Below are 220,860 nucleotides of genomic sequence, written 5' to 3'. Positions count from 1 at the left end.
CACACGCCGCGGCCGCCGCCACCTTCCAGCCCCGGAACCGGCCGCGCCCCGCGCGCGACGCCACCGGCGGTTCGGAGGGGACGGCACCGGAGGGAACGGCCCCGGGCGGGACGGACCCGGCGTCGCCTCCGGCTTCGACTCCGGCTCCGGCGGAGGACGCGGCAGGCGCCGCGGGCACGGCGGGCGCGGCGGGCGCGGAGGACGCGGCGGGCTCCGCTGCGGCCACCGCGGGCGTGGGCCGTGAGGGCGGCGGCGTCGACCCGGCCGTGGGCGGCGTGGGCCGGGCCGTGGGCGGGTGTGCGGGGGTGGAGGCCCGCGCGGGGGTCGGCGTGCCGGGGTCCGCGAGGACTTCCCGGAGCATCTCCTCCGCCGACGCCGCGTCCGGCCGACGCTCGGGGTCCGTGACCAACAGCGCCTGGATGACGGGGCCGAGGGGTCCGGCGTAGCGCAGGACGGGGTCGGGCGACTGCTGGATGTTCGCCTGCACCTCCCAGACCTCGTTGCCGGCGAAGGGCAGACGTCCCTCGACCATCTCGTACAGCGTGACGCCCAGCGCCCACAGGTCGGAGGCGGGCGTGGGGCCCGGAGCGACGGGGGCGAACAGCTCGGGCGCCAGGTAGGGAGGCGTGCCGATGACTCCGCCGTACCGGGTGACCCGGTCCGCGCCCTCGAAGGTGGCGATGCCGAAGTCCACCAGCACCACCTGGCCGCCGTCCCGCACCAGGACGTTGCCCGGCTTGACGTCGCGGTGCAGCACCGACGCCTCGTGGACCGCCCGCAGGCCCTGGGCCATCTGGAGGCCGATCTCCGCGGCCCTGGGCACGCCGAGGACCCGGTCGCGGCTCAGCAGGTCGGCCAGCGACTGCCCTTCCAGCAGCTTCATCACGATCCAGACCTGGTCGGCGGTCTCGATCTGGTCGTGGACCGTCACCACGTTCTGGTGCTCGATCTTGGCCAGGGCCTCCGCCTCACGGCGGGCCCGCTGCATCGCGTCCTTCTGCGTGTCCGGGGTCATCGCCCTGCGGTCGAGGAGCCCCTTCACGGCGACCAGCCGGCGCAGCCGCCGGTCGTGGGCCTTCCAGACCTCACCCATGCCGCCGCTGCCGATGGGCTCCAGCAGCTCGTAGCGGCCCTCGATCACGCTGTGGGGGATGGGGGGACGATCCTCGGGATGCCCGTCGGCTCCGCCGCCGGCCCCGTTGATTCCGTCGTCGTTGTGCACTCGGCCCCCTAGCACCACTTGCGCGAAACGTGAGTCACCACAGATTAGACGGCCCCCGCGACGAACGGGCAGGCCGGACCACCGCGACGGAAACGGGCCGCGACCCCCGGCTCGGAGGGGTCGCGGCCCGGCGTGCGCAGAACGCGTCAGCGCAGCAGCTCCGTCACCTGCCCCACCACCGGCACGCTGCCCAGCGACTGGGCCTGGGCGACCGGGCCGGTCAGGGCCGTGGACGTGAGCGGCTGGAAGTCGGCGACCTTGGTGCCGACGCCGTTGTCCAGCGGGTCGACGCCCGTGCCGGCCAGCGGGTTGGGCTTGAGGTCGGCGACCGGCCCGGTGACGTAGCCGACGGTGCCGGTCACGGCCGCCAGGCCCGCCTGCGGGTCGATGTTGCCCAGCGAGGTGGGGCGGGTGTGGGCCAGGCCGGCGATGGTCTCGCCGCTGTCCGCGGAAGCCGTCGCCGCTCCTGCTGCCAGGGCGGCCCCGGCGGTCGCGAGGGCGACCAGGGCGCGCTGTGCGTGCGGGGTGCGGGGGGACGCGTGTCGGGCCATCGCTACTGCCACCTCTTGGTGTGGATTGCTACGGACTGCCCTGATAACAGCGCGCACCGTGATCAGGTCACCGCACAGCGCAATCGGGATGTGACGCGTGCTGCAAAGTCCGCCCGCGGGGTCGTACGGCGGCCGTTCGATGCCTCAGACTGGTGTCCCGTGAGCTCCCATCCACCCATACCGACGCGAGTCGTGCTGCTCTGCGGCCCCTCCGGCTCCGGCAAGTCCCTCCTCGCCGCGCACTCCGGCCTGCCGGTGCTGCGCCTCGACGACTTCTACAAGGAGGGCACCGACCGGACGCTGCCGACGGTGCCGCTCAGTTCCGACATCGACTGGGACCACCCGGCGTCGTGGGACGCGGACGCGGCGGTCGCCGCCATCCGGGAGCTGTGCGGGACGGGGCGTACCGACGTACCCGTCTACGACATCTCGCTGAGCGCCCGCACCGGCGCGGAGACGGTCGACATCGGGCGGACGCCGCTGTTCCTGGCCGAGGGCATCTTCGCCGCGGAACTGGTGGACCGCTGCCGGGAACTGGGCGTGCTGGCCGACGCACTGTGCCTGAGCCGGGGCCCGCTGACGACCTTCCGCCGCCGGTTCCTGCGGGACCTGCGCGAGGGCCGCAAGTCCGTGCCGTTCCTGCTGCGCAGGGGCTGGCGGCTGATGCGTCTCGAGCGGTCGGTCGTCGCCCGGCAGACGGCTCTGGGCGCCCACGCCTGCGACCGCGACGAGGCGATGGGCCGGCTGGCGGCCGCGGCGGCGGGCCGGTGCGCCACCGCCCGTACGACGGCCTGAACGAATCCGCGGGTCACGGCACCCGGCCGCACACGCGGAAGCGGGACTGGATGGACCCCCCGGCCCTCCAGTCCCGCTCCCTTTCCACCCCCGTGGATCCCCCGTGATCCCCGTCCCCCGTGTCCCCCGTTGTTCCCCCGTGGTGCTTCCCCGTGAGTAAGAGCCCGGGTCCCTCCCCCTGATACACCCCGGCTCGAAACTTTTTTCACGGGGCCCCGCCCCCTCGGGCCGGTCCCCCCCCGGCCCGTACCTTCAGGCGACCAGTTCGCCGAAGGCGTCCTCCTGGTCACGGCCGAAGCTGAGGACCTCGTCCTCGCGCAGCCGGCGCAGCGAGCGCCAGATGCTGGACTTCACCGTGCCGACGCTGATGTCGAGGATGTCCGCGATCTCCGGGTCCGTGCGGCCCTCGTAGTAGCGCAGGACCAGCATGGTGCGCTGGAGTTCGGGCAGCCGGGCGAGCGCCTGCCACAGGACGGTGCGCAGCTCGGTGCCGCGCATCGCGTCCATGTCGCCGGGCGTCTCCGGCAGTTCCTCGGTCGGGTACTCGTTGAGCTTGCGGCGCCGCCAGGCGCTGATGTGCAGGTTGGTCATGGTGCGGCGGAGGTATCCGCCGACCGCCGCCTTGTCGCTGATCCGGTCCCACGCCCGGTAGGTCGAGAACAGCGCGCTCTGCAGCAGGTCCTCGGCCTCGAAGCGGTCGCCGGTGAGGTGGTAGGCGGTCGCGTACAGGGAGGAGCGGCGCTCCTGGACGTAGGCGGTGAACTCCGCCTCCGACAAGGAACGGCGCTCCCCCGGGTCCCCCGCCTTCCCCGTGTTCCCCGTTTCCCCCGTGTTCGCGTCAACCACCGTCATGTACGCGGTGTGCTGACGCCCGGTGCCGCGAGCGCACCCCCGCCCGCTCACGGCACCGGACTTCTCGGAACCCCGGTGTGCGTGCACGTCGTGCAGCCGCGTGACCACTGCGCTGGTGTTGGTGCCCTTCAGCGTGTTCATCTCGCGCCCCCCGTCGTGGACTGCCGGTTGCCTGTGACGAAAAGCCTCCCCCGGCGACTTCATGGCCGTGTCCGCCGACTGTCACAGAGCTGTCACAGGGGTCCGTCACCGCTGCACCACCCTTCCTTCACAGGGTCCGGCGGCGTCGTGGGACCCCAACCGCACCCGCAGGTCGAACACCGGCCCCCTCATGGGCCAGAATGAGCGCGTGCCTTCCCTGTTGCTGATCGAGGACGACGACGCCATCCGTACGGCCCTGGAGCTCTCCCTGACCCGCCAGGGCCACCGGGTGGCCACCGCTGCCAGTGGCGAGGACGGTCTGAAGCTGTTGCGCGAGCAGCGGCCGGACCTGATCGTGCTGGACGTGATGCTGCCCGGCATCGACGGTTTCGAGGTGTGCCGTCGCATCCGGCGCACCGACCAGCTGCCGATCATCCTGCTGACCGCGCGCAACGACGACATCGACGTGGTCGTCGGTCTCGAGTCGGGCGCCGACGACTACGTCGTCAAACCCGTCCAGGGCCGGGTCCTCGATGCCCGGATCCGGGCCGTGCTGCGGCGCGGGGAGCGGGAGTCCACCGACTCGGCGAGCTTCGGCAGTCTGGTCATCGACCGTTCGGCGATGACCGTGACGAAGAACGGCGAGGACCTCCAGCTGACGCCCACCGAGCTGCGGCTGCTGCTGGAGCTGAGCCGGCGGCCGGGACAGGCGCTGTCCCGGCAGCAGTTGCTGCGGCTGGTGTGGGAGCACGACTACCTCGGCGACTCCCGGCTGGTGGACGCGTGCGTGCAGCGGCTGCGCGCCAAGGTCGAGGACGTGCCGTCGTCCCCGACCCTGATCCGTACCGTGCGGGGTGTCGGCTACCGGCTGGATCCGCCTCAGTGACACGGGAACACCGGGGGGGTACCCGCGGCCTGGCCGCGGCGCGCAAGGGTTTCTGGTCCGGGCTGCGCTTCACCAGCCTGCGTCTCAGGCTGGTCCTCGTCTTCGGCCTGGTCGCGCTGACCGCGGCCGTGTCCGCGTCCGGCATCGCGTACTGGCTGAACCGGGAGGCGGTGCTCACCCGTACCCAGGACGCCGTGCTGCGGGACTTCGAGCAGGAGATGCAGAACCGGGCGGGCGCGCTGCCGGAGCACCCCACGCAGGACGAGGTGCAGCACACCGCGGGGCAGATGGCCAACAGCAGCCAGCGGTTCTCGGTGCTGCTGGTCGCCGGGAACGCCGACGGCACCGCCGTGTACGGCAGTTCCGGCGGCCTGGGCGGCTTCGCGCTGTCCGACGTGCCCGAGTCGCTGCGCACGGCGGTGAACAAGGAGCAGAAGGTCACCTCGGCCAACAAGCACCCGTACCACCTGTACTGGCAGCGGATCACCGACGACGGCACCCCGTACCTGGTGGCCGGCACGAGGGTGATCGGCGGCGGGCCGACCGGCTACATGCTCAAGTCGCTGGAACCGGAGGCGAAGGACCTGAACTCGCTCGCCTGGTCGCTGGGGATCGCCACCGCACTCGCCCTGCTGGGCTCCGCGCTGCTCGCGCAGGCCCTGGCGACGACCGTGCTGAAACCCGTGCACCGGCTCGGGGTCGCGGCGCGGCGGCTGGGCGAGGGCAAGCTGGACACCCGGCTGCGGGTGTCCGGCACCGACGAACTGGCCGACCTGTCCCGGACGTTCAACAGCGCCGCCGAGAACCTGGAGAAGCGGGTCGCGGACATGGCGGGCCGGGAGCAGGCGTCCCGGCGTTTCGTCGCGGACATGAGCCATGAGCTGCGTACCCCGCTGACGGCGCTCACCGCGGTGACGGAAGTGCTGGAGGAGGAGCTGGAGTACGCGGGCGAGGGCGAGGGGGAGGGCGGGAGTTTCGACCCGATGGTCGAGCCCGCCGTGCGGCTGGTGGTGAGCGAGACGCGGCGGCTGAACGACCTGGTGGAGAACCTGATGGAGGTCACCCGCTTCGACGCGGGCACCGCCCGGCTGGTCCTGGACGACGTCGACGTCGCCGACCAGATCACCGCCTGCATCGACGCCCGGGCCTGGCTGGACGCCGTCGACCTGGACGCCGAGCGCGGCGTGCACGCCCGCCTGGACCCGCGCCGTCTGGACGTCATCCTCGCCAACCTGATCGGCAACGCGCTCAAGCACGGCGGGTCGCCGGTCAGGGTGTCCGTGGCGCGGGCGGACGACGAGATCGTCATCCGGGTCCGGGACAACGGTCCCGGCATCCCCGAGGACGTCCTGCCGCACGTCTTCGACCGTTTCTACAAGGCGAGCGCCTCCCGGCCGCGCTCCGAGGGCAGCGGGCTCGGTCTGTCCATCGCCCTGGAGAACGCGCACATCCACGGCGGTGAGATCACCGCGGAGAACGCCCCGGAGGGCGGTGCGGTGTTCACCCTGCGGCTGCCGCAGGACCCGTCGCCGCCCGTGGACGAGGACGAGGACGACGGGGCCGACGGGGCCGGCGGGGAGACCGACGACCGGGGCAAGGACGCGAAGGGACAGGTCTGATGACCGTACGCCGTCTGCCGGCCCTCTCCGGGCTCGCGGCAGTGGCCGTGCTGCTGACCGGGTGCGGCATCCGCGCCACCGAGGTGCCCACCGACTACGGTCCCGCGCCGTCGCGGGTGCGCTGCTCGCTCGCCGAGCCGGACGTGTCGACGCGGACCACGCCCGGACTGCCAGCGCAGGTGTTCCTGCTGTGCGGCTCGTCGCTGGTGGCCGTGGACCGCACGGTGCGGGTGCCGGACGGCGCCTCGGACTCGGGGCGGCGCGTGCTGGTGGCCCAGGGGCTGCTGGACGAGCTGGCGGCACAGCCGTCGGCCGCGGAGAAGGAGGCCGGTTACACGTCGGACGTGCGGCGCGGGATCACGGTGACGGGACCGCGTTCCGGGGACCCCGAGGACACGCTGCGGCTGAGTACCGGTCCGGACGACCTGACCTCGTACGCGCTCGCGCAGGTGGTGTGCACCTTCTCCGACTCCGCCGCGGCCGAGGGCGACGGCTCGGTGATCCTGGCCGGGCCCGCCGACCGGTCCGCCCGCCGCTACTCCTGCACGGACGAGGTCCGGGCCCGGCCGGGCAGCAACGAACCACCCGTCGACGAGGTCGCGGGCGGCTGACCGGCCGCACCGCGCGGCCCGGGGCGCGCGGTGCGCGAAGGCCCCGAGGGGGCCATGTGGCGCAAGCCTCACCCTTGCGTGGAGGAGCCCGGAACCACGCACGGCGGGGGGCGCGTCTAGGGGGACGTGCAGCGTCATGGGTTCCTCGGCGGCAGCGCCGCGCTCCGCATCCGTGTGACAGGAAGTGTTCTCCTGGTCGCACATCTCGCGTTCGTCGCCTGGTACGCGCTGCGGCCGCTGGACGTCCCCTGGGTACTGCCGCCCAACCTGGAGCCGTTCGCCGGGATCCGCGCCGACCTGGCGCTGGGCGGGCGCGCGGCGGCCCGTTCGCTGGGCGGCTCACTGGCCCTGCTGGCCCCGCTCGGCGTCCTGCTGCCGGTGGCCGGCGGGCGGCTGCACGTCTCGCCGCTGGCGTCCCTGCTGCGCACCACGGCCGCGGCCGCCCTGCTGTCGGTGGGCATCGAGCTGCTGCAGACCGGGGTGCCCGGTCAGGTCGTCGACATCGACTCGGTGCTGCTGAACACGGTGGGTGTGGCCCTCGTGCACCTGGCCGTCGTCCCGGCGGGCCGGGCCCGGATCCGCCGCTGGTACCGGCGGAGCGGCCGGGAGGGCGTCCTCCGGGAGGAGCCCGCTCAGGGTCGGACCCCGACGATTCCCAGGGTCGGTATCGCCCCGTAGAGCGACGCTTTGCGCGGTTCGTCTCCGTAGCGTGGAGGGCAGATGAAGGGGAAGCCGGAGGGCAGCCCCACCCACACGCTCACGAAGGAGCCGCGATGTCCAGCCTCGCCCGCCCCACCCACGGCCGCATGATCGGCGGAGTGTGCGCCGCGCTGGCCCGGCGCTTCGGCACCTCCGCCGGCACGATGCGGGTGATCTTCCTGGTCTCCTGCCTGCTGCCCGGCCCGCAGTTCCTGCTCTACCTGGCCCTGTGGATCCTGCTCCCGTCCGAGGAGAAGGCCGCCCGTACGGCCTGGTGACAGACGTACCACCCCCTCTGGTACACCGATGGGGCGCACCCGGCGACCGGGTGCGCCCCATCGGCGCGTACGGGGGGGCGGTGGCGCTCAGCCGCCCAGCGGGAGACCGTTGACCGGCAGGCCCTGGGTGGGCAGCCCCTTCAGCGGCACACCGCCGAGCAGCTTGGCGACCGGCTCGGTCGGGCCCTCGGCGAGCTGCTCGGCGACCACCTGCTCGACCACCGGCTGCGCGACGGTCAGACCGGTGTGGGAGATCCTGCGGCCCTGCTCCAGCACGTTGCCCGCGCCGGGCGCCACCTGGGAGACGGTCTCCGCGGGGAGGGTGCGGGCGACGGAGTCCACCGTCTGCGCGGTGTCCGGGAGCTCGGGGGCCGCGGAGGCCGCGCCCGCGCCGGCGGCGGCGAAGGCGGCGCCGAGGGCGGCGACACCGAGGGTCTTGGCAGCAGACTGCTTCATGAAGATGCGTCCTCGTAATGGGGTGACGGGGATGTGAGCGGTCCTTGACCGTAAACACGCCCCACCCCCGACGGCAAACATCGAAATGCGGACGGATGGTGAATGCCCGTCCGCGTCTCCGTATTACCGTCGTCCCGCGTTCAGCCGTCGGACTCCGAAGAACCGCTGGTCGAAGCCGTCTGCTGGAACAGCCATTCGGACTTCAACTCGGCGTATCCGGGCTTGATGACGTCATTGATCATGGCCAGTCGTTCATCGAAAGGAATGAACGCTGATTTCATCGCATTGACGGAGAACCACTGCATGTCGTCGAGCGTGTAGCCGAATGCCTCGACCAGGTGCTCGAATTCCCGGCTCATTCCGGTGTGGGACATCAGCCGGTTGTCGGTGTTGACGGTGGCCCGGAAGTGCAGCCGGCGCAGCAGCCCGATCGGGTGCTCGGCGTAGGAGTCGGCGGCGCCCGTCTGGAGGTTGGAGCTGGGGCACAGCTCCAGCGGGATCCGCTTGTCCCGGACGTAGGAGGCGAGCCGCCCGAGCTTGACCGAGCCGTCCTCGTGGACCTGGATGTCGTCGATGATGCGCACCCCGTGCCCGAGCCGGTCTGCGCCGCACCACTGCAGCGCCTGCCAGATGGACGGCAGCCCGAAGGCCTCGCCGGCGTGGATGGTGAAGTGGTTGTTCTCCCGCTTCAGGTACTCGAAGGCGTCCAGGTGCCGGGTGGGCGGGTAGCCGGCCTCGGCGCCCGCGATGTCGAATCCGACCACGCCGAGGTCGCGGTAGCGGTTGGCCAGTTCGGCGATCTCCAGGGAGCGGGCGGCGTGCCGCATGGCGGTCAGCAGGGCGCCGACCCGGATGCGGTGACCGTTGGCCCGGGCGCGCCGCTCGCCCTCCCGGAAGCCCTCGTTGACGGCCTCGACGACCTCTTCGAGGGTCAGCCCCTTCTCCAGGTGCTGCTCGGGCGCGTACCGCACCTCGGCGTAGACGACGCCGTCCTCGGCGAGGTCCTCCGCGCACTCGGCGGCGACCCGGACCAGGGCGTCGCGGGTCTGCATGACGCCGACGGTGTGGGAGAAGGTCTCCAGGTACCGCTCCAGCGACCCGGAGTCGGCGGCCTGCCGGAACCAGGTGCCGAGCAGGTCGGCGTCGGTTTCGGGAAGGTCCTCGTAGCCCGTCTCGCGGGCGAGTTCCACGACCGTGCCCGGCCGCAGACCGCCGTCGAGGTGGTCGTGCAGCAGGACCTTCGGCGCCCGGCGGATCCGGTCCGGCGACGGTGTCTTCGCGACCGCCGCGGTGTTCGCCGCGGCGCTCTTCTCGGTGCTTCGGCTCGTCATTTGCGCACTCTAACTCCTACGCGCGTAGAACACCGGGCGAACGCCGGGACCCGATGCGGTGTACGGACTCCCCGATATGTAACGGTGACCGCGCGGACGGGTTCCGTACACCCGGTCTTCTGAGAATCTTCTGTCATGGCACAGCAAGCGACTCCGGTCCGTCGGGCCCGGCTGGGGCGGACGCTCGGTCCGGAGGGGACGGCGGTGAGCGGTGTGGTGCTGCTGCTTCCCGAGGGCGACGAGGTCTCCGACCGCAGGCCCTCCGCGCTGCTCGCGGCCGCGTCCGTGCGCGCGTTGGGGCGCAGGCTGGCGCGCGCGGGCCGGGAGGAGGGCCTGGCCACGCATGTCGTGCACTACCGCTACCGCGGCTGGAACGGCGCCGAGGCGCACCTCGCCCGGGACGCCGAGTGGGCCGCCGACGAGGCCGTACGGCGCTACGGCGACGTACCCGTCTGCCTGGCCGGTACCGGCATGGGCGGCCGGGCGGCGTTGCGGGCGGCCGGGCACGAGGCCGTCAACTCGGTGCTGGCGATCGCCCCTTGGCTGCCGGAGGACGACGTGGCCGCGCCACCCGAACCGGTGAAGCAGCTCGCCGGGCGGCAGGTGCTGATCGTGCACGGCACCAACGACGGGCGCAGCGACCCGGAGTTGTCCTTCCGGCTCGCCTCCCGGGCGAAGAAGGCGAACCGCGGCGTGTGCCGGTTCGAGGTGCACTCCGACGGCCACGGGCTGCGGCAGTACCGGGACGAGGTCGCCGCGCTGGCCGAGGACTTCGTGCTGGGCGTGCTGTTCGGGCAGTCCTTCTCGCGCCCGGTGGAGGACGCCCTGGCCGCTCCCCCGCCGCTGGGGCTGCGGATGCCGTTGGCGGCGGGGTTCGGGAAGTCGCTGCGGCGGTAGCACGCGCCCCGGGGGCCGGCGGATCAGGTCGGCAGCAGGCTCCCCCGCCGCGAGATCAGGAACTTCTTGAACGCCGCCACGGGTGGGGTGTCCGTGCGTCCCGCCAGCCAGGCCACGCCGATCTCGCGGGCGGCGCGCGGCGCGGTGACCGTCAGTTCGACCACGCCGGGGCGGGGCACGGCGGGCGGCGGCAGCAGGGCGACGCCGAGTCCGGCCGCGACCAGGCCGCGCAGCGTCTCCGCCTCCTCCCCCTCGAAGGCCACCCTGGGCCGGAAACCGGCCTCCTTGCACAGCGCGTCGGTGATGCGCCGCAGGCCGTAGCCGGGCTCCAGGGTCACGAAGATCTCGTCGGCGGCCTCGGCGAGGCGGATGCGCCGGCGTCCGGCCAGGGCGTGGTCGGCCGGGACGACCAGGCGCCGTTTCTGCTCGTCGAGGCGGCGGGCGACCAGGTCGGGGGCGTCGGGGACCGGGGAGGTCAGGCACAGGTCCAGCTCCCCCGCGCGCAGCCGCTCCAGCATGGCCTCGCCGTAGTTCTGGACGAGGCTGAAGCGGACCCGGGGGTGGTCGGCGCGGAAGGCGTGCAGCAGGCCGGGGACGGTCTCGGCGCCCATGGTGTGCAGGAAGCCGAAGGCGACCTTGCCGGTGGCCGGGTCGGCGTCGGCGCGGACCTCGTCGGCGGCCCGCTCGACCTCGGCGAGGGCCCGCTCCACGGAGCCGAGGAAGGTGCGCCCCGCGACGGTCAGCGCGAGGGTGCGGCCGCGGCGGACGAACAGGTCGACGCCGAGGTCCTCCTCCAGGCGGACGAGGGCGCGGGAGAGGGTCGACTGGGGGACGTTCATCTCCTGGGCGGCCCGGGTGACGTGTTCGGTGCGGGCCACGCCGGCGAAGTGCGCGAGGCGGGGCGCGAGCAGCGCGACGATGTCTTCTGTGTCACCGGACGGTGACAGGCGGGGCCGTGAGCTTTGCTGATGCACCATGGGAACGATTATGGCCGTTCCATGCATTGGACGGATGAGTAAGGGGCTTCGTACCTTCGGGGCATGACTCCCGCCGATACCGGGGCGTCCACGGTCGTGGACGCCGCATCCGCCGCCTCCCCGGTCCCCGACTCCACCGACTCGACCGGCTCCACCGGCTCCACCGGCTCCACCGAGTCGCGCATGGCACCGGGCGACCCCGGCTACCGCCGGATGAGTTTCGCGCTGTTCCTGGCGGGCGTCGCGACCTTCGCGCTCCTTTACTCCACCCAGGCCCTGCTGCCGCTGATCTCCGGCGACCTGGGCGGCACGGCGAGCGACGCCAGCTGGACCGTGGCCGCCGCGACCGGCGGCCTCGCGGTGTTCGTACTGCCGATGAGCGCGCTGTCGGAGCGGTTCGGACGGCGTACGGTCATGACGGCCTCGCTGGCGGTCGCGGTGACCATCGGGCTGCTGGTGCCCTTCGCGCCGTCGCTCCCGGCGCTGGTCGCGCTGCGGGCGGTGCAGGGCGCGGCGCTCGCCGGGCTGCCGGCCTCGGCGACGGCGTACCTCGCGGAGGAGGTGCGGCCGCGGGCGCTGGTCACCGCGATCGGCCTGTTCGTGGCGGGCAACAGCGTCGGGGGGATGAGCGGCCGGATCATCACCGGCTGGGTCGCCCAGGAGTGGGGCTGGCGGGTCGCCGTCGGGGTGATCGGCCTCGTCGCGGTGGCGTGCGCGGTCGCCTTCCGGCTGCTGCTGCCCGCGCCGAAGCACTTCACGCCGGGCTCGCTGCGCCCGCGGGTCCTGGTCCGCACGGTGCGCGACCACCTCGACAACCCGCTGCTGCGCCGCCTGTACGCGATCGGCGCGCTGTTCATGACGGTGTTCGGCGGCGTCTACACGGTGATCGGCTACCGCCTGGCCGAGGCGCCGTTCTCCCTCCCCCAGGGCCTGATCGGCTCGATCTTCCTGGTGTACCTGGTCGGCACGGTCTCGGCCTCGGCTGCGGGCCGCCTGGTGGGCCGCCTCGGCCGCCGCGGGGCGCTCTACCTGGGCGCGGGGACGACGGCGGCGGGTCTGCTGCTGTCCCTGGCGCCGTCCCTGCCGCTGGTCCTCCTCGGCCTGGTGCTGATCACGGCGGGCTTCTTCGCCGGGCACGCGGTCGCCTCCTCGGCGGTCGGCAAGACCGCCCAGCACGGCCGCGCCCAGGCCTCGGCGCTCTACCAGTCCGCCTACTACGTGGGCTCCAGCGCGGGCAGCACGGTCGGCGCGGTGGCCTTCCACTCCGGCGGCTGGGCCGGGACGGTCGGGGTGGGGGTGCTGGCGGTGCTGGGCGTCGTGGTGATCACGGTCTCCGGGTCGCTGGCGGCCCGCCGCCAGGCCGCGGGCACGCCGGTGAGGGCTCTGAGCCTGCCCCGCTGACCTGCGCCTTTCTTGACTGCACAGGCCATTGTCAGTCCCCTGCGGTAGCTTCCGAAGTGCGAGGCGCGAAGACGCGCACGACGGGACGCCACAGGGGTGGGTGGACGATGACCAACGGCACCGTGACGACGGAGCTGGACTCCGCACTGGAGAAGCACCGGCCCGAGCTGACGGGGTACTGCTACCGGATGCTCGGTTCCTCCTTCGAGGCCGAGGACGCGGTGCAGGACACGCTGGTCCGCGCCTGGCGGAGCTACGACAAGTTCGAGGGCCGCTCCAGCCTGCGCTCGTGGCTGTACCGGATCGCGACCAACGTCTGCCTGGACATGCTGACCGCGGGCAACAAGCGGGCGCGTCCGATGGACCTGACGGAGGCGACGCCGCTCGCCCAGGCCGCCCTGTCCCCCCGCCCGGACCACACCTGGCTGGAGCCGATGCCCGACGCCCGTGTGCTGCCGCAGACCGCCGACCCGGCCGAGGCCGCGGTCGCCAAGGAGTCCGTGCGGCTCGCCTTCATGGCGGCCCTGCAGCAGCTGCCGCCCAAGCAGCGGGCGGTGCTGATCCTGCGCGAGGTGCTGGCGTGGAGGGCGAGCGAGGTCGCCGAGCTGCTCGGCACCTCGGTCGCCTCCGTCAACAGCGCGCTGCAGCGGGCCCGCGCGACGCTCGCCGAGCGGGCGGACCGGGGGGCCGACGCGGCGGTGTCGGACCCGCTGGACGAGGAGCAGCAGAAGCTGCTGGAGCGCTATGTCGCGGCCTTCGAGGGCTACGACATGACGGCGCTGACGGCGCTCCTGCACGAGGACGCGGTCATGACGATGCCGCCGTTCGACCTGTGGCTGGCCGGCCCGGCGGACATCACCGGTTTCATGACCACGCTCGGCGCGGCGTGCGCCGGGTCCCGGCTGGTGCCGGTCCAGGCCAACGGGCTGCCCGCCTTCGCGCACTACAAGCCGGACCCGGAGGCGGGCGGCTTCGCGCCGTGGGCGGTCCAGGTGCTGGAGATCTCAGACGGCCGCCTCACCGGGTTCCACTGCTTCCTCGACACCAAGCGGTGGTTCCCGCTGTTCGACCTGCCGCTCCGTCTCGAAGCGGAGGCCGACGAGGTCCAGTAGGGCGTGCAGGGCCGGATCGGGGTCGCGCAGCCGGATCCGGCCCCCGGCCCGCCGGGCGGTGAGCTCCAGCCTGGCCAGCAGGTCGACCACGGCGAGCCCCGGCGGCCCGAGACCGCCGACGTCGCAGACGACCACCCCGGCCCGGGTGCTTTCCAGCAGCGCGCGCACCTCGTCGCAGAACCGGGGCGTCTCCCCTCGGGAGACGGGCCCCGGCAGCACGAGTACGGCGGGTGTCACGGCGTCCACGTGCGGTAGACCCGGCATGCGCCGGGAATTCATCGGTGCCGGGGCGGTCGGGGATCACATTGACCTGCGCGTGCCCTCCGACGGAGGGTTCGCTGTATGCCCCACATACCCCGTCCCGCCTCCGCCGCGCCGCCCGGCACCCGCCTCCTCGTCCGGCAGGGGGTGCCGTGCAGGGAGTGCTGACCGGCTTCGCGGTGATCGCGGTCGTCATCGGTGTCGGCTATGTGCTCGGCCTGCGCGGCCATCTCGGTCCCCAGGGCCGCGAGGTGCTGACCAAGCTCGCCTTCCACGTGGCCTCCCCCGCCCTGCTGTTCACGACGCTGGCGACGGCCGACCTCTCGGTGGTCTTCTCCGCCCGGCTGCTGGTGACGGCCCTGTCCACGGTGGCGGTGGCCGGTGCGTTCGTCGCGGTCGGCGTCGCACGCCGCTGGGGCGTCGGCCGTACGACGATCGGCGCGCTCTGCTCCGGTTACGTCAACTCCGGCAACCTCGGCATCCCGATCGCCGTGTACGTGCTGGGCGACGCCTCGCTGGTGGCGCCGGTGCTGCTGTTCCAACTGGTGCTGGTGACGCCGGTGGCGGTGACGATCCTGGACCTGTCGCGCGGGGGCGGCGGGGGCACGCTGTGGCGGCGGCTGCTGACACCGCTGCGCAATCCGATCGCGCTGGGTTCGCTCGCCGGGGTCGCGGTCGCCGCGAGCGGCCTGGAGGTGCCCGACCCGGTCATGGACCCGGTGACGCTGATCGGCAACATGTCCGTCCCCGCGGTGCTGCTGGCCTTCGGCATCGGCCTGTGCGGCTCCACGATGCCGCTGCGGGGCGTGGAACGGCGGCCGGTGCTGCTCGCGGTCGCGCTGAAGGCGGTGGGCCAGCCGGCGGTGGCCTGGGCGCTGGCGTCGGGAGTCTTCGGCCTGCGCGGCCCCCAACTCCTCGACGTGGTGGTGACGTCGGCACTGCCCGCCGCGCAGAACCTGTACACGTACGCGTCGACCTACGGGGTCGGCGAACGCCTGGCCCGCGACGCGATCCTGGTCTCGACGGTGGTGTCGGTGCCGGTCCTGGTGGCGGTGGCGGCGGTCTTGGGGTGAGTCACCGTAGGCCCAACGTGGCGGTGTCCAGTTCCCGCATGGGGGCAGTCAACATGCCGAACGGGACCGGCGGAGGTCCACCGGTCCCGTTCACCCGAATGGGGAAACCACAGGTCAGGCGATACGTTCCCGCACCACCGGCGAGGCGGTGAAGGCCGTGCCCGCCGGGGCGACGTCGTACGCGCCCCGCACCGCCGCGAGCGCGTACTCGAAGCGGTCCGGGGTGTCGGTGTGCAGGGTGAGGAGGGGCTGGCCCTCGGTGACCGTGTCGCCGGGCTTGGCGTGGAGTTCGACGCCCGCGGCGGCCTGCACCGGGTCCTCCTTGCGGGCGCGGCCCGCGCCCAGGCGCCAGGCGGCGACGCCGACGTCGTAGGCGTCGAGACGGGTCAGGACGCCGGAGGCGCCCGCCTTCACCACGTGCTGTTCCTTCGACGTGGGCAGCGCCGCGTCCGGGTCGCCGCCCTGGGCCGCGATCATGCGGCGCCAGACGTCCATGGCCGAGCCGTCGGCCAGCGCCTTCGCCGGGTCGGCGTCCTTCAGGCCCGCGGCGTCGAGCATCTCGCGGGCCAGGGCGAGGGTCAGCTCGACGACGTCGGAGGGGCCGCCGCCGGCCAGGACCTCGACCGACTCGCGGACCTCCAGGGCGTTGCCCGCGGTGAGGCCGAGCGGGGTGGCCATGTCGGTGAGGAGCGCGACGGTCTTCACGCCGTGGTCGGTGCCGAGGCCGACCATCGTGGAGGCCAGTTCGCGGGCGTCCTCGATGGTCTTCATGAAGGCGCCGGAGCCGACCTTCACGTCCAGGACCAGCGAGCCGGTGCCCTCGGCGATCTTCTTGGACATGATGGAGGAGGCGATGAGCGGGATCGCCTCGACCGTGCCCGTGACGTCGCGCAGCGCGTAGAGCTTCTTGTCGGCCGGGGCCAGGCCGTCGCCCGCCGCGCAGATCACCGCGCCGGTGGTGTCCAGGACGTTCAGCATCTCCTCGTTGGACAGCAGGGCGCGCCAGCCGGGGACGGACTCCAGCTTGTCCAGGGTGCCGCCGGTGTGGCCGAGGCCTCGGCCGGAGAGCTGCGGGACGGCTGCGCCGCACGCCGCCACCAGGGGTGCCAGCGGCAGGGTGATCTTGTCGCCGACGCCGCCCGTGGAGTGCTTGTCGGCGGTCGGGCGGGACAGGGACGAGAAGTCCATGCGCTCGCCCGAGGCGATCATCGCGGCCGTCCAGCGGGCGATCTCGCCGCGGTTCATGCCGTTGAGCAGGATCGCCATCGCGAGCGAGGACATCTGCTCGTCGGCCACCTCACCGCGCGTGTAGGCGTCGATGACCCAGTCGATCTGCTCGCCGGTCAGCTCGCCGCGGTCCCGCTTGGTGCGGATGACGGAGATGACGTCCATGGCCATGTCTGGCTGTCCTTACTTCGTGAGGTGGTCGGGGCCGAAGGCCTGCGGGAGCATCCGGGACAGGGGCAGGATCCCCTCCGGCGTCTCAAGCAGCAGCTCCGGGCCGCCGAACTCGTACAGGAGCTGCCGGCAGCGGCCGCAGGGGACGAGTACCTCGCCCTCGCCGTCGACGCAGACGAAGTGCGTCAGCCGGCCCCCGCCGGTCACCTGCAGCTGGGAGACGAGCCCGCACTCGGCGCACAGGCCGATGCCATAGCTGGCGTTCTCCACGTTGCAGCCGGTGACGGTGCGGCCGTCGTCGACGAGGGCGGCGGCGCCCACGGCGTACCCCGAGTAGGGGGCGTACGCCCGGGACATCGCGTCCCGGGCCGCCGTGCGCAGCTCCTCCCAGTCGGCCCCGGTCACTTGCCCTGGCCCTTGCGGTACTGCATGCCGTCGGCCTTGGGCATCCGCAGCCGTTGCGCGGACAGGGCGAGGACGACGAGCGTGACGACGTACGGCGTGGCGGAGACGACCTGGTTGGGCACCTCGTTGGTGCCGGCGTACCAGGCGAAGACCAGGGCGCCGACGACGAAGGTGATCGCGGCCTTGACGTACTTCTTGCGGATCACCAGCCAGATGGCGCCGGCGACCAGCAGCAGCGCGCCGAGCAGCAGCAGCGCGTGCACGTTGGCGGAGCCGCCGCGCAGGTTGAGGCTGTCGGTGTAGCCGAAGAGGCCGGCGCCGATGGCGAGGCCGCCCGGCATCCAGTTGCCGAAGATCATCGCCGCGAGGCCGATGTAGCCGCGGCCGCTGGTCTGGCCCTCCAGGTAGAAGGGGTTGGCCACGATGGACAGGAAGACGCCGCCGAGGCCGGCCAGGCCGCCGGAGATGATCACGGCCAGGTACTTGTACTTGTAGACGTTGACGCCGAGGGACTCGGCCGCGATCGGGTTCTCGCCGCAGGAGCGCAGGCGCAGGCCGAACGGGGTGCGCCACAGGATCCACCAGGTGGCGGGGATCAGGGCGACCGCGATCAGGGTGAGCCAGGAGACGTCGGTGACCAGGCCGCCGAGCAGGCCCGCGATGTCCGAGACGAAGAACCAGTGCTGGTCGTTGAGGCTGTCCAGCCAGCCGGACAGCCCCGGGATCGAGAAGTGGCCGAGGGAGTCGACCGGCGGGGACTGCTTGGCCGAGCCGCCCTGGTGGCCCTCGAAGGCGAGCGGGGCGAGGTAGCGGGTGGCGCCGAGGGCGAGGATGTTGATGGCCACACCGGAGACGATGTGGTTGACGTTGAAGGTGATCGTGACGATGGCGTGCAGCAGGCCGCCGAGGCAGCCGCCGACGATGCCGACCAGGACGCCGCTCCACGGGCCCCACTGGAATCCGGCCCAGGCACCGAACCAGGTGCCGAGGATCATCATGCCCTCGAGGCCGATGTTGACGACGCCCGCGCGCTCGGCCCACAGACCGCCAAGACCGGCGAGACCGATCGGCACGGCGAGCTGGAGGGCGGTGGACATCTGGCTGACGTTGGTGATGCCGTTGGCGCCCGTGATCAGGCGGACGATCGAGGTCAGCGCCAGGGCTCCGGCGATGACCAGGAGCAGCACGGGCCACGACATGCGGCGGCCGGTCCGTGGTGCGTGCTCCAGCGACGGCTGGTTGACGTCGGTCGCTGTGGTCGGAGCGGTCATCGGCCGGCCACCTCCTTCTTCGAGTTGTCGGTGGCGCCCAGGACGTGACCGGCGGCCAGCTCCGCGCCGACCCGGCGCTGCTGACGGCGCAGGCCCCACTCACGGACGGCCTCGTAGGAGACGACGACCGAGAGGACGATCAGGCCCTGCATGATGACCGCGATCTCCTTGTCGTAGCCGTGGAAGTCCAGCTCGGGCGAGGCCTTGTCGAGCCAGGCCCACAACAGGGCGGCGAAGGCGATGCCGACCGGGCTGTTGCGGCCGAGCAGGGCGATGCCGATGCCGAGGAAGCCGATGCCGGTGGGGAAGTTGAGGCTGTAGGTGTGGGTGTCGCCGAGCAGGATCGGCAGGCCCGCGAGACCGGCGAGGCCGCCGGAGAGCAGCATCGCGGTGAGCACCATGCGCTTGGGGCTGACGCCGCTGGCCGCGGCGGCGGACTCGGAGGCGCCGGAGGCGCGCAGGTCGAAGCCGAAGCGGGTGCGGTTGAGGACCAGCCAGTAGCCGATGCCGAGCAGTACGGCGAGGACGACCAGGCCGTAGATCTCGCCGGCCGCGCCCATGTCGATGCCGGGGATCCAGCCGGACTCGTGCATCTCGCCGGTGGTGTTGTTGTTGCCGATCTTGACGCCGAAGACGTCCGGCAGCCACAGGTAGCCGATGACGGCGGTGGCGATGGAGTTGAGCATGATCGTCGCGACCACCTCGCTGACCCCGCGGGTGATCTTCAGGACGCCGGCGATGCCGGACCAGAAGGCGCCGGTGAGGACGGCGGTCAGCAGCAGCAGCGGGACCTGGAGGGCGGCCGGCAGGTTGGCGTGGGCGCCGACGATCGCGGCCATCATGGCGGCGAGCTGGTACTGCCCGTCGACGCCGATGTTGAAGAGGTTCATCCGGAAGCCGATGGCCACCGCGAGGGCCGCGATGTAGTACATCGACGCCTGGTTGATGATCAGGACCTGGATGTCGGCGAACCCGGCCTGCTCGAACATGAGGGCGAACGGTTCGACCGGGTTCTTGCCCGAGGCGATCAGGACGATCGCGCTGAGCACGAAGGCCACGGCGAGCGCGATGACCGGTCCGGCCACCGCGAGGAGCACGCGCTCCTTGTCGAACTTCTTCATCAGCGGGCCTCGTCTTCCGGAGACTCGGGGGACTCTGGAGTCTCGGGGGACTTGAGTTTCTTGGCGGCGTCCGGGGACTTCGGGGACTCGGCGGCCTCGGCCGGGGCGGCCTGCGCCCGGGCGTCCTCCTCGTCCTCCAGGTGTCCGGAGGCGGCGCCGGTCATCGCCGAGCCGAGTGCCTCGGGGGTGATGGTGGCGGGGTCGGCGTCCGCGACCAGCTTGCCGTCGTAGATCACCCGGAGGGTGTCGGACAGGCCGATCAGCTCGTCCAGGTCGGCGGAGATCAGCAGCACGGCCAGGCCCTCGCGGCGGGCCTCGCGGATGTGGTCCCAGATCGCGGCCTGCGCGCCGACGTCCACGCCGCGGGTGGGGTGGGCGGCGATGAGGAAGCGCGGCTTGTGGCTCATCTCGCGGCCGACGATCAGCTTCTGCTGGTTGCCGCCGGACAGGGAGGCGGCGGTGACGTCGATGCCGGGGGTGCGGACGTCGTACGTCTCGACGATGCGGCGGGTGTCCTGCTGGGCGCTCTTCAGGTCCAGCCAGACGCCCTTGCTGTTGGGCTTCTCGGTGACGTGGCCGAGGATGCGGTTCTCCCAGAGGGGGGCCTCCAGGAGCAGCCCGTGGCGGTGGCGGTCCTCGGGGATGTAGCCGACGCCCTGCTCGCGGCGCTTGCGGGTGGGCAGCGCGGTGATGTCCTGGTCGAGGAAGCGGATGGAGCCGGAGTCGGCGTGGCGCAGCCCGATGAGCGCGTCGACCAGCTCGGTCTGGCCGTTGCCCTCGACGCCGGCGATGCCGAGGATCTCACCGGCGTGGATGGTGAAGGTGATGTCGTCGAGCAGGGCCTTGCCGCTCGGGGCGGCCAGGCGCAGCGTGTCGACGGTGAGGACCGGGCGGTCGGTGACCGTGGACTCGGCCGTCTCGGGGGTGGGCAGCTCGCTGCCGACCATCAGCTCGGCGAGCTGGCGGGGCGTGGTCTCGGCGGGGACGGCCGTGCCGACCGTGGTGCCGCGGCGGATGACGGTGATCTCGTCGGCGACCGAGAGGACCTCGCCCAGCTTGTGGGAGATGAAGATGACGGACAGGCCCTCGGCCTTCAGCTCGCGCAGGTTGTCGAAGAGGGCGTCCACCTCCTGCGGCACCAGGACGGCCGTGGGCTCGTCGAGGATCAGCGTGCGGGCGCCGCGGTAGAGGACCTTGAGGATCTCCACGCGCTGGCGGGCGGCGACGCCCAGCTCCTCGACCAGGACGTCGGGGCGCACGCCGAGGCCGTAGCGCTCGGAGAGTTCCTTGATCTTGCGGCGGGCCTTGGCCCCGATGCCGTACAGCTTCTCGCTGCCGAGGACCACGTTCTCCAGGACCGTGAGGTTGTCGGCGAGCATGAAGTGCTGGTGGACCATGCCGATGCCGCGCACGATGGCGTCGGCGGGCGAGGAGAAGGCCACCTTCTCGCCGTCGACCGCGATGGTGCCCTCGTCCGGCTTCTGCATGCCGTAGAGGATCTTCATCAGCGTGGACTTGCCGGCGCCGTTCTCGCCGACGAGGGCGTGGACGGTGCCCTTGCGGACGGTGAGGTGGATGTCGTGGTTGGCCACGACTCCGGGGAAACGCTTGGTGATCCCGGCGAGTTCGACGGCGGTCACCGGTTCGTTGACCGCCGCTTTCGCCGGAGGGCTGCTGGACGCGTTGATGGCGCACTCTCCTGGGGACGGGGGCCGTCTACGCGCGTAGCGCCCCTACGGCATCTAAAAGCGGCGGCACATCGACGCGACGGGGTACGAGGAGGGCGGCTCTCGGGCCGCTCTTCCCGTACCCCGCCGCGCGGCGCAACCGGCGCGGTTACACGCTGTTCGAGGTGTTGCTGGTGCTACTCAGCCGTTCAGCTGCTCTTGACCTTGATCTCGCCGCTGATGATCTTCTCCTTGGCCGTCTTGATGGCTGCCTGGAGCTCGGCGTCGTCCGCGAACTTCGGGTTGGAGTCCGAGAGACCGACCTCGCCGGACTTCAGATCGCCCCGAACGATACCGGTCTCCGGCTTGCCGTCCTCGACCGACTTCGCAAGGCTGTAGACCGCCTTGGCGACGTCCTTGGTGGCCGAGGTCAGGATGGAGTCCTTGTACTTCGCGAGGGCTTCCTGCTTGTACTGGTCGGAGTCGACGCCGATCGCCCAGACCTTGTTGGCGGCGGCGGCCTCGATCACGCCCTGACCGGAGAGACCGGCCGCCGCGTACACGACGTCGGCCTTCTTCTCGATCTGGCCCTCGGCGGCGGTCTTGCCCTTGTCGGGGCTGGAGAAGCCGCCCTCCTCCGCGGTCTGCGTGAGGTACTGGGAGATGACCTTGATCTTCGGGTCGGTGTCCTTGACGCCCTGCTCGTAGCCCGCCTGGAACTTGTGGATCAGCGGGACGTCCACACCGCCCACGAAGCCGACCGTGTTGGTCTTGGTGCTCTTGGCGGCGGCGACACCGGCGAGGTAGGACGCCTCCTGCTCGTTGAAGACCAGGTCCGCGACGTTCTTCGCCTCGATCGTGGCGTCGTCGACGATGCCGAACGTGGTGTCCGGGTACTTCTCGGCGACGTTCTTCATGGCGGAGGCGTAGGCGTAGCCGATGCCGACGACCGGGTTGTAGCCCTGCTTCGCCAGCGAGGACAGCCGCTGCTCCTTGTCGGCGTCCGTCTCGCCGTCGGTGGGCTCGACGTCGGCCGTCTCGTAGCCGAACTCCTTCTTGGCCTGCTCCAGACCGGCGTACGCGGCGTCGTTGAAGGACTGGTCGCCCTTGCCGCCGACGTCGTACGCGATGGCGAGACCCTTGTCCCCCTTGGACTCCGAACCGGAGTCGGTCGAGGTACCACCGCAGGCGGCGAGGGCGAGGGCCAGGGAGGCGGTCGCTGCGCCTGCGACCGTGATCCGGGAAATCCGGCGCATGTCTGGTGCTCCTGTCGTACAAGCGCCGGGGACGGTTCGGCTGCGGCGCTGGCTTCGCCGCAGATTAACGCGCGTAGACCTGCCTGAAAACCCCTTCTGTCCACCTTGTTATCCGCCCGTGAGCAAGGTGACGCGTATGGCGGTACGGGGCTTGCCGGACGCAAACGGGGGGTGGCGGAGGGTGACGCCCGGTGGCGGAGGGCGCGGGACGCGGAAGCGGACGGGCACCCGGAGGTGTCCGTCCGCTTCGTGAGGGTGTGCGCGGGGGCGCGGCTACTCGGTCGCGACCTTGATGGAGCCGTCGACGATGGCGGCCTTGGCCTTCTCCACGGCCTCCTTGGCGCCCGGGACCTCGGCGAACTTCGGGTTGCTGTCGGACAGGCCCACGCCGTCGGACTTCAGGTCGAAGGTGTGGGTGCCGGTCAGCGGCTTGCCGTCCTCGACGGACTTGGCCAGGGCGAAGACCGCGCCGTTGATGTCCTTGAGGGCGGAGGTCAGGATGGAGTCCTTGTAGGCGGCGAGGGCCTCCTGCTTGTACTGGTCCGAGTCGACGCCGATCGCCCAGATCTTCGCCTTGGCGGCGGCCTCGATCACGCCCTGACCGGAGAGACCGGCCGCCGCGTACACGACGTCGGCCTTCTTCTCGATCTGGCCCTCGGCGGCGGCCTTGCCCTTGTCGGGGCTGGAGAAGCCGCCCTCCTCCGCGGTCTGCGTGAGGTACTGCGAGATGACCTTGATCTTCGGATCGGTGTCCTTGACGCCCTGCTCGTAGCCGGCCTGGAACTTGTGGATCAGCGGGACGTCCACACCGCCCACGAAGCCGACGGTCTTGGTCTTCGTGGCCTTGGCGGCGGCGACGCCGGCCAGGTAGGAGGCCTCGTTCTCGGCGAAGACCAGGGACGCCACGTTCTTGCCCTCGACCACGGAGTCGACGATGCCGAAGGTGGTGTCCGGGTACTTGGCGGCGACGGCCTTCATCGCCGGGCCGTAGGCGAAGCCGACGCCGATCACCGGGTTGTAGCCCTGCTTGGCCAGGGACGTCAGGCGCTGTTCCTTGTCCGCGTCCGTCTCGCCGTCGGTGGGCTCGATGTCGGCGGTCTTGTAGCCGAACTCCTTCTTGGCCCGCTCCAGACCGGCGTACGCGGCGTCGTTGAAGGACTGGTCGCCCTTGCCGCCGACGTCGTAGGCGATGGCGAGGCCCTTGTCGTCACCGCCGTCGTCACCGCTCTCGCCGCTGGTGCCGCCGCAGGCCGTGGCCGCGAGTGCGAGCGACGCGACCCCCACCGCGACGCGGATCAGTCTTGATGTCCGACGCATCTGAAGTTCCCCATTCTCCAAAGCCCCGCAGCGGGCGCTCGGTTCGGCGCACAGTAACGCGCGTAGAAACTCCTGGGAACGGGGTTGCGCGGCGCCGTTATCCATTCGTGCCGCTGGCCGAATACCACCGGCGCCGCTACGTCACGGCTACTGCACGGCGTCGATGAGCGCCGCCGCGGTGAACATCTCCACGCCGACCGTGATGGCGTGCTCGTCCACGTCGAAGTCGCCCTGGTGGAGGTCGCGGACCGTGCGCTCGCCGGGCGGGCGGACGCCGAGGCGGGCCATGGCGCCGGGCACGTGCTCCAGGTACCAGGAGAAGTCCTCGCCGCCCAGGCTCTGCTCGGTGCCCTCCACGGCGTCGGTGCCGCGCCGGGCGACCATGGCGGCCTGGAGCAGCTCGGTACTGGTGACCTCGTTGACGACCGGGGGGACGCCGCGGACGTAGGTGATCTCGGACTTGGCCCGGTACAGGTTCGCGATCTCGTCGATGGCGCCCATCACCAGGTCGGGCGCCTGCCGCCAGGCGTCGAGGTCGAGGCAGCGCACGGTCCCGGCGAGTTCGGCGTGCTGCGGGATGACGTTCGGCGCGTGGCCGGACTCGATGCGTCCCCAGGTCAGGGCGAGCCCGCTGCGGCTGTCCACGCGCCGGGCGACGAGCGCGGGCACGTCGGTGGCGACGCGGGCGGCGGCGGTGACCAGGTCGGTGGTGAGGTGCGGGCGGGCGGTGTGGCCGCCGGGGCCGTTCAGGGCGATTTCCATGCGGTCGCAGGCGGAGGTGATGGGGCCGACCCTGAGCCCGATCTTCCCGGCGTCCACCCTGGGGTCGCAGTGCACGGCCAGGATGCGGCGCACCCCGTCGAGCGCGCCGCCCTCGATGGCGTCGGCGGCGCCGCCGGGCAGCACCTCCTCGGCGGGCTGGAAGACCAGCCGTACGGGACGGGGCAGCAGCCCCTGCTCGTGCAGGGCGGCGAGGACGAGCCCGGTGCCGAGGACGACGGTGGTGTGCACGTCGTGGCCGCAGGCGTGGGCGCGGTCGGGCACCTGGGACCGGTAGGCGCATTCGGTCTTGGTGTCGGGGATGGGCAGGGCGTCGATGTCGGCCCGCAGGGCGAGCATGCGGGGCCCGCCGGACCACTGGCCCGAGTCGGTGCCGGTGCCGATGTCGCAGACGAGCCCGGTGCCGATGGGCAGCACGCGCGGCTTGAGACCGGCCCGCTCCAGCCGTTCCTTGATCGCGGCGGTGGTGCGGAACTCCTGGTTTCCCAGCTCGGGGTGCATGTGGAGGTCGCGGCGGAAGGCCACGAGCTCCGCGCGCAGCGCGTCCGGCAAGGTGCCGGGCAGCACGGATTCACCGGGAGTGCCGGCCTCGGTCTCTGGGGACATCAACACGTTCACCCTCTGAAGGGTAGGACGCCGGGGTAGTCAACTGCCCCTCGATCAACAAAATTTCAGCCCGTTAGGGGAAGAAAGTTGGCCGCTCGGCGCATGGCTCTCAACGGGGGTGGGTACGCTCACCCGTTTCCGGCCTCGGCACCCGGCGCTCCGTCCTTCCTGTTCACCTGCTCCCCTCACGCATACCACGTCACGGCTGAGCCACGCCGGAACCGTCCGTATGCCGAGCCGGCCGGCCGCTCCCGCGCCGGACGGGCTACCCCGTGCCCGCCACCGCCGACAGCCGGTGCACGTCCCGTGCCGAGCCGGTGACGCCGCTCAGGAATCCGCTGGCCCGCGGTGAGGCCGACTCGGTGAGCCAGGCGGGGTCGATGTCGCAGACGGCGACGCGGACCTCGGTGCCGGCCAGGGCCAGCGGAAGGGTGTGGACGACGGTGGAGGGGAAGCTGAGGATGGTGCGGCCGATCGGGCCGCGGCGGGCGATCAGCTCCAGCGGGAGGTCGGGGCGGACGATCTGCAGGCCCGTCTCCACGGCCAGCCGGTGCAGCTTCACGGCGCCCTCGCGGCGGTGGGCGAAGTAGCGGGCCGCCCCGTGGGTCTTCGCCAGGGCGCGTACGGCGTCCACGTAGCGGTCGGCGTCGACGACGCCGGTCTCCACCAGGGAGGTGCCGACCATGTCGGCGCCCTTGGTGATGCGGGGCGGGCCGAAGCGGTCCCTGGTCCAGGCGAAGTCGTTGGCGGTGACGGCGACGCCGTCGGGGACGTCCTCGATGGGCATGGAGGAGAAGACCGACACCTGCCGGTCCGGGGCCGGGGTGAGGCGGTGGCGGGCGGACCGGGAGACCGGGGCGAAGAGCAGGTCCCGCGGGCCGGGGCGGCTGCCCTTGCGGTGCCAGCGGACCAGGCGTTCGCCGTGGGCCAGCTGGGTGACGAACTCCATCGTGGCCGTGCCGTCGTCGACGACGACGAGGTCGTGGGCGCGGGTGATGGTGAGGAGCAGTTGTACGTAGCGGGAGAACGGGTCGCCCATGACGATCCGGTCCGCCTGGCGCAGCGCGGTGGTCAGGCCGCCGACCGTGCGGAAGGGGGCCGTGGCGCCGCCGCGCGCCTCCTCCCAGCGGATCTCGTGGCCCTCCTTGCGGGCCAGTTCCGCCATGCGGCGCAGCTGGCCGCGGGTCATCGGGTCGACGGGTGAGAGGACCACGAGGGTGAGCTCCGCGCCGGGTGCGCGGGTGTGCGCCCACTCCAGCACGTTCAGCAGTTGTACCGGGCTCTCGACGAAGGCGAGAGTGCGGGGGCCGGCGTTCCCGGCGCGGGGGCTCATCGGTGGGGGACCGTCCCGTGGTGAGTGACTCGGTGGCCGGGGATCAGACGGTGACGGGCTCGCCCGCGGCGGCGGCGATCTCCGCCTCGGCGACGACGCCGGTGACGCGGCGCAGCTTCTTCATCGGGCCGAGCTCCGAGTCGTAGACCTTCTTGACGCCGTCGCCGAGGGAGGCCTCGATGGTGCGGATGTCGCGCACCAGGCGGGTCAGGCCCTGCGGCTCGACGGAGGCGGCCTGGTCGGAGCCCCACATGGCGCGGTCGAGGGTGATGTGGCGCTCGACGAAGGTGGCGCCGAGGGCGACGGCGGCCAGCGTGGTCTGCAGGCCGGTCTCGTGGCCGGAGTAGCCGATCGGGACGTTCGGGTACTCCTGCTGGAGGGTGTTGATGACGCGGAGGTTCAGCTCCTCGGCCTGCGCCGGGTACGTCGACGTGGCGTGGCACATGAGGATGTTGTCGCTGCCGAGGACCTCGACCGCGTGCCGGATCTGCTTCGGGGTGGACATGCCGGTGGAGAGGATGACCGTCTTGCCCGTGGCGCGCAGGGCGCGCAGCAGCTCGTCGTCGGTCAGGGAGGCGGAGGCGACCTTGTGGGCCGGGACGTCGAACTTCTCCAGGAAGGCGACGGCCTCGGTGTCCCACGGGGAGGCGAACCAGTCGATGTTCTTGGTCTTGCAGTACTCGTCGATCCGGCGGTACTCGTCCTCGCCGAACTCCACGCGGTGGCGGTAGTCGATGTACGTCATCCGGCCCCAGGGGGTGTCGCGCTCGATGTCCCACTGGTCGCGCGGGGTGCAGATCTCCGGGGTGCGCTTCTGGAACTTGACGGCGTCGCAGCCGGCCTCGGCGGCGGCGTCGATCAGCTTGAAGGCGTTCTCCAGCTCGCCGTTGTGGTTGATGCCGATCTCGCCGGTGACGTAGACGGGGCGGCCGGGACCGGCCTCGCGGGTGCCGAAGGTGCGGATGCGGGAGTTGGTGCTCATGGCAGGGGGTTCCTTACTTGGACTGGGTGAGCGTGGGGGTGGTTTCGAGAGCGGGGTCGAGGACGTCCAGGGACGGGCCGAGCAGCCAGGCCGCGATCTCCCGTACGGCGCCTTCGCCGCCGGGGACGGTGGTGACCGCGCGGGCCGCGCCGCGTACGGCGTCGTGGGCGCTCGCGACCGCGACGGGCCAGCCGACGAGGGCGAAGCACGGGAGGTCGTTGACGTCGTTGCCGACGTAGAGCACGCGTTCGGGCGCGATGCCCTGTTCCTCGCACCACTGCTTGAGGGCGAGGTCCTTGCGGTCGATGCCGTGCAGCACGGGGAGCTTGAGCTTGCGCGCGCGGGCGGCGACGACCGGGTTCACCTCCGTGGACAGGATCAGCATCGTCAGGCCGCTGCGGCGCAGGGCGGCGATGCCGAGTCCGTCGCCGCGGTGCACGGAGACGAACTCCCGTCCGTCGGAGTCGATCAGCACCCGGTCGTCGGTCTGGGTGCCGTCGAAGTCGAGGACCACGGCGTCGATGTCGGCCGCGGTCGGCAGGGCGCCGGGCCGGGCCGTGTCGAAGTGCGGGGCCAGGGCGCGGGCGCGGGCCAGGTCGTGCGGGTCGTCGATCTCCAGGACGCGGGCCGGGTCGGTGCGGACCAGTTCGGTGCGGCCGAAGAAGCGGTGCTGGTGCTTGCGGAAGCCGGGGGCGGCCATGGCGTAGGCGGCGCCGGTCTCCAGCAGGTCCTGGGGGCGGTCCTGGCGGCGGGGGCGGTACGACTTGTCGTGGTTGACGCCGTGGCCGCCGTCGGCCCCGCCCGGCTCGTCGGCGCCGTCCCGCCAGACGAAGCCGTGGAAGGGGGCGACGGTGACGGCGGTGTCCGCGCCGTCCTCGGCGACCGCGCCGGCCACCCCGTCGACGTCCTCGCGGGCCAGGAAGGGGCTGGTGCACTGGACGAGCAGCACCACGTCGACGGCGGCGCCGTGCAGGGCCTCGTGGGCGTCCATGGCGTGCAGCACGGCGGCCTCGGAGGTGGCCGTGTCCCCGGCGATGGCGGCGGGGCGCAGCACCACCTCGGCACCGGCCTCGCGGGCCGCGGCGGCGATGGCCTGGTCGTCGGTGGAGACGACGACGTCGGTCACGAGGCGGGCGGCCAGGCACTCGCGCACCGCGCGGACCACCAGCGGGACGCCGCCGACGGGGGCGAGGTTCTTCGCGGGCACTCCCTTGGAGCCGCCGCGGGCAGGGATCACTGCGAGCACCCGGCGCACCGAAGCGCCCGGGCTCGCTTGACTGTTGGGCATGGAAACTGCTCCTTGCGCAGGTGTCGGGGCCGGTCCGGGGGGCGGGGCCGTCACAGCTCCCCCATCCGGCGGATCACCGGGGCGACCCGCTGGACGCCGTGGCGGTAGGCGCCGCGGGCCGCGCGGCGGACGACCTGGCGGACCGGGCCGGGCGCGCGGTCGGCGGCCGGGGCGCCGGGCAGCGGCGTGCCGTCGGGGGCGAGGTGGTGGCGGGCGAGGATGCCGGGGAGGTAACCGGGGGCGGTGGCCAGGGTGTAGTAGGGGGCGAGGGGCGGCAGGCCGCCGGGCCGGACCAGCAGGGCGGCGATGCGGGCGCGGGCCTCGTCGAAGGCGGTCTCGTAGCCGCCGTCCGCCGCCACGCCCTGCCGGGCGACCCACTCGGGGTCGGGGGCCGGGCGGTGGCCCTCGTCGAGCTGGTCCCAGGAGGCGAGGCAGCCGGAGCCCACGAAGTGGTGGTTGCCGAGCGCCTCGCGCACCCCGAGGTCGCTGAGCACGACGGTGGGGATGCGGCGGTGCAGGGATTCCAGGGCCGCCGTGGAGCTGATGGTGACCAGGAGGTCGGTGCGGTCCAGGACCTCGCCCATGTGCCCGTAGACCAGGCGGAAGTTGGCCGGCGGGTCGGCCCGCTGGACCAGCTTCTGGTAGGGCAGTTCCTCGATGTGCGTGGTGTGTTCGCCGGGCCTGGAGCGCAGCTTGAGCAGCACCTCGCGCTCGGGGTGCAGCCGGGCGTGCCCGATCAGCCGTTCGAGGAGGTAGGTGCGGTCCCGGCGGCTGTCCGGCACGGAGGGCTGCACGGCGAAGACCACAGTGTAGGGGCGCTCGCCCCCGTCGCCCGGCTCACCGGCGTAGGCGGCTCCGCCCAGGAAGGGCAGGGCGACCTCGGTCACCGCGCCGGCGTCGGCGCCGACCCCCTCGTACACGGCGCGAAAACGCTCCGCGTCCTGGCGGGAGTTGGCGAGCACGAGGTCGGCGCCGTGGCGCAGCAGCAGGCCGTCGGCGAGCTTCTCGTAGACGACGCCGACGTATCCGGTGACGACCACGGGCCGTTCGGCGCGGTCCTGCCAGACGCGGCCGAGCCCGTGCAGCATCGCCTGGACCCCGCCGCCGACCAGGGCGAGGACGAGGACGTCGTAGGAGTCCTCGTCCCGCGCCTCGTCCATGGCGCGCAGGAACTCGACGGCGGTCACCTCGCGGAGCGAGTCCGCGCTGACGCCGACCTCCCGCAGCTGGCGGGCGGTGGGGGTGGCTCGGCCGCGCAGCAGGTAGCCGTCGAGGTGGATCTCCGTGTCCCCGGGGCGGACGCGGCTCGCGGTGAGCGCGCCCCATTTCCACCGGGTGTCGGAGTCCGCCAGGACAGCGACTCGCAGGGCCTTCGTTGCACTTGCTGGCACGCCGTAGACGCTAGGAAGCCATTTCTAGGAACCGCCCAACCGGAATCCAACAAAGGGTGAACAGCACATCGCCGAATGGGGAACCGGCCGGCCCGGGCCCCGGAAAAGCATCCGCTTCACCGCTTCGCCACGCCTCGTTCACCTCGTATCAAGCCACGGGTAAAGCCGCATGCCGGAGGGCCGCCTAACGTCCCTCACGTGCCAACTCTCTCCGTCATCGTGCCGTTCTACAACGTGCGGCAATACGCACCCGACACCCTGCGGAGTCTGCGCGCGAACGCGCGGGACGACTTCGAATTCATTCTCGTCGACGACTGCTCGACCGACGGGACCGCGGACATCCTCGCGCGCGCGGAGCACGAGCTGCCCGGCGCGGTCCTGGTCCGACATGAGCGCAACGGCGGCCTGGCGACCGCCCGCAACACCGGCATCGACCGGGCGCGCGGCCAGTACCTCACCTTCCTGGACGGCGACGACTGGCTGGCGCCCGGCCACTACGACCGGCTGGTCGCCACGATCGAGGGGCTGGGCTGCGACTTCGTGCGCACCGACCACGTCCAGTGCACGGCCCGGGCCCGCACCGTGTACCGGGTGCCGCACGGCCGCCGGGGCGTGGTCCTCAGTCCGCGGGACGCGATCCTGCCGGCCCACCGGTCCACGTCGGTCGACTACGCCTACGCCTGGGCCGGGATCTACCACCGGCGGCTGGTCGAGCGGGGCCTGCTGCACTTCACCGACGGGCTGCGCACGGCCGAGGACCGGCCGTGGATCTGGAAGCTGCACCGGGAGGCGGAGTCCTTCGCGGTGACCGGACTGCTCGGGGTCTTCTACCGGCGCGGCGTGGCGTCCTCCCTCACCCAGATCGGCGACGTCCGCCAGCTGGACTTCCTGCGCGCCTTCGACGAGGTGGTCGCGGGGGCGGCCGACGACCCCGACGCCGCGAACCTGCTCCCGAAGGCCGTGCGCACGTACTGCGCGATCATTTCCCACCATCTAGGTTCCATCGAAAGGTTCGAGCCTGCCGTGGCCCGGAAACTGAAGACGATGAGCGCCGCCGCGCTGCGGCGGATGCCGCAGGACGCGCTCGACCAGGTGCTCGGCTCGATGGACACCGAGCGCGCCACCCGGCTGCGGCGGCTGCGCCGGCGTGCGGTCGCGGGCTCGGGCACGGGCGCGGGGGTGGCCGCGTGAGCACGCAGATCTTCCTGGCGTCGACGCTGTACGGCACGGCCACGCTCGCCGCGGCCCTGGACGCGGGCTGCTTCGACGCGGCCGACCGGCGGATCCTGCTGGTCTCCAACAACGCGGCGACGCCCGAGACGACGCCCGCCGTGGACGAGATGCCCGGATTCGAGCAGCTGCGGTCGCGGTTCGACGATGTGGTGTCGTGGAACGAGACGATCTTCCCCTTCCATCCGGGCGGCTGGTCGCCGCGGGTGGACGACGCGCCGATGTGGGAGCGGTATCTGCGGCTGGCCTGGGGGCTCGGCGACGACGACGTGGAACTCGTCGTGGAGTCGATCCAGGTGCACCCGGCGCTGGGCGTGGCGCAGATCTTCACCGACGCGCCGCTGACCGTCTACGCGGACGGTCTGATGAGCTACGGGCCCACCCGCAACAAGCTCGACCCGCTGGTCGGCACGCGCGTGACGCGGCTGCTCCACCTCGACCTGGTGCCGGGGCTGACACCGCTGCTGCTCACCGAGTTCGGCGTGGCGCCGGAGATCGTGCCGACCCAGGCGTTCACCAAGGTGCTGGCCGAGCTGGCGGGCACCGGCGCCGGTCTGCCGGACGTCGAGGAACCGGCGCTGCTGCTCGGGCAGTACCTGTCGGCGCTGGGCATCCTCTCCGCCGAGGAGGAGGAGGCCCTGCACATGCGGATGCTGACGGGCGCCGTCGGGCTCGGCCACACCCGTGTGGTGTTCAAGCCGCATCCCACGGCCCCGGCGCGCTTCATCCGCTCCCTGGAGCAGGAGGCGGAGCGGCTCGGTGTCGACCTCACCGTGCTGGACACCCCGGTTCTGGCGGAGGTGCTGTACCAGCGGCTGCGCCCGGCGCTGGTCGTCGGCTGCTTCTCCACGGCCCTGCTCACCGCCTCCGCCCTGTACCGGCTGCCGGTCGCCCGGGTCGGCACCGACACCCTGCTGGACCGGCTGACGCCGTACGAGAACAGCAACCGCGTGCCCGTCACCATCGTCGACGCGCTGCTGCCCGGGCCGGACGACGCCGAGGCCGTCGCCGAGGGTCGTCCGGGTCTGGACACCGAGGCCCTGGCGGCGCTGGTGCGGGCGGTCGGTTTCGCGATGCAGTCCAAGATCCTGCCGGAGCTGCGGCCGGCCGCCGAGGAGTACCTGCGGAGCAGTCTCGACGCCGGCACCCGCCGGTACTTCAAGAAGCGGCGGCTCACGTCCTTGGGGCTGCCCGGCGGAATTCCGGAGCGGCTGGCATTCCTGCCGCGCAATGCCGCGGCACGCAGGGTCGTGCGCCGGGCGCGCAGTATTCGGCGGTCGGTCAAACGCTGAGGCAATTTCCGGTGTCGGGAACATGAACCTGGAATGTCTCGCCCGCTCCACGCCCGCTCCACCCCTTTCCGTTCATTTTCCCTTCACTCGTTGGACGCCATTTCCCGTGCGATGATCCTCACGGGAAATCTCCCCAGAAAAATCACAACTCTGTGCATCTGTGCACCGCAGATCCTTGGGACTGGGCTGGTCGTCTATGCGTATCGCCGTTTTCATCGAGAACCGCAACGGTGTCGGTCTCACCGCAGGGATCATGAACGCGCCGGGGGCACGGGAGCACACGTTCCTGCTGGTCACCGCGGACCTCGAAGGGGACGTGGGGCGGTGGATCGAGGAGGAGGCCTCGGCCCGGCTCGACGGGGCGCGGGTGGACAACCTGTTCCGGGAGGAGGAGGCGCTCGCGCACGCGCAGTTCCTGGAGGAGATAGCCCCCCGAATAGCGGACTTCGTGCGGACGGAGTCCGTCGACCGGCTGGTCCTCTTCAACGACCGTTCGCAGCGCGGCAGCAGGGTCGCCGAGGCCCTCACCGAGGCGCTGCCGGTGGTCCTGGTCCAGGACGGGCATCTCGACTTCCACTACAAGAGGCTCGGCCCCGGGCTCCGCGACCAGAACTGGTACTACGGGTCCTCGGGCCCCGCCGCCGTCTGCGTCTGGGGGCCTTCCACCGCCCAGCACCTGCTGTACCGCAGGGCGGACGACGACCCGGTCGTCCACATCACCGGCGCCCTCGGCCACAGCGACGACCCGGACCTGCTGCGCGCCACGCTCAATCCGGCGCCGCGGCCGGCGCGTTCCTCACGGGAGCCGTTGCGGATCATCGTCCTCGACCAGCCCCTGGGCGACCAGCGCAAACTGGCGGCGGGTCAGCACCGGGAGTACCTGCGGGCGGCCTGCGAGGCGCTCGCCGAGTTCGGCGAGGTGGCGGTCAAGCCGCACCCCTCGACCCTCTCCGGCCACCTGAACTGGCTGGGCACGCTGCCCGGGGTCACGGTCCTGGACGAGTCGACGCTGGTGGACGCGGCGGGCCTGGAGTCCTACGACCTGGCTCTGACGTTCTTCTCCACGACCTATCTGCAGACCCTGCGGGCCGGTGTCCCGCTGGTGCTGTTCAGCCCGCCGCCGCTGAACATCGTCTTCCCCGCCGTCAATCACGCACTGCTGCGCAACGTCGGCAGCGTGGGAGAACTCGTCGACGTGGTGGGCCAGTTGCACCGCACCGGCAAGTTCACCGGCAACAACACCGGTGAACCGCTGACCCACTTCCTCACCTTCCACGACGACGTGGCGGAGCGGATCCTCACGGTGGTCCGGGAGGCGAAGGTCCGGGCGCCGCGTGCCGCCCCGGACTCCGGCGCGGCCTCCCGCGCGCCGGCCGGCACCCGGGCCGAGCGGGCGCTGCGGGCGGTACGGGACCGGCAGCGGCCGCCCCGCTCGCTGGCCGTGCTGGGCCTGGGCTTCGGCTATGTCACCGGCGTGGCGATCCCGGTCCTGACGTACACCCAGGCGCTGCTCGCGCACTCCCCCGTGGACGTCCGCTACATCGACCTGAGCGCGTACTGCCGTACCGAGGACGTGCTCGACGCGCTGCGGGACATCGATGTGGTCCTCGTCAACAGCCTCGCTCCGCTGTGGCGTTCGGCCATCGGCAACGACCTCGTCGGCACGCTGCTCGCCGAGGACCGGGCGGTCTTCCTGTACGCGCACGAGACCGAGCACGTGATGGCCTACGAGGCCGAGCACAGCGCGCTGCGCCACAAGGAGATGCTGAAGCTCCTGCCGGAGCTCAGCGTGCTGTGCGTCTCCACCGCCCAGGCCGACATGTTCCGCGGGCTCGGCGTCACCGGTCCCGTCGTCGTCTACAACTCCGTTCCGCAGGACACCCACCGGGTCCGCGCCCGGGCCGTGCCGGGGGCGCTGCCGCGGATCGTGATGGTCGGCTCCATGCAGGACCGCAAGGGCCTGGACCTCTTCTCCCGGGTCGCGGAGCTCGCGCACGCCGAGGGCCTGCCGTGGCGGTTCGCGTGGGTCGGCCACCGCACCCCGCGGATCGCCTCGTCGACCCTGCTCTCCGACCGGGTGACGTGGACGGGCGCGCTGTCCCGGCCGCGGGTGCGGGAGGAGCTGGCCGCGTCGGACGTCTTCTTCCTCTCCTCCGTGGACGACCCGATGCCGCTGTCGGTGGTCGAGGCCGTCCAGCAGCGGCTGCGGGTGGTCACCTACCGGCGGGTCGGCTCCCACGAGGTGCTCGACGGGGTGCCGGGCTACCGCTCCTTCGCCGACTACACCCCCGAGGCGGCGTTCGAGGCCCTGCGGGCGGTACTCGGCGAGCAGGTCTCGGAGGACGACTACCGGGAGGTCGAGGAACTGTTCGCCATCCCCGCGTTCACCGCCCGGATGACGGCCGCCCTGGGACTTCCCGGGCCCGACCGGGTGCCGCACGGGCGGGACACCGCGCCCGAGGAGGACCTCGGGACGGCGGGCGGCGACGCCCCCGAAGAGCCGCGGGCGGTGATTCCCCAGCAGATCCGGCACCTCAACGAGGACTTCAAGCGCCACGTCGCCACGGGGAACGTCGAGGACGCCCTGCGGGTGGGCACCGAGATCCTGCGCCGCCGGCAGCCGGTGGACGTGCTGATCGGCATGGCCGAACTGCAGGCCGCCCGGGGCCGGACCAATGAGGCGTGCCGGCTGCTGGCCGCCGCGGCCATCGCCGGGGGCGACCGGGGCCGGGTGTGGTCGGAGATCGCCCGGGTGGCGGCCCTGCTCGGCCCGCGCGGCCGGGCCATCCGCCAGCTGGCCCGCAGGGAGTCGGTCAGGGCCCAGGTGACCCATCACTCGGCGCGGCTGCGCAAGGGGGACTGAGCGGCCGGCCGGCCGGCCGGTGCCGCGACGGCCGTCCCCTGCCGGACAGCCGGAGTTCCCCAGAAGTTCTCCCGATGGCCCGCTCGGCTGTTCTTCTCCCGGCCGTGCGCATGCCTAGCCTTGCCCCACCCCCACCCGTGTTCCTCGCACTCACGTTCAACTTCGTGACGGATTGAGGTCCTTGACGCATGAACAGCCGTTCCCTCCTTCGCGGTCCGGCGGCCCGGCGCCTGCTCCGCCCGGTCGCCGACCTGATCGACGAGCGCATAGCGCGGCAGGTCCGTTCGGCCGCCCGGCGGGCCGACGCCCAGGGGGCACCGAGCGGCCCGGACACCGAGCGGCTGGTGCGGGACGTCGAGGTGCTCAAGCGCCGGCAGCTCACCTTCGCGCTGCTCTGCGGCCCCCGTGGCCGCGGCATCTCGCGCATGGTGGCCGAGGCTCCGCTGGAACGTCTGTACGCCGAGGTCACGGCCCTGTCCGGGGACCGCGACGCGGCGGTGCGCAACGTCTGTGCCGCCTTCCGGCTGCTGGTCGCGCTGGAGTCGCTGGGCGTCGGCCGGATCGCGGGCGGCACCATGAACATCTGCGGCAAGCTCGGCACCATCCCGCTGCTCGACCCGCCGAACGACGAGGTCCTGGAGATCGGCACGCTGTACGGCATGTTCTCCGCCGGGCTCGTGCGGATGCTGGAGCGCGACGGCCGCGGCCCGAGCCTGACCATCGTGGACCCGTTCGCCGGTGTCCAGCTCCAGCCCGGCACCGAGCAGCGCCCCGACCCCACCGGGACCCCGGTCGACGAGCATGCCGTACGCACCAATCTGGGCCTGGCCGGCCCGGCGGGCGCGGCGGCGCGCATCCAGCGCGGCTACTCCGAGGACCCGGGGACCCGGGCCGCCGTCTCGGACCGCCGCTACGGAGTGATCGTCGTGGACGGGGACCACTCGGCCAAGGGCGTCGCCCAGGACCTGGAGTGGGCCGAGGAGATCTCCGCGCCGGGCGGGATCGTCGTCCTGGACGACTACGGCGACCCCCACTGGCCGGGCATCAAGGCCGCCCTGGACGACCACCTGAAGGGCGAGACCCGCTTCACCTACCTGGGCAAGGCCGCGCACTCCGCGTACCTGCGGGCGTCCTGACCACCGATGAACGACCGGACAGCGGTCGAAGGAGTAGTACGAGCGTGACCAAGACGGTCGTGAGCACGTCCATACCGCGGCCGGAGGAGAGCGTCTCCCCTCCGGCCCCGTCCGGTCCGGCACCGGCGCCGCCCAGGTCCACGAAGGGGCGGCTGCGCGCCCTGGACGGACTGCGGCTGGTGGCCGCGCTGATGGTGGCGGCGTACCACTACGGCGGGCGCGGCGGTGACGTGACCACGGCCTGGGGGTCGTCGCCGAAGTTCCAGTTCCCGACCCTGCACTCGCTGTTCGCGTACGGCTGCCTGGGTGTGCAGGTGTTCTTCGTGATCAGTGGCTTCGTCATCTGCATGAGCGGGTGGGGGCGGTCGCTGCGCTCCTTCTTCGCCTCGCGCGCCTCCCGGCTGCTGCCCGCCTACTGGGTGGCGGTCGTGCTCGTGACGGCCGTGTTCGCCCTGCCGGTCGTCGCCTACGAGGCGGTCTCGCCGAGCGAGGGGCTGCTGAACCTGACGCTGCTGCACCAGCCGCTGGGCGCCCATCGGGTCCTGGGCGTGGACTGGACGCTGTGGGCGGAGATCCGCTTCTACGCCCTGTTCGCCCTCTGTGTCGTCCTGCCGGGCGCGAGCCGGCGGCGGGTCATCCTCTTCTGCGCCTGCTGGACGCTGGCAGCGGCGATCGCGCAGGCGGCCGAGGAGCCGCTGCTCGACCTGGTCCTGATGCCGCAGTACGCGCCGTTCTTCATCGGCGGCATCGGCCTGTACCTGGTGTACCGGGACCGGCGGGACGCGTACGCGTGGGGCATCGTCGCCGTGAGCTGGCTGATCGGCCAGTACTTCGCCGTGCAGGACCTGTGGCGCCCGCCCTCCCCGGACGCCTTCGCCAACCGGTCGTCGTTCGGCATCATCCTGATCGTCACGCTGGGCTTCGCCCTGGTCGCCGTCATCGCGCTCGGCTGGCTGAGCTGGGCCGACTGGCGCTGGCTGACGGTCGCGGGCGCGCTGACCTACCCCTTCTACCTCGTCCACGAGCATCTGGGCTGGGTCGTCATCGAGGCGCTCCACCAGGATCTGGGCGTCCCGTCGTACGCCACCTTCCTGCTGACGGTCGCGGCGATGCTCGTGCTGGCCTGGCTGCTGAACCGGTACGTCGAGAACACGCTGACCCCCCGGCTGCGGAACGCGCTGTCCCGGACACATTGAGCGATACGTGCGATTTTCTGACCGTCGTATCGCGCGTGCCCCCTCCATTTCGGGTGCCGAGGGGGCATCCTCGCCTCATGGCCACTGCGCAAGAGACGCACGAGTACCCCGGTGAGCTGAACGACGTCCCCGGCTGGTTCTGGCCGCTCGACCAGGTGCTGTTCTCCTGGTTCCTGGAGCGGCAGGAGCGCCTGGACACCCGCGGCGACCTGCTGGAACTGGGCGCCTACCTGGGCAAGAGCGCGATCCTGCTCGGGCACCGGCTGCGGGACGGCGAGACGCTCACCGTCTGCGACCTGTTCGGCGCCGAGCCGCCGGACGCGGCCAACCGGGCGGAGGCGGCGAAGTCGTACTCCTCGCTCACCCGCCAGGCCTTCGAACGCAACTACCTCTCCTTCCACGAGGCCCTGCCGAGGATCATCCAGGCGCCCAGTTCCGCGGTCGTCGACGAGGTCGCGCCGGGCACCTGCCGCTTCGTCCACATCGACGCCTCGCACCTGTACGAGCACGTCGAGGGCGACATCGGCGCGGCCAGGTCGCTGCTGGGGCCCGACGGCATCGTCGTCCTGGACGACTTCCGCAGCGAGCACACCCCGGGCGTCGCCGTCGCGGCCTGGGAGGCGGTGCTCAACCGAGGGCTGCGCCCGGTCTGCCTGAGCAGCCAGAAGCTGTACGGCACCTGGGGCGACCCGGAGCCCGTGCAGGAGGAGCTGCTCGCGGCGCTGCGCGGGCGCGACGACATCGCCGTGACCGTGGAGCGGGCCGCCGGGCAGCGACTGGTGCGGACCCGCGCCCGGGGCAAGCGGCTGCGGCCGCCCTCGCTGCCGTCCTCGCGGCACCCCGCGGCCGCCCCGGAGCCCGGCGCGGAGTCCGCTGCGGCGCCCGACGCGGCGCCCCACGCGGGCCGGCCGGACGCCGCGCCGGTGCCGGGGCAGGCCGCGCAGGCGCGTCCGGCGGTCCGTGCGGCCCGGCCGCCGCTCTCCCGGGACCGCACCCGGCGGCTCGCCCTGGACCTGCTGCCGCCGCTCGTCACGCGTGCGGTGCGCCGCTACCGGGCGGCGCGGCGGGCGAAGGCGAGCCGGGCGGCGGGGGCGTCTCAGTCGAGGCCGTAGGTGGCCGCGATGCCTTCGACGACCAGGGCCAGCGACTCCTCGAAGTGCCGGTCGAAGTCCATGAAGATCTCCGCGCCCGCCGCGGCCGTCAGCGGGTAGTCGGCCAGCAGACGGGCGCGCTCGTCCACGTCGAAGCCCTCCCGGCGCTCGCCGGGCAGCGGCTCGACGCCCTGTTCCTCGGTGACGAAGCCGAGCGTGAACAGGTACGTCGTGGTGGCCGCCCTGACCCCCTGCGCGAGGGTCAGCCCGGTGGCAATGAACAGCCGCAGGGTCTCCTCCATCTGCTCGGCGTGCACCGCGCCGGTGAAGCGTGAGCCGCTGAACACCCTGGCGCCGTCGCGGTAGCCGAGCAGGGCCGTACGCAGGCCGCGGTTGGCCTTGAGCAGCCGCTCCCGCCAGGTGTCGGCCGGGTCCAGGGGGGTCCCGGCGACCATCCGCCGGTACATCTCGGTGGCCATCTCGTCGAGCAGGGCCTGCTTGTCCTTGAAGTGCCAGTAGAGGGCGGGCGCCTTGACGTCCAGCTCCCTGGCGATGGTGCGCAGGGTCAGGCCGTCGAGACCGACCTCGTTCAGCAGCTTCAGCGCCGTGTCCGCGACCCGTCGGCGGTCGAGGGGGGCTCGTCGTTCCGTACTCACACTTGACAGCTTAACGGCGTTAAGGCCATCCTCGTACCCGAACGGCACTTAACATCGTTAAGGAGAATCGTCGTGAATGTCATGGACAAGAGCGCCGTGGACACGGATGTCCTGATCGTCGGCGCGGGCCCCACCGGTCTCGCCCTCGGTGTCGACCTGGCCCGGCGCGGGGTGCCCGCGCTGGTCCTGGAGCGCGCGGAAGGGCTGTTCCCCGGCTCCCGGGGCAAGGGCCTGCAGCCCCGCACGCTGGAGGTCTTCGACGACCTCGGCGTGCTGGACGCGATCCGCGCGGTGGGCGGCCCCTACCCGGTCGGCATGGTCTGGCAGGACGGCGAGCGGCTCGGCGAGCACCACATGTTCGACCCGGCGGAGGCGAGCGAGGACTCGCCGTACAACGCACCCTGCATGGTGCCGCAGTGGCGCACCCAGGAGATCCTCGCGGCGCGGCTGGCCGAACTGGGCGGCGAGATCGCCTTCGGCCGGGAGGTCACCGGTCTCACGCAGGACGCGGACACCGTCACCGCGCACCTCGCCTCGGGCGGGACGGTCCGCGCCCGCTACCTGGTCGCCGGGGACGGCGGCCGGTCGGTCGTGCGCCGCACGCTGGGCATCGACATGACCGGCGAGACCGTCGACCCGAACCCGACGCTGGTCGCGGACGTGCGGATCGCCGGCCTGGACCGCGACAACTGGCACATCTTCCCGCCCCGCGACGGCGCCGACTTCCTCGCCGTCTGCCCGCTGGCCGGCACCGAGGACTTCCAGGTGACCGCGCGGTTCCCGGAGGACGCGGACGTGGACCTCTCCCCGGACGGCGTCCGCAAGGTGATCGAGGAGCGCTCGCACATCGCCGCCGAGGACGTGACCGAGGTGCGCTGGGCCTCCGACTTCCGGCCGCGGGCCGCCCTGGCCGACCGGTTCCGCTCGGGCCGGGTCTTCCTCGCCGGGGACGCGGCGCACGTGCACTCGCCCGCGGGCGGCCAGGGCCTGAACACCAGCGTCCAGGACGCCTACAACCTGGGCTGGAAACTGGGCGCCGTGCTGGCGGGCGAGGCCCCGGCCGCGCTCCTGGACAGCTACGAGGAGGAACGGCGCCCGATCGCCGCGCAGATGCTCGACCTGTCGACCGGCGTCCACCGCGGCGAGGTGCGGCGCGGCGGCGCGACCCGGCAGCTGGGACTGGGGTACCGGGAGTCGTCGCTGACCGCGGAGACGCGGGGCGCCGTCGGCGAGGGCGCGGTGCGGGCCGGGGACCGCGCGCCCGACGGGACGGTGGACGGCGTACGGCTCTTCGACGCCTTCCGGGGGCCGCACTGGACGCTGCTGGCGCTGGGCACCGAGGCGCCCGGCGGCGGCCCGGGGGCCGTGCGCGTGGTGCGCGGGGGCGCGCACGGGGCGTACGGGACGGGACTGTTCCTCGTGCGGCCGGACGGATACGTGGGCTGGTCCGGGGACACGCCGGAGGGCCTGCGCGGGTACCTGGCCCGGTTCGGGCTGGGCGCCTGAGGCCCGAGCGGGGTCCGTCCGGGTCGGTCGTCGCCGTCGAGGAGGGCGTCGACGGGCAGGACCCTAGAAGGCGTCCGACGGGACGTACGTCCCCCAGACCTCCCGCAGCGCGTTGCACACCTCGCCGACCGTCGCCCGGGCCCGCAGCGCGTCCTTCATCGGGTACAGGACGTTGTCCTCGCCCTCGGCCGCCTTCTTCAGGGCCGCCAGTGCCGAGTCCACCGCCGGCTGGTCGCGCTCCGCGCGGAGCGCGGCCAGGCGGTCGGCCTGCTGGGCCTCGATGGCCGGGTCGACACGGAGGGGCTCGTAGGGCTCCTCCTCGTCGAGCTGGAAGCGGTTGACGCCGACCACGACCCGCTCGCCGGAGTCGGTCTCCTGGGCGATGCGGTAGGCGGAGCGCTCGATCTCGCTCTTCTGGAAGCCGTGCTCGATGGCGTTGACCGCGCCGCCGAGGTCCTCGACCTTGCGCATCAGCTCCAGGGCCGCCGCCTCGACGTCGTCGGTCATCCGCTCGACGACGTAGGAACCGGCGAAGGGGTCGACGGTCGCCGTCACGTCCGTCTCGTAGGCGAGCACCTGCTGGGTGCGCAGGGCGAGGCGGGCCGACTTGTCGGTCGGCAGCGCGATGGCCTCGTCGAAGGAGTTGGTGTGCAGCGACTGCGTGCCGCCGAGGACCGCGCCCAGGCCCTGCACGGCGACGCGCACCAGGTTCACCTCGGGCTGCTGTGCGGTCAGCTGCACGCCCGCGGTCTGGGTGTGGAAGCGCAGCATCAGCGACTTGGGGTTCTTCGCGCCGAACTCCTCCCGCATCACCCGGGCCCAGATCCGGCGGGCCGCGCGGAACTTGGCGACCTCCTCCAGGATCGTCGTACGGGCCACGAAGAAGAAGGAGAGGCGGGGCGCGAAGTCGTCCACGTCCATGCCGGCCGCGACCGCGGTGCGCACGTACTCGATGCCGTCCGCGAGGGTGAAGGCGATCTCCTGCGCGGGCGAGGCACCGGCCTCGGCCATGTGGTAGCCGGAGATCGAGATGGTGTTCCACTTCGGGATCTCGGCCCGGCAGTACTTGAAGATGTCCGCGATCAGCCGCAGCGACGGCTTCGGCGGGAAGATGTACGTCCCGCGCGCGATGTACTCCTTCAGCACGTCGTTCTGGATCGTGCCTGTGAGCTGGTCGGCGCTCACGCCCTGCTCCTCGGCGACGAGTTGGTAGAGCAGGAGCAGCAGCGAGGCCGGGGCGTTGATCGTCATCGACGTGGAGACCTTGTCCAGCGGGATCCCGCCGAACAGCACCCGCATGTCGTCGATGGAGTCGATGGCGACGCCGACCTTGCCGACCTCGCCGCTCGCGATCGGCGCGTCGGAGTCGTGGCCCATCTGGGTGGGCAGGTCGAAGGCGACCGACAGGCCCATGGTGCCGTTGGCGATCAGCTGCTTGTAGCGGGCGTTGGACTCCGTGGCCGTGCCGAAACCGGCGTACTGGCGCATCGTCCACGGCCGGCCGGTGTACATCGACGGGTAGACGCCCCGGGTGAACGGGTACTTCCCGGGCTCGCCCAGCTTCTCGGCCGCCTCCCAGTCCGCCAGGGCGTCGGGCCCGTAGACCGGTTCGATGGGCAGCCCGGACTCGGACTCGCGCGTCATGGTGTGATGCCTCCCGCTGAGTACATGTTCGTACCGCTCGGACTACCCGTCAGTTGCTCGCCGATACCGTCCGGCACTTCGACGGACTGTATCCGCGCGCGTGCACCCGGTGGAGAGGCCCACGCTGGGACCTTCCTCACAACCTCGGTGCGGTCCCGGTCACAACGATGCCGTGCCGTTCGCGGCGCGTCATCCGCGGGAACAACTCAGGGGACGTCGGTGCAGGACCGTGAGACGGCGGGGGGCCGTGATGCGTATGACGGGTATGGGGAGCACGGGACGGGTGGCAGCCGTCGCGCTGGGGGCCGTACTGGTGGCGGCCGGCTGCACCGTGCAGGGCACGGGGGCCGAAGGCAAGGGCCGCGCGCCGGTGCGCATGGAGGTCACCGGCCACCCGCCGACAAGCACACCGAAAAGCACGCCGAAGAGCACGCCGTCCCGGGACCGGCACCGGCCGTCGAGTGCGCCGCCGGCCGCTCCGGAGACGGCCAGGGTGCTGTGGAAGCGGGGCGACACCGGCCGGGACGTCCGCGAGCTGCAGGCCCGGCTGCGCCAGGTGGAGTGGCTCGTGGACGGGCCGACCGGGACGTACGACGACCTGACCGAGCGCGCGGTCAGCGGCTTCCAGGGCAAGCGCGGGCTGCCGCGGACCGGACGGACGGACTCCGTCACCTGGCAGCGGCTGCTCGGGATGTCCCACGAGCCGGGCAGGTGGGAGCTGTACCTGATGGGCGGTCAGCCCGCCGCCGCGCCCGACCCGCGCTGCACGAGCGGCCGGGTGCTGTGCGTCAGCAAGTCGAGCCGCACCCTGCGCTGGATGATCGACGGGCGGACCGTGTCCACGATGTCCGTGCGCTTCGGCTCGCAGTACACCCCGACCCGGGAGGGCGTCTTCCAGGTCTACTGGAAGAGCCGCCACCACGTCTCGACGCTCTACGACTCGGCCATGCCGTACGCCATGTTCTTCAGCGGCGGCCAGGCCGTGCACTACTCCTCCGACTTCGCGGCCCGCGGTTACGCGGGTGCCTCGCACGGCTGCGTCAACGTGCGGGACGAGGCGGCGATCGCGGATCTGTACGCGCAGGTGAAGACCGGCGACAAGGTCGTCGTGTACTGGTGAGGCGGTGCGGCGGCACGACCGCCGGGCGGCGAATGGGGCGCGGGCGGGACCGGGGGAACGTGTCCCGCCCGCGCCGAGGTGCACGAGCCGCAGGTACGGGGGGAACCCCGGCTCGGTGCGAAAGCCGATGACCAGTCGGCTCACTCATTACTGCGTCACGGCGGCCGAAAGTGTCACACCCCCGGCGAGAAGAACCCCCGCCGCCCGCGAAAGTGCAGGTCAGATGGGCTGTCGAGGCTACGCGGCGTGGGGCGCGCCGGTGTGCTGCGGCCGGGGCTGGTAGGCCGAGAACGAGGGCGCGTGCGGGCCGTGGGCCCGGTCGGGGTGGTGGGGGCGAGCGGGGTGGTGGGGACCGCGCCGGGGCGGGGCTATGTCGGCGTCGTCGTCGGCGTCGTCGCCGTTCCCGCTGCCGTTGCCGCCGTCGTCACCGTCGTCGCCCTTGCCCTGGCCGTTTCCCTTGCCTTCGTCCTTGCCGTTGCCGTTGCCGTTGTCCTTGCCTTCGCCCTCGTCACTCTTGGGGCCCTTGCCGCCCTTGCCGCCGTCGTCGCCCTTGTCGCCCCGGCTGTCGCCGTCTCCGGTGTCCGCGCGGAGCTCGCCCTCCCGGACCGGCCCTCCCGGGGTGGCCCGGTCGGCGCCGTCGGCGCCGTCCCGGCCGCCGGTGCCGGTTCCGGCGAGGAGAGCGCCGCAGTACTTCCCGACCCGCGAGGCTCCCCCGGCCGCCTCCCTCAGCGCGCCCCGGTGGGCGGTGTCGAGTTCCTTGCCGGCGCGCACCTTGCGGCAGGACGCGGCGAGGCTCGACCGCCGGCCGTCGGAGCCGCCGGGGTTCCGGTCGTCGGCGCCGCGGTCCCGGGTCTCGCCGCCGTCGCGCGCGGTGCCCCCCTCGGGCGCGCCCGGGGTCGCACCCGGCACCGACCCGCCCTGCACCCCGTCCAGCGGCGAGGGCGGGGCGAGCGGACGGTCGGGGGAGGCCGCGGCCGAGACGGTGGCGGCGGGTTCCGGTTCGGTGCGGTCGAACGGCGTCGGCAGCACTCCGGTTCCGGCCGCCGCCGCCACGCCGCCGATCATGCCGACGGTCAGCGCGGCGGCCAGCCCGAGGCGCAGGGGGCGGCCCCGGCGCGGCCGCCGGGCGCCCTCGCCGGGCGAGCCGATGCGGACGGGACCGGCGCCAAAGGGCCGGTCCCCGGCACCGTGCCCGGCGGCGGCCGGGGCCTGCGCCGACGCGTCGGCCCGTTCGGCGCGCACCTTGCGGAAGGCGGCCAACGCCGCGGCCTCGCCAGGGAGTTCCTCGCCGGTCGGCGCCGGCAGGGCGGAGAGCGCACCCAGGGCCGCGGCGAGTCGTCCCGCACGGTCGCGAACCGCGGGGTCGGCACCCTCCAGTGGCTCTCCGCGCAGCAGGAACTCCGCCGTTTCGCGGTCCAGCCACTTGTCCTGCTCGTCGGCCATCACATGTCCTTCTGCGTCCGCGCACGCGTATGCGTCACACTCGCGGACGTCGCCGCACGACCGCGCGGTTCTCGCTGCGACGGCAGGGCGTCGAGCCCACCGCCCGATTCCGGATCGCCGCCGAGCAGTTCGGCCAGCCGCTTCAGGCCACGGTGCGCCGCCGTGCGGACCGCGCCGGGCCGCTTGCCCAGGGTCTCGGCGGCGCTCTTGGCGTCGAGGCCCACCACCACGCGCAGCACGACCGCCTCGGCCTGGTCCTGGGGCAGCCGGGCGATGAGGGAGAGGGTGCTGCCGGTGGCCAGCGCCTCCATGGCCTCACCCGCGGTGTCGGACTCCGCGGGCTTGCCGGTCAGCTCCGTCTCGTCGCCGCCGATCACCGGCCGGCGGCCGCGCATGCGGATCTGGTCCAGTGCGCGGTTGCGGGCGATGCGGGCGGCCCAGCCGCGGAACCGGTCGGCGTCGCCGTCGAACCGTTCCAGGTCACGGGCTATCTGGAGCCAGGCCTCGGACGCCACGTCCTCGGCGTCGTGTTCGCCGACGAGCGTACGTACGTATCCGAGCAGTCGCGGATGCACGGCGCGGTACACAGTCCGGAACGCGGTCTCGTCCCCGTCCTGTGCCGCACGCACCGCGGCGGTCAGCTCCGCGTCGTCCCCCAGCACCGAGAAGCCTTTCTGCGCCTAAACCGGCGCCGCTCTCGCGGACGTGGTCCTCGCCGTCGTGGTTGCTCCGTTGATGGTCGCGGTGGTCTCCCGCTGCACCGGCGCGAATGGCACGTTACGTCTTGAAACCGCCACTCGTCCATGTCCTCCTCGCATTGCCGTACAAGATGCAACTAACCCGTGACGCGGTGAGGTGTGACAGAAAACGCAGTCGCGGCGCTGAAGGGAGTACGGGCCGCCGCGCGGCCCGTGCCGCGCGACGGCCGGGGCCTCTCCTGTGGGGGGTGGCGGCCCCGGCCGTTGCCTCGGCCGCCGCGGTTGCCGCTGGTGGGGGCTACTGACCCCGGCCGGGGGTCGGTTCCGCTGCGTTGCCGGTCCCACCGCTGTCGCCCTTCCCCTGGTTTCCGCTTCCCTGCTCGTCGCTTCCCTGACCGCTGTTGGCGGCCGCACCGTCGCCCTCGCCGTTCGGCCGGCCTGTTCCGGTCTCCCGGGCGGGCTGCCCGGCGCAGTAGGCCTCGACCTGCTCCGCGCCGCCCGCCGCCGTGAGCAGCCGCTGCCAGGCCGTGGCGTCCAGGGCCCCGCCGCGGCCCTCCAGCCGCTCGTAGGCGCGGCACTGGGCCTCGACGTCCGCGGCGGCGGCCGGGCGCTCCGGTGACGCGGAGGCACCGGGGGCCGTGGTGGCGGGGGCGGGCGTGGCGGCGCGCGGGGTGGCGACCGGCTGGACCGAGGCGCCGTCGGTCGGGGCGGGCGGACGCACCCGGTCCCGGCCGCCGTCGTCCGCGGCGGAGCCGCCCCCGCCCATGGCCGCGTACGCGACCCCGCCCAGGGTGATGCTCGCCAGCAGGACGGAGAGCGCGGTCCTCAGCGTGCGCCCCGTGCCCCGCCCGGCGCGCGGCCGCCAGTCGTCCCGGCGCCGGGTGCGCACGGCCCGGGCCGGTTCCGCCTCCCGCGCGGCCCGGAACGCGGCCACGGCACGCCGCTCGCCCTCGGCGTCGGCCCGCTCCCCGCCCAGCGCCGCGGCGAGCAGCGCCTCCGCGTGGCGGGTGCCGTCGAGCGCGGCGGGCCGACGTCCGTCGTCCTCCCCGTGCCGTGCACCCATGCCCGCCTCCGCTCCCGCTCGGTCCGCCGGGCCGCCCTCGGCGCCCCTCATGTCGACTCCCCCAGCGTCCTGGGGCCGTCATCCGTCACACCGTCGGCCCCCAGCTGCCGGGCGAGCCGCTTCAGCCCCCGGTACGTCGCCGTACGCACCGCGCCCGGCCGTTTGCCGAGCACCCGCGCGGCGGAGGGCCCGTCGAGGCCGACGACGACCCGCAGCAGCACGGCCTCGGCCTGGTCGCGCGGCAGCGCCGAGACCAGGGTGAGCGCGGCCTGGGTGGAGAGTGACTCCAGTACCTGGTCGTGCGTGCTGTGCGGGCCGGGCAGGTCCAGGACGTCCTGCTCCAGCGCCGTGGGCCGCGGCCGCACCTTCTGGCGCCGCAGGTGGTCCAGGGCCCGGTGCCGGGCGATCGTCGCCGTCCAGCCCCGGAAACCGGCGCCGTCGCCCCGGAAGCGCCGCAGGTCACGGGCTATCTCCAGCCAGGCGTCCGCCGCGACGTCCTCGGCGTCCTCCCCGACCAGGCCGCGCAGGTAGCCCAGCAGTCCGGGCTGCACGAACCGGTAGGCGACCGCGAAGGCGGCCTCGTCACCTTCCTGGGCCCGTGCGACAGCCGCGCCCAGTTCCCCGTCGTACGCCTGTACGCGGCGGGGTTCCCCTCGCTGGCCCAAGAACCGTCCTCATCCGTACCGAGTTCTCCGCGCGCTCGGGTGAGCGCCCCCCAAGGTCATCAGCGTCGGCGCGCACAGAAGTGTCACAGGGACGTCGGGGGCCGTGGTGGTCCCGGACGCCCGGCGTCACCGGGCCGCCGTCGCGTCCCGGCACAGCAGGCGGAGCGACCCGTCGCCGGCGAAGCAGCGGCAGGCCTCGTCGATCGGGTCCCACAGGCGGCCGTCCGGGGTGCGGACCCAGTGGTCGCCACCGGTCGTCCACCACTCGCCGCCCGCCTGACGGACGATCACCTCCCCGGCGTACGCGCCGAGTCCGCGCAGCGCCGTCTCCACGGCGGCGTACGGCGCCTCCTCGTTCCGGATGCCGTCGATCATCCGGTCCACGCGCCACAGGCTCTGCGCCGAGTAGTCCAGGCGAAGCCTCGCGCCCTCGCGCATCGTGGCCACCGCGTCCGCCGCCCACCGCACCGGCTTGGCGGCGGCCGACGGCCGGGGCTGCCGCGGGCTCGTCGTCCCGTTCGTCAATCCGCTCGTCAATCCGCTGGTCACAGTCGTCACATGGGCTATAGCGCCGTGGCGCGGGATTGCGTCACACGTGGGAAGCGGTCGTTCCGCAACCGGCGCAGGACCGCCCCACCTCCGCCACGACCGCCGCACCGCCACCGCGCGTTCACCGCACGACGGTCACAGGCACGTCCCGGCGGCGGCCCCGGCGTTCAGCCCCGTCCCCGCGCCCGGCGGGAGACCACCGCGCGCAGCACGCGGCGCCCCTCCGTGGAGACCTCCAGGGCCGGACGCACCCCGGCCGCGCCGTGCCCGGCGAGCAGTTCCAGGACGCCGGCCTGGCGGCGGAGTTCGGCGGCGACGAGCGGGGGGAGTCCCTCGGTGCCCGCGTCGCGGGGGACTTCGCCCTCCGGGGCCGCGCCGGCCGCCGGGTCGAGCAGCCGGTGGATGCGGAGCGAGGCGGCGGAACAGGCGTCGGCCCACGTCCGCAGCGCCGGGCCGGAGCACTCGGCCGGCGCGGCCGCGAGCATGCGGCGGGCCAGCACCACGGCCTCGTCCTCACCCGTGGCGTCGGGGCCGGCGAGCTTGTCCCGCACCTGCGCAAGCGCCTCGGCCCAGTCGGGTCCCCTCGCGTCACCGATCGCGTCGGCGGACGCGTCGGCGAGGGTCGCCCACAGGGGTCTGAGGGCCTCGTCGTCGCCGTCGAGCAGCGGGACGCAGCGATCCAAACAAGCCAGCCCGCTCGCGGCGAGTCCGCGTGCGTCGGCCCGCGCGATCAGTTCCACCAGGCTCATCGGGTGCCTCCCTGTTCCCGCCGCTTCGCCCCGCTCATCACCACGGAGCCCGCACTGACCCTTACTGCGTGCGACGGGCCGGGAGTGTCACAGGGGCACGACGCCCAGCCGGTCGAGGAACCGGAAGAAGAGGTTTTCGGCCACCGGACCAGAGGCGAGGACCCCACGGCCCTCGTCCTCCTCCTCGCCCTCGTCCGCAGCCGGGTCGTCCGACAGCACCCGCGCCAGTTCGGCGGCGCTCGCGGCACACCCCGCCTCGGCGGCCCAGGCGACGGCGCGCTCGGCGGCGTCCCGGGGTTCCAGGAAGTAGTCCTCCAGAGTGAGTCCGTCCCGCTCGGCACCCAGGTATCCGGCCATGGCGGTACGCGCCAGGCAGGTCGTCCACGCCCCGCTCTCGGGCGCCGCCGCCTCCACGACCACGCAGTCGCTGTCCATCACGTAGCCGAACAGCGCGGGCGCGCCGGTCTGCCCGGCCAGGTCGTTCATGTTCCCGACGTCTCCGTCGCCGCCCGGGAACTCCCACACCTGCCAGCCGTCCGGCGCGGTCCGGCGCAGGGTCATGTCCCCGGCACCGGCCAGCGCCGCCAGCTCCGCGAGCGGCCGCTCGGCGCGGCCGACGACGAAGTACCCCCAGTAGCCCATGTCCCGGTCCCCCCGGCGTGTCGGTTCGGCTGGGCAAAAGACCACCACAGCCGTACGGGAGTTCGCAGCAGGATCGGCCAATCGGCGTGTTGCCCGGGTCGGCCGGGTCGGCCGGGGTCAGTCGAGCCGGTTCGCCAGCGCCGCGAAGTCCGTCCAGGACAGGTCGGGTTTGCCGGGGTCCCACAGCTTCTGGACCGTCGCGGCCAGCGGCAGCCGGATGCCCTCGGCGACCTGGGCCTGGGTCTGGGCGTTCGGGAAGTCGCCCCAGACGGCGAAGCTGCCGCCGAGTATCTGGTCGTCGTACTTGGCGTCGACGGCCGTGGTGCCGCGCAGGACGCGCGGGGTCCACTGCTCGTAGATGCGCTCGCCGGTCGGGTAGACGAACGTCTGGGGCTGGCCGAGCACGTAGTAGAGGAACTCGTCGTTGTAGTTGAGGACCTGGCGGCCCTCGCTCAGGTACTCGGTCGGCGGGCGGGCGCCGATCTCCTTGCCGGTCCAGTAGGCGACCTTGATGTCCTTGAGCGGCTCGACGGACGTGTCCTTGAAGAAGCCGTCGTTCCACGCGCGCGGGGTGCGGTGGTGGGCCATGACCGTCTCGGCGCGGCCGTTGAGCCAGCCGGTGGTGAGGTCGGCGACGGTGCCGTCGGAGCCGTACGCCTTGCGGGCCGCGGCGGCCAGCGTCGGGTAGGACGCCTCCGGGTCCGGCACCACGAGCGCCTGGTACTCGTCGGCGCCCAGGTGGAACTGGGAACCGGGGAAGAGGTCGGCGTACTCGTTCAGCAGGTCGTCGACGATCTTCGCGGCCTCCGGCTTGGAGATGTCGATGGCGCCGCGGGTGGGCGTGCCCTGCGCGTTGCGCAGCTGGAGGTCGGGGTGCGCGGCGATCACGGCGCCGAGGTGGCCCGGCGAGTCGATCTCGGGGACGACGGTGATGTGGCGCGAGGCGGCGAGATCGATGATCTCCTTCATCTCGGCCTTGGTCAGGTGCTCGTCCGAGACGATCTCGGGGTGCGAGTCGGACTCGACGCGGAAGGCCTGGTCGTCGGAGAAGTGCAGGCCCAGCTCGTTGAACTTGAGGTCGCCCAGCTCGCGGATCCGGTCCTTGATCCAGTCGGCGGTGTAGTGCTTGCGCGCGATGTCGAGCGAGAAGCCGCGCTTCGGTTTCGCGGGCTCGTCCTTCACGACGCCCTCCGGCGCGGTGCCGCCGCCGTCCACCGCCTGCTTCAGGGTGCGGGTGCCGTAGTAGACCCCGGCCTCGGCGGGCCCGGTGACGGTGACCCGGCCGTCCCGCACGGTCATGGTGTACGACTCCGGGTTCGCGCCCTTGTCGGCCTTCACGTCGAGCAGCAGGTCCCCGGCGCGCTCGTCGTCCTTCTCCCCCGCGTACGTCATCCCCAGCTCGCCGGCGATCTGCTTGCCCTCGTCGGCGAGTCCGGAGTCGGCGACGACGACCCGGTTCCCCTTCTCGGGCTGCCAGCCGGGGCCGCGCGCGGCGGTGTGCTCGCGCACGGCGGGTATGGTGCGCGGCTCCTTGGACAGCGGGTAGGACCGGCTGGGGCTGGGGGCGGCCGCCTCGCCGGTGGAGGACCGGGCCGCCGAGCCCTCCCGGTCGCCGTCACCGCCGCCGTCGCCGTCGGTGGCCCACAGGCCGACCCCCACGCCGAGTGCGGCGACCACCGCGCCGGCGATCACGGCCCGCTGTCTCACCTTGTGCGCCGGTATCCGGCCTCCGTGCTGGCTCACAGCGCCAACCTAAGGTCGCTGTTGCCGTCATGCGTCCACCACATGTTCTGAAACTCTCCCGTTCGGGTGAAATTCGGGCATCGGACGGACACGCGTTGCCGTCACTCGATAACGTGACGCCACACCTTTCGCACAATCCCCTGCCGACACACACGTGAAGCCCACGAGGACCCACGCTGCCTGCGCACCGTCTCCCAGACCTCCCCCGCCGAGTGGCCATACCGGTACCTGTGCAAACACGCGCCACACCGGCAACGGCCACCCCGCTGGAGCGCTTCAACGCGGCCCCCGCCGACGAGGCCGCCCAGACCCTCCTCACCTGCCTGCACTCCCACGCCTGGGCCCACCGCCTCACCGGCCACCGCCCGTACCCGGACCTCACCGCCCTCCTGGCGGCAGCGGACGAGGCGGCCTACGACCTCTCCCCGGACGACCTGACCGAGGCCCTGGCGGCGGAGACGCTGCCCGCCCTCCCCGAGGACACCTACGCGGCGGCCCACACCGCGCTGAACGCGGCCCACGCGGCCTACGAGTCCCGCTTCGGACACGTGTTCGTCATCTCCTTGGACGACTTGAGCACCAACGAGGCCCTGAACCACGTCCTGGCAGCCATCCGGTCACGTTTGAACAACGACCTGGACGAAGAACGCCTGGTAGCGGCTGAAGAACTCCGGCACCTGGCAAGAGGCAGATTGATCAGCACGCTCAGGGGCGCGGGGAACTGCGCGACCAGCCACTGACCACCCGCACCCGGCAAACCACCCAAACCCCCACCCCAGTAGCCGCCCCCGCGGCAACCCCACTGCTCCTTTGAGTGCAACTTTGATCACACCGGCAGGCCCCCTGTAAGCACCGCAGGTACACGTCGCTACCATGCTGGGGGCCGGTGGACCGTACCCGGCCGGGCCCGACCGACAAGGAAAGCCGGCGCGGCCCCAATCCCCGCTCCCGGAGGAAATTTCCGTGCCGGCTGGAACGCTGTACCGCGGCCGGGAAGGAATGTGGTCCTGGGTGGCTCACCGAGTCACCGGCGTCCTCATCTTCTTCTTCCTGTTCGTTCACGTGCTGGACACCGCTCTCGTGCGGGTGTCCCCCGAGGCCTACGACACCGTCGTGGCCACGTACAAGACGCCGATCGTCGCGCTGCTGGAGTACGGCCTCGTCGCCGCCATCCTCTTCCACGCGCTCAACGGCCTGCGTGTCATCGCCGTCGACTTCTGGGTCAAGGGCGCCCGCTACCAGAAGCAGATGCTCTGGACCGTCGTCGCCCTGTGGGTCGTGCTGATGCTCGGGGCGATCTACCCCGTCCTCGGCCACGCCGCTCGTGAACTGTTCGGGAGCTGACGCCAATGTCCACGACTGAATCCCCCGCCACCGGGATCGGCCCCGTCGAGGGCGCCTCCCTCTACACGGCCGACAACCCGGCGCCGCTCATCGAGGCGCCCCGCGCCCGCACGAAGAAGACCCCGAAGTCCACCCGGGGCAACTTCGAGATGGCCGCCTGGCTGTTCATGCGCCTGTCCGGCGTCGTGCTGGTCGTCCTGGTCATCGGCCACCTGCTGATCCAGCTGGTCCTCGACGGCGGCGTCTCCAAGATCGGCTTCGCCTTCGTGGCGGGCCGCTGGGCCTCGCCGTTCTGGCAGGTCTGGGACCTCCTGATGCTCTGGCTCGCGATGCTGCACGGCGCGAACGGCCTGCGCACGGTCATCAACGACTACGCGGAGCGCCCGAACACCCGCCTGTGGCTCAAGGGCCTGCTCTACACCGCCACGGTGTTCACCATCCTGCTGGGCACGCTGGTGATCTTCACCTTCGACCCGAACATCCGCTAGGCACGGGGCTGCGAAAATCATGAAGGTACACAAGTACGACACCGTCATCGTCGGCGCCGGTGGCGCCGGCATGCGCGCGGCCATCGAGTCGACCAAGCGCAGCCGCACCGCCGTGCTGACGAAGCTCTACCCCACCCGCTCCCACACGGGCGCCGCGCAGGGCGGCATGGCCGCCGCGCTGGCCAACGTGGAGGAGGACAACTGGGAGTGGCACACCTTCGACACGGTCAAGGGCGGCGACTACCTGGTCGACCAGGACGCCGCCGAGATCCTGGCGAAGGAGGCCATCGACTCGGTCCTCGACCTGGAGAAGATGGGCCTGCCGTTCAACCGGACGCCCGACGGGACCATCGACCAGCGCCGTTTCGGCGGTCACAGCCGCAACCACGGCGAGGCCCCGGTCCGCCGGTCCTGCTACGCGGCCGACCGCACCGGCCACATGATCCTCCAGACGCTCTATCAGAACTGTGTCAAGGAGGGCGTGGAGTTCTTCAACGAGTTCTACGTCCTGGACCAGCTGATCACCGAGGTCGACGGCGTCAAGAAGTCGTCCGGTGTGGTGGCCTACGAGCTGGCGACCGGCGAGATCCACGTCTTCCAGGCGAAGTCCGTGATCTACGCCTCCGGCGGCACCGGCAAGTTCTTCAAGGTGACGTCCAACGCGCACACGCTCACCGGCGACGGCCAGGCGGCCGTGTACCGGCGCGGACTGCCGCTGGAGGACATGGAGTTCTTCCAGTTCCACCCGACCGGCATCTGGCGCATGGGCATCCTGCTGACGGAGGGCGCCCGCGGTGAGGGCGGCATCCTGCGCAACAAGGACGGCGAGCGCTTCATGGAGAAGTACGCGCCGGTCATGAAGGACCTCGCCTCCCGCGACGTCGTCTCGCGCTCCATCTACACGGAGATCCGCGAGGGCCGCGGCTGCGGTCCCGAGGGCGACCACGTCTACCTGGACCTCACCCACCTCCCGCCGGAGCAGCTGGACGCCAAGCTGCCCGACATCACGGAGTTCGCGCGGACCTACCTCGGCATCGAGCCCTACACGGACCCGATCCCGATCCAGCCGACCGCGCACTACGCCATGGGCGGCATCCCGACCAACGTCGAGGGTGAGGTCCTCAGCGACAACACCACCGTCGTCCCCGGCCTGTACGCGGCCGGCGAGGTCGCCTGCGTGTCCGTGCACGGCGCCAACCGCCTGGGCACCAACTCGCTGCTCGACATCAACGTCTTCGGCCGCCGCGCGGGCATCGCCGCCGCGGAGTACGCCCAGAAGGCGGACTTCGTCGAGCTGCCCGAGGACCCGGAGTCCCAGGTCGTCGAGCAGATCGAGCGGCTGCGCTCGTCCACCGGCACCGAGCGGGTGGCGACGCTCCGCCGCGAGCTGCAGGAGTGCATGGACGCCAACGTCATGGTGTTCCGCACCGAGCAGACGATCAAGACGGCGGTGGAGAAGATCGCCGAACTGCGCGCCCGCTACAAGAACGTGTCGATCCAGGACAAGGGCCGGCGCTTCAACACCGACCTGCTGGAGGCCGTCGAGCTGGGGAACCTGCTCGACCTGGCCGAGGTGATGGCGGTCTCCGCCCTCGCCCGCAAGGAGTCGCGCGGCGGTCACTACCGCGAGGACTTCCCCAACCGCGACGACGTCAACTTCATGCGCCACACCATGGCGTACCGCGAGGTGGGCGACGACGGCGCCGAGTCCATCCGGCTCGACTACAAGCCGGTCGTCCAGACCCGCTACCAGCCGATGGAGCGTAAGTACTGATGGCTACCCCTGTCATGGAGAAGAACGACCAGGCCCCCGAGCCCGGGTTCGCCGACTCCCCGTACATCACGGTCACCTTCCGCGTACGCCGATTCAACCCGGAGGTCGCGGCCGAGGCGTCCTGGGAAGACTTCCAGCTGGAGATCGACCCGAAGGAGCGCGTCCTCGACGCGCTGCACAAGATCAAGTGGGACCTGGACGGCAGCCTGACCTTCCGCCGTTCCTGCGCGCACGGCATCTGCGGCTCGGACGCCATGCGGATCAACGGCAAGAACCGCCTGGCCTGCAAGACGCTGATCAAGGACCTCAGCCCCGAGAAGCCGATCACGGTCGAGCCCATCAAGGGCCTGACGGTCCTCAAGGACCTGGTCGTCGACATGGAGCCGTTCTTCCAGGCGTACCGGGACGTGATGCCCTTCCTGATCACGAAGGACACCAACGAGCCGACGCGTGAGCGCCTGCAGACCGCCGAGGACCGCGAGCGCTTCGACGACACGACCAAGTGCATCCTGTGCGCCGCGTGCACGTCCTCGTGCCCGGTGTTCTGGAACGACGGCCAGTACTTCGGCCCGGCCGCGATCGTCAACGCCCACCGCTTCATCTTCGACTCGCGCGACGAGGCCGGCGAGCAGCGGCTGGAGATCCTGAACGACCGCGACGGCGTGTGGCGCTGCCGCACGACCTTCAACTGCACGGACGCCTGCCCGCGCGGCATCGAGGTCACCAAGGCCATCGCGGAGGTGAAGCGAGCGCTGATCACGCGCCGCTTCTGACTCCGTCGGTGTACGCCGGTTCACGGCTGTGAGGGCCCCGTTTCCCCTGGAAGCGGGGCCCTCTGGCATATGCCACACCATCGGGTGAACCCGTCGGCAACGGGCCATACGGCTACCCTCCGTCCTACGATGATGGCCTCGACACCAGCCCCTAGGAGGCACGCGATGTCCGCAGCATCCGTAGAGCTGCCCCACGGCGACCTTCCGCTGATCGCGGAGGCGAACCTCCTCATGGACCGCAATCCGGGGTACCGCGTCGAGATCATCGGAGGCCAGCTCGTTGTGACCCCGCCACCGGACGTTCCGCACTCGCGGGCCCTGACCAAACTCATGCGCCCGTTCATCGCCGCGGGCCTTGACGACGGCGAAACCGAGGTGCACCAGGGCATCGGTCTCTGGCTGCCCATGAACGCCGACGACTACGCGATCCCCGACCTGGCGGTCGTGGACGCCGACATCGACGACCACCTCATCGAGAACAACTGCTACGACCCGGTCTGCTTCCGTCTCGTCCTGGAGGTCACCTCCAGCAACTGGAAGAACGACCTCAAGGCCAAGGTCACCGCCTACGCCGCCGCCATGGTCCCCGTCTACGTGATCGTCGACCGCAAGCACCAGCGCCTCCACGTCCTGACCGACCCGGACTGCGCCGACTACTACACCCACCGCGTCCACTCCCCCGGTGAGACCGTCGTCCTCCCCGACTCGCTCGGGGCCGAGGTCACCCTGGACGTCGGCGAGATCCTTGCCGCCGGACGGACGAAGAGCGCGCCCGGCGAGGGCTGACAATCAGCCGTTCCGGGCGACGATCGTCCTAGCCTGACGGCATGTCAGATGACGAGTCGTACGAACTGCTCGGGTTCGACAACGTACTGCTGCCCGTCGGGGACCTCGGTGAGGCCGTCGGGTTCTACGAGCGGGCCGGTTTCCCGGTCGCCTACCGGCTCGACGAGGCCGGGATCGCGCTGCTGAAGGTGGGCGTAGAGACGCCGGGGCTGCTGCTGCGGGCGGAGGAGGAGTTCGGGCGGCAGCCGCCGATGTGGCCCTCCGCACGGGTGTGGCTGGAGGTGACCGATGCCCGGGTCGCCGCCCGCGCGCTGCGGGACGCCGGGGTGCCGCCGCTGGACGAGCCGTTCCCCGTGGCCACCGGCTGGACGGTCGAGTTCGCCGACCCGTGGGGCAACGTCATCGGCCTCACGGACTACTCCAAGCGCCCGGAGCTGGGCCGCCGCCCCTGAGCCGCAGGCGATCCCGCATCCGGCTTGAACGTGTTCAAAAACAGGTCTACAGTCAGTCCTGTCAGCGTTTTGAACGCGTTCAAGAAGGGGTGGGGCATGGACCGCACCGTCATCGCCTACGTCATCTACCTGGTCGTCAGCATCGGTCTGACCGTCTGGGTGGCCCGCACGCTCAGCCGCAACGGACGGGTCTTCCTCTCCGACGTCCTGCACGGCAACGAGAAGCTCGCGGACGCCGTCAACCACCTCCTGGTGGTCGGCTTCTACCTCGTCAACCTCGGTTTCGTCGCCCTCTACCTGAGCGACGACGAGACGATCACCGACACCCGGGGCATCTTCGAGGCGCTCTCGACCAAGCTGGGCGTGGTGCTGCTGGTGCTCGGCGTGATGCACCTGGGCAACGTGTACGTGCTCAACAAGATCCGGCGGCGCGGGCTGATGGAGCGGGAGCAGCTGCCCCCGGTCCCGCCGCAGGGCTGGGTGGCCCCGACGGCCGGGGCCTGACCCGATGGCTCCCGCTCCCGGGACGACGGCCGGCGCCCCCGTGCGCCGGCTCACCGTCCTCTACGACGCCGAATGCGCCCTGTGCACCCACGTACGGGACTGGCTGCTGCGCCAGCCCCGGCTGGTGCCGCTGGAGCTGCTCCCGGCCGCGTCCCAGGAGGCGCGCAGGCGCTTCCCCGGGCTCGACCACGGGGCCACCCTCGACGAGGTCACCGCCGTGGGCGACGCCGGGCAGGTCTACCGGGGCGCCGCGGCCTGGGTGGTCGTCCTGTGGGCGCTGCGCCGGTACCGCAGGCTCGCCCACCGGCTCAGCACGCCCAAGGGCGCCCTGCTGGCCCGGGGAGCCGTCCTGGCCGCCGCCAAGTGGCGCGCCGGGCAGCGGCAGTGGGGCGGCAACGGGTACCGCCGCGCCGACGGCTGGGTGTACGAGCCGGGCCTGGGGTGGATCTACGCCGGGCCGGGCTGTGCCGACGGCACCTGCACCACTGGATAGGCTCTGGACCCGTGCCTGCGATCAACGACGGCGCCGACGACGGTGCCCACCTCAGCAAGTCCGAGCAGACCCGCGCGCTGATCCTGGAGACGGCCATGCGGCTGTTCCAGGAACGCGGTTACGACCGGACCACGATGCGGGCCATCGCCCAGGAGGCCGGGGTCTCCGTCGGCAACGCGTACTACTACTTCGCCGGCAAGGAACACCTGATCCAGGGCTTCTACGACCGGATCGCCGCCGAGCACCGGGCGGCGGTCCGCGAGGTGCTGGCCAGGGAGACCGACCTGGAGGCCCGGCTGGCGGGCGTGCTGAAGGTCTGGCTGGACATCGCCACGCCGTACCACGAGTTCGCGGTGCAGTTCTTCAAGAACGCCGCCGACCCGGACAGCCCGCTCAGCCCCTTCTCCCCGGAGTCGGAGCACGCGCGCGTGGAGGCCATCGGCATCCACCGCGCGGTGCTCGCCGGGGCGAAGACCAAGGTGCCCGAGGAGCTGCGGGACATCCTGCCCGAGCTGATGTGGCTGTCCCAGATGGGTCTCGTCCTGTACTGGATCTTCGACCGCACCGAGGACCGCGAGCGCAGCTACCGCCTCGCCGAGCGCGGCGCCCGGCTCACCGCGCGGGGCGTCGTGCTGGCCCGCTTCCGGGTGCTGCGCCCGCTGGTGCGCGAGGTGCACGAGCTGTTCACGGACTTCCTGCCGGGGATGACGAAGATGATGCCGGACCCCGCGAAGAAGCCGACCCGGGATGCCGGTCCTCAGGCCTGACGGGACGCCAGCTCGATCACCGTGATGTCCGAGGGCGCCCCCACGCGCGTGGGCGGACCCCAGGCGCCCGCGCCGCGGCTGACGTAGAGCTGGGTGTCGCCGTAGCGGTCCAGGCCCGCCAGCGTCGGGTTGGCGGCACCCGCGATGAGGTTGCCCGGCCAGAGCTGGCCGCCGTGGGTGTGGCCGGAGAGCTGGAGGTCGACGCCGTGGTCGACGGCGTCGTGGATCTGCACCGGCTGGTGGGCGAGCAGCACACAGGCGCGGGCGCGGTCCCGGTCGCCGAGGGCCCTGTCGTAGTCGGGGCCCTGGCCCTCGTCCTCGCCCGCCACGTCGTTGACACCGGCCAGGTCGAAGTGGGGCAGCTCGGTGCGGGCGTTCTCCAGCGGGATCAGCCCGAGCCGCCGCACCTCGGCGACCCACTGCTCGGCGCCGGAGAAGTACTCGTGGTTGCCGGTGACGAAGTACGCGCCGTGCCGTGCCTTGAGCTGGGCCAGCGGGGCGGCGGCCGGGCCGAGGTCCTTCACGCTGCCGTCGACCAGGTCGCCGACGACGGCGACGAGGTCGGGCTGCGTGGAGTTGATCGTGTCGACGACCTTCTGCGCGAAGCCCCGGCCGAGCACCGGCCCCAGGTGGATGTCGCTGACGACGGCGATGCGGAAACCGTGCGCCGCGCGCGGGAGCTTGGCCAGCGGCACGGTGACCCGCTTCACCTTCGGGCCGCTCAGCACGCCGTACGTGCCGTAGCCGACCGTGCCGACGGCCGCCGCGGCGGCGGCACCGGCGACGACGCGGGAGACGAAGAGACGGCGGGAAGGCACGGCGAGGGGGCTGCCCCCGGACGCAGCTTCGGCACCCGGCGCCTCGGGCGTCACGGGCCGCACGGGTGCCTCGGGTGCCTCGGGTGCCTCGGGCGTTTTCGGCGGGGCCGTTCCCGCCGGTATGCGCGAGGTGTCCGCGGCCGGGGTGACCGAGGGCTCCGCCCCCGCCGTCCGCCGCGCGGCCGCCCGGCGTTCCAGGAACCACCGCAGCAGCGGCCGGACGAGCTCGCCCGCGAGCACCGCGAGCAGCAGGTAGATCGACAGGGCGAGCCACAGGAAGCCCGGCCAGGCGAGCACGCGCTGGAGCCAGAACGGCGCGCCCGCGCGCTCGGCGACCAGCGCCCCGACCGCCAGCAGCCAGCCCCCGGCGATCACGGCCGCGCCGATCCGGCGCACCGGCCCCGGGGCACGGGTCGTGTCGCGGAACAGGCGCCGCCACACATACCAGTTGGCCGTCACCAGGACGCCCACCATCAGCAACGCGACCAGCACGAAGACGACCACCATGCCGTCGTATCCCCTCGGTTGGGACGCCCAGGGCGTCCGTGACGTCCTCGTCGCCTATGACGTTCGGCGCAGTGCCCGCACGCCGCGCAACCCGATGACCCCGACGACCGTCCCCAATACGAAGGAGACGATCGCGAGCAGCAGGTGCACCCAGAAGTACGCCGTGGGGTCGCCGTCCTCGAAGGCGAGCCCGCTGCCGTCCTTGACCAGGTTTTTGACGAAAGTGATCCAGATGATCCAGCTCCACACCCCGAAAGCGAGCAGGAACCAGGAGACGGGGCGGCTGAGCTTCATGGTTTCAGTATCGCCGCACGCTGTCCTGATCCGTGCGCGGGGTGGGGAGGGGGGTGGGACCGACCCGGTCGCGGGGGGTACGTTTCCGCTCGTGCCCGCTCCCAAGAAGGCCCTCAGGCGATCCCTGACGGTCACCTCCGCCGCCCTGACCGCCCTCGCCCTCCTCTCCCCCGCCGCGCTGGCCGCCCCGAGCCCGTCGACGAGTCCGTCGACGAGTCCGTCGGCCACTCCGCCGGCGTCGATGTCGGTCGTGGGCGGCGCGCGGCTGGGGAAGCCCGGGACGCAGGTGGACCTGGCGGGCGGGGCGCCCGTGCTGCCGAAGGACCTCACGGCCCGGTCGTGGATCGTCGCGGACGCCGAGTCGGGCGACGTGCTGGCCGCGCACAACGCGCACTGGAAGCTGGCCCCGGCGAGCACCCTGAAGATGCTGTTCGCGGACACGTTGCTGCCGAAGTGGCCGAAGACGACGAAGCACAAGGTCGAGGTGTCCGACCTGGCGGGCATCGGCTCCGGGTCCAGCATGGTGGGGATCAAGGAGGAGGAGACGTACACCGTCCACGACCTGTGGCTCGGCGTCTTCCTGCGCTCCGGAAACGACGCCGTGCACGTCCTGTCGGCGATGAACGACGGCGTCGAGAAGACCGTCGCGGACATGAACGCGCACGCCAGGGAACTGCAGGCCGGCGACACCACCGTGGTCAGCCCCGACGGCTACGACATGCCGGGGCAGGTCTCCTCCGCGTACGACCTGACGCTCATCGCCCGTTCGGGGCTGCAGAAGAAGGACTTCCGCGAATACGCCTCCACGGTCCGGGCGAAGTTCCCGGGCGAGACGAAGAAGGACAAGAAGGGCAAAACCAGCCGTAAGCCCTTCGAGATCCAGAACACCAACCGGCTCCTGGCGGGCGACTACGACGTCGAGGTCTACCCCGGCATCGCGGGTGTGAAGAACGGCAACACCACCAACGCGGGTTCCACCTTCACGGGTGTCGCCGAGCGCGACGGCCGGGTGCTGCTCGTCACCGTGATGAACCCGGCGAAGGACGAGCACAACGAGGTCTACAAGGAGACCGCCCGGCTGTTCGACTGGGGTTTCCGGGCGGCCGGCAAGGTGCGGCCGGTGGGGGAGCTGGTCGGGCCGAGGAGCGCCACCGCGGCGAGCCCCTCGGCGGAGCCTTCCGGTGAGGCCGGCGGCACCGGGAAGGGCGCCGCGGGCGCGAAGCCGGTGGCGGGCGCTCCGGCCGGGAACGGGTCCGGCGGGGCCGGGGTCGCGGCCGGTATCGCCGCGGGGGTGCTGGTGCTGCTCGCGGGCGGTGCGTTCCTGATCAACCGGAAGTGGCCGCTGCCGGACCTGGTCCGTCGCCGGACCCGTCCGTGACGTCCGGGTCGCCCGGCTCCCCCAGTTCCTGCGCCTTGCTGCCCGTCGCCGTCCAGGAGGCGCAGAACAGCACCAGCTTCGCGGTGAAGTTGATCCACAGCAGCAGGGCGACGGGGACGCCGAAGGCGCCGTACATGCTCTTCGCCGCGACTCCCTGGATGTAGCCGCTGAGCAGCAGCTTCAGCAGTTCGAAGCCGACCGCGCCGATCAGTGCGGCCACCACCAGGCGGCGGCGCTCGGGCTGGACTCCGGGGAGCAGGGTGAGGACGTAGAGGAGCAGCAGGAAGTCGGCGAGCACGGCGACGGCGAAGGCGGCGACGTAGAGCAGCACGCCTCCCACCCCGCCCTGGGCGAGACCGATCGTGCGGATGATCCAGCCGACCAGCGCCGAGGCGACGGTGGAGATGCCGACGGTGATCAGCAGCGCGCCGCCGAGACCGACCAGGACGCCCGCGTCCTTGGCCCGGTGCAGGACCGGGTTCTCCTCCTCGTCGGGCAGCTCCCACACGGCGCGCAGACAGCCCCGGGTGGCCTCGACCCAGCCCATGCCGGTGAACAGCAGCAGGAGGGCCGCGATGACGCCGACGGTGCCGGCGTTGTCGACGAGGCCCTGGATGTTCAGCTGGTCGGAGATGCCGGGGATCTGCTCGGCCAGCGTGTCCTGGAGCTTGTCCTGCTGCTGCTTGTTCAGCGTGGCGGCGGCGACGGCGGCGGCCAGGCTCAGCAGCGGGAAGAGCGCGACGAAGCTGGTGAAGGTCATGGCGGCGGCCAGCCGGGACCACTTCACCCGGTCGAGACGCTCGTAGGAGCGCCACGCGTGCGTGGTCATCAGGCGGGCGATCCACGGTCCCACGACGGGGAGCTTCTTCAGCCAGTCCATGATCCGACCCTGCCCTCGCTCGTCGCGTTCCATGATCCCGAGGGCCCTCCGGATCCGGCCGCGGACCGGAAGACCAGTGTCCTTGTGCCCCAGAAGCGCAGGATCGTGCCCAGGACCATGCCGACCCCGGCGCCGGAGACCGTGTCGGCGCGCTGCGAGGTGAGGCCGAGCCCGTAGTGGCTGACGGCCAGGCAGAGCAGTTGCACGGCGGCGCCGGCGGCGTTCACGGCGAAGAACACCGCGCAGGGGCGCAGGCCCCGGGGGCGGCCGAGGTGGCGGTAGGTGCCCAGCGCGTTGCCCGCGTAGGCGGCCGAGCAGCCCGCGACGAAGGAGAGGGCCTTGGCGGTGAGCGGGTCGAGTCCGGCCGGGCCGCGCAGGCAGGTGAAGAGGGCGAGGTCGACGGCGTAGGCGAGCAGGCCGGCGAAGGCGAAGCCCAGCAGTTCGCGCCGGTCGGCTACCAATTGGCCACCGCCAGGCCGTACATCGCGAGCCAGACGACCCCGATCAGCGCGAGGGCGCGGTCGCGCAGGACGACGTCCTCGGGTTCGCCCGCGGTGCCGCGGTCGGCGAAGACGGCGTAGCGCAGGACGGCGAGGACGAAGGGGATCACGGAGAGCTGGCGCCAGGGCAGCACGCTGGCGTGCGGGACGCCGCCCTCCTCCATGGCCCACAGGCAGTAGCCGAGGACGGCGACCCCGGCGGCGAGCTGCCAGACGAAACGCAGGTAGCCGGTGGTGTACTCGGTGAGCAGCGCGCGCGTGGCGCCCTGCTTCCCGGCCATCTGCACGGCCTCGGAGTAGCGCTTGGCGGCGACCATGAACAGGGCGCCGAAGCCGGTCGTGATGAGGAACCAGCGCGACAGGGGGATGCCGAGCGCGAGTCCGCCGATCATCGCCCGCATCAAAAAGCCGGTGGTGACGACGGCGAGGTCGACGACCAGGACGTGCTTGAGGCTGACGCAGTACGCCAGTTGCATGGCGAGGTAGGCGGTCAGCAGGGCCGCGACGGGCGCCGGGCACAGCCGGGCCGCGAGGACGGGCGCGAGGACGCCCAGGACGCCGCCGACGGCGTAGGCGAGCGGCACCGGGACGTCTCCGGCGGCGACCGGGCGGTGCCGTTTGACGGGGTGGGCCCGGTCGGCGTCGGCGTCTCGGGCGTCGTTGATCAGGTAGACGGCGGCGGCGCAGGCGGTGAACAGGACGAAGACGAGGGCGAGCCGGCCCAGCGCGTGCGCGGAGAACAGTTCGCCGGCGGCGGCCGGGGCGGCGACGACCAGGACGTTCTTGACCCACTGGCGGGGGCGCGCGGTGCGCAGCAGCCCGGCCGGGACGTGTCTCGCCCGGCGCGGCGGAGCGGGCTTCGGCGGCTGTTCGGGGGCGCGTTGGCGCAGGACGGCCGTGTCAGTCACGGGTGCCTCCGCGCATCCAGCCGGTGCCGAGCCGGGCCGTGAGCGCGCCCAGGGCGGCGCCCGCGGCGACGTCGGAGGGGTAGTGGACGCCGACGACCAGCCGGGAGGCGCACACCGCCGCGGCGAGCGGCCAGGCGGCACGCACCCCGAGGGTGCCGAAGACGACGGCGGCCGCGGCGGCCGAGGTGGCGTGGGAGCTGGGGAAGGAGTGCCGGCCCGCGGTGCGCACCAGGGGGACGACGTGCGCGGGGCGGGGGCGGCGCACGACCCGCTTCACGCCCATGCTGACGACGTGGGCGCCCGCGGTGAGGGCGGTGCCGCGCAGCCAGGCCGTGCGCCGGGGCGGGTCCACGGCGGCCGCCGTGAGGCCCGCCGCGAGCCACAGCGCCCCGTGCTCCCCCGCCCAGGACAGGGCGCGCGCGGCGCGGGCCACGCGCGGGTCGGTTCCGCGGGCCCTGAGCGCGCTGACGATCCGGTGGTCCATGTCGTCGAGGTCGTCCATGTGGACTCACTGTCCACGCCCGCGGCACGCGAAGGCGGGCACGCCGGAGCGACATACCATTAATCACCCGTTTCAGGGATGCTCCGAATGTTTTGGAACCAATCATTCACACATGGAGAGACGGGGCGATACGGTCACCGCCATGTCTGCCGACACCGTTCCCGACGCCGACTGGGGCACCGTCACCGGCTGGGGCCGCACGGCGCCCACCGGGGCGCTCGTCGTCCGTCCGCGGACGTACGAGGAGGCGGCCGTCGCCGTCCGGGACTGCGGGGTCCGGGGCGGCATCGCCCGGGGGCTCGGGCGGGCGTACGGGGACGCGGCGCAGAACGCGGGGGGTGCCGTGCTCGACATGACGGCCCTGGACCGCGTGCACGCGGTCGACGCCGCGGGCGGCACCGTGCTGTGCGACGCGGGCGTGTCCCTGCACCGGCTGATGGAGGTCCTGCTGCCGCTCGGCTGGTTCGTGCCGGTGACGCCCGGCACCCGCTACGTCACGGTGGGCGGGGCGATCGGCGCGGACATCCACGGCAAGAACCACCACGTGTCGGGGTCCTTCACTCGGCACGTGCTCTCCCTGGAACTGCTCACCGCCGACGGCCGGGTCCGCACCGTCGCCCCGGGCACGCCCCTGTTCGACGCGACGGCGGGGGGCATGGGCCTGACCGGCGTGATCCTCACCGCGACGCTGCGGCTCCAGCCGGTCGAGACGGCGCTGATGTCGGTCGACACCGAGCGGGCCGGCGACCTGGACGACCTGATGGCCCGGCTGACCGCCACCGACCACCGCTACCGCTACTCGGTCGCCTGGATCGACCTCCTCGCGCGCGGCCGGGCGACCGGCCGCGCGGTGCTCACCCGCAGCGACCACGCCCCGCTGGACGCGCTGCCCGCCCGCTCGCGCGCCCGGCGCGCGCCGCTGGCCTTCCGCACCTCGCGCCTGCCCGCGACCCCCGACTTCCTCCCGGGCGGACTGCTCAGCCGTACGACGGTGGGCCTGTTCAACGAGGTCTGGTACCGCAAGGCCCCCCGGGAGAGCCGGGGCCGCCTTCAGCGGATCTCCGCCTTCTTCCACCCGCTGGACGGCGTCCCGCACTGGAACCGGGTCTACGGCCGCGGGGGCTTCGTGCAGTACCAGTTCGTCGTCGGGCACGGCCGCGAGGAGGCGCTGCGCCGGATCGTGCGGCGCATCTCCGCCCGCCGCTGCCCGTCCTTCCTGGCCGTCCTCAAGCGGTTCGGCGCGGCCGACCCCGGCTGGCTGTCCTTCCCCGTCCCGGGCTGGACGCTCGCCCTCGACATCCCGGCGGGCCTGCCGGGGCTCGGCGCGTTCCTGGACGAGCTGGACCAGGAGGTCGCGGACGCGGGCGGCCGGGTCTACCTCGCCAAGGACTCCCGGCTGCGCCCCGAACTGCTCGCCGCGATGTACCCCCGCCTGGACGACTTCCGCGCCCTGCGCGCGGAGCTGGACCCGCGCGGGGTGTTCGTCTCCGACCTGGCCCGCCGCCTCGCCCTCTGACACACCAGCCACCGCACCAGCCACCCCCGACCTGTCTGGAGCAGCCGTGAAGGACGCCTTCGGCCTCCCCCAGTCCCTCCTCGTCCTCGGCGGTACGTCCGAGATCGCGCTGGCCACCGCGCGCCGTCTGGTGGCCCGCCGCACCCGTACGGTGTGGCTGGCCGGGCGCCCCTCCCCCGCCCTGGACGCGGCCGCCGAGCAACTGCGCGGGCTCGGCGGCGAGGTGCGCACGGTCGCCTTCGACGCGCTGGACCCCGAGTCCCACGAGGCGGCGCTCGGCAAGGTGTTCGCCGAGGGCGACATCGACCTGGTGCTGCTGGCCTTCGGCATCCTGGGCGACCAGGCGCACGACGAGCGCGAGCCGCTGAACGCGGTGCGGGTCGCGCAGACCAACTACACCGGCGCGGTCTCGGCCGGGCTGGTCGCCGCCCGCTCCCTGCAGGCACAGGGGCACGGCTCGCTGGTGGTGCTCTCCTCCGTCGCCGGTGAGCGGGCCCGCCGCGCCAACTTCATCTACGGCTCCAGCAAGGCGGGACTGGACGCCTTCGCGCAGGGCCTGGGCGACGCGCTGCACGGCACGGGCGTGCACGTCATGGTCGTACGGCCCGGGTTCGTGCGGTCGCGGATGACCGAGGGGATGGCGGAGGCACCGCTCGCCACGACGCCCGAGGCGGTGGCCACGGCCATCGAGCTGGGGCTGCGGCGGCGTTCGGAGACGGTGTGGGTGCCGGGCGCGCTGCGGGTGGTGATGTCGGCGGTGCGGCACCTGCCGCGGGCGGTGTTCCGGCGGCTGCCGGTGTGAGGCGCGGCCAGGGCCTGTCCGGCGGATGGTGCCCTACCGGGTCGGCAGCGAGCCGGTCTCCACCCGGCCGGCCTGCGGGGGCACGGTGGCGCTGCCGAAGGGGAACTCGCGCAGCTTGCGCCAGACCGCGTCGGCGCCCTGCTCGTACAGCGCGAAGCCGGTGCAGGGCCACTGGGCCTCGTAGTCGGACAGCTCCTCGTAGGCGCGGTCCATCGCCGCTTCCCCGATGCCGTGCGCCACGGTGACGTGCGGGTGGTACGGGAACTGCAGTTCGCGGGGGACGGGGCCGGACGCGTCGCGCACCCGCTTCTGCAGCCAGGCGCAGGCCGCCGCGCCCTCGACCACTTGGACGAAGACGACGGGCGACAGCGGGCGGAAGGTCCCGGTGCCGGACAGCCGCATCGGGAAGGGCCGGCCGCGCGCCGCCACCTCCGCCAGGTGTGCCTCGACGGCGGGCAGCGCGGCGCCGTCGACCTCGGTCGGCGGCAGCAGGGTGACGTGCGTGGGGATGCCGTGAGCAGCGGCGTCGCCGAAGCCCGCGCGCAGCTGCTGGAGCTTGCTGCCGTGAGGCTCCGGGACCGCGATCGACACGCCGATCGTTACGGTCCCCACTTCGTCTCCTGTCGTTGTGTGTCCTTCGGGTGGACACCCGGATACCGACTGTACGGCCACCGCCGTGCCGTGGGCAGGCGCAACCGGAGTGATGTGCAGCGCTACGGCGGCATGCCGGGGCGCACGGACGGTGCCGGGGGTCAGTGCTTGGCGGGGAGGAAGCCCACCTCGTCGTACGCCCGGGCGAGGGTCTCGGCGGCGACGCTCCTGGCCTTCTCCGCGCCCTTGGCGAGGATCGCGTCGAGCGTCTCCGGGTCGTCCAGGTACTGCCGGGTGCGCTCCCGGAAGGGGGTGACGAACTCCACGACGACGTCGGCCAGGTCCGTCTTCAGCGCGCCGTAGCCCTTGCCCTCGTACTTCCGCTCCAGCTCCGCGATCTCGGCGCCGGTGAGGGTGGAGTAGATCGTCAGCAGATTGCTGACGCCGGGCTTGTGCTCGCGGTCGAAGCGGACCACGGTGTCGGTGTCCGTGACCGCGCTCCGCACCTTCTTCGCGGTGGCCTTCGGCTCGTCGAGGAGGTTGATCAGGCCCTTCGGGGTGGCCGCCGACTTGCTCATCTTGGCGGTCGGCTCCTGAAGGTCGTAGATCTTCGCCGTCTCCTTGAGGATGTACGCGGTCGGCACGGTGAAGGCGTCGCCGTAGGTCTGGTTGAAGCGGTCCGCGAGGTCGCGGGTCAGCTCCAGGTGCTGGCGCTGGTCCTCGCCGACGGGGACCTGGTCGGCCTGGTACAGCAGGATGTCGGCGACCATCAGCATCGGGTACGTGAACAGGCCGACGGTGGTGCGGTCGTTGCCCTGCTTGGCCGACTTGTCCTTGAACTGCGTCATCCGGGAGGCCTCGCCGAAGCCTGTGATGCAGTTCATCAGCCAGCCGAGCTGGGCGTGCTCGGGGACGTGGCTCTGCACGAACAGGGTGCAGCGGTCCGGGTCGAGGCCGGCCGCGAGCAGCTGGGCGGCGGCGACGCGGGTGTTCTCGCGCAGCTCCTTCGGGTCCTGCGGGACCGTGATCGCGTGCAGGTCGACGACCATGTAGAACGCGTCGTGGGTGTCCTGCATGTCGACCCACTGGCGGACGGCGCCGAGGTAGTTGCCGAGGTGGAACGAGCCGGAGGTCGGCTGGATACCGGAGAGCACGCGGGGACGTTCAGAGGCCATGTTCACCATTCTCTCAGGCTTCGGGGGGCGGTCGGGCACTGGTTCGGTACAGGGGGGCTCCATTCCTGGCCCGGCGGTGTAACAAGGGCGGGGACGGAGGGGGTACGGCATGCGGTGGTGGGCGGGGGCGGCGACGGCCGCGGTGCTGTGGGCGGGGGTGCCGGGGACCGCGATGGCGGACGGTACGGCGCCCCTGGTGGATCCGGACGTGGCGGTGATCGTGTGGACCGGCACGGGGCGCACCACGTCCTGGCACGCGGGTGAGCGGGACTTCGACCGGCTGCGCAGCCTGCTCGACCCGGCGTACACGGGATCCGAGCCGGTGCCGGAGGACTGGACGCGGGACCGCCGCCCCGCGGTGCGGTTCACGGTGCTGTGGGGGCTGACCGGGGTCGGGGGGTGGCCGCAGACGGAGCGGGCGCCGGGCGGGGACGTGGCGATGCTGCGGCAGGACCAGCTGTTCCTGGCCGGGGACGGCACGCCGTGGGTGCGCACCGATCCGGCGCCGGACGTGGCGGACGACGACATCCGCTGGCACCGGGTGGACCGGAGCACCTACGCCTGGCTGGTCGACGAGGGCTTCTTCGCGAAGGACGGGACCGGGACCGGCGCCGGGGGCGGGAGCGGAGGGGACGGCGGAGCGCCGGACGGGGTGTGGTGGGCCGCCGCCGGGCTGGGCGCGGGCGTCGCGGGGACGCTGCTGATGCGCCGCGCGGCGGACCGGTACCGTGCCGGACCGCCGCGCGGGGAGCCGCGTCAGGAGCTGATCGACCTGTAGGTCGCGCGACGGGGCGGTCAGCCGAGGTCGATCTCCGGGTACAGCGGGAAGCCGGCCACCAGGTCGGTGGCGCGGTGCGAGATCTCGTCGGCGACCTTCGCGTCGAGGACGTGGGAGGCCTTGGACGGGGCGCCGGACTTGGTGGTGCCGGGCTCGGTGGCGGTGAGGACGCGGTCGATGAGGCCCGCGACCTCGTCCATCTCCGCCGTGCCCAGACCGCGCGTGGTCAGCGCCGGGGTGCCGATGCGGATGCCGGAGGTGTACCAGGCGCCGTTCGGGTCGGCCGGGATGGCGTTGCGGTTGGTGACGATGCCGGAGTCGAGCAGGGCGGCCTCGGCCTGGCGGCCGGTGAGGCCGTAGGAGGACGCCACGTCGATCAGGTTGAGGTGGTTGTCGGTGCCGCCGGTGACCAGGGTGGCGCCGCGCTTGGTCAGGCCCTCGGCGAGGGCGCGGGCGTTGTCGACGATGCGCTGGGCGTAGTCCTGGAACGCGGGCTGCCGGGCCTCGGCGAGGGCGACGGCCTTGGCGGCCATGACGTGCGGGAGCGGGCCGCCGAGGACCATCGGGCAGCCGCGGTCGACCTGGTCCTTGAGCGAGTCGTCGCACAGGACCATGCCGCCGCGCGGGCCGCGCAGCGACTTGTGGGTGGTGGTCGTCACGATCTGGGCGTGCGGGACCGGGTCGAAGTCACCGGTCAGGACCTTGCCCGCGACCAGGCCCGCGAAGTGCGCCATGTCCACCATGAGGGTCGCGCCGACCTCGTCGGCGATCTCGCGCATGATCCGGAAGTTCACCAGCCGGGGGTACGCGGAGTAGCCCGCGACGATGATCAGCGGCTTGAACTCGCGGGCGGAGGCGCGCAGGGCCTCGTAGTCGATGAGGCCGGTGGCCGGGTCGGTGCCGTAGGAGCGCTGGTCGAACATCTTGCCGGAGATGTTCGGGCGGAAGCCGTGGGTGAGGTGGCCGCCGGCGTCCAGGGACATGCCGAGCATCCGCTGGTTGCCGAAGGCCTGGCGCAGCTCGGCCCAGTCGGCGTCGGTCAGGTCATTGACCTGGCGGGCGCCGGTCTTCTCCAGGAAGGGGACCTCGACCCGGGCGCCCAGGACGGCCCAGAAGGCGACCAGGTTGGCGTCGATGCCGGAGTGCGGCTGGACGTAGGCGTGGCGGGCGCCGAACAGCTCACGCGCGTGCTCGGCGGCGAGGGACTCGACGGTGTCGACGTTGCGGCAGCCGGCGTAGAAGCGGCGGCCGATGGTGCCCTCGGCGTACTTGTCGCTGAACCAGTTGCCCATCGCCAGCAGCGTGGCCGGGGAGGCGTAGTTCTCGGAGGCGATCAGCTTGAGCATCTCGCGCTGGTCGGCGACCTCCTGGCCGATGGCGTCCGCGACGCGGGGTTCGACGGCTCGGATGACGTCGAGCGCGGCTCGGTAGGCGGTGGACTCGGGGGAGATTTCGGCGGGCAAGGGGTCCTCCGGACGTCGGTTTCAGCGTTCGCGGTACGGATGGCCCAGGCGCACGGCTCTCGGTGTTCCGGGGCCGCTTCCCGATGGTTCGTCCCATCCCAGCGCGCCAGTCACGGCCCGTGGCCAGGCTACCGGGTGGGGCGGGGGCATGCCGTGAGTGTCCGTGATGCGGAAGGGCACCTGTCGAACCGGTCGCGGGCCCGGCCGGCATCGGCGACACCCCCCTGGCCCCCTGGCCCCCTAGGGCAGCGCCCGGCACAGCGCGTCCAGGGCGCCCGTCCAGGCGTGGTCGGGCGGGGTGCCGTAACCGACGACCACCGCGTCCAGCGGTTCGGTGGTGGCCCTCGGGTGGCGGAAGACGGACAGGCCGTGCAGGCCCAGGCCCTGCCAGGCCGCCGATCTGAGGACCTGCTGCTCGGTGCCGGGCGGCAGACCGAGTACGGCGTGCAGACCGGCCGCGATCCCGGCGATCCGCACCTCGGGATCGCGCCCGGCGAGGGCGGCGACCAGGGCGTCCCGGCGGCGCCGGTAACGCAGGCGGGAGGCGCGGACGTGGCGGTCGTAGGCCCCGGAGGCGAGGAACTCGGCCAGGGTGAGCTGCTCCAGCACGCTGCACGTGTCGGAGCCGCCGCGCGTCGCGGTGACCTCGTCGGCCAGCCCCGGCGGGAGCACGGCCCAGGCCAGTCGCAGGCCGGGGGCGAGGGACTTGCTGGCCGTGCCGAAGTAGACGACGTGGTCGGGGGCGAGTCCCTGGAGGGCGCCGACGGGCTGCCGGTCGTAGCGGAACTCGCCGTCGTAGTCGTCCTCCAGGATCAGGGCGCCGGTGCGCCGCGCCCAGTCCACGACGGCCGCCCGGCGGTCGGGGTGCAGCGGCACACCGGTCGGGAACTGGTGGGCGGGGGTGAGCAGCACGGCGCCCGCGTCCGTGAGCGCCCCGGGGTCGGCACCCCGGCCGTCGACGGGCAGCGGGACGGTCCGCAGACCGGCGGCTTCGAGCAGGTCGCGGTGGACGTGGAGGCCGTACGACTCGACGGCCACGGTGCGCACGCCGCGCGCCCGCAGCACCGCGGCCAGCACCACCAGGGCGTGCGCGACGCCGCCGCAGACCAGCACGTGGCCGGGGGCGGTGCGCACGCCCCGGGCACGGGCGAGGTAGGCGGACAGCGCGCCGCGCAGCTCGGGGTGGCCGCGGGGATCGCCGTAGCCGAAGGCGTCGTTGGGGGCGGCCGTGACGGCCCGCCGGGCGGCCCGGAGCCACTCGACGCGCGGAAAGCTGGCGAGGTCCGGGCTGCCGGGGCGCAGGTCGTGGACGGGCCGGGCGGGCTCCCGTGGGCGCCGGGCGGAGGCTTCGGCCGGCGGGGCGGCGACCCGGTCGGCGACGCGGGTGCCCGAGCCCTGGCGCGCGGTGAGCCAGCCCTCGGCGACGAGGTCGGCGTAGGCGTCGGCGACGGTGTTGCGCGCGATGCCGAGGTCGGCGGCGAGGACGCGCGACGAGGGCAGCCGGGTGCCGGGGCCCAGGCGGCCCGTGCGGACGGCCTCGCGCAGCGCGTCGGTGAGGCCGCGGCGCAGGCCGGGACCGGTGGGTTCGAGGTGCAGGTCGACGCCGAGAGTGGCCCAGGAATTCGCCATGGAAATGGACCATACCGCTGGGCTGTTTCCTTCCTAGGGTCGAAGGCATGACGACACCCACCGATGACACGAAGACCACCGACTACGCCGCCGAGCTGCCAGTCCGGCTGAACTGGTCCCAGCACGCCCCCGAGGTCTACAAGGCGATGATCCGGCTCGAGACCGTCGCCAAGCGGGGACTGGACCCGGCGCTGTACGAGCTGGTGAAGATCCGCGCCTCGCAGATCAACCACTGCGCCTTCTGCCTCGACATGCACACCAAGGACGCCCTCGCGGCCGGCGAGAGTGTGGAGCGGATCGTGCAGCTGGCCGCCTGGGAGGAGTCGCGGCACTTCTACACGGAGAAGGAGCTGGCGGCGATCGAGCTGACCGAGGCGGTCACCGTGCTGACCGACGGCTTCGTGCCGGACGAGGTGTACGCGAAGGCCGCCGAGCACTTCGACGAGCCGGAGCTGGCGCAGCTGATCGCCGCGATCACGACGATCAACGCCTGGAACCGGTTCGGCGTGACCTGCCGGATGACGCCGGGCCACTACACGCCCGGCGGGCACGCGTGACGGGACGCACCCAGCTTCTGGACCGGGAGGTCGGGAAGACGCTGTCGGCGCTGAGCGCGGCGGCCAAGAAGGGGCTCGGCGACCCCGTGCTCGCCGAGTTGGTGATGATCCGGGCCTCGCAGCTCAACCACTGCGCGTTCTGCCTGGACATGCACCTCACCCTGGCCCGCGGGAACGGGGAGACCGAGGAGCGCCTCGGTCTGCTCGCCGCCTGGGAGGAGGCGGAGGACCTGTACGACGGGCGGGAGCGGGCCGCGCTCGCGCTGACCGAGGCGATGACCGTCCTGACCGAGGGCTTCGTGTCCGACGCGGTGTACGCGGAGGCCGCCGTACACTTCGACGACGGCGAACTGGCCCACCTGATCGGGCTGATCACCGTCATCAACAGCTGGAACCGGCTGATGGTCAGCCGCAGGGTCCCACCGGGGGGTTACACACCGTGAGTCATGCCGCCGCGTTCCGCGCCCTGCACCACGGCCGGGTTCCGGACGACCCCCTCGTCCTGCCGGGCCCCTGGGACGCGGCGAGCGCCCGGGTGTTCGCGGAGGCCGGGTTCCCGGCGCTGGCGACGCCGAGCGCCGGCGTGGCGGCCTCGCTCGGGTACGAGGACGGGCAGACCCCGGCCGACGAGATGTTCGCGGCGGTGGCGCGGATCGTGCGCGCCGTGGACGTCCCCGTGTCGGCGGACGTCGAGGACGGCTACGGCCTGGCGCCGAAGGAGCTGGTGGAGCGGCTCCTGGAGGTGGGCGTGGTCGGCTGCAACCTGGAGGACTCCACCGCCGAGGGGCTCAAGGACCCGGCGGAGCACGCCGAGTGGCTGGCCGGGGTGCGGGAGGAGGCCGGTGACCGGCTCTTCCTCAACGCCCGGATCGACACGTTCATCCGGGGCGTCGACGATCCGGGCGCGGCGATCGAGCGGGCCGCCGCCTACGTCGCCGCGGGCGCCGACTGCGTGTATCCGATCGCCGCGCCCACCGCCCTGCTGCCGTTGCTGCGGGCCGGGATCCAGGGGCCGGTGAACGTGTTCGCGCGGCCCGGGGAGGGCCCCGAGCCCGCCGAACTCGGCGGGCTCGGGGCCACCCGGATCACCTTCGGGCCGGGTCTCCAGCTGCAGGCGGAGCAGGCGGTGCGGGAGGCCGCGGCAGGGCTCGCGGGACGGCCCGCGGAGTGAGGGTCAGGGCAGCCACTTCTTCCAGACGGACTCGTGGCCGTCCACCCACTTCTTCGCCGCCTCCTCGGGCCGCATCTTCTGCTCGGCGATCATCAGCGAGACCTGGTTCTGGTCCTCCGTCGTCCACTTGAACCGCTTGAGGAACTCCGCCGCCTCGCCGCCGTCCTTGGCGAAGCCGGCGTTGAGGTACTTCTGCAGCGGGGTGACGGGGTAGGCGCAGGCGACCTTCTCCGGGTCGGCGTCGCAGCCCTCCTCGTACGGCGGCAGCTTCACCTCGGTCATCGGGACCTTCTGCATCAGCCACTGAGGGGTGTACCAGTAGCTGAGGAAGGGCTTCTTCTCCTTGGCGAACTGCTGCATCTGGGTGATCTGGGCGGCCTCGGAACCGGCGAAGACGACCTGGTAGTCCAGGTCCAGGTTCTTCACCAGGGCCTTGTCGTTGGTGACGTAGGACGGGGAGCCGTCCAGGAGCTGGCCCTTGCCGCCGCTCTCCGCGGTGCGCAGCAGGTCGGCGTACTTGTCGAGGTTCTTCCAGTCAGTGACGTCCGGGTGCTTCTTCGCGAAGTACGTCGGCACGAACCAGCCGATGTGCCCGGTGACGCCGAGGTCGCCGCCCGCGGCGATGGTCTTCTTGTCCTGGACGTAGCGCTGTTCCTGCTCGGGGTGGCCCCAGTCCTCCAGGATGGCGTCGACCCGGCCCTGGCTGAGCGCGTCCCAGGCGGGGACCTCGTCGACCTGGACGGTGTCGACGCGGTAGCCCAGCTCGTGCTCCAGCAGGTACTGGGCGACGGCCACGTTGGCCTGGGCGCCGACCCAGGACTGAACGGACAGGGTGACGGTCCTGGCGCCATGGGCGTTGGCGTAGGGGGACGCCTGCTTGGTCATGTCGGCGGCGCCGCAGCCGGTGGCCAGCACCAGCACGGCGGCGGCAGCCGTGATCCGCTTGCGGGACATCTCAGGCTCCCTTCTTCGTCGTACGGCGTTCGGTGGGCTGGGTGACGCGGTCGAGCATCAGGCCGAGGCAGACGATCGCGGCGCCCGCGACCAGGCCGGTCGCCAGGTCGCCCTGCGCCAGGCCGAAGACGACCTGGTAGCCGAGCGCGCCACCGCCGACCAGGCCGCCGATGATGACGACGGCGAGGACCAGGACGACGCCCTGGTTGACGGCGAGCAGCAGGGCCGGGCGGGCCAGCGGGAGCTGGACCTGGCGGAGCTGCTGGCCGCTGGTGGCGCCGAGCGAACGGGCCGACTCCATGGCGGCCGGGTCGACCTGGCGCAGCCCCTGGGCGGTGATGCGGACGACGGCCGGGAGGGCGTAGACGACGGCGGCCGCCACGGCGGGCGCGCGGCCCACGCCGAACAGGGCGACGACCGGGATCAGGTACACGAACTGCGGCATGGTCTGGAAGACGTCGAGCACGGGCCGCAGCAGGCGCTCGAAGCGGTCGCTGCGGGCGGCGGCGATGCCGGTGGCGAAGCCGAGGACCAGGGTCACGGCGACGGCGGCGAGCACCTGGGAGAGCGTGTCCAGGGACGGGTTCCACACGCCGAGCACGCCGATCGCGGCCATCGCGAGGACGGCGGTGAGCGCGGTGCGCCAGGTGCCGATCAGCCAGGCCAGGGCGGCGACGACGAGGAGTACGGACCACCAGGGCAGCCACTGGAGGCCGTCGCGGAGCGGGTTGAGGACCCAGCTGGTGAAGTGGGCGGCCCAGTCGGCGGTGCCGCCGACGACGGGGACGCCGGAGTACAGGTGGGCGGTCATCCAGTCGACGGCCCGGTTGACGGGCTCGGCGATGTCCACGTCCCACCCGTCGGGCCAGTCGAGGAAGCCGGCCAGGCGTCCGGCGAGCGCGACGGCCGCGGCGACGACCAAGGCGTACAGCCAGGTCACCGGGGACTTTCCGGACTCGCCGAGCCGTTCCCCGGCCGCGCCGGTCACCCGGTCCAGGACGACGGCGAGCAGCACGATCGGGATGCCGGCCGCGAGGGCCGCGCCGACGTCGACCGAGGCGAGCGCCTGGTAGACGCGGTCGCCGAGGCCGCCGGCGCCGATGACGGAGGCGATGACGGCCATGGACAGCGCCATCATGATCGTCTGGTTGACGCCGAGGAGGAGTTCCTTGCGGGCCAGCGGGATGCGGGCGGTCAGCAGGCGCTGGCGGGCGGTGGTGCCGAGGGACTCGACGGCCTCCAGGACCTCCCGGTCCGCGCCGCGCAGGCCCAGCGAGGTGAGCCGGGCCATGGGCGGGGCGGCGTAGACGACGGTGGCCAGCACGGCGGCGGGGACACCGATGCCGAAGACCAGGACGACGGGAAGGAGGTAGGCGAAGGCGGGCAGCACCTGCATGGTGTCCAGCACCGGGCGCAGGACGCGGTCCATCCGGTCGGACAGGCCCGCGGCGAGGCCCAGCAGGGCGCCGACCGCGACGGAGGCTAGGACGGCCACGACCATCAGGGCGAGGGTCTGCATCGTCGGCACCCACATGCCGAGCAGGCCGCAGGCCAGGAACGCGGCCGCGGTGCCCGCCGCGAGCTTCACCCCGGCCACCCGCCAGGCGACCAGGGCGCCGATCGCGGTGACCCCGGCCCAGCCGACGGCGAGGAGGGCGAGGTACACGGCGCGTACGGCGATGACGACGATGTTGCTGACGTGGCCGAAGAAGTAGAGGAACAGGGGGTGGCTGTCCCGGTTGTCGATGATCCAGTCGCTGGCCCTGCCGAGCGGTTCGGAGACGTCGACGGTGAGGGCGGTGGGCCAGGTTGCGCCGGACCACTGCGTGGCGGCTATGGGGGCGAGGATCGCGGCCAGTGCCGCCAGGGCGAGGAGCTTGCGGGTCGCGGGGTGGGTGAGTATGCCCGGCGGGGCGGCCTTTTGAGAGGCCTGTGCGGTGATCGTTGCCATCAGACCGGCTCCTCGGTGGTGGGCTCGGCGGGGGCTGTCGGCTTACGGCGCTCGGCCGGTGCCGCTGCGCCCACCCGTGCCGCCCCAGCGGCACGACTGCCCGCAGCGGGGGCGGGCTCGTCTGCCGTGCCTGCTATTACCGACAGGAGGTCGGTTGCGTCGACCACGCCCAGGCAGCGGCCCTCGGTCATCACTCGGGCCGGGGAGGCTGCCCTTGCCACCGCCTCGATGGCCTCCGAGACCGTGGCCTCGGGGCGGATCGCCGGGCCCGTGCCCGCCTCGTCGGCGTTCGCGGCGGGGCGCATGGCCGTGCGGACGGTGAGGACCTGCTCGCGCGGGACGTCGCGGACGAACTCGCGGACGTAGTCGTCGGCGGGCGAGCCGACGATCTCCTCCGGCGTGCCGAGCTGCACCACGCGGCCGTCGCGCATCAGGGCGATGCGGTCGCCGAGCTTGAGGGCTTCCTGGAGGTCGTGGGTGATGAAGACCATCGTGCGGCCCTCCTCGCGGTGCAGCCGGACGACCTCCTCCTGCATGTCCCGCCGGATCAGCGGGTCCAGCGCGCTGAACGGCTCGTCGAAGAGCAGCACCTCGGGGTCGACGGCGAGGGCGCGGGCGAGGCCGACGCGCTGGCGCTGGCCGCCGGAGAGCTGGCCGGGGCGGCGCTGCTCCAGGCCCTCCAGGCCGACCTTGGCGACGATCGCGGCGGCGCGCTCCCGGCGTTCGGCGCGGCCCATGCCCTGGACCTCCAGGCCGTAGGCGACGTTGTCCAGGACGGTGCGGTGCGGGAGCAGGCCGAAGTGCTGGAAGACCATGGCGGCACGGTGGCGGCGCAGTTCGCGCAGCCGGGTCTTGTCCATCGCCCGGACGTCCTCGCCGTCGATGGCGATGGACCCGGCCGTCGGCTCGATGAGGCGGGTCAGGCAGCGTACGAGGGTGGACTTGCCGGAGCCGGACAGGCCCATGACGACGAAGACCTCGCCCTTGCGCACGTCGAAGGAGACGTCGGCGACGGCGGCGGTGCAGCCGGTGCGGGAGCGCAGCTCGGCCGGGCTCAGGGAGGTGAGGTCCGGGTCGGCGGGGACGCGGGCGGCCTTCGGGCCGAAGACCTTCCACAGGCCGTCGACGGAGAAGACCGGCGGCCGCTCGGTCACGGTGTCGGTCGCGGCGGCGGCGGTGGCGGTGGTGGTGTCCTTGTCGGTGGTGCTCATCGGGCGTCACCGCCGATCAGCTCGACGGCGCGCTCGCCGACCATGAGGACGCCGATCATCGGGTTGACGGCGGGCATGGTCGGGAAGACGGAGGCGTCGGCGATGCGCAGGCCCGTCAGGCCGCGGACGCGCAGCTCGGGGTCGACGACGGCGCTCTCGTCGGTGGCGGCGCCCATCCGGCAGGTGCCGGCCGGGTGGTAGACGGTGTGGGCGACCTTGCGGGCGTACTCGCTCAGCTCCTCGTCGCCGGTGACGTCCGGGCCGGGGCAGACCTCGCGCTTGAGCCATCCGGCCAGCGGCTGGGACTTGGCGATCTCGCGGGCGATGCGGATGCCGTCGACGAGGGTGCGGCCGTCGTAGTCGTCCTCGTCGGTGAAGTACCGGAAGTCCAGGGCGGGCTTCTCGGACGGGTCGGCGCTGGTCAGGTAGAGGCGGCCGCGGGACTTCGGCTTGGGGATGTTCGGGGTCATGGAGACGCCGAACTCCGGGCGCTCGTAGCCGAGGCGCTCCGGGTTGTCCGTGAACGGGATCTGGTAGAAGTGGAACATCAGGTCGGGGCCCGCGTGTTCGGGGTCGCGGCGCACGAACAGACCGGCGTCGGAGTCCATCGCGGAGTTGTCCGGGATGGGGCCGTTGGTCTCCCACACGATCACCGACTCGGGGTGGTCGAGCAGGTTCTCGCCGACGCCGGGCAGGTCGAGCGCCACGGGTATGCCGAGGGCTTCGAGGTCTTCGCGAGGGCCGATGCCGGAGTGCAGCAGCAGGCGCGGGGAGTCGACGGCACCGGCGCACAGGACCACCTCGCCCCGGGCCTTGACCAGGATCTCCTCGCCGTCCTTGGTGCGGACGTGGACGCCCTCGGCGCGGGTGCCGTCGAGTTCGAGCTGGTACGCCCAGGTCTCCAGCATGAGCGTGAGGTTGGCGCGCTCGTCCATCACGGGGTGCAGGTAGGCCACCGACGCCGAGGAGCGCTTGTTGTTCTCGGGGTGGTAGGCGAGGTCGAAGAAGCCGACGCCCTCGGTGAACGGCTTCTTGTTGAAGCCCTCGACCCGGGGGACGTCCAGTGTCTTCTGCGCCGAGTCCACGAAGTCGCGGGCGATGGCGTTCCGGTCCTTCTCGTCGACCGGGACGACGTTGTTCTTCAGCCGGGCGAAGTACGCCTCCATCTGGACCGCGCCCCAGCCCTTGGCACCGGCCGCCTCCCACTCGTCCCAGTCGGAGGGCAGCGGCTTGAAGGCGATGAGGGTGTTGTGCGAGGAGCAGCCGCCGAGGACGCGGGCACGGCTGTGCCGGATGTGCGAATTGCCGCGCGGCTGCTCGGTGGTGGGGTAGTCGTAGTCCAGCTCGCCGCCGAGCAGGCCCATCCAGCGGCGCAGGGTCAGCACGTCGTCGCGGCCGACGTCGCTGGGGCCGCCCTCGATGACGGCGACGGTGACGTCCGGGTTCTCGGTGAGGCGGGAGGCGATCACCGAGCCCGCGGTGCCGCCGCCGATGACGACGTAGTCGTAGACCTGGGTGGTTTTGGACATGGGGGTACTCCAGAGGGGGTGGGGACGCGGTGCGACGGGTGGAGACGGGTGGAGAGGGGGCGGCGCGGGGGGTCAGCCGGAGAACCAGCGGACGGGCTTCGGCGCGAGGTTCTGGTAGACGTGCTTGCTCTCGCGGTACTCGGCGAGGCCCGCGGGGCCCAGTTCGCGGCCCACGCCGCTCTTGCCGAAGCCGCCCCACTCCGCCTGCGGCAGGTAGGGGTGGAAGTCGTTGATCCACACGGTGCCGTGCCGCAGCCGGCCCGCGACCCGGCGGGCCCGTCCCGCGTCGGCGGTCCAGACGGCACCGGCCAGACCGTACTCGGTGTCGTTGGCGAGGGCTACGGCCTCGTCCTCGGTGCGGAAGGTCTCGACGGTGAGGACCGGTCCGAAGACCTCCTCCCGTACGACCCGCATCTCCCGGTGGCAGTGGTCGAGGACGGTCGGCTCGTAGAAGTAGCCGCTCTCGGGCCGCTGGGGGGACGGCTCGGGGCGCTTGCCGCCGCAGCGCAGCTCGGCGCCCTCGGCGAGGGCGGAGGCGACATAGTCCTCGGTCTTGGCGCGCTGCTGCGCGGAGACGAGCGGGCCGCACTCGACGCCCTCCTCGGTGCCGCGGCCCAGGCGGATCCGCTCCGCGCGGCGGGCGAGTTCGGCGACGAAGCGTTCGCGGACCGACTCCTCGACGATGAGGCGGCCACCGGCGGAGCAGACCTGCCCGCTGTGGATGAAGGCGGCGTTGAGGGCCTGGTCGACGGCGGTGTCGAAGCCCTCCTCGGTCTCGCAGGCGTCGGCGAAGACCACGTTGGGGTTCTTGCCGCCGAGTTCGAGGGCGACCTTCTTGACGGTGACGGCGGCGGCCTGGGCGACCTTGACGCCGCTGGTCAGGCCGCCGGTGAAGGAGACCAGATCGACGTCGGGGTGCTCGGCGAGCCGGGCGCCGACGGTGTGCCCGGGGCCGGTGACGACGTTCGCGACGCCGGTGGGGAGACCCGCCTCGACGAGCAGGTCGATCAGGGCGACCGTGGTGAGCGGGGTGATCTCGCTGGGCTTGATCACGAAGGTGTTGCCGGCGGCGAGCGCCGGGGCGATCTTCCAACTGGCCTGGAGGAGCGGGTAGTTCCAGGGCGTGATCATCGCGCAGACGCCGACCGGCTCGTGCACGACGACGCTGTGGACCTCGGGCGAGCCCGCGTCGACGACGCGGCCGGGGGCCTCGCCCGCGACCAGGTCGGCGAAGTAGCGGAAGGCGTCGGCGACGCAGTCGATGTCGACGCGCCCCTCCTCGACGGTCTTGCCCGCGTCGCGGCTCTCCAGCAGGCCCAGCTTCTCGCGGTCGCGCACGAGGAGACCGGCGACGCGGCGCAGCAGCGCGGCGCGCTCGGCGACCGGGGTGTGCGGCCAGTCGCCCGCGTCGAAGGCGCGGCGGGCGGCGGCCACCGCGAGGTCGGTGTCCTTCTCGTCGCCCTCCGCGACCACGGCGAACGCCACGGCGTCCGCGGGGTCGAGGATCTCGCGCGTGGCGCCGGAGGACGCCGCGAGCCACTCGCCTCCCGCGTGGATGGTCCGGTGCGCCCGCTCCGCCGGAGTGTGCGTGCTGTTCGCCATGGTCGGTGTTGCCTTCCGTTCCTGATCGGTCCCCCCGCGTCACCCGGGTGTCGCTCTCGGGGACCGTGAGCCCCTGCCCCGCGACCCCGTTTGCATGCCGATTCGGCAGCCGAAAGTGCGGCGGATCACGAAGGAAAGCGGCAAAAGGGTCCTATGGGTGCACAGAAACGGACACGGGCCCCGTCCCGGCCTGAGCCGGAACGGGGCCCGTGCGGGCGTCGGGGCGGGCTCAGATGAGGCCGAGACCGCGGACCGCCTCGCGCTCCTCCGACAGCTCCTTGACGGAGGCGTCGATGCGGGCGCGGGAGAACTCGTTGATGTCCAGGCCCTGGACGATCTCGTACGACCCGTCCTTCGTGGTGACCGGGAAGGAGGAGATGATGCCCTCCGGGACGCCGTAGGAGCCGTCCGACGGGATGCCCATGGAGGTCCAGTCGCCCTCGGCGGTGCCGTTGACCCAGGTGTGCACGTGGTCGATGGCGGCGTTGGCGGCGGAGGCGGCCGAGGAGGCGCCGCGGGCCTCGATGATGGCGGCGCCGCGCTTGGCGACGGTCGGGATGAACTCGTCGGCCAGCCACTTCTCGTCGTTCACGGCCTCGGCGGCGTTCTTGCCGGCGACGGTGGCGTGGAAGATGTCCGGGTACTGGGTGGCGGAGTGGTTGCCCCAGATGGTCAGGCGCTTGATGTCGGCGACCGTCGAGCCCGTCTTCTTCGCGAGCTGGGTCAGCGCGCGGTTGTGGTCCAGACGGGTCATCGCGGTGAAGCGTTCGGCCGGTACGTCCGGGGCGGCGGCCTGGGCGATCAGGGCGTTGGTGTTGGCCGGGTTGCCGACGACGAGGACCTTGATGTCGTCCGCGGCGTGGTCGTTGATGGCCTTGCCCTGCGGCTTGAAGATGCCGCCGTTGGCCTCCAGGAGGTCGCCGCGCTCCATGCCCTTGGTGCGGGGGCGGGCGCCGACGAGGAGGGCGACGTTGGCGCCGTCGAAGGCCACGTTCGGGTCGTCGGTGATCTCGATGCCCTGGAGCAGCGGGAACGCGCAGTCGTCCAGCTCCATCGCGGTGCCCTCGGCGGCCTTGAGCGCCGGAGTGATCTCCAGGAGGCGCAGCTTGACCGGCACGTCCGCGCCGAGCAGCTGGCCGGAGGCGATGCGGAAGAGCAGGGCGTAACCGATCTGGCCGGCCGCGCCGGTGACGGTGACGTTCACGGGAGTGCGAGTCATGGCGTTCTCCGTATGACAGCTGGCGGTGGGGCGTCCCGGCCCCGGGCGTTTGATCGATCTCTTGGTATCAAGAGATCGATCCAGCCGTCAGGCTATCGCGCCCGTGGTGTCCGGCACGTCCGGGTCCGTGTGGCCCGGCCCACAGGACCGTGCCGCGGATCGGCCGCGGGGCGCGCAAAAGAAGGCGGCCGCCTGTCCGGGAGAGGGAGGACGAAGGCGACCGCCGTTCGGGGATACCGTTGCCGGACTCCCGTGGGGGTACTTCTCGCGTGCCCGTGACGCCGCGGGGCATGCCTGCCCCCGACGAACTTTCTTCACCGGCCCGCCGCCGTACGCCCGCCGCGGCCCGCGCGCCGCTACTTCGTGCAGCCCTGCGTGCCCGCCGCCAGCGTCGCGCACGCGGTGGCGTCGGCCGCGGACTTCACGGCGACCATCGGGGTGTACGCGACGGTGCTGCCGGCGTTGCCGACGGTCGCCCGCTGCTCGCTCGCGCCACCGGCGCTCACCTGGACCTCGTCGCCCTGTGCGGCCTGGGTGACGCGGGCCCACGCGGCACCGCAGACCTTGCTGTAGCGGACCTCGACGGCGGCCGTGCCGACCACGGCGGTCGCGCCGGTGGTCACCAGGTCGCCGCCGCAGCCCATGGCCTCCGGGTCCTTGCCGGTGCAGGCGTCGCCGCTGCACTTCACGCCCGGCGGCAGCGTCGGGTCGCTGCTCACGGTGGGGGACGGAGAGGGCTTGGTGCCCTCGTTCTTCTTGTCGCCGCCGTCCTTCAGGAGGAAGAAGGCGCCCGCGATCACGACGAGGACACCGACGACGCCCGCGACGACGGTCGTCATCCGCTTGTTGCCGCCGCCGCCCGTGGGTGTCCGGCGGGACGCGCGGGGGCCGCCGTGCGGGGGCTCGCCGTACGCGCCGGAGCGGGGCTCGCCGTACGCATCGGAACGGGGCTCGCCGTAGGCGCCGGCCGGGCCGGGGCCGTTCGGCTCGGCGGGGCCGGTCGGCCCCATGGGCTCCCCGGTGCCGGTGCGGACGCCGGAGCGGGCCGTGCGGTCACCGGTCGGCGCGGGGCCCCGGTACCCGGCGAGACCCCACGAGTTGCCGTCGGTGGCTCCGCCGGGGGACGGGACGGAGGACGCACCGGGTCCGCCGCCGTCCCGGACCGCGCCGAGGGCCGAGTCGGGGCTGTCGGCGGCCGTCGGCTGGGCCGGCACCGTCGGCGGCAGCGTGGGCGACACACCCGCGGGCCCGGCGACCCCGGACGCGGCCGACGCGCCGCCGCCGTGGCGGCCGGTCCTGCTCCCCTTGCCGTTCCTGCCGCCGCGGCCCGACGTGGCCGCGGAGCCGCCCGACCTGGCCGCGGGCGTGCCCGGTTCGCCGAGCGCCGCGCGGGCCTGGGAGATCCGGATGGCCTCCATGGTCATGTCGTGGCGCATCTCCGAGCGGCTCCAGGCACGCTCGGCCAGCTCCCACATGGTGGTCAGGTGGACGGGGTTGGTCCGCGTCACCTCCGCCAGGGCCACGATGGCGCCCTTCGGCGCCAGCAGGCGGCCGTTCAGATAGCGCTCCCAGGACGTCTTGCTGTAGCCCGTGGCGTCGGCCACCGACGCCACGCTCAGCTCGCTGCGGTCCACGAGCCGACGCAGCTGACTGGTGAACTCTCTGATCTGCGGATCGAGTTCCTCCGGCAAGGCCTTCCAACGAGGCACTGCTTCCCCCTCTTCCCCCGGTGACGTGCTGGTCGATTCCCCGCTGGTCCCCGCGCGCGGCGTCCCCCCGCGCGGCACCCGTTTCTGGCTACCCACAGGGATGCGCCCGGTCAGGATCTCAGTTCCCGGGGTGGGGGCGCACAGGAGCACAGAGGCCGCGAACGTGCACCGTCGCACGCCCACCGACCCGGGGTCCAGTGTCCCACCGGTGGTCCTGTGACCGGAACGGAACCCCCGGGAAGGAGGCGCGTAGCGGAGTAGCGGAACGGTCACTTCCGTGCCACAGCGCCCTGCCAGGCGTTGAACAGGGCGTTCGAAGTGCAGGAAGGTTGTTCCCGGCGGCGGCCCGTCCTTTTACGGGGGTGAGGACGGGCCGCCGTCCCGGGTCGCGGTCAGCTGACCGTGAAGTGCAGGGTGTCCTTGAGGAACGGGATCTCCAGCACCGGGTTCGGCTGGGCCATCAGCGCCAGCAGGGCGATGGAGAGGCCGAGGACGCCGTAGGTCGCGATGTCCGTGAAGCGCGAGCGCACGGCGAGCATGCCGACGCGGGGCATCGTCCAGCGGAGCGCGGCGCCCAGCAGCAACGCGGCGCCGACGAGGACCAGCCCCCAGCGGAACACGTCCAGCGCGGTCAGCAGCAGCCCCACGCCGACCAGCAGTGTCACGGTGAGCACCGGCCACTGCCGGGCGGGCGCCGGGGCGTCGCCGGCCGCGGTTCGGCCGCCGCCCTCGGGCCGGGCGGTGTCACGGGTGAAGAGCGGGAACCGGCGCGTGGTGCGCCGTGGCCGCCCCTCGGCGTCGGGCGCGCTGACGGGATCGCGGACGGTGATGCCGTCCGGCTCCCCGGAGACCTGCGGCGCCTGCGGGGCCTCCCCCTCCGGAACCCGCGCGTCGGCCGGACGCTCGGCGTTGGTGTCCTCAGCCGGCACTGCGCTCCGCCGCCTCCACCACGTTGACCAGCAGCTGGGCCCGGGTCATCGGGCCGACGCCGCCGGGGTTCGGCGAGATCCAGGCGGCCACCTCGGCCACGCCGGGGTGCACGTCGCCCATGATCTTGCCCTCGGCGTTGCGGGAGACGCCGACGTCCAGGACGGCCGCGCCCGGCTTGACGTCCTCGGGCCGGACCAGGTGCGGCGAGCCGGCGGCGGCGATGATGATGTCCGCCCGCTTGAGGTGGGCGGCCAGGTCCCGGGTGCCGGTGTGGCACTGGGTCACCGTGGCGTTCTCGCTGCGCCGGGTGAGCAGCAGCGGCATCGGACGGCCGATGGTGACACCGCGGCCGACGACCACGACCTCGGCGCCCTTGATCTCGACGCCGTAGCGGCGCAGCAGGGTGAGGATGCCGTTGGGGGTGCAGGGCAGCGGTGCCGGCTCGTTCAGGACGAGGCGGCCCAGGTTCATCGGGTGCAGGCCGTCCGCGTCCTTGTCCGGGTCCATCAGTTCGAGGATGCGGTTCTCGTCGATGCCCCTGGGCAGCGGCAGCTGGACGATGTACCCGGTGCAGGCCGGGTCCTCGTTCAGCTCGCGGACGACCGCCTCGATCTCCTCCTGCGTGGCCGTGGCCGGCAGTTCGCGCTGGATGGAGGCGATGCCGACCTGGGCGCAGTCGCGGTGCTTGCCCGCGACGTACTTCTGGCTGCCTGGATCGTCGCCCACCAGGACGGTGCCGAGGCCGGGCGTGACACCCCTCTCCTTCAGCGCCGCCACGCGGGCGGTCAGTTCGGACTTGATCGCGGCTGCGGTGGCCTTGCCATCGAGAATCTGGGCGGTCATGCCCCCATCCTCGCGGATGACCGGCCCCCGGTTCCAATCAGGTCGGCCTGCGGACACCGCGCGGGAACCTTCCGGACGCCGCGGGACACGTCCCGCCCTATCCGCTCATGATCGATGTTGTTGCACTTGCACAACGCCTTGCGGGCGGGCTGGACAAGTAAGAGTTCGGTCAAGAACGATTGGGCAGCACAGTGCCGCGGGGCCGTACCGGGGGGACGAACCGCTCAAGAAGAATCTCCTCCGAGTCGGGCCGCGCGTCGTCCCCGCACTTGACAGCGACGGAGGAAGACCCGCCATGAGTTTCGGCGACCCGAACAACCCCTACGGCCCCCCGCAGGGCGGCCAGCAGCCGAACTACGGCTACCCGCAGCAGCAGCCCCAGGGCCAGCCCGGTTACGGCTACCCCCAGGCTCCCCCGGTGTCGGCCGGTTACGGCTACCCGGCCGCCCCGACCTCGATACCCGGCACGGTCAGCGCGGCCCGCGTCATGCTGTGGATCATTTTCGGCCTCCAGGTCGTCGGCGTGATCCTGTTCGCCATCAGCGCCGCGGGCGTGGACGCCGCGAAGAACGACGAGCAGCTGAAGGACGACGCCGCCTTCCAGCAGCTGGCCGACTACTCGTCCGGCATGCTGTGGGGCCTCGTGGCGTTCGCGCTGGTGTGGGGCGTGCTCGCGCTGCTGGCCGCGATCAAGGTCGGCAAGGGCGGCAACGGCGCCCGCATCGCGACGATGATCTTCGCCATCATCACCGCGATCCTCGGTCTGTACCCGTTCATCGTCGTGGGCCTGGTCCACACCGTGCTCGCCATCCTGGTCGCCGTGTTCGTCGGCAACGCGAACGGCTCGGCCTGGTACAAGCGTCCCCGTTACTGAGGACCGGGTGCCGGAGACTGAACACTTCGCGCCAATCCCTGCACAGGGCCGTGTCTCACCCGTACGAGGGGGGCACGGCCCTGGTGCGTCGCCCTAGTCTGGCCCGGGTAGCCGTCAGGCACGGGGAGACGCACCTTGTACAGCATCATCGTGGTACCTCCGCCGACCACGGAGGACGAAGACACCGGCACCCAGTACCGGCTCGCGCCCGGCGAACGGCTCGTCTTCGGGCGGTCCGTGCCCGGGGGCGGGCTGCGGATCGGGCACGACGGGGTGTCCCGCAGAGCCGGTGAGATCGCCGCGCACGGCACCTTCTGGACCCTGAGCAACCTCTCCGCCCACCAGACCTACGTGGTGGAGAACCCGGAGGGCGCGGGCGAGCACATCAAGGTGGCGCCCGGCCGCCTCGACGCCCCGGTGCCGTTCGAGTTCTCGCGGATCGTGCTGCCCGCCGCCGGTGACCTGCTGCCGGTCGAGGTGTGGGCGCCGCGCCACGACTATCTGCACGGCGAGGACGGCACCGACGGCGAGCCGACCGCCCCGGCCTTCTCCGTCGACCGCACCAAGCGGTACTTCGCGGTGCTGGCGGCGCTGTGCGAGCCGCGGCTGCGCGGGGCGCCGCACGCGCCGCTGCCCACCACGGACCAGGTCGTCGAACGGCTCCGCCCGGCCTGGCCGGCCGCCTCCCGTACGTCGGTGCAGTGGAACATCGACTACCTCGCCGTGAAGCTGCGGCTGAAGCCGGGCCCGGAGACCGCCGAGCCGGGCCCCCGGCTGAACGGCAAGAAGGAGTCGCTGGTCTCGCTGGCGCTCCGCTTCGACCTGGTCCGCGAGGACGACCTGGTGGTCCTCGCGGCACCGTCCGGCAAGGCCCTGCGATGACCGAGCCGTACGCCGTCCCGGTGCCCAGGGGGTACCGGGTGGGCGCCTGGGAGGTGCGCGAGCCGATCGCGACCGGCGCCTTCGGCAGCGTGTACGAGGCGCGCCGCACCGGCGGCGACGACGGCACGGATGCCTCGCCGACGCGGCCCGTCGGAGACGGTACGGGGCACCGCCCCAGCCGGCCCGGCACGACCGACACCGACGGCACCGGCACCGGCACCGGCACCGGCACCCCCAACCCGAGCCGCGCGCGCACCGGTACGGCCCACCCGGCCGAGGACGCCACGGACGCCACGGACGCCCCGGGGGACACCGTCGCGCTGAAGTTCCTGCCCACCGGCACCGGCACCCCACGGCAGCTGTCCCACCTGCGGGACCTGGTCGAGCGCGAGGTCGAGTTGCTGCGCCGGCTGCGGCAGCCGCGGCTGATCCGGATGTACGAGACCCTCACCGTCGACGACCCCGCCCACCCCCGGCTCGACGGCGCCACCGTCCTCGTCCTGGAGCGGGCCGAGGGCTCGCTGTCCGCCCTGCTCGGCGCCGCGCCCCGCCCGTCGGCCGGACCCGCGCTGCTCGCGCAGGTCTGCGAGGGCCTGCAGCAACTGCACCGCGCGGGCTGGGTGCACGGCGACCTCAAACCGGCCAACGTGCTGCTGATGGCGGACGGTTCGGCCCGGCTCGCCGACTTCAACATGGCCGCCGAGCTGGAGGGCACGCACGCCTACACGCCCGCCTTCTCCACCCCGGACTACACGCCCCCCGAGCTGCTGTGGTCCGAGATCGGCGAACGGGGCCGCCGGATCCGCCCCTCCGCCGACGTGTGGGCCTTCGGCGTCCTGGCCCACCTGGTGCTCACGGGTTCCTTCCCGCTGCCCGGCGGCACCCCCACGGCCCGCCGCGACGCCGCCGTCGCATACGCCCGGGGCGGCCACGAGCTGCGGCTGTCCCCCGAACTGCCGCCGGGATGGCGGGAGATCGTGCGGGCGTGCCTGACCCGTACGCACGCCGACCGGATCGGCACCGACGCCCTGCTGCGCCGCGTGACGGGTACGGCACAGGGCGCGAGCGGCAGGGCGAGGTTCTCGCTCCGGATCCGCGCCCGCCCGCGGCGCAGGGTCCTGGCCGCCGCGGCCGCGGGCCTCCTCGCCCTCGCCGCGCTCGGCTACGGCGCCGCCCGCTGGGCCGGTGACGGCCGGGAGCCCGGCGCGGGCCCGCGCCCCGGCGGCACCGCGAGCGTCGCCGCCGCCTCCTACGGGGCGGCCGAACTGCGCACCGACCGGGACGTGCCGCCCGCCTACCGCCTGCTGATCGTGGAGACGGCGCACGACTGCGGACACGAGGAGGTCAGCCCGGCCCTGATCGCGGCCATGCTGAAGGTCGAGAGCGACTTCGACCCGGATCTCGCCGACCCGGCCAAGGACGAGTACGGCATCGCCCGCTGGACGCCGAGCGTGCTGCGCTGGTGGATGAACGAGGACGGCACACCGGGCGACACCGTGCCGCAGCCTCCGTTCCCGCCCGCCGAGTCCATTCCGGCGATGGGCCGTTACCTGTGCTGGATCACACCCCGGCTCGACGCCGGCCTGCCCGGCGACCGCGGCGTGCTGGTCGCCGTGGCCTACCGGACGTCGTACCGGAAGGTGAACGACGCGGGCGGTGTTCCCCCGAAGTACCGCGACTACGCCGACCGCGTCGCTCACCACCTCAAGGAGTACACGCCCCGGCGGGGGAAGTGACCCTGGGAGTTCACAGGTTCCGCACGGCGGGCTCCGGGGGCACGGTGTGAACACACCGCCTCGGCGGCACGACACCGACGTTCACGGGGGAACGACAATGAACATCGTCAAGCCCGCAGCACTCCTTCTCGCGGCCACGGCCCTGGCCGCCGGCTCCACCGCCGCGGCCACGGCCGCCGACAGCCCGGGCGGCACCCGGGTGACCGGCCTCCAGCAGACGGCCGACCAGGTCCTGGCCGACAGCCCGAAGCCCCTGCGCGTGACCGCCGACGCGGTCGAGTACGAGGGCCTCACCGTGACGGACGCGCCCGTGACCAAGGGCGCCCAGGACCTGGCCTGCGACTACGGCCACCTGTGCATGGTCGTCAAGGGCACGAAGTTCGACTTCTACAAGTGCCAGACCTGGAACCTCACCAACTGGACCGGCAACGGTCCGTTCACCAACAACCAGACGCGCGGCACGGTCGCCAAGTTCTTCAACAAGGACGGCAGCGTCCGCTGGACGTCGACGGCCTACCAGGCGGGCACCGCGTCCTGGGACCCGATCTGGTCGCTGCGCCCCTGCTGATCCCCCCACGGGTCCGTCACCGCGGCGGCCCCCGGTTCCCTCCGCGGAGGGGACCGGGGGCCGCCGTTTCGCCGTCCGCACCGGCCCACCGACCCGGCGACCCGCCGACCCGCGGGGGCGTCGGAATGCTTGGGTTCGCCCCACCCGTTCGCCGTAGGCTGCCCCCCGTTGAACTGGGGAAGGTTGGCCCCGAGGGGAATCGGGGGAGGGGGACGACTCCATGTACAGCATCATCGTCGTGCCGCCGTCGTGCGGCAGCGTCGCCGAACAGCTGAGGATCGGCACGGGCGAGCACATCGAGTTCGGCCGGGCGGAATCCGGCGGCGGACTCACCATCGCGCACGCGGGCGTACCGAGGGTCGCCGGGGAGATCGCGGCGCACCGGACGTTCTGGCTGCTGAGCAACCTCAGCGAGGACCAGACCTACGTGGTGGAGAATCCGGAGGGCGCGGGCGAGCACATCAAGGTCGCGCCGGGCCGGGTGGACGCGCCGGTGCCGTTCGAGCTGTCCCGCGTGACCCTGCCCGCCGCCGGGGACCTGCTCAGCTTCGACGTCTGGGCGCCGCGGCACGCCTTCCGCAGCGTCGACCGCCGCGCGCTCGACGGGACCGGCACCGTACCGGCGTTCGCCCTGGACCGCACCAAGCGGTACTTCGCGGTCCTGGCCGCGCTGTGCGAACGGCGCCTGCGCGGGGAGCCCCGGGCGCCGCTGCCCGCGGTCGAGGAGATCGTGGAGCGGCTGCGGCCGAGCTGGCCCAAGGTCAGCCGCTCCGCGGTGTACTGGAACATCGACTACCTGGCCGTCAAGCTGCGGCTGAGACCCGGTCCCGAGGCGGCCGAACCCGGTCGGCGCACCCACGGCAAGAAGGAGTCCCTGGCCTCCCTCGCCCTCCGCTTCGACCTGGTCCGCGAGGACGACCTGCTGGTGCTGGCGCCGGTGGCGAGCGGGGCGGAGCGGTGAGCGGGCGGCCGTACGCGGTCCCGGTGCCGAAGGGTTACCGGGTCGGGCCGTGGGAGGTGCGCGAGCCGGTCGCCTCCGGCGCCTTCGCCACCGTCTACGAGGCGGTCCGCGACACCTCCGAGGCGGTCCGCGACACGTCTGAGGGGATGGACCGCACCTGCGACGACGGTGAACCGCCGCGGCGGGCGGCGCTGAAGTTCCTGCCCACCGGCACCCGCACCCCGCGCCAGCTGCACCACCTGCGCGACCTGGCCGAACGCGAGGTGCAACTGCTGCGGCGGCTCCGCTCCCCACGTCTGATCCGGATGTACGACACGCTGACGGTCGACGACCCGGACCACCCAGAGCTGGACGGCGCCACCGTCCTGGTGCTGGAGCGGGCCGAGGGCTCCCTGGACGACGTACTGGCCAGGACGCCGGCCCCGGAGTCCGGGCCCGCCCTGCTCGCCCAGATCTGCGAGGGCCTGCACCAGCTGCACCGCGCGGGCTGGGTGCACGGTGACCTCAAACCGGCCAACGTGCTGCTGATGGCGGACGGTTCGGCCCGGCTCGCCGACTTCAACATGGCCGCCGAGCTGGAGGGCACGCACGCCTACACGCCCGCCTTCGCCACCCCGGACTACACCCCGCCCGAACTCCTGTGGCCCGAGGTCGACGAGCGCGGAACGCGCATCCGCCCGTCCGCCGACGTGTGGGCCTTCGGCGTCCTCGCGCACGTCGTCCTGACCGGTGCCTTCCCGCTGCCCGGCGGCACCTCGGAGGCACGCTCCGACGCGGCGATGCGCTACACCCGCGGCCGCGAGGAACTGCGCCTGTCCCCCGCCCTGTCCGACGCCTGGCGGGACATCCTGCGGGACTGCCTGGCCCCGACCCACGCGGAACGCACCACCGACACCGCCGCGTTGCTGCGCCGGGTGGAGGAGGCGACGGGCGCCACCCGCTCGCCCCGGCTGCCGAGGCTGCGGCCGCGCCGGTGGCGACGCCCGGTCCTGGCGGCGGCGCTGGCGGGGGCCGTGGTGGGCGCGGCGAGCCTCGTCTACACCACCCCGTGGGAACCGGAACCCGCCGCCGCGGCCCCGCCCACCTGCGAGAAGCCGGTGGTGTACGAGAACGCCGACGGCCGCGGCTACATGGCGGGCCACAGCGGCACCTGGGACTTCACCATCGCGCGGGGCGACGGCGGAAGCCAGGTGAGGGAGTTGCAGTGCCTGCTCCGGTACCTGCACGGCATCACGGCGGTGGGCGAGGTCGACGGCGACTTCGGCCCGATGACCCAGGGCGCGGTCATCACCTTCCAGAAGCGGGCGGGCCTGGACGCGGACGGCATGGTGGGCCCGGCGACGTGGCGCGCGCTCCGCGCTGCGCCCTAGGGGGACCGCGTACGGCCGGCCGGAGGTCACCGACACCGGCGTTGAGCAGGCGCGTTGCGGCAAAGCGGTGTGGTGCGAAGTCCGACCCTGCAAGGTTCGAGGTACCGCTGACCCGCCCTCGCGACCAGAGTGATGCCCGCGCATCCAGTACGTCACAAGGGGAGGACCTCACATGATCAGAACGAGGATCGCGGCAGCCTTCGGCGCGGTCGCGCTCGCCGGACTGGGCATCGCCGCCACCGCCACACCGGCCAGCGCGTCGTGGAGCGACTGCGACTCCGGAGCCCTGTGTGCCTACCTCGGCGACAGCGGCGCCGGCACGCCGGGCCAGGTCTTCGGGAACAACACCGACCTGCTCCAGTACAACAAGTTCGACAACGCGGAGTCGCTCTACAACAACGGCAACTCCTGCGACGTCCACATCCACGACGAGCTCAGCTACCGGGGCGACTCGTTCACCCTGCACCGCGGCAACGTCGTCAGCAACCTCGACACCTGGTACGACGGCGACTTCGCCGACGACGTGGCGTCCAACCACTGGCTCTGCTGATCCCATGCGCCGACTGCTGTGGCCGATCGCCGCAGCGGCGCTTCTCGCGGCCGGGTGCTCCTCAGCGCCCGACCGCGAGGCCGCGGCGGAGAAGGTGCCCGATCCCCGTCCCATGGGTGGTGTGCTCCACTACACCGAGGCCGACGCCGCCGCGCTGCACCGCGCCGAGGAACGGAAGGTACGAGAGTGCATGGCGAACCGCGGGTTCGACTACAGCGTGGTACCCGCCGGAGCCGTCGAGCGGAGTACGGCCAAGAGCCCCTACGGTCTGCTGACGCCCGACCTCGCGGCCCAGGACGGCTACGGCCTGACCGTGGAGAGGCTGAAGGAGACCCCGGCCGATCCGAACGCCCGCCGGGTGTCGGCGCTGGGCGAGGACGAACGCCTCGCGTGGGAAGCGGCCCTCAAGGGGGCGGCGGACGGACCGCGCGAGGAGATCGAGATCCCGGACGGGCCCACCGTGTCCGTGCCCACCGACGCCTGTGTGACCGCCGCGCGCCAGGCCTTGTACGGCACGTCCTGGGACCGGAACGAGTACACCTTGCAGGCCCTGCGCAACACGATCGTGCAGGACACACTCGATCGCGCCCCCGTGAAGTCGGCGGAGCGCAAATGGGCTGCGTGCATGCGCGACAAGGGCTTTGCGTATGCGCACCGGGAGGATCCGCTCAAGGAGTTGAGGAAGCGGCTCGACGCCGCCGGCTCCGACGAGGTGGTCCTGCGCGCCACCGGGCGGGAGGAGCTGAGGATCGCCGGGCAGGACGCCGACTGCCAGGTCGAGGCCGGTCTCGCCGAGCGGATCGCGGGCGCTCAGAAGCAGGTGGAGAAGGCTCTGCCCGCCGCCCGTACTTCCGTGCTGAACGACTTCCGTGCCGCCCGGCGGGCCGCGTTGGAACGCGCGCAGGCACGCGGTTCCACCTGACCGACCGGCCGGCGTCAATCATTTGTTCAGCGGCCCCCCGGACGATGGTGCCGATCGCGCAAGCCCCGAGTGACGTGTGACGACGCAGGCGGTTCGGCAGGGGGACTTCAGTGACGCTGCGCATCCATTTCACGGCCGACGACCTCGCCCGTACGACGGTGGCGGCCGGCCCGGACCCCATGTGGGAACTGGTCAGCAGCCTGCACCGGTTGCAGTCGGCCCGCAGCGGTGTCCGCCACCGGCGCTGGCTGCGGCACGTCCACGGCCGGCTGCACTCCGCTCACTCCGGAAGCCTGCGCGAGGCGCTGGGCCCGCTGACCCGCCTGGTGCCGCGCCGCGGCGACTTCCCGGACTTCCTCACGCCCCAGGGCGGCGGCGACTTCGCGGCCGCCCTGGACCGTGTCGCCGCCACGCCGGGCCACCGGGTCCGGCGGGAGCTGGCGGGGGCCTTCAGGGGGCGGCGGGCACCCGGCTGGATACGGCGGCTGGCCGCGGACGACCGGGCCTGCCGGCGCGAGCTGCGGACGGCCCTGACCGTGTACTACCGGGAGGTGCTGCGGCCCCACCTGCCCGAGATCGGCGAAACGGTCCTGGCCGAGCGCGCGCTGTGCGGCCGTAGCGTGGTGGACGGCGGGGTCGGGGCGCTGCTGAGCACCCTGGCGCCGTCGATCCGCTGGGCGGCGCCGTTGCTGAGCACCGACTACCCGAGCGACCGGGACGTGTTCCTGCGGGGGCGCGGCATCACCCTCATCCCGTCCTTCTTCTGTGTGGACACACCGGTGGCGCTCATCGATCCCGAGCTGCCGCCCGTGCTGGTCTATCCCGTCACCGCGGGCGCCGGGCCACAGACCGCCGTGCCGGAGGGGCTGGCCGCGCTGCTGGGCCGTACGCGCGCCCGGGCGGTCCGGGCACTGGCCCATCCTCGCTCGACCACGGAACTCGCCCGCCGCCTCGGCGTGTCGGCCGGCACCGCGAGTCGGCACGCCACGGCGTTGCGGGAGGCGGGGCTGGTCGTCAGCGCGCGGCGCGGCAACACGATGCTGCACGTCGTGACGGAGCTGGGCCGGGACCTGGACCGCTCGCGCTCCGTCTGACCCCCGTTGGCGTGGCCAAGGGTTGCGGCTGGATGCAATCTGCTGGCGGCACACGCGCCACCTCTCCCATTTTGGTCATGGACACACCAATGAACCGAGGAAGACCGGATCTCGGTGTCCGGACACAACGGGGAGGAACGCATGAGAAAGCGCATCGCGATGGTGGTGGGGGCGGCCCTGACCGCCCTGGCCCTGGGAGCACCGACCGCATCGGCGGACCCGGACAGCCCACCCGACTTCAAGCTGCCGTTCCCCTGCGGCCAGACCTGGGCGATGTTCACCTACGAAGGGCACGGGGACAACGAGACCGAGGACCAGCAGCAGCTCGACATGCAGTGGCTGGACGGCGAGACGGACGGCGCCGACGTGGTGGCCTCGGCACCCGGCGAGGTGGTGTGGGAGGGCGACCCCGGCGGCATCAACATCTCCCACGGCAACGGCTGGTTCAGCCAGTACCTGCACATGAGCGACCACGTCCCGGTGGGCACCGTGGTCGAGGAGGGCGACTGGGTCGGCACCGCGAGCAACGTCGGCACCAACGATCCGCACCTGCACTACCAGCAGATGTACGACTTCGACGGAGACGGGGCCGGCGAGGAGGACGAGCTGGTCTACCCCTACCTCCAGGGCAAGGAGTACCGGATCACCCCGGGCAACGGCGCGAACCTGGAGAGCACCAACAACTGCGACGGCGACGGCGGCGACCCGGGCGAGCCCGACCCGGAGCCGGAGCCGACGGCGCTCGAGTACACCGGTGACACCTCGCTCGCGGGCGGTGAGCCCGCCGAACTGTCCGCCGTCCTCACCGAGGAGGAGTCCGGAGACCCGGTCGAGGGCCGGGAGGTCAGCCTCGAACTCGGCACCGACGACACCGCCCAGAGCTGCGAGGGCACGACGGACGCCGAGGGCGTCGCCGCCTGCACCGTCGACGCGGTGGACCAGCCGCTGAACGACGACGGCACCGTACCCGTCACCGCCTCCTTCGCCGGTGACGACGCCTACGAGCCCACCGACACCACGGACACGCTCGACCTGCGGTACGTCACCGGACGCGCCTACGGCCTGTCCGCCGAGGTGCCCCTGCCGCTGCTGCCGCTGACCATCGAGCCCACCCCGGACACCGGGGCGGTGCGTACGGCGGGCGCGGAGACCGTGGCCCCCGCCTGCGGGGAGAACATCGAGGCGCTCGTCCTGTCCGCCGGGCTGCCGTGCGCCCAGCTGGAGACCCGGACCGGACCGAACGGGTCGACGGCCACCGCGACCCTGGCGGACGCCCGGATCGGGCTTCCCGGACTGCCGGTCGTGGAACTCTCCGGCGTCAAGGCGACGTCCTCCAGTACCTGCACCGCGGCCACCGGCAGCACCAGCCTCGAACTGACCGTCGCCGGTACACCGGTCGACGTCCCCGACACCCCGAACTTCGAGGTCGACCTCGGCCTGGCAGGAAAACTCGTGGTCAACGAGCAGACACCGGTGGACGGCGCCGACCAGGGCCTGACCGTCAACGCGGTGCATCTGACGGGGCTCGGCGGAGCGGAGGTCGTGATCGGCTCCAGCACGACCGCGGCGCACCACTGCGGCTGACCGCACCACCCGTCGCGGCTGCCGTGACGGCCCGTGGCGCGCCCGTGCCCCGGGCCCGGTCCCAAGGACCGGGCCCGGGGCACGGGCATGTGCATGTGTGGAGGTGACTGCGCTGCGCTGCGTCAGTGGAAGAAGTGCCGCGTCCCCGTGAAGTACATCGTGACGCCGGCCTTCTTCGCCGCCTCGACGACCAGTTCGTCGCGGACCGAGCCGCCGGGCTGGACCACGGCCTTCACGCCGGCTCCGGTGAGGATCTCCAGGCCGTCCGGGAAGGGGAAGAAGGCGTCGGAGGCCGCGTACGCCCCCTGCGCCCGCTCGGCGCCGGCGCGCTCCACCGCGAGCTTCGCGGAGTCGACGCGGTTGACCTGGCCCATGCCGACGCCGACGGAGGCGCCGTCCTTGGCGAGCAGGATCGCGTTGGACTTGACGGCCCGGCAGGCCTTCCAGGCGAAGGCCAGCTCGGCCAGGTCCGCCTCGGACAGCGCCTCGCCGGCGGCCAGGGTCCAGGTGGCGGGGTCGTCGCCCTCGGCCTGGAGGCGGTCGGTGACCTGGAGGAGGGCACCGCCGTCGATCTGCTTGACCTCGACCGGGGCGGCGGGGGCCTCGGGGGCGCGCAGGACGCGGATGTTCTTCTTCTTGGTGAGGGCTTCGAGGGCGCCGTCCTCGTAGTCCGGCGCGACGATGACCTCGGTGAAGATCTCGGCGACCCGCTCGGCCATCTCCTTGGAGACCGGGCGGTTGACCGCGATCACGCCGCCGAACGCGGACAGCGGGTCGCAGTCGTGCGCCTTGCGGTGCGCCTCGGCGACGTCCGCGCCGATCGCGATGCCGCACGGGTTGGCGTGCTTGATGATCGCGACGCAGGGCTCGGCGTGGTCGTACGCGGCACGGCGGGCGGCGTCCGTGTCCGTGTAGTTGTTGTACGACATCTCCTTGCCGTGCAGCTGCTCGGCCTGGGCCAGGCCGCCGCCCTCGGGGGAGGTGTAGAGCGCGGCCGGCTGGTGCGGGTTCTCGCCGTAGCGCAGGGTGTGGGCGCGCTCGTGGGTGGCGCCGAGGAAGTCCGGGAAGCCCGACTCGTCGACGGGGGCGTACTCGGCGGCGAACCAGGAGGCGACGGCCACGTCGTACGCGGCGGTGTGCTGGAAGGCCTCGGCGGCCAGGCGCTTGCGGGCGGCCAGGTCGAAGCCGCCGTCCTTGACCGCGGAGAGCACGTCGGCGTACCGGGCGGGGCTGGTGACGATGGCGACCGACGGGTGGTTCTTGGCGGCGGCGCGCACCATCGAGGGGCCGCCGATGTCGATCTGCTCGACGCACTCGTCCGGGGTGGCGCCCGAGGCGACGGTCTCGCGGAACGGGTACAGGTTGCTCACGACCAGGTCGAACGGGGCCACGCCCAGCTCGTCGAGCTGCTGCCGGTGGCTCTCCAGGCGCAGGTCGGCGAGGATGCCGGCGTGGACCTTGGGGTGCAGGGTCTTGACCCGGCCGTCCAGGCACTCGGGGAACCCGGTCAGCTCCTCGACCTTGGTGACGGGCACGCCGGCGGCGGCGATCCGCCCGGCGGTCGACCCGGTGGAGACGAGTTCGACGCCGGCCTCGTGCAGCCCGCGCGCGAGCTCTTCCAGCCCGGTCTTGTCGTAGACGCTGACGAGTGCGCGACGGATGGCCCGCTTGTTGCTTCCGGCGGTGGCGGTCACTGGATAACTACCTTTCGTCCCTCAATGCGATAGCCGTTGCGGGCGAGCCGCCCCACGACATCGACGAGCAGCCTTCGCTCGACTTCCTTGATGCGCTCGTGCAGAGCGACACCTTCGTCTTCGTAGTCCTCGTCCCGGACCTCCACCACGCCCTGCGCGATGATCGGCCCGGTGTCGACGCCGTCGTCGACGAAGTGGACGGTGCAGCCGGTGACCCTGGCGCCGTACGCGAGCGCGTCCCGCACACCGTGGGCTCCCGGGAAACTGGGCAGGAGGGCGGGGTGGGTGTTGACGAACCGCCCTCCGAACCGCGCGAGGAACTCCTTCCCCACGATCTTCATGAACCCGGCCGAGACGACGAGGTCCGGCTCGTGGGCCGCGACGGCCCCGGCGAGCGCCGCGTCCCACTCCTCGCGGGTCCCGTAGTCCCTGACCCTGCGGACGAAGGTCGGCACCCCGGCCCGCTCGGCGCGGGCGAGTCCCTCGATGCCGTCGCGGTCTGCGCCGACCGCCACGATCTCGGCACCGTAGGCCTCGGCCCCGGTGGCGGCGATCTCGTCGAGGAGCGCCTGGAGGTTGGTGCCGGATCCGGAGACCAGCACGACGAGGCGCTTGGCTCGCCGGTCCACGGGCTTGGCGGCCACGGTGGGGGCCTTTCTCGGGAAAGCGAATCTGTTTGTACGGTCGTACGAATGCTTCGTGCCCCGGGATACGGGGAAGTCTACGAAGCGGCCGACCGTCAGCAACGATACCGGCACACCGGGCGGCCCCCTCGGGACGGGGGCGTGGCCGGAAGGTAGCGTCTGCCTGGAGCCGGAGCGGGAACGCGGCCTGTGCGTCGGGCGTTCACCAGATGTACCGACCCGTTCGCCCGTTCCACCAGCTCGCCCGTTCCACCAGCCGCCCGTTCATCGTCGCCAAGGGGAAGACGCTCAGTTGATGCCGGACCGCAGCCTGCGACTGCTCACGCTCCCCCAGCAGTCGGCGCAGCCAGGGGAGCGCAGCACCGTGTTGCTGCGGGAGCGCCCCTCGTCACCGCCCGACACCCCCTCGGACCGGAGGGACGGCGGCGAGCGGGACGGCTCCACCGACCAGGACAATCCCTTCGCACCGCCCCCGGAGGGCACCCCGGACAGCCCGTGGCAGCCGCGGCACCCGTCGGGCGACGGCGACTCCCAGGGCGCTTCCGGCTCCCAGGGCGAGGGCGGCCGTCAATCGTGGGGCGGTCAGTGGAGCGACCGGCAGCCCGGCCGGTCCCCCGGCGGCTTCGGCGAGCGGCCCAGCGGCGGCAGCGGCGGCCCCGAGGGGTCGGGCGGCAGCGGTCCGGGCCCGCGCTGGGACCCGACGGACCCCGCCCAGCGGCGTGCCCGGTACGCCCTGCTGAGCGGCATGTGGGCGCTGTTCTTCGCCCTCTTCACCTGGCCGTACGTGGCCCTGCTGCTCGGCGCCCTGGCCCTGTACTGGGGCATCAGCGCGCTGCGCGCCAAGCCGCGGTCCGCCGCCGACCCGGACACTCCCGCCCCGCCCGCCCCGCCGGCCTCGCGCGCCGAGCAGACCGGCCGCCCGCAGCGCACCGCCGCGATCAGCGGTTTGGTCACGTCGTCCCTGGCCATCCTCCTGGTCGCCGCGTCCTTCGGCGCCCAGCTGATCTACAGCGACTACTACACCTGCCGCGAGGACGCCCTGACCAACGCGGCGGAACAGTCCTGCGAGCGCCACCTGCCGGAGCAGCTCCGCCCACTGCTGGGCTCGGAGGACTGACCCCTCCCAGCCCGTCCGGCGCTTGAGGACGAGGCCGTCCAGGCCGAAGGGGGGTCTGGGGGCGCAGCCCCCAGGGACGGGAATGGGAAGGGGCGGCGGGGGCGAGGAAACCTCTTCGTCACCGAGGCGACTCCCCAGGCCGGTCAGCCGGCAGCAGGTCATACGCGCCCCCACCGCCGCCGTCGTACAACCCGAACGGCACCGCGTCCACGTCCTCATCCACCCCCGCCCCGGCCTCCGCATCCTCCGTCGCCCCCCGCCTCCACCACCGCCCCACGGACGGCACCGGAACCCGTACCCACCGCCGCCGACGCCCCCCTCCGTCGGCCGCCGCCTCGGCCCCGGACGCCTCCACCACCGCCTCCCGCGCGGCAGCGCTCCGCCCCCGCCACGCCCTCGCCGCCACAGCCACCGGCACCGCCACCACCCCGATCCACGCCAGCGTCGCGCCCCCGGCCTGCCACCAGACCGGCCCGAACCGGGCGAGCGCGGCGCTGCCCAGCGCCCCGCCGGCGAACGCGGCCAGCAGGGCGACGAGCACCGCGCACAGAACGGCGGCCACGAAGGCCGCGGCAGCGGTCCGCCGCCACGACCACACCCCGGCGACCGGGCCCGCTTCCCCCTCCTTTGCCCCTTCCCTGGGCTCACCCGCCACGGCCGCCCGCGCCGTGAACCACCCCACCACCGCCCCGGCCAGCAACGGCACCGCACCGGCCGCCCAGTGCAGCGGCGTTCCGGGCCCCGCGTCCGGCACCGCCGCCAGCAGCGGGAACGGCGGCAGCAGCGGCGCGGGAGCGGAGGCGGCGGGGGCCACGACATGCCCCGCTCCGAGTACGAAGCCGGGGCCGAGGGCGTACACCGCCGCCCACACCGCCGCGTTCGGCACCAGCGTCAGACAGAGCAGCAGTACGGCGAGCCTGCCCGACCAGCCCTCGGTCAGCCGCAGGAACGCCTCACCCGCGGCGTGCCAGTGCCACACCAGCGACACCGCGAGCAGCAGCGCGCCGCCCCCGACGAGCACCGCCGCACCGGCGCCCGCGGCGCGCGTCGCGGCGCCCAGGCGCGCGTCGGGCTCCACCATCAGCTCGCGCAGCTTCCGGGGCAGCACGCGCAGCGCCCGCCCCACGGGCCCGCCCGGCCGGCCGAACGCCGTCCACACCCCGGCGCCCGCCGCTCCCATGGCGACCAGCGGCAGGCACACCGCCGCCCACCACGGCGAGGGTCGCAGCGCCCCGCCCTGCGCGTACAGGACGACGGGCGCGGCGACGGCGAGGTAGCCGAGCACGACCCCCGTCCAGGCCACGCGCGCGGAGACGGGCGGCGGCCCGCTGTCCGGGGCGCCCGCCATCCACGCCGGGCGCGCCCCGGGCCCCGCCTTCGGAGCCGCCCCGACGGCCAGGCCCACACCGTCCCCGGGGTCCGTGGCGTCCCGGGCGGCGCGGTGCAGCAGCCACACCGGCAGGAGGAGGAACAGCAACGGGGTGACGCCGACGGGCGCGGGGACGCCGGAGAGCGTGTCGGCGCGCACCAGTTCGGCCCCGTGCGCCAGCACCCACAGCGCCGCGGCGACGTGCAGGGCGCCGCCGGGCCCGCTGTCGGGGTACGGCGAACTGATCCAGAGCAGCGTCACGAGCGCGGCGCACGCCGCCAGACCCAGCACGGCGGCGACCACACCGCCCAGGAGGCCGGCGGCCAGCCCGGGCGACCGGTCCCGCCACCGGGTGCGCAGCAGGGCGAGCGGGCCTGGACGAGCGGTCGTCTGGATCACGCCCGCCATGCTCCCAACGACACGCGCTTTCCGGGCGTAACGAGCCAAGCTCCGCCGTGTCGCTCAATATATGTTTATGTACTTTTTCGTACGAAGGGGTGCCCTGTGACACGCAGCCCCGCAACTCCCCTCCCCCCTCCCAAGGAACGCCGACGTCTGCGTGAGTCCGCCGCACTGACACAGCCTCAGCTTGCGACACGGGTGGGCGTCGCCCCAGGGACGGTCCGTGCGTGGGAGAGCGGCCGCACGACTCCGCGAGGCCGGAAACGGGAGGCGTACGCGAAGTTGCTGAAGACGCTGGCCGAGGAAGAGGCGGTACAGGCACCCCAGCCGGAGCCGGAGCCGAAACTTGAGACGGAGACGGAGACGGAGACAGAGAGGGAGACGGGGACAGAGCCCCAGCAGCAGCCCGATGTGGCGCCCGGGCCAGCGGCGCTGACCCCCGCTCAGGCCTTCGACGCGCTGTACGCCTTCGGCGCCCCCGCCCTCGTACGGCAGGCCTTCCTGCTGACCGGCAGGCGCGAGCAGGCGCGCGAGTCGGTGGAGCGGGCCTTCCAGACCGCCTGGGAGCACTGGCCCGAGGTGGCCCGCGACCGGGACCCGGTGGGCTGGGTGCGGGCGACGGCGTACGAGTACGCGCTGTCGCCCTGGCAGCGGTTCCGGCCGCGGCACCGGCACCCGGAGCCGCCGCCCGCCGACCCCGGCGACCGCACGCTGCTCAACGCCCTGCTCAGGCTCCCCGCGAGACACCGCCGCACGCTCGTGCTGTACGACGGTGTGGGCCTGGACCTGCCCGAGACGGCGGCGGAGACGGAGGCGAGCACCCCCGCGACGGCGAACCGGCTGCTGCACGCCCGCGAGGCCGTCGCCGCCCGGCTGCCCGCGCTGGCCGACCCGCGGGTGCTGCACCGGAGGCTGACCGAGCTGGCGTCGAACGAGCGGCTGCGGGCGGCCGAGCCGCCGACCGTACGCGGGGGCGGCGAACGCCGGGCGCGGTTGCGGACCCGGGCCGCGATCGCGTTCACGGTCGCCCTCGCCGGGACCACGGCCCTGACCGTGTGCACGGCGCCCACCCACTACGAACCGCCCGTGTCACCCGGGCAGGCGGTGCGCGGTGTGCCGCACCGGGTGGCGCCGGGAGCACTGTCGGACGAGGAGCTGGAGCTGCGGCAGAAGCTGCGGGACCAGGTGCAGGACGGCCCGGAGCGGCTGCTGCCGAGGCCCGAATGAGGGGGTCTGCCCGGCGGGCCGGTGCCCGGAACGCCGAGTGGCCCGCCCCCTGGGAACAGGGGACGGGCCACTCGGTGTGCAACTGGCGCCGGGCCTTCGTACGAGGCGGTGTCAGCCGGCCAGGATGGCGCGGGCGAGCTTCGCCGTCTCGGTCGGCGTCTTGCCGACCTTGACGCCGGCGGCCTCCAGGGCCTCCTTCTTCGCCTGGGCGGTGCCGGACGAACCGGAGACGATGGCGCCGGCGTGGCCCATGGTCTTGCCCTCGGGCGCGGTGAAGCCCGCGACGTAGCCGACGACCGGCTTGGTCACGTTGGCCTTGATGAAGTCGGCCGCGCGCTCCTCGGCGTCGCCGCCGATCTCGCCGATCATGACGATCAGGTCGGTCTCGGGGTCGGCCTCGAACGCGGCGAGCGCGTCGATGTGCGTGGTGCCGATGATCGGGTCGCCACCGATGCCGACGGCGGTCGAGAAGCCGATGTCACGCAGCTCGTACATCATCTGGTACGTCAGCGTGCCGGACTTCGAGACCAGGCCGATGCGGCCCGGCTTGGTGATGTCGCCCGGGATGATGCCGACGTTGGACTGGCCCGGGGTGATGATGCCGGGGCAGTTCGGGCCGATGATCCGGGTCTTGTTGCCCTTCTTGCCGGCGTACGACCAGAAGGCGGCCGAGTCGTGCACGGCGATGCCCTCGGTGATCACGACGGCCAGCGGGATCTCGGCGTCGATGGCCTCGACGACGGCGTCCTTGGTGAACTTCTCCGGCACGAAGATGACGGAGACGTTGGCGCCGGTCTTCTCGATGGCCTCCTTGACGGTGCCGAAGACCGGTACCTCGTTGCCGTCGAAGTCCACGGAGGTGCCCGCCTTGCGCGGGTTCACGCCGCCCACGACCTCGGTGCCGTCACCCAGCATGAGCTTGGTGTGCTTCATGCCGGTGGCACCGGTCATGCCCTGGACGATGACCTTGCTGTCCTTGTTGAGCCAGATAGCCATGGTGTGTTGGTGTCCTCGTCCTGAGTGCTTACTTGGCGGCGGCGTGAGCCAGCTCGGCGGCCTTGTCGGCCGCGCCGTCCATGGTGTCGACGCGCTGGACCAGCGGGTGGTTGGCGTCGGTGAGGATCTTGCGGCCCAGCTCGGCGTTGTTGCCGTCGAGACGGACGACGAGCGGCTTCTCGACCTTCTCGCCGCGGTCCTCCAGGAGCTTCAGCGCCTGGACGATGCCGTTGGCGACCTCGTCGCAGGCGGTGATGCCGCCGAAGACGTTGACGAACACGGAGCGGACGTCCGGGTCGCCGAGGATGATCTCCAGGCCGTTCGCCATGACCTGGGCGGAGGCACCGCCACCGATGTCCAGGAAGTTGGCGGGCTTGACGTTGCCGTGCGCCTCACCGGCGTAGGCGACGACGTCCAGGGTGCTCATGACGAGACCCGCGCCGTTGCCGATGATGCCGACCTCGCCGTCGAGCTTGACGTAGTTGAGGTTCTTCTCCTTGGCGGCGGCCTCGAGCGGGTTGGCCGCGGCCTTGTCGTGGAGGGCCTCGAAGTCAGGGTGACGGAACTCGGCGTTGTCGTCCAGCGACACCTTGCCGTCCAGGGCGATGACGTCCCCGGAGACGACCTTGGCCAGCGGGTTGACCTCGACCAGGAGGGCGTCCTCCTTGATGAAGGTGTCCCACAGCTTGACCAGGATGTCGGCGACCTTGTCGGCGACCTCGGCCGGGAACTTCGCGGCCTCGACGATCTCGCGCGCCTTCTCCGGCGTCACGCCGTCGATCGCGTCGATCGGGGTCTTGGCGACGGCCTCCGGACGGGTGGCCGCCACCTCCTCGATCTCCATGCCGCCCTCGACGGAGGCGATGGAGAGGAAGGTGCGGTTGGCACGGTCGAGGAGGAAGGAGACGTAGTACTCCTCGACGATCTCGGGGGCCGTCTCGGCGATCATCACCTTGTGGACCGTGTGGCCCTTGATGTCCATGCCGAGGATGTCCGTCGCGCGGGCGACGGCCTCGTCCGCCGAGGCGGCCAGCTTCACGCCACCGGCCTTGCCGCGGCCACCGACCTTCACCTGGGCCTTGACGACGGACTTGCCGCCCAGACGCTCGGTGATCTCGCGCGCCGCCTCAGGCGTGTCGATGACTTCACCGGCCAGCACCGGTACATCGTGCTTGGCGAAGAGGTCCCTCGCCTGGTACTCGAACAGGTCCACGCGCTTCCGTCCCTATCAGTGATCTCGCGGTTCGTTGGATGCGTGGGCGTGCCGCGAAGGGCAACGTGACGTCCGCTGTGAGTCACAAGGGGGGCGCACACGGTGTCCGAGCGCGCGGCATGTCCGTCTCGCAGGTTATCGCCGCTTCCCGGGGGTCTCTAAATCGTGGGTCACACCTGAGCGGTGATGCCTGTCACATGATGCCGCGCTCACTGGCACGCGGTGCCGTGCGTGAGGCGGATACGGGGGCGCTCCGCACCCGGGTGAAGGGCCTCACCGGGCTGGGGTTGACCCGGTGAGGCCCATGGGCTCCCGGCGGGCCGCGCGGAGGCGGTCCACCGGGGTGTGGTCCGGCTGATCCCCACCCCAATGGGGACCAGCCGGACCGGACCGCGGGGTTTCGGCCGGACGGAGGCCGACGGATTTCGGCCGTCCGGGGCCTGCCGCCCCACGGGGTCCGTACCCGCCGCGCAACGGGGCCACGAGGTGCCGGTGCCGGGCGCCGGACAGCCGGACCGGCCGCGTTCGGGCCGCGGGGTCCGGATCGAGGCGTAGCCCGGTGGGCTGATGCGACGGGGTGGGCGGCCGCAGGCGACTCGTGCGTCCGCCGGGGGGGGGCGGGACGGTTCGGCCGGGGCGCGGCGGATGCGCGACGGAGGAAGCGGGCGCTCTAGGCGGGAGAGACGGGGATGTCCCGGTACGGCTCCCGGACCCCGGCCGCGTCGGTCCGCTCTGGGGGGCCGGGCACCAGCCGGAAGGCGATCCGGTGCAGCGGGGTGACCGCACGGGTGTCGCCGTGCCGCGACGTTCCCTGATCGGCGCCGGACGCGGTACCGAGCGCGCCGTCGGGGTCACCGTCGGGGCCGCCGGTGGGCGCGGGGCGGGCGGGGGCGTACTCGGTGTGCGCGGTCCCGGCCGGGTGTGTGCGTGCGTGCGCGGCGGGCGCCGCTCCGACGCCGGGTTCCGGCCCGTAGCCGACGACGCGTACCGGGCTGCCGGCTCCCTCGACGGCCCGGGAGTCGGTGGTGTCGGACGGGGCCTCGCCGCCGGTGGCCTCCGTCACCGGCGGGGCGGGCTCGGCCCGCGGCTCCGGCACGGCCGACGACGACGAACGACCGGAACCTTCGGTCGGGTCGATGCCGGTCGGGCTGGTCAGGCCGGTCAAGTCCTTCAGGTCGGTCAGGTCCGTCAGGTCGGTCAGGTCGGTCAGGTCGGTCAGGTCCGGGACATCGGTGAGGCCTGGCACGGCGTCGCTCGGGTCCGACGGGTCCGACCGGTCCGACCGGTCCGTCAGGTCGGGGAGCACCCGCAACGGCGGCGCCTCAGTCCGCAGGGCCGCCTCGGCGCTCTCGACCCCCTCGGTCACCGTCTCCACCGCGGCACCGACCGGTCGCGCCACCCGGTCCCGCACGGCCCGGACGGCCTTCGCGGAGACGGGGCGCAGGTCCGGAAGCACCGCGTCGGGGCGTTCCGCCGCCCGCGCGGGGACGTCGAGCACTCGGCCGACCGTGTCCTTGGAGGTTCCCGTCGCTCCGTCGGCCGCCTGGGCCCGCCCTCCGCAGAGCAGGCCGAGGAGGAACAGCCCGCCCACCAGCAGTGCCACGTGCAGCGCACGCCGCCCGGCCGCCGTGCGCAGGACGCGCAGAGCGGCTCCGGGCAGGACTGCTGACCAGATCAAGAGGGGGAGCTTCCTCCCGTGCGGCGGAACGGGCCGCGCGTCGAACAACGCATCGACACGTCGCGCGATACTCGCACGGGGATCCGGAGGTCGCGCAAGCCCCGCCCTCTCGACGACCCGTCATATCCGTTTTGTACGCGGGTATCGGGTCACCTCGGATCGACAAATCGTCACCCGGCATCCGGTATCGGCAGGGGCCGCCCCTCGATCGCCGCCGCCATCACCTCCGGGAAGAGGTCGGGCGTGCAGGCGAAGGCCGGTGCGCCGAGCGCCGCGAGGGCCGCCGCGTGTTCCCGGTCGTAGGCGGGCGTGCCCTCGTCGGACAGGGCCAGCAGCGTCACGAACCGCACCCCCGCGGCCTGCATCGCCGCGACCCGCTTGAGCATCTCCTCGCGTATGCCGCCCTCGTACAGGTCGCTGATCAGCACAACCACCGTGTCGGCGGGCCGGGTGATCCGCGACTGGCAGTACGCCAGCGCGCGGTTGATGTCCGTGCCGCCGCCGAGTCGCGTGCCGAAGAGCACGTCGACCGGGTCGTCGAGCTGGTCGGTGAGGTCGGCGACCGCCGTGTCGAAGACGACGAGCCGGGTGTCGATCGAGCGCATGGACGCCAGCACCGCGCCGAACACGGAGGCGTACACCAGGGAGGCCGCCATCGACCCGGACTGGTCGACGCACAGGACGATCTCCTTCCTGACCGATCGGGACGCCCGCCCGTAGCCGACGAGCCGCTCCGGCACGACCGTGCGGTGCTCCGGCAGGTAGTGCTTGAGGTTGGCCCCGATCGTGCGGTTCCAGTCGATGTCGCGGGGGCGGGGCCGGGCGGTGCGGGCGCTGCGGTCCAGGGCGCCGGACAGGGTGGCACGGGTGCGGGTGGCGAGGCGCTTCTCCAGGTCCTCGACGACCTTGCGCACGACGGCCCGGGCCGTCTCCTTCGTCGTGTCCGGCATCGCCTTGTTCAGGGACAGCAGGGTGCCGACGAGGTGTACGTCGGCCTCCACGGCTTCGAGCATCTCCGGCTCCAGCAGGAGCGTGGCGAGCCCGAGCCGGTCGATCGCGTCCCGCTGCATCACCTGGACCACGGGGGACGGGAAATAGCTCCGGATGTCGCCCAGCCAGCGCGCCACCGCCGGTGCGGAGGCCCCGAGCCCCGCCGCACGGTCCCGGCCCGCCCGTGGGGCGTCCCCTCTTCCGTACAGCGCGGCGAGTGCCCCGTCCATGGCGGCGTCCCGTCCGGAGAGCACCTGGCCGGTGCCGTCGGCCGGGTCACCGCCGAGTACGAGGCGCCAGCGTCGCAGCCGCTCCCGCGCCGCGTCGTCGTCCACCGGCTCGCTCACCGTCCCGCGTCCGGTCGTGTCCCCGTTCATGTGTCCGCCCCCACCAGGTCGTTGTCGTCCGGCGCCGGGGGCCGGCCCAGCAGCAGCCGGACCACCGGCAGCACCGCGTCGGCCCGCGCGGGGTCTAGGCCCGCCGCGAAGCCCGGTATGCCGGAACCGGCCGTCGTCACACTCCCCCGCGTCTGCGGTCCGCGCCTGACCAGCTCGCCGAGGCTGCGGCGCACTCCCGGCTCGTAGGCGGAGAAGGTACGGCGCAGCAGGGGCAGTACGTCCGTGAACGCGTCCGCGGGCACGCCGGTCAGCCAGGCGTCGACCAGGGCCAGCAGCTGCTCGTCGTGCAGGAGGAGCATGCCGCCGCCCGAGCCGCCGCCGACGAAGCCCTCGATCCAGGCCGCCGCGTCCGCCGGTGGCGTCCCGGGCGACAGCACCAGGCCCATGAGGCGCGCCGCCTCGTCCGGTGCCAGCTCGCCGTCGTCCAGCAGGAGCCGTACGGCGCGCCCGCGGACGACGCCGGGCACCGTGTCCCGCGCGGAAAGCGTCCGCAGCACGGCTCGCCAGCGGGAGCGCAGGTCGCCGTGGCCCGGCGCGGGGGCGTCACCGAGCAGGCCCACGGCCGTGTGCACGGCGTCCACATGCCGGCGCATCTCCTCGGCCGCGTCGGCGTCCAGTGCGGCGCAGGCCGCGGGCAGGCCGACGAAGACGTGCTCGGCGAGGCCCGCGGCGACCTCCGCCAGGGCGCCGGTGTCCGTGCCGCGCACGTCGCCGTAGCGCAATGACCGGACGAGGGCGGGCAGGGCCTGGGCGAGATGGCCGACGTCCGTGTCGAGCGCGGCCCGGTCGGCGAGTATCCGCATCACCGGCGCGAGCGCGTCCGGCAGTTCGGCCAGCAGGCAGCGTTCGGCGAGCGCGGTGACCTCGGCGAGGTCCCGTGCGGTCACGGCGTCCGCCTGGGCCCTGGCGGTCGCGGCGGACAGCACGGTCGTGCCCCACACCCCGGCCTCGGCCACCCGCACCGACAGCTCCGGCTCCCACCGCAGCCGCCAGGTCTCCCGGAACGTGCCCGTGCTGCGCGACGCGACCGGCTCGCCCCAGCCGACACCGAGCAGCCGCAGCCGGTGCAGCAGTCTGCTGCGCTCCGCGTCGGTCTCCTTGCGCAGGTCCAGCTCCAGCTCCCGCTCCGGCGCCTCGGGCCGCAGCCGCAGCCGCCGCTGGGCCCGGGTGAGGTCCCGCTGCAACGGCACCGCGGGCGCCCCCGCCGGCACCTCGCCCAGCACGTCACCGACCACCAGGCGGTCGTGCACCAGCGCCAGTGGCACGTCCGAGCCGTCGCACATCACCGCCCGCACCGCGTCCGTCGTCTCGGTCAGCCCGGGCAGCGGGCGTCCGCGGATCACCGCGAGCGTTTCGGCCAGCCGCGTCGCCTCGATGACGTGCGCCGGGGAGACGATCCTGTCCGCCTCCCGCAGCAGACCGGCCACCTTGGTCAGCCAGCGCTCGACGGGCCGGTCGACCGCGGCGAACAGATGCCCGTACCAGCCGGGTGACTCGATCCCCGCCCCGTACCCAGCCGCCCGGGACAGCCTGCGATGGGTCCAGGGCACCCAGGTCATGTCCACCTTGGTCCTGGGCAGCCCCTTCAGCAGGGCCCGGTCGGCGGCGACGGTGGCCTTGCGACGCAGCGCGGGCACGTGCCACGCCCCGCAGACCACGGCCACGCCCTCGGCGAACTCCCGTCGCACCGCCCGGATCTGGAGCCGCATGTGGGCCTCCCGGACGAGGTCCCGCACGGCACCGCCCTCGCCCTCGCGGTCCTCCCCGCCTTCCTCCCCTTTCTCGGGTTCCTCCCCCTTCTCGGGTTCCTCCCCCTTCTCGGGTTCCTCCCCCTTCTCGCGCAGCGCCGTCATGGCCTCCTCCAGCGCCGTGAACGGTGCGAGCGCGTCCCCCGCTCCCCGGCCCCGGTGCTCGATCACGTCCTCCCACCAGCGCTCGGGGTCGTCGTGCCCGGCGGCCGCGGCGAGGGCGGCGAGCGGGTCGCCCCGGACATCGGCGGGTGCGGTACCGGGGCGGCCGGCCGGGTCCCGGCCGGCCGCGTGGTCGTCCGCGTGGTCGTCCGCATCGACGTCCGCCGCCCGCCATGCCAGCGTGTGCGCGGCCGGGAGGTCGATGAAGCGGGCCGGGACGTCGTGCTCCAGGGCCCAGCGGACGGCCACCCACTCCGGGGAGAACTCGGCCAGCGGCCAGAACGCCGAGCGGCCCGGCTCGTCCACGGCGTGGGCGAGGAGCGCGACCGGCGGCCGCAGGTCCTCGTCGGCGGCCAGCGGGATCAGGGCGTCGGCCTCCGGCGGTCCCTCGATCAGCACGACCCCCGGCCGGGTCGCCTCCAGCGCGGCCCGCACCGCCCGGGCCGACCCCGGCCCGTGGTGGCGTACGCCGAGCAGCACCGGCCGGCCGCCGGGCCCATCGACGCCGCCCGGCCCGTCGGGCCCGCCGCTCCCGGCCCGGTCAGTGCCCGTCACACCGTCCCCCTTGCCTGCGGGTCCAGCTCGAGTCCCCGTCGTCACCCGTGGTGCCGTTCACGCGGTCACCTCCCGGCAAGCCCGGTAGAAGTCCTGCCAGCCCTCGCGCTCGCGCACGACCGTTTCGAGGTACTCCTGCCAGACGACGCGGTCGGTGCCCGGGTCGCGGACGACCGCGCCGAGGACTCCGGCGGCGAGGTCGCCGGGCCGCAGCACCCCGTCGCCGAAGTGTGCGGACAGCGCGAGACCTCCGGTGACGACGGAGATGGCCTCGGCCGTGGAAAGCGTGCCGCTGGGCGACTTGACCTTCGTACGGCCGTCGCTCGTCAGCCCGTCGCGCAGCTCGCGGAAAACGGTGACCACGCGTCGGATCTCGTCGGTGCCGTCGGGTGCCATCGGCAGGTCGAGGGAGCGGCCGATCTGGTCGACGCGGCGCGTGACGATGTCGACCTCGTCCTCGGCGCTCTCCGGCAGCGGAAGTACGACGGTGTTGAAGCGGCGGCGCAGGGCGCTGGACAGGTCGTTGACCCCGCGGTCGCGGTCGTTGGCGGTGGCGATCAGGTTGAAGCCGCGCACCGCCTGCACCTCCTCGCCGAGCTCCGGTATCGGCAGGGTCTTCTCCGACAGGAGCGTGATCAAGGAGTCCTGCACGTCGGCCGGGATGCGGGTCAGCTCCTCCACCCGGACGGTCGCGCCCTCCGTCATCGCCCGCATGACCGGGCTGGGCACGAGGGCGTCCCGGCTGGGGCCGTGGGCGAGGAGCCGCGCGTAGTTCCAGCCGTAGCGGATCGCCTCCTCCGGGGTGCCGGCCGTGCCCTGCACCAGCAGGGTCGAGTCGCCGCTGACGGCCGCGGCGAGGTGCTCGGACACCCAGGTCTTCGCGGTGCCGGGCACGCCGAGCAGGAGCAGGGCGCGGTCGGTGGCGAGCGTGGTGACGGCGACCTCGACGACGCGGCGCGGGCCCACGTACTTCGGGGTGATCACCGTGCCGTCGGGCAGGGTGCCGCCGAGCAGGTAGGTGGCGACGGCCCAGGGCGACAGCTTCCAGCGGGCCGGACGCGGACGGTCGTCCTGTCCGGCCAGCGAGGCCAGTTCGGCCGCGAACGCGTGCTCCGCGTGCGGCCGCAACACCTGTCGCGGCACTTCGGCCCCGGGCGTCCGTTCAACGAATGCAGGCATGGCCGATTCCCCCTCCAGCTAGGCCGGTTCGATCTGCCATCCACGGTGCACCACGCCACTGACAATCGCTCTGACCTGCGGAAATGATCGCGCACATGATCGCGAACAGGGCATTGTCAGTGGGGGGATCTACCTTCGATGGCAGGACTCGGCACGGGGCGCGCCGGGGTGGGGAGTCGGGACGAGGGGGCGATGTGGGGACAGCAGTGCGAGGGCCGGGCGGGGAGGGCGGGCGCGGGCACACGGAGGCGGAGGAGGGGACCGCGGGTCCGTCCGCCTCCACCGCCACGTCCGATCCCGAGGCGGCGCGCCGCCGGGCGGAGCGGCGGGCCGAGCGGGTCACGGCGGGCGCGACGGAGCTGGAGCAGCGGCTCGCCGACCTCCTGCGCACCGGCCTGGCCGGCGCCGAACAGGCGGGATACGGGCTGTGGGAGGAGACGGCGGCCCGCATGGTCGACGCCCAGGCGCCTGGGCTGGCCTCGCGCGTGCGGGAGCTGGGCACCATACCGTCGTCGGGTCAGGGCTGGCCGGTACGGCTGCTTGAGGAGTGCGCTCTGCTCCACCTGCTCGACCGGGGCTGGCTGGGCCGCGGGCGACTGCCGGACGGCCTGGCGGCGACGGTCCGTTCACGCGTCGGTCTCCCCACGTCCGCGGACGGCCCTCCGGTGCGGGACCACTGGCTGGTCCTCGCCCAGTACGACACCGCGGACGCCCGGCTGACGACCCGTCGCGTCTGGCTGTACGGGGCGGAGTCGGACCGCACGGCGCTGCTCCTCTCCTACGGCGCCGCGGGCCGGGCACCCGAGCTGACGCTGCCGGTGGGGACGGCACTGGACGCCGAGATCTCCGCGTATCCGGGCGCGGGGCAACGACGGGCCGCCCTCGGCCGCCGGTTCGCACCGCCCGAACCCGCGCGGAAACGCCCGCCCGGGGTGACGACGTCGCAGGCGGCCGTCCGGTACGGCGAGGCCCTCCGCGACGATCCGTGGCTGGACTCGGTGCCGGTGGTTCTGGAGCGAGTGGTTCCCGTACCGGACGGCACCGGCTGGCAACTGGCGGACGCCGACGGGGACACGGCGTTGCCGCTCGCCGGGGCCGGCGGGAACCGATCGGGGTTGTGGCGGCTGGTCGCGCTGGCGGGCGGTGCGCCCGTCACGGTCTTCGGCGAGTGCGGCCACCGCGGCTTCACGCCGCTGACGGCCTGGCCGGCCGGACCCGGGCCTGCGGTGCCGCTGTGCTGACCCGTCCCAGGCGTTTCGAATCGGAGGCGAACGACATGACCAGGACGCCCGCCCTCACCGACCCGTCCGCACCGGCACCGGCCACCGCCTCGACGCACCCCTCGGCACCCGGGCCGGACACCGGTCCCCGGATCGACGCCGAACCCGGCGCCACCTCCCGGGCAACCGCGGCCACCGGCCCCGACCCGGACCCCGAAACCGGAGCCGAAGCCGAAGCCGAAGCCGGTCCCGGTGTGTGGGAGGAGCTGGTCACCTCGGCGCTGCTGGGTACGGACCGGCGTCCGCCACCGGGTGGCGAGCGCGGGCCCGGTGCCTCGGCCGCGTTGCTGGACGCGGCGGCCGCGGAGACCGTCCGCCGCCGCGCCGGGCTGCGACCGGCCCGCGCGGCCCGGCGTCCCGAGCCCGCGCCCGAGGACCCCCGCCCGCCGCTGCCGGCCGCCGCCGCCCGTCGGCTGACGGCGCTGCTCGCCGACCGCCCCGGCGCGGCGGGCGGTGGCCGCAGAGGCAGCGCGCCCGATCTGATGGAGCTGCTGCCCCAGTGGCTGGCGACGGCGAACGCCCGCGGTTTCGCGGCACCGCCCCAGGCGCTTCCCGCGCTGCTGGACGCGGCCCGGGGCCGTACGGACCTGCGGCCGGCGGCGCTGACGTTCGCGGGGCCCCGAGCCCTGTGGCTGGCCCGGCTGAATCCGGACTGGCGGTTCGCCCTGCGCGCGACGCCCGGCGCAGGGACCGCACTCCCGGGGTCCGATGCGACGGAGCGGGTGCGCGGGCTCTGGGACGAGGGCCTGTTCGCCGAACGGGTCACCCTCCTGGCATCCCTGCGCGCCCGCGACCCGGCCGGCGCCCGCGAACTGCTGGCGTCGACCTGGGCGACCGAGCGGGCCGAGGACCGGCTGATGTTCCTCGACTCGCTGCGGACGGGGCTGGCGGCGGCGGACGAGCCGTTCCTGGAGCAGGCGCTGGCCGACCGCAGCCGCAACGTACGGGCCACGGCTGCGGAGTTGCTGTCCGCGCTGCCGCACTCGGCGCTGGCCGCGCGGATGGCGGCGCGGGCCGCGACGTGCGTGTCCCTCGACCGCACCCTGACCCCGCCGGCGATCGCCGTCGAGGCGCCGCACGAGTGCGACGCGGGCATGGAGCGGGACGGCGTGGTGGCCAAGCCTCCGGCCGGGCGGGGGGAACGGTCGTGGTGGTTCGGCCAGTTGGTGGAGGCGGCCCCGCTGGCCACCTGGCCGACCCGGCTGGCGGGACGCACGGCCGAGGAGATCGTCGCCCTGCCGGTGTCCGACGGCTGGCGGAACGAACTGCACGCCGCCTGGTGCCGCGCGGCCGTACGACAGCGCGACGGCGTGTGGGCGAGGGCGCTGCTCGGCGCGCCCACGGCACCGGAGGCGGGCGGTCCGGGCGCGGTCTCCCTGGCCGAGCGGGCCAAACTGCTCGGCACGCTGAGCGCCGGTGAGCGCGCCGAGTGGGTCGCCGGGTTCATCGCGACGCACGGGCTGTCCGAGGCGTTCCAGCTGCTCGGCATGTGCGGGGTGCCGTGGGCCACGCCGCTCGGCCGGGCGGTGGTCGACGCGCTCAACATCGCCCGGGACGCCGGGAGCTACCCGTGGAGCTTCAGCGGCGTCATGGGCCTGGCCGAACGCTGCCTCGACCCCTCGGAGGCGAACCGGCTCGACGGCCTGCTGGCGATACCGGACGAGCCGGAGGACGCGTCGCCGGGGGCCGGCGGGTACTGGGCGGAGGCGTTCCAGCGGCTCGTCACCACGTTGCGCCTGCGGGCGGCGATGGCCGGGGAACTCGGGGCGGTGTCGTGAGCCCCGCCCCGCCCCGCAACCGAGGCCTACGCTCCCGCGGGCTCGCGCACGTTCGCCCGGACCCAGTCCACGATGGACGCCGTGGTGGCGCCGGGCGTGAAGATCTCCGCGACGCCCTTCTCCTTCAGCGGGGCGATGTCCGCCTCGGGGATGATCCCGCCGCCGAAGACCAGGATGTCCGCCGCGTCCCGCTCCCGGAGCAGCTCGATCACGGCGGCGAAGAGCGTGTTGTGCGCGCCGGAGAGAATGGACAGCCCGATCGCGTCGGCGTCCTCCTGGATCGCGGTGTCGACGATCTGCTCGGGCGTCTGGTGGAGCCCGGTGTAGATCACCTCCATACCGGCGTCGCGCAGGGCCCGCGCGATCACCTTGGCCCCGCGATCGTGGCCGTCGAGCCCCGGCTTGGCCACCACCACGCGGATCGGACCGGCTGCCACACCCATCACTGCCTCCATGAAGCGACTACATCCATCCGTACCGACAAGTACCGCACACTTCACGTCCTCGCGGCGCGGATCCCCGCACCACAGCGTCCGGGGGAAGTGAACGAACGTTATCGCCAGCATCCCGCAACCGGCAGTTTCGCGGTGGATACAGAGGGGGAAATCACACGGTGGGACACGTTCGCCGGGCACCGCTCCAGGGCGCGGCGGCAGCACGCGCACGGGGAGCCGTGAGCCACTGAGACCTCATCAGACCCACCGGTCTCTGATACGCCATGCCGAAACACGGGTAGGCATAACCTCGCAAACAGCACCAGTCACTGGTGTCACGGCGCTCCACGAGGGCACACGAGGGACAGAGGCGTCCCTGCGCGTGCCGACAGGAGGTCGGCCCATGAAGGTCACCACGGCAGCACTGCCCCTTCTCCCGCTCTTCCAGCGTCTCCTTCCCGGGCTCCCGGGACTCCCCGGACTCCCGGGACTCCCCGGTCTGCAAGGGCTCCCCAGCCTTCCAGGACTCCCCGCGGTCCCGGGACTGCCGGAGCTGGCAAGCCTCCCGGGCCGCCTGACCGGCCTCTCCCTGACCCTGCTCAAGGCCAGCGCCCTGGAGGCCGCGATCCTCGCCGGGCACCTCCTCCTCTATCCCTCGGGGATCATCCAGGAGCGTCACCCGGCCCAGTCCCTGCGCCGGACGGGCGCCCAGGACCCGCAGCCGTCGCCGCCGCCCCCGAGGCTCCCGGCCCCGGCCAGCCCCCCGGTCGTCCTGCTGCACGGCTTCATCGACAACCGCTCGGTCTTCCTGCTGCTGCGCCGCAGCCTGGCCCAGCACGGCAGGCACGAGGTCGAGTCGCTGAACTACTCCCCCCTGACCTGCGACATCCGCACCGCCGCCGAGCTGCTCGGACGGCACATCGAGGAGATCTGCGCGCGGACGGGCAGCGAGAGGGTCGACGTCGTCGGGCACAGCCTGGGCGGGCTGATCGCGCGCTACTACGTGCAGCGCCTCGGCGGAGACCTCCGCGTGCGCACACTGGTGACGCTCGGTACGCCACACACCGGCACCAAGGTGGTCCCGCTGGCGAACGCGCACCCGATCGTGCGCCAGATGCGCCCCGGATCGGCCGTGATCGAGGAGCTGACCCGTCCGGCGCCCGGCTGCCGTACCCGGTTCGTCAGCTTCTGGAGCGACCTGGACCGCGTGATGGACCCGCTGGAGACGGCCTGCCTCGACCACCCCGACCTGAGCGTGCAGAACGTACGGGTGAGCGGCATCGGCCACCTCGCCCTGCCCGTGCACCCCGCCGTGGCCACCGGGATTCGACAGGCACTCGACACCGCCGAACCGGAGACAGCCGGGCAAACGGACGCGGAACCGGGCAAACGATCCGGCGGGCTGACCGTCGCCTGAGAACGAAGCAACCCGTTCGGACTCGAACAATTCTCGAACACAAAGCCAAACTCGTGCCCGCCGTCCCCCAAAACACGGCCGATTGCCCGTTTCCTTCGCTCGCGAAACCTGACGAAGATTGTCGTGCCCGTATACCGCCGGGTACAGTCGCCGCACTGCTCTGGCAGCCCCTGTTGTCGAGGCGAAAGAGAAGTTGGTGAACGACCGTCACCCGTCGGGGACAAGGACCACCCCGGCTTCGGCTTCCGACGCCGCTTCGGCGCACTACGCGTCGTACGGCACGGGGGAAGCCCAGTACGGCGACCTCACCACGTACGGCGGCGGCTACGCCTCCACCGGTTTCTCGACCGGCGGTGCCGACAGTTCGGCCTTCGACGCGGACCCCCTCTTCGGCAGCATGCCGGGCCACTACGCGGGGACCCCCGAGGCGACGGGTTCGTACGACGCCACCCAGTGGTCCACCGGCGCTGAGCAGTCCCCGCACTACGACGCGTACGCGGCCCAGCATCACGCCGCTTTCGACACCGGCGCCTACGACACGACGACGTGGGCGGCCGGTTACCAGCCGTCCGGCCCCGTGTCGCCGCAGGCCACGGGCGCCGAGGGGACCGGGCAGTGGGACACCGGCGCCTGGGCCGGTGCGGACCACTCCGCCGCTCCGGCCGACGCGACCCAGCAGTGGGACTGGGGCACGCAGACCTGTGAAACGGGCGCCTTCGAAACCGGCACCTTCGCGACCGGCACCTTCGAATCTGGTGCCTTCGAGACCAGCGCCTTCACGACCGGCACCTTCCACACCGGCGCGTTCGCGGGCGGTCCGGTGGACACCGGCGCCTACGACGCCACGCAGTGGAACCCGGACGCCGCGGTCACCGGCCCGGCCGAGGATCCGGACCGACCGGCCGGGCACCCCGTACCGGACGATTTCACCCCGGACGCCGCGCCCGTGGGCGAGGGCGAGGGTGCCGAACCCTCTCCGTACGGGGACGAGTTGGCCGCCACGGGTGAACTCCCGGCCGTGACCGCCCTGCTGGACGACCAGGAAGAGGTCACCCCGGCCGCGCGGATCCCGGCGGCCCGCACCGGCTCCCGCGCCGGGGCGCGCTCCCGTCGCCGTCAGCCCGCCAAGCGCTCCGCACTGCTGACCATCGCCGTGCCGTCGGCCTGCGTGATGAGCGTCGCCGGCATCGCGGCCGCCTCGGTGGGCAGCCTGACCGGCGACGAGGGCGCGGAGGCCGCGGCGTCCGCGCCGGACCCGGGCAACGCCGAGGCCGCGCCGGTGAAACCGTCCGCCGCCAACAACAAGCTGGACACCCAGCTCACCAGCCTGGCCGCCGGGGCCGACGACTTCGCCGACCGGGCCAGCCGGACGCAGGAGCGCATCGACCTCAAGGCCCAGCAGGACGCCGAGAAGAAGCGGGCGGCCCAGGAAGCGGCCCGCAAGGAACGGCTGCGCCCCAAGTTCGCGCTCCCGGTGGAGCAGCACGGCCTCAGCGCGTACTACGGTCAGGCCGGCATCAACTGGATGTCCGTCCACACCGGCATCGACTTCCCCGTGTCGTACGGGACGAAGGTGATGGCGGCGACCGACGGCACCGTGCGGACGCAGTACAACAGCGCCTACGGCAACATGATGATCGTGACCGCGAAGGACGGCACGGAGACGTGGTACTGCCACCTCTCCAGCTACCAGGTCCCCTCCGGTACGACCGTGAAGGCGGGCGACGCGATCGCGTTCTCCGGCAACTCGGGCAACTCGACCGGCCCGCACCTGCACTTCGAGGTGCGCCCCGCGGGCGGTTCGTCGATCGACCCGCTTCCCTGGCTGCGCAGCCACGGCATCAGCCCGACGTGACGCCGTAACGTCTCAGCAGCCCGAGCCGAACCGGGCCGGGCCCGGGCGCCTCCGCCCAGGCCCGCCGCCCGCACCGTGCCGTCCCGCGCCGCCCCGCTAGAGCTTCTCCACCGGCGCGTACCGCAGCAGCAGCCGCTTCGGCTTGGTGTCCCCGAAGTCGATCGTCGCCTCGGCGTTCGACCCGGTGCCCTTGACTCCGACCACCGTGCCGAGCCCGAACTGGTCGTGCGTGACGCGGTCGCCGACCGACAGCGAGACCGTGGGCTGCTCGGCGCCGGCCGACCTGCCCGTGGCGAAGCCGGACGCACCCGACGCCGAGGACCGGGACCGCGACCGGGACGACGACAGCGAGGCCGCCACGCCCGAGACCGGAGCGGAGGGCGCGGGACCGTTCGCCCCGGTCCGCTTCCATTCCAGGTGCGGGGCCGGGATCTCCTCCAGGAACCGCGAGGGCGGGTTGTACGACGGCTGGCCCCAGGCGCTGCGCAGCGTCGACCGGGTCAGGTAGAGCCGCTCACGGGCGCGGGTGATGCCGACGTAGGCGAGGCGCCGTTCCTCCTCCAGCTCCTTGGCCTGGCCGAGGGCGCGCATGTGCGGGAAGACGCCGTCCTCCATGCCGGTGAGGAAGACGACCGGGAACTCCAGGCCCTTGGCGGTGTGCAGGGTCATCAGGGTGACGACGCCGTCGCCGTCCTCCTCGTCGGGGATCTGGTCGGAGTCGGCGACGAGCGCGACCTTCTCCAGGAAGTCGGCGAGCGTCCCGGTCTCCTCGCCCTCGGCCCGCTCCTGCTCGAACTCCAGGGCGACGGCGGCGAGTTCCTGGAGGTTCTCGATGCGGGTCTCGTCCTGGGGGTCGGTGGAGGCCTGCAACTCGGCGAGGTATCCGGTGCGTTCGAGGATGGCCTCCAGGACGGTCGCCGGTCCGGCGCCGGACTCGACGATCGTACGGAGGTCCTCCATGAGCGTGTTGAACCGCTTGACGGCGTTCGCGGAGCGCGCGGCCATCCCGTACGCCTCGTCGACGCGCTTCAGCGCCTGCGGGAAGCTGATCCTCTCGCGCTGGGAGAGGGCGTCGATCATCGCCTCAGCCCTGTCGCCGATGCCGCGCTTGGGGACGTTGAGGATGCGGCGCAGCGGCACCGAGTCCTCCGGGTTGGCCAGCACCCGCAGGTAGGCCAGGACGTCCCGGACCTCCTTGCGTTCGTAGAAGCGGACGCCGCCGACGACCTTGTAGGGCAGGCCGGTGCGGATGAAGACCTCTTCGAAGACACGGGACTGGGCGTTGGTCCGGTAGAAGACCGCGACGTCGCCGGCCTTGGCCTCGCCCGCGTCGGTGAGGCGGTCTATCTCGTCGGCGACGAACTGCGCCTCGTCGTGCTCGGTGTCGGCGACGTACCCGGTGATCTGCGCGCCGCTGCCCTGGTTGGTCCACAGGTTCTTGGGGCGGCGGGACTCGTTGCGCTCGATGACCGCGTTGGCGGCGCTGAGGATGGTCTGCGTGGAGCGGTAGTTCTGCTCCAGCAGGATCGTCGTCGCGTCCGGGTAGTCCTCCTCGAACTGGAGGATGTTGCGGATGGTGGCGCCGCGGAAGGCATAGATCGACTGGTCGGCGTCGCCCACCACGCACAGCTCGGCGGGCGGCACCTCGGCCTCGGGCGGCACGTCGACGGGGTGCTCCGAGGGGACGCCGACCAGCTCCCGCACCAGCGCGTACTGCGCGTGGTTGGTGTCCTGGTACTCGTCGACCAGGACGTGCCGGAAGCGGCGGCGGTAGTGCTCGGCGACGTCCGGGAAGGCGCGCAGCAGATTGACCGTCGTCATGATCAGGTCGTCGAAGTCGAGGGCGTTCGCCTCGCGCAGCCGCGACTGGTACATGGCGTAGGCCTGGGCGAGGGTCTTCTCGAAACCGTCGGCGGCCTGCCCGGCGAAGTCCTCCTCGTCGATCAGCTCGTTCTTCAGGTTCGAGATCTTGGCGCTGAAGGACTTCGGCGGGAACTTCTTCGGGTCCAGGTCCAGGTCGCGGCAGACCAGCGCCATGAGCCGCTTGGAGTCGGCGGCGTCGTAGATCGAGAACGACGAGGTGAAGCCGAGCTTCTTCGACTCGCGGCGCAGGATGCGGACGCACGCGCTGTGGAAGGTCATCACCCACATCGCGTTGGCGCGCGGGCCGACGAGCTGCTCGACGCGCTCCTTCATCTCGCCCGCGGCCTTGTTGGTGAAGGTGATCGCGAGGATCTGGCCCGGGTGGACGCTCCGCTCGGCCAGGAGGTGGGCGATGCGGTGCGTCAGCACGCGGGTCTTGCCGGAGCCCGCACCGGCCACGATGAGCAGCGGGGAGCCGGAGTGGACGACGGCGGCCCTCTGGTTCTCGTTCAGCCCCTCCAGGAGGGCCGCGGCGTCCAGGGCGGGGCGCGGGGCGCCGTCCCGGTAGTGGGTGTCCCGCTCCGGAGGCGCGTCGAACTTCCCGCCGAACAGATCGTGCGGAACCGGCTCCGGTCCGTGCTCGTCCTCGGGCGGCGGCGGGGGTTCCTCCTCGTGACCCCGGGGGGTCTGGAGGCTCGCCAGGAAGCTGTCGTCAAAGAGGCTGCTCATCGCTCTCCGAGTCTAGGGCGCCCCACCGACAACCCGGTGCCACCCCGGAAAATGCCCACCGCCCCCCGGCACGGACACGCCCTGCGACCAGCGGAACCACGAAGAGTGACGCTCGTGACCGACCCGGGGGCGCCCGAACGAAAGGTCACGAAAATGTATCGGGCATATCACCCACCAACCTTCACAGCCGCCACACGAGTTGGCTACGGTGCGGGGCAGGCCGCTCGACCCCCTCCGGCGAACCTCGCCGGTCCGCGCGGCCTCCGCCGAGTCCGGCCTGCCCGCACGGCACCGGAGCCGGGGACCCACCGAGACCTTGGGGTGAATCGGCCGCACCGCCCTCCACGCGAGGACGGTCCGCCGTAGGGCAACCCTTCCGAACCACCGCCCGAACCCGACAGCTAACCCGGTAGGCGGAGCACTGGAAGGAGTCGCCTCCTTGGCGTCGCACCGCAAGTCGCGCCCCACCGGTCCCCGCGTCGCGGGCATACGGACCCCGGCTCTCGCCACCGCGGCCCTCACCTCCGTCGCCCTGCTGTCCCAGACGGCCCAGGCCACGCCGTCGGACGACCGGCCGACCCTGGAGGAGGTCGAGAAGAAGGTCGACGACCTCTACCGCCAGGCCGGGTCGGCGACCGAGAAGTACAACGCGGCCAAGGAGAAGACCTCCAAGCAGCGCAAGAAGGTCGACGGTCTCCTCGACGACGTCGCCCGGCGCACCCAGAAACTCAACGACGCGCGCGAGGAGCTGGGTTCCTTCGCCTCCGCCCAGTACCGCACGGGCGCCTCGGTCCCGGAGACCGCGACGCTGCTACTCGCGGACTCGCCGCAGGACTACTTCGACCAGAACCAGCTGATGAACCGGCTCACCGGCCGGCAGAAGACCGCCGTCGACGACTACGTCACCCAGCAGTCCGAGACGATGGAGAAGCGCCGGGAGGCCACCGAGAGCCTCGAAACGCTCACCGACTCGCAGACCGACCTCAAGACGGCCAAGTCGACCGTCCAGAAGAAGCTGGCCACCGCGCGGGAGCTGCTCTCGGAGCTGACCGCCGAGGAGAAGGCCCGGCTGGCGGCGATCGAGAAGAAGAAGCAGCAGGAGGCCGCCCGCAAGGCCGCCGAGCTGGCGAAGCAGCAGGCGGCGCAGGAGGAGGCGGAGCGCGAGCGGCGGGAGGAGGCCGCCCGGCAGCAGGAGAGCGGCTCCGGGTCCTCGGGGACCTCCGACGGCACCGGTTCGTCGGACTCCTCGGGCTCGTCGACGCCCGACACCTCGACCGGCACCAAGGCCGACAAGGCGATCGCCTTCGCCCGCGCCCAGATCGGCAAGCCGTACGTCTGGGGCGCCACCGGCCCCGACTCCTACGACTGCTCGGGCCTCACCCAGGCCGCCTGGAAGGCCGCCGGCGTGACGCTGCCGCGCGTCACCTACGACCAGGTCAACGCCGGCACGACCGTCTCCGTCTCCCAGGCGCAACCCGGTGACCTGGTCTTCTTCTACGACGACATCAGCCACGTCGGCCTGTACATCGGCGACGGCATGATGATCCACGCCCCGAAGCCGGGCGCGTACGTCCGCGAGGAGTCGATCTTCTACGACGGCGAGTCCTCGATCTACAGCGTGGTGCGCCCGGCCTGATCGGCGAGGTACTTAGCATCGGGCGCATGTCATCGGCCACCCATCCCTCCGCGCTGCGCACCTGGTGGGCGCAGCGTCCACCGGCGGCCGGGGCCGCGGTGATGGCGACCGGCATCGTGTCGGTCGCCCTCCATCTGACGGGCCGCGAGGTCCTGTCGCGGATCGCCCTCGCCCTGGCCTGCGCCGCCTGGCTGATACTGGCGGCGAACTTCGTCTACCTGCTGCTGGCCGACCACGCCCAGTGGGTGAAGCGGGCCGGGACGCCGGGGGCGCTCACCGCGGTCGCCGCGACGACCGTGCTCGGCACCCGTTTCTCCCTGCTCGGCTGGACGCTCCTGGCGGCGGTGCTGCTGGCGCTGGCGGCCCTGCTGTGGCCGTGGCTGCTGTACCTGGTCGTACAGCACTGGGGGCGGAGGATGCCCGGGGCGGTGTTCCTGGGCTGCGTGGCCACGGAGGGGCTCACCGTGCTCGCCGCCACGCTGGCCGCGGCCACCTCGACGCCGTGGCTGGCGCACGCGGCGCTGGTGCCGTTCTGGCTGGGCATCGTGCTCTACCTGATCGCGCTGTTCCGCTTCGACCTGCGGCAGGTGGCCCGGGGTTCCGGGGACCACTGGGTGGCGGGCGGCGCGCTCGCCATCTCGGCGCTCGCCGGTGCCAAGCTGCTCGCGGCGGCCGGGACCGGCATGTACCTGTGGAACGCCGACGACCAGGCCGTCCTGCACGACGTGACCGTCTTCCTGCTCACGCTCGACCTCGCCTGGTACGCCGTGCTCCTGGCCGCCGAGATCGCCTGGCCCCGCCTGCGCTACGACGTGCGTCGCTGGTCGACCGTCTTCCCGCTCGGCATGACGGCGGCGGCGACCCTGTCGGTGTCCGCCGTCGTCGACGTCCCCTGGCTGGACGCGCCCGGCCGGGCGCTGCTGTGGATCGCGGTGGCCGGGTGGCTGGCGGTCGCGGCGGGAGCGGTCCTGCAGGCCCGCTCCGGGCTGCGGTCCGCGGCGGCGGGCTCCGGGGCTGCGGTCAGGTCCACAGCACCGCGATGAAGACGTTCACCAGGGTCAGCCCGCCCACCAGGCCGAACAGCGGCTTCTCCACCTTCTCCTCGTCGCGCTTCACGTAGACCAGGCCGAGGATCACGATCAGTACGGCGAGCTTCACGCCCATCTTGACGTTGTCCACGGAGTAGTCCTGGGCCTGGTTGAGGCCGATCAGGACGGCACCGGTGACCAGCATCGTCAGCGCGCCGTGCAGCATCGCGGGGGTGAACCGGGCCGCGCCCTGGCCCATCGCCTTCATCTGGGTGAGGAAGCCGCCGAGGAGCGCGGCGATGCCGATGATGTGCAGGCCGACGAAGATGTGGATGAGTACGTCCATGAGGCCGGAGCCTAGTGAGCGCCCGGACGCGTCCGGACACCGGCCCGCCCCGCCCACCCCGGCGCCCCATAACAGCTCACGCCCCCACCCGCCCGCCGGTCCGGCATACCGGTCATCACCCTGCGTGAAGACGCCGGGCCTCGGAGGGCGTGACGATCACATGCGGTCGCCGCGTGATCCCCTGTCGCCACTTCCGTGCATCCCGTCACCGGACCGTTACCGACGCGCCTAGCGTCCTGGCCCAGGCAGCCGGAACGGACCGGAGCCGACCCGGCGCCGGCCGGAGTCGAGTCGTACGGAAGGACGTGGATCGCAGGTGGGAACGCACCGCAGGCCGCGACAGCGCGCGAAGGGCGGCGGCAGAGCCCGTACGGCGGCCACGATCACCCTCGCGGGGGCGGCCACCGCGACGGGCCTGGGCGGGACGACGGTGCAGGCCGCTCCGCAGCCGACGGCGGCGCAGGTCAGGGCCAAGGTGGACAAGCTCTACCAGGAGGCCGAGGTGGCCACGGAGAAGTACAACGGCGCGAAGGAGAAGGCGGACGCCGCCGAACAGCGCCTGGAGGACCTGCGCGACGAGGCCGCCCGCAAGGAGGACCGGCTGAACTCGGCCCGGGAGGCGCTGGGTTCGGTCGCGGCGGCGCAGTACCGCAGCGGCGGCCTCGACCCGGCGCTGCAACTGGCGCTCTCCTCCGACCCGGACCGGTACCTCGACGGCGCCGCGTTCGCCGAGCGCGCGGGCAGCCGGCAGCGGGCCGAGGTGGGCCGCGTACGCAAGGAGCTCCGCGGCATCGAGCAACTGCGCGGCGCCGCCCGCGTCGAGGTGGCCTCGCTGAAGTCGCGCCGGGCCGAGCTGAAACGTCACCGCGAGACCGTCACCGGCAAGCTGGAGGCCGCCCGGCGCCTGCTGTCCCGGCTGACGGCGGAGGAACGCGCCCGCGTCGGCGAGGGAACGGGGGATCGCGCCTCCCGCGCCTCTTCGTCCGGTCCCCGGGAGGGCCTGTCCCCCTCGTCCCAGGCCCCCAACTCCCGTGCCGCCGCGGCCGTCGCCTACGCCTACCAGAAGCTCGGCAGCCCCTACGTGTGGGGCGCGACCGGCCCGAACGCCTTCGACTGCTCGGGCCTCACCCAGGCCGCCTACCGCGCCGCCGGAGTCTCCCTCCCCCGCACGACCTACGCCCAGATCGACGCGGGCCGCCGCGTCTCCCGGTCCGAACTCCTCCCGGGCGACCTGGTCTTCTTCTACTCCGGCATCAGTCACGTCGGCATCTACGTCGGCAACGGCCGGATGATCCACGCCCCGAACCCGTCGGCCCCGGTCCGCGTCGCCCCGGTCGACGAGATGCCGTTCGCGGGGGCTACGCGGGTGGTGTGACGCTCGTGACGACGCCGGGTAGAACCCCCAACCACCCATTCCTCACAAACGCCGCTCGAATCCCGAGCCCCGCCCCTCGAAGCTCAAGCGCCGGAACGGGCGTACGCGACGAACGCCGTCCAGGCGCCTCCGGCGACGGAGAAGCGCGGGCTCCGAATGCCGAGCTTCGAGTCCCGGACGTGGACGGTGTGGGGGCAGGGGGCGACTTCGACGCAGTTGCCACCCTGATCGTCACTGTGGCTGGACTTGCGCCAGTCGAGGGCGACTTCAAGGCACGCACCGCCCTGATCATCGCTGTAGCTGGACTTGAACCACGCCAGGCCGTCGCTCACAACTCCTCCGCCACCCTTCTGATGAACTCAGCCGACTCCTCAATACTGAGGGCATGCATGCGGATCATGGCATGCCTCTGGTTCAACGCACTCACCTTGTCCGGACTGGCGTGCAACACACTGACCTCCGGCCCCTCGGTGTAGGCCAACATGTCGTGATCAGGCGTTTCCAGCAAGACGATGGATCCAGCAAGGGCGGTACCAGTGCACCGACCTGTCGGGAGCACTTGCACCGATACATTGCGACTTCGGCCAACCACCAGTAGGTGCTCAAGCTGAGCCTTCATGACCTCGCTGCCACCGACTCCCGTCCGCAGCGCGGCCTCGTAGACCAGGAACCCATAGAGCACGCTTGCTCGTCGAGCCAACGCTTCTTGTCTCCGGAGCCTGGCTTCTACACGTTCGTTGAGCGTCTCGTCGTCAAGGGGAGGCGAGCTGCCGCTGATCAGGGATCGCGCGTACGCCTCCGTCTGCAAGAGCCCTGGGACGAGTAGCGGCTCGTACCACGAAACGGCGATGGCCTCCGCCTCGATGGCCATGAACTCATGTGACCTCGCCGGAAACGGCTCCGGCTTCAGGTACTCCTGCGCCGCAACGAGCTTCCCGCCCGCCCCGCACACCTGATCCGCGATCTGTAAGAACCGCAACGTGGGTCGACGACGGCCGTTCTCCATCGACTTGACGTACTCGTAGTCGTACCCGGCCTCTTTGGCCAGCGCGTCCCGGCCGACGCCGGCCTCCGCGCGCCACATCTTGATCTGGCTGCCGCAGTAACGCCACGCGATCGGTGGCTGGGAGTTCGCCTCGGTCGCCATGCACACCCCCGCAGGTCCACGCAGGGTACAACCACCCGCTGTACCCATGCCGTTACTCGTGAGGCTACGCGCGAGCCGCGACGGTGATCCCGCCAACCACGGAAACGTCAGCACAAGGGATGAGCCACACATGCAGAGCAGCCCGCGCCTTCCGCTGCCCACGACCGCCCCCAGGGACACCGAGTGGCGCCTCCCCCGTCACGCCCGCAGCGTAGGCCGGGCCCGGGCCCTCTTCCGCGAACAGGCGGCCTCCTGGGAGCTGCCGCAGGACGTGACGTACACGGCGGAACTCCTCCTGAGCGAACTGATGACCAACGCGTACCGCCACGCGAAGGTCCCGTCCGGCCGCGAGATCTGGGCCCGCTGCCTCCTCGCCGGCGACCGCCTCCGCATCACCGTCACGGACGCGGACGCCACCCTCCCGAAACCGGCACCGGCCTGCTCGGACGACGAGTCGGGCCGAGGCCTCGCGCTGGTGGCGACGCTGGCGGACGACTGGGGCGTGGAGAGGAGGGAATGCGGCATCGGCAAGGAGGTGTGGTTCGAGGTGCGCCTCACGTCATAGCTCGGCGGGCGGAACCCGGCGGGCAGGGACTTCGAAGACGACTTCGCGTCCGTCCTCCTCGTCCCACTGCTCTCCGACCTCGACGAAACCGAAGCCCGAGATCGTGGCCAGAGATGCCACGTTGTCGGGGCTGATGGTCGCCCGCACGGTCGTGACCGCCGGTTCGGTCGCTGCCCGGCGGAGTAGTTCGATCAGTGTGGAGCGGGCGTATCCCTGCCGACGGAAGTCGGGATCGACGGAGTAGCCGATCTCGACCATGCCGACCTCATCCGGTGGTCCGTGGAACCCGGTATGGCCGACGACGAGCCCCTGGTCGCCGACGACCGCTTGCCGGACCATCCACCGCGCCCGGCCGGGATCGGCGGCCATCTGGTCCAGCCGGAACCGCCACAGCCATCGCGCCCGGTCCGTCACGAAGTACTCGGTCAGTGCAACCCCGGCCACCCTGCCGGCTGCGGACAGGTCGCCGTCGAGCAGGGCGGACATCGCCCCGCCCGACAGCTCGACAAAACGCACGCACTTCGGGCTCCGCGTCAACGGTCCCTGGTAATCGGCTTCATCTGTCACCCGCGGATGCTCGCCGACCCACCCAAAGGGCGTCCATCACATTTTCTCCCGGTCACACCAGCCGGCGTGCCGTCGCCCAGCGGGTCAGCTCGTGGCGGTTGGAGAGCTGGAGTTTGCGGAGGACCGCGGAGACGTGGGACTCGACGGTCTTGACCGAGATGTAGAGCTGCTTGGCGATCTCCTTGTACGCGTAGCCGCGGGCGATCAGGCGCAGCACCTCGCGCTCGCGCTGGGTGAGGCGGTCGAGGTCCTCGTCGACCGGTGGGGCGTCGGTGGAGGCGAAGGCGTCGAGGACGAAGCCGGCCAGGCGCGGGGAGAAGACGGCGTCGCCCTCCTGGACGCGGAAGACGGAGTTGACCAGGTCGGTGCCGGTGATGGTCTTGGTGACGTAGCCGCGGGCGCCGCCGCGGATCACGCCGATCACGTCCTCCGCCGCGTCCGAGACGGACAGGGCGAGGAAGCGGACGGGCCGCTCGGCGTCGCTCATCAGGGGCGCGCAGCGGCGCAGCACCTCGACTCCGCCGCCGCCGGGGAGGTGGACGTCGAGGAGCACGACCTCGGGGCGGGTCGCGGTGATGACGGTGACGGCCTGGTCGACGTCGGCGGCCTCGCCGACGACCTCGACGCCGGTCTCGGCGGTCTGGCCGATCTCGGCCTGGACGCCGGTGCGGAACATGCGGTGGTCGTCGACGAGCACCACCCGTACGCGGCGCTCCCCCGCGCCGTCACCGGCCGGCTGCGCGGGCTGGGCCGCCTCGCCCGCCCCCGCCGTTCCCGCCGTTCCGTTCGCCTCGGTCGGGTCGCTCATGACGTCTTCTCCGCCCTCTCCATTTCCAGTTCGACCTCCGTGCCGCCGTCCGGCACCGCGCGCAGCCGCGCCGTGCCGCCGTTGCGCTCCATGCGGCCGATGATCGATTCTCTGACGCCCATGCGGTCGGCGGGTATCGAGTCGAGGTCGAAGCCGGGGCCGCGGTCCCGGACGGACACGAAGACCGTCCTGCCCTCGACTTCGGCGTAGACCTGTACGGCGCCGCCCTCGCCACCGTACTTGGCCGCGTTCACCATCGCTTCGCGCGCGGCCTGCATCTGTGCGCTGATCCGCTCGTCGAGCGGGCAGTCGCCGACGACGACCACCTCAAGGGGAACGCCGTGCTTGTCCTCGACCTCCGCGGCGTTGCGCTTGACGGCCTCGGCGAGGGTGGTGGGCTCGTCGTCCTCGTCCTTTCCGTTGCCCTCGGGTTTGTAGAGCCAGGTGCGCAGGTCGCGCTCCTGGGCCCGGGCCAGGCGGCGCACCTCGCCCGCGTTCTCCGCGTTGCGCTGGATCAGGGTCAGGGTGTGCAGCACCGAGTCGTGGACGTGGGCGGCCACCTCGGCGCGCTCCTGCGCGCGGATGCGCATCAGCCGCTCCTCGGAGAGGTCCTGCGTCATCCGCACCAGGTAGGGACCGGCGAGGAGGGTAATGCCGACGAGGACGGCCAGGGCCGCCTGGAGGACGGAGCCGAGGTGGGCGGCGGATCCCTGGAGGACGAAGATGCCGGTGACACCGGCCGTCACCAGCAGGACGCCCCCCACCGACCGCAGCAGGGTGACCGTGCGCCGATGGCGTCCCACCTCGGCCCAGCGGGCCCGGCGCGCGTTGTCCGCCTGGCGCCAGACGAGGGCGACGCCGGCGCCGACGAGCACGGTGGGCCAGAGATAGGCCTTGGCGCCGCCGCCCAGGTCGACGTTGCCCACGAAGACCAGCGCGACGACGACCATGAGAAGCAGGGCGACTATCTGGCCCTTGTCCGGTTTGCGCGTGACGAGTCTGCGGCGGCCGTCGGGGCCCGTCTCGGAGGTGACGAGGGACGGCGGCTTCTGCGCCTCCACTCCCCCGACGCCCAGCGGCACGAAGAACCAGAAGGCCGCGTACAGCAGCGCGCCCAGGCCGTCGGCCATGAACAGGCCGACGAAGGCGAACCGGACCCAGATGACGGGCAGCCCGAGATGTCCGGCGAGCCCCCGCGCCACCCCGCCGAGCCAGCGTCCGTCGCTGCTTCGGTAGAGCTTGCGCGGCGGCCGCGGTTCGACGACGGGTGCTGCTGCGGCTTCCGGCATGACACCGATGGTCACACGGGTACGGGAGGGGGAGCATCAGGGTCGTTCCCCCAATCACCCCTGATCTTCGGACCGCGGGAGGCCCTGGGGGCCTCGAACACTCCCCCGGCCCGGAGTCAGGGCCGATATCAGGGTCCGACCAGGGTCGAACCGGCTGCCGTCACGGCGCCGCGCCCGTCACCATGGACTCATGACCGATCACGAGCACGCCGCGACGGGTCCGGGACCCGGCTCCGGCCCGCGCCCCCCGCAGGGCGCCGGGCCGCAGGATGCCGCGCCCGCCGCGGATGCCGGTGCGGCCGGCCCGGACGCCGCCGGTGGCACGGACGCCCCCGGGCCGCCGCACCGGTTCCGGCGCGACCGGCGGCACAAGGCGCTGGCCGGGGTGTGCGCCGGCCTCGGGCGGCAGTGCGACCTGGACCCGGTGATCTTCCGGATCACGCTCGCGGTCCTCTCCGCGACCGGCGGCATCGGCCTGATCTTCTACGGCTTCGCCTGGCTCTTCGTCCCCTACGAGGACGAGGAGGAGAACGAGGTGCGCAAGCTGCTGACCGGCCGGGTGGACGGCCACGCGCTGGCGGCGGTGCTCTTCGCCCTGGTCGGCTGCGGCGTCTTCCTCACCATGCTGCGCAACGGCGGGGTGCTGACCTTCGCCGTCGTCCTCTCCCTGCTCCTCGCGGGCGCCGGGTACTGGTCGCGGCACCGCAGAGCCCCCGAACCGGACCCGCTGTCGGCGCAGGCCGTCGCGGACGCCCCGCCGGAGGCGAAGGCACCGCCGATCATGTACACCTGGCCCTCCTGGTGGCGCGACCCCATCGTCAAGGACGGCACCCACGACGGCGGCACGGGCTACATGTGGGGTCCGCCGGACTCCGCGGAGCGCGACATCGCGGCGGCCGTCAACATCGGCCGCGGCATCCCGGGGCGCCGCGACCGCGCCACCGCGGGCGACCGGCACTCCCGGTCCCCGCAGACCCGCGGCATCGGCGGCTGGGTGTTCCTGCTGGCCCTGCTCGCCGGTTTCCTCGGGACCAGGCTGACCTGGGACGACCACCCGCTCGGCGCGAGTCTGCAGACCGGCCTGGCGTGCGCGCTGGCCGTCTTCGGCCTCGGGATCGCCGTCAGTGCCTTCCTCGGTCGCACGGGAGCCGGTTCGATCTTCCTGGCCGTCATCACGGCGGGCCTGCTGGCCGGGTCGGCCGCCGTCCCGGAGAACGTCGGCACCGAATGGGTCCGGACCACCTGGAAGCCCGTGGTGGCGGCCGACGTCCGCGACCAGTACGACCTCGGCACGGGCAGCGGCACCCTCGACCTGTCCCGCCTCGACCTGGCCGAGGGGCAGACGGTGACCACCCGGGCCGACGTGGGCATGGGCCGAATACGGGTCGTCGTGCCGCCGGACGTGACCGTGCGGCTGTACGTCGAGGTGGGTGTGGGCGACATCCAACTGCCCGGCGACGACAAGAAGGACGTGGACGTGGCACCGGGCAAGCACAAGGAGATCACCCTGCCCCCCACCGAGGGCGGCAAGAACTCCGGCACCCTCGACCTCGACCTCCAGGTCGGCGTCGGCCAGGCGGAGGTGTCCCGTGCTGCGTCATAGGTTCCAGCCCGGACGTCTGGTGGCCGGTGTCTTCCTGATGCTGGCCGGCGTCATCTACGCCGGTGACGCGGGCGGCCTCTGGGAGACGCCGTGGTTCGTGGTGATCCCCATCGTCAATGGCGGGCTCTGCCTGGCGGGCGTGGTCGGGATGGTGGCCCGCTCCGCGCACCGGCGCCGCACGGAACTCCACGCGACGCCACCGGACAGGCCCTAGCGGTACCCGCCCGTTCGCCGCCTGCGCCGGGAACGCAGTACGGCGTCCAGGGACAGCAGTGGGGCGCCCGCGAGGACGAGGGGGAGCCAGGCCATCAGATAGGCGAGGTCGTTGCCGTAGTAGTAGGGATCGGAGGCCCAGCTGACGGTCAGCCACAGGCTGAGCGAGATCAGCGCACCGCCCAGTGCCGCCAGGCGCGTGAGCAGCCCGAGCAGGGTGCCGATGCCGACGGCCAGCTCGCCCAGGGCGATCGCGTAGCCGAAACCGGGCGGGTTCTTCAGCGCGAGGTCGACCAGGGCGGGGACGGCCGAGGAGTCGCGGACGGTACGCATCATGTCGCCGATGGAACCGGCGCCGGAGTCCTTCATGAAGGCGCTGTCGGTGAGCTTGTCCAGACCGGCGTAGACGAAGGTGACGCCGAGGAAGATCCGCAGGGGCAGGAGGGCGTACCGGGCGGCGTGGTCCCGCCAGTCGCCCCCGCTCCCGGGTGAGATGTCGACATCCGTCCGCATACCGTGCGTCATCACTGCCAGCCGCCTCTCGCCGCGCGTGCCCAGACCCCCCACCAGACCATACGTACGGCACGCGGGCCGCGCTCAACCCTCGGGCAACGGTTTCCTGCCGTCCGGTCTCGACGTCAGTCCGTCACATCGATCGCGTACCGGTTGGTCTCCACGCCCGCGCCCGTGACCACCTGGACGTCCACCCGGCCCGGTTCCACGTCCGCCGGGACGGGGACCGTCAGCAGGTCGTCCGCGGGGTTGCTGAAGCCGCCCGTCACCGGCACCAGGGGGACGTGGACGTTGACCGCGCCGATGCGGACGACCATGCGGGACAGCCGGTCCGCCCGCTGGGCACCCGGCGGCACGAAGCCCGCCCCGCGGATCTCGATGTCGTCGCCCGTGCGGATCGGCGCGTCCAGGTCACCGGCCTCGCGCGCCCGGACCACGGAGAGGATCACCGGCCGGCCGCCCTCGGCGTACTTCCCGGCCACGTAGGTCGCCGCCGACACCAGCACCACCACCGCGAGACCCCAGGGCAGGTCCGGCAGCTGCTCCGGGCGCCGGGCCAGCCGTACCGCCGCGAACACCAGGGCCACGGTGCTGATCACGACGTACTGGATGTCGGCGAAGGTCCCCCGGCCCGCGTCGTCCGTCAGCAGGTCGGAGGCGCGCGGCCGGTCGGCCCGTACCTTCTGCAGCCGCTGTCCCAGCACCCGGAGGCCGACCACCCGCCGTACCAGGACCGCGATCCCGCAGACCACCGCGAGCACGGTCACCGCGCCGGTGCCGCGGCCGAGTTCGAGACCGGAGATCAGCGCGTCCCGCCGGTCGTGCCCCGAGGCGACGGCCAGTTGCCCGGCGAGCACCAGTACGGCGTAGGCCACGAAGAGGACCCAGGCGGCCGCCACGGCACGGGAGGTGGACAGGCGGTTGTCCTCGCCGATGACCGGGGCCAGCGCGCCGCCCCGGGCCCGGTGGAACCAGGACGCCGCCGTCAGCGCGCCGGCCACCACCAGCGCCGCCGCGAGTCCGGCGGTGCGCGCGGCGGACCAGCCGGTGCCGACCGCGGTGAGCGACTGCCCGAGCAGCAGCAGGACGACCACCGCCCACACGACGGCCGCCGTACGCCGGCCCAGCGCCGCGAGCCATGCGTCGCCCTCGGCACGGCCGCGTTCGGCGACGGCCTCCGCGGACTGGGTCAGTTCCTCCGAGACCCACTGGCGGGAGGCGGAGGCCGAGTGGGCCACCGCGGCGGGCAGCCCCTGACCGGCCGCGAACTCGTCCCGCCGCAGCAGGAAGGCGGCGACGGCCCGGCGGTGTCCCTCGCGGGCGCCGTGCGGGCAGTCCCCGCAGGTGCAGCCACCGCCGTGCGCCGCCTCGTACGCGTCCCTGTCCGAGCCGCTCCCGCGTCTCGCCTCCTGCACCGCCACGCCCGACGCCCGCCTTCCCGCACCCGGTAAGTCCCTTGGAACGAAAGCGAATTGTGCCGTATCCCGGCCCGCGCCCGCGCGCTGCCCCGCCCAACGTCTGTTCAGCGCGGGTGACGCACGGATCGCCGTGTTGACGCGACCCCGCGCCGCCCGCGCCGCCTCACACCTCCCCGCCCCACCCCGCCCCGGACGCGGTCAGTCGAACAGGTCCGGTTCGCGGCGGGTGACCTCCTGCCACAAGGGCTGGTAGTTGATCCACGCCACCAGGTCGCCGCCGAGCTGTTCCCGGGTCGCCACGGCCTGCCGGTGGCCGATCGGCACCGGCCGCCCCGCCGCCTTCGCCAGCAGCTGCACCTGGCAGGACCGCTCCAGCGACAGGAACCACCAGGCCGCCGCGTCCACGGAGTCGCCGACCGTCAGCAGCCCGTGGTTGCGCAGCACGAGCGCCTTGCCGGAGCCGAGCACCCGTGCGATGCGCCGCCCCTCCTCGGCGTCGACGGCGACGCCCGAGTAGGAGTCGTACAGGGCGTGGTCCTCGTAGAAGGCGCAGCTCTCCTGGGTGATCGGTTCGAGCGGCTCGCCCAGGGCCGACAGCGCGCGCCCGTGCACCGAGTGGCAGTGGGCGACCGCGACCACGTCCGGCCGGGCGGCGTGGACCTGGGAGTGCACCGTGAAGGCGGCCTGGTTGACGTGGTGACCGCCCTCCACCACCTGCCCCCCGGAGTTGACCAGCACCAGATCGCTCACCGTGATGTGTGCGAACGGCACACCGAACGGGTTGACCCAGAAGCAGTCGGTGTACTCGGGGTCGCGGGCCGTGATGTGACCGGAGACCCCGTCCTCGAACCCGTACCGCCCGAAGAGGCGCAGCGCGCACGCGAGCCGCTCCTTGCGGTGCCGGCGTTCGTCCTCGACCGAGTCGTGCCTGGGCGGCATCGCGAACCGCAGCCGGTCGGTGGGCAGCGGCGGGGGCTCGGTGGCCCCGGGCGTCCCGTGCATGTGATCTCTGTCCTTCGGCGCCGGATGTGCCCTACGTGCCGGAAGTTACCGGCGGTGCGGCCGGGAGGACAGGTTCGGGGGCCAATACGCGACAGAGGATGTCGGTTTTGGCGTTCACACTCGGTATATGACTTCAGGCACCCCTGTGAACTGGGCCGGTTTCGCCGCCGCCGAACCCGTACTGGCCGACACCGTCGAGGCGCGCTTCGGCGCGTATACGCACCACGTCCTCGCCACCCTCCGCAAGGACGGTTCGCCCCGCACCACCGGCCTGGAGGTGCGGTTCCTCACCGGCGAGCTGTGGCTCGGCATGATGCCGGACTCGCTGAAGGCGCTCGACCTGCGCCGCGATCCGCGCTTCGCGCTGCAGGCGAACCCGGGGGACGGCACCGGCATGGGCGGCGGGGACGTGCGGATCGCCGGCCGGGCGATCGAGGTCGAGGACCCGGAGACCAGGGCCGGATACGTCGAAGAGGTGGAACCGCCGGAGCCGTTCCACCTCTTCCGCACCGAGCTGACGGAGGTCGTGCGGACCTTCGTCGAGGACGACAAGTACCTCGTCGTCGAGATCTGGCAGCCCGGTCAGCCCGTGCGCACCGTCAGGCGCGCCTAGGGAGCGCCCTCCGGGGCTCTGGGGTCACTCCCACTCGATCGTCCCCGGCGGCTTCGAGGTCACGTCGAGGACGACGCGGTTGACGTCCGTGACCTCGTTGGTGATCCGGGTCGAGATCTTGGAGAGCACGTCGTACGGCAGCCGGGACCAGTCGGCCGTCATGGCGTCCTCGGACGAGACCGGCCGCAGGACGATCGGGTGGCCGTAGGTGCGGCCGTCGCCCTGGACGCCGACGGAGCGGACGTCCGCGAGCAGCACCACCGGGCACTGCCAGATGTCGCGGTCGAGGCCGGCCGCGGTCAGCTCCTCGCGGGCGATGGCGTCGGCCTCGCGCAGCAGGTCGAGCCGCTCCTTGGTGACCTCGCCGACGATCCGGATGCCGAGGCCCGGGCCCGGGAACGGCTGGCGCTGGACGATCTCGTCCGGCAGGCCCAGCTCCTGGCCGACCATCCGGACCTCGTCCTTGAACAGCTGGCGCAGCGGCTCGACCAGCTCGAACTCGATGTCGTCCGGGAGCCCGCCCACGTTGTGGTGGGACTTGATGTTGGCGGTGCCGGTGCCGCCGCCGGACTCGACGACGTCCGGGTAGAGCGTGCCCTGCACGAGGAAGGCGACCTCCGGGCCGTCCTCCCGCATGATCTCCAGCTGGGCCTGCTCGAAGACCCGGATGAACTCGCGGCCGATGATCTTCCGCTTCTGCTCGGGGTCGGAGACCCCGGCCAGCGCGCCCAGGAACCGCTCGCTGGCGTCCACGACCTTCAACTGCACGCCGGTCGCCGCGACGAAGTCCTTCTCGACCTGCTCGGTCTCGCCCTTGCGCATCAGGCCGTGGTCGACGTAGACGCAGGTCAGCTGGGAGCCGATGGCCTTCTGGACGAGGGCGGCGGCCACGGCGGAGTCCACGCCGCCGGACAGCCCGCAGATGGCGCGCTTGTCGCCGACCTGCGCGCGGATGGCCGCGACCTGCTCCTCGATGACGTTGCCCGTGGTCCAGTCGGGGCTCAGACCCGCGCCCCGGTACAGGAAGTGCTCCAGCACCTGCTGCCCGTGCGTGGAGTGCATGACCTCGGGGTGGTACTGGACGCCGTAGAGCTTCTTCTCGTCGTTCTCGAAGGCGGCGACCGGGACGACGTCCGTGGAGCCGGTGACGGTGAAGCCCTCGGGGGCGGCGGAGCAGGCGTCGCCGTGCGACATCCACACCGACTGCTCGGCCGGGGTGCCCTCGAAGAGGGTGGAGGACGGCTTGGAGACGGCCAGCGCGGTGCGGCCGTACTCGCGGGCGCCGGAGTTGTCGACGGTGCCGCCGAGGGTCTGCGCCATCAGCTGGAAGCCGTAGCACATGCCGAAGACGGGGACACCGGCCTCGAACAGGGAGCGGTCGAGGGTGGGGGCGCCCGGCTCGTACACCGACGAGGGGCCGCCGGAGAGGATGATGGCCGCCGGGTTCTTGGCGAGGATCTCCTCGACCGGCATGGAGCTCGGCACGAGCTCGCTGTAGACCCGCGCCTCGCGGACACGACGGGCGATGAGCTGGGCGTACTGCGCGCCGAAGTCGACGACCAGGACGGTGTCGGGGGCGGCGGCAGCGGGAGTCGCTGATGACACGGGGTGCCTTCCGGCGGTCGGGCGGGGGGCTTGTGCCCCCGATTCTACCGAGCTGGGCAGGTACCCCCGACCCCGCCGTCGCCCCGCTCCCGTCCACCGGACGTCCCGCCGGGCGTCCCACCATGCGAACCGTCTCGGACACCGGCTTGGACACCGGCCGCCGCCGGGGCATACTGGCCCCATGCTCAAGCACCAGACGTTCCTGTTTACCTATGGCAACCGGCCCACCGGCTGCCATGGTCGTGCTGCTTGAGCAACTGACAAGCGACTTCCCAGGCGCCCCGGGCCGACAAGGTCCGGGGCGCCTGGCGTTTGCGGACCGTGCCGGTCCGGGGTGCCGCCACCCTTCGGCGAGGAGCCACCGACATGACCGTCACCGCAGCAGACAAGACCGGCGCCCGCACCCCCGAGGCCGCCGACGTGATCACCGGTGCCCGGGAACGGATCGACGCCCTGGACGACCGGATCATCGGGCTGATCCAGGAACGGATGGCCGTCTCCGCCGTCATCCAGGAGGCACGGATCACCTCCGGCGGCCGGCGCGTGAACCTCTCCCGCGAGATGGAGGTGCTGGACCACTACCGGGAGGCGCTGGGCAAGCCGGGCACGGCGCTGGCGATGACGATGCTGGAGCTGTGCCGCGGGCGCGTCTGAGGGCCGCCGCGCGCGGCCGGGCGGGGTCGCATCTGAGTTCGGGCCCTTCTCACCCGTACGGCGCGTGACCGGCACGCGAGCGGCTTCGTTGGTCCCGGTGTCCGTGTCAGCCAGGGGCGGGCCCGAAAGAACCACGCGTGGCTCGCTGGGGCGATGAGACGTACGGATCGTGCCGTGCGTCGTGGGACCTCGCTCCAGGAAGTGACCGGACGGCAGGGGACAGCAGCCCGGTCACCCAAGAGAACGGCCGGCTCCGGGGACGCCCGGGGCCGGCCGACGGAACGGGTAGTGACACAGGACACATAAGGTTTCTGTGAATACGGAGACAACCCTTCACAGGTTCCAGTGATCAAACGGGCATGAAGCTTCGTCGCGCTCTGGCCGCAGCGGCCGCCACGGCCGTGATCTCCCCCGTCGCGCTGCTCGCGGCCCCGGCCGCCTCCGCGACCGGCAGTACGTCGCCGAGCCCGTCCGCCTCGTCGGACAGCTCACCGTCCCAGGGCGGGTCGACGAGCGGGACCTCGCCCGCCCCGAGCGACTCGACGAGCCCGTCCACGAGTTCCTCCGCCTCCCCTGCCTCCCCGAGCACGACGGACGCGGGCACCCCCGCCCCCGACGACACCCAGACGACCACGTCCGCCCCCGCGAACCCCTCGCCGAGCACGAGCACCTCCCAGCCGGAGGAGACCGCGAGCCCGGACCCCGAGCCGTCCGTGTGCGAGGACACCAAGGTCGACGTCGGCATCGAGGGCCTGCCCGGCGAGATCGCGGCGGGCAGCGGCTGGCACCGGTTCTCGCTGAACGTGGCGAACGACTCCGGCTCGACGCTGCAGAACCTCCAGTACCTGGCCGGCGCCTCCGCCGACCGCGACGGCGAGGACCTGTTCGAGAGCGAGAAGGTCGGTCTCCAGGCCTGGAACCCCGAGGACAAGACCTGGGAGAGCCTCGACGAACTCGGGTACGCGGTGGGCTACGTCGGTGCCACCGACGAGTTGGCGCCCGACTACGAGGTCGCCGTCCCGATGCGGATCAACGTGCGGGCCGATGCGCCCGTCGGCGCCGGGTTCACGCTCGGCGCGACGATCTACGGCGACGCGGACGGCGAGTGCACCGGCTTCGGCGACGTCGCCTACAGGTTCCGGATCGTGGCCCCCGGCACGGACACGGACGGCACCCGGCCGCAGGAGGGCGGCAAGGCGCCCGTGACCGTCCGGACGCCGGCCGCCGGCACCCCGGAGGTCACCGGGAGCCTCGCCGCGACCGGCTCCAGCTCGGCGCTGCCGGTGATCGGCCTCGTCGGCGGGCTCGCCGTGGTGGTCGGCGGCGGTGCGGTGTTCGTGGTCCGGCGGCGCAAGGCCGGTTCGGACACCTGACGCCCACGCTCGCGGAAGCAGCGTGACACAGGCTGGGTGAGGGGGACCCGCGCTCGGAGGGGGGTGCGGGTCCTCTTCGCCTTCTCATACCCGGGCAGCAGCTGCTCCTGCGTGGCCGTTCCTCCGCGGCCGTTCCTCCGTGGCCGCTACTTCTTCGGCGGCACCGTCGGCATCTCCACGAACGGCAGGCGCAGCGCCCCGAAGGCCTGCTCGGGGACGGCCGGCGACCGGGGCGCGACGGCGGCCACCCGCTCGTACCCGGCGCCCTGCGCGGGCCGCGGGTCGCTCTCGCCCTTGTTGGGCCAGTACGACATCGCGCGCTCGGCCTGCGCGGTGATGGTCAGAGACGGATTGACGCCGAGGTTGGCCGAGACGGCGGCGCCGTCGACGACCGAGATGCCGGGGTGGCCGTAGAGGCGGTGGTAGGGGTCTATGACGCCGGTCTCGCGGGAGGCTCCGATCGGGCAGCCGCCGAGGAAGTGCGCGGTGAGCGGGGTGCCCATCAGCTCGCCGACGTTGGAGCCGGCGAAGCCGTTGATCTCGGCGGCGAGCGCGGAGGCGCCCTCGGTGGCGGCCTTGATCTGCTTGGGGTTGGGCGATCCGTGGCCCTGGCGCGCGGTGAGCAGGCCCTTGCCGACGCCCGTCGGTTTCAGGTGCGTGGTCAGGGAGTTGTCCAGGGACTGCATGACCAGGCCGATGATGGTCCGCTCCGACCACTTGCGGTTGGAGAGCGAACGCACCACCAGCAGCGGGTGCCTGGCCGCGTGGCCGAGGAAGCCCAGGACGCGCGAGGCGCCCGAGGCGGTCTGCCCGGCGTAGGGGACCTGGAGGATGGACAGGCCGCCCATCGAGTTGGAGCCCTTGCCGTAACGGACCGGCTCGATGTGGGTGTTGGCGTCGGGGTGGATGGAGGACGTGATGGCGACGCCGCGCGTGAAGTCGGCCCGGGGCTCGCCGGTGGCGCCGCGGTAGCGCCGGTCGTCGGTCTGGGCGCCGACCAGTGCCTCGGAGTTGGTGCGGGTCAGCTCGCCGAGCGCGTCCGACATGTAGGGGAGCTGGCCGCCCGCCTTCATGCGGTGCAGCAGGGTCTGGGTGCCGTAGGTGCCGGCGGCCAGGACGACGCGGCGGGCGGTGAAGGTGCGGCCCGCCTCGTTCTTCCCGCACTTTCCGCGCTTCTTGCGGTCGGTGGGGAGCGTGGCGACCGCGAAGCCGCCGCGCGAGTCGTCCGTGACGGACACAGCGGTGGTCATCGGGTGGACGACGGCTCCGGCCTTCTCGGCGAGGTAGAGGTAGTTCTCGTTGAGGGTGTTCTTCGCGCCGTGCCGGCAGCCGGTCATGCACTCGCCGCACTCGTTGCAGGCCTTGCGGTCGGGGCCCGCGCCGCCGAAGTACGGGTCGGACACCTGCTCGCCCGGCCCGGCCTTCGCCGCGCCGTCGGCGTCCTCGCCGTCGCCGAAGAAGACGCCGACCGGGGCCATGTGGAAGGTGTCGCCGCAGCCCATCCGCTCGGCGGCGGCCTTCAGGTGCACGTCGGAGGGGGTCATCGTCGGGTTGAGACGGACCCCGAGCATGCGCCGGGCCTGGTCGTAGTACGGCGTCAGTTCCTCGTGCCAGTCGGTGATGCCGCGCCACTGGGGGTCGTCGAAGAAGGGCTTCGGCGGCACGTACAGGGTGTTGGCGTAGTTGAGCGAGCCGCCGCCGACCCCGGCGCCCGCCAGGACCATGACGTTCCCGAGCAGATGGATGCGCTGGATGCCGAACATGCCGAGCTTCGGCGCCCAGAGGTAGTTCTTCAGGTCCCAGGAGTTCCTGGGCAGCGACTCCCGGGTGAAACGGCGACCCGCCTCCAGGACGCCGACTCGGTAGCCCTTCTCGGTGAGGCGGAGGGCGGAGACGGAGCCGCCGAAGCCGGATCCCACGACGAGGACGTCGTAGTCGTACCCGTTCTCGTCCCGGGTCTGGACAGAGTTCTCCTGCGACACGTGCTCTCCTCGTTGAGAACGGGCGGTGGTGGACGTGGGTCGGGTGGATCAGCGGAAGCGGAAGGCCTTCATCAGCCGCAGGCTCCGGCTCATGAACGCGGCGTACTTCTCGTCGTCCATGCCGAGCGAGGGCGCCATCGGCAGCAGGCGCTGGTGGGCGACCGTCTGGGCCTCGGTGTACTTGAGGATGCCCTCGGAGCCGTGCCGGCGGCCGAGGCCGGAGTCCTTCATGCCGCCCATCGGGGACTGGGCGCTGCCGTAGGCGGGGGCGTACCCCTCGTTGATGTTGACGGTGCCGGTGCGCATCCGCGCGGCGACCTCGTGGCCGCGCCGGGCGTTCTTCGTCCACACCGACGAGTTCAGGCCGTACGGCGTGGAGTTGGCGTGCTCGACGGCCTCGTCCTCGGTCGTGAAGCGGTAGACGGAGACGACCGGGCCGAAGGTCTCCTCGGCGCACACCGTCATGGGGGCGGTGACGCCGTCGAGGATGGTCGGCTCGTAGAAGTACGGGCCGATGTCGGGGCGGGCGACACCGCCCGCGACGAGCTTCGCGCCCCGCTCCACCGCGTCCGCGACGTGCGCCTTGACGGTCTCCAGCTGCCGCTCCCCCACCAGCGAGCCCATGTCGGCGCCGTAGGAGAGGGAGGTGCCGAGCCGCATGGCCTTGGTGCGGGCGGCGAAGCGTTCCAGGAAGGCGTCGGCGACGGACGCGTGGACGTAGAGCCGCTCGATGGATATGCAGAGCTGGCCGGCCGAGGAGAAGCAGGCGCGGACGGCGCCCGCCGCGGCCTTCTCGATGTCGGCGTCCTCCAGGACCAGCATGGCGTTCTTGCCGCCGAGCTCCAGGGAGACGCCGACCAGGCGGGCGGCGGCACCCTGGGCGACCTCGCGGCCGGTGCGGGTGGAGCCGGTGAAGGAGACGTAGTCGGCGTGCTTGACGACCTCGGGGCCGACGACCGGGCCGTCGCCGAGGACGACCTGGAAGACCTCGGCGGGCAGCCCGGCCTCGACGAGCAGGTCACGGGCCCACAGGGCGGTCAGGCAGGTCTCGGTGTCGGGCTTCATCACGACCGCGTTGCCCGCGACGAAGGCGGGGAGCGCGTCGCCGACGGACAGCTCCAGCGGGTAGTTCCAGGGGGCTATCTGGCCGACGACGCCGCGCGGGTGGCGCAGCTCGGTGACCTTGGTGAGGGTCGGTACGGCGCCGGTGTGCCGCTTGGGGCGCAGGTAGGCGGGGGCCTTGCGGCCGTAGTGCCGGGCGGCGACGGCGACGGCCTGGACCTCCTCGTGGGCGTGCAGGCGGGCCTTGCCGGTCTCCAGCTGGATGAGGTCGAGGACCTCGGCCTGGCGCGCGAGGACCAGGTCGTGGAAGCGCAGCAGGACCGCGGCCCGCTGCCGCACCGGCACCTGCGCCCACACGGCCTGGGCGGCGCGGGCCCGCTCGAAGGCCGCGGCCACGTCCTCGGGCGTCGCCTCGGGCAGGTCGGCCAGCTTCTCGCCGGTGAACGGGGTGTGGTTGGCGGTGCGGCCGGACCCGGTCACGCCCTTGGTGAGCTGGGCGACCAGCTCGGGCGTGACCACGTCGGCAGCGGTGCGGGCGCCCTCCGGGGTGGGGGCGAGGGGGTTCGTGCCGGTGAGTTCCGGGGCCTGCGCGTCCGTCATGAGCCGCAGGGTATGACGCCGCGCGGGCTTTGTGTACCCGTCGGTAACGGGGATTCACGGTGATTCACCGAGTGCTCACACACCGCCAGTGATCGCTGGCAACAAACCCGCTGATCAGGGCGTTGTGCGAGCGGAGCGCTCAGGTGCCGTCGATGTCCAGATTGGTGACGGCCGTACTGGCCACCTCACGCCCCCGCGCGGTGAAGTCGCCCTTGCCCGGGTAGCTGACGGTGAGCTTGTACATGTCGCCCGCGGACGTCCGGTAGTAGAAGATCCGCAGTTCGCGCAGGCGGGGGTTCTGGCTGTCGGTGGTGGTGTAGACGACCGTGTTCTCGGCGGACTTCCCGCCCCGGTACTCGGTCTCCCTGGGGTCGGTCTTCGGGTTCTCGGGCATGGAGAGGTCGTACTCGCCGCTCTCCTTGAACTTCCCGTCGTCGTCGTACATCTCGGCCGCGGCGGACCCGGCGATGTTGCCTGCGGTGTCCTCCGCCTTCTTGTCCAGGGTCAGGCCGATCCAGACGGCGCCGCTCTCGTCGGTGTAGGTGACCCAGTGCTGGTCGGCCTCCTCGGAAGCGGTGCGCTTGTAGCCCTCGGGCACCGCCAGGGTCGCGGCGAGCCGCTTCTCGTGCGGGGTGTCCCAGCCCTCGGGCAGCGGCCCCGCGAAGGGGTCCGCGAGCAGCAGGTACGAGGCCACCGCCGCCGCCACGACCACCGAACCGAGGGTGAGCCACGCGTTGCGGCCCAGCCGGACACTCCAGCGGGACGCGGGCGCCGCGCCCGACTGCTCGGGACCGTCGAGCCGGACCACCTGGGTGGGCTGCGGCGCGGGCGGGTTGACCGCGGCGTCCAGCAGGGCGCGGACCCGGGCGGCGTCCGGACGGCGCGCCGGGTCCTTGTCCAGCAGGCCCGTGATCACCTCGGCCAGCGGGCCCTGCGCGGAGGCGGGCGGCGCGGGCGTGGCGTTGAGCACCGACTGGAGCGTGGCGGGGGTGTTGCTGCGGCGGAACGGCGAGACGCCCTCCGTCGCGGCGTACAGCACCACGCCCAGGGACCACAGGTCGCTGGCCGGGCCGGGGCGCTGGCCCAGCACCCGCTCCGGGGCGATGTACTCGGGCGAGCCGACGAAGCCGCCGGTGTCGGTCAGGCTGGTCTCGCCCTCGATCTGGGCGATGCCGAAGTCGGTGAGGACCACCCGGTCGTGCCGGCCGAGCAGGACGTTGTCCGGCTTCACGTCCCGGTGCAGGACACCGGCGGCGTGCGCGGCCTCCAGCGCGCCGAGCACCTCCAGGCCGATCCGGGCGGCCTCGCGGGCGCTCAGGGTGCCCTCCTGGAGGGCGTCGCCGAGCGAGCGTCCGCGCACGAGTTCCATCACGATCCACGGCTGGTCGTCCACGACCGCCACGTCGTGCACGTCGACCACCGCGGGGTGGTCCAGCCGGGCGGCGGCGCGCGCCTCGCGGCGCATCCGCTCGAAGGCGTTGGCACGTTCGCGTTCGGGAAGGTGGTCGGGGACGCGGGGCTCCTTGACGGCGACCTCGCGGTCGACGGTCTCGTCCTTGGCCCGCCAGACGGTGCCCATGCCGCCGTGCCCGAGCTTCGCGATCAGCCGGTAGCGGCCGGCGATCAGCCGCCCGGCACCCGGGTCCGGGGCCGCGGCCGGAGGCGAAGTGGACGACGCGGCCGCCGAAGGAGCGGCCGGAGGAGCCCCCGGAGGGGTGGCCGACGGGGCCTGCGAACGCGGCGGTACGACCTGGGTCGGTGTCGCGTACGGATTGCCGGGATGCGGCACCGCGGCCGGCCGGTTCGGCGGTTGCAGGTCAAAACTCGTCGGCTCGTCCGCCCCACTGCGGGGCCCCCCGTTGCTGCTCATGGGTCCATGCATATCGCGCCGGCGTGTCCCGTTTCCACCGCGGGTGCCCGGTGGTCACAGACCCGTGACGCGCGATGCCGCTTATCTCCCGTTTGGGTGCCGTTGCCGGATCAGGAACCGGAACCGGAACCGGCACCGGACGCTGCCGGAGACCCGGGACCCGTCGTCGGCCGCGGTGTCGACGTCGGCGTGGCGGGCACCGAGCTGGTCGGCGTACCGCCCCCGTCGTCGCCTCCGTCGGCAAACAGCGCGGCCGCGGACACGCCCGCGCCCGCCGCCGCGACGACCAGCAGCACCGCCAGGAGCACCCTCCGCTTCACGCTCCGCCGCGCGCGCAGGGGCTGGACGGTGGCGGCCTCCTCCGGTGTCGCGGGCGTGCGGCCCGTGCTCAGGAAGGCGCGCAGCATCCGCTGGGCCGACGCCGCGTCCAGCCGCCGTCGCGGATCGCGTTCCAGCAGGCCCCGTACGACCGGGAGGAGCGGCCCCGCCTGCGCGGGCGGGCGGATCTCCTCGGTGACCACGGCGTGCAGGACACCGCCCAGCGAGTCGCGGTGGAAGGGGGACGCGCCGCTGAGGACCGCGCACAGCAGCACGCCCAGCGACCACAGGTCGGACTCGGGGCCCGTCCCGGCCCCGGACATCCGCTCCGGCGCGGTGTACTCGGGGGAACCGACGAAGGAACCGCTCTCGGTGAGCGTGGTGGCGCCCGCGACCTGGGCCACCCCGAAGTCGGTGAGGACCACCCGGCCGTCGTCGGCGACCAGCACGTTCGACGGCTTCACGTCCCGGTGCAGGATCCCGGACGCGTGCGCCGTGTCCAGGGCGTCGAGCAGGGCGACGCCGATGCGGGCCGCCTCGTCGGCGTCGACCGGACCGCGCGCGAGGACGCGGTCGGCGAGCGAGCCGCCGTCGACCAGTTCCATGACCATGTACGCGCGTTCGTCGTCCTCGACCACGTCGTGCACGACGATGACGTGCGGGTGCCGCAACTGCGCGACGGCGCGGGCCTCGCGCAGGGTGCGCTCGCGGCGCCGCCGGGCCTCGGCCGCGGAGAGGGTCTCGTCGAGGGGGAGGGCCTTCACGGCCACTTCGCGGGCGAGCAGTTGGTCGGTGGCCCGCCACACGATGCCCATGCCGCCGCGGCCGAGCCGCTCATGGAGCCGGTAACGGCCCGCGATGACACGCCCGCCAGCCCCCTCGGTCACCATGCGTCCCATCATGCCCCACCGGACGCACCGACTCCGGGCCGCTGTCACACGGGTGGCCGACAACCGACGGGAGTGCGGACGGTGCGCGACGGGGGCGCGGCTCAGCCGGTCTTCTCCTGCCAGCTCTGCAGCACCGCCTTGAACCGCCGTTGCGTGGTCGGCCAGTCGCCCGCCGGTCCCGTCATGTTGAGGGCGTACTCGACGCCGTCGCGGGACATGTACATCTGCGACACGGCGCGGCGCGGGCCGGGGAACTCGGTGTCCTTCGCCAGCGCGGTCCAGGTGTACTCCCACCGGGCGCTGTCGCGGTCGCGGTAACCGGCGCGTTCGAGCTTGACGCGCTGGTAGTCGACGAGCCGCTGGAGCAGTTGGGCGTCCAGGTCCTGCTGGTGCGCGTACGGGTCGTTGTAGTCGGGCGCGGTGTCGATGGATATGCGCAGGACGTGTTTGCCGCCGTCGGGGGTGTAGTCGATCTGCCGGAGTTCGCCGCTGTCGCCGTCGAAGTCCCTGCGCTGCCAGTTCTCGGGCAGGTAGAGGCTGAAACCCAGCGGGTCGTCGCGGCGTTTCCAGTCGGCCGGGACGGAGCCACCGGGGCCCTTGCCGGTCGTGGCGGAGGCGGAGGGGGAAGGACCGGCCGAACCGGTCGGCCGCCGGCTGGGGTCGGCACCGGCCGACGAGCCGCCCTCGTCGCGCTGTTGCAGCACCACGGCGGTACCCGCGCCGATCAGCGCGGCGACGGCGACGACCAGGGCGAGGGTGCGCATGCGGACCCGCCGCGCCCGTGCGGGAGCGGCGCCGCCCGCCGCCGGGGCCTGCGGGTAGCCCGGCGCGGTGTGCCCGGTCGGGGGGTGCCCGGTCGAGGTGTAGCCGCCCTGGTGGTGACTGCCCTGGGGGTGACCGCCCTGAGGGTGACCGGTCGGCGCCGGTCCGACCGCCGTGGGGCCGGTCGTCGGCGGGTACGGCGTGGCGCCGCTCCCGCCGCCCTGCGGGTACGGCGTGGCGCCGGTCCCTCCGGCCGGCATCCCCTGCACGGCCGTGTCGCCCGCGCGCGGCGGCCCCGCGTACTGGGTGGTCGGCACGTAGGCCTGGGCCGCGTCCGGGCGCCGGCCCTCGGCCGCCTGGGCGAGCAGGTGCTCGGCCTCGGTCGCGTCGGGCCGCTCGGCCGGGTCCTTGCGCAGCAGGGCGCTGATGACGGGCGCGAGCGCACCGGCGTACCGGGGCTCGGTGGCCTCCTCCTCGACGACCGCCTGCATGGTGGTCAGCGGTGAGGTGCGGCGGAACGGCGATCTGCCCTCCACCGCCGTGTACAGCGTCGCGCCGAGCGCCCACAGGTCGGAGGAGGGCCCTGGGTCGTGGCCGCGGACGCGCTCGGGCGCGAGGTAGTCGACGGAGCCGACGACCTCTCCGGTCCGGGTGATGGTGGAGTCGCCCTCGATCTGCGCGATGCCGAAGTCGGTGAGCAGCACCCGGCCGTCGTCGGCGAGCAGCACGTTGCCCGGCTTGACGTCGCGGTGCAGTACCCCGGCGGTGTGCGCGGCGCGCAGGGCGCGCAGCACCCACAGGCCGATGCGGGCCGCCTCCCTCGGGTCGACCCGCTCCTCCTCCTTGACGGCGTCGGCCAGCGAGCGGCCCTCGACCAACTCCATCACGATCCACGGCCGGCCGTCGTGTTCGAGTACGTCGTGCACGGTGACGACGGCCGAGTGGTTGATCCGTGCCGCCGCGCGCGCCTCGCCCCGGGTGCGTGCCAGGAGGATGGCCTGGTCGCTCTCGGAGACGTAGAGCGCGGCGGTCAACTCCTTGATGGCGACGGTCCGGTGCAGCACCTCGTCGTGTGCGCGCCACACCCGGCCCATGCCGCCGCTGCCGATGGCTTCCCCGAGCCGGTAGCGTCCCGCGACGAGCCGGCCCTGCATCTGATTCACGTTGCCCCGCAATGGTCTTGTCAGGGTCAGACTAGGGACCGGTCCCCGCCCGGGGAACGGGTGGGGTGGTATGGAAACCGCTCTGTGACGGTTGTCGCTTTCCGTGACGGGAGGCAACCATCGGGCCGAACTGCGTTCAGCGCGTGTACTGGTAGGTGGCCGAGGCCTGCTCGAACAGCCGGGTCACCTCGTCACGCTCCGCCTCCGGACCGCGGACCTGCACCACGTGGTAGCGGCCGTCGATGAGCATGGCGACGTTGCGCACGTACAGCTCGCCGCCGGCGCCGGTCCAGGTGAACTGCCCCTCCGCCATGGTCCGTCCGCCGACCTCGATGGTCTTGAGGCCGCTGGAGGTGGCCCAGCTGGAGGCGCGGTACGAGGCCAACTCGGGTTCGCTGTCGCGCTGGTAGGTCATCGGGTCGTCGCCGAACTCCGAGGCGCGGTCGCGGCCCGGCACGACGATCAGCTCGAAGTCGCCCTTGCCGTAGACGACCTGACCGCTGCCGTTGCGGGGCGTGCGGCTCCAGCCCTCGGCGACGGCGACGCGGAAGCCCTCGGCGTCCTTGCGCAGGGTGAATCCCTCGGCGACGTTGGACTGGGGCTCGGTGGAGCCGCCCGCCGTCCCGGAGGCGTCGGAGTCGGGCTCCGGGGAGGTCCCGTCCGGCCGGGGCTCGCCCCCGGCGTCCGGTGACTTCGCGGGCGGTGCCTGGCTCGCCTCGCCGGCGGCACCGGTGCGGTCGGTGGCCCCGGCCCCGCTCGTGTCGCTCTTCGGCATGAAGAACATGGCGTAGGCGACCGCTCCGGCCATCGCCAGCAGTATCAGCAGGAGCAGGGTCCGGCCGAGGCTGCGTGGTGAGCGGTCGGTCTCCGCCCTGCCCCGCTTGTGCCGTCCGTGGTGCGCGGGCAGTGTGGCGCGCCGCCTGCGCACCAGTTCGCCGCGGCGGCGCACGATGGGCAGCCGGCCGGTCTCGACGGGGGGCGCCGAGACGACGTGCAGACCGGCCTCCGGCTCGGGCGCGGACCGGACGAGGGAGCGCAGCCAGCCGCTCAGTTCCTCGAAGTCGATGCGCTCGATGGGGTCCTGACGCAGCAGCGACTCCACGACCGGCCGCAGCGGACCGCACTCCTCGGCGAACGCGGGTGGCTCCGCGCACACGATCTGCACCAGCTCGGCGGTCGACTCCTCCGGGTAGGGCGCGTGCCCCTGTACGGCACGGAAGAGCAGCGCACCGAGGGCCCACAGGTCGGTGGCGGGGCCGATGGGCGCGGCCAGCTGCCAGTTCTCGTGCACGGGTCCGGCCTGTTCCGGCGCCCAGCGCTCGGTCACGGGCCCGACCACGGCCATCCGTGTCTGCCGGGCCCGCTCGGCGGCGAGCGCGGTGGCCGGATTGCGCCGCCCCGGCGCACGTCCGGCCGGGTCGTCCCAGCCCGCGTCGGGCCCGGCGGCGGCCTCCCGCCACGGGGCGGCGGGCCCCGCGGTGTCCTCCGGCCGCGCGCCGGGCCGGGCCCGCCCCGCCGCCGGGCCGGAACCGGCCGCCGGTTCACCGGCCGGGCGGGGGGCGGGGAACGCCGGGTCGCCGGTGGGACGTGCGGCGGAGGACGCCGGATCACCCGGAGTACGGGGCGTGGCGCCGTGCCAGGCGGTGGTGCGTACGCCGTAGGGGTCCGCGATCTGCCCCGGCGGCACGGCGGCACCGGACGAGGCGGGGTCGCCGACGCTCTCCTCGTCCCACGGTGCGCCGGGCGGGGTGCCGTGCGGCGACCGGCCGTCGCCGTCGGGGGCGGGGCGGGCGCCCGGCAGCGCCGCGCGGCCGTTCTGGGCCTCCTGGACGCGGGCCGCTGCCCTGGCTCCGGCGCGGTACGCGGCGATCGCGCCGGCCCGGGCGGCACGGGCGTCCGCGGCGGCGTCGAGCGAGGCGGGTGCGAGTCCGGCGGGGGCGGTGCCCGGCGCAGGAGTCCCGGGCACGGGGGTCCCGGGCAGCACAGGCGTCCCGGGCACGGGCGTCCCGGGCACCGGGAGCCCGCCGACGCCCCGCGCCTCGATGGCGGCCCGCCGGGCGGCCTCGGGGTCGGCGTCCCCGGGGCCGAAGACCCCGGCGCGGGGGACGCCGTCGCCCGCACCGGAGATTCCGTCGGGCTCGGGCGCGCCGTCCGGTGCGCCGTCGGGGGGCGGGGGCACCGGGTCGTACCCGCACAGCGCCTCCTCCGCCGCCCCGACCGCCAGGCCGGTCAGCACGACCCGCCCGTCGTCGCAGACGAGCACGGTGCGCGCGGTGATGTTGCGGTGCACCCAGCCGTACGAGTGCAGCACCCGCAGCGCCAGGAGGACGTCGGAGGCCACCTCGGCCGCCCGGTACGGCGTCAGGGGCTGTTCGGTGAGCAGCGCGGCCAGCGGCCTCGCGGCCACCAGTTCGCTGACGATCCACAGCGAGCCGCCCTCGGCGAAGACGTCGAAGACCTGGTCCAGGCGCGGGTGGTCGGGCACCGCCGCCGCGGCCTGCGCGGCCTCGACGGCACGCCGCACCACCGGGTCGGCCGGACGTCTGGGTCCGCCGCCCGCGGCCGGGGGCCGCCTGCCGGGGTGCCGGACACCGCCGTCCCGGGCGGTGAAGCCGTCGGGCAGACCGTCCGCGTCGAGCACCTCGGCCTCGACGACCTCCGGCAACGGAACCTGGCGGACCAGGACTTCCTGGCCGCTGTAGGTGTCGAAGGCCCGGGTCTCGGTGAGTTCGTACTCGTCGGACGGCGGCAGGGGCAGGCGGTAGCGGTCGGCGAGTACCCGTCCCGCGTAGTCGTCCACGTCGCCACCCCCGGCAGCCGTCGGTCAATTCCGTTCGTCCGGCGGGCCGTTCCGGCTGCGTACGGTCCGCAACCACTCACGATACGTGCCGGAGGCAACCCGCAATGAGCTGATGCCAGATCTCGGGCGGCTCAAACCCGGGCCCCGTCGTCCCGGGGTCCGGGCCCCTCCGCTCAGGACTTGGGTTCGAAGGTCTTCGACAGGGTCCGCCAGGTGTTCCGGCGCAGGTCGTCGCCCCAGTCGGCGGCCTTCGCGGTGTACATGAGCGCGTAGCCCTGGTGGTCGTTGACGACGAACCCGCGGTCTACGGTGCGGTACTTGGTGCCGCCGTCGGTGTAGGTGAACTCCCAGTCGGCCGCGTTCCAGCCCCGGTAGCCCACCTTCTCTATGCGGACCTTCTGGTAGTTCGAGCGGACCATGTACTGCTCCTGGCTCTTCCAGTCCGCGACGGGGTCGCCCTTGGGCGTGGAGGTCCAGGCGACCAGCAGCTTCTGCCCGCGGGGCCCGGTGAAGCGGTCGCCCGAGGAGCCCGTGGAGGCGAACTTCCAGCCCTCGGGCAGTCCGATGCGGTAGCCCTGGCCGCCCTGGTGGGTGGCGGCCACGTCCTCGTCGTCGGCGGACTTCCCTGCGTCGTCCGGCTCGCCGCCGGTCTTGCCGGACCCGCTCGCCCCGGTGTCCGGGGCGCCGGTCGACTCCCCGTTCGTCGCCGGGTCGGAGGCGGAGCCGTCGGTTCCGGTGCCGCTCTCCTCGTCCTGCTTGGTGTCGCCGCTCGCACCGGCGGAGGCGACCGCCTTGCCGCCGTCGCCGCCCTCGGCGCCCTTGTCGTCGTCGCCACCGCCGAGCGTGAGCGCCAGCACGGTGCCGAGCACGGCCAGCGCCACGACCACCGCGATGATGATCAGCGTCCGGCGCGGCACCACGTCGGTGAGCGGGGCCCGGGGCACGGGCCGGGCGGGCAGGTCCGGCGGCGGTACGACGGGCCAGCCGGAGCTCCGCGCTCCCCCGGCCGCGTTCGCCGCACCGGCCCCCGGGCCGACGGCACCGGGCCGCGCGCCCGCACTCGCGCCCGCGCCGGGTCCCGAGACCGATCCCGAGACCGATCCCGCCCTCGGCGCCGGCGGCGCGGCGGCCGTCCCGGCGGATCCGTGAGCGGTGGGTCCGTGGGTGGTGGGCCCGTGGGTGGCCGGCCCGTGGGTGGTGGCCCCGTGAGCGGTGGCCCCGTTGGCTGTGGTTCCGTGAGCGGTGGGGGTCCCCGTGGCTCCCGCCGCGCTCCGGCCGCCGTCGCCGGGCTTGGCCCGCGAGGCGGCCGCGGCGCCCGCCGCACCGGCCCCGACGGCGGCCTTGCGCACGGAACGCAGCGCCCCGCGGAGCTTCTCCCCGGCCTCCTCGCCCAGCTTGCCGCCGGACCCCTGGGAACCGCCGCCGCCGCGGCGCCTGCGCCCGTCCGGCTGCGGGGGCAGCGGCACGACCTTGGTGGCGTCGACCGGTTCGGTCCCGGCCGCCGGCTCGGGCGCGTGGATGACCTTGTTGAGCATCGCTCGGGCGCCCGCGTCGTCGAGCCGCTGGTCGGGATCCTTGGTGAGCAGCCCGTAGATGACGTCCCGCAGCGGGCCGGCGTTCTTCGGCTCCTCCAGGTTCTCCGTCATCACCGCGGTGAGCGTCGCGATCGCCGAGCCCCGGTCGTAGGGCGGGGTGCCCTCGACGGCGGCGTACAGCAGTCCGCCCAGCGACCACAGGTCGGCGGCCGGGCCCGGCTTGTGGCCGCGGGCGCGCTCGGGGGAGATGTAGGAGGGGGCGCCGACGAGCATGCCGGTGGAGGTGATGGAGGGGTCGCCCTCGACCTGGGCGATGCCGAAGTCGGTGAGCACGACCCGGCCGTCCTCCGCGATCAGCACGTTGGACGGCTTCACGTCGCGGTGCAGGATGCCCTCGCGGTGCGCCGAACGCAGCACGTCCAGGACCGCGAGGCCGACTTCGGCGGCGCGCCTGGGCTCCAGCAGTCCGTCCTCACGGATGGCCTCGGCGAGCGACTTGCCCTCGACGAGTTCCATCACGATCCACGGCCGGTCGTCCTCCTCGACCACGTCGTAGACCGTGACGGCGCTGTTGTTGCGGATCCGCGCGATCGCCTTGGCCTCGCGCAGCGTGCGCGTGATCAGGCGCCGCTTCTCCTCCTCGTCGATGTTCCCCGGGAACCGCAGCTCCTTGACGGCGACCGTGCGTCCGAGGGTCTCGTCCTCCGCCCGCCACACCGTCCCCATGCCGCCGCGGCCGAGCACGTCTCCCAGCCGGTACCGCCCGGCGAGGAGACGTGCGCTCTTGTCCGTACGGGATGTCCCCGCCCGCTCCGCCTCCGACATGCGTCCCCTCATGCAACCCGCCCTGACAGAGCCTTCATTGTCCCTCACCCGACAAGTGCTCTACGCCCAGGGGGCCCGCAGGGTTCCCTCCCCGCCCTCCTCGGGGGGTGTCCTAGCGCGCCGCGATGTCCGGCGCCCCCAGCCTGGCCGCGTCGGCCGTCAGGTCGTCCGGCTGGCGCTGCGACTCGCGCTCGGCCTCGACCCGCTTCTCGTAGTGCTGGATCTCCCGGTCGACCTGGCCCTGGTCCCAGCCCAGCACCGGCGCCATCAGCTCGGCGGCCTCGCGGGCGCAGCGCGTGCCCCGGTCGAAGGTCTCGATGGAGATGCGGGTGCGCCGGGTGAGTACGTCGTCCAGGTGCCGCGCGCCCTCGTGCGAGGCGCCGTAGACGACTTCGGCGCGCAGGTAGTCGTCGGCGCCGGTGAGGGGCTCGCCCAGGGAGGGGTCGGCGGCGACGAGTTCGAGCAGTTCCTCCGTCAGCGAGCCGTAGCGGTTGAGCAGATGCTCGACGCGTACGACGTGCAGTCCGGTGCGCGCGGCGATCCGGGCCCGGGCGTTCCACTGCGCGTGGTAGCCCTCGGCGCCGAGCAGCGGGGTCTCCTCGGTGACGCAGTCGGCGACCCGCAGGTCGAGCCCGTGCACGGCCTCGTCGACGGCGTCCTTGGCCATCACCCGGTACGTCGTGTACTTGCCGCCCGCCACGACGACCAGGCCGGGCACCGGGTGGGCGACGGTGTGCTCGCGCGACAGCTTGCTGGTGGCGTCCGACTCGCCGGCCAGCAGCGGGCGCAGTCCGGCGTACACGCCCTCGACGTCGTCGCGCGTGAGGGGCACCGACAGCACCGAGTTGACGTGTTCCAGCAGGTAGTCGATGTCGGCGCTGGACGCGGCCGGGTGGGCCTTGTCCAGGTCCCAGTCGGTGTCCGTGGTGCCGATGATCCAGTGCCGGCCCCAGGGGATGACGAACAGCACGGACTTCTCGGTGCGCAGGATCAGGCCGGTGCTGGAGTGGATGCGGTCCTTGGGCACGACCAGGTGGATGCCCTTGGAGGCCCGGACGTGGAACTGGCCGCGCTCGCCCACCATCGCCTGGGTGTCGTCGGTCCACACCCCGGTCGCGTTCACCACCTGCTTGGCGCGGACCTCGTACTCGCCGCCCGCCTCGACGTCCCGCACCCGGGCGCCGACCACGCGTTCGCCCTCGCGCAGGAAGGAGGTGACCCGGGCCCGGTTGGCGACCTTGGCGCCGTACGCCGCGGCGGTGCGCACCAGCGTGGCCACGAAGCGGGCGTCGTCCATCTGGGCGTCGTAGTACTGCAACGCGCCGACCAGCGCGTCCTTCTTCAGCGCGGGCGCCACGCGCAGGGCGTGACGGCGGGTCAGGTGCCGGTGCAGCGGCAGGCCGCGCCCGTGACCGCGGGCCATCGACATGGCGTCGTAGAGCGCGACGCCCGAACCCGCGTACAGCCGCTCCCACCCCTTGTGCTGGAGCGGGTACAGGAACGGCACCGGCTTCACCAGGTGCGGCGCCAGCCGTTCGAGCAGCAGCCCGCGCTCCTTCAGCGCCTCCCGCACGAGGACGAAGTCGAGCATCTCCAGATAGCGCAGGCCGCCGTGGATCAGCTTGCTGGACCTGCTGGAGGTGCCCGAGGCCCAGTCCCGCGCCTCGACCAGGCCGACGGACAGGCCGCGCGTCACGGCGTCGAGGGCGGTGCCCGCACCGACCACACCCGCGCCCACCACCAGTACGTCGAGTTCGCGCTCGGCCATGGCCGCGAGTGACTCGGCGCGCTGCGCCGGCCCAAGGGTCGCTGTCCTCACTGCTGCCTCCCGCTGTCGGTCGCGTCGGCCGCACCCGTCGGGCGAGCCCCGTTCCTGGTACCCACCATGCCCAGATTCTGACCGGCCCGCCCGACTTCGGCAGCCGCGGGCCCGAACCTGTGGACAACTTGCCCACGGGCCCGTACCGGCAGGCAGCGCGGCGTCGACACTCGCCGAAACTCCGCAGATCAATACCGCAAATCGGTCATATTTACTCCTAGTCTGACGTTGTGCTCGCCCGTCCTGTCCACCGGGCTTGCGCACCTGTCCCGCTTCGGCTACTGGGAAGGACGGCCCACGCCATGCCCGCAGATCTCGCCGTCATCGGACTCGGCCCGTACGGCCTGCCGCTGGCCCAGGCCGCCGTCGCCGCCGGCATCCCCACCCTCGGCTACCGCACCGGACCCGAGGCCGACCCGCTCACCCCCGCCGAGGTGCGCCGGATGCTCGCCACGGGCTTCCGCACCCCGGCCGGACCGGCGGGACCGGCCGAGCTGGGCCGGGTCCGCACCGCGGTCATCTGCGCGCCCACCCCGCCGGGCGCGGACGGCGGCCTGGACCTCACCCAGGTGGAGGCCGCCGCCCGCACCCTCGCCGCCCACATGCGCCCGCACACCACCGTCATCCTGGAGTCGCCGGTGCGGCCCGGCACGACGGAGGACTTCCTGCGCCCGCTCCTGGAGCAGGGCTCGGGGCTGCGCGCCGGCCGCGACTTCCACCTCGCCTACTCCCCCAGCCGCGTCGACCCGGGCAACCGCGACTTCACCCCGGCCAACACCCCGAAGGTCATCGGCGGCCTCACCCCGGCCTGCACCGAGTCGGCCGCCGCCTTCTACAGCCGCCTCACCGACAAGGTGGTCCGCGCGAGGGGTCCGCGGGAGGCGGAGACGGTCCAGCTCCTGGAGACCAACTTCCGGCACGTAAACATCGCCCTGGTCAACGAGATGGCCGTGCTCTGCGACGACCTCGGCGTCGACCTGTGGGACGTCCTGCGCTGCGCGGAGACCAAGCCCTTCGGCTTCCACGCCTTCCGCCCCGGACCCGGCGTCGGCGGCCACTCCGTCCCCCAGGACCTCACCGGCCGGGCCCCGCACAGCCTGCGCATGGTGGAGCTGGCCCAGCAGGTCAACGCCCAGATGCCCCGCTACGTCGTCCAGCGCGCCGCCGCCCTCCTCAACGAGCACGGCAAGTCCGCGCGCGGCGCCCGGATCCTGCTCCTCGGCGTCACCTACAAGGCCGACCTCGCCGACCAGCAGGCCACCCCGGCCGAGGAGATCGCGACCCGCCTGATGTCGATGGGCGCCGCCGTGAGCTACCACGACCCGCACATCCCGTCCTGGAACGTCGCCGACCGCCCCGTCCCCCGCGCCGACTCCCTCTACGAGGCCGCCGCCGACGCCGACCTCACGATCCTGCTCCAGCAGCACCGCACGTACGACCTCCAGGGCCTGTCGGTCAAGGCCCAGCTCCTCCTGGACACGCGGGGCGCCACACCCACGGGGGCGGCGCACCGGTTGTGAGCCGGGGGCGCACGGGGGTGACCGTGCCACGGGGTTGGTGGTGAGAGGGCGGCTGCGCCGGTACGGTGGGGAGCGGCGGGAGCCCACCGCAGTGGGCCTGCGGCAGGCTCCCGAGAAGTGAACGGAGTGTCCACCCCTACTTCTCTTAGGGGTGGCCGCTCACTTCCCGTAAATCCGCAGGATCCACCTCCTCCGGAACTTCACCATCCGCAGACGGATCCGGTCCCAGCGGGTGGGCTTGCGGTGACGGCCCATGGCGCGCCCCCTTCCACGATGCCGCCCATATCCCGGTGAGGCGGTCCGTCTGGAATTCGGGCCGGGCCCCGAGGAGCGGGGTCCGGAACGGTTCCTTGGAAGGGGGCGCCCCAGAGAACTGGGTCGCCGAGCAGGGACATTACCGATCCGGCACGGCCCTCCCCCGCGTATTCGCCCCGAACACCACCGCACGCCCCCGTGCCGCGTCACGCGCCCCCTCAAGAGCTCCCGAGCACGCGAAAGGGGCCGGTCACCCCACCTGGGTGACCGGCCCCTTCACATGCCGTGGCGGCTACCGCCGGTGCTGCGAGTCGGCGACCGTGACCTCGACGCGCTGGAATTCCTTCAGCTCGCTGTAGCCGGTGGTGGCCATGGCGCGGCGCAGGGCGCCGAAGAAGTTCATCGAGCCGTCGGGGTTGCGGGACGGGCCGGTGAGGATCTCCTCGATGGTGCCGACCGTGCCGAGGTCGACCTTCTTGCCGCGCGGCAGCTCCTCGTTGACGGCCTCCATGCCCCAGTGGTTGCCCTTGCCCGGCGCGTCGGTGGCGCGGGCCAGCGGGGAGCCCATCATCACGGAGTCGGCGCCGCAGGCGATGGCCTTGGGCAGGTCGCCGGACCAGCCGACGCCGCCGTCGGCGATGACGTGCACGTACCGGCCGCCGGACTCGTCCATGTAGTCCCGGCGGGCGGCGGCCACGTCGGCGACCGCGGTGGCCATGGGCACCTGGATGCCGAGCACGTTGCGCGTGGTGTGGGCGGCGCCGCCGCCGAAGCCGACGAGGACGCCCGCGGCGCCGGTGCGCATCAGGTGCAGGGCGGCGGTGTAGGTGGCGCAGCCGCCGACGATCACCGGGACGTCGAGCTCGTAGATGAACTGCTTCAGGTTCAGCGGCTCGTGCGAGCCGGAGACGTGCTCCGCGGAGACGGTGGTGCCGCGGATGACGAAGATGTCCACGCCCGCATCCACGACGGCCTTGGAGAACTGGGCGGTGCGCTGCGGGGAGAGCGCGGCGGCGGTGACCACGCCCGAGTCGCGCACCTCCTTGATGCGCTGCCCGATCAGCTCCTCCTTGATGGGAGCGGCGTAGATCTCCTGGAGGCGGCGGGTCGCGTTGTCGGTGTCCAGCTCGGCGATCTCGTCGAGCAGCGGCTGCGGGTCCTCGTGCCGGGTCCAGAGCCCTTCCAGGTTGAGGACGCCGAGGCCGCCCAGCTCGCCGATGCGGATGGCGGTGGCCGGGGAGACGACCGAGTCCATGGGAGCGGCCAGGAACGGCAGCTCGAAGCGGTAGGCGTCGATCTGCCAGGCGATCGAGACCTCCTTCGGGTCCCGCGTACGGCGGCTGGGGACGACGGCGATGTCGTCGAAGGCGTACGCCCGGCGGCCGCGCTTGCCGCGCCCGATCTCGATCTCAGTCACGTCTGTGGCCTTTCCCTGATGCGTTGCAGCGCCTTCCAGTATCCCCGACGGGTGCGCCGGGGCACCGCAGAGGGCGGCCCCGGATGCTCCGGAGCCGCCCTCGGAGGCTGCTGCCCGTGTACTTGCTTGCTACGACCGTACGGCCGCTTACTTGCTGCGGCTGTAGTTCGGCGCCTCGACCGTCATCTGGATGTCGTGCGGGTGGCTCTCCTTGAGGCCCGCGGAGGTGATCCGGACGAAGCGGCCCTTGGACTCCATCTCCTCGATGGTGGCGGCGCCCACGTAGCCCATGGTCTGGCGCAGGCCGCCGACGAGCTGGTGCAGGACGTTGGCCAGCGGACCCCGGTAGGGCACCTGGCCCTCGATGCCCTCGGGCACGAGCTTGTCGTCGGAGGCGACCTCGGCCTGGAAGTACCGGTCCTTCGAGTACGACCGGCCCTGGCCGCGGGACTGCATGGCGCCCAGCGAGCCCATGCCGCGGTAGGACTTGAACTGCTTGCCGTTGATGAACTGCAGCTCGCCCGGCGACTCCTCGCAGCCCGCGAGCAGGCTGCCCAGCATCACGGTGTCGGCGCCGGCGGCGAGCGCCTTGCCGATGTCGCCGGAGTACTGGAGGCCGCCGTCGCCGATGAGTGGGACCCCGGCGGCGCGGGCGGCGAGGGAGGCCTCGTAGATCGCGGTGACCTGGGGGACGCCGATGCCGGCGACGACGCGGGTGGTGCAGATGGAGCCGGGGCCGACGCCGACCTTGATGCCGTCGACACCGGCGTCGATCAGGGCCTGGGCGCCGTCGCGGGTGGCGACGTTGCCGCCGACGACGTCGATGCCGACGCTGGACTTGATCTTCGACATCCAGCTCAGCGCGTTGCTGTTGTGGCCGTGCGAGGTGTCGACGACGAGGAAGTCCACCCCGGCCTCGGCGAGGGCCTGGGCGCGGTCGAGGGCCTCGGGGCTGGCGCCGACGGCGGCGCCGACCAGCAGGCGGCCCTTGGCGTCCTTGGCGGCGTGCGGGTACTGCTCGGCCTTGACGAAGTCCTTGACCGTGATCAGGCCCTTGAGGACGCCGTCGCCGTCGACCAGCGGAAGCTTCTCGATCTTGTGGCGGCGCAGCAGCTCCATGGCGTCCACGCCGGAGATGCCGACCTGGCCGGTGACCAGCGGCATCGGCGTCATGACCTCGCGCACCTGCCGGCTGCGGTCGGTCTCGAAGGCCATGTCGCGGTTGGTGACGATGCCGAGCAGCTTGCCCGCGCCGTCGGTGACCGGGACGCCGCTGATGCGGAACTTGGCGCACAGGGCGTCGGCCTCGCCGAGGGTGGCGTCCGGGTGGATGGTGATGGGGTTGGCCACCATGCCGGACTCGGAGCGCTTCACCAGGTCGACCTGGTTGGCCTGGTCCTCGATGGACAGGTTGCGGTGCAGGACGCCGACGCCGCCCTGGCGGGCCATGGAGATGGCCATCCGGGACTCGGTCACCTTGTCCATGGCCGCGGAGAGCAGCGGGATGTTGACCCGCACGTTGCGGGAGATGCGGGACGAGGTGTCGACCGCGTTCGGAAGCACCGCGGAGGCGCCCGGCAGCAGCAGCACGTCGTCGTAGGTCAGCCCGAGTGTCGCGAATTTCTCGGGCACTCCGTCGACGTTGGCAGTCATGACACCTTCCCCAAATGGCCTTGATCGGTGCGGATGTCCATGCTAACGGGAAGTGGACGTGGCTCATTCCACGATCAAGGAAGCGTGCGACCTTCGTGCTTTTGTACGAGAGCCGCTTCCGTACGAGTCGGACTCTCGCCGGGCGCCGCGCGCCCTACTGCTCCGCCAGCGCCCGCAGCCGGCTCAGCGCCCGGTGCTGGGCGACCCGCACGGCCCCCGGTGACATTCCCAACATCTGTCCGGTCTCCTCGGCCGTGAGCCCGACCGCGATGCGCAGCAGGAGCAGCTCGCGCTGGTTCTCCGGCAGGTTGGCCAGCAGCTTCTTGGCCCAGGCGGCGTCGCTGTTGAGCAGCGCCCGCTCCTCGGGGCCCAGCGAGTCGTCCGGTCGCTCGGGCATCTCGTCGGACGGGACTGCCGTGGAGCCGGGGTGGCGCATCGCGGCGCGCTGGAGGTCGGCGACCTTGTGGGCGGCGATGGCGAACACGAACGCCTCGAAGGGGCGTCCGGTGTCCTTGTAGCGGGGCAGCGCGAGCAGCACCGCGACGCAGACCTCCTGGGCGAGGTCCTCGACGAAGTGCCGGGCGTCGCCGGGCAGCCGGGACAGGCGCGTGCGGCAGTAGCGCAGCGCCAGGGGGTGGACATGGGCGAGCAGGTCGTGCGTGGCCTGCTCGTCCCCGTCCACGGCGCGGTGGACGAGCCCACCGACCGTCCCCTGGTCCGGGGGCGCATCGTCGTCACGCATCGGTCCATGGTGCCTTGCGGCCGTCCGATCCGTGGCTCCGTGCCCGTTGTTGTGCACCGAAGCGTTATGAGCAGGTGCGCCGGAACTCATCCCCTGCGCCCTCCCCTTCCGCTCGACCGACTCGTCCCCGAGGAACTCCACACCTCAAGGATGCGTCATCCGCGGCGAAACGAGGAGCGGGCCTCCGGCGGGTCGCCTTGTCACCCCCGCTCACCTCGCGATAAGCGGGGATCCTCACGTCCCCGACGGGCCCTTTCGGACTCCATCGCACGGGGAGCCCCTAGCGGACCAGGCCCCACCGGAAGCCGAGCGCCACGGCGTGTGCCCGGTCCGAGGCGCCGAGTTTCTTGAAGAGCCGACGGGCGTGGGTCTTGACGGTGTCCTCGGAGAGGAACAGCTCACGGCCGATCTCCGCGTTGGAGCGGCCGTGGCTCATGCCCTCCAGGACCTGGATCTCCCGCGCGGTGAGCGTGGGCGCGGCGCCCATCTCGGCCGAGCGCAGCCGGCGCGGGGCGAGCCGCCAGGTCGGGTCGGCGAGGGCCTGGGTCACGGTGGCGCGCAGTTCGGCGCGCGAGGCGTCCTTGTGCAGATAGCCACGCGCGCCGGCGGCGACCGCGAGGGCCACGCCGTCCAGGTCCTCGGCGACGGTGAGCATGATGATGCGCGCGCCGGGGTCGGCGGACAGCAGCCGCCGTACGGTCTCGACGCCGCCCAGGCCGGGCATGCGCACGTCCATCAGAATCAGGTCCGAGCGGTCGGCACCCCAGCGGCGGAGGACTTCCTCGCCGTTGGCGGCCGTCGTCACGCGCTCGACGCCGGGCACGGTCGCGACCGCGCGGCGGAGCGCCTCTCGGGCAAGCGGGGAGTCGTCGCAGACGAGGACGGAAGTCATGGCCGTCCTCCGCAGCTCTTGCGCGTCACGTTGAGCCTCCAGGCTGGTACGAAATCGTCACCTGTGCGGTCGACCGTCCCGGACGCCCGCCCGAGCACTTGTTCCTTCAACCGCCTCCGCACTCTCAACGATGGTCACTCGAAAGAGTTACGGGGCTGTGTGTCGTCTTCGGCACTCTACGTGAGGGGGCGGGCACGCAGCAGACATGCGGGTGGGACCCGCGCCGTTTCATCACAAGCGGTGCCCCATTCAGCCGCTTTTCTTCCACTTCGCTGGTGTCTGCGGCTAGATTCGCAATGAGTCATATTTTCATCTCCTTAGATCGTAGTTGTACGGTCGTGGACACCGTATCCACCCAGAACGGCTACAAGGGGTCACGCAATGGCAGATTTCTCCCGCCTTCCCGGACCGAACGCGGACCTGTGGGACTGGCAGCTCCTGGCTGCGTGCCGCGGGGTGGACAGCTCGCTCTTCTTCCATCCGGAAGGCGAACGCGGTGCGGCACGGAGTGCTCGCGAGAACTCGGCCAAGGAGGTCTGCATGAGGTGCCCGGTCCGCGCCGAGTGCGCGGCGCACGCGCTGGCGGTGCGTGAGCCGTACGGCGTGTGGGGCGGGCTGACCGAGGACGAGCGCGAAGAACTCATGGGACGGGCCCGCAACCGCCTGGTGGCGGCGACGGCCTCGGCGTCGGCCGGCGGGGAGGCGGCCGGCCCTCACTGAAGGAACGTTTCTCTGGAAGAACCCGACGAAAGGCCCCGCAAGGACCCCCGCAGGGCTCCCCGACGCGGTCAGCGCGTCGCCGACTGGCGCGCCCCCGCCCGGGCCAGCTCGTCCAGTGTGGCCGTCACGGCCGGCACCTGCGCCAGGTCGGGCAGCGTGAGCGCGACGATCTCCCGCCGCACGGCCGGCTCCAGCGTGACCGTACGCACGCCCCGCGGCCGTACGGACTCGACGGCGAGCTGGGGCAGCACGGCCACGCCGAGGCCCGCGCCGACCAGGCCGACCACCGCCGGGTAGTCGTCGGTCGCGAAGTCGATGCGCGGGGTGAAACCGGCGCCCTCGCACACCTCGACCAACTGGCCGCGACAGCGCGGGCAGCCCGCGATCCAGGACTCCCGGGCCAGTTCCCCGATCGCCACGGATCCGTCCCCTTCCGCGCGGGCGAGCCGGTGCCCCTCGGGAACCAGCGCCACCAGCCGGTCGGTCAGCAGCGGCCGTACGACGAGGTCGTCCCACTCCTCCGCGCCGGCCGCGCCCTCGTAGCGGAAGGCGAGCGCCACGTCGCAGTCGCCCTCGCGCAGCAGCTCGACGGACTTCGGCGGCTCGGACTCCTCCAGGAAGACCCGGGTGCCGGGGTGCGCGGCGCGCAGCGCGGCCAGGGCGGTCGGCACGAGGGTGGAGCTGCCGCTGGGGAAGGAGACCAGCCGGACCCGTCCGGCGCGCAGCCCGGCGATCGCGGCGACCTCCTCCTCGGCCGCGGTGAGCCCGGCGATGATCCCGGCGGCGTGCCGCACCAGCGCCTCTCCGGCCTGGGTCAGTCGCATCTCGCGCCCGGTGCGCACGAGCAGCGGGGTGCCGACGGAGGACTCCAGGGCCTTCATCTGCTGGCTGACGGCGGGCTGGGTGCAGCCCAGCTCGCGCCCCGCGGCGGAGAAGGAACCGGTGGATGCCACGGCGCGCAGCACGCGGAGATGACGGGCCTCGATCACACCCCCGAGGATAAGCGACCCTTTGACCGGACGCCGAATAACGCGTAGCCGCTTTGATCGCGCATGACCTACCGTTCCGGCATGCACCTTTCCGCCATGAGGCTCCTGTCCGTCAACCTGGGACGCGCGAAGGAGGTGCCCTACACGGACCAGCCCGAGGGCGTCACCGGCATCGACAAGCGGCCGGCCGACGGACCCGTGCGGGTGGCGGCTCCCGGGGCGAAGGGGTTCGGGGCGAGCGGTCTGGCCGGCGACACCGTCTGCGACACACGGCACCACGGCGGCGACGACCAGGCGGTCTACGCGATGGCGCGCGAGGACCTGGACGACTGGGAGCGCACGCTGGGCCGCGAGCTGCCGAACGGCTCGTTCGGCGAGAACCTCACCACCACGGGCCTGGACCTGGCCGGGGCCCTCATCGGCGAGCGCTGGCGGGTCGGCCCCGAGCTGCTCCTGGAGGTGACGTCCGGGCGCATCCCCTGCCGCACCTTCCAGGGCCACATGGGTGAACAGCGCTGGGTGAAGCGCTTCACGGAGAAGGGCGCGCCGGGCGCCTACTTCCGCGTCCTGGAAGCCGGTGAGATCCGGGCGGGCGATCCGGTGCGGATCGTGCACCGGCCCGCGCACGAGGTGACGGTGGCCCTGCAGTTCCGCGCGGTGACGACCCAGCGGGACCTGCTCCCCCGGCTGCTCGCCGCGGGCGACGCGCTGCACCCCGAGGCGCTGGCGTCGGCGCGGAAGTACGTGGCGCGGTACGGCGCCTGAGTGAAGCGGACGGGCTCGGTCCGGGGCCATCACCCCGCGCCCTAACCTTGCGCCATGACAACGGCATTGATTACGGGCTCGACGGCGGGCCTCGGCGCCGCGTTCGCGCGGCGGCTGGCGGCCGACGGACACGACCTGGTGCTGGTGGCCCGTGACACCGAGCGGCTGCGCGAGCAGGCCACGGAGCTGCACGACCGGCACGGCATCGAGGCGGAGGTGCTGACGGCCGACCTGTCGGCGGACGCCGGCATCGACGCGGTGGCGGCCCGGCTGTCCGACCGCAGGAACCCCGTCGACCTGCTGGTCAACAACGCCGGTTTCGGCAACAAGGGCCGCTTCCTCGACGTCCCCATGGCCGACGAGCTGACCATGCTCAAGGTGCACTGCGAGGCGGTGCTCCGGCTGACCTCGGCGGCGGTGGAGGCGATGCGGGAGCGGGGCCGCGGCGGCGTCGTCAACGTGGCCTCGGTCGCCGCGTTCGTCCCGCGCGGCACCTACGGCGCCTCCAAGGCGTGGGTGGTCCAGTTCACCCAGGGCGTGGCCAAGGACCTGGCCGGCAGCGGCGTCCGCCTGATGGCCCTGGCCCCCGGCTTCATCCGCACGGAGTTCCACGAGCGGGCCGGCATGGGCACGGACAACATCCCGAACTGGATGTGGCTCGACGCGGACAACGTCGTCGCGGCGGCCCTCGCCGACCTGTCCCGCGGCAAGTCCCTGTCGATCCCCGACCCCCGCTACAAGACCCTGATGGGCGCGGCGAAGCTGGTGCCGCGGGGGCTGCTGGGCGGGATCACGTCGCGGACGGGGCGCAAGTACGGCCCGCAGTAGGGGTCGCATTAGGGGTGGCAGTAGGGGTGGCGGTGGGGGTCGCCGACCGGCTCGTCACCCGAACGTGTGGTCCGTCCCGGACCCTTCCTGGCGGGCTGCCCGCGCGACGTAGCGTCGGGTGGCTGCGCCCGCAGCGGGCGGGAGGTCGCAGGTTCGGCGAGGGAGAGGGCGGCATCGCGTGAACGCGGGCACTGGTGACCGGGGCGAACTGTTCGTCGACGGCATCGACAGGGGGCGTACGGACGGGGCGAGGTCGGGCCGGGGGGCGGTGACCGGGGGCGGGACGGTGTTGTTCTCCGACGCTCCCGGCGGCGGGTCGCCGTCGGCGGTCCCGGCCTCGGCCCGCCCCCGTGCGACCGGTGCGGCCGGTGCGGCCGATGCCGGTGCCGCCTCCGTCCCGCAGGCCCGGCCCGCCCCGCTGCCCCGGCCCGGCGGTGTCCCCGCCCGGGCCCGGAAGGCGGGCCGATGGGCGAAGGTCGCGCAGCGGATGGTGCCGCACGACCTCCAGCCCGAGGTGCTGCGCGTGGAGCTGACCGAACTCGGGGACGCGTTCCGCGCGTACCAGCGGCGCCCGGAACCGGACCTCGCCGTCCTCGCCGAACTGCACGACCGCAAGGCCCGCGCCTTCGCCCTGTGGGCGGACGTCACCGCCGACGCGTCCCTGCGGGAGGAAGCGGACCGGGCCGCGGCGGCCGCGCGGACCACCCGCGAGATGGACGCCAACCGCCGCGGCCTCCCGGTGGGCGGGGAGGGACCCGTGGTCGAGCGGCTGCTGACCCGGGGTCAGGGCGTCCACGCCCGCGAGGTGCTGGAGCACGTCCGGACCGGCTCCCCCTTCCCCGAGGCCGAGGCGCGGCTCGCGGTGCTGATGCTCACCCTGCGGGCCGCGCGCGCCGGTACCGGGAACGTCACCGGGCAGGACCTGGGCGGCTGGTTGCAGGGCGACGCCGAGCGGGTGCTCCAGGGGCTCGTCGACGTGGGCTGGCTGCTGCTGCCGCAGGACGTCACCGCCGACGACGCGCTGATGTCCCGGCCCGAGGAGCCCACCCGGATCACGGTGCCCACGCTGATTCCCACGCAGCCCCGCCCGTTCTTCTTCGGCAAGGTCACCCGGGCGCGGCTCTCGGGGTGGGCGCAGAAGGTGGTGGGCGACCGGAAGCTGCGGAAGAAGAAGGCGGGGGCCGCCACCAGGCTCCTCGCGGTGTACACCGCGGCCCACAGCCGTCCCGACGGGTGCCTGGGAGCCGTCGGCGAGGACGCCGGTCCGGCGCTGGACGAGGTCGCCCAGTTCTGCGGCCTGCGGCCCGAGGACGTCGCCGAGCACGCGGGGCTGCTGGTCGCCGCCGGCTGGCTCGCGGAAGGGGCGGACACCGCCGACGGCCGCCTGCGGGGCCGGCTCGCCGAGCGCGTACTGCCGCTGAGCGGACTGCTGTGACGGCTCGTCGCTGAGGTTCGTCAGGGGAATCGCCCCAAAGGGGCGCGGGGAACTGCGCGCGCAACCACGACGTCGCCGCACCCGGCAACGAACCCGGTGGGGCAGACGCCGACCCGGCACCAGAGCCCAGAAGCAACGGTGCCCGGCCCCCCGCAGGGGACCGGGCACCGTTCGCTCAGCTCAGCGCAGCGCTCAGTGGGCGTGGCCGTGGCCCGCGGCGGCGGCCGGCTCTTCCTCTTCCTTCTTCTCGACGACCAGGGTCTCGGTCGTCAGCAGGAGGGAGGCGATGGAGGCGGCGTTCTCCAGGGCGGAGCGGGTGACCTTCACCGGGTCGATGACGCCGGCCTTGACCAGGTCGCCGTACTCGCCGGTGGCGGCGTTGAAGCCCTGGCCCTTGTCGAGCTCGGCGACCTTGGAGGTGATGACGTAACCCTCCAGGCCGGCGTTCTCGGCGATCCAGCGCAGCGGCTCGACGGCGGCGCGGCGGACGACCGCGACACCGGTGGCCTCGTCGCCGGTCTTGCCGAGGTTGCCCTCGAGCACCTTGACGGCGTGGACCAGCGCGGAGCCACCACCGGAGACGATGCCCTCCTCGACCGCGGCGCGGGTCGCGGAGATGGCGTCCTCCAGACGGTGCTTGCGCTCCTTCAGCTCCACCTCGGTGGCGGCGCCGACCTTGATCACGCACACGCCGCCGGCCAGCTTCGCGAGGCGCTCCTGGAGCTTCTCGCGGTCCCAGTCGGAGTCCGTGTTCTCGATCTCGGCCTTGATCTGGGCGATGCGGCCCTGGACCTCGTCGCGCTTGCCGGCACCGTCGACGATCGTGGTGTCGTCCTTGGTGACGGTGATGCGGCGGGCGGTGCCGAGCACCTCGAGGCCGACCTGGTCGAGCTTGAGGCCGACCTCCTCGGAGATGACCGTGGCGCCGGTGAGGACGGCCATGTCCTGCAGCATCGCCTTGCGGCGGTCGCCGAACCCGGGGGCCTTGACGGCCACCGCGTTGAAGGTGCCGCGGATCTTGTTGACGACGAGGGTGGAGAGCGCCTCGCCCTCCAGGTCCTCGGCGATGATCAGCAGCGGCTTGGAGGCGTTGGCCTGGATGACCTTCTCCAGCAGCGGCAGCAGGTCCGCGATGGAGGAGATCTTGCCCTGGTTGATCAGGATGTACGGGTCGTCGAGGACGGCCTCCATGCGCTCCTGGTCCGTCACGAAGTACGGCGACAGGTAGCCCTTGTCGAAGGCCATGCCCTCGGTGAAGTCCAGCTCCAGACCGAAGGTGTTGGACTCCTCGACGGTGATGACACCGTCCTTGCCGACCTTGTCCATCGCCTCGGCGATCAGCTCGCCGACCTGCTGGTCCTGGGCGGACAGCGCGGCCACGGCGGCGATGTCGGACTTCTCGTCGATCGGGCGGGCGGTGGCGAGAAGGTCTTCCGACACGGCGGCGACGGCCGCGTCGATGCCCTTCTTCAGCAGCGCCGGGGAGGCACCGGCGGCGACGTTCTTCAGGCCCTCGCGCACGAGCGCCTGGGCGAGCACGGTGGCGGTGGTGGTGCCGTCACCCGCGATGTCGTTGGTCTTGGTCGCCACCTCCTTCACCAGCTGGGCGCCGAGGTTCTCGTACGGGTCCTCGACCTCGACCTCGCGGGCGATGGTGACGCCGTCGTTGGTGATGGTGGGGGCGCCGAACTTCTTGTCGATGACGACGTTGCGACCCTTGGGGCCGATCGTCACCTTCACGGTGTCGGCGAGCTTGTTGACGCCGCGCTCGAGGGCGCGACGGGCGTCCTCGTCGAACTTCAGGATCTTCGCCATGGGAGCGTGAGCCCTCTTCCGGAAATCTTGGGGTTATACGGCAACTGCGCCCCCGACGCCCGGCTTTTTATGGTCGCGGGAGCCAGGGGCGCAGCTGTAAAGCAAGGTGCTTCGGTGAAGTGAAGAGCTACTTGAGAGCTACTTCTACTTCTCGACGATCGCGAGCACGTCGCGGGCCGAGAGGACGAGGTACTCCTCGCCGTTGTACTTCACCTCGGTGCCGCCGTACTTGCTGTACAGCACGACGTCGCCGACGCTGACGTCGAGCGGAAGGCGGTTGCCGTCCTCGAAGCGGCCCGGGCCGACGGCCAGGACGACGCCCTCCTGGGGCTTCTCCTTGGCGGTGTCCGGAATGACCAGGCCCGAAGCCGTGGTCTGCTCGGCGTCGAGCGGCTGGACCACGATGCGGTCCTCGAGCGGCTTGATGGCAACCTTGGAGCTGGTGGTCGTCACGATCCGACCTCCCCCTTCGGAGATCTCACGGGGTTAACTGTCTGAGGTGGCGACCAGGTGGATCCGTCGTCGCGGGTGCCGGACCTGCCCGTCGCGTAGTTGGCACTCTCCACTGGGGAGTGCCAGAGCCGAGACTATGACTGCGATTAGCACTCGGTCAAGCGGAGTGCCAATGCCGGCGGCGCGTCGGCGGGGATTTCGGCCTGGACGGCCTCGTCCTCAAACGCCGGACGGGCTGGATTGTGCCGGTCGGCGTCGAGGAGTCAGAGGTAATTTTCCAAGTCGCCCACCCTCAGCCCCTGCTCCTCGATCGTCTCCAGCAGACGTTCCGTGCGGGCCGTCAGGTTCGTGGCCGTCGGGTGGTCCGGGTCCACGGCCACGATGTCGCCGGGGTGGAGGCGGTGGTCGCCGCGGGTGTAGGTGAGGGCGCCGTCGGCGTCGAGGGTGGCGCGCCACAGGACCAGGGCCGTGATGCCGCAGTCGGCGGCGGCGCGCAGGGTCGTGGTGTCGTACGTGCCGTGCGGCGGGCGGAAGAGATGGGCGCGGGCCCCGAAGCGGGACCTGAGCTTGCTCTGCTGGCCGCAGATCTCGGCTCGCTGGCCGGCGTAGGGCAGGCCGCGCAGGGAGCGGTGGTCCAGGGTGTGGTTCTGCAGGCTCGCGCCGAACGGGCGCAGCCCGGCCAGCTCGCCGTACGCCGGTCCGGCGACGGTGTCGGTGAGGAACAGGGTGACCGGGAGCCGCCGTTCGCGGATCAGGCCGGCGAAGGCGGGGTCGCGCTCGGCGCTGTCGTCGTAGGTGAGGAAGACGACCGGGTCGTCGGTGCGGACGTGGTCCACGACGGGCGGCAGACGACGGCCCCGGTCGGCGTCCTGGGCGGGGTCCCCGGCCGCCGCCGCGTGTTCGGCGGGGGCGGGGGCGGCGGCGATCCGGTCGCAGCCGGTGAGCGGGAGCAGCAGGAGCAGGGGCAGCAGCGGGATCAGGAGGGTGGCCGGGGCGGCGCCGGCCGGACGGAGCCGCCCCCGCCTCACAGGTAGTCCTCCAGGCGGGCCACCGCGTACCCGTCGGCGGTGATCCGGTCCAGGAAGCGGCGGACCATGTCGGTCATGGTGCCGTCCCAGTCGTTCTCGCCCCGGAAGTGGGTGAGGACGATGTCGCCGGGGTGCAGGTCCTGGTCCCACTCGCGGTACTCCCAGTGGTCGACGTACACCTCCTCGCTCCAGATCGGGGCGTACTTGATCCCGCAGGACTTGGCGGCGCGCAGGGTGTCGCGGTTGTAGTTGCCGAAGGGCGGGCGGAAGAGGACGGGGCGCTTGCCGTAGCGCTTCTCCATCACGTCCTGCATGCCGCAGATCTCGTGCTTCTGCTCCTCGTAGGAGAGCGCGGGGAGGTACGGGTGGCTCAGGGTGTGGTTGTTGAGGGTGATGCCGCGGGCCTGCATCTTCTTGAAGTAGCCGTAGTCGTCCTTGATCTCCTCGTCGGTGAGGAAGACGGTGTACGGGATCTTCAGCTCGCTCATCATCTTCAGGAACGCCGGGTCCTTCTCGGCGCCGTCGTCGATGGTGAGGAAGACGACCTTCTCCTTGGTGGGGACCGTGGTGAAGACCGGCGGGAGGCCGTCCTCCTCCTGGCCGTCGACCTCGAAGCCCTCGCGGGCCTTGATCTCCGGCTTCTTCGCGGGGGCCGCGGGGGCCGTCAGCGGGACCTTCTTCAGGTCCCAGCGCTTGGCGGCGGCGGCCAGCGCCGCCCGGGCCTCGCGAGCCTTCGCCGCGCCGTCGACCGCGCGGGCCGGGGGTGCCTGCTGACCGGGGGCGCCCCGCACGCCTTGGTCCGCTGCCTGCGCACAGCCGGCGGCGAGGGCGGCGACGGCGAGGACGGTGGTGGCACGAAGGGCCCGGGACACGCGACGCGATGCCCGACTTTTGTCATTTTGTACGACTGCTTGCATGGTGCCGGATCCTCGCAGTCCCCCGCGGCCGAACCCGGCCCGACACCGCCCCGGAGGCACACCATCCACCGACTGGCCCACAATGACCCGGTGAACGACCTCGACCTCCTCCTCACCCCCGAAGGCCGCGCGCTCCTCGACGAGGTGCGCGACACCGACCCCGTGCGGGAGTTGGCGGTCGCGACCCGGCTGCGGCGCACGCATCCCGCCGAGCTGGTGTCGGCGGCGCTCGGGCAGGCGCGGCTGCGGCAGCGGGCGGCGGCGAAGTTCGGGGCCGAGGACGCCGGGCGGATGTTCTTCACTCCGAACGGGGTCGAGCAGTCGACGCGGGCGAGTGTGGCGGCGTACCGGGCGGGGCGGTTCGCGGCGCTGGGCGTGGCCTCGGTCGCCGACCTGTGCTGCGGGATCGGGGGCGACGCGATCGCACTGGCCCGCGCCGGGATCCGGGTGCTCGCCGTCGACCGGGACCCGGTCACGGCAGCGGCGGCCCGGGCGAACGCCGACGCGCTGGGGCTCTCCGGCCTGATCGAGGTGCGCGAGGCGGATGTCACGGAGGTGGACACGGAGGCGTACGACGCGGTGTTCGTCGATCCCGCGCGCCGGGGCGGGCGGGGCCGGATCTTCGATCCCGAGGCGTACTCGCCGCCGCTGTCCTGGGCCGTGCGGGCGGCCCGTACGGCGCCTCGGGCCGCCGCGCTGAAGGTCGCGCCCGGCATCCCGCACGAGGCGGTGCCCGAGGACGCCGAGGCGGAGTGGATCTCCGACGGGGGTGACGTGAAGGAGGCCGTGCTGTGGTTCGGGACCGGCGCGGCTCCCGGAGCGGTGCGGGCCACGCTGCTGCCCGGCGCCCGCACCCTGCCCGGCAGCGGCCTGCCCGACCCCGAGGTGCGCACGCCCGGCCGGTACCTGTACGAACCGGACGGCGCCGTCATCCGGTCCCACCTGGTCGCCGAGGTCGCCGCACAGGTCGGCGGCGGCCTGCTCGACGCGACCATCGCGTACGTCACCGCCGACGCACTGCTGCCGACGCCGTACGCCACGGCGTACGAGATCACCGACCGGATGCCCTTCAACGTCAAGAAGCTCAAGGCGCTGCTGCGGGAGCGCGGGGTCGGCACGCTGACCGTGAAGAAGCGGGGCTCGGCGGTCGAGCCGGAGGAGCTGCGGAAGAAGGTCAAGCCGCAGGGGCCGAACTCCGCGACGGTGTTCCTGACGCGGGTCGCGGGGGCGCCGACGATGCTGATCGGGCACCCGGCGCGTTAACCGGTCGCCTCCCGCGCCCGGGCCAGCAGGAGCGCGCGTTCGCGGGCGTTGCGGGTCAGGGAGGCGGCCCGTTCGAACTCCTCGCGGGCCTCCGCCGCGCGGTCCAGGCGGAGCAGGAGGTCGCCCCGGACGCTGGGGAGCAGGTGGTAGTCGCGCAGGGCCGGTTCCGCGGCGAGGGCGTCGACGAGGGCCAGGGCGGGGGCCGGGCCCTCGGCCATCGAGACGGCGACGGCGCGGTTGAGTTCGACGACCGGGGACGGGGCACGGGCGGCGAGCAGGGCGTAGAGCGTCGCGATGCGCGGCCAGTCGGTCTCCTCGTAGCTGAGGGCGGTGGCGTGGCAGGCGGCGATCGCGGCCTGGAGGGCGTACGGGCCCGGCCCTTCGGCGCCGGTGGTGGCGTGGGCGTGGCCGAGGGCGGTGACGCCGCGGGTGATGAGCAGGCGGTTCCAGCGGCGGCGGTTCTGGTCCCGCAGCAGCACCGGCTCGCCGTCGGGGGCGGTGCGGGCGGCGGTGCGGGAGGACTGGAACTCCAGCAGCGCGGCCAGGCCGTGGACCTCGGGTTCCTTCGGCATCAGGGCCGACAGGACGCGGGCCAGGCGCAGGGCGTCCTCGCACAGGGCGGGGCGGAGCCAGTCGTCGCCTGCGGTGGCCGCGTAGCCCTCGTTGAAGATCAGGTAGATGACCTCGAGGACCGAGCCGAGGCGGGCCGCGCGATCCGGTCCGTACGGCACCTCGAAGGCGACGTTCTTCCTGGCCAGGGTGCGTTTGGCGCGGACGATGCGCTGCGCGACCGTCGGTTCGGGGACGAGGCGGGCGCGGGCGATCTCGGGCGTGGTCAGGCCGCCGAGCAGGCGGAGGGTGAGGGCGATGCGGGCCTCGGCGGACAGCACCGGGTGGCAGGCGGTGAAGACCAGCCGCAGCAGGTCGTCGTCGATGTCCTCGGGGTCGGCGGGCTCCTCGGGCGGGGGCGCCGAGACGGGCAGGTCCCGGCCGATCTCGGCGAGCTTGCGGGCGTAGGTCTCCCGGCGCCGGATCAGGTCGACGGCGCGGCGGCGGGCGGTGGTCATGAGCCAGCCGCCCGGGTTGTCGGGCACGCCGTCCCTCGGCCACTGCTCCAGGGCGGCGACCAGGGCGTCCTGGGTGAGTTCCTCGGCGATGCCGACGTCCCGGACGAGCCGGGCGACCGCGGCGATCACGCGGGGCGACTCGAGCCGGAAGACGGTTTCGAAGGCTGCGGCGGGCTGTGCTTCCACAGCCCACCATGCAACACCCTCGGGGCGCCGGGACAAAGCGGGAACCGGTGCCCCGCGTCGCTCAGCCCTCCATCAGCTCGCGCACCTCGCAGGTCACCGTCCAGTACTCCTCGTGCACCTTCAGGAACCGCTTGGTCCACTCGACCGCCTCGGCCCGGTCCTTGGCCTGGAGGAGGGAGTAGCCGCCGATGACCTCCTTGGTCTCGGTGAAGGGCCCGTCGGTGACGGAGAGCTGTCCGCCCTCGTAGTGGACGCGGGTGCCCTGGGCGGTCGGGGTCAGTCCGGCCGTGTCCAGCAGGACGCCGGCCTTGGTCATCTCCTCCATCAGCTTCTCCATCCGCTGGATCAGCTCGGGGCTGGGGCCGTCGGGGAGGGCGTCGGACTCCTCGATACGGATGAGGGACAGGTAGCGGGGCATGGTGGCTCCTCGGGTGGTTGTGCTGCCGGGCTTCTCCCGGCCTCTCACCCTTGCGTCGAACGGGCCGGCCGCGGATCGACACACGCCGGGAGGATTTCCGGGAATCTCGCTCAGCGCAGCGATTCCCACAGCTCGGCGGCGTCCGGCTGGTCGGCCACGACCCGGTTGGGGTCGGAGGGGGCGGGCAGCACCGGCATCGTCAGTGTGCGTACGTCGTCCGCGGCGAGGTCACCGAGGCTGCGGCCCAGGTCCGTCAGCTCGCCCAGCGAGTCCAGGCCGGTGTCGGTGGTGAGGCTGCCGGTGAGGGCGTCGGCGACCTGGTAGAGCCTGACGGGGTCGGTGAGCAGGTCGGTGGCGGAGATCTGCTCGATGAGCGCCTTGACGAGCTTGTGCTGGAGTTCTATCCGGGCGAGGTCGCTGCCGCCGGCCAGCCCGTACCGGGTGCGGGCCAGCCCGAGGGCCTCGGTGCCGTCGAGGTGGTGGGTGCCGGCGTCCAGGTGGAGGTGGCTCTTGTCGTCGTCGATGTCCACGTCCGTGGTGACGGTGACCCCGCCGAGCGCGTCCACCAGGTCGGCGAAGCCGGAGAAGTCGACCTCGACGTAGTGGTCCATGCGCACGCCGGTGAGCGACTCGACGGTCTTCACGGCACAGACCGGCCCGCCCAGTTCGTAGGCGGTGTTGAACATCGCGCCGCTCGCCGCCCTGGTCGTACCGCCGGACGGCAGGGGACAGGAGGGCCGCTCGACGAGGGTGTCGCGCGGGATGCTGACGACGGTGGCGGCGGTGCGGCCCGCGTCGAGGTGGACGACCATGGCCGTGTCCGAGCGGGCTCCGCCGCTGTCGCCGCCGCCCAGTTCCTGATTCTGCTCGCCGCTGCGCGAGTCGGAGCCGAGGACGAGGATGTTCAGGGCGCCGGTGGGTACCGGGGAGGCTGAGGGCGAGGCGGAGGACGAGGTGGAGGGGACGGTGACCGGGCGCGCGGGGCGGTCGTCTCCGAGCGCGCCGTTGATGTCGACGCTCCTGATGTTGCCGTTCAGGTGCCAGTAGGCCCAGCCCGCCGCCCCGGCGCCGAGCAGCAGGGATCCGGCCAGGGCCAGACCGGCCACCCTCAGCGCCTTCCGGCGGCCGCCCCGCCCGTCCTGTCCGCCCCGCGCCGCCATCCGTCAGCCCCCCGCCCCGCCCGTCCCGTCCGCGTCCCCACCCGGATGCCCCACCGGAAGGAACATAAGTCCGAATTATTGAAACTGGAACAGGTGGGTCGGGCTTCTGCGGAAATTCTCAGACTGCGGGCTTATTCACTTATTCGCCCATTCGCTCATTCGCTCATCCCGCCACGGCCTGGCCCTCCCGGGGCGGAGCCGTGCTGCTGCGCACCTCCAGGCTGGTGGCCAGCTCCACGCGGGTCGCCGTCGAGGAGCGGTCCTCCCGCCCGAGGTCCAGGACCAGCCGCGCCGCCGCCTCGGCCATCTCCATCAGCGGCTGCCGTACGGTCGTCAGCGGCGGCCCCACCCAGCGGGCCACCGGCAGGTCGTCGAACCCGACCACGCTCAGGTCGTGCGGGATGCGCAGCCCCAGCTCACGCGCCGCCTCGTACAGACCGAGCGCCTGGAGGTCGTTGCCGGCGAAGACGGCGGTCGGGCGGTCCGGGCGGCGCAGCAGTTCGAGACCCTGCCGGTAGCCGGCCTCGTGGTGGAAGTCGCCGGTCACGATCAGGCCGGGGTCGACCGGCAGCCCCGCCGTCTCCAGGGCGGCCCGGTAGCCGTCGACGCGGGCGCGGCTGCACATCATGCGGGTGGGTCCGCTGATGGCGCCGATGCGGGTGTGTCCGAGCTCGACCAGGTGCCGGGTGGCGGCGAGGCCGCCCTGCCAGTTGGTGGCGCCGATGGACGGCACGTCGGCGCCCGGGTCGCCGGCCGGGTCCATCACCACGAACGGGATGGAGCGGCTGGTGAGCAGGGCACGCTGGGACTCGTCGAGGCCGGACAGGACCAGGATCACGCCGTGCGGGCGGCGGGCGGCGACCTGGTCGGCCCAGGTCCGGCCGGGCGTGAGGCGGCCCGCGCTCTCGGAGAGCACGACGCTGAGCCCGGTGTCCCTGGCCACGTTCTCCACGCCGCGGATGACCTCCATCGCCCAGGCGCTCTCCAGCTCGTGGAAGACCAGGTCGATCAGGGGCGAGCGGGTGGACTCGGCCCGCCTGCGCCGGTAGCCGTGGGCGCGCAGCAGCTCCTCGACACGGGCCCGGGTCGACGGGGCGACGTCGGCGCGACCGTTGAGCACCTTCGAAACAGTCGGCGCCGACACACCGGCCTCACGCGCGATCTCGGCGAGGGTCGCGGTCTGCGCGGACCGCTTTTGCGTCCGGGTTTCAGCGGGCTGCGGGGATGTCATGGCGGCGATCGTAACCCCATGAGGCCGCCTGACGAAGAGGTCGGCGAACCGAGACCCGGCGGAACATTCGACGCCAGCGCCGAATCATTCGACGCGTTGGTCGTCGCCGTCGTCGCTCTGGCCCGACTCGACCGACTCGAACCGCCAGCGGTGCACCGCCCGCGTCACCAGACTCTCGTCCGGTTCGGGCAGTTCCGGGAGTGCGGCGTCGTACGCGGCGTCCCACCAGGTGATGACGAGGACACGGTCCTGCGGGGCGCGCAGGGTCTCCCGGCGCAGCGGCCGCCGGGGCAGCTCCTGCCGCCGCACCCAGGCCAGCAGCTCCCCGCCCCGGCCGGGCACGGCCCGCGCCTCCCACATCAGCGCGACGGTCACGAGTAGAGGTTCTCCTTGCTGACCTCGTGCACGTGGTCGTGGCCGTGATCGTGGCCGTGGCCGTGCGTGTGGGCCTGCCCCGGCACGTGCGGCTCCGTCACCGGCAGGGAGGAGTCCGCGGAGAGGTCCCAGTCGGAGGCGGCCCGGTTCCGGGCGACCATCTCGGCGCCGAGCGCGGCGACCATCGCGCCGTTGTCCGTGCACAGCTTGGGGCGCGGCACCCGCAGCCGGATCCCGGCCGCCTCGCAGCGCTCCTGGGCCAGCGCCCGCAGCCGCGAGTTGGCGGCCACGCCGCCGCCGATCATCAGGTGGTCGACGCCCTCGTCCTTGCAGGCCCGCACCGCCTTGCGGGTCAGCACGTCCACGACCGCCTCCTGGAAGGACGCCGACACGTCGCGCACCGGCACTTCCTCCCCCGCCGCCCGCTTCGCCTCGATCCAGCGGGCCACGGCCGTCTTCAGACCGGAGAAGGAGAAGTCGTACGGCGCGTCGCGCGGGCCGGTCAGCCCGCGCGGGAAGGCGATCGCGCCCGGGTCGCCCTCGCGCGCGTACCGGTCGATGACCGGGCCGCCGGGGAAGCCCAGGTTCAGCACCCGGGCGATCTTGTCGAAGGCCTCGCCGGCCGCGTCGTCGATGGTGGCGCCGAGGGGGCGGACGTCCGAGGTGATGTCCGTGGACAGCAGCAGGGAGGAGTGTCCGCCGGAGACCAGCAGGGCCATCGTCGGCTCGGGCAGCGCGCCGTGTTCGAGCTGGTCGACGCAGATGTGCGAGGCGAGGTGGTTCACGCCGTACAGCGGCATGCCCAGCGCGTAGGCGTACGCCTTCGCCGCCGAGACGCCGACCAGCAGGGCACCCGCGAGGCCGGGCCCGGCGGTGACGGCGATGCCGTCGAGGTCGCGCGCGCTCACCCCCGCCTCCTTCAGGGCGCGGTCGATGGTCGGCACCATCGCCTCCAGGTGGGCGCGGCTGGCCACCTCGGGCACGACGCCGCCGAAGCGGGCGTGCTCGTCGACGCTGGACGCGACGGCGTCGGCCAGCAGGGTGGTGCCGCGTACGACACCGACGCCGGTCTCGTCGCAGGAGGTCTCGATCCCCAGGACGAGAGGCTCGTCGCGTGAGTCAGCCATGGTTCTCGGTTCCTCGTTCGGTTCCCGGTACGGAGGTGGACGGGTCGGTCAGGCGCATCACCAGGGCGTCCACGTTCCCCGGCTGGTAGTAGCCGCGTCTGAAGCCGATGGGCTCGAAGCCGAAGCGCTCGTACAGCCGCTGGGCGCGGGTGTTGTCCACCCGGCACTCGAGCAGCACCTCGGTGCACTCGAAGTCGGTCGCCGCGCGCAGCAGCTCGGTCAGCAGCCGCGCGCCCAGGCCGGTGCCCCAGTGATCGCGGGCGACGGCGATGGTCTGCACGTCGCCCTGCTCGCCGGAGGTGACCAGGCCCGCGTAGCCGACGAGGTGGCCGTCCTTCTCGGCGACCAGGTAGCGCCGGGTCGCCCCGGGCCCGCGCGCGTGCGCCAGCTCGGACCAGAACATCCCCCGCGACCAGGCGTCCTCCGGGAACAGCTCCCGCTCCATGCGCAGCACGGGGTCGATGTCCCACCAGCGCATCTCGCGCAGCGCGGCGGGTGCGGACTCGGTGGTGGCCGGCTCGATCACTTCGGGGTGACCACCTTGTAGTTCTTGGGGACCTGCGCGTCGGGCCGGCGCAGGTACAGCGGCCGGGGCGCGGGCAGCTCCTCCCCCGCCGCCAGCTTCTCGGCGGCCAGCCGGGCCAGCGCGGCGGCGGACACGTGCTCCGGCTCGTGCGCCCGGGGGAAGGTGTCCGGGTAGAGCAGCGCGCCCGCGCCGACGGCGGGCAGCCCGGCCACCTGCCCGGCGATGTCCGCGGGGCGGTCCACGGCCGGGTCGGTGAGGCGGGTGCGGGAGTCGGCGTACCGCGCCCAGTAGACCTCCTTGCGGCGGGCGTCGGTCGCCACCACGAAGGGGCCCTCCAGGTCGGCGGCGAACGCGAGGCCGTCCAGTGTGCACACGCCGTGCACGGGCACGCCGAGCGCGAGCCCGAAGGCGTCCGCGGTCATCAGGCCGACCCGCAGCCCCGTGTACGGGCCGGGGCCGATGCCTGCGACGACGGCGGTCACGGCGTCGAGCCGCAGACCGGCCTCCGCGAGCACCCGGTCCACGGCGGGCAGCAGCAGCTCACCGTGCCGGCGTGCGTCGACCTGGCTCGACGAGGCGATGACGTCCGTACCGTCGTGCAGCGCGACGGTCACGGCGGGCGTGGCGGTATCCAGAGCGAGCAAGAGCACGCAAACAGCCTACGGCGCCGGGAGGCCCGCGCCGGACGCCCTGTGGACAACCCGGGGACACTCGCCGGGACCGGACCGGCCGCTCCGTGTCGCACAACGCGGTCACACGCTCACGTACTGCTACCTTCACCCGGGGTACGGCACGCAGGACGCAGGACGCAGGACGCACAAGTACGACGACGAGGTGGTCGCCCGTGGCAAGCAGAAGCGCCGGTATCGTCACCGGCCTCACCACGGCGGCCCTCGTGACCATCGGCGTCCTGGCCCACCAGGCCTCCGTCAGCGTCCCCGCCGGCTTCGGCCGGACCCACGCGACCGCCAGCCCCGCCCCGGGCGCCACCAAGGCACCGCGCGACCGGCGGCATCCGAACGCGCTGCCCGCCATGTCCGGACAGGGTGAACGGGTGGTGTACTCGGTGGACGACGACCGCGTGTGGCTGGTCGGCCCGGGGAACAAGGTGCGGCGCACCTTCGAGGTCACGCCCAGCACGGTCGACCCGGCACCGGGCGCCTACACGGTCACGTCCCGGTCCAACCGGATCACCGGGTCCGACGGCATCCCGGTCGAGCACGTGGTGCGCTTCACCGGCGCCCAGGGCGTGGCCATCGGGTTCAGCGCGGCGGTCGACGGCTCGACGGCCGCGCCCGACCCGGACCGGCCCACCGGCGGCATCCGCGAGTCGCGCGCGGACGGCGACGCGATGTGGAAGTTCGCGACGATCGGACGGCAGGTCGTCGTCGTCCCCTGACGCCGCGCGGTGCGCGCGTCGTACGTGCGCGGTAACGTGCGGCTCCCCGCGGGGCGTCAGGCGGCCTCGCGGTGGCTCTGCCGGTCCTGCCGGTCCTGCTGACCCTGCCGGTCGCGGACCGGCCCTCGCGTCTCCGGCTCGGGAGCGCGGGGCGGCGTCGAGACCGCCGTCGCGGCGGCGCAGGAAGCGAGCAGGTCACGCATCGACACCCCGGCGGGCGCGGGCGGCTGGTGGCTCGGACGGCCCTGCGGCTGGGCCTGGGACACGGACGACATGGACGCCTCCTGAAGCTCGGGGGCGGGCGCAGTAAGGCATGCCTAACTACGAGCCGAGTACCATGTGACCACGCGCAAGACCCGGAACGCAATCTTTTGCCGACGCTTTGTCGGAAAATCCGCCGGGAGGACCGCGCCGGGGCGGCTCAGCCGGCGAGGACGCTCACGTCGGCCGTGGCCCACCGCTCGCCCAGGCCGGTCACCGTCACGTGCCGCACCTCGTCCGTGGTGTCGCCGACGGCCCGGTCGATCCGGAGCCGCAGCCGGTCCTCGGTCAGCTCCTCGACCTTGCCCTCGCCCCACTCGACCACGATCACCGAGTCGGACAGGGACACGTCGAGGTCCAGGTCCTCCATCTCGTCGAGGCCGCCGGAGAGCCGGTAGGCGTCCACGTGGACGAGCGGCGGACCGTCACCGAGCGAGGGGTGCACGCGGGCGATCACGAAGGTCGGGGAGGTCACGGCGCCCCGCACGCCGAGCCCCTCGCCGAGACCGCGGGTCAGCGTCGTCTTGCCCGCACCCAGCTCCCCGCTGAGCATCACCAGGTCACCGGCGCGCAGCAGCTTGGCGAGCCTTCGGCCCAGTTCCCGCATCTGCTCGGGCGAGGTGACGGTGATCTCGACGCCGGGGGGCGCGGCGTCGGAGGACGGGTCGGCGGCGGGACCGGAGGACTCAGCCGGGCCCCGGCCCTGCGCTGCTGCTGGTGCTTCCATAACCGTCCACGGTAGCCGCTGCGGGCACGGCCCCGGCGCGGGCGAGCAGGTCGGCGAGGCGGTCGGTGACCAGCTCCGGGTGCTCCAGCATCACCAGGTGCCCCGCGTCGGGGACCAGCACCAGCTCCGCGTCGGGCAGCAGGTCGGCGATCGCCTCGCTGTGCTCGCTCGGCGTCACCAGGTCCCGCACCCCGGCCAGGACCAGGACCGGAAGGCCGGCGAAGTGGGCGAGGGCCTCGGTCTTGTCGTGGTCGTTGAAGGCGGGGTAGAACTCGGCGACGACGTCGATCGGCGTCGACTCGATCATCCGCTCGGCGAACCGGGCCACGGCCGGGTCGACGTCCCGGGACGCGAACGAGTACCGCTTGATGATCCCGGCGAACAGGTCCGCCGTCGCCCGCCGCCCCCGTTCCACCAGCTCGGCCCGCTGCCCCAGCGCCCTGAGGACGCCCGGCAGCACCCGCCGCACCGCGTTGACCCCGGCCACCGGCAGCCCGAAGTTGACCTCGCCGAGCCGCCCGGACGACGTGCCGACGAGAGCGACGCCGACGACGCGCTCGCGGACCAGGTCGGGAAAGGCGTCGGCCAGCGCCATCATGGTCATGCCGCCCATGGAGTGGCCGACCAGCACGATCGGGCCCTCGGGCGCGGCCGCGTCGATGACGGCCTTGAGATCGCGGCCCAGGTCCTCGATGCTGACCGGCCGGTCGTCCCGCGTCTGGGTCACGCCCCGCCCGGACCGGCCGTGGCTGCGCTGGTCCCAGTAGACGGTGCGGACGACGCCCCTGAGGGCCGCCCGCTGGAAGTGCCAGGAGTCCTGGTTGAGGCAGTAGCCGTGGCTGAAGACGACGGTGACGGGTGCGGGCGCCTTGCGGCCGAACAGCCGCCTGCGGCGCGGGGCGGGGTCGGCCCCGGCCTCCGGGTCGAGGTCGTCGACCTCGTAGTACAGCTCGGTGCCGTCGTCGGCGTACGCCTTGCCGGGCGTGCCGCGCAGTCCGCCGTAGGGTCCCGTCGAGTCGAGGGCGAGGCGGGCCCTCTGGCGCATCCCGCGGCCGACGGTGAGCCGTTCTATCGCCACGCCGGCCGCGGCGCCCGCCGCGACCACGCCTATCGCGACCCCGGCGATGCCGGTCGCCCGGCGCCAGCCACCGGTGGCGGCCTCCGTGGCGGAGGCGACGGCCGCCGCGACGGCCTCCGCGTTGCTCTCGCTCACGTGCACCGCTCCTCTTCGCCGGGCCGTGCGGACGCCCGCCGGCCACTGATTCACCTGAACGCGCGGCCCGCGCGCGTCACGCCGCCGACGGGCGCGTCACTCGTTGACCGCTGTGCATTGCCCGCTATGCGTCGGCCGCCGTTCGTCGACCGTCATTCGTCGACCGTCATTCGTTGACGTAGACGCGCGGAACGCGACTTCCGATCCGGGTGACGATCTCGTACGCGATGGTGCCCGCCGCCTGGGCCCAGTCCTCGGCGGTGGGCTCGCCGTGGTCGCCCGGTCCGAACAGCACCGCCTCGGCGCCCGGCTCGGGCCGGTCCCCGCCCAGGTCGACGACGAACTGGTCCATCGCGATCCGCCCGGCGACCGTGCGCCACTTGCCGTCGACGAGGACCGGGCCGGTGGCGGAGGCGTGCCGGGGGATGCCGTCCGCGTAACCGAGCGGGACGAGGCCGAGGGTGGTCTCGCCGGGGGTGGTGTAGTGGTGCCCGTAGCTGACGCCGTGGCCGCCGGGGACCTGCTTGACCAGGGCCAGCGAGGCGGCCAGCGTCATCACGGGGCGCAGCCCGAAGTCGGCCGGGGTGCCGATCTCGGGGCTCGGTGAGACGCCGTACATCGCGATGCCGGGCCGTACGAGGTCGAAGTGGGCGTCGGGGAGGGTGAGGGTGGCGGGCGAGTTGGCGATGTGCCGCACCTCGGGGCGCAGGCCCTGCCGCTCGGCGTAGGCCGTCATCTCCCGGAAACGGGTGAGCTGGGCGGCGATGGAGGGGTGGCCGGGCTCGTCGGCGCAGGCGAAGTGGGACCAGAGCCCGGTGACCCTCAGCAGGCCCTCCTCCTCGGCCCGCAGCGCGGCGTCGACCAGCCGCTCCCAGTCCGCGCCGGGCTGGCAGCCGCCCCGCCCGAGCCCGGTGTCGGCCTTGAGCTGCACGCGCGCGGGCACCCCGGCCGCCCGTGCCGCCCCGGTGACCTCCTCCATGGCCCACATCGCGCTCACGGACACGTCGAGACGGGCCTCGACCGCCTCCCGCCAGGGCCCGCCGGGCGTCCACAGCCAGCACATGATCCGTACGTCGTCCGGCAGTCCGGGCTCCGCCGCGCGCAGGGCGAGGGCCTCCTGCGGGGTGGCGGTGCCGAGCCAGGTCGCACCGGCCTCGACGGCCGCGCGGGCGCAGGGGATCGCGCCGTGGCCGTAGGCGTCCGCCTTGACGACGGCCATGAGAGCCGCCCCGGGGGCCCGTTCGCGCAGTGCGCGTACGTTGGCCCGCAGGGCGGCCAGGTCGATCTCGGCCCGGGCGCGCAGTACCGCGTCCGCGTCCCGCCGAGCAGTTGTCTCGCTCATCGTGCCCCCAGTCTCTCAGAGCACCCGGCTGCCCCCGCCGCACGCCGCCGGCAGTGGCTATGGTTCCCGGCATGAGCATCATCGGGGTCGGGATCGACGTGGCCGAGGTCGAGCGGTTCGGGGCGTCGCTGGAGCGCACACCGGCCCTGGCGGGGCGGCTGTTCCTGGAGAGCGAGTTGCTGCTGCCCGGCGGGGAGCGCCGGGGCACGGCCTCGCTCGCCGCCCGGTTCGCGGCGAAGGAGGCGCTGGCCAAGGCGCTGGGCGCACCGGCGGGGCTGCTGTGGACGGACGCCGAGGTGTGGGTCGAGGACGGCGGGCGGCCGCGGCTGCGGGTCACGGGAACGGTGGCGGCGCGGGCGGCGGAGCTGGGCGTGGCGTCGTGGCACGTGTCGCTGAGCCACGACGCGGGGATCGCGTCGGCGGTGGTGATCGCGGAGGGGTAGGGCCGGCCGGACAGGCCCCGGCCCGGTGGGTCAGTCGGCGGTCGGCCGGACCCGGATGTGCATGCGTTCGCCCTGCGCGCCGTACAGGGCGATCCACTCGACGGGCCGGTCCCCGGCGTTGGCGATGCCGTGCGGGACGCGGGTGTCGAACTCCGCCGTCTCCCCGGCACTCAGGACGAGGTCGTGCTCGCCGAGGGCGAGGAGCAGGCGGCCGGAGAGCACGTAGAGCCACTCGTGGCCCTCGTGCGCCCCCTGCTCGGGACGCGGTGTCCATTCGGTCCGCGGGGTGGCCGGGGCGGGGAGGATCTGCTTGTAGGCGTGCAGCCCGTCGTTGGGGTTCCGGGTGAGCGGGACCCAGGTCTGTCCGTGCCGGGTGAAGGGGCGGGGATGGACGCGGGGGTCGCCGGTGCGCGAGCCGACGAGTTCGTCCAGGGGCAGCCGGTGCGCCCGGGCCAGCGGCAGCAGGTGCCGCAGCCCCGGCTCGCGCTGCCCCGACTCCAGCCGGGACAGGGTGCTCACGGAGATGCTGGTGGCGGCGGCGAGCTGGGCCAGCGTGAGCCCGCGGGCCTGCCGGATGGCGCGCAGGCGGGCCCCCAGCGAGGTCATCACCTGTGCCGTCTCGTCGTCACCGCCGCTCCTCATGGGACAACTGTCCCCCATCGCGGATTCCGGAGAGCGGCGGACCGTGCGTGTTCCCGGCGTACGGGGAAGACTCGACGGCATGCGGACTGCGTACAGCGTGGAAACGGTCAGGAACGCCGAGCGGGAACTGATGGCACGGCTGCCGGAGGGGGCGCTGATGCAACGGGCCGCGGCCGGGCTGGCCGCCGCCTGCGCCCAGGTGCTGGCCCGGGTGGCCGGGCGGGTCTACGGCAGCCGGGTGGTGCTGCTGGTCGGCAGCGGCGACAACGGCGGCGACGCCCTGTACGCGGGCGCGCGGCTGGCCCGGCGGGGCGCGGGCGTGACGGCGGTGCTGCTCGCGCCGGAGCGGGCGCACGGCGGCGGGCTGGCGGCGCTGCGGCGCGCGGGCGGACGGGTCACGGAGGGCGGGCCCACCGGGTCCGGGCCCACCGGTTCCGGTTCGGCCGGTTCGGCCGGTTCCGCCGGTTCGGCCGAGGAGTTGATCGCGCGGGCCGATCTGGTCCTCGACGGCATCGTCGGGATCGGCGGCGCGGGCGGGCTGCGGAAGGAGGCCGTTCCGCTGGCGGACGCGGCCGCGCGGTCCCGGGCCGCCGTCGTCGCCGTCGACCTGCCGAGCGGGGTCGACGCGGACACGGGCCGGGTCCGGGGGGACGTGGTCAGGGCCGACCTGACGGTGACGTTCGGGACGCACAAGCCGGGGCTGCTGATCGATCCGGCGCGGGAGTACGCGGGTGCGGTGCGCCTGGTGGACATCGGTCTGCCGCTGCCCGGCGAGGCGGCCGAGCTGGAGGCGTTGCAGCACCCGGACGTGGCCCGCCTGCTGCCGGTCCCGGCGGGCGAGAGCGACAAGTACCGGCGCGGAGTGGTGGGCATCGCCGCCGGGTCGGCCCGCTATCCCGGCGCGGCCGTACTCGCCGTCGCGGGCGCGCTGCGGGGCGGGGCCGGTGCGGTGCGGTACGTCGGTCCGGCGGGGGACGCGGTGATCGCCCGTTTCCCGGAGACGCTCGTGTCCGACCGGGGGCCGGAGCGGGCCGGGCGGGTGCAGGCCTGGGTGGTCGGACCGGGTGCCGGTGACGACGCGGCGACGGTGGCCGAGGTGCTGGCGGCGGACGTACCGGTGCTGATCGACGCGGACGGCCTGCGGCTGGCCGACGCGGACGCGGTACGGGCGCGCACGGCACCGACGCTGATGACCCCGCACGCCGGGGAGGCGGCGGCGCTGCTCGGGGTGGGCCGGGAGGAGGTCGAGGCGGCCCGGCTGGCCTCGGTGCGCGAACTGGCGGCGCGGTACGGGGCGACGGTGCTGCTGAAGGGCTCGACGACCCTGGTGGCCAGTGCGAAGGGCGGTCCCGTCCGGGTCAACGCGACGGGGACGTCGTGGCTCGCCACGGCCGGGAGCGGGGACGTGCTGTCCGGCCTGGCGGGGTCGCTGCTGGCGGCGGGCCTGTCGGCGGTGGACGCGGGGAGCGTGGGCGCGTACCTGCACGGTCTGGCGGGCCGCTTCGCGGCGGCGGGCGCCCCGGCGGGGGCGCACGACGTGGCGAGGGCGATCCCGCGGGCCTGGCGGGACGTCCGGGGGGACTGAACCGGGATTGAACCGGGGACCGGGCGTGCCTCGCCGCTACGGTGATCAGATGACCTTCGACTCCGACCCGACCCCGCCCCCGGCGGACCCCGGCTCGCTCCCCAGGGCCGAGTTCGGCTTCCCCGGCCCCCTGCGCGACCGGCTCGTCGCGGCGATCCTCGACGGTTCGAAGACGTCCACGACCGGGCTGGTCGCCGACTACGAGCACGAGGGCGAGCCGCTGCCCGAGGTGGGGAGCCGTGCGGTGGTCGTCGACTCGGGTGAACTCCCCGTCGCCGTCGTCGAGGTGACGGAAGTGCGCGTCGTCCCGCTGGCCGAGGTGGACCTCGCCCACGCGGTCGACGAGGGCGAGGGGGACACGAGCGTGGCCGAGTGGCGGGCGGGCCACGAACGGTTCTGGCACGGCGCGGAGATGCGCGCGGCGCTCGGCGACCCGGGCTTCACGGTGGACGACGCGACACCGGTGGTCCTGGAACGCTTCCGGGTCGTCACCGTGCTCCCCGCGACCGGCCGCTGAGGGACTGCCGAGGGACCACTGAGGGACCGCTGACGGACCGCCGCGGGGCACGCGCCGGGCGGTCCTACTCCACCGTCACCGACTTCGCCAGGTTCCGCGGCTGGTCCACCTCGTTGCCGCGGGCCGTGGCCAGTTCGCAGGCGAAGACCTGCAACGGCACCGTGGCCACCAGGGGTTGCAGCAGGGTCGGGGTGGCCGGGATCCGGACGAGGTGGTCGGCGTAGGGGACGACCGCCTCGTCGCCCTCCTCGGCGATGACGATGGTGCGGGCGCCGCGGGCGCGGATCTCCTGGATGTTGGACACGATCTTGTCGTGCAGGATCGAGCGGCCGCGCGGGGACGGCACCACGACCACGACCGGCAGGTCCTCCTCGATCAGCGCGATCGGCCCGTGCTTCAGCTCGCCCGCCGCGAAGCCCTCGGCGTGCATGTACGCCAGCTCCTTGAGCTTGAGGGCGCCTTCGAGGGCGACGGGGTGGCCGACGTGCCGGCCGAGGAAGAGCACCGTGTTCTTGTGGGCGAGGGAGCGGGCCAGTTCGCGCACCGGGTCCATGGTCCCCAGGACCCGTTCGACCGCGCCGGAGATGCCGGACAGGTCGCGGACGACGTCGCCGATCTCGTCGCCGTACTTCGTGCCGCGCACCTGACCCAGGTAGAGGGCGACCAGGTAGCAGGCCACGAGCTGGGTGAGGAAGGCCTTGGTGGAGGCGACGGCGACCTCGGGGCCCGCGTGGGTGTAGAGCACGGCGTCGGACTCGCGGGGGATCGTCGAGCCGTTGGTGTTGCAGATCGCGAGGACCCTGGCGCCCTGTTCGCGGGCGTGGCGCAGGGCCATCAGGGTGTCCATGGTCTCGCCGGACTGGGAGATCGCGACGACCAGGGTCTGCTGGTCGAGGATCGGGTCGCGGTAGCGGAACTCGCTGGCCAGCTCCACCTCGCAGGGGATCCGCGTCCAGTGCTCGATGGCGTACTTGGCGATCAGCCCGGCGTGGTACGCCGTGCCGCAGGCGACGACGACGACCTTGTCGACCTCCCGCAGCACCTCCGGCGGGATGCGCACCTCGTCCAGGCTCAGCGTGCCGGAGCCGTCGACGCGGCCGAGGAGGGTGTCGGCGACGGCCTTGGGCTGCTCGGCGATCTCCTTGAGCATGAAGGAGGCGTAGCCGGCCTTCTCGGCGGCCGAGGCGTCCCAGTCGACGTGGTAGGAGCGGACGTCCGCCGGGGTGCCGTCGAAGGCGGTGACCCGCACGCCGTCCCGGCGCAGCTCGACGACCTGGTCCTGGCCCAGCTCGACGGCGTCCCGGGTGTGGGCGATGAAGGCCGCGACGTCCGAGGCGAGGAAGTACTCGCCCTCCCCCACGCCCACCACGAGCGGCGAGTTGCGGCGCGCGCCCACGACCACGTCCGGCGCGTCCGCGTGCACCGCGACCAGGGTGAACGCGCCCTCCAGCCGCCCGCACACCAGCCGCATCGCCTCGGCGAGGTCGGCGCAGGCCGAGTACTCCTCGGCGAGCAGGTGGGCGACGACCTCGGTGTCGGTCTCGGAGGGCAGTTCGTGGCCGCGCTCCGCCAGCTCGGCCCGCAGCGGCGCGAAGTTCTCGATGATGCCGTTGTGGACGACGGCCACCCGGCCCGCGTTGTCGAGGTGCGGGTGGGCGTTGGCGTCGGTGGGGCCGCCGTGGGTGGCCCAGCGGGTGTGGCCGATGCCGGTGACGGCGGACGGCAGCGGGTGTTCGGACAGTTCCTTGTCGAGGTTGACGAGCTTGCCGGCCCGCTTGGCGGCGGCGAGGCCGCCGTCCGCGAGCACGGCGACGCCCGCCGAGTCGTATCCCCGGTATTCGAGCCGCTTCAGTCCGGCCATCACGACATCGAGTGCCGACTGAGACCCTACGTATCCCACGATTCCGCACATAAGCGGCAGCCTACGAGCAGGAACGGCCGTGCGGCGGCCGCAAAGCGGGCTTCCCGTGCCCGATATCGGAAATTCCCACCGGGGTACGAACGCCGCCCGCGGGCCGGACCTCAGCCGAGCTTGGCCACCTGCGCGTCGACGACCTCGGCGGGAACCTCGAATTCCGCGCCGGTCATCATCGAGGAGAGGTTGACGGCGCCGAAGGTGGCCAGGGTGGTGCCCTTGCGGACCACGACGAGCTTCATGAGCCCGCTGCTGTCCCCGCCGGTGGCCACACCGACGTTGACGGTGAACCCTTCGTCACCGCCCTTGAGCCGGTCCAGGCCGCTCACCTCGGTGACCCGCATCTTGTCGCTGCCCACGGTGGCCTCGAAGCCGCCCGCGCACTTCTCGACGGCCGTCTTCAGCCCCGCCACCGCCTGCTCGGCGCCGCCGCCCGCGTAGGAGGCGACGTTGAGCAGGATCTCGTTCACGTCGATCTCGGTCATGTCCTGACCGTCCGGGCCCTTGCTCTCGGAGGGCGACTCCGACTGGCCCTGCCAGGAGCGTTGCACGTCCGCCGCCGGCTCGCCCTGGGCCACCGCGCCCTGGACGTAGACGAGCGGCAGACAGGCCTCGTTGTCCGCCGAGATCTTGTCCTTGACCACCTTGTCGTCCGCCGACAGTTCGGTGGCGACCTCGCCGTTCTTGACGTCGGCCTGGGCGAGGGCGACCTTCTCCAGTTCGGCGGCGGTCAGCGCCTTGCCCGCCCCCTCGCCCGCCGGCGCGGACTCTTCGGCGCCCTCCGCCGGGGCGGACTGCTCAGCCTTCGCCTTGTCGTCACCGGCCGCGGAGTCGTCGTCGGAGGACCCGCCGCAGGCGGTGACGAGCAGGGCCAGGGCGGCGGCGGAGGCCGCGAGGGCGGTACGGCGGACAGCGGTCGAACTCACGGCAGTACTCTTTCGTCGGTTCACTTCAGGGGATGTCGACTCGCGTCGGGATCTGTCGAGTCACGTCGACGCCGGTGATGAGATCCGGTCGACTTTGCCCGCACCTTACCCAGAGCGTTCGCACGTACGATCGATAACCGGTCACCCGAGACCCGACCGTGATCTCCCCGGAGCGTGACGCACCCCACCTGCCGCTCCGTTCGTACTCCGTTAACAATGGACTGTGATCTCTCCGGTCCCCTCGATTCCCCGGAGCGCCCACCGGCAGCGGCCGGAGGCGACTCCCTACGTCGACCTCACCCGCCCCGAGTGGAGCGCGCTGCGCGACAAGACGCCGCTGCCGCTGACCGCCGAGGAGGTCGAGAAGCTGCGCGGCCTCGGCGACGTCATCGACCTCGACGAGGTGCGGGACATCTACCTCCCGCTGTCCCGGCTCCTCAACCTCTACGTCGGCGCCACCGACGGCCTGCGCGGCGCGCTGAACACCTTCCTCGGCGAGCAGGGCTCCCAGTCCGGCACCCCCTTCGTCATAGGGGTCGCCGGCTCGGTCGCGGTCGGCAAGTCCACCGTCGCCCGCCTGCTCCAGGCGCTGCTCTCCCGCTGGCCCGAGCACCCGCGCGTGGAGCTGGTCACCACCGACGGGTTCCTGCTGCCGACGCGGGAGCTGGAGGCGCGCGGCCTGATGACGCGGAAAGGTTTCCCCGAGTCGTACGACCGCCGGGCGCTCACCCGGTTCGTCGCCGACATCAAGGCGGGCAAGGCGGAGGTGACCGCCCCGGTCTACTCCCACCTGATCTACGACATCGTCCCCGACCAGCGGCTCGTCGTCCGCCGCCCCGACATCCTGATCGTCGAGGGCCTCAACGTGCTCCAGCCCGCGCTGCCCGGCAAGGACGGCCGCACCAGGGTCGGACTCGCCGACTACTTCGACTTCAGCGTGTACGTCGACGCGCGCACCGAGGACATCGAGCGCTGGTACCTCAACCGCTTCCGCAAGCTGCGCGCGACCGCCTTCCAGAACCCGTCCTCGTACTTCCGCAAGTACACGCAGGTGTCGGAGGAGGAGGCCCTCGACTACGCCCGCACCACCTGGCGCACCATCAACAAGCCCAACCTGGTGGAGAACGTGGCCCCCACCCGGGGCCGGGCCACCCTGGTGCTGCGCAAGGGCCCCGACCACAAGGTCCAGCGCCTGAGCCTGCGCAAGCTGTGAGGCGGGCGGCGCGTACGGGGCGGGCGGCGCGATAGAAATACCGGATGCTGCATCTGCGCCTGATCACTCCGGCCGACCGCACCGACGAGGCGGTCCGCCTGATCGACCGTACGGTCGGCACCACCCACCTCGTCGTCCTGCCGGGCGCCGCCCGCGAACCCGAGGGCGACGTCGTCATGTGCGACGTGGCCCGCGAGGCCGGGGACGAACTCATCAACGGCCTGAGGGCGTTGGGCATCGACAGCTGCGGCGCCATCACCGCCGAGAACATCGACCTGTCGTTGTCCGAGCGCGCCGACCAGGCGGAGCGGGACGCGCCCGGCGAGGCCGCCGACGCGGTGCTGTGGGAGCAGTTGGAGGAGGCGACGCACGAGGAGTCGACGCTCTCCATCACCTACGTCGCCTTCATCACGCTCGCCACGATGATCGCGGCCTGCGGTGTCGTCCTCGACAACGCGATCCTGATCGTGGGCGCGATGGCGGTCGGCCCGGAGTTCGGCCCGCTGGCCGGGATCTGCACGGCGGTCGTCCAGCGGGCCCCGCGGCTCGCCCTGCGCTCGGCGATCGCCCTGCTGGTGGGCTTCGCCGTGGCGATGGCGGTGACGGTGGGCTTCAGCTGGATCATGACCGAGTTCGGCCAGTTCAGCGAGGGCAAGCTGGAGGGCGACCGCCCCAACACCGGCTTCGTCTACGCCCCCGACGCGTTCTCCTTCGTGGTGGCGGTCCTCGCCGGCATCGCGGGCACGCTGTCCCTCACCTCGGCGAAGTCCGGCGCCCTGGTGGGCGTCGCCATCTCCGTCACCACGGTCCCGGCGGCCGCGAACGCCGCCGTCGCCCTGAGCTTCGGCGACACCAACCAGACGGTGGGCTCCACCGAACAACTCCTGCTCAACCTGGCAGGCATCGTGGTCGCCGGAACCCTGACTCTGCTGGCCCAGAAGGCGTTGTGGGCAACCCAGCGCTCACGACTGACGAAGCCGGAAGCGCCCTGAGGGGGCATCAGTTTCCGACGCCGAGCGGGGCCATGCCCTGAAGGGGCGCGGGGAACTGCGCGACAAGCCACGACGGCGCCGCAGCCCGCACCACACAGAACCCCCCACCCCGAACCCGGCACCAAGAACTAACCGAGCGCAGACTTCACCGAATCGGCCAACCGCCCCGCCACAGACCGAGCCTGCTCGATATCCGCCGCTTCCACCATCACCCGCACCAGAGGCTCCGTCCCGGAGGGACGCAGCAGCACCCGCCCGGTGCTGCCAAGCTCCCGCTCCGCCTCGGACACCGCTGCGGCCAGCTCGGCAGAGGTGCTCACCCGCGACTTGTCCACGTCCGGCACATTCACCAGCACCTGCGGCAGCCGCTCCATCACGGACGCGAGGTCCCGCAGCGAACGCCCGGTCTGCGCGACCCGCGCCGCCAGCATCAGGCCGGTCAGCGTGCCGTCACCCGTGGTGGCGTGGTCGAGGATGATGACGTGGCCGGACTGCTCGCCGCCGAGGGCGTAGCCGTGCTCCTTCATCTCCTCCAGGACATACCGGTCGCCTACCCCGGTCTGCACGAACCGGATGCCCTCGCGCTCCATGGCGAGCTTGAAGCCCAGGTTGGACATGACGGTCGCGACGACGGTGTCCGAGCGCAGCGCCTCGCGCTCCCGCATCGCCAGGGACAGCACGGCGAGGATCTGGTCGCCGTCGACCTCCGCACCGGTGTGGTCCACGGCCAGGCAGCGGTCCGCGTCGCCGTCGTGGGCGATGCCCAGGTCGGCGCCGTGCTCGACGACGGCGGCCTTGAGCAGGTCGAGGTGGGTGGAGCCGCAGCCGTCGTTGATGTTCAGGCCGTCGGGCACCGCGCCGATGGTGACCAGTTCGGCACCGGCCCGCGCGAACGCCTCCGGCGAGACCCGGGAGGCCGCGCCGTGCGCCTCGTCGAGGACGATCTTCAGTCCGTCGAGGCGGTTCGGGAGGACACCGACGAGGTGGGCGACGTACTGGTCGAGCCCCTCGTCGTAGTCCCGGACGCGGCCGACACCGGCACCGGTCGGGCGCTCCCAGGGGGCGCCGGTGCGGTGCTCGGCGTAGACGGACTCGATGCGGTCCTCCAGCTCGTCGGCGAGCTTGTGGCCGCCGCGGGCGAAGAACTTGATGCCGTTGTCGGGCATGGCGTTGTGGCTGGCGGACAGCATCACGCCGAGGTCGGCGCCGAGCGCGCCCGTGAGGTGCGCCACCGCGGGCGTCGGCAGCACGCCGACCCGCAGCACGTCCACACCGGCGCTGGCGAGGCCCGCGACCACCGCGGCCTCCAGGAACTCCCCGGAGGCACGTGGGTCCCGGCCGACCACCGCGGTCGCCCGGTGCCCGGCGAAGGTGCCCGCCTCGGCCAGTACGTGCGCCGCGGCGACGGAGAGGCCCAGCGCCAGCTCGGCCGTCAGATCCGCGTTGGCGACGCCGCGCACGCCGTCCGTGCCGAAGAGTCGTCCCACTTGTCCTCCTGAGGAAACGTCAATTCCGGGAGCGGCTGCCGAAGCGGCTGCCGAGAGCGCGGCCCACGCAGTCGGCTCCCGAAGACCCGGGCACGCATCGCCCGACCAACGATCACATAAGCCTTAGAACGTCTTGTGCCGTTATACGCCCAACGGCAGGGATAAACGAATGCCCCGGCAGCACAGTGGCGTGCCGCCGGGGCGTTCGGAGTACAGCCGGTACCAGCCGGTACGACTTAGCGCTTGCTGTACTGCGGGGCCTTGCGGGCCTTCTTCAGACCGGCCTTCTTGCGCTCGACCGCACGGTCGTCGCGCTTGAGGTAACCGGCCTTCTTGAGCGCGCCGCGGTTGTTGTCCACGTCGGCCTCGTTCAGCGCGCGGGCGACACCGAGACGGAGCGCACCGGCCTGACCGGAGACGCCGCCGCCGGAGATGCGGGCGATGACGTCGTAGCGGTTGTCCAGCTCGAGCACCTTGAAGGGCTCGTTGACTTCCTGCTGGTGCACCTTGTTCGGGAAGTAGTCCTCGAGCGTGCGCCCGTTGACCTTCCACTTGCCGGTGCCCGGGATGATCCGGACGCGGGCGATGGCGTTCTTGCGACGGCCCAGGCCGGCGGCCGGCTGCGGCTCGCCGAACGCGGAGGCCATCGACTCCGAGGTGTACTCGCCCTCGACGGGCACCTCGGACTCGGTGGTGTAGCTGTCGATGTCGATCTCTTCGAGCGGCTGCTCGGGAGTGGTCTCGGCCACGATGCTCCTCAGATTCTCTTCAGTCTTAAAGGGTGGCCGGAACTACTGCGCGACCTGGGTGATCTCGAACGGCTGCGGCTGCTGCGCGCCGTGCGGGTGCTGGTCACCCTTGTAGACCTTCAGCTTCGAGAGCATCTGACGGCCCAGGGAGTTCTTGGGGAGCATGCCCTTGATGGCCTTCTCGACGGCCTTCTCCGGGTTCTTGTCCAGCAGCTCGTCGTAGCGCACCGAGCGCAGACCGCCCGGGTAGCCGGAGTGGCGGTACGCCATCTTCTGGGTCCGCTTGTTGCCGGAGAGGTGCACCTTGTCGGCGTTGATGATGATGACGAAGTCACCGGTGTCGACGTGGGGCGCGTAGATCGGCTTGTGCTTGCCGCGCAGGATGGAGGCCGCAGTGGTGGCCAGACGACCCAGGACGACGTCCTGGGCGTCGATGACGTGCCACTGGCGCGTCACATCGCCGGGCTTGGGGCTGTACGTACGCACGGTTCGTAGCCTTCGCTTCTTCAGTGAGTGGTCCTGACATGGTCACCGAAGACGATCACGACAGCCCTGACCGCACCGCGGTGACGCATACCGCGTGCAGGTCGCTGGTCATCGGTCCCGGTGGACCGGTGTAAGGGCCCCTCACGTGAGAATGAGCAAGCCAATACACATACGACTGTGCAGAATACCCGGGCCCCGGCGGCCGGGTCAAAACGGGGCCGCCGGAGCGCGCTCCGGCTCCGGCGCACGCCCCGGGGGCACCCGCTCCCGGGCGCCCGTCGGACTGGTCCGGGCCTGCCGGGCGACCGTCACCGCGAGCACGCACAGCGTGAACGCGTCGCGGAAGGCACGCCGCCGCTCCCCCTCCAGCCAGGGCCAGGTCAGCCCGGGTGCCTGGGGCACCAGGGCGATCCAGAACCACACCCCGCGGGCCACCGACCCGGCGTACGGCAGGCCGGCCAGCAGCAGCGGCAGGGCGACCAGGAGGTAGTGGTCGTAGGACGGCCGGGAGACGAGGAACGCCGAGAGCATCAGCCCCGCGCCGGTCTCCGCGAGCCGCAGCGGACCGGGGTCGGCGCGGCGCCAGCGCCGGTAAGCGCAGAGCACCCCGGCCGAGGCCGCCGCCACCGCGAGCCCCTGCGCGAGCGCCGGCGGCACCCCGAGCCGGGGCAGTACGGCCGCCGGGGAGGCCTCGTAGAGCCGTACGAAGCCGTCGTCGCCGTGCAGCAGGAAGGGCAGGGTGCGGGTGAAGAAGCCCGCCGGGTCGGGCATCGCCAGCGCCGCCGCCGCGGAGGCCAGCGCGGGCACCAGGACGGCCGCGAGCAGCGCCCGCCACCGCCCGGCGAAGAGGAAGAGCAGGACGACGGGCGCGAGCAGCGGCTTGAGCGCCACGGCCGCCCCGATGACCACCCCCGCCCCCGTCCAGCGCCCCCGGCTCGCCAGCAGCAGGGCCAGCGGCAGCGCCACCGTCGCGGTCACCGTCCAGTTGCCGAGCCGCACCAGGTGCCCGAACGGCGCGAAGCCCAGCGCGAGCCCGGTCAGCCCCAGGACCGCGAGCCTGCTGCCCAGCGGCACCCGGTGCAGGCGCAGCGCGCAGGCCCAGGCCAGCGCCAGCAGGACGGTCACCGCGCACGGCACCAGCACCCGCAGTACGGCCCCGGGCAGCACCGCCTCCGGCACGGCGGCGAGGACCGCGCTCGGCAGGTAGAGGAAGTGCGGGTCGTCGTACGGGGAGCCACCGGCCAGCCAGGTGCGGGCGGCCCGCACGACGATCGCGTTGTCCATCCCGCCGTCCGAGGTCGTCCGCGCCGCGTGCGCGGCGGACGCCGCCAGCACCGTCCCGAGCACCGCCCACGGATGCCTTCCCGCCGGCCGCACCAACCACCCGGAGATGTCGCTTTTGCCCGTCCGCATGCACGGAACGCTAGGCCCTACCGCCCCCAAGTCCCGGCACCAGCACGCCCCTCGGCCCGTCTAAGATGCGGCCCATGAGCTTTGGGCAGGGGGGACCTCAGTCGCAGTGGGATCCCTGGACACCGCAATCGCAGCAGCAGCCTCAGCAGCCGCAGTCGCAGCAGCCCTGGAACAGCGGGAACAGTGACAACACGCCGGACTGGGCTGCCCTCGCCGAGGCCTCCGAGGCCCGTGCCAAGCGGCGCCGGCTGTTCCTCATCGGCGGCGGCGCACTGGCCACCGTGGCGATAGCCAGTGCCGTCGCGGTGGCCGTGGTCTCGGCGAACGGCTCCGACCAGGCATCCGACGGCGGTTCCTCCCAGCTCCCCACGACCGCGGAGATACCCAGCGCGACGGCCACCGAGCCGTCCTTCGCCCCGACCAGCGCCCCGCCGCCGCTGGACCCGAAGGACTTCGTCTCCAGCGTCAAGAAGGACAAGGCCCCGCTCAGCCCGGACCTGCTCTTCCCCGGGACCCAGCTGACCATGGGCGAGACGGTGTACAAGAAGGGCCCGACGGCCGACACCCGCACCTGCGGCTCCGCCGTCCAGGGCACCCTGCCGAAGGTCCTCGACGCCAACAAGTGCACGCGCCTGATCCGCGTCACCTATACCAAGGGCGACACCGCCGTGACGGTCGGCGTGGCCGTCTTCGACACCGAGGCGCAGGCCGCGAAGGCCAAGAAGGACGCCGACAAGAAGAGCATCGTGCGCTCCCTGTCCGGCGGCGGCGTCAAGTCCTTCTGCACCGGAGCCGTCTGCCGCTCCACCACCAACTCCTACGGCCGTTACGCCTACTTCACGGTCGCCGGCTTCACCGGTGCCAAGGACGTCACGGAGAAGTCCACCGGCGTGTTCCGGGCCGGTGACGACCTGGCCGAGTTCACCTTCCGGCAGATCCGGCGACGCGGTGAGACCCAGGCGTCGGCGGCGGCGGAGGCGGGCTGACGGCCCACCGCCCGCCCCGTCAACAGCAGCCGGTTCCCGGCAGCGACCGCTTGTTGCGCGCCTCCCTGTTCCGGGCGGCCAGCAGCTCGTCGGCCGGGTAACCGACCTCCTCAAGGGTCAGCCCGTGCGGCCGTACGACGTGCACCGCCGAGTCCCGTACGCCCGCGGCGAGCACCTTGGCCGGCCAGTCGGGCCCGCGGTGCCCGTCGCCGACGAACAGCAGCGCCCCGATCAGCGAGCGCACCATGTTGTGGCAGAAGGCGTCGGCCCGCACGGTCGCGGTGACGATCCCGTCCTGGCCCCGCACCAGACTCAGCTCCTGCAACGTGCGGATGGTGGTCGCCCCCTCGCGCTTCTTGCAGTAGGCGGCGAAGTCGTGCTCGCCCAGCAGTCCGCGGGCGGCCTCGTTCATGGCGCCCACGTCGAGCGGCCAGTCGTGCCACAGCACGTGCCCGCGCAGCAGCGGGTCGACGCCGCCCGGGTTGTCGGTGACCCGGTAGGCGTAGCGCCGCCAGACCGCCGAGAAGCGGGCGTTGAAGCCGCTGGGCGCCTCGCGCAGCGCCCAGACCCGCACGTCCCTGGGCAGCCGCCCCGCGAGCCGCTTGAGCAGCTTCACGTGGTGCTCGGCCCACACCTCGCGCGGCAGATCGACATGGGCGACCTGTCCCCGGGCGTGCACCCCGGCGTCGGTCCGCCCGGCCACGGTCAGCTCGTACGTCTCCCGCGACCGCGTCACGGTCCGCAGCGCGTCCTCGATCTCCCCCTGCACGGTCCGCCGCCCGCCGGCCTGCTTGGCCCACCCGGAGAACTCGCTCCCGTCGTAGGAGAGATCGAGACGGACACGGACATGACCGGGCTGCACTTCATCACTCACCCAGAGATCCTCTCACCCACACGAAAGCGGGCCCGCTCCTGAAAAGAAACGGACCCGCAAACACCCTCAAGGGGCGCGGGGAACTGCGCGACAAGCCACGGCGAAACCCGCAGCCGCAGTCGCACAGCCCCCGGCAGACGCTTACGCGTCCTTGGACTCCTCGCCCGCAGCCTCGTCGTCGGCCTTGGTCGTGTCGACCTTGGCCTCGGAAACCTCGGCGGAGCCCTCCGCGTCCTTGGCCGCACGCTTGGTCGCGGCCTCGGCCTCGCCGGTGGCCTGCTGCGCCACGGTCAGCGCCTCGACCAGCTCGATGACGGCCATGGGCGCGTTGTCGCCACGGCGGTTACCGATCTTGGTGATACGGGTGTAGCCACCGGGACGGTTCTCGTAGCGCGGGCCGATCTCGGTGAAGAGCGTGTGGACGATGCTCTTGTCCGTGATCACCTGGAGCACCTGACGGCGGTTGTGAAGGTCGCCCTTCTTCGCCTTGGTGACCAGACGCTCGGCGTACGGACGCAGCTTGCGCGCCTTCGCCTCGGTGGTGGTGATCCGGCCGTGCTCGAAGAGGCTCTTCGCCAGGTTCGCGAGGAGCAGCTTCTCGTGCGCGGCACTGCCGCCCAGACGGGCACCCTTGGTGGGCTTCGGCATGGTGTTTCTCCTAGGTGTCTGCCCCGGCCGTATCAGGTACCGGGGTCAGTATCCGAGCGGGCGGTCGCCCGTCGGAGATCCGGGGGCCTGCACGAGGCCCCCGGAAGTGGTACCGATCAGTACTGCTCGGTCTCCACGAAACCGGCGTCCGCGTCGTCGTCGGCGCCGAAGGCGTCCGCGGCGGCGGTCGGGTCGAATCCGGGCGGGCTGTCCTTGAGGGCCAGGCCCATGCCGGCCAGCTTCGCCTTGACCTCGTCGATCGACTTCGCACCGAAGTTGCGGATGTCGAGCAGGTCGGCCTCGGAACGGGCCACGAGCTCACCCACGGAGTGGATGCCCTCGCGCTTGAGGCAGTTGTACGACCGAACGGTGAGCTCCAGCTCCTCGATCGGCAGCGCCAGATCGGCGGCGAGCGCGGCGTCCGTCGGGGACGGACCCATGTCGATGCCCTCGGCGTCGATGTTCAGCTCGCGGGCGAGACCGAACAGCTCGACCAGGGTCTTGCCGGCCGACGCCATGGCGTCGCGCGGACGCATGGCCTGCTTGGTCTCGACGTCGACGATCAGCTTGTCGAAGTCGGTGCGCTGCTCGACACGCGTGGCCTCGACCTTGTACGTGACCTTGAGAACCGGCGAGTAGATCGAGTCGACCGGGATGCGCCCGATCTCCTGACCGACCTGCTTGTTCTGCACGGCGGAGACGTAGCCGCGACCGCGCTCGACGGTCAGCTCCATCTCCAGCTTGCCCTTGCCGTTGAGCGTGGCGAGGACGAGGTCGGGGTTGTGCACCTCGACACCGGCCGGGGGCGCGATGTCGGCGGCGGTGACCAGACCCGGGCCCTGCTTGCGCAGGTACATCACGACCGGCTCGTCGTGCTCCGAGGAGACGACCAGCTGCTTGATGTTGAGGATCAGGTCGGTGACGTCCTCCTTGACGCCCGGCACGGTGGTGAACTCGTGCAGGACACCGTCGATGCGGATGCTGGTGACAGCAGCGCCGGGGATCGACGAGAGGAGGGTGCGGCGGAGGGAGTTGCCGAGGGTGTAGCCGAAGCCCGGCTCCAGCGGCTCGATGACGAACCGGGAGCGGAACTCGTCGACGACCTCTTCGGTCAACGAGGGACGCTGAGCGATCAGCATGTGGTGATCCTTCAGTCAGGGGCGCCCGCTATTTGACGCCCGACCAGTACTGCAAGGGTACGGGCGATACGACCCGAAAGAGCCGTACCGCCCGGAAACCCTGGTGAAGCGATGAAGCGATGAAGCGATGCCGCGGTGAAGCGGGATCAGACGCGACGGCGCTTCGGCGGACGGCACCCGTTGTGCGGGGTGGGCGTGACGTCCTGGATGGAGCCGACCTCGAGGCCGGTCGCCTGCAGGGAGCGGATGGCGGTCTCACGACCGGAACCCGGGCCCTTGACGAAGACGTCGACCTTGCGCATGCCGTGCTCCTGCGCGCGACGGGCAGCCGACTCGGCGGCCATCTGCGCGGCGAACGGCGTGGACTTCCGGGAGCCCTTGAAGCCGACGTGGCCGGCGGAGGCCCAGGAGATCACGTTGCCGGTCGGGTCCGTGATGGACACGATCGTGTTGTTGAACGTGCTCTTGATGTGCGCGTGGCCGTGAGCGACGTTCTTCTTTTCCTTGCGGCGCACCTTCTTGGCAGCGCCCTGACGTCCCTTGGGGGGCATGTCGTTCTCCTACGGGAGGTGGTCGGTCCTACAGCGAAGACCGCTGGACGGCGAAGTCCGCTGCGGACTACTTCTTGCCCGGCTTCTTCTTGCCGGCGATGGCGCGACGCGGGCCCTTGCGGGTGCGGGCGTTGGTGCTGGTGCGCTGACCGCGGACGGGCAGACCGCGACGGTGGCGCAGACCCTGGTAGGTGCCGATCTCGACCTTGCGGCGGATGTCGGCCTGCACCTCGCGACGGAGGTCACCCTCGGTCTTGATGTTGTTGTCGACGTACTCGCGGATCGCGACGAGCTGCTCCTCGGAGAGGTCCCGAACACGGGTGTTCGGGTCCACGCCGGTGGCGGCGAGCGTCTGCTGCGAGAGGGTCCGGCCGATGCCGAACACGTAGGTGAGGGCGATCTCGACGCGCTTTTCGCGCGGGATGTCAACACCGGAAACGCGTGCCATTCAATGGCTCCAGTTGATTGTCGGAGGTCTTCCACAGAACCGGTCCCCGGCCGCCGTATGAGGTACGTATCGGGTCCCCGGCCTCCGAACCGGGGGTGTCGGACGCCTGGGCGCCCGGGTCCTGCGTATGAACATGTTCAGCTCGCGTCGCGCGAAGTCATGCGAATCGCGGAGGGAACGGTCAGGCTTCAGCCCTGGCGCTGCTTGTGGCGCGGGTTGTCGCAGATGACCATGACCCGACCGTGACGGCGGATCACCCTGCACTTGTCGCAGATCTTCTTGACGCTCGGCTTGACCTTCATGGGTGTGAGGTTCTCCGGGTCAGTTGCCGGCGGACCCGCGCGCGGAACACGCGGGACGTGGGCAAGATCTACTTGTACCGGTAGACGATCCGGCCACGCGTCAGGTCGTACGGAGACAGCTCCACCACGACCCGGTCGTCAGGGAGGATGCGGATGTAGTGCATACGCATCTTGCCGCTGATGTGTGCCAGGACCTGGTGGCCGTTCTGGAGCTCGACCTTGAACATGGCGTTCGGAAGAGACTCGACGACAGTGCCCTCGATCTCGATGGCACCTTGCTTCTTGGCCACGCTTCGCCCTTCGAATCGACTACCTTGATCGACTCGTCCTGCAACCCTCAAGACATGGGGGTGCACGGGAGCCGACGAGTCAGTCTACGTCAGCGGACCCGGAAAGGCGAAACGAGGAAGTCTGCCCCGGATGCGAGATCGTTATGCAAGGGGGTCGGGAGCAGCCGTGACTCCCAGCTCCGCCAGCTTGGCCCTGCCGCCGTCGGGGGACGTCAGGACCAGCGGGCCCTGGTCCGTGAGGGCGATCGAGTGCTCCCAGTGGGAGGACCAGGTGCCGTCCGTGGTGATGACCGTCCACTCGTCGGAGAGGACCTCGGTGCGGGGGGTGCCGAGGGAGACCATCGGCTCGATGGCGAGGCAGAAGCCGGGGACGAGCTTCGGGCCCTTGCCGCGGCGGCGGTCGACGTAGTTCAGCAGGTGCGGGTCCATGTGCATCTCGGTGCCGATGCCGTGGCCGCCGTAGTCCTCGATGATCCCGTACTTGCCGCCGCCGGGCTTGGGCTGGCGGCGGATGTAGGTCTCGATGGCGCGGGAGACGTCCACCAGGCGGTTGCCCTGCTTCATGGCGGCGATGCCCGCCCACATCGACTCCTCGGTCACCCGGGACAGCTCGACCAGCTCCGGGGAGTGACCGGAGCCGACGAAGGCCGTGTAGGCGGCGTCGCCGTGCCAGCCGTCGATGATCGCGCCGCAGTCGATGGAGATGACGTCGCCGTCCTTGAGCACCACGTCGTCGGACGGGATGCCGTGGACGACGACCTCGTTCACCGAGGTGCAGATGGTGGCGGGGAAGCCGCCGTACCCGAGGAAGTTCGGCTTCGCGTCGTGCTCCGCGAGGACCTTGCGGGCGACCTGGTCCAGGTCCTTGGTCGTCGCGCCGGGCACGGCGGCCTCGCGCGTGGCCGCGTGGATGGCGGCGACGACCAGCCCCGCCTCGCGCATCTTGGCGATCTGCTCGGGGTTCTTGATCTGCACCATGGGGGCTGCGGCCTTTCTGGACTGGACCGGAGAAGGGGAGGGCGGGGAGGGGAGAGAGGGAGGGCAGGGCGGACGGGGACGCGGTTCCACGATACGGGGCGCGGCCGTCCCGCCGCACAGCACAGCCGCGGCCCCCTGAGCGAGGAACCGCGGCTGCAGCCGGGCGGAGTACTACTGGTCGCGCTTGAGCGCCTCCAGCGCACGGCGGGTGACCTCGTCCACGGGTCCCGTCGCGGCGATGGTGGCGACCAGGCCCTGCGACTTGTAGTAGTCGATGATCGGCTCGGTCTGCGTGTGGTAGACCTCGAGCCGCTTGCGGACCGTCTCCTCGGAGTCGTCGTCCCGCTGGTACAGCTCGCCGCCGCAGACGTCGCAGACGCCTACCTTCTTCGGCGGGGTGTACGTCACGTGGAAGACGTGGGCCGAGTCGTTGCGGCAGACGCGCCGGCCGGCGATCCGCTTGACGACCTCGTCCTCCGGGGCCTCCAGGTCCAGCACCGCGTCGAGCTTCATGTCCTCGGTCTCGAGCAGCTCGTCCAGCGCCTCGGCCTGGGAGACGTTGCGCGGGAAGCCGTCCAGCAGGAAGCCGCCCTCGGCGTCGGGCTGCTCCATGCGGTCCTTCGCCATGGCGATGGTGACCTCGTCCGGCACGAGATTGCCGGCGTCCATGTAGGACTTCGCGAGCTTGCCCAGTTCGGTCTGCTGGCTGATGTTCGCGCGGAACAGGTCGCCCGTGGAGATGTGCGGAATGTGCAGCGTCTCGGCAAGGCGGGTGGCCTGCGTTCCCTTTCCGGCACCCGGAGGCCCGACGAGGACGATTCGCATCAGCGGAGGAACCCTTCGTAATTGCGCTGCTGGAGCTGGCTCTCGATCTGCTTCACCGTCTCGAGACCGACACCCACGATGATCAGGATGCTGGTGCCGCCGAACGGGAAGTTCTGGTTTGCCCCGAAACCAGCCAACGCCATTGTCGGGACGAGAGCGATCAGACCCAAGTACAGCGAACCCGGCCAGGTGATCCGGTTGAGTACGTAGCTCAGATACTCAGCGGTCGGTCGGCCAGCCCGGATGCCCGGGATGAAGCCACCATACTTCTTCATGTTGTCCGCGACTTCCTCGGGGTTGAACGAGATGGCCACGTAGAAGAAGGCGAAGAACACGATCAGGAAGAAGTACAGGATGATGTGCGGCGTCGCCGCGGTGTCCGCGAGGTTCTTCGTGATCCAGGTGGCCCAGCCCGCCGTCGAGTTCGAGAACTGGACGATCAGTGCCGGGATGTAGAGCAGCGACGAGGCGAAGATGACGGGGATGACACCCGCCTGGTTCACCTTGAGCGGGATGTACGTCGAGGTGCCGCCGTAGGAGCGGCGGCCGATCATGCGCTTCGCGTACTGCACGGGGATGCGGCGCTGGGCCTGCTCCACGAAGACCACCAGGCCGACCATGACCAGGCCGACGAGGATGACCGTGCCGAACTCGATCCAGCCGTCCGCCAGCTCGCCCTGCTTCTTGATGGCCCACAGGGCGGACGGGAAGGTCGCGGCGATCGAGATGAACATCAGGATCGACATGCCGTTGCCGATGCCGCGGTCGGTGATCAGCTCGCCGAGCCACATGACGACGGCCGTACCGGCGGTCATGGTGATGACCATGACGACGGTGGTGAAGATCGCCTGGTCGGGCACGATCTGACCGGCGACGGTGCAGCCGGAGAAGAGGGCGCCGCTGCGGGCGGTGGCCACCAGGCCGGTGCCCTGCAGGATGGCGAGCGCGACGGTCAGGTAACGGGTGTACTGCGTGATCTTCGCCGTACCGGCCTGGCCCTCCTTCTTGAGGGCTTCCAGGCGCGGGATCACGACGGTCAGCAGCTGCAGAATGATGCTCGCCGTGATGTACGGCATGATGCCGAGCGCGAAGACCGTGATCTGCAGCAGGGCGCCACCGCTGAACATGTTGACCAGGCCGAAGAGCCCCTGGTTGCCGGACGCCTGGTCCACGCACTCCTGGACGTTCTTGTAGTCGACGCCTGGAATGGGAATGTGGGTACCGAGTCGGTACACCACGATGATGCCGAGCGTGAAGAGCAGCTTCTTGCGCAGGTCGGGCGTCTTGAACGCCCGGGCGAACGCGGTGAGCACGGTGCCTCCTGCGACCCCCGCGCTACTGCGTCAAGGGTGACGGTCTTGAGGTTCGACTGACGACTGATAAGTGGACGGCTAAGGGAGTAACGCTGAACCGCCGTCAAGAGTGCCTCATGTGACGCACCCGTGAAAGAGGGCAGCGCAGGCCACCTTACCGGCGGGAGCACTCCCCTTGGAACGACCAACCGGGGATACCCCATTTGTGGGGCATCCCCGGTCGGGATCGCTCATGTCATCGACACGTCCGAGTGGTTCAGACGAGCTCGGTGACGGTACCGCCGGCGGCGGTGATCTTCTCCTTGGCGGAGCCGGAGACGGCGTCGACCGTCACCTGCAGCGCCACGGAGATCTCGCCCTGGCCGAGGACCTTGACGAGGCTGTTCTTGCGAACGGCACCCTTGGCCACCAGGCCCTCGACGGTGACCTCGCCACCCTCGGGGTACAGCGCGGCCAGCTTGTCGAGGTTCACGACCTGGAACTCGGTCTTGAACGGGTTCTTGAAGCCCTTCAGCTTCGGAAGGCGCATGTGGAGGGGCATCTGGCCACCCTCGAAGCGCTCCGGAACCTGGTAACGGGCCTTCGTACCCTTCGTACCACGACCGGCCGTCTTACCCTTCGACGCCTCACCACGACCGACACGGGTCTTGGCGGTCTTGGCGCCCGGGGCGGGACGGAGGTTGTGGATCTTGAGCGGGTTGTTCTCCGCCATGATCAGTCGACCTCCTCGACCGTCACGAGGTGGCGGACGGTGTGCACCATGCCGCGGAACTCGGGGCGGTCCTCCTTGACGACCTGCGTGTTGATGCCCTTGAGACCAAGGGAGCGCAGGGTGTCACGGTGGTTCTGCTTGCTGCCGATGTAGGACTTGACCTGCGTAATCTTGAGCTGCGCCATGATTACGCACCCGCCCCGGCACGTGCACGGAGAAGAGCCGCGGGAGCGACGTCCTCGAGCGGCAGACCACGGCGGGCCGCGATCTCCTCGGGACGCTGCAGGCCCTTGAGGGCCTCCACGGTCGCGTGCACGATGTTGATCTGGTTGTCGGAGCCGAGCGACTTCGACAGCACGTCGTGGATACCGGCGCACTCGAGCACGGCGCGCACCGGACCACCGGCGATAACGCCGGTACCGGGGGACGCGGGCTTGAGCAGCACGACGCCGGCAGCCTTCTCACCCTGGATGGGGTGCGGGATGGTGCCCTGGATGCGGGGGACCTTGAAGAAGTGCTTCTTGGCCTCCTCAACACCCTTGGCGATGGCGGCCGGCACCTCCTTGGCCTTGCCGTATCCGACACCCACGGTGCCGTCACCGTCGCCCACCACGACCAGCGCGGTGAAGCTGAAGCGACGACCACCCTTTACAACCTTGGCGACGCGGTTGATCGCGACAACGCGCTCAACGTACGCGGTCTTCTCGGCGGCAGCGCCACCGTCGCGACCCTTCCGGTCCCGCCGCTCGCCGCCACCGGCACCGCCACCGCGGCGCTGGGGTCCAGCCATTGGAATTACCTCTCTTCGTTTCCGTAGCTACGCAGCGACATCAGTCGCTGCCGCGACGGGCGGCTCAGAACTTCAGCCCGGCTTCGCGGGCGGCGTCCGCCAGGGCGGCGATGCGCCCGGCGTACTGGTTGCCACCACGGTCGAACACGACGGCCTCGACACCGGCGGCCTTGGCGCGCTCGGCGACCAGGGCGCCGACCTGCTTGGCCTGCGCGGACTTGTCGGCCTCGCCACCGCGGATCGAGGTGTCCAGGGTGGACGCCGACGCCAGGGTGTGACCCTTGATGTCGTCGATCACCTGGGCCACGATGTGGCGGTTCGAACGGGTAACGACCAGACGGGGACGCTCCGCCGTACCCGAGAGATTCTTGCGAATCCGGATGTGGCGGCGCTTGATCGCGGCGCGCTTGTAGGCGTCGCCCTTGAGGATCTTCTGTCCGTATGCCATGGCTTACTTACCCGCCTTTCCGACCTTGCGGCGGATGACTTCGCCCTCGTACTTGACGCCCTTGGCCTTGTACGGGTCGGGCTTGCGCAGCTTGCGGATGTTGGCCGCAACCTCGCCGACCTTCTGCTTGTCGATGCCCTCGACCGAGAAGTGGGTCGGGTTCTCCACCTTGAAGGTGATGCCCTCGGGGGCCTCGACCAGGATCGGGTGGCTGTAGCCGAGGGAGAACTCCAGGTTCGAACCCTTGGCGAGCACGCGGTAACCGACACCGCTGATCTCGAGCTTCTTCACGTAACCCTGGGTCACGCCGGTGATCATGTTCGCCACCAGCGTGCGGGACAGGCCGTGCAGGGCCTTGCTCTGACGCTCGTCGTTGGGGCGGGTGACGTTCAGCACGCCGTCCTCACCCTTGGCGATGTCGATCGGCGCCACGACGGTGTGGGTCAGCGAGCCCTTGGGGCCCTTGACCGAGACCGTACGGCCGTCGATGGTGACGTCCACGCCGGCGGGAACCGCGATGGGGAGCTTGCCGATGCGCGACATAGCTGTTTCCTCCGTTCCCTTCCGTTACCAGACGTAGGCGAGGACTTCTCCGCCTACGCCCTTCTTGCCGGCCTGCTTGTCGGTGAGGAGCCCGTGGGACGTGGAGATGATCGCCACGCCGAGGCCACCCAGCACCTTGGGCAGGTTGGTGGACTTCGCGTACACCCGGAGACCGGGCTTGGAGATCCGCTTGATGCCCGCGATGGAGCGCTCACGGTTCGGGCCGAACTTCAGCTCGAGGACGAGGTTCTTGCCGACCTCGGCGTCCTCGGTCTTCCAGCCGGTGATGAAGCCCTCCTGCTGGAGGATCTCCGCGATGTGAGACTTGATCTTGGACGCCGGCATCGTCACGGAGTCGTGGTACGCCGAGTTCGCGTTCCGCAGACGCGTAAGCATGTCTGCGATCGGATCAGTCATGGTCATAAATTGGCCTTCGGCCTCTCTCGCCGTGGTTTCCTGGTGCGCCATCCCTCTCCCCGATCCGAGACGGGACGGGTGCGGCGCGGTGGACCTACGGCGTAGTAAGTCGTTTGGGGCGACAGACGCCCAACCCCACAAGCCTAAGGCATGCGGAGCCGGGCCCCTGCCCACCCAGTTGCTTACCGAGAGTCTGAATAACCCGGAATTACCGGATTACCAGGAGCTCTTGGTCACGCCCGGCAGCTCGCCACGGTGAGCCATCTCACGAAGGCACACGCGGCACAGGCCGAACTTGCGGTAGACGGAGTGCGGACGGCCGCAGCGCTGGCAGCGCGTGTAGCCGCGGACACCGAACTTGGGCTTGCGAGCAGCCTTGGCAATCAGAGCCTTCTTCGCCATCTCGCTCACGCCTCCTTGAAGGGGAAGCCGAGGTGACGGAGGAGCGCGCGGCCCTCAGCGTCGTTGGTCGCCGTGGTCACCACGGTGATGTCCATACCCCGGGTGCGGTCGATCTTGTCCTGGTCGATCTCGTGGAACATGACCTGCTCCGTGAGACCGAAGGTGTAGTTGCCACGGCCGTCGAACTGCTTGGGGGACAGACCGCGGAAGTCGCGGATGCGCGGCAGCGCGAGCGACAGGGTGCGGTCCAGGAACTCCCACATGCGGTCGCCACGGAGCGTGACGTGGGCACCGATCGGCTGACCCTCACGCAGCTTGAACTGCGCGATGGACTTGCGGGCCTTGGTGACGGCCGGCTTCTGACCGGTGATGGTGGTCAGGTCGCGGATCGCGCCCTCGATCAGCTTCGAGTCACGGGCGGCGTCGCCGACACCCATGTTGACCACGATCTTCACGAGGCCGGGGATCTGCATGACGTTCTCGTAGGAGAACTCCTCACGCAGCTTGCCCGCGATCTCCTCGCGGTACTTCGTCTTGAGACGCGGAGTGGTGGTGGTAGCCATCAGATGTCCTCACCCGTCCGCTTGGCAACGCGAACCTTGTTGCCCTCGTCGTCGAAGCGGTAACCGACGCGCGTGACGACCTTGTTGCCGTCCTTCTCCACGACCAGCTGGACGTTGGAGACGTGGATCGGGGCCTCGGTGGTCACGATGCCGCCGGCCTGCGAACCGCGAGCGGTCGGACCGGCCTTGGTGTGCTTCTTGACCCGGTTGACACCCTCGACCAGGACGCGGTCCTCGCGGGGGAAGGCCGCGATGACCTTGCCCTGCTTGCCCTTGTCCTTACCGGTGATGACCTGGACCAGGTCGCCCTTCTTGATCTTCATGCTCACAGCACCTCCGGCGCGAGGGAGATGATCTTCATGAACTTCTTCTCGCGCAGCTCACGGCCCACCGGGCCGAAGATACGGGTGCCGCGAGGGTCGCCGTCGTTCTTCAGAATGACGGCGGCGTTCTCGTCGAAGCGGATGTACGAGCCGTCGGGACGGCGGCGCTCCTTGACGGTGCGAACGATGACCGCCTTGACGACGTCACCCTTCTTCACGTTGCCACCGGGGATCGCGTCCTTGACGGTGGCGACGATGACGTCACCGATACCCGCGTAGCGGCGGCCCGAGCCACCGAGCACACGGATGGTCAGGATTTCCTTCGCACCCGTGTTGTCGGCGACACGCAGCCGCGACTCCTGCTGGATCACGTCTATCTCCTGAATGTCTGCCGGTTCCCCGGGAGTCGGTCACCTGGGTGAACGACTCCCGGAGCCTGGCGGAACTGTCCTGCGAGGAATGCCCCGCAGGAGATTTCTTACTTGGCCTTCTCGAGGACCTCGACGACGCGCCAGCGCTTCGTCGCGGACAGCGGCCGGGTCTCCATGAGGAGGACACGGTCGCCGACGCCCGCGGCGTTCTGCTCGTCGTGAGCCTTGAGCTTCTCGGTACGGCGGATGACCTTGCCGTACAGGGCGTGGGTCACGCGGTCCTCGACGGCGACGACGACGGTCTTGTCCATCTTGTCGCTGACGACCAGACCCTGGCGGGTCTTGCGGAAGCCGCGCGCGGCCTTCGTCTCTTCAGTCACGTTGCTCTCGCTCATCAGGCGCTCTCCACCGTCTCGATGCCCAGCTCGCGCTCACGCATCAGGGTGTAGATCCGGGCGATGTCCTTACGGACGGCCTTGAGCCGACCGTGGTTCTCGAGCTGGCCCGTCGCCGCCTGGAAGCGGAGGTTGAACAGCTCTTCCTTGGCCTCGCGGAGCTTCGCCAGAAGCTCCTCGTTGCCCAGCTCGCGCAGCTCGGACGCCTTGGTACCGGCCGACATCACGCTTCACCTGCCTCGCGCTTGACGATCCGGCACTTCATCGGCAGCTTGTGGGCCGCGCGGGTCAGCGCCTCACGGGCGATCTTCTCGTTGGGGTAGGACAGCTCGAACATGACCCGGCCCGGGTGCACGTTCGCGATCCACCACTCCGGAGAACCCTTACCGGAACCCATGCGGGTCTCGGCCGGCTTCTTCGTGAGCGGGCGGTCCGGGTAGATGTTGATCCAGACCTTGCCGCCACGCTTGATGTGGCGGGTCATCGCGATACGGGCCGCCTCGATCTGGCGGTTGGTCACGTACGCCGGCGTGAGGGCCTGGATGCCGTACTCGCCGAACGCAACCTGCGTACCGCCCTTGGCCATACCGCGGCGCTTCGGGTGGTGCTGCTTGCGGTGCTTGACCCTGCGGGGGATCAGCATGACGGTCAGGCCTCCGTTCCGGTGCTCTCGGCCGGAGCGGCAGCGGCGGGCGCCTCGGCCTTGGGGGCCTCGGCGGCCGGAGCCGACTGCTGCTGCGGCTTGCGCCCACGACGCTCGCCACCGCGGCCACCACGGGCCGGGCGGTCGGCGCCGCCACGGGCCGGACGGTTGCCGGCACGGGCGGCGGCGTTCTCGGCGCGGACCTCGGCGATGTTCTTGACGTCGCCCTTGTAGATCCAGACCTTCACACCGATGCGGCCGAAGGTCGTCTTGGCCTCGAAGAAGCCGTAGTCCACGTTCGCGCGGAGCGTGTGCAGGGGCACACGGCCCTCGCGGTAGAACTCCGAGCGGGACATCTCGGCGCCGCCGAGGCGGCCACCGCACTGGATCTTGATGCCCTTGGCGCCGGCCTTCATCGTGCCCTGCATGCTCTTGCGCATGGCACGGCGGAAGGAGACGCGGGAGGACAGCTGCTCGGCGACGGCCTGGGCGACCAGCTGAGCGTCGGTCTCGGGGTTCTTGACCTCGAGGATGTTCAGCTGGACCTGCTTGCCGGTCAGCTTCTCCAGCTTGCCGCGGATCTTGTCGGCCTCCGCACCGCGGCGGCCGATGACGATGCCCGGACGAGCCGTGTGGATGTCCACGCGGACGCGGTCACGGGTGCGCTCGATCTCGACCTTGGAGATGCCGGCGCGCTCCATGCCGGACGTCAGCATCCGACGGATGGCGACGTCTTCCTTGACGTAGTCCTTGTACAGCTTGTCGGCGTACCAACGCGACTTGAAGTCGGTCGTGACACCGAGCCGGAACCCGTGCGGGTTTACCTTCTGGCCCATTACCGGGTTCCTTCCTTGCTGCTGACGACCACGGTGATGTGGCTGGTCCGCTTGCGGATCCGGTAGGCGCGGCCCTGGGCACGCGGACGGAACCGCTTCAGGGTCGGGCCCTCGTCGACGTACGCCTCGGAAATGAAGAGGCTGTCGGCGTCGGTGTGGTCGTAGTTGTGCGCGGCGTTGGCGATGGCGCTGTCCAGCACCTTGCCGACCGGCACGCTCGCGGCCTGCGGGGCGAAACGCAGGACCGCCTGAGCCTCCGTGGCATCCATGCCACGGATGAGGTCCACCACGCGGCGGGCCTTCATGGGCGTGACGCGGATGTACCGCGCCTGGGCCCTGGCTTCCATGGTTGTCCCTTCAGTGTTTGTCATGATCATTCACACCCCGCTGACTAGCGGCGCTTCGACTTCCGGTCGTCCTTGACGTGACCCCGGAAGGTGCGCGTCGGCGAGAACTCGCCGAGCTTGTGGCCGACCATGGACTCGGTGACAAACACCGGGATGTGGGTCTTGCCGTTGTGCACCGCGATCGTGTGGCCGAGCATCGCCGGGACGATCATCGAGCGACGGGACCAGGTCTTGATGACGTTCTTGGTACCGGCTTCGTTCTGGACGTCCACCTTCTTGATCAGGTGGTCGTCGACGAAGGGTCCCTTCTTCAAGCTACGAGGCATCTCAACCCGTCCTTAGCGCTTCTTGTTCGTCTTGCGGCGGCGGACGATGTACTTGTTCGACGCCTTCTTGGGCGAACGAGTACGGCCTTCCTTCTTGCCCCAGGGGGACACCGGGTGGCGACCACCCGAGGTACGGCCTTCGCCACCACCGTGCGGGTGGTCCACCGGGTTCATGACCACACCACGCACGGTCGGGCGAACGCCCAGCCAGCGCTTACGGCCCGCCTTGCCCCAGTTGATGTTGCTCTGCTCGGCGTTGCCGACCTCGCCGACCGTGGCGCGGCAGCGCTGGTCGACCAGGCGGATCTCTCCGGACGGCATGCGCAGGTGGGCCATCGAGCCCTCCTTCGCGAGCAGCTGCACGGAGGCACCGGCGGAGCGGGCGAACTTGGCGCCGCCACCGGGACGGAGCTCGATCGCGTGGATCGTGGTACCGACCGGGATGTTGCGGAGGGCCAGGTTGTTGCCCGGCTTGATGTCGGCCCCGGGACCGTTCTCGACGCGGTCGCCCTGCTGCAGGTTGCGCGGGGCGAGGATGTAGCGCTTCTCGCCGTCGGCGTAGTGCAGCAGCGCGATGCGCGCGGTGCGGTTGGGGTCGTACTCGATGTGCGCGACCTTCGCCGGCACGCCGTCCTTGTCGTGCCGACGGAAGTCGATGACACGGTAGGCGCGCTTGTGTCCGCCACCCTGGTGGCGAACGGTCACACGACCGGCGTTGTTACGGCCGCCCTTGCTGTGCAGCGGGCGGACCAGCGACTTCTCCGGCGTGGACCGCGTGACCTCGACGAAGTCGGCGACGCTGGAGCCACGACGGCCCGGCGTAGTCGGCTTGTACTTGCGGATTCCCATTTCTCAGTCCTCGTCCGATTCCGGACGATCCGGACCTCCGTCAGGAGGTCGGACCGCCGAAGATGTCGATACGGTCGCCCTCGGCGAGGGTCACGATCGCGCGCTTGCTGTCGGCACGCTTGCCGAAGCCCGTGCGGGTCCGCTTCCGCTTGCCCTGGCGGTTGATCGTGTTGACCCCGGTGACCTTGACCGAGAAGACCGCCTGGACGGCCTCCTTGATCTGGGTCTTGTTGGAGCCCGGCGCGACGATGAACGTGTACTTGTTCTCGTCGAGGAGCGCGTAGCTCTTCTCGGACACGACCGGCTTCAGCAGCACGTCACGGGGGTCCGTGAACGCCTTGCTGGCCGGGGTGACGACGGTGTTCTTGCCCTCGGCCTCGTGGCGGCGCGCCTTGGCGACGCGCGCGGCCTTGGCGGCCTTGGCCGCCTTGGAGGCGATGCTCGGGTGACGCGTAGCCATCAGGCTTCGCTCCCTTCGGTGTCAGCGGCCTTGTTGGGGCCAGACACGAAGGACTCGAAAGCGGCCTGGGTGAAGACCACGTCGTCCGAGACGAGAACGTCGTACGTGTTCAGCTGGCCCGGCTCCAGGATGTGGATCTGGGGCAGGTTGCGGGCGGACAGCCACGCGGCCTCGTCGGCGCGGTCGACGACCAGGAGCAGGTTCTTGCGCTCCGAGATCTTGCCGAACAGCGTCCGGGCGGCCTTCGTGGACGGGGTCTCGCCCTCGATGACGCCGGTGACGACGTGGATGCGGTCGTGGCGGGCCCGGTCGGTGAGGGCGTGGCGCAGGGCCGCGGCCTTCATCTTCTTCGGGGTCCGCTGCGAGTAGTCACGCGGCTGCGGGCCGTGGACGACGCCACCGCCGGCGAACTGCGGCGCACGGGTCGAACCCTGGCGGGCGCGGCCGGTGCCCTTCTGGCGGTACGGCTTCTTGCCGCCACCACGGACCTCGCCGCGACGCTTGGTCTTGTGCGTGCCCTGGCGGGCAGCGGCGTTCTGCGCGACGACGACCTGGTGGATCAGCGGAATGCTGATCTTCTCCACGCCGAAGATCTCCGCGGGGAGCTCGACGCTTCCGGTCTTCTCGCCGGCAGGCGAAAGGATGTCAACAGTGCTCATCGGTTACCTCAGGCCCCCTTGGCCGCAGTGCGGACCAGGACGAGGCCGCCGTTCGGACCGGGAACCGCGCCCTTGATGAGCAGCAGACCCTTCTCCGCGTCAACGGCGTGGACGGTCAGGTTCTGGGTGGTGACCCGCTCGTTGCCCATGCGGCCGGCCATGCGGAGGCCCTTGAACACGCGGCCCGGGGTGGCGCAGCCACCGATGGAACCGGGCGAGCGGTGCTTGCGCTGGGTGCCGTGTCCGGCGCCGAGGCCCTTGAAGTTGTGACGCTTCATGACACCGGCGAAGCCCTTGCCCTTGCTCTTGCCGGTGACGTCGACCTTCACGCCGGACTCGAAGACCTCGGCGCTGACTTCCTGACCGAGGGTGTACTCGGAGGCGTCGGCCGTGCGGATCTCGACGAGGTGGCGGCGGGGGGTGACGTCGGCCTTGGCGAAGTGGCCCTTGAGGGGCTTGTTCACCTTGCGCGGGTCGATCTCGCCGAACGCGATCTGGACGGACTCGTAGCCGTCGACGTCGTTCGTGCGGACCTGGGTGACGACATTGGGGCCGGCCTTGACGACGGTGACCGGAACAACACGGTTGTTCTCGTCCCACACCTGCGTCATGCCGAGCTTCTCGCCCAGGATGCCCTTGATCTGCTTCGTCATCTTCAGATCACCGGCCTCAGAGCTTGATCTCGATGTCGACACCGGCCGGGAGGTCGAGTCGCATCAGAGAGTCAACGGTCTTGGGGGTCGGGTCGAGGATGTCGATCAGGCGCTTGTGCGTGCGCATCTCGAAGTGCTCGCGCGAGTCCTTGTACTTGTGCGGCGACTTGATGACGCAGTACACGTTCTTCTCAGTGGGCAGCGGCACCGGGCCCGCGACCGACGCACCAGTGCGGGTCACCGTCTCGACGATCTTCTTCGCCGAGGAGTCGATGACCTCGTGGTCGTAGGCCTTGAGCCGGATGCGGATCTTCTGTCCCGCCATGGCTACTCAGTAGTCCTGTCTCTCGTAACGCTCTGGACCCGGTGGCCCTTGTCCATTCCGCTCCCCCTCCGACCCACGCGGTCGGGCGTGTCGCACTCTCGCTGACATGAATGTCCCTCTTCGGGACTTCCCTGCCTGGGAGTGCGGGCCCTTCCGGAACCGCGGACCGGGGGCGAGAGGCCCACCGGGTGCCTGGCCTGCACCCCGCTGACGCTTCCCGGAAGATTCCCGTACGTCCGCCCCTGAGCAGGGACGACGAGTACTGTGGGACTCGCTTCCGGTCCCCCCGGCGGGAGGCGCGCAGCATCGGCACTCGACCGAGCAACCCCGCTAGTCTGCCATACGGGGCGCGGGGCTGGCCAATCGGGCCGGAGAGAATACCCCGGGGGTGGCGGAGATCAAACTCTTCCGGCACTTCGCTTCGTCAGCGATGCCGACGCAAGGCCTTCCAGACGTCGCTGACCGCGTTGGTGATCTCCAGTCTCCAGGTCTCGCACTTGTCCTGTACCTGCGACGCGACCTTCCACCACTTGAACCACAGGGGCAGTTGCCTGAACGGCACGAAGGTCAAGGTGTCGTCGACAGCGTTCTCGGCGATGCCTCTGCGGCCGTGACCTTCCGCCCGCAGCGCGGCGAACAGTTCCGGGGTCAGCGCGCCGTTGAGTCGCGCCGCGGTGCCCGCCGCGGTGAAGGCGAAGCCTCGCTGGGTGACGTCCGGCAGTTGCATCGCCCTGACGATCCGGGGTGACGCCTCCTCCAGCGAGCAGTTGAAGGCGAGTCCGATGGCCGCCGTGCCGAGGCTGCGCTCGCCGCGTGCGAAAGCGGCGTCCCACTCGGCCGGGTCGTCGAGACCCAACAGCCGTTCGCCGGTCCGCCAGTCCCAGTCCCTCGTCATGGCCGGTCGGTCGAGGGCAGTAGCTCCGTGTGACGGGCCATGTCGTGTGTGGCCTCCCCGTGCGTCGTCGACGTCGTTCGATGCGGTGTTCCGATGCGATGTTCCGAACATGGTGCCATCGAGCGGGAGGCCGGTCGCCGTCGGTTCAGGAGCGGTTGTCCGCCGTGCGCAGTCGGGCGAAGGACGTGTCCAGGCCCTTCTTCAGCAGTCGTGAGACCGGGCGTTCCACGAAGCGGTGGATCAGGTAGCTGAGGAGCAGGAAGCCCGTGATGAGTACGGCGATCAGCAGGCGGGCGTCCATCGTGTCGCGCAGGCGCGCTATGAGGGCCGTGCCGGCCGCGTAGTGGACCAGGTAGAGGGGGTAGGTCATGGCGCCCGCCGTGACGAGCCACTTCCAGCGGATCCGGTCGGTGTACCCCAGCGCCACGGCGACCATGAAGAGCAGGAAGACCGTGAAGATCGCCACGCTGCCGCGCCAGCCGGAGACGCGTTCGACGTCCTCGATGCGGTGGCCCAGCTCCAGCTGGCCCATCAGCCACGCCATGGCGAGGATGCCCCACAGGAGCAGGTCCTGGCCGAAGCGGTGCATGAGGTAGAGGGCGAGGCCCGCGATGAAGTACCAGGCGCCGTCCGGGTTGGCGACCAGTTCGAGCAGCGGCAGCCGGGCGGCCGGCGCGAGCATCGCGACCGCGCCCCACACGCAGCAGAAGACCACGATCCTGCGGTACGTCAGTCCCATCGCGACGACGACCAGGAAGAGCAGGTAGAAGCGCAGCTCGGACCAGAGGGTCCAGTAGACGCCGTCGACGTTGGGCACGCCGGAGCCGGACTGGAGCATGGTCAGGTTGAGCAGGACCTCGCGCAGCCGGAGGCGCTCCCACACGCCGGGTACGGCGATCAGCGCGGCCGTGGTGAACAGGACCGCGAACCAGTACGCCGGGTAGAGCCGGATCACCCGGGAGACGAAGAACTGGCGCGGGGTGCGGCCCCAGCAGGACATGCAGATCACGAAGCCGCTGATGACGAAGAAGATCTCGACGCCGATCCAGCCGTAGGAGGCGAGGCGGAACACCGTGGGCATGATCTCGGAGACCGGGCGGTCCCAGATCAGGTTGCCGGGGCGGTCGGCGCGCCAGGTCCCGGCGTAGTGGTGCGCGGCCACCATCAGCGCGGCCAGCAGGCGGATGCCGTCGATGACGTACAGCCGCCCGCCCGCCCGCCTGCGGCCCGCGGGCTTCGGGTCCGGCGGGGCGACGACGAGCGGGGGGAGCGGTTGTCTCAGCCGGACCTCCGCCCGCTCGGGCACCGATGTTCCGTTGTCCACTGCACGCACCATTCGAACAGACAAGAACAGTGCGCACGCGAACGGTAGGGGGTTCGGCAAGCCGCCGCCCGGACTCCGTGGTGTGTTCCCGGGGAGTTCGCCTCCGGTTCAGCCGGGGCCCCGGCCGGCCGGTCAGCCGGTCTTGGCCACCGTCAGCAGGACCGCCGAGTCCTCCAGCGCCTCCAGGCTGTGCCGGGCCGGCGGGATCAGGATGAGGTCACCGGTGCGGCCGTCCCAGGAGGTGTCGCCGCTGGTGAGGCGGACCCGGCCGCGCAGGACCTGGACGGTGGCCTCGCCGGGGTTCTCGTGCTCGGCGAGGGTGGTCCCGGTGGTCAGGGCGAGGAGGGTCTGCCGCAGGACCAGCTCGTGGCCGCCGTGGACCGTGGTGGCGCTGCGGCCGTTGGAACCGGCGGCGGCGCGTTCGAGGTGCTCGCGGGCGAGGGCGTCGAGGGAGAGTTTCTGCATGGGCGCAAGTTTCGCCGGGTGCCCCGGACGGCCGACAGGGCCATACGGGGCACACCGCACCCGTGTCCTCGCGGACACGTCCCTCAGATGACGCCCTGGGCCAGCATCGCGTCGGCCACCCGCTCGAAGCCGGCGATGTTCGCGCCGGTGACGTAGTCGCCGGGGGCGTCGTAGCGCTCGGCGGTCTCGTGGCAGGTGGTGTGGATGCTGGTCATGATGTCCGCCAGCTCCTCCTCGACCCGCGCCGCCGTCCACGACGTACGGGCGTGGTTCTGCGCCATCTCCAGGGCGCTGACCGCGACGCCGCCCGCGTTGGCCGCCTTGCCGGGGCCGAAGGCGACGCCCGCCTGCTGGAGCAGGTGGACGGCCTCGGGGGTGGTCGGCATGTTCGCGCCCTCGGAGACCGCCTTCACGCCGTTGCGGACGAGGGTGGCGGCGGCGTTCTCGTCCAGCTCGTTCTGCGTGGCGGACGGGAGGGCGAGGTCGGCCGGAACGTCCCAGACGCTGCCGCCGGGCACGAAGCGGGCCGAGGCGCCCCGGCGCTCGGCGTACGCGTCGACGCGGCCGCGCTCGACCTCCTTGATCTGCTTCAGCAGGTCGAGGTCGATGCCCTTCTCGTCGACGACGTAGCCGGAGGAGTCCGAGCAGGTGACGGCGTTGGCGCCGAGGGCGATCAGCTTCTCGATGGTGTAGATCGCCACGTTGCCGGAGCCGGAGACGACCGCGGTCTGGCCCTCCAGGTCCTCGCCGCGCTCACGCAGCATCGCCGCCGCGAACAGCACGTTGCCGTAGCCGGTCGCCTCCGGGCGGATCAGCGAGCCGCCCCAGCCCTGGCCCTTGCCGGTGAGCACACCGGACTCCCAGCGGTTGGTGATCCGGCGGTACTGGCCGAAGAGGTAGCCGATCTCCCGGCCGCCGACGCCGATGTCCCCGGCCGGGACGTCGGTGTGCTCGCCGATGTGCCGGTACAGCTCCGTCATGAAGGACTGGCAGAACCGCATGACCTCGGCGTCGCTGCGCCCGTGCGGGTCGAAGTCGCTGCCGCCCTTGCCGCCGCCGATGCCGAGGCCGGTCAGCGCGTTCTTGAAGATCTGCTCGAAGCCCAGGAACTTGATGACGCCCAGGTTGACGGACGGGTGGAAGCGCAGACCGCCCTTGTACGGGCCCAGCGCGCTGTTGAACTCGACGCGGAAGCCCCGGTTGACGCGGACCCGCCCCTGGTCGTCCTGCCACGGCACCCGGAACATCACCTGGCGCTCCGGCTCGACCAGCCGCTCGATGAGGCCGGGCTCGGCGTACTCGGGGCGGGCCGCGACGACCGGGGCGAGCGTTTCCAGGACCTCGTGCGCGGCCTGGTGGAACTCGGGCTGGGCCGGATTGCGGTGCTCGATCTCGGTGAGGAGATGGTCGAGGGTGGTCTGCGTCTCGCTTCGCGTCGTCACAGGGGCCCTTTCTGGCACGGCGGGCACCGGCCGCATTCAGCGACCGGTGAGGGGCGCTCGGCGCCGTTGCCGCGCGCGGGACACTTTAAGTGTTACGCGCATGTAAACCCCATGGCCAGCACCCGATCACTGGATGAGACGAAGACCTCCCGGTATCGCTACCCCTCCCCGTTCAGCATCGCGGCGGTGAGGACGTTGCCCGCGACGCCCCAGCCCCCGTCCGGGACCTCGTCGACCAGGACGACGGTCGTGGGGCGGGCGCGCTCCCCGTAGATCTCCGCGTAGAGGTCGGTGGTGCGTTCGACGATCTTCTTCTTGTCCTCCGCCGAGAGAGTGCCGGCCGGGACCTTGAAGTGGGCGAAAGGCATCAGACCAGCCCTCCGTTCGCACGCAGGATCTGGCCGTTCACCCAGTGCCCGGCGGGGCTGCCCAGGAAGGCGACCACGGCCGCGATGTCCTCCGGGGTGCCCAGCCGCTCCAGCGGCGGCGTCTTCGCGAGCCGGTCGATCTGCTCGGGCGTCTTGCCGTCGAGGAACAGGTCGGTGGCCGTCGGGCCGGGCGCGACCGTGTTCACGGTGACGTCCCGCCCGCGCAGCTCCCGCGCCAGGATCATCGTCATCGCCTCCACGGCGCCCTTGCTGGCCGCGTACGCGCCGTACGTGGGGAACTGCGCACCGACGACGGACGTCGAGAACCCGATGAACGCGCCCCCGGCACGCAGCCGCCGCGCCGCCTGCTGGGCGACGACGAAGGTGCCGCGGATGTTGGTGCGGTGCATGGCGTCCAGCGCCGCCAGGTCCAGGTCGGCGATGGGCGAGAGGGTCATCCGCCCGGCCGAGTTCACGACGACGTCGACGCCGCCGAACTCCTCCTCCGCCCGGTCGAACAGCGCGGCGACCTCCTTCTCCTCCGCCACGTCGGCCCGGACGGCGACGGCCCGTCCGCCGGCCCCGGTGATCGCCGCCACCGTCTCGTCGGCGGCCGAGGCGTCACTGGCGTAGTTCACGACGACGGCCAGGCCGTCCTCGGCGAGCTTCTGCGACACGGCCCGGCCGATGCCGCGCGATCCGCCGGTGACGATCGCCACCCGGGCGTCCGCCGCCGTGTTCTGGTTCGTGTTCGTGGTCATGCGTCCACGATGCGCGCCGTCGCCCGGCGCAGCCAGGGGATGCCATCCCCTGGGTCAGCGGCCCGGCCCGGCGCAGAATGGAACGCATGAGCGCTGTGAAGTACGCCGAGCTGGGAGCGTTCCTGCGGTCGCGGCGGGAGCGCATCCGCCCCGCCGACGTCGGACTCCCGGCCGGACCGCGCCGCCGGGTGCCGGGGCTGCGCCGCGAGGAGGTCGCCCACCTCGCGGGGGCCTCCGTGGACTACTACAACGAGCTGGAGCGCGGCGCCGGGTCCCAGCCGTCCGAGCAGATGCTCGCCGCGCTGGCGCGTGCGCTGCGGCTGTCCGGCGACGAGCGGGACTACCTGTACCGGATCGCCGACCGGCCGGTGCCCGTGCAGGGCGGCGCCGCGTCGCACGTCCACCCCGGCATGCTGGACCTGCTGGGGCGACTGGACTCGACCCCGGCGCAGGTGATCACCGACCTGCACGTCACCCTCGTACAGAATCCGCTGGCGGTGGCGCTGCTCGGGGACCAGTCCGGTTTCCGGGGGCCCCGCGCCAGTTTCGTGCACCGGTGGTTCACCGAGCCGGAGGCCCGGCTGCTCTATCCCGAGGCCGACCACGCGTACCAGTCCGGTTCCTTCGTCGCCGACCTGCGGGCCGCCGCCGCCCGGCGGGACGCGAAGGACTCGGAGGCCGGCGCGATGATCCGTACGCTGCTCCGGGTCTCCCCCGAGTTCGCCGCGCTGTGGGCCGATCACGACGTGGCGTTCCGGCGCCACGACCGCAAGCGGCTCGTGCACCCGGTGATCGGCCTGGTCGAGGTCAACTGCCTCAACCTCTTCAGCGAGGACGGCCGCCAGCGGCTCCTGTGGTTCACCCCGGCCGTGGGGACCGAGAGCGCGGGTCTGCTGGAGCTGCTGTCGGTCGTCGGCACGCAGGAGGTCGGCGAGGTCAGCGCTGCGACGCGTACGGCAGGAAGCTCGCCCAGGCAGCGGGGGTGAGGGTGAGGCGGGGGCCCTCGGTGTGCTTGGAGTCCCGGACGTGGATGGTGGCGGGGGTGAGGGCCAGTTCAACGCAGGAGTTGCCGTCGGTCCCGCCGCTGTAGCTGCTCTTGAACCAGACCAGTTCGGCCTCGCGGATCATGTTTCTCCCAGCAGTGTCTCGATGAAGGCAAACGACTCCCTGGGCGAGAGAGCCTGCGCTCGGATCGTGCCATACCGCAGTTCGACAATGCGCAGGTGTTTCGGGTCGGTGATCGGCCGTCCGTTGAACGCCCCGTCGGAGCGCCCCACCGCTGTACCGTCCGGGAACTTCAGCAACTCGATCCTGCCGTCCAGCCCCGGATGGGCGTCAGCATTTGTCGGCATCACTTGAAGCGTGACGTTGTGCAACCGCCCGACCTCCAGCAGACGTTCGAGCTGCTGTCGCCACACCATTGTGCCTCCAACCTGCCGACGCAGCGGTGCCTCTTCCAGCACGAAGTGCATTGATGGAGCCGGGTCGCGCTCGTAGACCGACTGCCGAGCCAGCCGAGCGGCGACCATACGGTCGACGTCGTCGGGTGAGTACGGCGGCTGCGCGGCCTCAATCAGGGTTCGCGCGTGCTCCGGGGTCTGCAACAGGCCAGCGATGATGTTGCACTCGTACAGGCCGATCTCGACCGCCTTACCCTCCAACTTCCCCAGCTCCCGCACCTTCTTCGGGTACCGGACCTTCTTCACGTCCTCCCAGGCCGCCGAGATGAGCCCACCGGCGCCCAGCACCTCGTCCGCCCTGTCCAGATACTCCTGCCGGGGAATGCGCTTGCCGCCCTCGACCTTGTAGACGAGGTCCTCCCCGTAGCCGACCGCCACTCCGAAGTCGCCGGCCCGCATCCCCGCCGCCTCCCGGCGGAGCTTCAACTGCCGTCCCACTGTGGTGATGACCGCGACGCCCCACTCGTCGTCCGGGTCGACCTCCCACCCCGACTCGTCCGTCTCGACCGCCATCCTCCGCCCCTTCCCCGACACCGCCGACACCGCTGGACAAGCGCCGGACAGTCACCGTACGTACCCGCTGAGTCACTTCTCACGGTACGCACACACCACCACGCTGAGTGACGTGAACCAGAAATCCACCACCGAACTCACCGCGTCCGTCCGCAATTTCAGCGTGCAGCTCTCTCCCACCCCACGCGGCGCCCGCCTCGCCCGCCTGCTCGCGACCGAGCAGCTGCGTTCCTGGGGCCTGCCCCTGGACCCGGCTCGCCTGCTCGTCGCCGAGCTGGCCAACAACGCGGCGGACCACGGACGCGTCCCCGGCCGCGATTTCCGGCTCACCCTGTACGTCGTCGGCGACATCCTCCGCATCGAGGTCACCGACACCCGGGGCCAGGAACTCCCCGCCCCTCAGAAGCCGGCCT

The 220,860-nt window shown here is 72.3% G+C and carries 220 protein-coding genes and 2 riboswitches (2 of these 222 only partly in view); of the genes, 75 read left to right on the top strand and 145 right to left on the bottom strand.

What is annotated here, in order from left to right; genetic code table 11:
• Positions 1 to 1,222: the 5' portion of a bifunctional serine/threonine-protein kinase/glutamate ABC transporter substrate-binding protein gene (locus ACH4D3_RS17220; RefSeq protein WP_398322683.1), read on the bottom strand. The gene continues 899 nt to the left of window position 1, outside the view; the window shows 1,222 of its 2,121 coding nt (coding positions 1–1,222); its start codon is at positions 1,220 to 1,222; its stop codon lies beyond the left edge, outside the window.
• Positions 1,223 to 1,368: 146 nt separating this feature from the next.
• Positions 1,369 to 1,773 carry a hypothetical protein gene (locus ACH4D3_RS17215; protein WP_398322680.1) on the bottom strand — a complete coding sequence of 135 codons (405 nt, stop codon included), beginning with the start codon at positions 1,771 to 1,773 and terminating at the stop codon, positions 1,369 to 1,371.
• Between the two features lie 192 nt (positions 1,774 to 1,965).
• Here ACH4D3_RS17215 and ACH4D3_RS17210 point away from each other — a divergent pair, with 192 nt between their 5' ends.
• The gene (locus ACH4D3_RS17210; protein ID WP_398322779.1) at positions 1,966 to 2,568 is read left to right on the top strand and encodes a uridine kinase; all 603 of its coding nucleotides are present in this window, start codon (positions 1,966 to 1,968) and stop codon (positions 2,566 to 2,568) included.
• 252 nt (positions 2,569 to 2,820) lie between these two features.
• Here the strand turns inward: ACH4D3_RS17210 and ACH4D3_RS17205 are convergent, their stop codons facing one another.
• Complete coding sequence (locus ACH4D3_RS17205) at positions 2,821 to 3,561, bottom strand: SigE family RNA polymerase sigma factor (RefSeq protein WP_398322677.1); 741 nt, start codon at positions 3,559 to 3,561, stop codon at positions 2,821 to 2,823.
• Positions 3,562 to 3,769: 208 nt separating this feature from the next.
• On the opposite strand from ACH4D3_RS17205, the gene afsQ1 reads away from it, so the two are divergent.
• The 5 genes from afsQ1 to ACH4D3_RS17180 all read left to right on the top strand — a co-directional run bounded on the left by afsQ1 (position 3,770) and on the right by ACH4D3_RS17180 (position 7,654).
• The gene (afsQ1, locus tag ACH4D3_RS17200) at positions 3,770 to 4,447 is read left to right on the top strand and encodes a two-component system response regulator AfsQ1 (protein ID WP_003974066.1); all 678 of its coding nucleotides are present in this window, start codon (positions 3,770 to 3,772) and stop codon (positions 4,445 to 4,447) included.
• Positions 4,444 to 6,066 carry a two-component system sensor histidine kinase AfsQ2 gene (gene afsQ2 / locus ACH4D3_RS17195; protein ID WP_398322674.1) on the top strand — a complete coding sequence of 541 codons (1,623 nt, stop codon included), beginning with the start codon at positions 4,444 to 4,446 and terminating at the stop codon, positions 6,064 to 6,066. The genes afsQ1 and afsQ2 overlap by 4 nt, the downstream gene beginning before the upstream one ends.
• Positions 6,066 to 6,677 (top strand): hypothetical protein, encoded by a 612-nt coding sequence (locus ACH4D3_RS17190; RefSeq protein ID WP_398322671.1) that lies wholly within the window; start codon positions 6,066 to 6,068, stop codon positions 6,675 to 6,677. Before afsQ2 ends, ACH4D3_RS17190 begins: the two co-directional genes overlap by 1 nt.
• A gap of 126 nt (positions 6,678 to 6,803) precedes the next feature.
• The gene (locus ACH4D3_RS17185) at positions 6,804 to 7,355 is read left to right on the top strand and encodes a VanZ family protein (RefSeq protein WP_398322668.1); all 552 of its coding nucleotides are present in this window, start codon (positions 6,804 to 6,806) and stop codon (positions 7,353 to 7,355) included.
• 95 nt (positions 7,356 to 7,450) lie between these two features.
• Positions 7,451 to 7,654 (top strand): PspC domain-containing protein, encoded by a 204-nt coding sequence (locus tag ACH4D3_RS17180; RefSeq protein WP_003974070.1) that lies wholly within the window; start codon positions 7,451 to 7,453, stop codon positions 7,652 to 7,654.
• A gap of 87 nt (positions 7,655 to 7,741) precedes the next feature.
• Here ACH4D3_RS17180 and ACH4D3_RS17175 read toward each other — a convergent pair whose 3' ends face one another.
• Together ACH4D3_RS17175 and ACH4D3_RS17170 are read right to left on the bottom strand one after the other, a co-directional pair.
• On the bottom strand, positions 7,742 to 8,110 hold the full coding sequence (locus ACH4D3_RS17175; RefSeq protein ID WP_398322665.1) for an ATP-binding protein: 369 nt from the start codon (positions 8,108 to 8,110) through the stop codon (positions 7,742 to 7,744).
• A gap of 140 nt (positions 8,111 to 8,250) precedes the next feature.
• Positions 8,251 to 9,441: an adenosine deaminase gene (locus ACH4D3_RS17170; RefSeq protein ID WP_398322662.1), complete on the bottom strand. Its 1,191-nt coding sequence runs from the start codon at positions 9,439 to 9,441 to the stop codon at positions 8,251 to 8,253.
• A 135-nt stretch (positions 9,442 to 9,576) separates the two neighbouring features.
• On the opposite strand from ACH4D3_RS17170, the gene ACH4D3_RS17165 reads away from it, so the two are divergent.
• A complete protein-coding gene (locus tag ACH4D3_RS17165; RefSeq protein ID WP_398322659.1) occupies positions 9,577 to 10,338 on the top strand; it encodes an alpha/beta hydrolase in 762 nt (253 codons plus the stop codon).
• Between the two features lie 23 nt (positions 10,339 to 10,361).
• Here the strand turns inward: ACH4D3_RS17165 and ACH4D3_RS17160 are convergent, their stop codons facing one another.
• Complete coding sequence (locus ACH4D3_RS17160; protein WP_398322656.1) at positions 10,362 to 11,315, bottom strand: LysR substrate-binding domain-containing protein; 954 nt, start codon at positions 11,313 to 11,315, stop codon at positions 10,362 to 10,364.
• A 63-nt stretch (positions 11,316 to 11,378) separates the two neighbouring features.
• Between ACH4D3_RS17160 and ACH4D3_RS17155 the strand changes: the two genes are divergently transcribed.
• Together ACH4D3_RS17155 and ACH4D3_RS17150 are read left to right on the top strand one after the other, a co-directional pair.
• Complete coding sequence (locus tag ACH4D3_RS17155; protein ID WP_398322653.1) at positions 11,379 to 12,716, top strand: MFS transporter; 1,338 nt, start codon at positions 11,379 to 11,381, stop codon at positions 12,714 to 12,716.
• A gap of 107 nt (positions 12,717 to 12,823) precedes the next feature.
• Positions 12,824 to 13,828 carry a sigma-70 family RNA polymerase sigma factor gene (locus ACH4D3_RS17150; protein WP_398322650.1) on the top strand — a complete coding sequence of 335 codons (1,005 nt, stop codon included), beginning with the start codon at positions 12,824 to 12,826 and terminating at the stop codon, positions 13,826 to 13,828.
• On the opposite strand, the gene ACH4D3_RS17145 is transcribed toward ACH4D3_RS17150, so the two are convergent.
• Positions 13,721 to 14,092, bottom strand: a complete 372-nt coding sequence (locus tag ACH4D3_RS17145; protein WP_398322647.1) for an STAS domain-containing protein — start codon at positions 14,090 to 14,092, stop codon at positions 13,721 to 13,723. The two genes, ACH4D3_RS17150 and ACH4D3_RS17145, sit on opposite strands and share 108 nt — an antisense overlap.
• 149 nt (positions 14,093 to 14,241) lie before the next feature.
• On the opposite strand from ACH4D3_RS17145, the gene ACH4D3_RS17140 reads away from it, so the two are divergent.
• Complete coding sequence (locus ACH4D3_RS17140; protein WP_398322645.1) at positions 14,242 to 15,162, top strand: AEC family transporter; 921 nt, start codon at positions 14,242 to 14,244, stop codon at positions 15,160 to 15,162.
• A gap of 114 nt (positions 15,163 to 15,276) precedes the next feature.
• Here the strand turns inward: ACH4D3_RS17140 and ACH4D3_RS17135 are convergent, their stop codons facing one another.
• From ACH4D3_RS17135 to ACH4D3_RS17080, 12 genes are all read right to left on the bottom strand, one after another.
• Positions 15,277 to 16,554 carry a thymidine phosphorylase gene (locus ACH4D3_RS17135; RefSeq protein ID WP_398322776.1) on the bottom strand — a complete coding sequence of 426 codons (1,278 nt, stop codon included), beginning with the start codon at positions 16,552 to 16,554 and terminating at the stop codon, positions 15,277 to 15,279.
• A gap of 18 nt (positions 16,555 to 16,572) precedes the next feature.
• Complete coding sequence (locus ACH4D3_RS17130; protein ID WP_356860249.1) at positions 16,573 to 16,965, bottom strand: cytidine deaminase; 393 nt, start codon at positions 16,963 to 16,965, stop codon at positions 16,573 to 16,575.
• Positions 16,962 to 18,236 (bottom strand): ABC transporter permease, encoded by a 1,275-nt coding sequence (locus ACH4D3_RS17125; RefSeq protein ID WP_398322642.1) that lies wholly within the window; start codon positions 18,234 to 18,236, stop codon positions 16,962 to 16,964. Before ACH4D3_RS17125 ends, ACH4D3_RS17130 begins: the two co-directional genes overlap by 4 nt.
• Entirely contained in the window at positions 18,233 to 19,357 is a 1,125-nt protein-coding gene (locus tag ACH4D3_RS17120) for an ABC transporter permease (protein WP_398322639.1), read from the bottom strand. Before ACH4D3_RS17120 ends, ACH4D3_RS17125 begins: the two co-directional genes overlap by 4 nt.
• The gene (locus tag ACH4D3_RS17115) at positions 19,357 to 20,997 is read right to left on the bottom strand and encodes an ABC transporter ATP-binding protein (protein WP_398322636.1); all 1,641 of its coding nucleotides are present in this window, start codon (positions 20,995 to 20,997) and stop codon (positions 19,357 to 19,359) included. The genes ACH4D3_RS17120 and ACH4D3_RS17115 overlap by 1 nt, the downstream gene beginning before the upstream one ends.
• A 236-nt stretch (positions 20,998 to 21,233) precedes the next feature.
• Complete coding sequence (locus ACH4D3_RS17110) at positions 21,234 to 22,280, bottom strand: BMP family protein (RefSeq protein WP_087807603.1); 1,047 nt, start codon at positions 22,278 to 22,280, stop codon at positions 21,234 to 21,236.
• Between the two features lie 273 nt (positions 22,281 to 22,553).
• Entirely contained in the window at positions 22,554 to 23,597 is a 1,044-nt protein-coding gene (locus tag ACH4D3_RS17105; protein ID WP_398322633.1) for a BMP family protein, read from the bottom strand.
• Between the two features lie 147 nt (positions 23,598 to 23,744).
• Positions 23,745 to 24,983: a M20 family metallopeptidase gene (locus ACH4D3_RS17100; protein WP_398322630.1), complete on the bottom strand. Its 1,239-nt coding sequence runs from the start codon at positions 24,981 to 24,983 to the stop codon at positions 23,745 to 23,747.
• A 265-nt stretch (positions 24,984 to 25,248) separates the two neighbouring features.
• Positions 25,249 to 26,316, bottom strand: a complete 1,068-nt coding sequence (locus ACH4D3_RS17095) for a hypothetical protein (RefSeq protein ID WP_398322627.1) — start codon at positions 26,314 to 26,316, stop codon at positions 25,249 to 25,251.
• Positions 26,317 to 26,359: 43 nt separating this feature from the next.
• Positions 26,360 to 27,298: an N-acetylneuraminate synthase family protein gene (locus ACH4D3_RS17090; RefSeq protein WP_398322624.1), complete on the bottom strand. Its 939-nt coding sequence runs from the start codon at positions 27,296 to 27,298 to the stop codon at positions 26,360 to 26,362.
• Positions 27,299 to 27,311: 13 nt separating this feature from the next.
• Positions 27,312 to 28,586, bottom strand: a complete 1,275-nt coding sequence (locus ACH4D3_RS17085; protein ID WP_398322621.1) for a cytidylyltransferase domain-containing protein — start codon at positions 28,584 to 28,586, stop codon at positions 27,312 to 27,314.
• Positions 28,587 to 28,636: 50 nt separating this feature from the next.
• Positions 28,637 to 29,977 (bottom strand): DUF6716 putative glycosyltransferase, encoded by a 1,341-nt coding sequence (locus ACH4D3_RS17080; RefSeq protein ID WP_398322618.1) that lies wholly within the window; start codon positions 29,975 to 29,977, stop codon positions 28,637 to 28,639.
• Positions 29,978 to 30,175: 198 nt separating this feature from the next.
• Here ACH4D3_RS17080 and ACH4D3_RS17075 point away from each other — a divergent pair, with 198 nt between their 5' ends.
• The 6 genes from ACH4D3_RS17075 to ACH4D3_RS17050 all read left to right on the top strand — a co-directional run bounded on the left by ACH4D3_RS17075 (position 30,176) and on the right by ACH4D3_RS17050 (position 38,806).
• Entirely contained in the window at positions 30,176 to 31,168 is a 993-nt protein-coding gene (locus tag ACH4D3_RS17075) for a glycosyltransferase family 2 protein (RefSeq protein ID WP_398322616.1), read from the top strand.
• Positions 31,165 to 32,499 carry a polysialyltransferase family glycosyltransferase gene (locus ACH4D3_RS17070; protein WP_398322614.1) on the top strand — a complete coding sequence of 445 codons (1,335 nt, stop codon included), beginning with the start codon at positions 31,165 to 31,167 and terminating at the stop codon, positions 32,497 to 32,499. Before ACH4D3_RS17075 ends, ACH4D3_RS17070 begins: the two co-directional genes overlap by 4 nt.
• 196 nt (positions 32,500 to 32,695) lie before the next feature.
• Positions 32,696 to 35,362, top strand: coding sequence for a glycosyltransferase family 4 protein (locus ACH4D3_RS17065; protein ID WP_398322611.1), 2,667 nt, complete (start codon positions 32,696 to 32,698; stop codon positions 35,360 to 35,362).
• Between the two features lie 188 nt (positions 35,363 to 35,550).
• A complete protein-coding gene (locus ACH4D3_RS17060) occupies positions 35,551 to 36,498 on the top strand; it encodes a class I SAM-dependent methyltransferase (protein WP_398322608.1) in 948 nt (315 codons plus the stop codon).
• A 44-nt stretch (positions 36,499 to 36,542) separates the two neighbouring features.
• Positions 36,543 to 37,694 (top strand): acyltransferase family protein, encoded by a 1,152-nt coding sequence (locus ACH4D3_RS17055; protein WP_398322605.1) that lies wholly within the window; start codon positions 36,543 to 36,545, stop codon positions 37,692 to 37,694.
• 77 nt (positions 37,695 to 37,771) lie between these two features.
• The gene (locus ACH4D3_RS17050) at positions 37,772 to 38,806 is read left to right on the top strand and encodes a class I SAM-dependent methyltransferase (RefSeq protein ID WP_398322601.1); all 1,035 of its coding nucleotides are present in this window, start codon (positions 37,772 to 37,774) and stop codon (positions 38,804 to 38,806) included.
• On the opposite strand, the gene ACH4D3_RS17045 is transcribed toward ACH4D3_RS17050, so the two are convergent.
• Positions 38,791 to 39,441 carry a TetR/AcrR family transcriptional regulator gene (locus tag ACH4D3_RS17045; RefSeq protein ID WP_398322598.1) on the bottom strand — a complete coding sequence of 217 codons (651 nt, stop codon included), beginning with the start codon at positions 39,439 to 39,441 and terminating at the stop codon, positions 38,791 to 38,793. The genes ACH4D3_RS17050 and ACH4D3_RS17045 overlap by 16 nt on opposite strands.
• Positions 39,442 to 39,537: 96 nt before the next feature.
• On the opposite strand from ACH4D3_RS17045, the gene ACH4D3_RS17040 reads away from it, so the two are divergent.
• Positions 39,538 to 40,947 (top strand): FAD-dependent oxidoreductase, encoded by a 1,410-nt coding sequence (locus ACH4D3_RS17040; RefSeq protein WP_398322773.1) that lies wholly within the window; start codon positions 39,538 to 39,540, stop codon positions 40,945 to 40,947.
• Positions 40,948 to 41,010: 63 nt separating this feature from the next.
• On the opposite strand, the gene ACH4D3_RS17035 is transcribed toward ACH4D3_RS17040, so the two are convergent.
• A complete protein-coding gene (locus ACH4D3_RS17035; RefSeq protein ID WP_398322596.1) occupies positions 41,011 to 42,591 on the bottom strand; it encodes a methylmalonyl-CoA mutase in 1,581 nt (526 codons plus the stop codon).
• Positions 42,592 to 42,841: 250 nt separating this feature from the next.
• Here ACH4D3_RS17035 and ACH4D3_RS17030 point away from each other — a divergent pair, with 250 nt between their 5' ends.
• Entirely contained in the window at positions 42,842 to 43,711 is an 870-nt protein-coding gene (locus ACH4D3_RS17030) for a L,D-transpeptidase family protein (protein ID WP_398322593.1), read from the top strand.
• A 237-nt stretch (positions 43,712 to 43,948) separates the two neighbouring features.
• Here the strand turns inward: ACH4D3_RS17030 and ACH4D3_RS17025 are convergent, their stop codons facing one another.
• From ACH4D3_RS17025 to ACH4D3_RS16990, 8 genes are all read right to left on the bottom strand, one after another.
• Entirely contained in the window at positions 43,949 to 45,154 is a 1,206-nt protein-coding gene (locus ACH4D3_RS17025; protein ID WP_398322590.1) for a hypothetical protein, read from the bottom strand.
• Complete coding sequence (locus ACH4D3_RS17020; protein ID WP_398322587.1) at positions 45,154 to 45,816, bottom strand: RNA polymerase sigma factor; 663 nt, start codon at positions 45,814 to 45,816, stop codon at positions 45,154 to 45,156. Before ACH4D3_RS17020 ends, ACH4D3_RS17025 begins: the two co-directional genes overlap by 1 nt.
• Positions 45,817 to 46,150: 334 nt before the next feature.
• Positions 46,151 to 46,966, bottom strand: coding sequence for a hypothetical protein (locus ACH4D3_RS17015; RefSeq protein ID WP_398322584.1), 816 nt, complete (start codon positions 46,964 to 46,966; stop codon positions 46,151 to 46,153).
• Positions 46,963 to 47,580, bottom strand: a complete 618-nt coding sequence (locus tag ACH4D3_RS17010; RefSeq protein WP_398322581.1) for an RNA polymerase sigma factor — start codon at positions 47,578 to 47,580, stop codon at positions 46,963 to 46,965. Before ACH4D3_RS17010 ends, ACH4D3_RS17015 begins: the two co-directional genes overlap by 4 nt.
• A gap of 126 nt (positions 47,581 to 47,706) precedes the next feature.
• Positions 47,707 to 48,129 (bottom strand): hypothetical protein, encoded by a 423-nt coding sequence (locus ACH4D3_RS17005; protein ID WP_398322579.1) that lies wholly within the window; start codon positions 48,127 to 48,129, stop codon positions 47,707 to 47,709.
• Between the two features lie 167 nt (positions 48,130 to 48,296).
• Complete coding sequence (locus ACH4D3_RS17000) at positions 48,297 to 48,878, bottom strand: hypothetical protein (RefSeq protein ID WP_398322576.1); 582 nt, start codon at positions 48,876 to 48,878, stop codon at positions 48,297 to 48,299.
• Between the two features lie 87 nt (positions 48,879 to 48,965).
• Positions 48,966 to 49,520 carry a hypothetical protein gene (locus tag ACH4D3_RS16995; RefSeq protein ID WP_398322573.1) on the bottom strand — a complete coding sequence of 185 codons (555 nt, stop codon included), beginning with the start codon at positions 49,518 to 49,520 and terminating at the stop codon, positions 48,966 to 48,968.
• Positions 49,521 to 49,637: 117 nt separating this feature from the next.
• Complete coding sequence (locus tag ACH4D3_RS16990) at positions 49,638 to 51,263, bottom strand: glycoside hydrolase family 20 protein (protein WP_398322571.1); 1,626 nt, start codon at positions 51,261 to 51,263, stop codon at positions 49,638 to 49,640.
• 230 nt (positions 51,264 to 51,493) lie between these two features.
• Here ACH4D3_RS16990 and ACH4D3_RS16985 point away from each other — a divergent pair, with 230 nt between their 5' ends.
• The 10 genes from ACH4D3_RS16985 to ACH4D3_RS16940 all read left to right on the top strand — a co-directional run bounded on the left by ACH4D3_RS16985 (position 51,494) and on the right by ACH4D3_RS16940 (position 58,644).
• Positions 51,494 to 52,003, top strand: a complete 510-nt coding sequence (locus ACH4D3_RS16985) for a 2-oxo-4-hydroxy-4-carboxy-5-ureidoimidazoline decarboxylase (RefSeq protein WP_398322568.1) — start codon at positions 51,494 to 51,496, stop codon at positions 52,001 to 52,003.
• A gap of 223 nt (positions 52,004 to 52,226) precedes the next feature.
• A complete protein-coding gene (gene sdhC / locus ACH4D3_RS16980; protein WP_003974113.1) occupies positions 52,227 to 52,607 on the top strand; it encodes a succinate dehydrogenase, cytochrome b556 subunit in 381 nt (126 codons plus the stop codon).
• Between the two features lie 5 nt (positions 52,608 to 52,612).
• Entirely contained in the window at positions 52,613 to 53,095 is a 483-nt protein-coding gene (locus ACH4D3_RS16975) for a succinate dehydrogenase hydrophobic membrane anchor subunit (RefSeq protein ID WP_398322565.1), read from the top strand.
• 19 nt (positions 53,096 to 53,114) lie between these two features.
• Positions 53,115 to 54,869 (top strand): succinate dehydrogenase flavoprotein subunit, encoded by a 1,755-nt coding sequence (sdhA, locus tag ACH4D3_RS16970; RefSeq protein WP_398322562.1) that lies wholly within the window; start codon positions 53,115 to 53,117, stop codon positions 54,867 to 54,869.
• Positions 54,869 to 55,642: a succinate dehydrogenase iron-sulfur subunit gene (locus tag ACH4D3_RS16965; protein ID WP_398322559.1), complete on the top strand. Its 774-nt coding sequence runs from the start codon at positions 54,869 to 54,871 to the stop codon at positions 55,640 to 55,642. The genes sdhA and ACH4D3_RS16965 overlap by 1 nt, the downstream gene beginning before the upstream one ends.
• Positions 55,643 to 55,807: 165 nt before the next feature.
• Complete coding sequence (locus ACH4D3_RS16960) at positions 55,808 to 56,428, top strand: Uma2 family endonuclease (RefSeq protein ID WP_398322556.1); 621 nt, start codon at positions 55,808 to 55,810, stop codon at positions 56,426 to 56,428.
• A gap of 41 nt (positions 56,429 to 56,469) precedes the next feature.
• Positions 56,470 to 56,880, top strand: coding sequence for a VOC family protein (locus ACH4D3_RS16955; RefSeq protein WP_159323981.1), 411 nt, complete (start codon positions 56,470 to 56,472; stop codon positions 56,878 to 56,880).
• A 96-nt stretch (positions 56,881 to 56,976) separates the two neighbouring features.
• Positions 56,977 to 57,384: a hypothetical protein gene (locus ACH4D3_RS16950; protein WP_398322553.1), complete on the top strand. Its 408-nt coding sequence runs from the start codon at positions 56,977 to 56,979 to the stop codon at positions 57,382 to 57,384.
• Positions 57,385 to 57,388: 4 nt separating this feature from the next.
• Positions 57,389 to 57,877, top strand: a complete 489-nt coding sequence (locus tag ACH4D3_RS16945) for a thiol-disulfide oxidoreductase DCC family protein (RefSeq protein WP_398322550.1) — start codon at positions 57,389 to 57,391, stop codon at positions 57,875 to 57,877.
• Between the two features lie 11 nt (positions 57,878 to 57,888).
• The gene (locus tag ACH4D3_RS16940) at positions 57,889 to 58,644 is read left to right on the top strand and encodes a TetR/AcrR family transcriptional regulator (RefSeq protein WP_398322547.1); all 756 of its coding nucleotides are present in this window, start codon (positions 57,889 to 57,891) and stop codon (positions 58,642 to 58,644) included.
• Here ACH4D3_RS16940 and ACH4D3_RS16935 read toward each other — a convergent pair.
• Both ACH4D3_RS16935 and ACH4D3_RS16930 read right to left on the bottom strand, forming a co-directional pair.
• Positions 58,635 to 59,969 (bottom strand): metallophosphoesterase, encoded by a 1,335-nt coding sequence (locus ACH4D3_RS16935; protein WP_398322544.1) that lies wholly within the window; start codon positions 59,967 to 59,969, stop codon positions 58,635 to 58,637. The genes ACH4D3_RS16940 and ACH4D3_RS16935 overlap by 10 nt on opposite strands.
• 54 nt (positions 59,970 to 60,023) lie before the next feature.
• Complete coding sequence (locus ACH4D3_RS16930) at positions 60,024 to 60,263, bottom strand: SCO4848 family membrane protein (RefSeq protein ID WP_003974124.1); 240 nt, start codon at positions 60,261 to 60,263, stop codon at positions 60,024 to 60,026.
• A gap of 91 nt (positions 60,264 to 60,354) precedes the next feature.
• Here ACH4D3_RS16930 and ACH4D3_RS16925 point away from each other — a divergent pair, with 91 nt between their 5' ends.
• Complete coding sequence (locus ACH4D3_RS16925) at positions 60,355 to 61,641, top strand: D-alanyl-D-alanine carboxypeptidase family protein (RefSeq protein ID WP_398322541.1); 1,287 nt, start codon at positions 60,355 to 60,357, stop codon at positions 61,639 to 61,641.
• On the opposite strand, the gene ACH4D3_RS16920 is transcribed toward ACH4D3_RS16925, so the two are convergent.
• From ACH4D3_RS16920 to ACH4D3_RS16905, 4 genes are read right to left on the bottom strand one after another with little or no spacing between them, the layout of a single operon-like run.
• Positions 61,589 to 62,521: a YihY/virulence factor BrkB family protein gene (locus ACH4D3_RS16920; protein WP_398322539.1), complete on the bottom strand. Its 933-nt coding sequence runs from the start codon at positions 62,519 to 62,521 to the stop codon at positions 61,589 to 61,591. The two genes, ACH4D3_RS16925 and ACH4D3_RS16920, sit on opposite strands and share 53 nt — an antisense overlap.
• Positions 62,509 to 62,982, bottom strand: coding sequence for a GtrA family protein (locus ACH4D3_RS16915; RefSeq protein ID WP_398322536.1), 474 nt, complete (start codon positions 62,980 to 62,982; stop codon positions 62,509 to 62,511). Before ACH4D3_RS16915 ends, ACH4D3_RS16920 begins: the two co-directional genes overlap by 13 nt.
• Complete coding sequence (locus ACH4D3_RS16910; RefSeq protein WP_398322533.1) at positions 62,976 to 63,929, bottom strand: decaprenyl-phosphate phosphoribosyltransferase; 954 nt, start codon at positions 63,927 to 63,929, stop codon at positions 62,976 to 62,978. Before ACH4D3_RS16910 ends, ACH4D3_RS16915 begins: the two co-directional genes overlap by 7 nt.
• Complete coding sequence (locus ACH4D3_RS16905; protein WP_398322530.1) at positions 63,922 to 64,431, bottom strand: phosphatase PAP2 family protein; 510 nt, start codon at positions 64,429 to 64,431, stop codon at positions 63,922 to 63,924. Before ACH4D3_RS16905 ends, ACH4D3_RS16910 begins: the two co-directional genes overlap by 8 nt.
• Before the next feature lie 142 nt (positions 64,432 to 64,573).
• Between ACH4D3_RS16905 and ACH4D3_RS16900 the strand changes: the two genes are divergently transcribed.
• Positions 64,574 to 65,947: an FAD-binding protein gene (locus ACH4D3_RS16900; protein ID WP_398322527.1), complete on the top strand. Its 1,374-nt coding sequence runs from the start codon at positions 64,574 to 64,576 to the stop codon at positions 65,945 to 65,947.
• Positions 65,948 to 65,993: 46 nt separating this feature from the next.
• On the top strand, positions 65,994 to 66,749 hold the full coding sequence (locus ACH4D3_RS16895; RefSeq protein ID WP_398322524.1) for a decaprenylphospho-beta-D-erythro-pentofuranosid-2-ulose 2-reductase: 756 nt from the start codon (positions 65,994 to 65,996) through the stop codon (positions 66,747 to 66,749).
• Between the two features lie 33 nt (positions 66,750 to 66,782).
• Here ACH4D3_RS16895 and ACH4D3_RS16890 read toward each other — a convergent pair whose 3' ends face one another.
• On the bottom strand, positions 66,783 to 67,361 hold the full coding sequence (locus tag ACH4D3_RS16890; RefSeq protein ID WP_398322521.1) for a 2'-5' RNA ligase family protein: 579 nt from the start codon (positions 67,359 to 67,361) through the stop codon (positions 66,783 to 66,785).
• Between the two features lie 140 nt (positions 67,362 to 67,501).
• Positions 67,502 to 68,521, bottom strand: coding sequence for a tryptophan--tRNA ligase (gene trpS / locus ACH4D3_RS16885; protein ID WP_398322770.1), 1,020 nt, complete (start codon positions 68,519 to 68,521; stop codon positions 67,502 to 67,504).
• A gap of 103 nt (positions 68,522 to 68,624) precedes the next feature.
• Here trpS and ACH4D3_RS16880 point away from each other — a divergent pair, with 103 nt between their 5' ends.
• Complete coding sequence (locus tag ACH4D3_RS16880; protein ID WP_398322518.1) at positions 68,625 to 69,293, top strand: hypothetical protein; 669 nt, start codon at positions 68,625 to 68,627, stop codon at positions 69,291 to 69,293.
• A 17-nt stretch (positions 69,294 to 69,310) separates the two neighbouring features.
• Here ACH4D3_RS16880 and ACH4D3_RS16875 read toward each other — a convergent pair whose 3' ends face one another.
• Both ACH4D3_RS16875 and ACH4D3_RS16870 read right to left on the bottom strand, forming a co-directional pair.
• Positions 69,311 to 70,756, bottom strand: coding sequence for a glycine hydroxymethyltransferase (locus tag ACH4D3_RS16875; protein WP_109034515.1), 1,446 nt, complete (start codon positions 70,754 to 70,756; stop codon positions 69,311 to 69,313).
• 35 nt (positions 70,757 to 70,791) lie between these two features.
• Positions 70,792 to 70,880: riboswitch (ZMP/ZTP riboswitch) on the bottom strand.
• A gap of 116 nt (positions 70,881 to 70,996) precedes the next feature.
• A complete protein-coding gene (locus tag ACH4D3_RS16870; RefSeq protein WP_398322515.1) occupies positions 70,997 to 72,385 on the bottom strand; it encodes a PLP-dependent aminotransferase family protein in 1,389 nt (462 codons plus the stop codon).
• Positions 72,386 to 72,432: 47 nt separating this feature from the next.
• Between ACH4D3_RS16870 and ACH4D3_RS16865 the strand changes: the two genes are divergently transcribed.
• Genes ACH4D3_RS16865 through ACH4D3_RS16855 form a run of 3 tightly spaced genes read left to right on the top strand, consistent with a single transcriptional unit; the run spans position 72,433 to position 74,113 of the window.
• Positions 72,433 to 72,942, top strand: a complete 510-nt coding sequence (locus ACH4D3_RS16865) for a carboxymuconolactone decarboxylase family protein (RefSeq protein ID WP_398322512.1) — start codon at positions 72,433 to 72,435, stop codon at positions 72,940 to 72,942.
• The gene (locus ACH4D3_RS16860) at positions 72,939 to 73,385 is read left to right on the top strand and encodes a carboxymuconolactone decarboxylase family protein (protein ID WP_398322509.1); all 447 of its coding nucleotides are present in this window, start codon (positions 72,939 to 72,941) and stop codon (positions 73,383 to 73,385) included. Before ACH4D3_RS16865 ends, ACH4D3_RS16860 begins: the two co-directional genes overlap by 4 nt.
• Positions 73,382 to 74,113, top strand: a complete 732-nt coding sequence (locus tag ACH4D3_RS16855) for an isocitrate lyase/phosphoenolpyruvate mutase family protein (RefSeq protein WP_398322506.1) — start codon at positions 73,382 to 73,384, stop codon at positions 74,111 to 74,113. Before ACH4D3_RS16860 ends, ACH4D3_RS16855 begins: the two co-directional genes overlap by 4 nt.
• A 3-nt stretch (positions 74,114 to 74,116) precedes the next feature.
• On the opposite strand, the gene ACH4D3_RS16850 is transcribed toward ACH4D3_RS16855, so the two are convergent.
• From ACH4D3_RS16850 to ACH4D3_RS16810, 9 genes are all read right to left on the bottom strand, one after another.
• On the bottom strand, positions 74,117 to 75,067 hold the full coding sequence (locus ACH4D3_RS16850; protein ID WP_398322503.1) for an ABC transporter substrate-binding protein: 951 nt from the start codon (positions 75,065 to 75,067) through the stop codon (positions 74,117 to 74,119).
• Between the two features lies 1 nt (position 75,068).
• Entirely contained in the window at positions 75,069 to 77,018 is a 1,950-nt protein-coding gene (locus ACH4D3_RS16845; RefSeq protein ID WP_398322501.1) for an ABC transporter permease, read from the bottom strand.
• Positions 77,018 to 78,229: a glycine betaine/L-proline ABC transporter ATP-binding protein gene (locus ACH4D3_RS16840; protein WP_398322498.1), complete on the bottom strand. Its 1,212-nt coding sequence runs from the start codon at positions 78,227 to 78,229 to the stop codon at positions 77,018 to 77,020. The genes ACH4D3_RS16845 and ACH4D3_RS16840 overlap by 1 nt, the downstream gene beginning before the upstream one ends.
• Complete coding sequence (locus ACH4D3_RS16835) at positions 78,226 to 79,758, bottom strand: GMC family oxidoreductase (protein ID WP_398322495.1); 1,533 nt, start codon at positions 79,756 to 79,758, stop codon at positions 78,226 to 78,228. Before ACH4D3_RS16835 ends, ACH4D3_RS16840 begins: the two co-directional genes overlap by 4 nt.
• A gap of 72 nt (positions 79,759 to 79,830) precedes the next feature.
• Positions 79,831 to 81,360 (bottom strand): aldehyde dehydrogenase family protein, encoded by a 1,530-nt coding sequence (locus ACH4D3_RS16830; protein WP_398322492.1) that lies wholly within the window; start codon positions 81,358 to 81,360, stop codon positions 79,831 to 79,833.
• 229 nt (positions 81,361 to 81,589) lie between these two features.
• Complete coding sequence (locus ACH4D3_RS16825; protein ID WP_159323956.1) at positions 81,590 to 82,579, bottom strand: malate dehydrogenase; 990 nt, start codon at positions 82,577 to 82,579, stop codon at positions 81,590 to 81,592.
• Between the two features lie 356 nt (positions 82,580 to 82,935).
• Positions 82,936 to 84,288, bottom strand: coding sequence for a DUF2690 domain-containing protein (locus ACH4D3_RS16820; protein ID WP_398322489.1), 1,353 nt, complete (start codon positions 84,286 to 84,288; stop codon positions 82,936 to 82,938).
• A 392-nt stretch (positions 84,289 to 84,680) separates the two neighbouring features.
• Positions 84,681 to 85,217, bottom strand: a complete 537-nt coding sequence (locus ACH4D3_RS16815) for a DUF3017 domain-containing protein (RefSeq protein WP_398322486.1) — start codon at positions 85,215 to 85,217, stop codon at positions 84,681 to 84,683.
• On the bottom strand, positions 85,207 to 86,061 hold the full coding sequence (locus ACH4D3_RS16810; protein ID WP_398322483.1) for a bifunctional methylenetetrahydrofolate dehydrogenase/methenyltetrahydrofolate cyclohydrolase: 855 nt from the start codon (positions 86,059 to 86,061) through the stop codon (positions 85,207 to 85,209). Before ACH4D3_RS16810 ends, ACH4D3_RS16815 begins: the two co-directional genes overlap by 11 nt.
• Before the next feature lie 295 nt (positions 86,062 to 86,356).
• Here ACH4D3_RS16810 and ACH4D3_RS16805 point away from each other — a divergent pair, with 295 nt between their 5' ends.
• The 10 genes from ACH4D3_RS16805 (at position 86,357) to ACH4D3_RS16760 (ending at position 96,602) form a co-directional block, all read left to right on the top strand.
• Complete coding sequence (locus tag ACH4D3_RS16805) at positions 86,357 to 86,935, top strand: hypothetical protein (protein ID WP_398322480.1); 579 nt, start codon at positions 86,357 to 86,359, stop codon at positions 86,933 to 86,935.
• A 135-nt stretch (positions 86,936 to 87,070) separates the two neighbouring features.
• Complete coding sequence (locus ACH4D3_RS16800; protein ID WP_398322477.1) at positions 87,071 to 87,817, top strand: FHA domain-containing protein; 747 nt, start codon at positions 87,071 to 87,073, stop codon at positions 87,815 to 87,817.
• Positions 87,814 to 89,553 (top strand): serine/threonine protein kinase, encoded by a 1,740-nt coding sequence (locus tag ACH4D3_RS16795; RefSeq protein WP_398322475.1) that lies wholly within the window; start codon positions 87,814 to 87,816, stop codon positions 89,551 to 89,553. The genes ACH4D3_RS16800 and ACH4D3_RS16795 overlap by 4 nt, the downstream gene beginning before the upstream one ends.
• Positions 89,554 to 89,650: 97 nt before the next feature.
• Entirely contained in the window at positions 89,651 to 90,121 is a 471-nt protein-coding gene (locus ACH4D3_RS16790) for a hypothetical protein (RefSeq protein WP_398322472.1), read from the top strand.
• Positions 90,122 to 90,341: 220 nt separating this feature from the next.
• Complete coding sequence (locus tag ACH4D3_RS16785) at positions 90,342 to 91,082, top strand: FHA domain-containing protein (protein WP_398322469.1); 741 nt, start codon at positions 90,342 to 90,344, stop codon at positions 91,080 to 91,082.
• Positions 91,079 to 92,452: a protein kinase gene (locus ACH4D3_RS16780; protein WP_398322466.1), complete on the top strand. Its 1,374-nt coding sequence runs from the start codon at positions 91,079 to 91,081 to the stop codon at positions 92,450 to 92,452. Before ACH4D3_RS16785 ends, ACH4D3_RS16780 begins: the two co-directional genes overlap by 4 nt.
• Before the next feature lie 172 nt (positions 92,453 to 92,624).
• Positions 92,625 to 93,002: a peptidase inhibitor family I36 protein gene (locus ACH4D3_RS16775; protein ID WP_398322463.1), complete on the top strand. Its 378-nt coding sequence runs from the start codon at positions 92,625 to 92,627 to the stop codon at positions 93,000 to 93,002.
• A gap of 4 nt (positions 93,003 to 93,006) precedes the next feature.
• On the top strand, positions 93,007 to 93,924 hold the full coding sequence (locus ACH4D3_RS16770) for a hypothetical protein (RefSeq protein ID WP_398322461.1): 918 nt from the start codon (positions 93,007 to 93,009) through the stop codon (positions 93,922 to 93,924).
• 110 nt (positions 93,925 to 94,034) lie between these two features.
• Entirely contained in the window at positions 94,035 to 95,018 is a 984-nt protein-coding gene (locus ACH4D3_RS16765) for a helix-turn-helix domain-containing protein (protein ID WP_398322458.1), read from the top strand.
• 141 nt (positions 95,019 to 95,159) lie between these two features.
• On the top strand, positions 95,160 to 96,602 hold the full coding sequence (locus ACH4D3_RS16760) for a choice-of-anchor P family protein (RefSeq protein WP_398322455.1): 1,443 nt from the start codon (positions 95,160 to 95,162) through the stop codon (positions 96,600 to 96,602).
• Between the two features lie 122 nt (positions 96,603 to 96,724).
• Here the strand turns inward: ACH4D3_RS16760 and purH are convergent, their stop codons facing one another.
• Positions 96,725 to 98,296, bottom strand: a complete 1,572-nt coding sequence (gene purH, locus ACH4D3_RS16755; RefSeq protein WP_398322453.1) for a bifunctional phosphoribosylaminoimidazolecarboxamide formyltransferase/IMP cyclohydrolase — start codon at positions 98,294 to 98,296, stop codon at positions 96,725 to 96,727.
• Complete coding sequence (gene purN, locus ACH4D3_RS16750; protein WP_398322450.1) at positions 98,293 to 98,940, bottom strand: phosphoribosylglycinamide formyltransferase; 648 nt, start codon at positions 98,938 to 98,940, stop codon at positions 98,293 to 98,295. Before purN ends, purH begins: the two co-directional genes overlap by 4 nt.
• Before the next feature lie 295 nt (positions 98,941 to 99,235).
• Here purN and ACH4D3_RS16745 point away from each other — a divergent pair, with 295 nt between their 5' ends.
• Positions 99,236 to 100,057 carry a hypothetical protein gene (locus ACH4D3_RS16745; protein WP_398322447.1) on the top strand — a complete coding sequence of 274 codons (822 nt, stop codon included), beginning with the start codon at positions 99,236 to 99,238 and terminating at the stop codon, positions 100,055 to 100,057.
• A gap of 118 nt (positions 100,058 to 100,175) precedes the next feature.
• Here the strand turns inward: ACH4D3_RS16745 and ACH4D3_RS16740 are convergent, their stop codons facing one another.
• The gene (locus tag ACH4D3_RS16740) at positions 100,176 to 101,834 is read right to left on the bottom strand and encodes a DUF6350 family protein (protein ID WP_398322444.1); all 1,659 of its coding nucleotides are present in this window, start codon (positions 101,832 to 101,834) and stop codon (positions 100,176 to 100,178) included.
• A gap of 96 nt (positions 101,835 to 101,930) precedes the next feature.
• Between ACH4D3_RS16740 and ACH4D3_RS16735 the strand changes: the two genes are divergently transcribed.
• Positions 101,931 to 103,055: a helix-turn-helix domain-containing protein gene (locus ACH4D3_RS16735; RefSeq protein ID WP_398322441.1), complete on the top strand. Its 1,125-nt coding sequence runs from the start codon at positions 101,931 to 101,933 to the stop codon at positions 103,053 to 103,055.
• A gap of 111 nt (positions 103,056 to 103,166) precedes the next feature.
• Here the strand turns inward: ACH4D3_RS16735 and sucD are convergent, their stop codons facing one another.
• The 6 genes from sucD to ACH4D3_RS16705 form a co-directional block, all read right to left on the bottom strand.
• Positions 103,167 to 104,051 carry a succinate--CoA ligase subunit alpha gene (gene sucD, locus ACH4D3_RS16730; RefSeq protein WP_121709034.1) on the bottom strand — a complete coding sequence of 295 codons (885 nt, stop codon included), beginning with the start codon at positions 104,049 to 104,051 and terminating at the stop codon, positions 103,167 to 103,169.
• 28 nt (positions 104,052 to 104,079) lie between these two features.
• Positions 104,080 to 105,264: an ADP-forming succinate--CoA ligase subunit beta gene (sucC, locus tag ACH4D3_RS16725; RefSeq protein WP_030145559.1), complete on the bottom strand. Its 1,185-nt coding sequence runs from the start codon at positions 105,262 to 105,264 to the stop codon at positions 104,080 to 104,082.
• Between the two features lie 670 nt (positions 105,265 to 105,934).
• Positions 105,935 to 106,942 (bottom strand): hypothetical protein, encoded by a 1,008-nt coding sequence (locus ACH4D3_RS16720; RefSeq protein ID WP_398322438.1) that lies wholly within the window; start codon positions 106,940 to 106,942, stop codon positions 105,935 to 105,937.
• Positions 106,943 to 107,112: 170 nt separating this feature from the next.
• Entirely contained in the window at positions 107,113 to 108,309 is a 1,197-nt protein-coding gene (locus tag ACH4D3_RS16715) for a VWA domain-containing protein (protein ID WP_398322436.1), read from the bottom strand.
• The gene (locus ACH4D3_RS16710) at positions 108,306 to 110,795 is read right to left on the bottom strand and encodes a DUF5682 family protein (RefSeq protein ID WP_398322433.1); all 2,490 of its coding nucleotides are present in this window, start codon (positions 110,793 to 110,795) and stop codon (positions 108,306 to 108,308) included. Before ACH4D3_RS16710 ends, ACH4D3_RS16715 begins: the two co-directional genes overlap by 4 nt.
• Positions 110,796 to 110,852: 57 nt before the next feature.
• Positions 110,853 to 111,974: an AAA family ATPase gene (locus ACH4D3_RS16705; RefSeq protein WP_398322430.1), complete on the bottom strand. Its 1,122-nt coding sequence runs from the start codon at positions 111,972 to 111,974 to the stop codon at positions 110,853 to 110,855.
• Between the two features lie 95 nt (positions 111,975 to 112,069).
• Here ACH4D3_RS16705 and ACH4D3_RS16700 point away from each other — a divergent pair, with 95 nt between their 5' ends.
• Both ACH4D3_RS16700 and ACH4D3_RS16695 read left to right on the top strand, forming a co-directional pair.
• The gene (locus ACH4D3_RS16700) at positions 112,070 to 113,215 is read left to right on the top strand and encodes a hypothetical protein (protein ID WP_398322428.1); all 1,146 of its coding nucleotides are present in this window, start codon (positions 112,070 to 112,072) and stop codon (positions 113,213 to 113,215) included.
• Positions 113,216 to 113,250: 35 nt separating this feature from the next.
• The gene (locus tag ACH4D3_RS16695; RefSeq protein ID WP_398322425.1) at positions 113,251 to 115,032 is read left to right on the top strand and encodes a DUF5691 domain-containing protein; all 1,782 of its coding nucleotides are present in this window, start codon (positions 113,251 to 113,253) and stop codon (positions 115,030 to 115,032) included.
• Between the two features lie 26 nt (positions 115,033 to 115,058).
• Here the strand turns inward: ACH4D3_RS16695 and ACH4D3_RS16690 are convergent, their stop codons facing one another.
• Positions 115,059 to 115,475, bottom strand: coding sequence for a cobalamin B12-binding domain-containing protein (locus ACH4D3_RS16690; protein ID WP_003974171.1), 417 nt, complete (start codon positions 115,473 to 115,475; stop codon positions 115,059 to 115,061).
• 394 nt (positions 115,476 to 115,869) lie between these two features.
• On the opposite strand from ACH4D3_RS16690, the gene ACH4D3_RS16685 reads away from it, so the two are divergent.
• Both ACH4D3_RS16685 and ACH4D3_RS16680 read left to right on the top strand, forming a co-directional pair.
• A complete protein-coding gene (locus ACH4D3_RS16685; RefSeq protein ID WP_398322422.1) occupies positions 115,870 to 116,883 on the top strand; it encodes an esterase/lipase family protein in 1,014 nt (337 codons plus the stop codon).
• Positions 116,884 to 117,079: 196 nt separating this feature from the next.
• The gene (locus ACH4D3_RS16680; protein WP_398322419.1) at positions 117,080 to 118,738 is read left to right on the top strand and encodes a peptidoglycan DD-metalloendopeptidase family protein; all 1,659 of its coding nucleotides are present in this window, start codon (positions 117,080 to 117,082) and stop codon (positions 118,736 to 118,738) included.
• A 96-nt stretch (positions 118,739 to 118,834) separates the two neighbouring features.
• Here the strand turns inward: ACH4D3_RS16680 and pcrA are convergent, their stop codons facing one another.
• Entirely contained in the window at positions 118,835 to 121,330 is a 2,496-nt protein-coding gene (gene pcrA, locus ACH4D3_RS16675; RefSeq protein WP_398322416.1) for a DNA helicase PcrA, read from the bottom strand.
• A 254-nt stretch (positions 121,331 to 121,584) separates the two neighbouring features.
• Positions 121,585 to 121,763: riboswitch (cyclic di-AMP (ydaO/yuaA leader) on the top strand.
• A 6-nt stretch (positions 121,764 to 121,769) separates the two neighbouring features.
• Between pcrA and ACH4D3_RS16670 the strand changes: the two genes are divergently transcribed.
• Together ACH4D3_RS16670 and ACH4D3_RS16665 are read left to right on the top strand one after the other, a co-directional pair.
• Positions 121,770 to 122,966, top strand: coding sequence for an NlpC/P60 family protein (locus tag ACH4D3_RS16670; RefSeq protein ID WP_398322413.1), 1,197 nt, complete (start codon positions 121,770 to 121,772; stop codon positions 122,964 to 122,966).
• 26 nt (positions 122,967 to 122,992) lie between these two features.
• Complete coding sequence (locus ACH4D3_RS16665) at positions 122,993 to 124,009, top strand: tellurite resistance/C4-dicarboxylate transporter family protein (protein WP_398322410.1); 1,017 nt, start codon at positions 122,993 to 122,995, stop codon at positions 124,007 to 124,009.
• On the opposite strand, the gene ACH4D3_RS16660 is transcribed toward ACH4D3_RS16665, so the two are convergent.
• Positions 123,987 to 124,340: a hypothetical protein gene (locus ACH4D3_RS16660; RefSeq protein WP_381385159.1), complete on the bottom strand. Its 354-nt coding sequence runs from the start codon at positions 124,338 to 124,340 to the stop codon at positions 123,987 to 123,989. The two genes, ACH4D3_RS16665 and ACH4D3_RS16660, sit on opposite strands and share 23 nt — an antisense overlap.
• A 316-nt stretch (positions 124,341 to 124,656) precedes the next feature.
• Between ACH4D3_RS16660 and ACH4D3_RS16655 the strand changes: the two genes are divergently transcribed.
• Positions 124,657 to 125,715, top strand: a complete 1,059-nt coding sequence (locus tag ACH4D3_RS16655) for an NlpC/P60 family protein (RefSeq protein WP_398322407.1) — start codon at positions 124,657 to 124,659, stop codon at positions 125,713 to 125,715.
• A gap of 83 nt (positions 125,716 to 125,798) precedes the next feature.
• On the opposite strand, the gene ACH4D3_RS16650 is transcribed toward ACH4D3_RS16655, so the two are convergent.
• Both ACH4D3_RS16650 and ACH4D3_RS16645 read right to left on the bottom strand, forming a co-directional pair.
• Positions 125,799 to 126,047 carry a DUF397 domain-containing protein gene (locus ACH4D3_RS16650; RefSeq protein WP_398322404.1) on the bottom strand — a complete coding sequence of 83 codons (249 nt, stop codon included), beginning with the start codon at positions 126,045 to 126,047 and terminating at the stop codon, positions 125,799 to 125,801.
• Positions 126,044 to 126,862 (bottom strand): helix-turn-helix domain-containing protein, encoded by an 819-nt coding sequence (locus tag ACH4D3_RS16645; RefSeq protein WP_398322402.1) that lies wholly within the window; start codon positions 126,860 to 126,862, stop codon positions 126,044 to 126,046. Before ACH4D3_RS16645 ends, ACH4D3_RS16650 begins: the two co-directional genes overlap by 4 nt.
• 130 nt (positions 126,863 to 126,992) lie before the next feature.
• On the opposite strand from ACH4D3_RS16645, the gene ACH4D3_RS16640 reads away from it, so the two are divergent.
• Positions 126,993 to 127,427: an ATP-binding protein gene (locus ACH4D3_RS16640; protein WP_398322399.1), complete on the top strand. Its 435-nt coding sequence runs from the start codon at positions 126,993 to 126,995 to the stop codon at positions 127,425 to 127,427.
• On the opposite strand, the gene ACH4D3_RS16635 is transcribed toward ACH4D3_RS16640, so the two are convergent.
• The 3 genes from ACH4D3_RS16635 to ACH4D3_RS16625 form a co-directional block, all read right to left on the bottom strand.
• Positions 127,422 to 127,913 carry a GNAT family N-acetyltransferase gene (locus tag ACH4D3_RS16635; RefSeq protein ID WP_398322767.1) on the bottom strand — a complete coding sequence of 164 codons (492 nt, stop codon included), beginning with the start codon at positions 127,911 to 127,913 and terminating at the stop codon, positions 127,422 to 127,424. The genes ACH4D3_RS16640 and ACH4D3_RS16635 overlap by 6 nt on opposite strands.
• 133 nt (positions 127,914 to 128,046) lie before the next feature.
• Entirely contained in the window at positions 128,047 to 128,802 is a 756-nt protein-coding gene (locus tag ACH4D3_RS16630; protein WP_381699732.1) for a LuxR C-terminal-related transcriptional regulator, read from the bottom strand.
• Entirely contained in the window at positions 128,799 to 130,091 is a 1,293-nt protein-coding gene (locus tag ACH4D3_RS16625; RefSeq protein WP_398322396.1) for a PspC domain-containing protein, read from the bottom strand. The genes ACH4D3_RS16630 and ACH4D3_RS16625 overlap by 4 nt, the downstream gene beginning before the upstream one ends.
• A 190-nt stretch (positions 130,092 to 130,281) precedes the next feature.
• On the opposite strand from ACH4D3_RS16625, the gene ACH4D3_RS16620 reads away from it, so the two are divergent.
• Positions 130,282 to 131,694 carry a PspC domain-containing protein gene (locus ACH4D3_RS16620; RefSeq protein WP_398322393.1) on the top strand — a complete coding sequence of 471 codons (1,413 nt, stop codon included), beginning with the start codon at positions 130,282 to 130,284 and terminating at the stop codon, positions 131,692 to 131,694.
• On the top strand, positions 131,681 to 131,908 hold the full coding sequence (locus ACH4D3_RS16615; RefSeq protein ID WP_398322390.1) for a hypothetical protein: 228 nt from the start codon (positions 131,681 to 131,683) through the stop codon (positions 131,906 to 131,908). The genes ACH4D3_RS16620 and ACH4D3_RS16615 overlap by 14 nt, the downstream gene beginning before the upstream one ends.
• Here ACH4D3_RS16615 and ACH4D3_RS16610 read toward each other — a convergent pair.
• The 3 genes from ACH4D3_RS16610 to ACH4D3_RS16600 all read right to left on the bottom strand — a co-directional run bounded on the left by ACH4D3_RS16610 (position 131,905) and on the right by ACH4D3_RS16600 (position 134,840).
• The gene (locus ACH4D3_RS16610; protein WP_398322387.1) at positions 131,905 to 132,432 is read right to left on the bottom strand and encodes a DoxX family membrane protein; all 528 of its coding nucleotides are present in this window, start codon (positions 132,430 to 132,432) and stop codon (positions 131,905 to 131,907) included. The genes ACH4D3_RS16615 and ACH4D3_RS16610 overlap by 4 nt on opposite strands.
• Before the next feature lie 113 nt (positions 132,433 to 132,545).
• Complete coding sequence (locus ACH4D3_RS16605) at positions 132,546 to 133,841, bottom strand: hypothetical protein (protein WP_398322384.1); 1,296 nt, start codon at positions 133,839 to 133,841, stop codon at positions 132,546 to 132,548.
• A gap of 195 nt (positions 133,842 to 134,036) precedes the next feature.
• Positions 134,037 to 134,840 (bottom strand): class II aldolase/adducin family protein, encoded by an 804-nt coding sequence (locus ACH4D3_RS16600; RefSeq protein WP_398322381.1) that lies wholly within the window; start codon positions 134,838 to 134,840, stop codon positions 134,037 to 134,039.
• Positions 134,841 to 134,967: 127 nt separating this feature from the next.
• On the opposite strand from ACH4D3_RS16600, the gene ACH4D3_RS16595 reads away from it, so the two are divergent.
• Complete coding sequence (locus ACH4D3_RS16595) at positions 134,968 to 135,453, top strand: pyridoxamine 5'-phosphate oxidase family protein (RefSeq protein ID WP_398322378.1); 486 nt, start codon at positions 134,968 to 134,970, stop codon at positions 135,451 to 135,453.
• Between the two features lie 24 nt (positions 135,454 to 135,477).
• Here ACH4D3_RS16595 and guaA read toward each other — a convergent pair whose 3' ends face one another.
• The gene (gene guaA, locus ACH4D3_RS16590; RefSeq protein ID WP_398322375.1) at positions 135,478 to 137,058 is read right to left on the bottom strand and encodes a glutamine-hydrolyzing GMP synthase; all 1,581 of its coding nucleotides are present in this window, start codon (positions 137,056 to 137,058) and stop codon (positions 135,478 to 135,480) included.
• Positions 137,059 to 137,424: 366 nt separating this feature from the next.
• Between guaA and ACH4D3_RS16585 the strand changes: the two genes are divergently transcribed.
• A complete protein-coding gene (locus tag ACH4D3_RS16585; protein ID WP_162495231.1) occupies positions 137,425 to 137,712 on the top strand; it encodes a chorismate mutase in 288 nt (95 codons plus the stop codon).
• 349 nt (positions 137,713 to 138,061) lie between these two features.
• Here ACH4D3_RS16585 and ACH4D3_RS16580 read toward each other — a convergent pair whose 3' ends face one another.
• Positions 138,062 to 138,439 carry a hypothetical protein gene (locus tag ACH4D3_RS16580; RefSeq protein WP_398322373.1) on the bottom strand — a complete coding sequence of 126 codons (378 nt, stop codon included), beginning with the start codon at positions 138,437 to 138,439 and terminating at the stop codon, positions 138,062 to 138,064.
• Here ACH4D3_RS16580 and ACH4D3_RS16575 point away from each other — a divergent pair.
• Positions 138,426 to 139,085 carry an LAETG motif-containing sortase-dependent surface protein gene (locus ACH4D3_RS16575; RefSeq protein WP_398322370.1) on the top strand — a complete coding sequence of 220 codons (660 nt, stop codon included), beginning with the start codon at positions 138,426 to 138,428 and terminating at the stop codon, positions 139,083 to 139,085. The genes ACH4D3_RS16580 and ACH4D3_RS16575 overlap by 14 nt on opposite strands.
• Positions 139,086 to 139,231: 146 nt before the next feature.
• On the opposite strand, the gene ACH4D3_RS16570 is transcribed toward ACH4D3_RS16575, so the two are convergent.
• The 8 genes from ACH4D3_RS16570 to ACH4D3_RS16535 all read right to left on the bottom strand — a co-directional run bounded on the left by ACH4D3_RS16570 (position 139,232) and on the right by ACH4D3_RS16535 (position 154,711).
• A complete protein-coding gene (locus ACH4D3_RS16570) occupies positions 139,232 to 141,067 on the bottom strand; it encodes a GMC oxidoreductase (protein WP_398322367.1) in 1,836 nt (611 codons plus the stop codon).
• A 48-nt stretch (positions 141,068 to 141,115) separates the two neighbouring features.
• Positions 141,116 to 142,729, bottom strand: coding sequence for a succinic semialdehyde dehydrogenase (locus ACH4D3_RS16565; RefSeq protein ID WP_398322365.1), 1,614 nt, complete (start codon positions 142,727 to 142,729; stop codon positions 141,116 to 141,118).
• A 139-nt stretch (positions 142,730 to 142,868) separates the two neighbouring features.
• Complete coding sequence (locus ACH4D3_RS16560) at positions 142,869 to 144,599, bottom strand: serine/threonine-protein kinase (RefSeq protein ID WP_398322363.1); 1,731 nt, start codon at positions 144,597 to 144,599, stop codon at positions 142,869 to 142,871.
• A gap of 110 nt (positions 144,600 to 144,709) precedes the next feature.
• Complete coding sequence (locus tag ACH4D3_RS16555; RefSeq protein WP_398322764.1) at positions 144,710 to 145,816, bottom strand: serine/threonine-protein kinase; 1,107 nt, start codon at positions 145,814 to 145,816, stop codon at positions 144,710 to 144,712.
• Positions 145,817 to 145,908: 92 nt separating this feature from the next.
• A complete protein-coding gene (locus tag ACH4D3_RS16550) occupies positions 145,909 to 147,723 on the bottom strand; it encodes a serine/threonine-protein kinase (RefSeq protein WP_398322761.1) in 1,815 nt (604 codons plus the stop codon).
• A 145-nt stretch (positions 147,724 to 147,868) separates the two neighbouring features.
• The gene (locus ACH4D3_RS16545; protein ID WP_398322360.1) at positions 147,869 to 150,532 is read right to left on the bottom strand and encodes a protein kinase; all 2,664 of its coding nucleotides are present in this window, start codon (positions 150,530 to 150,532) and stop codon (positions 147,869 to 147,871) included.
• 173 nt (positions 150,533 to 150,705) lie between these two features.
• A complete protein-coding gene (locus ACH4D3_RS16540) occupies positions 150,706 to 152,892 on the bottom strand; it encodes a protein kinase (protein WP_398322758.1) in 2,187 nt (728 codons plus the stop codon).
• A gap of 112 nt (positions 152,893 to 153,004) precedes the next feature.
• Complete coding sequence (locus ACH4D3_RS16535) at positions 153,005 to 154,711, bottom strand: glycerol-3-phosphate dehydrogenase/oxidase (protein WP_398322357.1); 1,707 nt, start codon at positions 154,709 to 154,711, stop codon at positions 153,005 to 153,007.
• A gap of 302 nt (positions 154,712 to 155,013) precedes the next feature.
• Between ACH4D3_RS16535 and ACH4D3_RS16530 the strand changes: the two genes are divergently transcribed.
• Positions 155,014 to 156,231, top strand: a complete 1,218-nt coding sequence (locus ACH4D3_RS16530; protein ID WP_161376401.1) for a nucleotide sugar dehydrogenase — start codon at positions 155,014 to 155,016, stop codon at positions 156,229 to 156,231.
• 547 nt (positions 156,232 to 156,778) lie between these two features.
• Here the strand turns inward: ACH4D3_RS16530 and ACH4D3_RS16525 are convergent.
• The 4 genes from ACH4D3_RS16525 to ACH4D3_RS16510 form a co-directional block, all read right to left on the bottom strand.
• Positions 156,779 to 157,903, bottom strand: coding sequence for a GuaB3 family IMP dehydrogenase-related protein (locus tag ACH4D3_RS16525; protein WP_052839813.1), 1,125 nt, complete (start codon positions 157,901 to 157,903; stop codon positions 156,779 to 156,781).
• Positions 157,904 to 158,050: 147 nt separating this feature from the next.
• A complete protein-coding gene (guaB, locus tag ACH4D3_RS16520; RefSeq protein ID WP_373901501.1) occupies positions 158,051 to 159,556 on the bottom strand; it encodes an IMP dehydrogenase in 1,506 nt (501 codons plus the stop codon).
• Between the two features lie 154 nt (positions 159,557 to 159,710).
• Positions 159,711 to 160,298, bottom strand: a complete 588-nt coding sequence (locus tag ACH4D3_RS16515; protein ID WP_003974204.1) for a sigma-70 family RNA polymerase sigma factor — start codon at positions 160,296 to 160,298, stop codon at positions 159,711 to 159,713.
• Between the two features lie 280 nt (positions 160,299 to 160,578).
• Positions 160,579 to 161,190, bottom strand: a complete 612-nt coding sequence (locus ACH4D3_RS16510) for a response regulator transcription factor (RefSeq protein ID WP_003948568.1) — start codon at positions 161,188 to 161,190, stop codon at positions 160,579 to 160,581.
• Positions 161,191 to 161,571: 381 nt separating this feature from the next.
• On the opposite strand from ACH4D3_RS16510, the gene ACH4D3_RS16505 reads away from it, so the two are divergent.
• A complete protein-coding gene (locus ACH4D3_RS16505; protein WP_003974205.1) occupies positions 161,572 to 161,910 on the top strand; it encodes a WhiB family transcriptional regulator in 339 nt (112 codons plus the stop codon).
• A 68-nt stretch (positions 161,911 to 161,978) separates the two neighbouring features.
• Here the strand turns inward: ACH4D3_RS16505 and ACH4D3_RS16500 are convergent, their stop codons facing one another.
• Positions 161,979 to 162,899, bottom strand: coding sequence for a LysR family transcriptional regulator (locus ACH4D3_RS16500; protein ID WP_398322351.1), 921 nt, complete (start codon positions 162,897 to 162,899; stop codon positions 161,979 to 161,981).
• Between the two features lie 96 nt (positions 162,900 to 162,995).
• On the opposite strand from ACH4D3_RS16500, the gene ACH4D3_RS16495 reads away from it, so the two are divergent.
• From ACH4D3_RS16495 to ACH4D3_RS16485, 3 genes are all read left to right on the top strand, one after another.
• On the top strand, positions 162,996 to 163,664 hold the full coding sequence (locus ACH4D3_RS16495; protein ID WP_398322755.1) for an MOSC domain-containing protein: 669 nt from the start codon (positions 162,996 to 162,998) through the stop codon (positions 163,662 to 163,664).
• 54 nt (positions 163,665 to 163,718) lie between these two features.
• The gene (locus ACH4D3_RS16490; protein ID WP_398322348.1) at positions 163,719 to 164,492 is read left to right on the top strand and encodes an SDR family NAD(P)-dependent oxidoreductase; all 774 of its coding nucleotides are present in this window, start codon (positions 163,719 to 163,721) and stop codon (positions 164,490 to 164,492) included.
• A gap of 178 nt (positions 164,493 to 164,670) precedes the next feature.
• Positions 164,671 to 165,927 (top strand): hypothetical protein, encoded by a 1,257-nt coding sequence (locus ACH4D3_RS16485; RefSeq protein ID WP_398322345.1) that lies wholly within the window; start codon positions 164,671 to 164,673, stop codon positions 165,925 to 165,927.
• 192 nt (positions 165,928 to 166,119) lie between these two features.
• On the opposite strand, the gene groL is transcribed toward ACH4D3_RS16485, so the two are convergent.
• From groL to ACH4D3_RS16465, 4 genes are all read right to left on the bottom strand, one after another.
• Positions 166,120 to 167,742, bottom strand: a complete 1,623-nt coding sequence (groL, locus tag ACH4D3_RS16480) for a chaperonin GroEL (protein WP_398322343.1) — start codon at positions 167,740 to 167,742, stop codon at positions 166,120 to 166,122.
• A 144-nt stretch (positions 167,743 to 167,886) separates the two neighbouring features.
• Complete coding sequence (groES, locus tag ACH4D3_RS16475) at positions 167,887 to 168,195, bottom strand: co-chaperone GroES (RefSeq protein ID WP_003974211.1); 309 nt, start codon at positions 168,193 to 168,195, stop codon at positions 167,887 to 167,889.
• A gap of 263 nt (positions 168,196 to 168,458) precedes the next feature.
• Positions 168,459 to 169,223 carry a polysaccharide deacetylase family protein gene (locus ACH4D3_RS16470; protein ID WP_398322340.1) on the bottom strand — a complete coding sequence of 255 codons (765 nt, stop codon included), beginning with the start codon at positions 169,221 to 169,223 and terminating at the stop codon, positions 168,459 to 168,461.
• Entirely contained in the window at positions 169,220 to 170,140 is a 921-nt protein-coding gene (locus tag ACH4D3_RS16465) for a polysaccharide deacetylase family protein (RefSeq protein ID WP_398322337.1), read from the bottom strand. Before ACH4D3_RS16465 ends, ACH4D3_RS16470 begins: the two co-directional genes overlap by 4 nt.
• Positions 170,141 to 170,230: 90 nt before the next feature.
• Between ACH4D3_RS16465 and ACH4D3_RS16460 the strand changes: the two genes are divergently transcribed.
• Positions 170,231 to 171,403: a methyltransferase domain-containing protein gene (locus tag ACH4D3_RS16460; protein ID WP_398322334.1), complete on the top strand. Its 1,173-nt coding sequence runs from the start codon at positions 170,231 to 170,233 to the stop codon at positions 171,401 to 171,403.
• On the opposite strand, the gene ACH4D3_RS16455 is transcribed toward ACH4D3_RS16460, so the two are convergent.
• From ACH4D3_RS16455 to tsaB, 8 genes are all read right to left on the bottom strand, one after another.
• Positions 171,400 to 172,656: an RNA polymerase sigma factor gene (locus ACH4D3_RS16455; RefSeq protein ID WP_398322331.1), complete on the bottom strand. Its 1,257-nt coding sequence runs from the start codon at positions 172,654 to 172,656 to the stop codon at positions 171,400 to 171,402. The two genes, ACH4D3_RS16460 and ACH4D3_RS16455, sit on opposite strands and share 4 nt — an antisense overlap.
• Before the next feature lie 61 nt (positions 172,657 to 172,717).
• The gene (locus ACH4D3_RS16450) at positions 172,718 to 173,074 is read right to left on the bottom strand and encodes a YciI family protein (protein WP_398322328.1); all 357 of its coding nucleotides are present in this window, start codon (positions 173,072 to 173,074) and stop codon (positions 172,718 to 172,720) included.
• 110 nt (positions 173,075 to 173,184) lie between these two features.
• A complete protein-coding gene (locus ACH4D3_RS16445) occupies positions 173,185 to 174,234 on the bottom strand; it encodes an LCP family protein (protein ID WP_398322326.1) in 1,050 nt (349 codons plus the stop codon).
• A 163-nt stretch (positions 174,235 to 174,397) separates the two neighbouring features.
• Positions 174,398 to 175,465 carry a LacI family DNA-binding transcriptional regulator gene (locus ACH4D3_RS16440; RefSeq protein ID WP_398322323.1) on the bottom strand — a complete coding sequence of 356 codons (1,068 nt, stop codon included), beginning with the start codon at positions 175,463 to 175,465 and terminating at the stop codon, positions 174,398 to 174,400.
• An 84-nt stretch (positions 175,466 to 175,549) separates the two neighbouring features.
• Positions 175,550 to 175,840 carry a hypothetical protein gene (locus ACH4D3_RS16435; protein WP_398322321.1) on the bottom strand — a complete coding sequence of 97 codons (291 nt, stop codon included), beginning with the start codon at positions 175,838 to 175,840 and terminating at the stop codon, positions 175,550 to 175,552.
• Positions 175,837 to 176,967 (bottom strand): tRNA (adenosine(37)-N6)-threonylcarbamoyltransferase complex transferase subunit TsaD, encoded by a 1,131-nt coding sequence (gene tsaD / locus ACH4D3_RS16430; protein ID WP_398322318.1) that lies wholly within the window; start codon positions 176,965 to 176,967, stop codon positions 175,837 to 175,839. The genes ACH4D3_RS16435 and tsaD overlap by 4 nt, the downstream gene beginning before the upstream one ends.
• On the bottom strand, positions 176,960 to 177,445 hold the full coding sequence (gene rimI, locus ACH4D3_RS16425) for a ribosomal protein S18-alanine N-acetyltransferase (RefSeq protein ID WP_398322752.1): 486 nt from the start codon (positions 177,443 to 177,445) through the stop codon (positions 176,960 to 176,962). Before rimI ends, tsaD begins: the two co-directional genes overlap by 8 nt.
• Before the next feature lie 44 nt (positions 177,446 to 177,489).
• Entirely contained in the window at positions 177,490 to 178,143 is a 654-nt protein-coding gene (gene tsaB / locus ACH4D3_RS16420; protein WP_011029839.1) for a tRNA (adenosine(37)-N6)-threonylcarbamoyltransferase complex dimerization subunit type 1 TsaB, read from the bottom strand.
• Positions 178,144 to 178,337: 194 nt separating this feature from the next.
• Here tsaB and ACH4D3_RS16415 point away from each other — a divergent pair, with 194 nt between their 5' ends.
• Positions 178,338 to 178,892: a hypothetical protein gene (locus ACH4D3_RS16415; RefSeq protein ID WP_398322315.1), complete on the top strand. Its 555-nt coding sequence runs from the start codon at positions 178,338 to 178,340 to the stop codon at positions 178,890 to 178,892.
• A 56-nt stretch (positions 178,893 to 178,948) separates the two neighbouring features.
• Here ACH4D3_RS16415 and ACH4D3_RS16410 read toward each other — a convergent pair whose 3' ends face one another.
• The 4 genes from ACH4D3_RS16410 to alr form a co-directional block, all read right to left on the bottom strand.
• On the bottom strand, positions 178,949 to 179,167 hold the full coding sequence (locus ACH4D3_RS16410; RefSeq protein ID WP_398322313.1) for a hypothetical protein: 219 nt from the start codon (positions 179,165 to 179,167) through the stop codon (positions 178,949 to 178,951).
• 146 nt (positions 179,168 to 179,313) lie between these two features.
• Complete coding sequence (tsaE, locus tag ACH4D3_RS16405) at positions 179,314 to 179,880, bottom strand: tRNA (adenosine(37)-N6)-threonylcarbamoyltransferase complex ATPase subunit type 1 TsaE (RefSeq protein WP_398322310.1); 567 nt, start codon at positions 179,878 to 179,880, stop codon at positions 179,314 to 179,316.
• Positions 179,840 to 181,093 (bottom strand): alpha/beta fold hydrolase, encoded by a 1,254-nt coding sequence (locus tag ACH4D3_RS16400; RefSeq protein WP_398322307.1) that lies wholly within the window; start codon positions 181,091 to 181,093, stop codon positions 179,840 to 179,842. The genes tsaE and ACH4D3_RS16400 overlap by 41 nt, the downstream gene beginning before the upstream one ends.
• Before the next feature lie 166 nt (positions 181,094 to 181,259).
• On the bottom strand, positions 181,260 to 182,435 hold the full coding sequence (gene alr, locus ACH4D3_RS16395; RefSeq protein ID WP_398322305.1) for an alanine racemase: 1,176 nt from the start codon (positions 182,433 to 182,435) through the stop codon (positions 181,260 to 181,262).
• A gap of 71 nt (positions 182,436 to 182,506) precedes the next feature.
• Here alr and ACH4D3_RS16390 point away from each other — a divergent pair, with 71 nt between their 5' ends.
• Positions 182,507 to 182,878: a holo-ACP synthase gene (locus tag ACH4D3_RS16390; RefSeq protein WP_398322302.1), complete on the top strand. Its 372-nt coding sequence runs from the start codon at positions 182,507 to 182,509 to the stop codon at positions 182,876 to 182,878.
• Between the two features lie 30 nt (positions 182,879 to 182,908).
• On the opposite strand, the gene ACH4D3_RS16385 is transcribed toward ACH4D3_RS16390, so the two are convergent.
• The gene (locus tag ACH4D3_RS16385) at positions 182,909 to 183,520 is read right to left on the bottom strand and encodes a helix-turn-helix domain-containing protein (protein ID WP_398322299.1); all 612 of its coding nucleotides are present in this window, start codon (positions 183,518 to 183,520) and stop codon (positions 182,909 to 182,911) included.
• Between the two features lie 79 nt (positions 183,521 to 183,599).
• On the opposite strand from ACH4D3_RS16385, the gene ACH4D3_RS16380 reads away from it, so the two are divergent.
• Complete coding sequence (locus ACH4D3_RS16380) at positions 183,600 to 185,105, top strand: NAD(P)H-hydrate dehydratase (RefSeq protein WP_398322296.1); 1,506 nt, start codon at positions 183,600 to 183,602, stop codon at positions 185,103 to 185,105.
• A 49-nt stretch (positions 185,106 to 185,154) separates the two neighbouring features.
• Positions 185,155 to 185,622 (top strand): ASCH domain-containing protein, encoded by a 468-nt coding sequence (locus ACH4D3_RS16375; RefSeq protein WP_398322293.1) that lies wholly within the window; start codon positions 185,155 to 185,157, stop codon positions 185,620 to 185,622.
• Between the two features lie 64 nt (positions 185,623 to 185,686).
• On the opposite strand, the gene glmS is transcribed toward ACH4D3_RS16375, so the two are convergent.
• Positions 185,687 to 187,534 carry a glutamine--fructose-6-phosphate transaminase (isomerizing) gene (gene glmS / locus ACH4D3_RS16370; protein WP_398322291.1) on the bottom strand — a complete coding sequence of 616 codons (1,848 nt, stop codon included), beginning with the start codon at positions 187,532 to 187,534 and terminating at the stop codon, positions 185,687 to 185,689.
• Between the two features lie 110 nt (positions 187,535 to 187,644).
• A complete protein-coding gene (locus ACH4D3_RS16365; protein WP_398322288.1) occupies positions 187,645 to 188,463 on the bottom strand; it encodes a hypothetical protein in 819 nt (272 codons plus the stop codon).
• 223 nt (positions 188,464 to 188,686) lie between these two features.
• Here ACH4D3_RS16365 and coaA point away from each other — a divergent pair, with 223 nt between their 5' ends.
• Together coaA and ACH4D3_RS16355 are read left to right on the top strand one after the other, a co-directional pair.
• The gene (coaA, locus tag ACH4D3_RS16360; RefSeq protein ID WP_398322285.1) at positions 188,687 to 189,676 is read left to right on the top strand and encodes a type I pantothenate kinase; all 990 of its coding nucleotides are present in this window, start codon (positions 188,687 to 188,689) and stop codon (positions 189,674 to 189,676) included.
• A gap of 44 nt (positions 189,677 to 189,720) precedes the next feature.
• Complete coding sequence (locus tag ACH4D3_RS16355; RefSeq protein WP_398322282.1) at positions 189,721 to 190,668, top strand: DUF389 domain-containing protein; 948 nt, start codon at positions 189,721 to 189,723, stop codon at positions 190,666 to 190,668.
• A gap of 128 nt (positions 190,669 to 190,796) precedes the next feature.
• Here ACH4D3_RS16355 and glmM read toward each other — a convergent pair whose 3' ends face one another.
• The 4 genes from glmM to ACH4D3_RS16335 form a co-directional block, all read right to left on the bottom strand.
• Positions 190,797 to 192,155, bottom strand: coding sequence for a phosphoglucosamine mutase (gene glmM / locus ACH4D3_RS16350; protein ID WP_398322279.1), 1,359 nt, complete (start codon positions 192,153 to 192,155; stop codon positions 190,797 to 190,799).
• A 236-nt stretch (positions 192,156 to 192,391) separates the two neighbouring features.
• On the bottom strand, positions 192,392 to 192,904 hold the full coding sequence (gene rpsI / locus ACH4D3_RS16345) for a 30S ribosomal protein S9 (RefSeq protein ID WP_398322276.1): 513 nt from the start codon (positions 192,902 to 192,904) through the stop codon (positions 192,392 to 192,394).
• Between the two features lie 42 nt (positions 192,905 to 192,946).
• Positions 192,947 to 193,390 (bottom strand): 50S ribosomal protein L13, encoded by a 444-nt coding sequence (gene rplM, locus ACH4D3_RS16340; protein ID WP_003974239.1) that lies wholly within the window; start codon positions 193,388 to 193,390, stop codon positions 192,947 to 192,949.
• 207 nt (positions 193,391 to 193,597) lie between these two features.
• A complete protein-coding gene (locus ACH4D3_RS16335) occupies positions 193,598 to 194,803 on the bottom strand; it encodes a glycosyltransferase family 87 protein (RefSeq protein ID WP_398322273.1) in 1,206 nt (401 codons plus the stop codon).
• A 74-nt stretch (positions 194,804 to 194,877) separates the two neighbouring features.
• Here ACH4D3_RS16335 and ACH4D3_RS16330 point away from each other — a divergent pair, with 74 nt between their 5' ends.
• Positions 194,878 to 195,789: a hypothetical protein gene (locus ACH4D3_RS16330; protein ID WP_398322270.1), complete on the top strand. Its 912-nt coding sequence runs from the start codon at positions 194,878 to 194,880 to the stop codon at positions 195,787 to 195,789.
• A gap of 19 nt (positions 195,790 to 195,808) precedes the next feature.
• On the opposite strand, the gene truA is transcribed toward ACH4D3_RS16330, so the two are convergent.
• The 37 genes from truA to ACH4D3_RS16145 form a co-directional block, all read right to left on the bottom strand.
• On the bottom strand, positions 195,809 to 196,663 hold the full coding sequence (gene truA / locus ACH4D3_RS16325) for a tRNA pseudouridine(38-40) synthase TruA (protein ID WP_398322267.1): 855 nt from the start codon (positions 196,661 to 196,663) through the stop codon (positions 195,809 to 195,811).
• A 141-nt stretch (positions 196,664 to 196,804) separates the two neighbouring features.
• Positions 196,805 to 197,311: a 50S ribosomal protein L17 gene (gene rplQ / locus ACH4D3_RS16320; protein ID WP_398322264.1), complete on the bottom strand. Its 507-nt coding sequence runs from the start codon at positions 197,309 to 197,311 to the stop codon at positions 196,805 to 196,807.
• Between the two features lie 116 nt (positions 197,312 to 197,427).
• Positions 197,428 to 198,450: a DNA-directed RNA polymerase subunit alpha gene (locus ACH4D3_RS16315; RefSeq protein ID WP_003966937.1), complete on the bottom strand. Its 1,023-nt coding sequence runs from the start codon at positions 198,448 to 198,450 to the stop codon at positions 197,428 to 197,430.
• A 146-nt stretch (positions 198,451 to 198,596) separates the two neighbouring features.
• The gene (rpsK, locus tag ACH4D3_RS16310; RefSeq protein ID WP_003948617.1) at positions 198,597 to 199,001 is read right to left on the bottom strand and encodes a 30S ribosomal protein S11; all 405 of its coding nucleotides are present in this window, start codon (positions 198,999 to 199,001) and stop codon (positions 198,597 to 198,599) included.
• A 67-nt stretch (positions 199,002 to 199,068) separates the two neighbouring features.
• Positions 199,069 to 199,449, bottom strand: coding sequence for a 30S ribosomal protein S13 (gene rpsM / locus ACH4D3_RS16305; protein WP_003974244.1), 381 nt, complete (start codon positions 199,447 to 199,449; stop codon positions 199,069 to 199,071).
• A 188-nt stretch (positions 199,450 to 199,637) separates the two neighbouring features.
• The gene (rpmJ, locus tag ACH4D3_RS16300; RefSeq protein ID WP_003974245.1) at positions 199,638 to 199,751 is read right to left on the bottom strand and encodes a 50S ribosomal protein L36; all 114 of its coding nucleotides are present in this window, start codon (positions 199,749 to 199,751) and stop codon (positions 199,638 to 199,640) included.
• Between the two features lie 68 nt (positions 199,752 to 199,819).
• Complete coding sequence (gene infA, locus ACH4D3_RS16295) at positions 199,820 to 200,041, bottom strand: translation initiation factor IF-1 (RefSeq protein WP_003948620.1); 222 nt, start codon at positions 200,039 to 200,041, stop codon at positions 199,820 to 199,822.
• 141 nt (positions 200,042 to 200,182) lie between these two features.
• Positions 200,183 to 201,019: a type I methionyl aminopeptidase gene (gene map / locus ACH4D3_RS16290; RefSeq protein WP_398322260.1), complete on the bottom strand. Its 837-nt coding sequence runs from the start codon at positions 201,017 to 201,019 to the stop codon at positions 200,183 to 200,185.
• 171 nt (positions 201,020 to 201,190) lie between these two features.
• Entirely contained in the window at positions 201,191 to 201,844 is a 654-nt protein-coding gene (locus ACH4D3_RS16285; protein ID WP_398322257.1) for an adenylate kinase, read from the bottom strand.
• Entirely contained in the window at positions 201,844 to 203,157 is a 1,314-nt protein-coding gene (secY, locus tag ACH4D3_RS16280) for a preprotein translocase subunit SecY (RefSeq protein ID WP_398322254.1), read from the bottom strand. The genes ACH4D3_RS16285 and secY overlap by 1 nt, the downstream gene beginning before the upstream one ends.
• Before the next feature lie 256 nt (positions 203,158 to 203,413).
• On the bottom strand, positions 203,414 to 203,869 hold the full coding sequence (gene rplO / locus ACH4D3_RS16275) for a 50S ribosomal protein L15 (protein ID WP_003974249.1): 456 nt from the start codon (positions 203,867 to 203,869) through the stop codon (positions 203,414 to 203,416).
• A gap of 2 nt (positions 203,870 to 203,871) precedes the next feature.
• Positions 203,872 to 204,054 (bottom strand): 50S ribosomal protein L30, encoded by a 183-nt coding sequence (gene rpmD, locus ACH4D3_RS16270; RefSeq protein ID WP_003974250.1) that lies wholly within the window; start codon positions 204,052 to 204,054, stop codon positions 203,872 to 203,874.
• Positions 204,055 to 204,056: 2 nt separating this feature from the next.
• Positions 204,057 to 204,659 carry a 30S ribosomal protein S5 gene (rpsE, locus tag ACH4D3_RS16265; protein ID WP_031041540.1) on the bottom strand — a complete coding sequence of 201 codons (603 nt, stop codon included), beginning with the start codon at positions 204,657 to 204,659 and terminating at the stop codon, positions 204,057 to 204,059.
• A 64-nt stretch (positions 204,660 to 204,723) separates the two neighbouring features.
• Positions 204,724 to 205,107 carry a 50S ribosomal protein L18 gene (gene rplR / locus ACH4D3_RS16260; RefSeq protein ID WP_003974252.1) on the bottom strand — a complete coding sequence of 128 codons (384 nt, stop codon included), beginning with the start codon at positions 205,105 to 205,107 and terminating at the stop codon, positions 204,724 to 204,726.
• Positions 205,108 to 205,110: 3 nt separating this feature from the next.
• Complete coding sequence (gene rplF, locus ACH4D3_RS16255) at positions 205,111 to 205,650, bottom strand: 50S ribosomal protein L6 (protein ID WP_003974253.1); 540 nt, start codon at positions 205,648 to 205,650, stop codon at positions 205,111 to 205,113.
• A gap of 24 nt (positions 205,651 to 205,674) precedes the next feature.
• Positions 205,675 to 206,073: a 30S ribosomal protein S8 gene (rpsH, locus tag ACH4D3_RS16250; protein ID WP_026248232.1), complete on the bottom strand. Its 399-nt coding sequence runs from the start codon at positions 206,071 to 206,073 to the stop codon at positions 205,675 to 205,677.
• A 210-nt stretch (positions 206,074 to 206,283) separates the two neighbouring features.
• Positions 206,284 to 206,469, bottom strand: a complete 186-nt coding sequence (locus ACH4D3_RS16245; RefSeq protein WP_003948630.1) for a type Z 30S ribosomal protein S14 — start codon at positions 206,467 to 206,469, stop codon at positions 206,284 to 206,286.
• A gap of 5 nt (positions 206,470 to 206,474) precedes the next feature.
• Positions 206,475 to 207,032: a 50S ribosomal protein L5 gene (gene rplE, locus ACH4D3_RS16240; RefSeq protein ID WP_003974255.1), complete on the bottom strand. Its 558-nt coding sequence runs from the start codon at positions 207,030 to 207,032 to the stop codon at positions 206,475 to 206,477.
• Positions 207,032 to 207,355, bottom strand: coding sequence for a 50S ribosomal protein L24 (rplX, locus tag ACH4D3_RS16235; RefSeq protein ID WP_003974256.1), 324 nt, complete (start codon positions 207,353 to 207,355; stop codon positions 207,032 to 207,034). The genes rplE and rplX overlap by 1 nt, the downstream gene beginning before the upstream one ends.
• Before the next feature lie 2 nt (positions 207,356 to 207,357).
• Positions 207,358 to 207,726 (bottom strand): 50S ribosomal protein L14, encoded by a 369-nt coding sequence (gene rplN / locus ACH4D3_RS16230; RefSeq protein ID WP_003974257.1) that lies wholly within the window; start codon positions 207,724 to 207,726, stop codon positions 207,358 to 207,360.
• 107 nt (positions 207,727 to 207,833) lie between these two features.
• The gene (rpsQ, locus tag ACH4D3_RS16225; RefSeq protein ID WP_003974258.1) at positions 207,834 to 208,121 is read right to left on the bottom strand and encodes a 30S ribosomal protein S17; all 288 of its coding nucleotides are present in this window, start codon (positions 208,119 to 208,121) and stop codon (positions 207,834 to 207,836) included.
• Complete coding sequence (gene rpmC / locus ACH4D3_RS16220; protein WP_003974259.1) at positions 208,121 to 208,345, bottom strand: 50S ribosomal protein L29; 225 nt, start codon at positions 208,343 to 208,345, stop codon at positions 208,121 to 208,123. Before rpmC ends, rpsQ begins: the two co-directional genes overlap by 1 nt.
• Entirely contained in the window at positions 208,345 to 208,764 is a 420-nt protein-coding gene (gene rplP / locus ACH4D3_RS16215; RefSeq protein WP_003974260.1) for a 50S ribosomal protein L16, read from the bottom strand. Before rplP ends, rpmC begins: the two co-directional genes overlap by 1 nt.
• A gap of 5 nt (positions 208,765 to 208,769) precedes the next feature.
• Positions 208,770 to 209,600, bottom strand: a complete 831-nt coding sequence (rpsC, locus tag ACH4D3_RS16210; protein WP_087789835.1) for a 30S ribosomal protein S3 — start codon at positions 209,598 to 209,600, stop codon at positions 208,770 to 208,772.
• Positions 209,600 to 209,947, bottom strand: coding sequence for a 50S ribosomal protein L22 (rplV, locus tag ACH4D3_RS16205; protein WP_003974262.1), 348 nt, complete (start codon positions 209,945 to 209,947; stop codon positions 209,600 to 209,602). The genes rpsC and rplV overlap by 1 nt, the downstream gene beginning before the upstream one ends.
• 44 nt (positions 209,948 to 209,991) lie before the next feature.
• Entirely contained in the window at positions 209,992 to 210,273 is a 282-nt protein-coding gene (gene rpsS, locus ACH4D3_RS16200; protein ID WP_003948639.1) for a 30S ribosomal protein S19, read from the bottom strand.
• A gap of 12 nt (positions 210,274 to 210,285) precedes the next feature.
• Positions 210,286 to 211,122, bottom strand: a complete 837-nt coding sequence (rplB, locus tag ACH4D3_RS16195) for a 50S ribosomal protein L2 (RefSeq protein WP_030400225.1) — start codon at positions 211,120 to 211,122, stop codon at positions 210,286 to 210,288.
• A 40-nt stretch (positions 211,123 to 211,162) separates the two neighbouring features.
• On the bottom strand, positions 211,163 to 211,582 hold the full coding sequence (rplW, locus tag ACH4D3_RS16190; protein ID WP_007443985.1) for a 50S ribosomal protein L23: 420 nt from the start codon (positions 211,580 to 211,582) through the stop codon (positions 211,163 to 211,165).
• Positions 211,582 to 212,241, bottom strand: coding sequence for a 50S ribosomal protein L4 (gene rplD / locus ACH4D3_RS16185; protein ID WP_127894806.1), 660 nt, complete (start codon positions 212,239 to 212,241; stop codon positions 211,582 to 211,584). The genes rplW and rplD overlap by 1 nt, the downstream gene beginning before the upstream one ends.
• Positions 212,242 to 212,249: 8 nt before the next feature.
• Positions 212,250 to 212,894, bottom strand: coding sequence for a 50S ribosomal protein L3 (gene rplC / locus ACH4D3_RS16180; protein ID WP_398322243.1), 645 nt, complete (start codon positions 212,892 to 212,894; stop codon positions 212,250 to 212,252).
• Between the two features lie 16 nt (positions 212,895 to 212,910).
• Positions 212,911 to 213,219: a 30S ribosomal protein S10 gene (gene rpsJ, locus ACH4D3_RS16175; RefSeq protein WP_003948644.1), complete on the bottom strand. Its 309-nt coding sequence runs from the start codon at positions 213,217 to 213,219 to the stop codon at positions 212,911 to 212,913.
• Positions 213,220 to 213,643: 424 nt separating this feature from the next.
• Entirely contained in the window at positions 213,644 to 214,114 is a 471-nt protein-coding gene (locus tag ACH4D3_RS16170) for a hypothetical protein (RefSeq protein ID WP_398322240.1), read from the bottom strand.
• A gap of 145 nt (positions 214,115 to 214,259) precedes the next feature.
• On the bottom strand, positions 214,260 to 215,438 hold the full coding sequence (locus ACH4D3_RS16165; RefSeq protein WP_398322238.1) for an acyltransferase family protein: 1,179 nt from the start codon (positions 215,436 to 215,438) through the stop codon (positions 214,260 to 214,262).
• Between the two features lie 132 nt (positions 215,439 to 215,570).
• A complete protein-coding gene (locus ACH4D3_RS16160; protein ID WP_398322235.1) occupies positions 215,571 to 215,903 on the bottom strand; it encodes a cupin domain-containing protein in 333 nt (110 codons plus the stop codon).
• Positions 215,904 to 215,986: 83 nt separating this feature from the next.
• Positions 215,987 to 217,345, bottom strand: coding sequence for an NADP-specific glutamate dehydrogenase (gene gdhA, locus ACH4D3_RS16155; protein WP_398322232.1), 1,359 nt, complete (start codon positions 217,343 to 217,345; stop codon positions 215,987 to 215,989).
• Between the two features lie 158 nt (positions 217,346 to 217,503).
• On the bottom strand, positions 217,504 to 217,713 hold the full coding sequence (locus ACH4D3_RS16150) for a 4-oxalocrotonate tautomerase family protein (RefSeq protein WP_115743711.1): 210 nt from the start codon (positions 217,711 to 217,713) through the stop codon (positions 217,504 to 217,506).
• Positions 217,713 to 218,474, bottom strand: a complete 762-nt coding sequence (locus ACH4D3_RS16145) for an SDR family oxidoreductase (protein ID WP_398322229.1) — start codon at positions 218,472 to 218,474, stop codon at positions 217,713 to 217,715. The genes ACH4D3_RS16150 and ACH4D3_RS16145 overlap by 1 nt, the downstream gene beginning before the upstream one ends.
• A gap of 95 nt (positions 218,475 to 218,569) precedes the next feature.
• Between ACH4D3_RS16145 and ACH4D3_RS16140 the strand changes: the two genes are divergently transcribed.
• Positions 218,570 to 219,460, top strand: a complete 891-nt coding sequence (locus tag ACH4D3_RS16140) for a helix-turn-helix transcriptional regulator (RefSeq protein WP_398322749.1) — start codon at positions 218,570 to 218,572, stop codon at positions 219,458 to 219,460.
• Here ACH4D3_RS16140 and ACH4D3_RS16135 read toward each other — a convergent pair.
• Together ACH4D3_RS16135 and ACH4D3_RS16130 are read right to left on the bottom strand one after the other, a co-directional pair.
• Positions 219,411 to 219,602 (bottom strand): DUF397 domain-containing protein, encoded by a 192-nt coding sequence (locus ACH4D3_RS16135; protein ID WP_398322226.1) that lies wholly within the window; start codon positions 219,600 to 219,602, stop codon positions 219,411 to 219,413. The two genes, ACH4D3_RS16140 and ACH4D3_RS16135, sit on opposite strands and share 50 nt — an antisense overlap.
• A complete protein-coding gene (locus ACH4D3_RS16130; protein ID WP_333752410.1) occupies positions 219,599 to 220,447 on the bottom strand; it encodes a helix-turn-helix transcriptional regulator in 849 nt (282 codons plus the stop codon). Before ACH4D3_RS16130 ends, ACH4D3_RS16135 begins: the two co-directional genes overlap by 4 nt.
• A gap of 112 nt (positions 220,448 to 220,559) precedes the next feature.
• Between ACH4D3_RS16130 and ACH4D3_RS16125 the strand changes: the two genes are divergently transcribed.
• Positions 220,560 to 220,860: the 5' portion of an ATP-binding protein gene (locus tag ACH4D3_RS16125; RefSeq protein WP_398322223.1), read on the top strand. 134 nt of this gene lie beyond the right edge of the window; 301 of the gene's 435 nt are visible here — the first part of the coding sequence; it begins with the start codon at positions 220,560 to 220,562; its stop codon lies beyond the right edge, outside the window.

Source organism: Streptomyces sp. NPDC018026, assembly GCF_044327745.1.
GTDB classification, from domain to species: domain Bacteria; phylum Actinomycetota; class Actinomycetes; order Streptomycetales; family Streptomycetaceae; genus Streptomyces; species Streptomyces rubrogriseus.
The sequence above is the reverse complement of the archived record's forward strand: the minus strand, read 5'-3'. Positions and strand labels throughout refer to the sequence as shown.

What these genes read in the sequence shown, in the direction of transcription:
- ACH4D3_RS17215 (WP_398322680.1), bottom strand. Translation starts at nt 1,773, where the DNA reads ATGGCCCGACACGCGTCCCCCCGCACCCCGCACGCACAGCGCGCCCTG.
- ACH4D3_RS17205 (WP_398322677.1), bottom strand. Translation starts at nt 3,561, where the DNA reads ATGAACACGCTGAAGGGCACCAACACCAGCGCAGTGGTCACGCGGCTG.
- ACH4D3_RS17190 (WP_398322671.1), top strand. Translation starts at nt 6,066, where the DNA reads ATGACCGTACGCCGTCTGCCGGCCCTCTCCGGGCTCGCGGCAGTGGCC.
- ACH4D3_RS17180 (WP_003974070.1), top strand. Translation starts at nt 7,451, where the DNA reads ATGTCCAGCCTCGCCCGCCCCACCCACGGCCGCATGATCGGCGGAGTG.
- ACH4D3_RS17175 (WP_398322665.1), bottom strand. Translation starts at nt 8,110, where the DNA reads ATGAAGCAGTCTGCTGCCAAGACCCTCGGTGTCGCCGCCCTCGGCGCC.
- ACH4D3_RS17170 (WP_398322662.1), bottom strand. Translation starts at nt 9,441, where the DNA reads ATGACGAGCCGAAGCACCGAGAAGAGCGCCGCGGCGAACACCGCGGCG.
- ACH4D3_RS17165 (WP_398322659.1), top strand. Translation starts at nt 9,577, where the DNA reads ATGGCACAGCAAGCGACTCCGGTCCGTCGGGCCCGGCTGGGGCGGACG.
- ACH4D3_RS17160 (WP_398322656.1), bottom strand. Translation starts at nt 11,315, where the DNA reads ATGGTGCATCAGCAAAGCTCACGGCCCCGCCTGTCACCGTCCGGTGAC.
- ACH4D3_RS17155 (WP_398322653.1), top strand. Translation starts at nt 11,379, where the DNA reads ATGACTCCCGCCGATACCGGGGCGTCCACGGTCGTGGACGCCGCATCC.
- ACH4D3_RS17150 (WP_398322650.1), top strand. Translation starts at nt 12,824, where the DNA reads ATGACCAACGGCACCGTGACGACGGAGCTGGACTCCGCACTGGAGAAG.
- ACH4D3_RS17145 (WP_398322647.1), bottom strand. Translation starts at nt 14,092, where the DNA reads ATGCCGGGTCTACCGCACGTGGACGCCGTGACACCCGCCGTACTCGTG.
- ACH4D3_RS17135 (WP_398322776.1), bottom strand. Translation starts at nt 16,554, where the DNA reads ATGGACGTCATCTCCGTCATCCGCACCAAGCGGGACCGCGGCGAGCTG.
- ACH4D3_RS17125 (WP_398322642.1), bottom strand. Translation starts at nt 18,236, where the DNA reads ATGACCGCTCCGACCACAGCGACCGACGTCAACCAGCCGTCGCTGGAG.
- ACH4D3_RS17120 (WP_398322639.1), bottom strand. Translation starts at nt 19,357, where the DNA reads ATGAAGAAGTTCGACAAGGAGCGCGTGCTCCTCGCGGTGGCCGGACCG.
- ACH4D3_RS17110 (WP_087807603.1), bottom strand. Translation starts at nt 22,280, where the DNA reads ATGCGCCGGATTTCCCGGATCACGGTCGCAGGCGCAGCGACCGCCTCC.
- ACH4D3_RS17105 (WP_398322633.1), bottom strand. Translation starts at nt 23,597, where the DNA reads ATGCGTCGGACATCAAGACTGATCCGCGTCGCGGTGGGGGTCGCGTCG.
- ACH4D3_RS17100 (WP_398322630.1), bottom strand. Translation starts at nt 24,983, where the DNA reads ATGTCCCCAGAGACCGAGGCCGGCACTCCCGGTGAATCCGTGCTGCCC.
- ACH4D3_RS17095 (WP_398322627.1), bottom strand. Translation starts at nt 26,316, where the DNA reads ATGAGCCCCCGCGCCGGGAACGCCGGCCCCCGCACTCTCGCCTTCGTC.
- ACH4D3_RS17090 (WP_398322624.1), bottom strand. Translation starts at nt 27,298, where the DNA reads ATGAGCACCAACTCCCGCATCCGCACCTTCGGCACCCGCGAGGCCGGT.
- ACH4D3_RS17085 (WP_398322621.1), bottom strand. Translation starts at nt 28,586, where the DNA reads ATGCCCAACAGTCAAGCGAGCCCGGGCGCTTCGGTGCGCCGGGTGCTC.
- ACH4D3_RS17065 (WP_398322611.1), top strand. Translation starts at nt 32,696, where the DNA reads ATGCGTATCGCCGTTTTCATCGAGAACCGCAACGGTGTCGGTCTCACC.
- ACH4D3_RS17060 (WP_398322608.1), top strand. Translation starts at nt 35,551, where the DNA reads ATGAACAGCCGTTCCCTCCTTCGCGGTCCGGCGGCCCGGCGCCTGCTC.
- ACH4D3_RS17050 (WP_398322601.1), top strand. Translation starts at nt 37,772, where the DNA reads ATGGCCACTGCGCAAGAGACGCACGAGTACCCCGGTGAGCTGAACGAC.
- ACH4D3_RS17035 (WP_398322596.1), bottom strand. Translation starts at nt 42,591, where the DNA reads ATGACGCGCGAGTCCGAGTCCGGGCTGCCCATCGAACCGGTCTACGGG.
- ACH4D3_RS17030 (WP_398322593.1), top strand. Translation starts at nt 42,842, where the DNA reads ATGCGTATGACGGGTATGGGGAGCACGGGACGGGTGGCAGCCGTCGCG.
- ACH4D3_RS17025 (WP_398322590.1), bottom strand. Translation starts at nt 45,154, where the DNA reads ATGGCCGACGAGCAGGACAAGTGGCTGGACCGCGAAACGGCGGAGTTC.
- ACH4D3_RS17015 (WP_398322584.1), bottom strand. Translation starts at nt 46,966, where the DNA reads ATGAGGGGCGCCGAGGGCGGCCCGGCGGACCGAGCGGGAGCGGAGGCG.
- ACH4D3_RS17000 (WP_398322576.1), bottom strand. Translation starts at nt 48,878, where the DNA reads ATGAGCCTGGTGGAACTGATCGCGCGGGCCGACGCACGCGGACTCGCC.
- ACH4D3_RS16995 (WP_398322573.1), bottom strand. Translation starts at nt 49,520, where the DNA reads ATGGGCTACTGGGGGTACTTCGTCGTCGGCCGCGCCGAGCGGCCGCTC.
- ACH4D3_RS16975 (WP_398322565.1), top strand. Translation starts at nt 52,613, where the DNA reads ATGTCCACGACTGAATCCCCCGCCACCGGGATCGGCCCCGTCGAGGGC.
- sdhA (WP_398322562.1), top strand. Translation starts at nt 53,115, where the DNA reads ATGAAGGTACACAAGTACGACACCGTCATCGTCGGCGCCGGTGGCGCC.
- ACH4D3_RS16965 (WP_398322559.1), top strand. Translation starts at nt 54,869, where the DNA reads ATGGCTACCCCTGTCATGGAGAAGAACGACCAGGCCCCCGAGCCCGGG.
- ACH4D3_RS16960 (WP_398322556.1), top strand. Translation starts at nt 55,808, where the DNA reads ATGTCCGCAGCATCCGTAGAGCTGCCCCACGGCGACCTTCCGCTGATC.
- ACH4D3_RS16955 (WP_159323981.1), top strand. Translation starts at nt 56,470, where the DNA reads ATGTCAGATGACGAGTCGTACGAACTGCTCGGGTTCGACAACGTACTG.
- ACH4D3_RS16950 (WP_398322553.1), top strand. Translation starts at nt 56,977, where the DNA reads ATGGACCGCACCGTCATCGCCTACGTCATCTACCTGGTCGTCAGCATC.
- ACH4D3_RS16945 (WP_398322550.1), top strand. Translation starts at nt 57,389, where the DNA reads ATGGCTCCCGCTCCCGGGACGACGGCCGGCGCCCCCGTGCGCCGGCTC.
- ACH4D3_RS16935 (WP_398322544.1), bottom strand. Translation starts at nt 59,969, where the DNA reads ATGGTGGTCGTCTTCGTGCTGGTCGCGTTGCTGATGGTGGGCGTCCTG.
- ACH4D3_RS16930 (WP_003974124.1), bottom strand. Translation starts at nt 60,263, where the DNA reads ATGAAGCTCAGCCGCCCCGTCTCCTGGTTCCTGCTCGCTTTCGGGGTG.
- ACH4D3_RS16920 (WP_398322539.1), bottom strand. Translation starts at nt 62,521, where the DNA reads ATGGACTGGCTGAAGAAGCTCCCCGTCGTGGGACCGTGGATCGCCCGC.
- ACH4D3_RS16905 (WP_398322530.1), bottom strand. Translation starts at nt 64,431, where the DNA reads ATGGACGACCTCGACGACATGGACCACCGGATCGTCAGCGCGCTCAGG.
- ACH4D3_RS16900 (WP_398322527.1), top strand. Translation starts at nt 64,574, where the DNA reads ATGTCTGCCGACACCGTTCCCGACGCCGACTGGGGCACCGTCACCGGC.
- ACH4D3_RS16880 (WP_398322518.1), top strand. Translation starts at nt 68,625, where the DNA reads ATGCGGTGGTGGGCGGGGGCGGCGACGGCCGCGGTGCTGTGGGCGGGG.
- ACH4D3_RS16870 (WP_398322515.1), bottom strand. Translation starts at nt 72,385, where the DNA reads ATGGCGAATTCCTGGGCCACTCTCGGCGTCGACCTGCACCTCGAACCC.
- ACH4D3_RS16865 (WP_398322512.1), top strand. Translation starts at nt 72,433, where the DNA reads ATGACGACACCCACCGATGACACGAAGACCACCGACTACGCCGCCGAG.
- ACH4D3_RS16850 (WP_398322503.1), bottom strand. Translation starts at nt 75,067, where the DNA reads ATGTCCCGCAAGCGGATCACGGCTGCCGCCGCCGTGCTGGTGCTGGCC.
- ACH4D3_RS16845 (WP_398322501.1), bottom strand. Translation starts at nt 77,018, where the DNA reads ATGGCAACGATCACCGCACAGGCCTCTCAAAAGGCCGCCCCGCCGGGC.
- ACH4D3_RS16840 (WP_398322498.1), bottom strand. Translation starts at nt 78,229, where the DNA reads ATGAGCACCACCGACAAGGACACCACCACCGCCACCGCCGCCGCCGCG.
- ACH4D3_RS16835 (WP_398322495.1), bottom strand. Translation starts at nt 79,758, where the DNA reads ATGTCCAAAACCACCCAGGTCTACGACTACGTCGTCATCGGCGGCGGC.
- ACH4D3_RS16830 (WP_398322492.1), bottom strand. Translation starts at nt 81,360, where the DNA reads ATGGCGAACAGCACGCACACTCCGGCGGAGCGGGCGCACCGGACCATC.
- ACH4D3_RS16825 (WP_159323956.1), bottom strand. Translation starts at nt 82,579, where the DNA reads ATGACTCGCACTCCCGTGAACGTCACCGTCACCGGCGCGGCCGGCCAG.
- ACH4D3_RS16810 (WP_398322483.1), bottom strand. Translation starts at nt 86,061, where the DNA reads ATGACCGCCCAGATTCTCGATGGCAAGGCCACCGCAGCCGCGATCAAG.
- ACH4D3_RS16805 (WP_398322480.1), top strand. Translation starts at nt 86,357, where the DNA reads ATGAGTTTCGGCGACCCGAACAACCCCTACGGCCCCCCGCAGGGCGGC.
- ACH4D3_RS16795 (WP_398322475.1), top strand. Translation starts at nt 87,814, where the DNA reads ATGACCGAGCCGTACGCCGTCCCGGTGCCCAGGGGGTACCGGGTGGGC.
- ACH4D3_RS16790 (WP_398322472.1), top strand. Translation starts at nt 89,651, where the DNA reads ATGAACATCGTCAAGCCCGCAGCACTCCTTCTCGCGGCCACGGCCCTG.
- ACH4D3_RS16785 (WP_398322469.1), top strand. Translation starts at nt 90,342, where the DNA reads ATGTACAGCATCATCGTCGTGCCGCCGTCGTGCGGCAGCGTCGCCGAA.
- ACH4D3_RS16775 (WP_398322463.1), top strand. Translation starts at nt 92,625, where the DNA reads ATGATCAGAACGAGGATCGCGGCAGCCTTCGGCGCGGTCGCGCTCGCC.
- ACH4D3_RS16770 (WP_398322461.1), top strand. Translation starts at nt 93,007, where the DNA reads ATGCGCCGACTGCTGTGGCCGATCGCCGCAGCGGCGCTTCTCGCGGCC.
- ACH4D3_RS16760 (WP_398322455.1), top strand. Translation starts at nt 95,160, where the DNA reads ATGAGAAAGCGCATCGCGATGGTGGTGGGGGCGGCCCTGACCGCCCTG.
- ACH4D3_RS16745 (WP_398322447.1), top strand. Translation starts at nt 99,236, where the DNA reads ATGCCGGACCGCAGCCTGCGACTGCTCACGCTCCCCCAGCAGTCGGCG.
- ACH4D3_RS16740 (WP_398322444.1), bottom strand. Translation starts at nt 101,834, where the DNA reads ATGGCGGGCGTGATCCAGACGACCGCTCGTCCAGGCCCGCTCGCCCTG.
- sucD (WP_121709034.1), bottom strand. Translation starts at nt 104,051, where the DNA reads ATGGCTATCTGGCTCAACAAGGACAGCAAGGTCATCGTCCAGGGCATG.
- ACH4D3_RS16715 (WP_398322436.1), bottom strand. Translation starts at nt 108,309, where the DNA reads ATGAACGGGGACACGACCGGACGCGGGACGGTGAGCGAGCCGGTGGAC.
- ACH4D3_RS16705 (WP_398322430.1), bottom strand. Translation starts at nt 111,974, where the DNA reads ATGCCTGCATTCGTTGAACGGACGCCCGGGGCCGAAGTGCCGCGACAG.
- ACH4D3_RS16700 (WP_398322428.1), top strand. Translation starts at nt 112,070, where the DNA reads ATGATCGCGAACAGGGCATTGTCAGTGGGGGGATCTACCTTCGATGGC.
- ACH4D3_RS16695 (WP_398322425.1), top strand. Translation starts at nt 113,251, where the DNA reads ATGACCAGGACGCCCGCCCTCACCGACCCGTCCGCACCGGCACCGGCC.
- ACH4D3_RS16690 (WP_003974171.1), bottom strand. Translation starts at nt 115,475, where the DNA reads ATGGGTGTGGCAGCCGGTCCGATCCGCGTGGTGGTGGCCAAGCCGGGG.
- ACH4D3_RS16685 (WP_398322422.1), top strand. Translation starts at nt 115,870, where the DNA reads ATGAAGGTCACCACGGCAGCACTGCCCCTTCTCCCGCTCTTCCAGCGT.
- pcrA (WP_398322416.1), bottom strand. Translation starts at nt 121,330, where the DNA reads ATGAGCAGCCTCTTTGACGACAGCTTCCTGGCGAGCCTCCAGACCCCC.
- ACH4D3_RS16665 (WP_398322410.1), top strand. Translation starts at nt 122,993, where the DNA reads ATGTCATCGGCCACCCATCCCTCCGCGCTGCGCACCTGGTGGGCGCAG.
- ACH4D3_RS16660 (WP_381385159.1), bottom strand. Translation starts at nt 124,340, where the DNA reads ATGGACGTACTCATCCACATCTTCGTCGGCCTGCACATCATCGGCATC.
- ACH4D3_RS16645 (WP_398322402.1), bottom strand. Translation starts at nt 126,862, where the DNA reads ATGGCGACCGAGGCGAACTCCCAGCCACCGATCGCGTGGCGTTACTGC.
- ACH4D3_RS16640 (WP_398322399.1), top strand. Translation starts at nt 126,993, where the DNA reads ATGCAGAGCAGCCCGCGCCTTCCGCTGCCCACGACCGCCCCCAGGGAC.
- ACH4D3_RS16635 (WP_398322767.1), bottom strand. Translation starts at nt 127,913, where the DNA reads ATGTCCGCCCTGCTCGACGGCGACCTGTCCGCAGCCGGCAGGGTGGCC.
- ACH4D3_RS16630 (WP_381699732.1), bottom strand. Translation starts at nt 128,802, where the DNA reads ATGAGCGACCCGACCGAGGCGAACGGAACGGCGGGAACGGCGGGGGCG.
- ACH4D3_RS16625 (WP_398322396.1), bottom strand. Translation starts at nt 130,091, where the DNA reads ATGCCGGAAGCCGCAGCAGCACCCGTCGTCGAACCGCGGCCGCCGCGC.
- ACH4D3_RS16620 (WP_398322393.1), top strand. Translation starts at nt 130,282, where the DNA reads ATGACCGATCACGAGCACGCCGCGACGGGTCCGGGACCCGGCTCCGGC.
- ACH4D3_RS16610 (WP_398322387.1), bottom strand. Translation starts at nt 132,432, where the DNA reads ATGACGCACGGTATGCGGACGGATGTCGACATCTCACCCGGGAGCGGG.
- ACH4D3_RS16600 (WP_398322381.1), bottom strand. Translation starts at nt 134,840, where the DNA reads ATGCACGGGACGCCCGGGGCCACCGAGCCCCCGCCGCTGCCCACCGAC.
- ACH4D3_RS16595 (WP_398322378.1), top strand. Translation starts at nt 134,968, where the DNA reads ATGACTTCAGGCACCCCTGTGAACTGGGCCGGTTTCGCCGCCGCCGAA.
- ACH4D3_RS16585 (WP_162495231.1), top strand. Translation starts at nt 137,425, where the DNA reads ATGACCGTCACCGCAGCAGACAAGACCGGCGCCCGCACCCCCGAGGCC.
- ACH4D3_RS16565 (WP_398322365.1), bottom strand. Translation starts at nt 142,729, where the DNA reads ATGACGGACGCGCAGGCCCCGGAACTCACCGGCACGAACCCCCTCGCC.
- ACH4D3_RS16560 (WP_398322363.1), bottom strand. Translation starts at nt 144,599, where the DNA reads ATGAGCAGCAACGGGGGGCCCCGCAGTGGGGCGGACGAGCCGACGAGT.
- ACH4D3_RS16555 (WP_398322764.1), bottom strand. Translation starts at nt 145,816, where the DNA reads ATGGGACGCATGGTGACCGAGGGGGCTGGCGGGCGTGTCATCGCGGGC.
- ACH4D3_RS16550 (WP_398322761.1), bottom strand. Translation starts at nt 147,723, where the DNA reads ATGCAGGGCCGGCTCGTCGCGGGACGCTACCGGCTCGGGGAAGCCATC.
- ACH4D3_RS16540 (WP_398322758.1), bottom strand. Translation starts at nt 152,892, where the DNA reads ATGTCGGAGGCGGAGCGGGCGGGGACATCCCGTACGGACAAGAGCGCA.
- ACH4D3_RS16530 (WP_161376401.1), top strand. Translation starts at nt 155,014, where the DNA reads ATGCCCGCAGATCTCGCCGTCATCGGACTCGGCCCGTACGGCCTGCCG.
- guaB (WP_373901501.1), bottom strand. Translation starts at nt 159,556, where the DNA reads ATGACTGCCAACGTCGACGGAGTGCCCGAGAAATTCGCGACACTCGGG.
- ACH4D3_RS16515 (WP_003974204.1), bottom strand. Translation starts at nt 160,298, where the DNA reads ATGCGTGACGACGATGCGCCCCCGGACCAGGGGACGGTCGGTGGGCTC.
- ACH4D3_RS16510 (WP_003948568.1), bottom strand. Translation starts at nt 161,190, where the DNA reads ATGACTTCCGTCCTCGTCTGCGACGACTCCCCGCTTGCCCGAGAGGCG.
- ACH4D3_RS16505 (WP_003974205.1), top strand. Translation starts at nt 161,572, where the DNA reads ATGGCAGATTTCTCCCGCCTTCCCGGACCGAACGCGGACCTGTGGGAC.
- ACH4D3_RS16495 (WP_398322755.1), top strand. Translation starts at nt 162,996, where the DNA reads ATGAGGCTCCTGTCCGTCAACCTGGGACGCGCGAAGGAGGTGCCCTAC.
- ACH4D3_RS16490 (WP_398322348.1), top strand. Translation starts at nt 163,719, where the DNA reads ATGACAACGGCATTGATTACGGGCTCGACGGCGGGCCTCGGCGCCGCG.
- groL (WP_398322343.1), bottom strand. Translation starts at nt 167,742, where the DNA reads ATGGCGAAGATCCTGAAGTTCGACGAGGACGCCCGTCGCGCCCTCGAG.
- ACH4D3_RS16465 (WP_398322337.1), bottom strand. Translation starts at nt 170,140, where the DNA reads ATGCAAGCAGTCGTACAAAATGACAAAAGTCGGGCATCGCGTCGCGTG.
- ACH4D3_RS16450 (WP_398322328.1), bottom strand. Translation starts at nt 173,074, where the DNA reads ATGCCCCGCTACCTGTCCCTCATCCGTATCGAGGAGTCCGACGCCCTC.
- ACH4D3_RS16445 (WP_398322326.1), bottom strand. Translation starts at nt 174,234, where the DNA reads ATGGCGGCGCGGGGCGGACAGGACGGGCGGGGCGGCCGCCGGAAGGCG.
- ACH4D3_RS16440 (WP_398322323.1), bottom strand. Translation starts at nt 175,465, where the DNA reads ATGACATCCCCGCAGCCCGCTGAAACCCGGACGCAAAAGCGGTCCGCG.
- tsaD (WP_398322318.1), bottom strand. Translation starts at nt 176,967, where the DNA reads ATGGCTGACTCACGCGACGAGCCTCTCGTCCTGGGGATCGAGACCTCC.
- rimI (WP_398322752.1), bottom strand. Translation starts at nt 177,445, where the DNA reads ATGCGCTGGTGGGACATCGACCCCGTGCTGCGCATGGAGCGGGAGCTG.
- ACH4D3_RS16410 (WP_398322313.1), bottom strand. Translation starts at nt 179,167, where the DNA reads ATGTCGTCCGTGTCCCAGGCCCAGCCGCAGGGCCGTCCGAGCCACCAG.
- tsaE (WP_398322310.1), bottom strand. Translation starts at nt 179,880, where the DNA reads ATGGAAGCACCAGCAGCAGCGCAGGGCCGGGGCCCGGCTGAGTCCTCC.
- alr (WP_398322305.1), bottom strand. Translation starts at nt 182,435, where the DNA reads ATGAGCGAGACAACTGCTCGGCGGGACGCGGACGCGGTACTGCGCGCC.
- ACH4D3_RS16390 (WP_398322302.1), top strand. Translation starts at nt 182,507, where the DNA reads ATGAGCATCATCGGGGTCGGGATCGACGTGGCCGAGGTCGAGCGGTTC.
- ACH4D3_RS16385 (WP_398322299.1), bottom strand. Translation starts at nt 183,520, where the DNA reads ATGAGGAGCGGCGGTGACGACGAGACGGCACAGGTGATGACCTCGCTG.
- ACH4D3_RS16380 (WP_398322296.1), top strand. Translation starts at nt 183,600, where the DNA reads ATGCGGACTGCGTACAGCGTGGAAACGGTCAGGAACGCCGAGCGGGAA.
- ACH4D3_RS16375 (WP_398322293.1), top strand. Translation starts at nt 185,155, where the DNA reads ATGACCTTCGACTCCGACCCGACCCCGCCCCCGGCGGACCCCGGCTCG.
- glmS (WP_398322291.1), bottom strand. Translation starts at nt 187,534, where the DNA reads ATGTGCGGAATCGTGGGATACGTAGGGTCTCAGTCGGCACTCGATGTC.
- ACH4D3_RS16355 (WP_398322282.1), top strand. Translation starts at nt 189,721, where the DNA reads ATGCTGCATCTGCGCCTGATCACTCCGGCCGACCGCACCGACGAGGCG.
- ACH4D3_RS16335 (WP_398322273.1), bottom strand. Translation starts at nt 194,803, where the DNA reads ATGCGGACGGGCAAAAGCGACATCTCCGGGTGGTTGGTGCGGCCGGCG.
- ACH4D3_RS16330 (WP_398322270.1), top strand. Translation starts at nt 194,878, where the DNA reads ATGAGCTTTGGGCAGGGGGGACCTCAGTCGCAGTGGGATCCCTGGACA.
- rplQ (WP_398322264.1), bottom strand. Translation starts at nt 197,311, where the DNA reads ATGCCGAAGCCCACCAAGGGTGCCCGTCTGGGCGGCAGTGCCGCGCAC.
- ACH4D3_RS16315 (WP_003966937.1), bottom strand. Translation starts at nt 198,450, where the DNA reads ATGCTGATCGCTCAGCGTCCCTCGTTGACCGAAGAGGTCGTCGACGAG.
- rpsK (WP_003948617.1), bottom strand. Translation starts at nt 199,001, where the DNA reads ATGCCCCCCAAGGGACGTCAGGGCGCTGCCAAGAAGGTGCGCCGCAAG.
- rpsM (WP_003974244.1), bottom strand. Translation starts at nt 199,449, where the DNA reads ATGGCACGCGTTTCCGGTGTTGACATCCCGCGCGAAAAGCGCGTCGAG.
- rpmJ (WP_003974245.1), bottom strand. Translation starts at nt 199,751, where the DNA reads ATGAAGGTCAAGCCGAGCGTCAAGAAGATCTGCGACAAGTGCAGGGTG.
- map (WP_398322260.1), bottom strand. Translation starts at nt 201,019, where the DNA reads ATGGTGCAGATCAAGAACCCCGAGCAGATCGCCAAGATGCGCGAGGCG.
- ACH4D3_RS16285 (WP_398322257.1), bottom strand. Translation starts at nt 201,844, where the DNA reads ATGCGAATCGTCCTCGTCGGGCCTCCGGGTGCCGGAAAGGGAACGCAG.
- rplO (WP_003974249.1), bottom strand. Translation starts at nt 203,869, where the DNA reads ATGGCGGAGAACAACCCGCTCAAGATCCACAACCTCCGTCCCGCCCCG.
- rpmD (WP_003974250.1), bottom strand. Translation starts at nt 204,054, where the DNA reads ATGGCGCAGCTCAAGATTACGCAGGTCAAGTCCTACATCGGCAGCAAG.
- rpsE (WP_031041540.1), bottom strand. Translation starts at nt 204,659, where the DNA reads ATGGCTGGACCCCAGCGCCGCGGTGGCGGTGCCGGTGGCGGCGAGCGG.
- rplR (WP_003974252.1), bottom strand. Translation starts at nt 205,107, where the DNA reads ATGGCATACGGACAGAAGATCCTCAAGGGCGACGCCTACAAGCGCGCC.
- rplF (WP_003974253.1), bottom strand. Translation starts at nt 205,650, where the DNA reads ATGTCGCGCATCGGCAAGCTCCCCATCGCGGTTCCCGCCGGCGTGGAC.
- rpsH (WP_026248232.1), bottom strand. Translation starts at nt 206,073, where the DNA reads ATGACCATGACTGATCCGATCGCAGACATGCTTACGCGTCTGCGGAAC.
- ACH4D3_RS16245 (WP_003948630.1), bottom strand. Translation starts at nt 206,469, where the DNA reads ATGGCGAAGAAGGCTCTGATTGCCAAGGCTGCTCGCAAGCCCAAGTTC.
- rplE (WP_003974255.1), bottom strand. Translation starts at nt 207,032, where the DNA reads ATGGCTACCACCACCACTCCGCGTCTCAAGACGAAGTACCGCGAGGAG.
- rplX (WP_003974256.1), bottom strand. Translation starts at nt 207,355, where the DNA reads ATGAAGATCAAGAAGGGCGACCTGGTCCAGGTCATCACCGGTAAGGAC.
- rpsQ (WP_003974258.1), bottom strand. Translation starts at nt 208,121, where the DNA reads ATGAGCGAGAGCAACGTGACTGAAGAGACGAAGGCCGCGCGCGGCTTC.
- rpmC (WP_003974259.1), bottom strand. Translation starts at nt 208,345, where the DNA reads ATGTCGGCCGGTACCAAGGCGTCCGAGCTGCGCGAGCTGGGCAACGAG.
- rplP (WP_003974260.1), bottom strand. Translation starts at nt 208,764, where the DNA reads ATGCTGATCCCCCGCAGGGTCAAGCACCGCAAGCAGCACCACCCGAAG.
- rpsC (WP_087789835.1), bottom strand. Translation starts at nt 209,600, where the DNA reads ATGGGCCAGAAGGTAAACCCGCACGGGTTCCGGCTCGGTGTCACGACC.
- rplV (WP_003974262.1), bottom strand. Translation starts at nt 209,947, where the DNA reads ATGGAAGCCAGGGCCCAGGCGCGGTACATCCGCGTCACGCCCATGAAG.
- rpsS (WP_003948639.1), bottom strand. Translation starts at nt 210,273, where the DNA reads ATGCCTCGTAGCTTGAAGAAGGGACCCTTCGTCGACGACCACCTGATC.
- rplB (WP_030400225.1), bottom strand. Translation starts at nt 211,122, where the DNA reads ATGGGAATCCGCAAGTACAAGCCGACTACGCCGGGCCGTCGTGGCTCC.
- rplW (WP_007443985.1), bottom strand. Translation starts at nt 211,582, where the DNA reads ATGGCTACGCGTCACCCGAGCATCGCCTCCAAGGCGGCCAAGGCCGCC.
- rplD (WP_127894806.1), bottom strand. Translation starts at nt 212,241, where the DNA reads ATGAGCACTGTTGACATCCTTTCGCCTGCCGGCGAGAAGACCGGAAGC.
- rplC (WP_398322243.1), bottom strand. Translation starts at nt 212,894, where the DNA reads ATGACGAAGCAGATCAAGGGCATCCTGGGCGAGAAGCTCGGCATGACG.
- rpsJ (WP_003948644.1), bottom strand. Translation starts at nt 213,219, where the DNA reads ATGGCGGGACAGAAGATCCGCATCCGGCTCAAGGCCTACGACCACGAG.
- ACH4D3_RS16170 (WP_398322240.1), bottom strand. Translation starts at nt 214,114, where the DNA reads ATGACGAGGGACTGGGACTGGCGGACCGGCGAACGGCTGTTGGGTCTC.
- ACH4D3_RS16160 (WP_398322235.1), bottom strand. Translation starts at nt 215,903, where the DNA reads ATGCAGAAACTCTCCCTCGACGCCCTCGCCCGCGAGCACCTCGAACGC.
- ACH4D3_RS16150 (WP_115743711.1), bottom strand. Translation starts at nt 217,713, where the DNA reads ATGCCTTTCGCCCACTTCAAGGTCCCGGCCGGCACTCTCTCGGCGGAG.
- ACH4D3_RS16145 (WP_398322229.1), bottom strand. Translation starts at nt 218,474, where the DNA reads ATGACCACGAACACGAACCAGAACACGGCGGCGGACGCCCGGGTGGCG.
- ACH4D3_RS16135 (WP_398322226.1), bottom strand. Translation starts at nt 219,602, where the DNA reads ATGATCCGCGAGGCCGAACTGGTCTGGTTCAAGAGCAGCTACAGCGGC.
- ACH4D3_RS16130 (WP_333752410.1), bottom strand. Translation starts at nt 220,447, where the DNA reads ATGGCGGTCGAGACGGACGAGTCGGGGTGGGAGGTCGACCCGGACGAC.